Annotated in this window: 136 protein-coding genes, 1 tRNA gene, 3 pseudogenes and 3 riboswitches (1 of these 143 running past the window's edge); of the genes and pseudogenes, 82 read left to right on the top strand and 58 right to left on the bottom strand. The window is 72.1% G+C overall.

The window, feature by feature from the left end; all coding sequences use genetic code 11:
- Positions 1–409 precede the first annotated feature (409 nt).
- Positions 410–5,332, top strand: a complete 4,923-nt coding sequence (locus WME75_RS20820; RefSeq protein ID WP_437493514.1) for an Lhr family helicase — start codon at positions 410–412, stop codon at positions 5,330–5,332.
- Between the two features lie 167 nt (positions 5,333–5,499).
- Here WME75_RS20820 and WME75_RS20815 read toward each other — a convergent pair whose 3' ends face one another.
- Positions 5,500–5,802: a KGG domain-containing protein gene (locus tag WME75_RS20815; RefSeq protein WP_437493511.1), complete on the bottom strand. Its 303-nt coding sequence runs from the start codon at positions 5,800–5,802 to the stop codon at positions 5,500–5,502.
- 844 nt (positions 5,803–6,646) lie between these two features.
- Here WME75_RS20815 and WME75_RS20810 point away from each other — a divergent pair.
- Positions 6,647–7,855: a hypothetical protein gene (locus tag WME75_RS20810; RefSeq protein ID WP_437493509.1), complete on the top strand. Its 1,209-nt coding sequence runs from the start codon at positions 6,647–6,649 to the stop codon at positions 7,853–7,855.
- A gap of 416 nt (positions 7,856–8,271) precedes the next feature.
- On the top strand, positions 8,272–8,544 hold the full coding sequence (locus WME75_RS20805) for a hypothetical protein (RefSeq protein WP_437493507.1): 273 nt from the start codon (positions 8,272–8,274) through the stop codon (positions 8,542–8,544).
- A gap of 88 nt (positions 8,545–8,632) precedes the next feature.
- Here the strand turns inward: WME75_RS20805 and WME75_RS20800 are convergent, their stop codons facing one another.
- Positions 8,633–9,271: a response regulator gene (locus WME75_RS20800; RefSeq protein ID WP_437493504.1), complete on the bottom strand. Its 639-nt coding sequence runs from the start codon at positions 9,269–9,271 to the stop codon at positions 8,633–8,635.
- Positions 9,272–9,484: 213 nt separating this feature from the next.
- Between WME75_RS20800 and WME75_RS20795 the strand changes: the two genes are divergently transcribed.
- Entirely contained in the window at positions 9,485–10,396 is a 912-nt protein-coding gene (locus WME75_RS20795; protein WP_437493503.1) for a lysophospholipid acyltransferase family protein, read from the top strand.
- A 178-nt stretch (positions 10,397–10,574) separates the two neighbouring features.
- Here the strand turns inward: WME75_RS20795 and WME75_RS20790 are convergent, their stop codons facing one another.
- The 5 genes from WME75_RS20790 to WME75_RS20770 all read right to left on the bottom strand — a co-directional run bounded on the left by WME75_RS20790 (position 10,575) and on the right by WME75_RS20770 (position 18,966).
- Positions 10,575–11,327, bottom strand: a complete 753-nt coding sequence (locus WME75_RS20790; RefSeq protein ID WP_437493500.1) for an ABC transporter ATP-binding protein — start codon at positions 11,325–11,327, stop codon at positions 10,575–10,577.
- A gap of 43 nt (positions 11,328–11,370) precedes the next feature.
- Positions 11,371–12,969: a hypothetical protein gene (locus WME75_RS20785; protein ID WP_437493497.1), complete on the bottom strand. Its 1,599-nt coding sequence runs from the start codon at positions 12,967–12,969 to the stop codon at positions 11,371–11,373.
- 244 nt (positions 12,970–13,213) lie between these two features.
- Positions 13,214–14,473: an alpha/beta fold hydrolase gene (locus WME75_RS20780; protein ID WP_437493494.1), complete on the bottom strand. Its 1,260-nt coding sequence runs from the start codon at positions 14,471–14,473 to the stop codon at positions 13,214–13,216.
- 700 nt (positions 14,474–15,173) lie between these two features.
- Positions 15,174–18,677, bottom strand: coding sequence for a metallophosphoesterase (locus tag WME75_RS20775; RefSeq protein ID WP_437493492.1), 3,504 nt, complete (start codon positions 18,675–18,677; stop codon positions 15,174–15,176).
- Between the two features lie 151 nt (positions 18,678–18,828).
- Complete coding sequence (locus WME75_RS20770) at positions 18,829–18,966, bottom strand: hypothetical protein (RefSeq protein ID WP_437493489.1); 138 nt, start codon at positions 18,964–18,966, stop codon at positions 18,829–18,831.
- Between the two features lie 669 nt (positions 18,967–19,635).
- Here WME75_RS20770 and WME75_RS20765 point away from each other — a divergent pair.
- From WME75_RS20765 to WME75_RS20740, 6 genes are all read left to right on the top strand, one after another.
- Positions 19,636–19,863, top strand: a complete 228-nt coding sequence (locus WME75_RS20765) for a hypothetical protein (protein ID WP_437493486.1) — start codon at positions 19,636–19,638, stop codon at positions 19,861–19,863.
- 309 nt (positions 19,864–20,172) lie between these two features.
- Positions 20,173–21,966 carry a serine/threonine protein kinase gene (locus WME75_RS20760; protein WP_437493483.1) on the top strand — a complete coding sequence of 598 codons (1,794 nt, stop codon included), beginning with the start codon at positions 20,173–20,175 and terminating at the stop codon, positions 21,964–21,966.
- Between the two features lies 1 nt (position 21,967).
- The gene (locus tag WME75_RS20755; RefSeq protein ID WP_437493480.1) at positions 21,968–22,570 is read left to right on the top strand and encodes a hypothetical protein; all 603 of its coding nucleotides are present in this window, start codon (positions 21,968–21,970) and stop codon (positions 22,568–22,570) included.
- A gap of 177 nt (positions 22,571–22,747) precedes the next feature.
- A complete protein-coding gene (locus WME75_RS20750) occupies positions 22,748–24,109 on the top strand; it encodes a glutamine synthetase family protein (protein ID WP_437493477.1) in 1,362 nt (453 codons plus the stop codon).
- Complete coding sequence (locus tag WME75_RS20745; RefSeq protein WP_437493474.1) at positions 24,106–25,260, top strand: iron-containing alcohol dehydrogenase; 1,155 nt, start codon at positions 24,106–24,108, stop codon at positions 25,258–25,260. The genes WME75_RS20750 and WME75_RS20745 overlap by 4 nt, the downstream gene beginning before the upstream one ends.
- A gap of 192 nt (positions 25,261–25,452) precedes the next feature.
- A complete protein-coding gene (locus WME75_RS20740) occupies positions 25,453–26,091 on the top strand; it encodes a sterol desaturase family protein (RefSeq protein WP_437493471.1) in 639 nt (212 codons plus the stop codon).
- Positions 26,092–26,421: 330 nt separating this feature from the next.
- Here WME75_RS20740 and WME75_RS20735 read toward each other — a convergent pair whose 3' ends face one another.
- Positions 26,422–26,736 (bottom strand): hypothetical protein, encoded by a 315-nt coding sequence (locus WME75_RS20735; protein WP_437493469.1) that lies wholly within the window; start codon positions 26,734–26,736, stop codon positions 26,422–26,424.
- A gap of 186 nt (positions 26,737–26,922) precedes the next feature.
- Here WME75_RS20735 and WME75_RS20730 point away from each other — a divergent pair, with 186 nt between their 5' ends.
- The 5 genes from WME75_RS20730 (at position 26,923) to WME75_RS20710 (ending at position 32,116) form a co-directional block, all read left to right on the top strand.
- The gene (locus WME75_RS20730; protein WP_437493466.1) at positions 26,923–27,465 is read left to right on the top strand and encodes a hypothetical protein; all 543 of its coding nucleotides are present in this window, start codon (positions 26,923–26,925) and stop codon (positions 27,463–27,465) included.
- Positions 27,466–27,578: 113 nt separating this feature from the next.
- Positions 27,579–27,651: transfer RNA gene (locus WME75_RS20725), tRNA-Gly, on the top strand.
- Between the two features lie 313 nt (positions 27,652–27,964).
- The gene (locus WME75_RS20720) at positions 27,965–29,413 is read left to right on the top strand and encodes a flippase (protein ID WP_437493463.1); all 1,449 of its coding nucleotides are present in this window, start codon (positions 27,965–27,967) and stop codon (positions 29,411–29,413) included.
- 381 nt (positions 29,414–29,794) lie between these two features.
- Positions 29,795–31,174 (top strand): serine/threonine-protein kinase, encoded by a 1,380-nt coding sequence (locus tag WME75_RS20715; protein ID WP_437493460.1) that lies wholly within the window; start codon positions 29,795–29,797, stop codon positions 31,172–31,174.
- A 144-nt stretch (positions 31,175–31,318) separates the two neighbouring features.
- The gene (locus WME75_RS20710; RefSeq protein WP_437493458.1) at positions 31,319–32,116 is read left to right on the top strand and encodes a hypothetical protein; all 798 of its coding nucleotides are present in this window, start codon (positions 31,319–31,321) and stop codon (positions 32,114–32,116) included.
- On the opposite strand, the gene WME75_RS20705 is transcribed toward WME75_RS20710, so the two are convergent.
- Together WME75_RS20705 and WME75_RS20700 are read right to left on the bottom strand one after the other, a co-directional pair.
- Entirely contained in the window at positions 32,077–32,340 is a 264-nt protein-coding gene (locus WME75_RS20705; protein WP_437493455.1) for a GlsB/YeaQ/YmgE family stress response membrane protein, read from the bottom strand. The genes WME75_RS20710 and WME75_RS20705 overlap by 40 nt on opposite strands.
- A gap of 239 nt (positions 32,341–32,579) precedes the next feature.
- Positions 32,580–34,310, bottom strand: coding sequence for a protein kinase domain-containing protein (locus WME75_RS20700; RefSeq protein WP_437493452.1), 1,731 nt, complete (start codon positions 34,308–34,310; stop codon positions 32,580–32,582).
- Between the two features lie 281 nt (positions 34,311–34,591).
- Here WME75_RS20700 and WME75_RS20695 point away from each other — a divergent pair, with 281 nt between their 5' ends.
- Complete coding sequence (locus WME75_RS20695) at positions 34,592–35,671, top strand: tetratricopeptide repeat protein (protein ID WP_437493449.1); 1,080 nt, start codon at positions 34,592–34,594, stop codon at positions 35,669–35,671.
- A 23-nt stretch (positions 35,672–35,694) separates the two neighbouring features.
- On the opposite strand, the gene WME75_RS20690 is transcribed toward WME75_RS20695, so the two are convergent.
- Positions 35,695–37,200, bottom strand: coding sequence for a serine/threonine-protein kinase (locus tag WME75_RS20690; protein ID WP_437493447.1), 1,506 nt, complete (start codon positions 37,198–37,200; stop codon positions 35,695–35,697).
- Between the two features lie 304 nt (positions 37,201–37,504).
- Here WME75_RS20690 and WME75_RS20685 point away from each other — a divergent pair, with 304 nt between their 5' ends.
- Positions 37,505–39,985 carry a hypothetical protein gene (locus WME75_RS20685; RefSeq protein ID WP_437493444.1) on the top strand — a complete coding sequence of 827 codons (2,481 nt, stop codon included), beginning with the start codon at positions 37,505–37,507 and terminating at the stop codon, positions 39,983–39,985.
- A gap of 25 nt (positions 39,986–40,010) precedes the next feature.
- Entirely contained in the window at positions 40,011–41,747 is a 1,737-nt protein-coding gene (locus WME75_RS20680) for an ATP-binding protein (protein WP_437493441.1), read from the top strand.
- A 43-nt stretch (positions 41,748–41,790) separates the two neighbouring features.
- Here WME75_RS20680 and WME75_RS20675 read toward each other — a convergent pair whose 3' ends face one another.
- From WME75_RS20675 to WME75_RS20660, 4 genes are all read right to left on the bottom strand, one after another.
- Positions 41,791–43,068 carry a phosphodiester glycosidase family protein gene (locus tag WME75_RS20675; protein ID WP_437493438.1) on the bottom strand — a complete coding sequence of 426 codons (1,278 nt, stop codon included), beginning with the start codon at positions 43,066–43,068 and terminating at the stop codon, positions 41,791–41,793.
- Between the two features lie 72 nt (positions 43,069–43,140).
- Positions 43,141–43,635, bottom strand: coding sequence for a hypothetical protein (locus tag WME75_RS20670; RefSeq protein WP_437493435.1), 495 nt, complete (start codon positions 43,633–43,635; stop codon positions 43,141–43,143).
- Positions 43,632–44,138 carry a hypothetical protein gene (locus tag WME75_RS20665; protein WP_437493432.1) on the bottom strand — a complete coding sequence of 169 codons (507 nt, stop codon included), beginning with the start codon at positions 44,136–44,138 and terminating at the stop codon, positions 43,632–43,634. The genes WME75_RS20670 and WME75_RS20665 overlap by 4 nt, the downstream gene beginning before the upstream one ends.
- A 252-nt stretch (positions 44,139–44,390) precedes the next feature.
- Positions 44,391–45,164, bottom strand: a complete 774-nt coding sequence (locus tag WME75_RS20660) for a hypothetical protein (protein ID WP_437493429.1) — start codon at positions 45,162–45,164, stop codon at positions 44,391–44,393.
- A 139-nt stretch (positions 45,165–45,303) separates the two neighbouring features.
- Between WME75_RS20660 and mutY the strand changes: the two genes are divergently transcribed.
- Positions 45,304–46,644 carry an A/G-specific adenine glycosylase gene (gene mutY / locus WME75_RS20655; RefSeq protein ID WP_437493426.1) on the top strand — a complete coding sequence of 447 codons (1,341 nt, stop codon included), beginning with the start codon at positions 45,304–45,306 and terminating at the stop codon, positions 46,642–46,644.
- Positions 46,645–46,961: 317 nt separating this feature from the next.
- Positions 46,962–47,177 (top strand): hypothetical protein, encoded by a 216-nt coding sequence (locus WME75_RS20650; protein ID WP_104981979.1) that lies wholly within the window; start codon positions 46,962–46,964, stop codon positions 47,175–47,177.
- A 72-nt stretch (positions 47,178–47,249) separates the two neighbouring features.
- On the opposite strand, the gene WME75_RS20645 is transcribed toward WME75_RS20650, so the two are convergent.
- Positions 47,250–47,618 (bottom strand): hypothetical protein, encoded by a 369-nt coding sequence (locus tag WME75_RS20645; RefSeq protein ID WP_437493423.1) that lies wholly within the window; start codon positions 47,616–47,618, stop codon positions 47,250–47,252.
- Between the two features lie 391 nt (positions 47,619–48,009).
- Between WME75_RS20645 and WME75_RS20640 the strand changes: the two genes are divergently transcribed.
- The 3 genes from WME75_RS20640 to WME75_RS20630 are packed head-to-tail and all read left to right on the top strand — an operon-like array spanning position 48,010 to position 50,113.
- On the top strand, positions 48,010–48,675 hold the full coding sequence (locus tag WME75_RS20640; protein WP_437493420.1) for a hypothetical protein: 666 nt from the start codon (positions 48,010–48,012) through the stop codon (positions 48,673–48,675).
- Positions 48,672–49,082: a hypothetical protein gene (locus tag WME75_RS20635; protein ID WP_437493417.1), complete on the top strand. Its 411-nt coding sequence runs from the start codon at positions 48,672–48,674 to the stop codon at positions 49,080–49,082. Before WME75_RS20640 ends, WME75_RS20635 begins: the two co-directional genes overlap by 4 nt.
- Positions 49,079–50,113, top strand: a complete 1,035-nt coding sequence (locus tag WME75_RS20630; RefSeq protein ID WP_437493414.1) for a hypothetical protein — start codon at positions 49,079–49,081, stop codon at positions 50,111–50,113. The genes WME75_RS20635 and WME75_RS20630 overlap by 4 nt, the downstream gene beginning before the upstream one ends.
- 15 nt (positions 50,114–50,128) lie before the next feature.
- Here the strand turns inward: WME75_RS20630 and WME75_RS20625 are convergent, their stop codons facing one another.
- Complete coding sequence (locus WME75_RS20625; RefSeq protein WP_437493411.1) at positions 50,129–51,643, bottom strand: sulfatase; 1,515 nt, start codon at positions 51,641–51,643, stop codon at positions 50,129–50,131.
- 77 nt (positions 51,644–51,720) lie between these two features.
- On the opposite strand from WME75_RS20625, the gene WME75_RS20620 reads away from it, so the two are divergent.
- Positions 51,721–52,830 (top strand): hypothetical protein, encoded by a 1,110-nt coding sequence (locus WME75_RS20620; RefSeq protein WP_437493408.1) that lies wholly within the window; start codon positions 51,721–51,723, stop codon positions 52,828–52,830.
- Between the two features lie 23 nt (positions 52,831–52,853).
- Complete coding sequence (locus tag WME75_RS20615) at positions 52,854–54,947, top strand: hypothetical protein (protein WP_437493405.1); 2,094 nt, start codon at positions 52,854–52,856, stop codon at positions 54,945–54,947.
- Positions 54,948–55,051: 104 nt separating this feature from the next.
- On the opposite strand, the gene WME75_RS20610 is transcribed toward WME75_RS20615, so the two are convergent.
- Positions 55,052–56,929, bottom strand: a complete 1,878-nt coding sequence (locus WME75_RS20610) for an aconitase family protein (protein WP_437493402.1) — start codon at positions 56,927–56,929, stop codon at positions 55,052–55,054.
- A 539-nt stretch (positions 56,930–57,468) separates the two neighbouring features.
- On the opposite strand from WME75_RS20610, the gene WME75_RS20605 reads away from it, so the two are divergent.
- The 5 genes from WME75_RS20605 to WME75_RS20585 all read left to right on the top strand — a co-directional run bounded on the left by WME75_RS20605 (position 57,469) and on the right by WME75_RS20585 (position 64,277).
- Positions 57,469–57,828 (top strand): roadblock/LC7 domain-containing protein, encoded by a 360-nt coding sequence (locus tag WME75_RS20605; RefSeq protein ID WP_437493400.1) that lies wholly within the window; start codon positions 57,469–57,471, stop codon positions 57,826–57,828.
- Positions 57,825–58,292: a type II 3-dehydroquinate dehydratase gene (locus tag WME75_RS20600; RefSeq protein WP_437494878.1), complete on the top strand. Its 468-nt coding sequence runs from the start codon at positions 57,825–57,827 to the stop codon at positions 58,290–58,292. Before WME75_RS20605 ends, WME75_RS20600 begins: the two co-directional genes overlap by 4 nt.
- A 39-nt stretch (positions 58,293–58,331) precedes the next feature.
- Positions 58,332–58,850: an acetyl-CoA carboxylase biotin carboxyl carrier protein gene (accB, locus tag WME75_RS20595; protein ID WP_437493397.1), complete on the top strand. Its 519-nt coding sequence runs from the start codon at positions 58,332–58,334 to the stop codon at positions 58,848–58,850.
- Between the two features lie 21 nt (positions 58,851–58,871).
- The gene (gene accC, locus WME75_RS20590; RefSeq protein ID WP_437493394.1) at positions 58,872–60,218 is read left to right on the top strand and encodes an acetyl-CoA carboxylase biotin carboxylase subunit; all 1,347 of its coding nucleotides are present in this window, start codon (positions 58,872–58,874) and stop codon (positions 60,216–60,218) included.
- A gap of 219 nt (positions 60,219–60,437) precedes the next feature.
- Complete coding sequence (locus WME75_RS20585) at positions 60,438–64,277, top strand: FAD-dependent oxidoreductase (RefSeq protein ID WP_437493392.1); 3,840 nt, start codon at positions 60,438–60,440, stop codon at positions 64,275–64,277.
- A 53-nt stretch (positions 64,278–64,330) separates the two neighbouring features.
- On the opposite strand, the gene yhbY is transcribed toward WME75_RS20585, so the two are convergent.
- A complete protein-coding gene (gene yhbY, locus WME75_RS20580) occupies positions 64,331–64,633 on the bottom strand; it encodes a ribosome assembly RNA-binding protein YhbY (RefSeq protein WP_437493389.1) in 303 nt (100 codons plus the stop codon).
- Positions 64,634–65,008: 375 nt separating this feature from the next.
- Here yhbY and WME75_RS20575 point away from each other — a divergent pair, with 375 nt between their 5' ends.
- The 3 genes from WME75_RS20575 to meaB all read left to right on the top strand — a co-directional run bounded on the left by WME75_RS20575 (position 65,009) and on the right by meaB (position 67,315).
- On the top strand, positions 65,009–65,803 hold the full coding sequence (locus WME75_RS20575; RefSeq protein WP_437493386.1) for an arginyltransferase: 795 nt from the start codon (positions 65,009–65,011) through the stop codon (positions 65,801–65,803).
- 118 nt (positions 65,804–65,921) lie between these two features.
- The gene (locus WME75_RS20570) at positions 65,922–66,173 is read left to right on the top strand and encodes a hypothetical protein (protein ID WP_437493383.1); all 252 of its coding nucleotides are present in this window, start codon (positions 65,922–65,924) and stop codon (positions 66,171–66,173) included.
- Positions 66,174–66,241: 68 nt separating this feature from the next.
- Entirely contained in the window at positions 66,242–67,315 is a 1,074-nt protein-coding gene (gene meaB, locus WME75_RS20565) for a methylmalonyl Co-A mutase-associated GTPase MeaB (protein ID WP_437493381.1), read from the top strand.
- Between the two features lie 126 nt (positions 67,316–67,441).
- Here meaB and WME75_RS20560 read toward each other — a convergent pair whose 3' ends face one another.
- The 3 genes from WME75_RS20560 to WME75_RS20550 all read right to left on the bottom strand — a co-directional run bounded on the left by WME75_RS20560 (position 67,442) and on the right by WME75_RS20550 (position 70,045).
- A complete protein-coding gene (locus WME75_RS20560; protein WP_437493378.1) occupies positions 67,442–67,735 on the bottom strand; it encodes a hypothetical protein in 294 nt (97 codons plus the stop codon).
- 197 nt (positions 67,736–67,932) lie between these two features.
- Positions 67,933–68,742 (bottom strand): endonuclease III, encoded by an 810-nt coding sequence (gene nth, locus WME75_RS20555; RefSeq protein WP_437493376.1) that lies wholly within the window; start codon positions 68,740–68,742, stop codon positions 67,933–67,935.
- Between the two features lie 121 nt (positions 68,743–68,863).
- On the bottom strand, positions 68,864–70,045 hold the full coding sequence (locus WME75_RS20550) for a Fic family protein (RefSeq protein WP_437493373.1): 1,182 nt from the start codon (positions 70,043–70,045) through the stop codon (positions 68,864–68,866).
- Here WME75_RS20550 and WME75_RS20545 point away from each other — a divergent pair.
- Complete coding sequence (locus WME75_RS20545; RefSeq protein ID WP_437493370.1) at positions 70,005–71,198, top strand: hypothetical protein; 1,194 nt, start codon at positions 70,005–70,007, stop codon at positions 71,196–71,198. The two genes, WME75_RS20550 and WME75_RS20545, sit on opposite strands and share 41 nt — an antisense overlap.
- Here WME75_RS20545 and WME75_RS20540 read toward each other — a convergent pair.
- Complete coding sequence (locus WME75_RS20540; RefSeq protein ID WP_437493367.1) at positions 71,175–76,463, bottom strand: protein kinase domain-containing protein; 5,289 nt, start codon at positions 76,461–76,463, stop codon at positions 71,175–71,177. The genes WME75_RS20545 and WME75_RS20540 overlap by 24 nt on opposite strands.
- Before the next feature lie 319 nt (positions 76,464–76,782).
- Here WME75_RS20540 and WME75_RS20535 point away from each other — a divergent pair, with 319 nt between their 5' ends.
- The 3 genes from WME75_RS20535 (at position 76,783) to WME75_RS20525 (ending at position 81,478) form a co-directional block, all read left to right on the top strand.
- Complete coding sequence (locus WME75_RS20535; protein WP_437300928.1) at positions 76,783–77,082, top strand: FtsB family cell division protein; 300 nt, start codon at positions 76,783–76,785, stop codon at positions 77,080–77,082.
- Positions 77,083–77,407: 325 nt separating this feature from the next.
- Positions 77,408–79,015, top strand: a complete 1,608-nt coding sequence (locus tag WME75_RS20530; RefSeq protein ID WP_437493364.1) for a hypothetical protein — start codon at positions 77,408–77,410, stop codon at positions 79,013–79,015.
- A 909-nt stretch (positions 79,016–79,924) separates the two neighbouring features.
- Positions 79,925–81,478: a pre-peptidase C-terminal domain-containing protein gene (locus tag WME75_RS20525; RefSeq protein ID WP_437493361.1), complete on the top strand. Its 1,554-nt coding sequence runs from the start codon at positions 79,925–79,927 to the stop codon at positions 81,476–81,478.
- 133 nt (positions 81,479–81,611) lie between these two features.
- Here WME75_RS20525 and WME75_RS20520 read toward each other — a convergent pair whose 3' ends face one another.
- Positions 81,612–82,394 carry a hypothetical protein gene (locus WME75_RS20520; RefSeq protein ID WP_437493359.1) on the bottom strand — a complete coding sequence of 261 codons (783 nt, stop codon included), beginning with the start codon at positions 82,392–82,394 and terminating at the stop codon, positions 81,612–81,614.
- Between the two features lie 353 nt (positions 82,395–82,747).
- On the opposite strand from WME75_RS20520, the gene WME75_RS20515 reads away from it, so the two are divergent.
- Positions 82,748–83,878, top strand: a complete 1,131-nt coding sequence (locus tag WME75_RS20515) for a DUF1566 domain-containing protein (protein ID WP_437493356.1) — start codon at positions 82,748–82,750, stop codon at positions 83,876–83,878.
- A 129-nt stretch (positions 83,879–84,007) separates the two neighbouring features.
- Here WME75_RS20515 and WME75_RS20510 read toward each other — a convergent pair whose 3' ends face one another.
- Both WME75_RS20510 and WME75_RS20505 read right to left on the bottom strand, forming a co-directional pair.
- Positions 84,008–84,886, bottom strand: a complete 879-nt coding sequence (locus WME75_RS20510; protein ID WP_437493353.1) for a class I SAM-dependent methyltransferase — start codon at positions 84,884–84,886, stop codon at positions 84,008–84,010.
- Between the two features lie 56 nt (positions 84,887–84,942).
- The gene (locus tag WME75_RS20505) at positions 84,943–86,520 is read right to left on the bottom strand and encodes a serine/threonine protein kinase (RefSeq protein ID WP_437493351.1); all 1,578 of its coding nucleotides are present in this window, start codon (positions 86,518–86,520) and stop codon (positions 84,943–84,945) included.
- 322 nt (positions 86,521–86,842) lie between these two features.
- On the opposite strand from WME75_RS20505, the gene WME75_RS20500 reads away from it, so the two are divergent.
- Entirely contained in the window at positions 86,843–87,661 is an 819-nt protein-coding gene (locus WME75_RS20500; RefSeq protein WP_437493348.1) for an SDR family NAD(P)-dependent oxidoreductase, read from the top strand.
- Between the two features lie 175 nt (positions 87,662–87,836).
- Here the strand turns inward: WME75_RS20500 and WME75_RS20495 are convergent, their stop codons facing one another.
- Positions 87,837–90,242, bottom strand: coding sequence for a DEAD/DEAH box helicase (locus tag WME75_RS20495; RefSeq protein ID WP_437493345.1), 2,406 nt, complete (start codon positions 90,240–90,242; stop codon positions 87,837–87,839).
- A gap of 533 nt (positions 90,243–90,775) precedes the next feature.
- Between WME75_RS20495 and WME75_RS20490 the strand changes: the two genes are divergently transcribed.
- From WME75_RS20490 to WME75_RS20470, 5 genes are all read left to right on the top strand, one after another.
- Positions 90,776–91,129 (top strand): DUF4398 domain-containing protein, encoded by a 354-nt coding sequence (locus WME75_RS20490; protein ID WP_437493342.1) that lies wholly within the window; start codon positions 90,776–90,778, stop codon positions 91,127–91,129.
- Positions 91,130–91,155: 26 nt separating this feature from the next.
- Complete coding sequence (locus WME75_RS20485; RefSeq protein ID WP_437493339.1) at positions 91,156–91,617, top strand: DUF4398 domain-containing protein; 462 nt, start codon at positions 91,156–91,158, stop codon at positions 91,615–91,617.
- A 79-nt stretch (positions 91,618–91,696) separates the two neighbouring features.
- Positions 91,697–92,380, top strand: coding sequence for a signal peptidase II (lspA, locus tag WME75_RS20480; RefSeq protein ID WP_437493336.1), 684 nt, complete (start codon positions 91,697–91,699; stop codon positions 92,378–92,380).
- Between the two features lie 183 nt (positions 92,381–92,563).
- Positions 92,564–93,325 carry a signal peptidase II gene (lspA, locus tag WME75_RS20475; protein WP_437493334.1) on the top strand — a complete coding sequence of 254 codons (762 nt, stop codon included), beginning with the start codon at positions 92,564–92,566 and terminating at the stop codon, positions 93,323–93,325.
- A 2-nt stretch (positions 93,326–93,327) separates the two neighbouring features.
- Positions 93,328–94,266, top strand: coding sequence for a prolipoprotein diacylglyceryl transferase (locus WME75_RS20470; protein ID WP_437493331.1), 939 nt, complete (start codon positions 93,328–93,330; stop codon positions 94,264–94,266).
- 215 nt (positions 94,267–94,481) lie between these two features.
- Here WME75_RS20470 and tatC read toward each other — a convergent pair whose 3' ends face one another.
- From tatC to rlmN, 3 genes are read right to left on the bottom strand one after another with little or no spacing between them, the layout of a single operon-like run.
- On the bottom strand, positions 94,482–95,468 hold the full coding sequence (tatC, locus tag WME75_RS20465) for a twin-arginine translocase subunit TatC (RefSeq protein WP_437493328.1): 987 nt from the start codon (positions 95,466–95,468) through the stop codon (positions 94,482–94,484).
- Entirely contained in the window at positions 95,465–96,091 is a 627-nt protein-coding gene (gene tatB / locus WME75_RS20460) for a Sec-independent protein translocase protein TatB (RefSeq protein ID WP_437493325.1), read from the bottom strand. Before tatB ends, tatC begins: the two co-directional genes overlap by 4 nt.
- 44 nt (positions 96,092–96,135) lie before the next feature.
- Positions 96,136–97,386, bottom strand: coding sequence for a 23S rRNA (adenine(2503)-C(2))-methyltransferase RlmN (gene rlmN, locus WME75_RS20455; RefSeq protein WP_437493322.1), 1,251 nt, complete (start codon positions 97,384–97,386; stop codon positions 96,136–96,138).
- 51 nt (positions 97,387–97,437) lie between these two features.
- Between rlmN and WME75_RS20450 the strand changes: the two genes are divergently transcribed.
- The 5 genes from WME75_RS20450 (at position 97,438) to WME75_RS20430 (ending at position 102,531) form a co-directional block, all read left to right on the top strand.
- On the top strand, positions 97,438–98,760 hold the full coding sequence (locus WME75_RS20450) for an OmpP1/FadL family transporter (protein WP_437493319.1): 1,323 nt from the start codon (positions 97,438–97,440) through the stop codon (positions 98,758–98,760).
- Positions 98,760–100,142 carry an OmpP1/FadL family transporter gene (locus tag WME75_RS20445; protein ID WP_437493316.1) on the top strand — a complete coding sequence of 461 codons (1,383 nt, stop codon included), beginning with the start codon at positions 98,760–98,762 and terminating at the stop codon, positions 100,140–100,142. The genes WME75_RS20450 and WME75_RS20445 overlap by 1 nt, the downstream gene beginning before the upstream one ends.
- Before the next feature lie 58 nt (positions 100,143–100,200).
- A complete protein-coding gene (locus WME75_RS20440; RefSeq protein ID WP_437493313.1) occupies positions 100,201–101,352 on the top strand; it encodes a hypothetical protein in 1,152 nt (383 codons plus the stop codon).
- A gap of 167 nt (positions 101,353–101,519) precedes the next feature.
- Positions 101,520–102,095 (top strand): peroxiredoxin, encoded by a 576-nt coding sequence (locus WME75_RS20435; protein WP_437493310.1) that lies wholly within the window; start codon positions 101,520–101,522, stop codon positions 102,093–102,095.
- A 10-nt stretch (positions 102,096–102,105) separates the two neighbouring features.
- Complete coding sequence (locus tag WME75_RS20430) at positions 102,106–102,531, top strand: TlpA family protein disulfide reductase (RefSeq protein WP_437493307.1); 426 nt, start codon at positions 102,106–102,108, stop codon at positions 102,529–102,531.
- Here the strand turns inward: WME75_RS20430 and WME75_RS20425 are convergent.
- Together WME75_RS20425 and WME75_RS20420 are read right to left on the bottom strand one after the other, a co-directional pair.
- On the bottom strand, positions 102,518–102,664 hold the full coding sequence (locus tag WME75_RS20425; protein WP_437493304.1) for a hypothetical protein: 147 nt from the start codon (positions 102,662–102,664) through the stop codon (positions 102,518–102,520). The two genes, WME75_RS20430 and WME75_RS20425, sit on opposite strands and share 14 nt — an antisense overlap.
- A gap of 96 nt (positions 102,665–102,760) precedes the next feature.
- Positions 102,761–103,138 (bottom strand): annotated as a pseudogene (locus WME75_RS20420) (AMP-binding enzyme); the annotation flags it as partial.
- A 273-nt stretch (positions 103,139–103,411) separates the two neighbouring features.
- A riboswitch (cobalamin riboswitch) is annotated at positions 103,412–103,638 on the top strand.
- Positions 103,639–103,809: 171 nt separating this feature from the next.
- On the opposite strand from WME75_RS20420, the gene WME75_RS20415 reads away from it, so the two are divergent.
- The 6 genes from WME75_RS20415 to WME75_RS20390 are packed head-to-tail and all read left to right on the top strand — an operon-like array spanning position 103,810 to position 110,601.
- Entirely contained in the window at positions 103,810–105,861 is a 2,052-nt protein-coding gene (locus WME75_RS20415) for a TonB-dependent receptor domain-containing protein (protein WP_437493301.1), read from the top strand.
- The gene (locus tag WME75_RS20410; protein ID WP_437493299.1) at positions 105,855–107,102 is read left to right on the top strand and encodes a hypothetical protein; all 1,248 of its coding nucleotides are present in this window, start codon (positions 105,855–105,857) and stop codon (positions 107,100–107,102) included. Before WME75_RS20415 ends, WME75_RS20410 begins: the two co-directional genes overlap by 7 nt.
- 31 nt (positions 107,103–107,133) lie before the next feature.
- Positions 107,134–108,195: a FecCD family ABC transporter permease gene (locus WME75_RS20405; protein WP_437493297.1), complete on the top strand. Its 1,062-nt coding sequence runs from the start codon at positions 107,134–107,136 to the stop codon at positions 108,193–108,195.
- A complete protein-coding gene (locus tag WME75_RS20400; RefSeq protein WP_437493295.1) occupies positions 108,188–108,979 on the top strand; it encodes an ABC transporter ATP-binding protein in 792 nt (263 codons plus the stop codon). The genes WME75_RS20405 and WME75_RS20400 overlap by 8 nt, the downstream gene beginning before the upstream one ends.
- Positions 108,976–109,965, top strand: coding sequence for an ABC transporter substrate-binding protein (locus WME75_RS20395; RefSeq protein WP_437493293.1), 990 nt, complete (start codon positions 108,976–108,978; stop codon positions 109,963–109,965). Before WME75_RS20400 ends, WME75_RS20395 begins: the two co-directional genes overlap by 4 nt.
- A 54-nt stretch (positions 109,966–110,019) precedes the next feature.
- Positions 110,020–110,601 (top strand): DUF7676 family protein, encoded by a 582-nt coding sequence (locus tag WME75_RS20390; RefSeq protein WP_437493291.1) that lies wholly within the window; start codon positions 110,020–110,022, stop codon positions 110,599–110,601.
- Positions 110,602–110,945: 344 nt separating this feature from the next.
- On the opposite strand, the gene WME75_RS20385 is transcribed toward WME75_RS20390, so the two are convergent.
- From WME75_RS20385 to WME75_RS20350, 8 genes are all read right to left on the bottom strand, one after another.
- The gene (locus WME75_RS20385; RefSeq protein WP_437493289.1) at positions 110,946–111,185 is read right to left on the bottom strand and encodes a cysteine-rich CWC family protein; all 240 of its coding nucleotides are present in this window, start codon (positions 111,183–111,185) and stop codon (positions 110,946–110,948) included.
- On the bottom strand, positions 111,182–113,494 hold the full coding sequence (gene metE, locus WME75_RS20380; protein WP_437493287.1) for a 5-methyltetrahydropteroyltriglutamate--homocysteine S-methyltransferase: 2,313 nt from the start codon (positions 113,492–113,494) through the stop codon (positions 111,182–111,184). Before metE ends, WME75_RS20385 begins: the two co-directional genes overlap by 4 nt.
- Positions 113,495–113,513: 19 nt before the next feature.
- Positions 113,514–113,936 carry an acyl-CoA thioesterase gene (locus WME75_RS20375; RefSeq protein WP_437493285.1) on the bottom strand — a complete coding sequence of 141 codons (423 nt, stop codon included), beginning with the start codon at positions 113,934–113,936 and terminating at the stop codon, positions 113,514–113,516.
- Positions 113,923–114,942 carry a ribonucleotide-diphosphate reductase subunit beta gene (locus WME75_RS20370; protein WP_437493283.1) on the bottom strand — a complete coding sequence of 340 codons (1,020 nt, stop codon included), beginning with the start codon at positions 114,940–114,942 and terminating at the stop codon, positions 113,923–113,925. The genes WME75_RS20375 and WME75_RS20370 overlap by 14 nt, the downstream gene beginning before the upstream one ends.
- On the bottom strand, positions 114,939–117,431 hold the full coding sequence (locus tag WME75_RS20365) for a ribonucleoside-diphosphate reductase subunit alpha (protein ID WP_437493281.1): 2,493 nt from the start codon (positions 117,429–117,431) through the stop codon (positions 114,939–114,941). Before WME75_RS20365 ends, WME75_RS20370 begins: the two co-directional genes overlap by 4 nt.
- Before the next feature lie 257 nt (positions 117,432–117,688).
- Positions 117,689–117,896, bottom strand: a riboswitch (cobalamin riboswitch).
- Positions 117,897–118,033: 137 nt separating this feature from the next.
- Positions 118,034–119,014 (bottom strand): hypothetical protein, encoded by a 981-nt coding sequence (locus WME75_RS20360; RefSeq protein ID WP_437493280.1) that lies wholly within the window; start codon positions 119,012–119,014, stop codon positions 118,034–118,036.
- A gap of 68 nt (positions 119,015–119,082) precedes the next feature.
- Positions 119,083–120,546 (bottom strand): hypothetical protein, encoded by a 1,464-nt coding sequence (locus WME75_RS20355; protein WP_437493278.1) that lies wholly within the window; start codon positions 120,544–120,546, stop codon positions 119,083–119,085.
- 437 nt (positions 120,547–120,983) lie between these two features.
- Positions 120,984–121,191, bottom strand: a riboswitch (cobalamin riboswitch).
- Positions 121,192–121,286: 95 nt separating this feature from the next.
- Positions 121,287–121,907, bottom strand: a complete 621-nt coding sequence (locus WME75_RS20350) for a cytochrome c-type biogenesis protein CcmH (RefSeq protein ID WP_437493276.1) — start codon at positions 121,905–121,907, stop codon at positions 121,287–121,289.
- Positions 121,908–122,234: 327 nt separating this feature from the next.
- Between WME75_RS20350 and WME75_RS20345 the strand changes: the two genes are divergently transcribed.
- Positions 122,235–123,095 (top strand): NAD-dependent protein deacetylase, encoded by an 861-nt coding sequence (locus WME75_RS20345; RefSeq protein WP_437493274.1) that lies wholly within the window; start codon positions 122,235–122,237, stop codon positions 123,093–123,095.
- Positions 123,096–123,111: 16 nt separating this feature from the next.
- Here WME75_RS20345 and WME75_RS20340 read toward each other — a convergent pair whose 3' ends face one another.
- Positions 123,112–123,690, bottom strand: a complete 579-nt coding sequence (locus WME75_RS20340) for a 2OG-Fe(II) oxygenase (protein WP_437493272.1) — start codon at positions 123,688–123,690, stop codon at positions 123,112–123,114.
- Between the two features lie 122 nt (positions 123,691–123,812).
- Between WME75_RS20340 and WME75_RS20335 the strand changes: the two genes are divergently transcribed.
- Positions 123,813–126,656, top strand: a complete 2,844-nt coding sequence (locus WME75_RS20335) for a helix-turn-helix domain-containing protein (protein WP_437493270.1) — start codon at positions 123,813–123,815, stop codon at positions 126,654–126,656.
- Between the two features lie 5 nt (positions 126,657–126,661).
- Here the strand turns inward: WME75_RS20335 and WME75_RS20330 are convergent, their stop codons facing one another.
- Entirely contained in the window at positions 126,662–127,153 is a 492-nt protein-coding gene (locus tag WME75_RS20330) for a type II toxin-antitoxin system RatA family toxin (protein WP_437493268.1), read from the bottom strand.
- 455 nt (positions 127,154–127,608) lie between these two features.
- On the opposite strand from WME75_RS20330, the gene WME75_RS20325 reads away from it, so the two are divergent.
- The 3 genes from WME75_RS20325 (at position 127,609) to WME75_RS20315 (ending at position 129,711) form a co-directional block, all read left to right on the top strand.
- Entirely contained in the window at positions 127,609–127,911 is a 303-nt protein-coding gene (locus tag WME75_RS20325) for a hypothetical protein (protein ID WP_437493266.1), read from the top strand.
- Between the two features lie 268 nt (positions 127,912–128,179).
- Positions 128,180–128,704, top strand: a complete 525-nt coding sequence (locus tag WME75_RS20320) for a hypothetical protein (RefSeq protein WP_437493264.1) — start codon at positions 128,180–128,182, stop codon at positions 128,702–128,704.
- Positions 128,705–128,844: 140 nt separating this feature from the next.
- Positions 128,845–129,711, top strand: a complete 867-nt coding sequence (locus tag WME75_RS20315; RefSeq protein ID WP_437493263.1) for an HTTM domain-containing protein — start codon at positions 128,845–128,847, stop codon at positions 129,709–129,711.
- Positions 129,712–129,729: 18 nt separating this feature from the next.
- On the opposite strand, the pseudogene WME75_RS20310 reads toward WME75_RS20315, so the two are convergent.
- A pseudogene (locus tag WME75_RS20310) lies at positions 129,730–129,932 on the bottom strand (Dyp-type peroxidase); the annotation flags it as partial.
- 310 nt (positions 129,933–130,242) lie between these two features.
- Here WME75_RS20310 and WME75_RS20305 point away from each other — a divergent pair.
- The 4 genes from WME75_RS20305 to WME75_RS20290 all read left to right on the top strand — a co-directional run bounded on the left by WME75_RS20305 (position 130,243) and on the right by WME75_RS20290 (position 135,196).
- The gene (locus WME75_RS20305) at positions 130,243–130,794 is read left to right on the top strand and encodes a hypothetical protein (protein WP_437493261.1); all 552 of its coding nucleotides are present in this window, start codon (positions 130,243–130,245) and stop codon (positions 130,792–130,794) included.
- Between the two features lie 115 nt (positions 130,795–130,909).
- Positions 130,910–132,241 carry a Dyp-type peroxidase gene (locus WME75_RS20300; protein WP_437493259.1) on the top strand — a complete coding sequence of 444 codons (1,332 nt, stop codon included), beginning with the start codon at positions 130,910–130,912 and terminating at the stop codon, positions 132,239–132,241.
- Between the two features lie 107 nt (positions 132,242–132,348).
- Positions 132,349–133,584 carry a tetratricopeptide repeat protein gene (locus WME75_RS20295; RefSeq protein ID WP_437493257.1) on the top strand — a complete coding sequence of 412 codons (1,236 nt, stop codon included), beginning with the start codon at positions 132,349–132,351 and terminating at the stop codon, positions 133,582–133,584.
- A 31-nt stretch (positions 133,585–133,615) separates the two neighbouring features.
- On the top strand, positions 133,616–135,196 hold the full coding sequence (locus WME75_RS20290; RefSeq protein ID WP_437493256.1) for a DUF4331 family protein: 1,581 nt from the start codon (positions 133,616–133,618) through the stop codon (positions 135,194–135,196).
- Between the two features lie 192 nt (positions 135,197–135,388).
- Here the strand turns inward: WME75_RS20290 and WME75_RS20285 are convergent, their stop codons facing one another.
- From WME75_RS20285 to WME75_RS20275, 3 genes are all read right to left on the bottom strand, one after another.
- A complete protein-coding gene (locus WME75_RS20285) occupies positions 135,389–136,219 on the bottom strand; it encodes a sterol desaturase family protein (RefSeq protein WP_437494876.1) in 831 nt (276 codons plus the stop codon).
- Between the two features lie 77 nt (positions 136,220–136,296).
- On the bottom strand, positions 136,297–137,451 hold the full coding sequence (locus WME75_RS20280; protein ID WP_437493254.1) for a 2Fe-2S iron-sulfur cluster-binding protein: 1,155 nt from the start codon (positions 137,449–137,451) through the stop codon (positions 136,297–136,299).
- 236 nt (positions 137,452–137,687) lie between these two features.
- Positions 137,688–138,608, bottom strand: coding sequence for a LysR substrate-binding domain-containing protein (locus tag WME75_RS20275; RefSeq protein WP_437493252.1), 921 nt, complete (start codon positions 138,606–138,608; stop codon positions 137,688–137,690).
- A gap of 383 nt (positions 138,609–138,991) precedes the next feature.
- Between WME75_RS20275 and WME75_RS20270 the strand changes: the two genes are divergently transcribed.
- The 3 genes from WME75_RS20270 to WME75_RS20260 all read left to right on the top strand — a co-directional run bounded on the left by WME75_RS20270 (position 138,992) and on the right by WME75_RS20260 (position 141,460).
- The gene (locus tag WME75_RS20270) at positions 138,992–140,191 is read left to right on the top strand and encodes a glycosyltransferase (protein ID WP_437493250.1); all 1,200 of its coding nucleotides are present in this window, start codon (positions 138,992–138,994) and stop codon (positions 140,189–140,191) included.
- Positions 140,192–140,311: 120 nt separating this feature from the next.
- Positions 140,312–140,761 carry a hypothetical protein gene (locus WME75_RS20265; protein WP_437493248.1) on the top strand — a complete coding sequence of 150 codons (450 nt, stop codon included), beginning with the start codon at positions 140,312–140,314 and terminating at the stop codon, positions 140,759–140,761.
- A gap of 96 nt (positions 140,762–140,857) precedes the next feature.
- Complete coding sequence (locus WME75_RS20260) at positions 140,858–141,460, top strand: Uma2 family endonuclease (RefSeq protein WP_437493247.1); 603 nt, start codon at positions 140,858–140,860, stop codon at positions 141,458–141,460.
- 57 nt (positions 141,461–141,517) lie between these two features.
- On the opposite strand, the gene WME75_RS20255 is transcribed toward WME75_RS20260, so the two are convergent.
- On the bottom strand, positions 141,518–142,108 hold the full coding sequence (locus WME75_RS20255; RefSeq protein WP_437493245.1) for a Uma2 family endonuclease: 591 nt from the start codon (positions 142,106–142,108) through the stop codon (positions 141,518–141,520).
- Between the two features lie 401 nt (positions 142,109–142,509).
- Between WME75_RS20255 and WME75_RS20250 the strand changes: the two genes are divergently transcribed.
- From WME75_RS20250 to WME75_RS20195, 12 genes are all read left to right on the top strand, one after another.
- Entirely contained in the window at positions 142,510–143,406 is an 897-nt protein-coding gene (locus WME75_RS20250) for a hypothetical protein (protein ID WP_437493243.1), read from the top strand.
- A gap of 186 nt (positions 143,407–143,592) precedes the next feature.
- On the top strand, positions 143,593–144,789 hold the full coding sequence (locus WME75_RS20245; RefSeq protein ID WP_437493241.1) for an RNA polymerase sigma factor: 1,197 nt from the start codon (positions 143,593–143,595) through the stop codon (positions 144,787–144,789).
- Entirely contained in the window at positions 144,786–145,955 is a 1,170-nt protein-coding gene (locus tag WME75_RS20240; protein WP_437493240.1) for a hypothetical protein, read from the top strand. The genes WME75_RS20245 and WME75_RS20240 overlap by 4 nt, the downstream gene beginning before the upstream one ends.
- 147 nt (positions 145,956–146,102) lie before the next feature.
- Positions 146,103–147,245 carry a hypothetical protein gene (locus WME75_RS20235; RefSeq protein WP_437493238.1) on the top strand — a complete coding sequence of 381 codons (1,143 nt, stop codon included), beginning with the start codon at positions 146,103–146,105 and terminating at the stop codon, positions 147,243–147,245.
- A gap of 317 nt (positions 147,246–147,562) precedes the next feature.
- Positions 147,563–148,354 (top strand): hypothetical protein, encoded by a 792-nt coding sequence (locus tag WME75_RS20230; protein WP_437493236.1) that lies wholly within the window; start codon positions 147,563–147,565, stop codon positions 148,352–148,354.
- Between the two features lie 1,161 nt (positions 148,355–149,515).
- Positions 149,516–150,088, top strand: coding sequence for a hypothetical protein (locus WME75_RS20225; RefSeq protein ID WP_437493234.1), 573 nt, complete (start codon positions 149,516–149,518; stop codon positions 150,086–150,088).
- Between the two features lie 767 nt (positions 150,089–150,855).
- The gene (locus tag WME75_RS20220) at positions 150,856–152,367 is read left to right on the top strand and encodes a metallophosphoesterase (RefSeq protein WP_437493232.1); all 1,512 of its coding nucleotides are present in this window, start codon (positions 150,856–150,858) and stop codon (positions 152,365–152,367) included.
- Between the two features lie 233 nt (positions 152,368–152,600).
- Entirely contained in the window at positions 152,601–154,670 is a 2,070-nt protein-coding gene (locus WME75_RS20215; protein WP_437493230.1) for a hypothetical protein, read from the top strand.
- Between the two features lie 115 nt (positions 154,671–154,785).
- Entirely contained in the window at positions 154,786–155,208 is a 423-nt protein-coding gene (locus tag WME75_RS20210; protein ID WP_437493229.1) for a hypothetical protein, read from the top strand.
- Complete coding sequence (locus WME75_RS20205; protein ID WP_437493227.1) at positions 155,205–155,993, top strand: hypothetical protein; 789 nt, start codon at positions 155,205–155,207, stop codon at positions 155,991–155,993. Before WME75_RS20210 ends, WME75_RS20205 begins: the two co-directional genes overlap by 4 nt.
- 51 nt (positions 155,994–156,044) lie before the next feature.
- The gene (locus WME75_RS20200; protein WP_437493225.1) at positions 156,045–157,031 is read left to right on the top strand and encodes a hypothetical protein; all 987 of its coding nucleotides are present in this window, start codon (positions 156,045–156,047) and stop codon (positions 157,029–157,031) included.
- Entirely contained in the window at positions 157,028–158,902 is a 1,875-nt protein-coding gene (locus WME75_RS20195) for an ArnT family glycosyltransferase (RefSeq protein WP_437493223.1), read from the top strand. The genes WME75_RS20200 and WME75_RS20195 overlap by 4 nt, the downstream gene beginning before the upstream one ends.
- Before the next feature lie 6 nt (positions 158,903–158,908).
- On the opposite strand, the gene WME75_RS20190 is transcribed toward WME75_RS20195, so the two are convergent.
- The 5 genes from WME75_RS20190 to WME75_RS20170 all read right to left on the bottom strand — a co-directional run bounded on the left by WME75_RS20190 (position 158,909) and on the right by WME75_RS20170 (position 163,402).
- Positions 158,909–160,390, bottom strand: a complete 1,482-nt coding sequence (locus tag WME75_RS20190; RefSeq protein ID WP_437493221.1) for a hypothetical protein — start codon at positions 160,388–160,390, stop codon at positions 158,909–158,911.
- A 62-nt stretch (positions 160,391–160,452) separates the two neighbouring features.
- A complete protein-coding gene (locus WME75_RS20185; RefSeq protein ID WP_437493219.1) occupies positions 160,453–160,668 on the bottom strand; it encodes a hypothetical protein in 216 nt (71 codons plus the stop codon).
- Between the two features lie 49 nt (positions 160,669–160,717).
- Positions 160,718–161,755: a hypothetical protein gene (locus WME75_RS20180; protein WP_437493217.1), complete on the bottom strand. Its 1,038-nt coding sequence runs from the start codon at positions 161,753–161,755 to the stop codon at positions 160,718–160,720.
- Positions 161,756–161,811: 56 nt separating this feature from the next.
- Positions 161,812–162,828, bottom strand: a complete 1,017-nt coding sequence (locus WME75_RS20175; protein WP_437493215.1) for a tetratricopeptide repeat protein — start codon at positions 162,826–162,828, stop codon at positions 161,812–161,814.
- A 205-nt stretch (positions 162,829–163,033) separates the two neighbouring features.
- Complete coding sequence (locus tag WME75_RS20170) at positions 163,034–163,402, bottom strand: hypothetical protein (protein WP_437493213.1); 369 nt, start codon at positions 163,400–163,402, stop codon at positions 163,034–163,036.
- A 267-nt stretch (positions 163,403–163,669) separates the two neighbouring features.
- Here WME75_RS20170 and WME75_RS20165 point away from each other — a divergent pair, with 267 nt between their 5' ends.
- Positions 163,670–164,002, top strand: a complete 333-nt coding sequence (locus WME75_RS20165) for a hypothetical protein (protein ID WP_437493211.1) — start codon at positions 163,670–163,672, stop codon at positions 164,000–164,002.
- Positions 164,003–164,101: 99 nt separating this feature from the next.
- On the opposite strand, the gene moeB is transcribed toward WME75_RS20165, so the two are convergent.
- Together moeB and WME75_RS20155 are read right to left on the bottom strand one after the other, a co-directional pair.
- The gene (moeB, locus tag WME75_RS20160) at positions 164,102–165,265 is read right to left on the bottom strand and encodes a molybdopterin-synthase adenylyltransferase MoeB (protein WP_437493209.1); all 1,164 of its coding nucleotides are present in this window, start codon (positions 165,263–165,265) and stop codon (positions 164,102–164,104) included.
- A 73-nt stretch (positions 165,266–165,338) separates the two neighbouring features.
- Positions 165,339–166,916, bottom strand: coding sequence for a hypothetical protein (locus WME75_RS20155; protein ID WP_437493208.1), 1,578 nt, complete (start codon positions 166,914–166,916; stop codon positions 165,339–165,341).
- A 99-nt stretch (positions 166,917–167,015) separates the two neighbouring features.
- On the opposite strand from WME75_RS20155, the gene WME75_RS20150 reads away from it, so the two are divergent.
- Positions 167,016–167,726, top strand: a complete 711-nt coding sequence (locus tag WME75_RS20150) for a cob(I)yrinic acid a,c-diamide adenosyltransferase (protein ID WP_437493206.1) — start codon at positions 167,016–167,018, stop codon at positions 167,724–167,726.
- 47 nt (positions 167,727–167,773) lie between these two features.
- Here the strand turns inward: WME75_RS20150 and WME75_RS20145 are convergent.
- The 4 genes and pseudogenes from WME75_RS20145 to WME75_RS20130 form a co-directional block, all read right to left on the bottom strand.
- Positions 167,774–168,406, bottom strand: a pseudogene (locus WME75_RS20145) (phosphatase PAP2 family protein); the annotation flags it as partial.
- A gap of 221 nt (positions 168,407–168,627) precedes the next feature.
- Positions 168,628–169,425, bottom strand: a complete 798-nt coding sequence (locus WME75_RS20140; RefSeq protein WP_437493204.1) for a CDP-alcohol phosphatidyltransferase family protein — start codon at positions 169,423–169,425, stop codon at positions 168,628–168,630.
- A 215-nt stretch (positions 169,426–169,640) separates the two neighbouring features.
- The gene (locus tag WME75_RS20135; RefSeq protein WP_437493202.1) at positions 169,641–170,813 is read right to left on the bottom strand and encodes a hypothetical protein; all 1,173 of its coding nucleotides are present in this window, start codon (positions 170,811–170,813) and stop codon (positions 169,641–169,643) included.
- 344 nt (positions 170,814–171,157) lie between these two features.
- On the bottom strand, positions 171,158–171,640 hold the full coding sequence (locus WME75_RS20130) for a MarR family winged helix-turn-helix transcriptional regulator (protein ID WP_437493200.1): 483 nt from the start codon (positions 171,638–171,640) through the stop codon (positions 171,158–171,160).
- A gap of 275 nt (positions 171,641–171,915) precedes the next feature.
- Here WME75_RS20130 and WME75_RS20125 point away from each other — a divergent pair, with 275 nt between their 5' ends.
- On the top strand, positions 171,916–172,437 hold the 5' end (the start) of the coding sequence (locus WME75_RS20125; protein WP_437493198.1) for a transglycosylase SLT domain-containing protein. The gene runs 2,238 nt beyond the window's last position; 522 of the gene's 2,760 nt are visible here — the first part of the coding sequence; the start codon lies at positions 171,916–171,918; its stop codon lies off the right edge, out of view.

The raw sequence follows: 172,437 nt of genomic DNA, 5'->3' as shown, positions 1-172,437 counted from the left end.
GCGAATGGGCTGCGCCGGGCGCGTGTGATCTGGCGTGCGTTCGTGTCGGGGAGATACGGGAGAGCGGCGAACCTCGGCGGGATCGTCTCGAGCCGGGCTGCGTGCTCCATGCAGCAGGCTGCTGGCTGCAGGATGCAGCGGGCGGGATGAGAGAGGGCATTTTAAGCAGCCCGGCCCCCGTGGAGGGCGCTCGCCGGGCGGCGCGGGAGCCCCGCCGACTCGCCAGCTGCAGGGCAAGCCGCTCGCGCGGCCTTCCGGCCCGCACCGGGAGCAGTTGCGTCAGGTCTCCCCGTGAGGGATGCCTCTTGCACCGCCCGCAGCCCCCCGCTCAGGAAGGGACCGCGCGAAGACAGACGCACGGACGAAGCGCCGCGCTCGACTGGCTTCCCGCGCCGCGCAAGCGCCGCCGATGGCAAAGAAACGCTCCCCCGCACCCGATCCGCTCGCCCGCTTCCACCCCGCCACCCAGGCGTGGTTCCGCGGTGCCTTCTCGGCACCCACCCCCGCCCAGGCTCAAGGCTTCCCGCCCATCCTCGACGGCGCCTCCACCCTGCTGCTCGCCCCGACAGGCTCCGGCAAGACGCTCGCCGCCTTCCTCGCGGCCATCGACCGGCTCATGGCCTCGCCCGAGCCCGACGCCAACGAGCGCTGCCGCGTCGTCTACGTCTCACCCCTGAAGGCGCTCGCCATCGACGTCGAACGCAACCTGCGCGCGCCGCTCGCCGGCATCGCCGCCGCCGCCGAGCGGCTCGGCCTGCCGTACCGGGTCCCCCAGGTCGGCGTGCGCTCCGGCGATACGGCGCCCGTGGACCGCGCCCGGCTCGCCAAGAAGCCGCCGGACATCCTCATCACCACCCCGGAGTCGCTCTACCTCCTGCTCACCGCCGCCGCGCACGAGCGGCTGCGCGCCGTCGATGCCGTCATCATCGACGAGATCCACGCGCTCGTCGCGACGAAGCGCGGCGCGCACCTCGCCCTGTCCCTCGAGCGGCTCGAGGCGCTCCGATCGGCGCCCCGACCGATGCAGCGCATCGGGCTGTCCGCCACGCAGCGGCCGCTCGACGAGGTCGCGCGGCTGCTCGGCGGCGGCGAGATCGACGGCGCCGGCGCGCGCTTCGCCCCGCGGCCGGTGACCCTCGTCGACGCGAGCGCGCCCAAGGCGCTGGAGCTCCGCATCGAGGTGCCCGTCGAGGACATGACCCAGCTCGGCGAGGCGGCGCGCGCCGGCGAGGGGCCGCCCAAGGGGCCGGCCGAGCCGGCGCAGCGCTCGATCTGGCCGAGCATCCACCCGCGCCTCGTCGAGCTCGTCCGCGCCCACCGTACCACGATGATCTTCGTGAACAGCCGGCGCCTCGCCGAGCGCCTCGCCGCGGCCCTCAACGACACCGCGGGCGCCGAGATCGCGCTCGCCCACCACGGATCCATCGCCCGCGAGCAGCGACAGCAGATCGAGGAGCGGCTCAAGGCCGGCCTCCTGCCGTGCATCGTCGCGACCTCGTCGCTGGAGCTCGGCCTCGACCTCGGCGCCGTCGACCTCGTCATCCAGCTCGAGGCGCCGCCCTCGGTCGCCGCCGGGCTCCAGCGCGTCGGCCGCGCCGGGCACGAGGTCGGCGGCACGTCGCGCGGCATCGTGTTCCCCAAGCACCGCGGCGACCTCCTCGCTTGCGCCGCGGCCGCGTTCCGCATGCGCGAGGGCAAGGTCGAGGCGACCCTCTACCCGAGGAACCCGCTCGACGTCCTCGCCCAGCAGATCGTCGCCATCGTCTCGATGGACACCCTCCACGTCGACGCGCTCTTCGCGCTCGTCCGCCGGGCCGCGCCCTTCGCCGACCTGCCGCGCGCGAGCTTCGAGGGCGTGCTCGACATGCTCTCCGGCCGCTACCCCTCCGACGAGTTCGCCGAGCTCCGGCCCCGCATCGTCTGGGACCGCGTGGGCGGCGCCGTGCGCGCCCGCAAGGGCGCGAAGCGCCTCGCCGTCGTCAACGCCGGCACCATCCCCGACCGCGGCCTCTACGGCGTCTTCCTCGACTCCGGCGGCGACGCGGCGCAACCCGGCCGGCGCGTCGGCGAGCTCGACGAGGAGATGGTCTTCGAGGCCCGCGAGGGCGAGGTCTTCCTCCTCGGCGCCTCCTCGTGGCGCATCACCGACATCACCCACGACCGCGTCCTCGTCGTCCCCGCGCCGGGCGAGCCGGGCAAGATGCCGTTCTGGCGCGGCGATCAGGCCGGGCGCAACGCGGAGCTCGGCGCCTCCATCGGCGCCCTCGCGCGCCGCCTCGCTTCGCTGCCCGACGAAGAGGCCGAGCGCGCGCTCGCCGACGAGCACGGCCTCGACGAGCGCGCGGCGAGGAACCTCGTCCGCTACGTGCGCGACCAGGCCGCGGCCACGGGAGAGGTCCCGAGCGACCGCGCCATCGTCCTGGAGCGGTTCGTCGACGAGGTCGGCGACTACCGCATCTGCCTCCTCTCGCCGTTCGGCGGCCGCGTGCACGCCCCGCTGTCGATCTGCATCGCCGAGAAGTGCCGCCTCGAGCTCGGCCTCGCCGTCGACACCGTGTGGACCGACGACGGCATCGTCCTGCGGCTGCCCGAGTCCGAGTCGCCCCCCGAGGCGAAGCAGCTCCTGCCGCAGGCCGACGAGGTCGAGGACCTGCTCGTCCGCGGCCTCGGCGACACCGCCCTCTTCGCCTCGCGCTTCCGCGAGTGCGCCGGCCGGGCGCTGCTCCTGCCGCGCAAGTTCCCCGGCAAGCGCTCGCCGCTCTGGGCCAAGCGCAAGCGCGCCGCGGACCTGCTCGCCGTCGCGTCGCGCTACGGCTCCTTCCCCATCCTGCTCGAGACCTACAGGGAGTGCCTGCGCGACGTCTTCGACCTCACGGCGCTCGAGGACCTCCTGCGGCAGATCGCGGCGCGCAAGGTCCGCGTCGTCACGGTCGACGTCCGCGCGCCCTCGCCGTTCGCGGCCACGCTGCTCTTCGCGTACGCCGGCAACTTCATCTACGAGGGCGACCTGCCGCTCGCCGAGCGGAGGGCGCAGGTGCTCGCCATCGATCACGCCCGCCTGCGCGAGCTGCTCGGCGAGGCCGAGCTGCGCGAGCTGTTCGACGCCGACGCCGTGCTGGCCCTCGAGGCGTCGCTCCAGCGCCTCGACGGCCGCGCGCCGATCAAGCACGAGGACCAGCTGCACGATCTGCTGCTCTCGCTCGGCGATCTCACGCGCGACGAGATCGCCCGGCGCGCGGCGGGCCCCGATCCCGCGCCCGAGGCGGCCGGCGAGGGCGCCGCCGCCTGGATCGACGAGCTCGTCCGCGACCGGCGCGCCATCGAGGTCCAGCTCGGCGGCGAGCGCCGCATCGCCGCCGCCGAGGACGCAGGCCGGCTGCGCGACGCCCTCGGGGTGGTGCCGCCGCCCGGCCTCCCGATCGCGTTCCTCGAGCCGGTCGCGGATCCGCTCGGCGAGCTCGTCGCCCGCTACGCGCGCACGCACGGGCCCTTCCGCGCGGACGACGTGGCCCGGCGTTTCGGCCTCGGGCCCGCGCCGGTCCTGGCCGCGCTCGCGCGGCTCGCCGACCGGGGCCGCGTCATCGAGGGCGAGTTCCTCCCCGGCGGCCACGGCCGGGAGTTCTGCGACGCCGAGGTGCTGCGCTCGCTGAAGCGCCGCTCGCTGGCGCGGCTGCGCGCCGAGGTCGAGCCGGTCCCGCCCGAGGCCTACGCGCGCTTCCTCGCCGACTGGCACGGCCTGAACCGCCGCCGCCGCGGCCTCGACGGCCTGCTCGCGGTGCTCGAGCAGCTCCAGGGCGCGCCGCTCTCGGCCTCCGCCCTGGAGGCCGAGATCCTGCCCGCCCGCGTCGAGGGCTACCGCCCCGGCGATCTCGACGCCCTGTGCGCGGCCGGCGAGGTGCTCTGGCGCGGCGTCGAGCCGGTCGGCGACGGCGACGGCCGCGTCGCGCTCTACCTCGCCGAGGCCTATCCGTACCTCGTCCCGCCGCCCGGCCGCGCCGAGGGGCCGCTGGCCGAAGGGATCCGCGCCGCGCTCGCGCGCCGCGGCGCGCTCTTCTTCTCCGACCTCTCGCGCGAGACGGGCGCCTTCGGGGCCGACCTGCTCGCGGCGCTCTGGGATCTCGTGTGGGCCGGCGAGGTCACGAACGACACGCTCGCCCCGCTGCGCGCCCTCGGCCGCGAGTCCCGATCGAGCGGCCGGCGGCGCGACCGCGAGCGTCCCGCGTCCGGCCTCGCCGGCCTGCGGGCGCGCCGGATCGGCCCGCCGGGCAGCGAGGGGCGCTGGTCATTGCTGTCGTTCCCCGGCGCATCCGGCGCGCCTGCCGGCGCCTCGGGGGTGCCCGGCGCTGCTGCCGGCGCGCCCGGCGAGACCGAGCGCCGCGCGGCGCTCGCCCGCGCGCTGCTCGAGCGCCACGGCGTGCTCACGCGCGAGGCGGCGGCGGTCGAGGGGCTCGCGGGCGGCTTCTCGGCCGTGTACGGCGTGCTCCGCGCCATGGAGGAGGCCGGTCAGGCGCGGCGCGGTTACTTCGTCGCCGGGCTGGGCGCCGCGCAGTTCGCGGTGCCCGGGGCCGACGATCGGCTCCGGGCCTGCCGCGAGCCGTCCGACGAGCCGCGGACGCTCGTCCTCGCGGCCACGGATCCGGCGAGCCCCTGGGGCGCCGCCGTCCGCTGGCCCGAGCTCGCCCCGCGCGCCGACAACGCGCCCGACGCCGCGGTCCGCGGCCCGGTCCGGCCACAGCGAGCCGCCGGCGCCCTCGTGATCCTCCACGATGGCCGGCTGCTCGCGTGGATGGGCCGCACCGAGCGGAGCCTCACCACCTTCCTGCCCGAGGCCGAGCCGGAGCGGGGCGAGGCGATCCGCGCCATCGCGTCGGCGCTCGCGGCGCTCGTCGCCGAGGGGCGGCGGCGCGCGGTGCTCGTGGCCACGATCGACGGCGAGCCGGCGCACGGCTCCCCCGTGGCGCGCGCGCTGGCGGAGGTGGGCTTCACCTCCGGGGTGCACGGCTACCTCAAGCGCGCCCCCACGCCCGAGCGCGGCCCGTGGCGGCCGCGGCAAGCGCCCGCGAACGCGCCCGACTGGGCCCGCCGCGCCGCCGCGGCGGGGCTCGACGCTCAGGGGGATGAGGTCGACGGCTTCAAGCCGCCGCCCGGGCTGCGCTCGTGGCCGGCGGGGCCTCCGGCCGGCGGATGGCGGATGGCGCCGCCCGCCGGCGCGACCGAGGGCGGCGCGCCCGCGGCCGACGGCAGCGCGCCGGACGACGGCGAGCTCGACCTCGATGACGACGACCCGGCGATGTTCGAGGACGGGGCGGGGATCGACGACGGCCCGGAGTGACCGTCGATGGGGCGCGGCTGCGGGGGCGCCGTCCGCCGTGCGCACGCCTCCTGCCAGAAAGGACCCCCGAGCAACCAGGAAAGGAAAGGGAAGGCCCTTCGTGGTTCCTCGGCGGCTCTTCGTGGTTCTTGCGACGCTGGAGGGATCTCGAGCGGCGCCGGGACGGCTCAGCCTTGCTGGGGCTGTTCGTCCGCGGTCACGTGCTGAGCGTGGCTGGCATCGCGGCTCTTCCGGCTCCCGTTCCCCTGGCTGCGCGCCTCGGCGCCCTTGCGCCCGATCTCGGCCATGTGCTCGCGGTTCTGGCTGACCGTCTCGCCGCCCTTGCGGCCCGCCGCGCGCGCTTCCTCGGACGTGAACTCGTGCGCGGTGCCCTTCTCATGCGCCGCCTTGCCGCCCTGGCTCGCGATCTGACGCTGCTGCTCTGCGTTCATCGCCGCGAAGCCCCGCTTGCTCTCGCTGATCTGTCCCATGATCCACTCCTCGCATTGATTGCATCGTGAACGTCACTCGACGATCGTGACTACCTGCTGCCTAGCCACATCGCACCGGCGGTGCCGGCGACGCTGGACGGTGGTGCAACGCGGGTGCCAGACGCGAGCGTTCGGACGAATCCGACGATGCGTCGAGGCCGGACACCCGATGACCACCTCGACAGGGCGCGTACCTCTTCGAGGGCTCGATGCGGCAAACTGCCTCACTGTGCGTGCGACCGTGCGCAGCTGCCTCAGCCGCTGCGGGCTCAGCCGCCGCACAGCCGGGATGACGCGTCGCGCATTCTGATTTTCTCGTTGCAATCCTCCGATGGCCTCTATCGGCTCATCGAACGAGCCGGCGAGATGACCTGTCGTCGACACGTGACACGAAGGGCGCACCGTGCGCGCCTAGGGTATCTCCCGAGCACACTGGCGACTCCGAGCGAGAGAACCCGCGTTTCTTGTGCCTCGCCGGCCCGTGCGCCGCGCCGAGCTGCTTCCTGTGAGACTGCTAATTTTCATTGTTATGGCTAGCGTCTCGCTGAGCCACCGAGGTCCTTGACGGGCGTGTCGCGCGGCCAGGGAAGCGGTGCTGGCGCGTCGCGTCTTGACATCACGACCCCGCTGCCGCTTCTGTTGCGTCGCATCATCATTTCGGCGCTGGGGCCTGCTGAGGGGCGTTGCCGGCGGCCGGGGTGGCGTGCAGGAGATCCTCACGATGGCGCTTCCGATTCCGGGGGCTCGGCTCGACGAAGGCCAGCTCATCTCACCGAATACGACATCCTCGCCTCGCCGCGCGCGCGGCCGCTCTCCGGGCGCCGCTCGTGGCGCGGGCCTGCTCGTGCTGCCCCTTTCGCTCCTCGCTGGGTGCGGCGGGTCCACCGGCGCGGCGCCCGCGGAGAGCCCTGCGCCGAGCGCCGCGCCCGCGGCGCAGGCGCCTTTCGATCTTGACAAGGCCCTCGCCCGCGAGGTCGACGAGCTGCCGGCCCACGAGGTCCGCGCCGCGGACTGGTCGGCGCGCGCGTTCGGGGCAGGGGAGCCGCAGATCGAGCAGAAGGAAAAGCTCGTCGCGATCACCATCCCCCTCGGCACGGGCAGCCCTGTCGAGTGCTTCGTCTACAGCGCGATGCTCGACTCGGGAGAGGTGATAAGGAATTTCGTCGAGCTCCTCGATCCGGCCAAGGTGGAGGTCTCCCGCGTCGTGCCCTGGGAGGTCAGCGTGCACCGGGAGAGCCCCGCGGTGTTCGTGCAGGCCCTTTACGTCGCTCCGACCGCCGCCGGCAAGGCGGCCGGCCTGCTCAAGATCGCGCTGCACGCGGACAGGGCGCACCCCATCGCGTGCCTGCACGACGAGGTCGGGTATGTCCGCACGTTCGAGCGGCTCGCCAAGGGGATCTTCGACTCGTTCGACTCGAAGAGCGCTGCGCCGAGATCCGAGTACACGGACACGGTGATCCTGCGCATCGGCAAGGTCCCTGTCGGCTTCGAGACGAGCGATCTGTTCAAGGACGAGGGCGGCCAGCGGCGATGGCTCTCGCGCGCGGCCACCCTCCTGCCGCGAGACCCGACGTCGCTGCACATCGAGGATGATGCGTCGAACGTGCTCATCGACGCGCAGGGGCGCCTCAAGGGAGGCGTCTGGATCGAATCGGAGGGGGGCAAGACGAACCACCGGATCGAGCTGTCGCAGAAGACGAACTATCAATACGAGTACTCGGGAGAGGTCGAGGGCAAGAAGGTCCAGGGGACGTTCACCCCCTCGGCCAAGGCGTGGCTCGCGTCGCCTGTCGCCACCGCCTCGGAGCTCGCCCGGCGTCTCAAGAAGGGGCCGTTCGACCTCAAGCAGCAGGAATACATGCCTTCCATCGATCCGACAAAGCCCGTGGACGTCCAGTACGCCCGCGACGCGTCGGGCTCGGTCACGGTCTCTCTCGGCACGATGCGCCTCGTCGGCAAGGTCGCGCCGGACGGCCGCCCGGAGGCGTTCGAGCTCTCGCCCGGCCCCCCCGGGTTCACGCTCCAGCGGGCCTACGCCAGGGGCAAGCTGTAACCCTCCGCGTCCGCGTCACGGCGGCTCGCCGATCCACTGCCCGGCGAGCGCGAGCGTCCGCGCGCTCTCGCGGCAGGCCATCCCCGGGTCGCGAAGCACCGGACCGACCTGGCGCGCTCCGCTGGGCCTCGCTGACGCATCGAGCCATTCGAGAAGATGGATCCGATGAACGTTCGTCCACCCCGGTGTGCTTGCGTCCCGTCGAGAGTGTCTTTCCTGGGAGGCGGGCCCGGGATGGCGGCAGCCTGAACACATCGTGGCCTGGCGTTCCCTGGGGACAGGTAAGTGGGGTTCAGGCGCAGGATGAGCAGAGTAGGGAGGGCCCGTCATCCAACCGGCGAGCGACATCCCGGTACAGCACAAAAATCATCGCCGAAAATTAGGCACTTCACGGGAACGCTTTCTAGGGTGCTCTCATGGACAAGAAAATTTTAGCCGCAACCCTCCTGCAGGCGCTTGCCGTTGCCCAGCGCGAAGGACGCGCCGAGACCCTGGAGACGCTCGTCGAGAAGCTGTGTGTTCGCCGCAGAGATATCCGCAGCACGCTGACCGTCCTCCATGGTCAGGGCATGCTGGACGTGCTCCGCATGCGACTCACGCTCTCGGGGTTCGCCATCGGCTCGGCGTTGATCGGAGAGACGCTGCCGGCGCTGAGGGCCGCTCCTCGGGCCGCCACCGCGGCGGCGTGAGCGCCGGCGCAGCCGCCGCGCCGCGTTGCTGTAGGGGCCGTGAGGGAGCGCCCGGAGCCCGCCGGGCGCTCGCCCTCGAGGGGGCCGCCTACGCCTCGACGAGGCCTGATCGCACCGCGAGGCGGGTCAGGTCGGCCACGCTGTGCGTCGCCACCTTCGCGCAGAGGCGCGCGCGGTGGGTCTCGACCGTCTTCACGCTGATCGAGAGCTGCGCGGCGACCTCCTTGGCCGAGTTGCCCATGGCGAGCAGGCGGAGCACCTGCCGCTCCCGGTCGCTCAGCGCGGCCACCATGTCTCCCTGGGCGGCGGCGTCGCGCCGCTGGAGCGCGCGCACCATCGCCGCGCTCACGTCCGGCGACACGACCGTGCGCCCTCGAACGACGGTGCGCAGCGCCTCCATGAGATCGGCGAGCCGGCTCTGCTTGGACAGGTATCCGTCGGCGCCGGCCCGCATCGCCTCGGCCACCCGGAACTCGTCCCGGTGTATCGAGAGCACGACGACGCGGAGCTCTCCGATGCTCTTGAGCTCGCGGATGAGCTCGACGCCGCTGCGGTCGGCGAGGCCGAGCTCGATCACCGCCACCTGACAGCGGCGGCTCTCCTGCGCTCGGAGCGCCTCCTGCCCGCTTCCAGCCTGAACGACCTCGCTCACCCCTGGCTGTGACGCGAGCGCGAGCGCGAGCGCCTCCCGAACGACGTTCTGGTCATCGACGAGCAGGATATTCATGTCGAAACCCCCCTTGCCAAAGGGCCTTGTAACAGAATGCTTTGATCTCCACGAGCCTGTTTTCTCGGTAAGGAGCCGCCTGGCGAGCGCTATTTCATTTCTGCGGAGCTCCTGTGGAGCGGCCCTGGCTCCTCGCGGAATCGCCTTGGACGAGCGAGGAGGGCAACGATGCCTCTCCCTCGGCCGTTATGTTTGCGGTAGATAGCCTGCCTCATGCCTGGCCTGCGCGGAGCTCTCCTCTCCCGTTTACGACCTGACTCGGCCTTCTGGCGCCGCGCGCTCGCCGCGGGCGTCACGCGCGGGCCGGAGCCCTGGGTGCGCCACAGCCCTCCGGTCTTCGGCGTGCTCTTCGCGGCCGCGCTCCCCGAGCTGCGCCGTCGCGTCGAGGAGAACCTGCGCCGCGTGCGCGGGCCGCGGCCGCGCCTCGTCGACCTGCTCGACAGCGCCGCGGTGTTCGCGACCTACGGAAGCTGCATCACCGAGGCGCTGCTGCTCGCGAGCGGCCGTGGTTACACGGTGGAGCGGCGTTCCCTGGGGGTCGAGCATTACCGTGCGTGTGCTGCGGCTGGCCGGGGTGTCCTCATCGTCACGGCGCACACGGGTGGCTGGGACATTGCCGGCCAGATCCTCGGCGTTGTGCACCCTGGGGGGGTCATGCTGGCGATGCAGCGCGAACGGGATGCCGAGGCGCGCGCCATCCAGGATGCGGCGCGGCAGCGCGCCGGCGTCCAGGTCGTGCACATCGGCGACGGGCCCCTCGACGCGTTGCCGCTGCTCAAGCACCTGCAGCGCGGCGGCGTCGTCGCGATGCAGATCGACCGCGTGCCGCCCGGGATGCGCAGCCGGGAGGTCGCCTTCCTCGGCGCCCGCTGGCGTGCGCCCGAGGGGCCGATCGCGCTCGCCGCGATGAGCGGCGCGCCGATCCTGCCGGTGTTCACGCACCGCCTGGGTTTCCTCGAGTACGAGGCGGTCGTGGCCCCGCCGATCTGGCTCGCCCGCCGGGCGACCGAGGCGGAGCGGGACCGTGCCGCGTCCGAGATGATGGCCGCGATGGAGCGCTTCGTCCGCGCCCACCCCACGCAGTGGTTCCACTTCGCCGGCGACGGCCCGGTCGCGCCGGCGTAGAGCGAAGCCCGCAAGGGGCGCGATGGACACAGGAGAGGCAATGAATCGTGTCCCTGTTCGCGATCCATTGGGGCTCCCGCCATTCAACACCCTGCTTCCTCGGCATCGATGGTCTTCAACCATCCTGACAGCCGCGCTGGCGGGTCTTGCGATCTGGAGCGGTGTTCGGACGAGAAGACTAGAGCGGCCCCTCGGTCAACCCATGCACGAACTGCCGCACGCGCGGATCATCGCTCGCCTTCGCCTGCTCGGTGGTGCCGTCGAAGATGAGCCTCCCGCGGTAGAGCATCCCCACCCGGTCCGTCACCGTGAGCAGCCGGTCGAGGTCGCTCGACACCATCACCACGGTGGCGTTCATCGCCCGCTGCTCGGCGCGGAGCAGGTCGAAGATGCGCTGCGACGTCACCGGATCCAGCCCCGCCGCCGGCTCGTCGTAGAGCACGATCTCGCCCCGCGCGATCGTGGCCCGGGCGACGCCGACGCGCTTCTTCTGGCCGCCGGACAGCCCCGCCGGCGTCCGGTCCTCGAACCCCGCGAGCGACACCACGCGGAGCCGCTCCGCGACGCGCTCCTCGATCTCCTCCTCGCTCAGGTCGTAGAGCCGGCGCAGCGGGAACGCGATGTTCTCCCCGACGGTCATGTAGTCGAACAGCGCGTTGTTCTGGAACAGCATCCCGAACTTGAGGCGGAACGCCTGGAGATCGAGCTCGCTCAGCGCGTGCACGTCCTTCCCGTCGACGACAACGCGCCCGCGATCCGGCCGCAGCAGCCCCGTGATCATCTTGAGCAGCACGCTCTTGCCCGAGGCGCCCGGCCCGATGAGCCCGTACAGGCAGCCGGCGGGCACGTCGAGGTCGACGCCCCGGAGGACGGGCATGCCCCCGAAGTTCTTCGTCAGCTGCTCGATCTGGATCATCGGTCGCGTGGACACGGTCGCCGGGGAGGGGCGCGCGCGCCCCCGTACCCTACCCCCGTTACTTCGAGGAGAACGTCGTCCGCGCCACATCCAGCCGCGGATGGGACGGGAACGACATCCCGCGGATCTGCCCGGAGATGCACGACGCGATGGTCGGGCTCGACGGGCTCGTCGAGATGGTGACCCCCACGGCGCGGCCGTTCTGCACGGCGGCGCAGACGCTCACGTCCATGGTCGACGGCACGCCGCACGCGTTCAGGTACGTGCCGCGGTTGAGCACGTTGCCGTAGGCGCCCGCCGTGAGATCGGCCGGCCCGTTGTTGCCCAGCTTGTACTCCTCGACGTAGCGCGCCTGCGCCGCCTCACAGCTCATCCCGGTGCCGAGCGTCGGGTAGCTGCCGCCGCCGCTCGGCCGCGCCCCGCCGCCCTGGCGCGCCGCCTTGGCGCTGCCGAGGCCGGCGTCGACCTCGATCGCGATGCGGTCGGTCGCGCCCTGCACGGCGAGCTCCTGCTCCTTGTGGCTGCGCTCGCGGTACCACCAGCCCGCGCCCGCGGCGAGGATCACGCCCATCAGCGCCATCCCGAGCAGCGCCTTGTACTGCGTGCCCTGCTTCTCGGCCGACACCACGGCGTCGAGCGCGCGCTTCTCCTGGACGATGTCCCGGTTCAGCTTCGCCTGCTCGGCGAACGGCGCGAACTCCTCCCAGTCCTGGATGGCGCGCTCCTCGCTGGAGAACGTGTCGCGCAGCACCTGGTCGCCCGTGAAGGAGCCGGACGCGACCTGCTGGAGCAGCTCCACGGACGAGAACGGCCCGTGGTCCATGCCGTCCTTGATGACGACGTACCGCGGCCGCGTATCGGACTCGAGCGCGGCCTTGAGATCCGCGAGCTTGCGCGTCGGATCGTCGCCGTGCAGGCGCGGCGGCTGGTTGACCGGGATCGCGACAGCGAACGGTCCGTCCCCGGTCACCGACTGGATCCTCGGCAAGGACGGCGCCGACGGGATGTGCCCCTCTGCGTGCCCGTTCGGCGGCATCATGGAGAGATTGATGTCGACCTCGAAGTCCCCGTCGCCGTCGAGGTGCGACGTATCGGCGCTCGGCGGCTGCACCGAGGCGGCCGGGACGATCTGGTAGAGCGCCTGCGCGAGGGCGGCGAGGTCCGCCGGCCGGTGCTTCGGATCGGCCACGAGCGACTTGCCGAGCACGGTTTCCAGCGCGGGCGGCAGGTCGGGGATCACGTCCGCCGGACGCCGCATCCCCGGGCCGACGCTGGCGTTCGTGAGCAGCTCGTAGAGGATGGCCCCGATCGCGAAGACGCTCGCGCGCGCGTCGCCTTCGCTGCCCTTGCGCTCCTCGGGCGCGAGGCAGGCGCGGTCGCGCGGCAGGAGAGGTGGGGTGTGCGCGAGCTCCTCGATCAGCTGGAGCGCGCCGCCCGCGTCGTAACCGAGGCACGAGGGGTGGACGAACATGGTCCGCCCCTGCGCGTGCAGCGCATGGAGCTGCGTGCAGAGCGGCACGACGAGGGCGACGGCGTCGCGGACGTCGAAGCGGCGACCGGTCGCGCGGCGCGACTCCATCTCGGCGCGGAGCGTGCCGGCGGGGATGGACATGCCGACCGGCAAGGGGGTGAGAATGACCTGGACCTGAGCGGACATCGGGGAGCAACACTACGCCAACACGCGGGGTCTGCTCAACGCCGCACCGCAACGTTGCAGTGTCGACGTTCGACGAAGCTCGGCGCCGACGTGGGATGAGCAGTGGGAGCGTGCACTTGCGGCGTCAGCGTCCGTCAGCGCGCGTTTGGGTCCGCTCGTGTCGGTTTGCATCCGCTCTTGTCCGTCAGCGCGCGCTTGCGTTCGGGTGCGTCGGCCAGCGTGCGTGAGCGTGCGTCAGCGCGCGTCAGCGTGCGTTTGCGTCGGTCTGCGTCCGGGTGCGCTCGGCGGCGGTGTCGGCCGCGGCGGCGTCGGCGTCGATCGCCAGGACGTGCCCCGCGAAGAAGCGGAGCAGGTCGGTCTCGCGCGATTTCGGCCAGCGCGCGTGGTTGATGGCGCCCTTCTTGGCGGAGCATCGGTTCCTGAGCGCGCAGTGGGGCTCGTCCCTGCTGGCCTCGTCGAGGCGCAGGAACGAGGTGTGCGCGGAGAGCGCGTCGCGCGCGCGCAGCCACCGCTCGACCGACTCGCACGAGAACATGTCGTCGCACGCGCGGTAGATCGCCATCGCGGGCGGGGGAGGGCCGGGGCACGCCCACTCGGCCGGCGGCGCGTTGCTGCCGAAGGTGGCGAACGCCGCGACGCGGTCCGCGCGCATCATCGCGTACGTCGCCGCCATGTGGCCGCCGTAGGAGCCGCCGAGCGCGTAGATGCGCCGCCGGTCGACGAGCTTCTTCTCGAGCAGCTGGTCGACGAAGGCGTCGACGGTCGCGACGTCGACGTTGCCCTCGCCGGTGAACTCGACGTCGAACGGCGCGACCGCCGTGTACATCTTCGTGCCGCGCTCGCGCTCGGCCTGGCTCGGCGTCTTGAAGGCGCGGCCCTGGGGCGCGAGCACGATGAAGCCCGCGTGCGCGGGGTCGCCGGTCAGGTTCCACGTGGCGCCGAGCTTGCGCAGGCCGGTCTCCTTGTCGACGCTCGTCGGGTTGTCGCCGTCGGCGTGGAAGAAGACGATGAGCGGCAGCGGCGCGCGCGTCTCCACGCCGCTCGGCGCGATCACGCAGGCGTAGCGGGGCGACCCCTCAGCGTCGCGCGTCTCCAGCACCTGGGCGCCGCGGCAGGGCGGCCTGCCGAGCGTCTTGCGGAGCTCTCGTCCCGGGCGCCCCTGCTCGGCGACGCAGCGCCCTTCGCTGGGCGGCCTCGCCGCGGGCGGCTTCGACGGCGGCGCGGCCGCGCTGGCCGGACCGGTCGCGCGGGCGCCTGCGTCCTGCCGCGCCGCCGCCGGCCGCGGCGGCCCGCCGTCGGCCGCGGCTCTGCCGGCATCCCGCTCGAAGACGCCGAGCAGGTCGCCGCCGTCGACCCCGGACGACGGCGTGGAGCAGGCCGCGACGATCCATGCGGCGGCGATCCACGCCGCGGTGGCGGTGAGCAGAGCGCGGCCGCGCCCGGGGCCGGGGAGATTCGGCGTCCAGGTGCGCCGCGCGCGGAGCCCGGGTCGGGGTCGAGGCACGGGCGTACTGTAGTACGACGTCGACCGAGCTCCGCCCGGGATTTCTCGCCGGGGACCGCGGGCGGCTCGGGGGATGCTGCGCACGCGAGGCGCTCGGGTGCGGACGGCGCCCGCGCTCGACCGCCATGATCCTCTCGGCGACCCTCACCGCCGGCACGGGGATGCGCGCGACGCCGGCATCGGTCGCTGCGATCGCCTGCTGCGCCGCGTTCCCCAGACGGGAAGGCGCGTACATGCTTCACACGAGCGCGTGGGGGTCCGTCACGTACTCCGGGATCACGTTTAGGTGCCCCAGTCATGGCCGCAGGCTGGTTATCCCTATCGAAAGTATGTCCTGCGCCGTTTCCCTTTCGTCGTGTTCTTCAAGACAGAAGGCTCTGCGATCCAGATTGTCGCGTTCGCTCACGCGAAGAGGCGGCCGGGGTACTGGATGCGACGCTCGAGCCACTGATAGGTCTCCTGATCACCTCCCGCTTGCAGCCCTGGCCTCGGTTGTCCCGCTGGCAGCGAGCCGATCGCGGAGCGCGCCGGAGGGGCGTGCCTCTGGCCCCCGAACGCTCCCGCGGTTCAATTGGGATCAGTGATCGTTTCCGGCTCGACGACCGGCGTGGCGGCCATCCGGGAGCTGCGCGAGAGCTCCGCGGAAATGGGGAAGAGTCACGGACGGACGCCCCGGGAGTGTTTGGGCCCAGCAACGGGCTCAGCGCGGAAGGCCGTGGTGCTGCTGGATCCGGCGGATCTGGTCGGCCTCCGGAATGCGTAGGCCGACCGCGGCGGAGTAGGCGAGCTTGAGGAGGTCGGCGGCATCGCCTCGGTCACCGGAGGCGTTGCGGGCGAGAAGGTTGAGCGCAATGTCGACGCGTGCGATGAGAATGTCTCGAGTGGCACCGAGCCGCTCGAAGACGGGAAGCTCTTCTTCGCGTCGTATGCGCAGCGCCTCGTCGAGCTGGCCTCGGGCCTGGGCGATGTCGGCGATCTTGCCCAAGGTCACGGCGCGCGAGCGCACGTCCCCGAGCCGCTCGTAGACGGGAAGCTGCTCTTCGCGTCGTATGCGCAGCGCCTCGTCGAGCTGGCCTCGGGCCTGGGCGATGTCGGCGATCTTGCCCAAGGTCACGGCGCGCGAGCGCACGTCCCCGAGCCGCTCGTAGACGGGAAGCTCTTCTTCGCGTCGTATGCGCAGCGCCTCGTCGAGCTGGCCTCGGACCTGGGCGATGTCGGCGATCTTGCCCAGGGTCACGGCGCGCGAGCGCACGTCCCCGAGCCGCTCGTAGACGGGAAGCTGTTCTTCGCGTCGTATGCGCAGCGCCTCGTCGAGCTGGCCTCGGGCCTGGGCGATGTCGGCGATCTTGCCCAAGGTCACGGCGCGCGAGCGCACGTCCCCGAGCCGCTCGTAGACGGGAAGCTCTTCTTCGCGTCGTATGCGCAGCGCCTCGTCGAGCTGGCCTCGGGCCTCGAAGATATCGGCGATCTTGCCCAAGGTCACGGCGCGCGAGCGCACGTCCCCGAGCCGCTCGTAGACGGGAAGCTCTTCTTCGCGCCGTATGCGCAGCGCCTCGTCGAGCTGGCCTCGGGCCTCGAAGATATCGGCGATCTTGCCCAAGGTCACGGCGCGCGAGCGCACGTCCCCGAGCCGCTCGAAGACGGGAAGCTCTTCTTCGCGCCGTATGCGCAGCGCCTCGTCGAGCTGGCCTCGGGCCTCGAAGATATCGGCTCGGCAGCTCACGGCGAGCGCGGCACCCCGCTCATCCCCCCTGGCCCGGTCCACTTCCAGTTTCCGCTCTGCCGCATCTGCGGCGCTGTCCATCGCGCCCATGCGCTGCGCCACGTTTGCCAGCGTCCAGAGCAGGTCTGACTGCTCCTTCGGGTCGTTCCGCTCCCCGAGCCCCCGCGCGCAGAACTCCATCCACACGTGGAACGGGCCGTTCTGTATCGCGTACTGTGAGCCTGCCCGCTCCACCCGCACCACATCCTCCCCACTCACCCACCCAAGCCATGCCGAAAGCGCCCCCGCTTCGCATGTCACCTCTTTCCACGGCTGTTCCGCCTGCTCCCGCAACCGCTTGACGAACCATTCGGTCATTCGACCCAGCACCGCGGCCTCATCCGCGCCCCGCTGCAGCCATTCCGCGAGCAGCGGATGGATCCGCCAGGCATCGTCCTCCCTCTCCTCCGCCGGCATCACCAGGGAGAGCTTTCCCGCTGCGTTCATCAACCGGCCGAAATCCACGGCGGAGAGCCCGGCGAGCGCCTCACCGAGGCTTCGCCCGAACCCGCCGAGCGGCGCATGCCCGAGCGCGAGCAGCCCCGCGACAAGCGCGTCCGCGTCATCCCTGAGCTGCCTGTTGAGCAATGCCAGCGAGAGCGAGAAGGTCCGGTGCAGGTTCGCCCGCCGTGGATCCTCCTGGAACAGCCTGTCGCCCGGATGGTTTGGGTCGAGATCGAACCCGCTACGCCGCAGCTCCGCGAGAAACGTCCCCGCATCATACCCGCCCTCGCGCAAGTACCCGGCTGCGAGGTGCAGCGCCAGCGGCAAGCGTCCAAGCTCCCGCACAAGGCGCCCGAGCTCCTCCCTCTTTCCCCGCACGCGCTCGGGCGGAAGCTCCGCCTCGATCTGCTCCAGCGCTGTCGGCTCGTCGAACTCCGCTACCGGAACACGCACCCAGTCCGCATCATTTCCGAGCCCCTTGTAGCGGCCTGTCACGATCATCGGACAGCCCCGCAGCCACCTTGCGAGCCGAACGACCGCGCCCGCCGCCGCCTCACTGTCCACGTTCTCCACGTGCAGGAGCGTCAGCGGCGCGCGCAGCCGGTCGCGCACGCGCGCAGCCATCTCCTCCGGTCGGGTGCGCAGGAGCAACCGATCCGCGATCCGCCCGAGCAAAGCGGTCGAGAGAGGATCCGCCGCGCGGCTCTCTTCCGGCTGGAGTGCGATGAGCACCGTCCCACCCGGGAAATCGACGGCCCGATCGATCCGGAACTGCTCCGCGAGGTACGACTTGCCCACGCCCGGCATTCCCTGGATGGCGCAGATCGCTGCGGGCTTGCGCTCGCCCGCGCTGGGAAGGAGGGCCTCGGCAATACGCCGCAGCTCCTCTCGCCGCCCGACGAAGACGCGGCCACGCGCGCAAGATGAGGGTGGAGGTACAGACGGAGGACGTAGCTCCCATCCGAGGCGGCCGATCGGTGCCTCTGGGTACAGGCCTCCATCATCGAACCAGAAGCCCGTCCCGCGATCGGAGAACCCGCGCAGCCGCACGTCGTAGCGCTTCGGCTTTCCCTCGTCGTCCAGCGTCACGTCGAAGAGGTGGCAGGCGTTCCGCCAGGTATTCGCAAGGTCCCCCTCGTAGAGGCACCCCGCCGCGACCTGCCGCAGTACCTGCCCGGGGCCCGCCCATGCGGCGAGCTCCTCAAGATGCAGGTGCCCGCGCAGGACCAAATCCACGTGTCTGGCAAGCAGGTCGCGGCAACTGTCGGCGTCCCGGAGATCCGTGAGCGGATGGTGCATGAGCGCGAGCCGGAAACCCGGCAGGGTCTTGCCATCCTCGCCCGTAACGTGGCGCGCCACCTGATCCTCGGTGAGCAGGAGATTGCCGCTGTCCGCCGTGTCGCCGCAGAGCCACGCCGAGTCGAGACCGATGACCTGCACGTCGAATGGCCAGCCAGCCACGCGCACGCAGTAGCCGAGCCGCCGGTGCAGCGAGCGATCCGGCAGGAGGGCCTCACGCCCGATGGACGACAACCACGCACGGAACGCTGCCCCTCGCTCGAGGACCTGCTCGCGTTGCTTGTCCCGCAATCCCCGGGGCGTATCGCCGCCCCGTAGCCAGCGTGACCTCTCGATCGCAGGTACGTCGAGCAGCAGGGCGCGCAGCTTCTTCCACGCCGCCTGGTTCGTCTTGCGATGGATGTCGTGGTTTCCTGGGACCACGAAGAACCGCTCTTTCGATACGTGGAGCCGCCCGAGCATCGCTTCCACAAACTCTGTCGCTGGCCCGTACTCCTCCGGGGTCCCGTGGTTGGCGACATCGCCCGTGAAGCAGACGAGATCGATCGGGATCCCGTCCTCCACGAGATCATCGAGGTTCCTCTCCCACGCCTCACCGAGTACGCGCCGCCTGCGCCAGCCCTCCGTTTCGCGCGGTCCGCGCACGTGGAGATCCGAGATGTGCAGGACTCGCAACCTGTGCTCGCGCTCGTGGACCATGCTCCTCCTACGAGGTTATCAGGTCCGGCGTGCGCTTCAGGAACGTTCCTCGGCGACGTCGCCTCGCGGTGCCCAGCGCGTCGACCACGGGGCCTCCGGGCAGGCCGGTGAAGCATCGCCAGAAGGGAGGCCGCGGCCGTCTCCGCCTCGCTCAATCCAATGCGCGCCGGACGTCGTCGGGGATTGGTGCATCGAAGTCGTCTTTGATCTTGATCTGCCCGAGCAACCCGCCCGCGACCGGTGCGACCCGAGCCGGCGGCTGCGCTTCGCCGAGCGCGGTTTGCTCCAACGTGCCGCCGGGAGGCGATCGGCGCGAGCTGGGATGCGGCAGAGGGCCACCGACCGGCGATTCAGGTAAGATGTCTTACTTCGGTGTGCCGCCGGGGGGCGATCGGCGCAAGCTGGGATGCGGTAGAGGGCCACCGACCGGCGATTCAGGTAAGATGTCTTACTTCGGTGTGCCGCCGGGAGGCGATCGGCGCAAGCTGGGATGCGGTAGAGGGCCACCGATCGGCGATTCAGGTAAGATGTCTTACTTCGGTGTGCCGCCGGGAGGCGATCGGCGCAAGCTGGGATGCGGTAGAGGGCCACCGACCGGCGATTCACGTAAGATGTCTTACTTGTTGGCGCCGCCGGGAGGCGATCGGGGCAGCGCGGCGTCTTTAACAAGCCCTTCAGCGTCCGGCGCTCGCGCACCACGCGATCAGCGACCCGGGCCGTAGGCGGTCTCGGTCAGGTTGCCCGCTGGCTGGTTGGAGAGCCGAGCGCCGGCCAGCTCGGCCGCGTGCACCGGAGGGAGTCGCCGAGGGCGACGGCGGTCCACCGCCGGCTCACGGCCACCCGTCAGCACCGTCCGCATCCGCGTCGGGTCCGTGCCCGCCGGGGACGAAATTGTGCCGGCGGGCGCTGCTGGCTTGCGGGGGGGCCCTTCATGGCTAGGCTGGTCCGCGGCCCACCCATGACGCTCTTCGATATCCTCATCGGCACCGCGCTCGCGGCGATCCTCGCTTTCCAGGTCTACGTCACCGTGCGCGTCTTCCGCAGCCGCGTTTACGAGCCCAAGCAGAAGGTCTGGCAAGCGCAGCTCGTCTGGCTCCTGCCGATCGTCGGCGCCGGCCTGGTGTTCTCGATCCTCCAGGAAGAGGACCGGGCCCACCGCGACGCCTCCTCGCACCTCCGCAGCTGAGCCAGCGCCTCCCGGCCGCTCGGCCGCCTCGGCGGTCACCGTCCGCGGTCACGTAGACGGTCACCGTCCGCGGTCACGTAGACGGTCACCGTCCGCGGTCACGTAGACGGTCACCGTCCGCGGTCACGTAGACGGTCACCGTCCGCGGTCACGTAGGCGGCACGTAACAGCCGGCCTCGCTCCCTTCTCCGTCCTCCGCGCCCATCTGGTCACCTCGGGGCAGCCCGATGTGACGCTGGCACAATCGAACAGCACGATCCGGTTTCGCCCTTCGGTCCAGCGGCCCCGTGCGCTATGGCTCAGGGGAGCATGGCGGACGACGTCTTCGGCATCGTCGGGACCACGCAGGCGGGTAATTTCCACGTCGAGCAGGTGGTCGCGGAAGGGGGATTTGGCGTCGTGTACCGAGCGCTTCATGCCGGTTTCCGCGCGCCTGTCGCCCTGAAATGCCTGAAGGTCTCCGAGGCGAAGACCCCGCGCGAGCGCCAGCTCTTCCTCGAGAAGTTCCGCGAGGAGGCCCAGCTGCTCTTCCGGCTCTCCGCCTCCATCCCGGAGGTCGTCCGCCCGCTCCACGTCGACGTGCTGCACCTCAAGCGCGGGGAGTTCGTCCCCTTCCTCGCCCTCGAGTGGCTGGAGGGCGAGTCGCTCGACAAGGTCATCGATCGGCGCAGGCTCCAGGGGGACCCGCCGATCCCGCTCCACCGGCTGATGAAGATGATGCGCCCGATCGCGCAGGCGATCGCGCGCGCGCACCGCTTCCCGAGCCCGAACGGCCCGGTGTCGATCATCCACCGCGATCTCAAGCCCGAGAACATCTTCATCACGACGCAGGAGGGGACGGAGCGCCTCAGGATCCTCGACTACGGCATCGCCCAGGCGAAGACGCTGGCCGAGCAGGCCGTCGGGCGGGTGACGAACGGCGACCCGCTGAACGCGTTCTCCCCGGCGTACGGCGCGCCGGAGCAGTGGGCGCCGAAGCGGTTCGGACAGGCGGGAACCTGGACCGACGTCTGGGGTCTAGCGCTCACCATGGTGGAGGCGCTCGTCGGGCGGCAGGTGATCGACGGCGAGGCGCAGGCCATGATGGGGACGGCGCTCGACGTGAATCGCCGGCCCACGCCCCGGACCGAGGGCGCCAGCATCCCGCCCGAGGTCGACGCCGTGTTCGAGCGCGCGCTCGCCGTGAGCCCGCGCGACCGCACGAGGGACATCGAGTCCTTCTGGACCGAGCTGGAGGCGGCGATGGGGCTCCCGGCCACATTCGGGCGGGCCGCCGCCCTCGAGGACGCGTACTCCACCCCGCCGCCGCCCTCGTCGTCGATGCGCGCCCCGCAGGTCAAGCGCGCCGGGCACGTCTGGCTCGACACGCCCAGGGACGCGGGGTCGCTCGAGCTCGATCTCGACGCGGCCCCGGCGTCGATGCGCTCGCCGCGGGGAGGCCGCCGCGACGGCCCGGCGAGCAGCGTGCGCCCGCTGCCGGGCCCGGATTCGGCGGGGCTCGAGATGGATCTCCCGGAGGCGCCGCCGAGCGCGCTGGGCCGGGGGATGGGCGCGTTCGCCGCCGACAGCGCGCCCGCGAGCGCGCGAGGCCGCGCGCTCAGGGACGAGCGCGCGGGCTTCGCGGAGGCGACGCCCGTGGGCGGACACCCGCGCGCCGGCGGGATCGGGGTGGAGAGCGCCTCGCCGAGCATGCACGCGCGCGGCGGCGGGATGCTCGGGATGATGGAGGGCACGCCGCCGCTGGAGATGGCGCTCGGCGTGGCGCCGCGCGCGACCTCGCTGCCGCCGGTCGCGGTGCGCCCGCTGTCGGACATGCCGTCGGCGAGGTACCGGCCGTCGACGCGCCCGCCGGCGGACATGCGACCGCGCCCGCCGGAGCCGAGGCCGATCGCCACCGGGCCGACCCTCCTCCAGCAGCTGGGGCTGCCCGTGGCCTGCATCGTGTTCGCGTGCGTGGTCACGGTCGCCGACCTCATCATGAAGCGATCGGGCGAGGTGCTGAGCTTCGGCCCGGTGCGCTCGTTCTGGGTCGCCGGCGTGCTGCTCCTCTTCGGCGTCGGCCTGTTCTTCTGGCGCATGCTCGGAGACCCCGGAGATGCCTGAGATGACCCACGGGAGCGCCGCGGAGCAGCGCGCCGACCAGAGCGTGTCGGCCCGCTTCACGCGGCTGATGAACGCGTCGACCTCGCGGTGGGGCGTGCTCACCGATCCCCCGCTCGTGGCGCTCGCCTCGAGCGTCTTCCTGCTCGCGTTCCTCGCGGCGCTCGGCCGCGACGTGGGCCCCGCGGTCGCGCGCCCGCTCGGCGCCCTCGTGCTCGCGCCGATCGCGGTCGCGCTCGTCGTCAGCGTGGCGCTGCGCGGCGCGCGGCGCGCGGTCGTCGCGTGGCTCGCGCGCCAGCCGTTCCCGGTGGAGAACCTGAACGCCGTGCTGAACGGCCTGGGCGAGGGGCTGGAGGTCACCTTCGCCGGCGCGGTCCCGGAGGCGGCGGAGCTCAACGCCGAGCTCGACAAGGTGCACCCGGACGCGTTCGTGACGGGCGGCGTCGAGGACGCGCGCGCGCTGGACATCCGCATCGGCGTCATCGACTCGAAGCGCAACCCGGCCGCGACGAACCACCAGCGCTACGCGCGCGTCCGCGAGCTCGTCGAGCGCGCGCTCGTGCCGCTCGCGGAGCGCTACCCGATCCAGAGCGTCCGGGTGAAGTGAGCGACCCGCGCGCGCCGGTCGCGCGCGTCCGCCGAAGACGCGCGCGTCCGCCGAGGACGCGCATGGCGCCGGTCGCGCGCGTCCAGCGCATGTCCGGGAGATGGAGCAGGGACGTCGCCCGGGGGCCCGCGCGCGTGCTTGCCATGCCGCCCCGTACCCCTGCTATCGTCGCGCCCCATGACCGCCTCGACCTCCGAGAAGCTCCTCTCCGATCTGGAAGCGCGGGGCATCACCCGCGCCAAGATCGGCGGCTTTGACATCGACGGCATCCTCCGCGGAAAGTACGTCTCCCTCGAGAAGCTGAAGAGCGCCCTCGGGAGCGGCTTTGGCTTCTGCGATGTCATCTTCGGCTGGGACATCGCCGACGTCCTCTACGACAACACGAAGGTCACCGGCTGGCACACCGGCTACCCGGACGCGCACGCGGTCCTCGATCCGAGCACGCTGCGCGACCTGCCGTGGGAGCCGGGCACCGTCGCGGTGCTCGCCGACTTCCGCGACGAGCGCGGCGGCCCGCACCCCGCGTGCCCGCGCTCGCTCCTCAGGAGCGTCATCGCGAAGGGCGAGCGGATGGGGCTCTCGGCGAAGCTCTCGTGTGAGTTCGAGTTCTTCCTCTTCGAGGAGACCCCGCGCTCGCTGCACGAGAAGCGCTTCGCCGGCCTGACGCCGCTCAGCCCCGGCATGTTCGGCTACTCGTGGGTCCGCGAGGGCCAGAACAAGAAGCTCATGGCCGCCATCCTCGACCAGATGCAGGCCTTCGACATCGAGATCGAGGGCCTGCACACCGAGACCGGCCCGGGCGTGTACGAGGCGGCGATCCGCTACGACGACGCGCTCCGCGCCGCGGACAAGGCCGCGCTGTTCAAGGTCGCCATGAAGCAGATCGCCCACGAGCACGGCCTCTCGGTCACGTTCATGGCGAAGTGGAACGCTGACCTCCCCGGCTCGAGCGGCCACCTGCACCAGAGCCTCTGGAAGGACGGCCGGAACATCTTCGACGACGCGTCGTCGCCCGACCGGCTCCCGGCCGCGCTGCGCCACTATGTCGGCGGCCAGATCGCCCTCATGCCCGAGCTCACGGCGCTCTACTCGCCCACGATCAACGCCTACAAGCGGTACGTGCCCGGCGTCTGGGCGCCGCTCACCGCCAGCTGGGGCGTCGAGAACCGCACGGCCGCCATCCGCCTCATCGGCCTCGGCACGCCCGGCGCGCGCGTCGAGTACCGCCAGACGGCCGCGGACATCAACCCCTACGTCGCCATGGCCGCGTGCCTCGGCGCGGGGCTCCACGGCATCGAGAACGAGGTCGAGCCGCCCCCGCAGGCCGCCGGGGACGCGTCGTCCGCCGAGTCGTCGCGCCTCTCGCTGCCGCGCTCGCTCGCCGAGGCGACCCGGATGCTCGCGGGCAGCCAGAAGGCCCGGGAGATCCTCGGCGAGAGGTTCGTCGACCACTATGTCCTGACGCGCGACTGGGAGGTCCGGCAGTACGATCGCGCGGTGACGGATTGGGAGCTGAAGCGCTACTTCGAGGCGGTGTGATCATGAGCAAGTTCACGGTCTGGAGCTTTCCTACACGCATCCTCTTCGGCGCCGGCGTCGTCGAGCAGACGGGCGCCGAGGCGCGCCGGCTCGGGGCGACGCGGGCCCTCATCGTCACGGACAAGGGCGTCGTCCGCTCGGGGCTGCTCGAGCCCGTCGCGGCCTCGCTGCGGAAGGAGGGCCTCGAGGTGGCCGTCTTCGACGACGTGCTCGGCAACCCGATCGAGAAGAACGTGCACGAGGGCGTCGCCGCGTTCCGCGACGCCCGCGCCGATCTCGTCGTCGCCCTCGGCGGCGGCTCGCCGCTCGACGTCGGCAAGCTCGTCCGCCTCGGCGTGAACCACGATCGGCCGCTCGTCGACTATGACGACGCCACGGGCGGCGATCGCTTCATCACGCCGAGCGTCCCGCCGATGCTCGCGATCCCCACGACAGCCGGGACCGGCAGCGAGGTCGGCCGCTCGGGCGTCGTGACGCTCGACGTGAACCACCGGAAGACGGTGATCTTCTCCCCGTACCTGCTCGCGAACGCCGCGCTGCTCGACCCGGTGATGACGCGGTCGATGCCGGCGTTCCTCACGGCGGCGACGGGCTTCGACGCGCTCACCCACTGCGTCGAGGCGTACGTGGCGAAGGGCGATCACCCGATGGCCGACGGCATCGCGCTCGAGGGGATCCGCCTCGCCGCCGCGCACCTCGAGCGCGCGGTGACGCACGGCGACGATCTCGAGGCGCGCGGCGGCATGATGAAGGCGGCGATGATGGGCGCCGTCGCGTTCCAGAAGGGGCTCGGCGCGTGTCACTCGCTCGCCCACCCGCTCTCGAGCGAGTGCGGGCTGCACCACGGCCTGGCCAACGCGCTCTGTCTCCCGCCGGTCGTCGAGTTCAACGTCGCCGCGGCGGCGCCGCGCCTCGCCCGCGTCGCGGCGCTCCTCGGCGCTCCGGAGGACGCCGCCGCGTGCGCCGAGGCCATCCGCGCCCTGCGCGCCCGCATCGGGCTCACGGCCGGCCTCGAGAAGGCGGGGGTCCCGCGCGACAAGCTCGACGCGCTGGCCGATCTCGCCACGCAGGACGCGTGCCACACGAGCAACCCCCGCCCGTGCTCGCGCGACGATCTCCGCCAGCTGTACGAGGCCTCCTTCGCGAGCTGACGCGCGCGACGCGCCGTGCCGTGGTCGTGCGGCGCGTCGTGCGCCTGTCGCGCGCGTCGCCGTCCGCGAAGGGGTCGCCCTGGCCTGCGTCGACCACGACGGGATCGTGACCATTTCCCGGCATCCAGCGGGCCGCTGGAGGCCGGCCTACCTCTGGCCGACAATGGATAAATGCGGTACCAGGGGTGCACGATGACCGTCACCACCACCGAGCGCACCGCGCGTCCAGCGACATGCCAGATGTTCGAGACGCCGCTCATCGAGAGATTTTCGCGGATCCACCCGATCACGCCGTTCGCCTTCTGGCTCCCGGTCTACGGCTATCTGCTCGTCCGCGCCGCCGGTCACGGTGTCGGCCTCTGGGCCGGGCTCGGGCTGGTGCTGGTCGGCCTGTTCCTGTGGACGCTCGCCGAGTACGTCCTGCACCGCTACGTGTTTCACTATGTCGGGCCGCGCCAGTGGCAGCGCCGGATGCATTTCGTTCTCCACGGGGTGCACCACGACTTCCCGCAGGACGCCGACCGGCTGGTGATGCCGCTCGGCGCCAGCATTCCCCTGGGCGTCGCCTTTTACATGCTGTTTCGGACGGCCTTTGGCCCTGTTCCAGCGGATCCGCTGTTCGCCGGCTTTGGCCTCGGGTACCTCGTGTATGACGGCACCCACTATGCCATTCACCATTTCCGCATGAGCTCGCGCTGGGGGAAGTGGATCAAGCGCCATCACATGGTCCATCACCACACGGGAGAACACGCTCGGTGGGGCGTGTCGTCGCCGCTATGGGACTGGGTCTTCGGGACGATGGGCACCTCGCCGTCGGGAAAAGGCAGCTGAGCGGGAGAGCCGAGCGCTGCGGGGGAGAGCGGAGCGCGCGGCCGGCGATCCTCAGGAGAGGGGAATGGCCCCGACGCGCGGCGGGTTGATGGGCCATGAGTCGGTCGCGTCTGTGCGCTTGCACCTCCGCGAGAGACGCGGCGCAGCAGTCAGGCGCTGAAGCCGCGCGCATGTTGAAGCGGGGCGGGAGGCGTTCGGTCGCGCCAGCTCGCCGCGCGCGGGAAACGACGCAGGCGCGGCGGCGACCGCGCGGCGCCTGCCCAGGCTCAGGCACGCGGCGGATCGATCGGCCGCACGAGCGCTCCTCGGAGCGCTCGTGCAGCGGGCGCTTCACTGCCCGAGCGTCGTGCCCGAATGGGCGAGCGCTGCCGCAGGCGAGGTGTCAGGCAACCGCCTCATGGCGCCTGCATAGAAGGTCCGGAGCGTGTTGCGCCCGCAGTAGGGGCACAACCACGCCACGTCGAACCGGTCGAGGTGGGCATTGATGCTGTGCGCCGGCGCGAGCTCCTTCTCGGCTTCACCGGCGGCCGACCGGCCGCGGGGAGCTCGGGTGGCCCACCCGGCGGTGACGTGCCGGTGCTCGTCCAGGGTGGCTGAGAGGCTTGCCTGGCACTCGCAAGGAGTGGAGATGAGAAACCGACTCATGCGTGACCGTCCTTCGTAGATGTTTCCGTAGTCCATGTCGACATGCCGCGACGCGGCGTGCTCGAAGAGCCGCAGCGCGGCGTGCCAGAGAAAGAGCGCGCCCTCATATAAAGGTTGGTCAGTTTGAGCTCAAGGGGTGTTAGCCTGGGGCACGGTTGCCCTGGTGTGACTGAGGAAGGGGAGTCCATGACCGTTCGACGTGCACCTCGTGAGCGCGCGACGCCGGCTTCGGGGAGGTTGCAGGTCGTCGAGACGGGCCGGCCCGGGCCGCGCTCGGTGCGCAGCTTCAAGATCCTGCTCGCGCACGACGCCCGCGCCGCGACCTGCGACGCGCTCGCCCGGACGATCGAGGCGATCCTGGCGAACGTCGAGATCGTGGACGCCTCGTCGATCGACGACGCCCTGCTCGCGTCGGCGACCGAGCGATTCGATGCCTGCCTGGTCTGCCTCGATCTGCCGCCGGCGCCGCTCGGCGGCGCGCGGCTCGCGAGCGAGCTCGTGGACAGCGACCACCCGGTCGTGCTCGTGACGAGGAGCCTGCGCTGGCTGCCGCCGGACAGGCCCACGCTGCAGCAGCTGCCCTGGATCCCGCCGGACGCGGGCGCGAGCGAGATCACGAATGCGCTCGAGGCGGCGACAAGCGACTGCAACAGCTCCGTCCGCACGCGCTCGCCGCTGCCGGGCGACGTGCTCGGCGCGCCCGCGCTCCGTGCGCGCGCGCGCCGCTAGCCCCAGCCCCAGCGCTCCGCGCGCGCCGGCCCCCGGTCGAACGCGGGGACGGAAAACGAAATGAAGGGGTTGCTCTGCGGCTCCGGATTCGGTAGAAGCTTCCTCCACCTCACGCGGGACTAGCTCAGTTGGTAGAGCATCAGCTTCCCAAGCTGAGGGTCGCGGGTTCGAATCCCGTGTCCCGCTCCGAGGATTGCCGGCCCCCTCTTGCGCTGGCGGTCCTCCTGGTGGTGCCTCGGGCACGATGAACGCCTCCTGCTCCGGCGCGGCCCGAGACGGCTCCTCGAGCTGAGCTCGGAGCCGGCGCGCGCCGCAGGCGTCGTGAGCGCCGCAGCGCTGGCTCGTCGCAGCTGCGATCGTGGCGAGCGCGAACGCCGCGCATCGTCAGCGCGCGCCGCGCGAGACGGACGCGCTCTGGCGGCGCACGACGCGCGGATCGGGGCCAGTCCCGCTGCGCGGACCGCGGCGCCCTACCCCAGGGGGACACCTGGAGGTGTTCATGAAGGATGGCCGGCGCATCGCGCTGAACGCGGCGCTGATGCTCCTCAAGCAGGCGATCATGGCCGTCCTCGGCGTCGTGTTCGTCGGCTATCTCGCGCGGAAGGTGGGGGTCGCCGCCTGGGGGGAGTTCCAGGCGTCGCTCGCGATCGCGGGGATCGTCACGATCGCCGCCGGCGTCGGGGTGAGGGGATACGTCGCCCGGGAGATCGCCGTGAAGCCGGAGCTCGGGCCGCGTCACCTCGGCGCGGCGCTCACCATCCGGGGCGTGACCGGGACCCTGGTCCTCGGCGCGACCGCGGCCGTCGTGCTCGCGACGCGCTCGGGGCTCGGCGCGCAGCTCGTCGTGCTCGCCGCGGCGTCCCAGCTCGCGACGCTGCTCTACTCGACCATGTGGCTCTCGTTCGAGGCCCACGAGCGGTTCCAGTACATCCTCTACGCGGAGCTCGGCGCGCGGCTGTTCGTCATCGCGCTCTCGACGGCCCTGCTCGCGCTCGGCTTCGGCGTCGTCGCCGCGGCCGCGGCGTTCCTGCTCGGCAACGTGCTGGAGCTCGGGATCACCGCGCACTATCTCCGCTCCCGGCTCTACCGGCCCGAGCTCACGACGCCCCCCGCCGAGCTCTGGCAGATCGCGAAGCGCAGCCTGCCGATCGGCGCGCTCGGGGCGCTCACGAGCGTGCTGCTCCAGACCGACCGCGTGATGCTCCGCGCCCTCTGCGATGAGGAGGCCGTGGGCGTCTACAGCGCCGCCTGGGTGCTGAACGAGAACTTCAGGATGCTCCCCGACGTGCTGCTCGGCGCCGCCTTCGCGGCCGGCATGCGCCTCTACGCCCAGGATCGCGACGCGTTCGGGCGCCTCTACAGCGGATGCATGCTCGTCGCCGCGCTCTTCGGGTTGCCGGTCGCCGCCGGCGTCGTCCTGCTCGCGCCGGACATCATCCGGCTCGTCTACGGATCGGCGGGCGACTACGCCCCGGCGGCGGACGTCCTCCGGGTCCTCGCCTGCGGCGTCCCCGTGATGTTCGCGTTCCAGGTCGTGACGCTGCCGCTGCTCGCCGCGAAGCGCGAGATCGCGATGGTGAAGCTGCTCGCGGTGGCGCTCGTCGCCGACGTCGCGCTGAACCTGCTCCTCTTGCCCCGCTACCGCGCCCTGGGCGCCGCGTGGGCGACGCTCGCCGTCAGCGCCGCGTTGCTTGTCGCGTCGTGGGGCCTGACCGCGCGCTTCGCCCCCTTCGTCGAGCTCGGCCGCATCGCCGCGGTCCTCGCCGCGACGGCGGTGATGGCCAGCGCGGCCTACGCCGCGCGCGTCCTCGCGGGGATGTGGGCGTCGATCGGGGTGGGCATCGCCGTCTACGTCGTGCTGCTGCTCGCCCTGCGCGCCGTCTCCTTTCGCGAGCTGCGCGCGCTGCTCGCGCGGCGCGTCCGCGCCTCACCCGCCACCGCGGCCTGATCCGCGTTCTGCCGAGGGCGGGGCGCCGCGCGGCCCGCTGCGCTCCTGCGCGGAACCGGGGGCGATCGAAATTTCGGTTTTTTCGCCGGAAGCGGCGCTCGCCGCGGGGACCCGCGGCTGCCGACATGCGCGCTCATCCGGCGGGATCCACGCAGGGGCGCGCGGTGCCTGTGGCTCGGAGGTGACGGTGCTGCGGCTCTCTCCGTGGCATGCAGCGTGAATAGCGAAGGGACAATGTGGCGGCGCGGGCAGGTCCGGGAGCTGGCCGGGGTGGGGCGACTCCGGCAATGGATGGCGCGGCGGCCGTCCTCGCTCCGCGCGTTCGGCATGCCGGGGCGAGACGATGTGCGCGCGGCGGAGCAGCCGTGGAGGCCCCGAGAGATGGACCTGCCCATGGGCGACGGCGGCTACGCGCTGCTCGCGCGCCTGTCGGCCGGCGGCATGGCCGAGCTGTTCCTCGCGTGCCGGCGCGGGCCGGCAGGGATCGCGCACCCCGTCGTCGTGAAGCGCCTTCGCCCCGAGGCGAGGCGGGATCCGTCGATCGTGCGGATGTTCCTCCGGGAGGCGTGGATCAGCGCCCGGCTCCAGCACCCGAACGTGATCCGGTTCCACGACTTCGTCTTTCACGAGGGGCGCCATCACCTCGTGGTCGAGTACGTCCAGGGCTGCGATCTCGCGGCGGCAGCGCGCGCCCTCTTCGCCGAGGGGCGGCCGTTTCCGCTCGAGGCAGCCCTCGAGATCGGCCTGGGCGTGCTGCGGGCGCTCGCGCACGCGCACGGGCTCCGCGACGACGGCGGGCAGCTCGTCGGCCTCGTGCACCGCGACGTGAGCCCGCAGAACGTGCTCCTCTCGCTCGAGGGCGAGATCAAGCTCATCGACTTCGGCGTCGCGAAGATGACCGCGATGAGCGGAATGGACGACGCCTTCCCCCTGGGCTCCCCGGGCTCGGCGGGCGACGCGACGCCGTCGAGCGGCGCCGGTACGGTGAAGGGCAAGCTCGGCTACGTGGCGCCAGAGCAGCTCCGCGGGCAGCGGATCGACGCGCGGGCCGATCTCTTCGCGGTCGGGGTGATCCTCTTCGAGCTGCTGACGGGGCGCCGCCTGTTCCACCGGAAGGAGGACGGCGCGACGATGGGCGCGGTGCTCTCCGGCGAGGTGCCGGCGATCGCGCCGCTCCGCCCCGCGTGCCCGGCGCTGCTCGAGGAGGCGGTGCGGCGCGCGCTCGCGCGCGATCCCGACGGCCGATTCGAGACCGCGGCGCAGATGGAAGAGGCGCTCGCCGAGGTGCTCGCCTCGCTGCGCAGAGCGCCGGGCGGGGGCGACGAGCCGAGCTCGAGCGATCGCGGCCTCCTCGCAGGCCAGGAGATCGCCGCGCTCGTGCGCGAGATCGCGAGCGGGCGCGATCGGCACCGGTCGCTGCTCGTGCGGGGCTGCCGGAGATCCGCCGGGCTCCGCGGGCGCACCGGCGCGCGGCGGATCGCGGCGAGCCGCTCGGGGGAGGAGCGCAGCGAGACGAAGACGACGTCCGGGCCGCGCGGGCTCGACGCGGGCGCGGGCGCGACGGAGCCCGAGAGCGAGCGCAGCGAGGCCAGGAACGCCGTGACGCCGCACTGGAGGGAGGCGCGCCCGCCGCGGCGCGCCCGCCTCCTGCACTGGCTCGTGATCGCGGCGGTCACGTTCGCCGCCGGAGCGCTCGCGGGCAGGGCGATCGGCGCGTTCGACGACGGCGACCCGCCGGCGAGCCGCGGCGCACCCGGCTAGCGCGCAGGCGCAGGCATCGAAAGCGCGGAGCTCGCGCGATCTCCGGGATACCTCCATTCGGCGACGCCGCCGTGATGCGCCGAACGCGAACGGCCCTTTGCGATGGCGCGGGTAGGGACGGGCTCGTTAGCCTAGCCCGCCCTGATGCACCTCCGGAATCTCCTGAGCCGCTCCCTGGCGTTTGCCGCATTGTCCGTCCCCCTCCTCGCGAGCGCCACCGGCGGGAGCGCGCTGCCGCGACCGGTCGCCGGCGAGGCGGTCGCGCCCGTGGAATCGAGCGCGATCGGCGCGGCCATCGAGCAGCAATCCATCTGCGTCGGCTCGACGGTCGTGAGCGCGGGGGAGCTGGGCGACGTCCTGTACTACCGCAGCTCGCCGGGCGAGCACGGCGAGGTCTCCGTCGGCTATTACGCCTTCTTCTCGGAGGAGCGGCCCTGGGGCAACAACTGGCTCACGTGGACCGTGCTGCCTGCGCTCGCCGTGGACCTCGTCTACACGCACGGGCTGCTCTTCGGTCCGGGACTCCAGCGCGTCGCTTACGGCAAGGGCGACGTCGAGGGGTTCAGGATCGTTTACCGCGTGGGCGCGGACGGGGGGCTCGCCGTCGAGCACGGCGTGGCCGACCGCGGCGATCACAGCGAGGTGCGGCTCGATCGCGCCGAGCTGCTCTCGGTCGATCCCGCGCGCCCGACGGTCTACTCGCGGTGGTGGAGCCACCAGCTCGGCGGGCAGGGCGCGGGGCCGGACGATCTCGTCCATCGCCGCTGCTACGGCGCGGGCGCCATCCGCCCCCTGCCGCCGGAGGTCGCGCTCGATTTTCGCCTGGATCGGCGCGCCCGGCCGGCCCGGGTGGTGCCGGCCGCTGCGCTGCTCGGGCAGCCCGCTTCGACGCGGCAGGGCGATCAGGGCCTCGTCGCTCTCCGGCCGAGCGTCGCGTTGTAGATGGCGAGGAGAATGACGGCGCCCAGGATCGACGTGAAGAAGCCGCCGCTCGACTGATACGACGGGTAGAGGCCCAGGGCCCGGCCGATGAAGCCGCCGAGCAGGGCGCCAGCCATGCCGAGCAGCGCTGTCACAACGAAGCCGCCCGGATCGCGCCCGGGGGTGAGCAGCTTGGCGATGACGCCGACGATGAGCCCAAACAGGATCCACAACAGCACGGACATGGTTTGCTCCTCTCGACACCGGGTGACGCCGAGGGGCGTCCTCCAGCGTCAACGCGGAGGCCAGCGTTTGCAGACGACGTGCCGTCCGGTGTGAGCTCCGTTCGCACCGGGCTGAAGCGGAGGTTCGGCAGCCAGCGTGAACGGCGTCGCCATCCGGCGCGCGGCGATGGGCATCGGCTGTACATCGGCGACCGATCCGGCGCGCCAACCTCGAGGCCGGTCTCCTGATCCGGCGGCGCTCACGGCAGCTCGCGGGGGCAGGTGTGCTCCGGCTCGGCCGCGCGGATCGCCCTCGGTCGCGCGTCGCTCGCCGGGAGCGCGTCGCCGTCATCCCCCGGCGAGGGCGGGGCGAGCGGGGCGCCGGCAGCGTTGAAGAGCAGGCACAGCGATCCGCCGAGCACCGTGGCCGCGACGGTGCCGACCACGACCGGAGCGAGCCGCCGGCGACGGCGCTGGCGCAGCCTGACCTGGCTCCGCAGCCCACCGGGCAAGCGCGCGCGAAGCAGGAGGACCGGCTCGATCGCGTCGAGCTCCGGGCTGCGCTGCGCGCTGGCCGGAGCGGGCGAGGGCGGCGGCGCGTCCACCGGCGGCGCGGCGAGCTCGACGAGCGCAGCCGACGGGCAGGGCGAGGAGCGGTGGCCGACCCAGGTGGGAGCGGACGACGGGTCGCGCCGCGCATCCGGCGGGGAGCAAGGCTGATCCAGCGGCGCGCTCCCCGGCAGAGACAACGGGGCGCGGTACCCGACCCACGTCGAGACGCACGCGGAGCGCGCCGCGGCGGGGTCGTGCGCGGAGCGCGCCGCGGGGCGATCCTCCAGGGCGGGGCGCGCCCGGCGGCGCGCGACGTGCGCCAGCGCCTCGCGCAGGGCGCGCGCGCTCTGCAGGCGGTCGTCTGGATTTTTGCGCAGGCATTGCAGGATCAGCGCCTCCAGATCCGGATCGATCGCCGGGTGGAGCGCGCTCGGTAGGGGCGGCGGGGACTCGACGTGCGCGGCGGCGAGCGCGACGGGCGTCGGGCGCTCGAACGGGAGCCGCCCGGTCGCCATCTCGAAGAGCAGCACGCCGCACGCGTAGATGTCGCTCCGCGCGTCGACGGGCTGCCCTGCTGCTTGCTCCGGGCTCATGTACGCGGGGGTCCCGATGACGAGCCGGCCGTCGTCGGCGGGCATGGCGAGCAGCGGCGCGCCCGGGAACGCGCCGGACCGCTCGTCGTGGAGCAGCTTCGCCGTCCCGAAGTCGAGCAGCTTCACCTGCTCGAACGGCGCCCCGTCGTCGTCGACGCGGGGCACCAGGCGGATGTTCTCGGGCTTGACGTCGCGGTGGATGACGCCCGCGTCGTGCGCGTGCTGCAGCGCGGAGCACAGCTGGCGCATGATCGCGACGATGCGCTCCGCCGGCAGGATCGGCGTGGCGTTCAGGAGATCGATGAGGTCCTCGCCGTCGAGGTGCTCGGTGACGAGGTACCAGAGGCTCGGCGGCTCCGGCTCACGTCCGCCGGCGCCCGCGCCGAGCGCCTCCGTCGGCTCGCAGCCGAAGTCGAGGACCCGCACGATGTTCGGGTGATCGAGCCGGCTCGCCGCCAGCGCCTCGACGTGGAACCTGAGCACCGCGTCCCCGGCGCGGGCGCCGCCGCCGGAGCGCGACCTCGCGTCGGTCCGTGACCGCTCGCTCACGCCGCTCGATCCCCGGAGACCCGGGCCCTCCCGGCGCGGCGGCGAGGCGACGCGCGTCGTGCAGACGCGGCGGCCCGCTCCGCCCGCCGCGCGCGGCGAGGCGACGCGCTCGCGGATGATCTTCACCGCGCACGCGCGCCCGAGCCCGAGGTGCCGCGCGCGGTAGACGCGCCCCATGGCCCCGGCGCCGATCATGTGCTCGACGAGGTACCGCCCGCCGAGCAGGCGTCCCCTGAGGAATCGCTCTGAGGACGGGAGTCCCGCGTCGAGGGGCGCGGAGGTGCGGAGGCAGTCCATGGCGCGTCCCACGCAGCAGAATGGGTGCCATCGCGCTGTGCGGACGGTTCACAGCCGGCCGCGGACGGAGCGTCAGGCGCGGCCGCGCTGCGCGCTCAGGAGCGGCGTGCGCCGCGGGAGCGACGCGGCGCACGCCGCTCGGACCGCGTGGCGCACGTTTCGCGCGGGAAGGCGCCGCGAAACGCGCGAAACGCCGGATTGAGCGCAGGACGGCGGCGCTGCGGGGCTGATTTGTTCCGTTGTCGACGGCCTGTGATAGCGTGGCGCGCGAGGAGGCCTGAGTGCTCTTGAGACGATGCGTTCCGTTCGCTGCGGCGCTGTTCCTGCTGCTCCCGACAGGCGAGGTTCGCGCGCAGTCGGACCAGGACAGAGCCGTGGCCCGGTCGCTGGCCACGCAGGGCGCCGAGGCGTTCACGTCCGGTCGCTTCGAGGAGTCGATCGATCTGCTCGGTCGCGCCGAGGCGGTCGTGCACGCGCCGACGCACCTCCTGCTGATCGCGCGCGCGCAGATGCGCCTCGGCCGGTTCGTCGCGGCCAAGGAGACGTACCTGAAGATCGTCCGCGAGGAGCTGCCGCCCACCGCTCCGTCTCCCTTCAAGAAGGCCCAGCAGGACGCGAGGGAAGAGCTCGCCGCGGTCGATCCCAGGATCGCGTCGCTGCGCATCGCGCTGGAGGGCGCCGCCGGCCGGAAGATCGTCGTGAAGCTGAACGGCCAGCCGGTCGCGGAGGCGCTGCTCGGCGTGCACCGCCCGATCGATCCCGGCAACTACGTCGTGACCGTGGTTCCGCCGGGCCTCTCGCCGATCGAGCAGGCGCTCACCCTGGGCGACGGCGAGCGGAAGGAGCTGAAGATCCCGGTCCCGGAGAGCCCGGCCATGGCGCCCTCGCCGGACGGCTCGGGGCAGGGGCAGGGGACCTGGAGCGGCGGGCCAGGCGAGGTTCCCCCCGTCGGCCCACCGGGCAGCCCGGAGCGAAAGACGAACGTGTTGATGCTGGGCGGGGGCATCGCGGCCGCGGCGCTCGGGCTCGGCGGCATCGTGGTCGGCTCGGTGTTCCTGGCGAAGGGGGGCGCGACGCAGCAGGAAGCGAACGACCTGAGCGCGGCGAACCGGTGCGAGTCGCCGAGCGGCGTCGGCGCGAGCTGCGGTCCGCTGGTCCAGAACAGGATCAAGCGGCTCGACGCCGACGCCGCGTCGCACCAGACGACCGGCACGGTCAACCTCATCACGGGCGGGGTGCTCCTCGCCGGCGGCGCGACGCTGATCGTGCTGGAGCTGACGTCCAAGCCGGAGCCGTCGAGCTCGGCCTGGATCGCCCCCTACGTGACGCCGACCGGGCTCGGGGTGCGCGGCGCGTTCTGACGGGAGCGCCCCCGAGCGCGCGCTCAGTAGCCGAAGTCGCCCGGAACGCCCGGCTTCTGTGGCTTCTGGGGCGGCGCGCTCGGCTTCGTCGGCGGCACCGGCTGCGGCGGCTTCGTCACGGGCGGGGGCCTCGTCTGGGGCGGCGGCGTCCGCGGCGGGAGCGGCTTCGCGAGCGCCGAGGAGGCCGCCGGAGCGGCGGTGGGCTCGACGGTGGCGGGCGGAGCGGGCTCCGCGGCCGTGGCGCTCGCGGTGACGACCGGCGGCTCGTACGGGGGCGCCGTCACCGGCGGCGGTGGAGGCGGCGTCGGGAGGGCGGTCGCGCTGACGGCGCCCGGATCCGGGGTCGCCGCGCCGATCGTCCCGCTGCGGCCGAAGGCGAACCAGACGGCGAGGCCCGCGCCGAACAGGGTGGCCGCCGCGGCGAGCGCGGCGAGGATCGGCATTCTGGACGGGGGCCGCGTCGCGCGGCCCGCGACGCCGGACGAGGCGCCCCACGAATTGGCGGTCAGCTGCGGTGTGTGGCCCATGCCGGGCGCCGTCGGTCCGTTCTGGCTCCCCCACGAGGGGGTGTCGGGGCGGACGGGCGGAAGCGTGGTCGTCTCGGGCTGGGACGGCAGCGACAGCCGCGGGATGGAGGCCCGCCCCGTGTTCAGCAAGGCCAGGCTGGGCCGCGCGGCAGCCCAGGCGAGGAGCGCGCTCTTGAACTCCGCGCAGCTCTGGAAGCGAGCCCCCGGCTCGCGCGCCATCGCCTTCTGGATCATCCCGGAGAACTCGACGTCGAGGTCGGGCACGAGCTGCTGGGGCAACGGCGCCGCCTCGAGGACGATCTTGAAGAGCAGCTCGTTGAAGGTCGCCGCGTCGAACGGCACCTGACCGGTCGTCGCCTGATAGAGCAGCACGCCCATGGCGTAGATGTCGGTCCGCTGGTCGACGGGGCTGGAGCCCCGCGCCTGCTCGGGCGACATGTAGTACGGCGTGCCGACGACGGCGCCCGTGCGCGTCATGCTCATCTCCGAGCCGGCGAGCGGCGAGAACTTCGAGACGCCGAAATCGAGCACCTTCACGAAGTTGCTGAGCCCGGCCTTCGAGGGGACGATGAAGATGTTGTCGGGCTTGAGATCGCGGTGGATGATCCCCGCGGCGTGCGCGGCGCCGAGCGCCTCGAGCACCTGGGCCATGATCGGCACGGTGATCTCGGGCCCGAGCCGCCCCATCCGCTCGATCTTGGCCCCGAGGGTCTCGCCCTCGAGGTACTCCATGACCATGTACCGCGTGCCGTCGGGCAGCACGCCGAGGTCGAGCACCTCGCAGATGTGATCGGAGCCGATCCGCGCTGCGGCCTGGGCCTCGCGCTCGAAGCGCGCGACCGACTCGGCCTGGCTCGAGATGCTCGCGTGCAGCAGCTTGATGGCGACGCGGCGCCGGATGCGCAAGTTCTCGCCTTCGAAGACCGCGCCCATGCCCCCCTGGCCGAGCAGCCGGACGATCCGGTACTTGCCATCGATGGTCTCGCCGACCAAGGGGCTCATGACAGCGTTCCCGGTGCGGAGAAGCAGATCACGCGGCCAGACTAGCACGGTGGCCCGAGCCCGGCCTACGCCCTCGCGGGGCGAGCGCGCCCGCCGCGTCGCCTTTACCTGCCTGCCCGAGCGCGGGCCTCCGCGTTGGTCGGGCGGGGTCGAAGGACGCGCCCTCTGCCCGAGGGCGGAATGAAAGCCCCGCTCCGCGCATCCGCGGCGCTGGCGCAGGGGATCTTCGTGGTAACGTCGCCCTCGTATGCCGGTTTACGAGCTATCGGTCGATGGAGCCCTGGTTCGCGAAGCGGAGAAGATCGTGTCGCTAGCCGGCCGCGAGTTCCCGACGCTCGTCATGCGCTGGGAATCGCGCCTCTTCGACCAGCCGTGGCTCACCACGCTCGTGCTCGACTACGTGATCGCGTTACCGCCGCTCATCGTCGGGCAGGCGACGTTCAACGAGGTCAGGATTGCCGCCTTCACGGGGCACGCGGGCACGAAGTTCATGTACTTCGGCACCGAGATGAGCGCGAGCGTCCCCCGCATCGCGCCCGAGATGGAGAACGCGATCGCTCCGTCCGCGCTCTACCAGGAGTTCCGCCTCGACGAGCAGACTTGTCCGATCCCCTATCTGAAGCTGATCCAGGTCAGTCCGCGCATCTTCGGGGAAGGGCTCCAGAACTACTACTCGCCGCCGATCAAGGTCGAGCGCTACGACGGGGTGGCCTCGCCGGAGCACATCGCGGACTTCTTCCCCAAGGTCGTGGCGAACCTCGATCCGGTGAAGGGGACGACGCTGGTCGACCCCGCGCAGGGCTTCTGGACGGGCGCGCGCTTCCTCGGCGCCACGTCGATCGCCATCCTCCGGCAGGGCCGCGTGGTCGGGCTGCACCGGCGCACCGGCAAGACCGACAAGGACCCGATCCCGCCCGAGGTGAAGCGGCGCGACCCGCGGCTCGACGTGCGCACCGACTGGGTCGCCGTGGACGTCGGCGCCGCGTCGACGGTCGTCGCCGTCCGGGGAGAGCGCGGCGGCGCCGAGTTCGTCCGGATCGGAGCCGACGGTCCGGTCCGCGTGTCGGCCGACAACGAGAACCCGAGCGAGGTCGCGTTCGAGGCGCTGGCCCGGACCACGAAGGCGTGGCGCGATCGGGTGATCCTGCCGATGACGCGCTGGGGCGACGTGCTCGTCGGGCACGCCGCGCGCGACATGCGCCTCCGGCCGGGCGAAGGCGCCCACGAGCGCGCCGCGGCCTCCCTCCCGGCCCTGGCGCTCCTGCGCGAGCGGACCGAGCGCGGCGAGCCGTTCCGGCTCCGGGGCAGGAGCGACCCCGACACCGCCGAGGCGCTGAAGAAGCCGGCGCCGCCCATCATCGACGAGGAAGGGATCGGCGCGCACGACCCGTTCGACCCGATCGAGCTCTACGCGTACTACGTCGGCCTGCAGCTGAACCAGCGCTCGCGGGGGATCTCCACGCGCTACGCGATCACGATGCCGACGGGCTGGTCGCCCGAGCGCCGCGCCAGCGTGCTCGTCGCCTTCCGCCGCGGCCTCTTCCGGAGCCTGCCGGCGGGCCTCTGCGAGTACCACGACCTCGACGGCCTCCAGGTCGTCGACGCGGGCCCGTCGGCGATCGCCTACGCCGTGCAGGCGTTCCGCATGTTCGGGATCCAGCCGCGCGAGGGCGGCGTCCCGTTCTGCGTCATCGACGCCGGGGCCAGCGAGGCGGGGATCGCCTTCGGCATCCTGCGGAGCGCGAAGGGCCACGAGGTGGCGCAGGGGCTGGAGCGGATGGTCGAGTACCTCGAGCCCACGGCGATCCCCTGGCTCGGCGGCGAGCGGCTCCTGCACCGGCTCGCCTACCGGGTGTACGCGACCGCGGCCAACCAGCCCGCGATGAGCGAGCGCCGGATCCCGTTCGAGCGCCCGCCCGAGGAGAGCGCGCTCGACGGCGCGGAAGATCTGCTCGCGCCGTCGCCCGACGCGCGCGCCAACACCTGGGCGCTCAAGGAGCTCCTGCGGCCTCTCCTCGAAGGGGGGCCGAGCGCGCCGGTCGAGGAGAAGCTCGCGCTGGTCGGGCTCGACGGGGAGAGCGCCGTGGTGCCGCTCTCGATCGATCGCGGCGCGCTGAGCGGCGCCATCGACGCGTGGCTCCGGGACGCGATCGACGTGTTCCGGCAGCACCTCGGCGGCGCGGTGGCCAAGATCGGGCGCGAGCCGGATCCGTACCAGGGGCTCCGGGTCCTGCTCGGCGGGCGCCTCGGGATGAACCCGCGCCTCGCGGAGCTGCTCGCCGGCGCGCTGCCCGCGGGCGTGCAGGTGCACCGCTTCAAGGAGCCGGACAAGGCGAACCTGGGCGCGCCCACGGTCAAGATGGCGACCGCGCTCGGCGCGCTGTCGCTGCGGTTCGATCGGATCGGGGCCACGCTCCGCGCGGAGAAGCGCGACGCGTTCCGTTACCGCGTCGGGCGCGCCCGCCACGGGCAGCTCGCCGACGTCCTCGATCCGTCGGTGGACTACGACGCCTGGCGCGAGATGGGCGCCTGCTTGAAGCCCGAGGTCGAGATCCTGTTCATGGCGGTCGAGGACGAGGGGGAGGTCGCGGCGGACGATCCGCGGGTACGCCGCGCGGCCTGCGCGCTCGGGCGCGACGCCGTCGGACAGCGGCTCTACATCCGGGCCGTCGGGCCGGCGCGCGCCGAGATCAGCGTGGGGCCGTCCGGCGGCGAGCCCTCGGCGGGCGCCGTGTGCTGGACGGTCAACCTGGAGAGCGGCGCCGCGGAAAAGACCGGCGGCTGAGCGCATGGGAGCTCCGCGGCTTCACGTGTCCCACGACGACCTCGACCCCGAGGGATCGGTCCACGCCGGCGCCGCCCCGGCGGCCGCGCCCGCCAGCGCCGCCCCGGCGGCCGCGCCTGCCAGCGCCGCCCCGGCGGCCGCGCCTGCCGGCGCCACCCCGGCGGCGGTGCCCGCAGAGGCCCGGCAGACCGAGGCCAGGCTGGCCGCGGAGCTCGCGCGCGCCACGGGCGAGCTCCGCGCGCTCTTCCGCGCCATCCCGGATCTCTGCTTCCGCGTCGACGCCGAGCTCCGGATCGTCGACCACAACGAGCCGCGGCTCTCCGCGCTCCGCGTCGCGCCCGTGGCGCCGCTGGGCAAGCGCATGGCGGAGGTGCTCCCCGGCGAGCTCGGAGAGCAGCTGGAGCGCGGGGTCCGGGAGGCTCACGAGACGGGCGCCGTCGTCGCGCTCGAGCACGCCGTCCCGAGCGCGGGCGGAGAGCGCCACGTGGAGGCGCGCATGGTGCCGTTCCTCGAGGGGCACGCCCTCGTCCTGCTCCGCGACATCACCGAGCGGCGGCGCACCGAGGAGGCGCTCCGGCAGCGCGAGGAGCGATCGCGCGAGTCGCAGAAGATGGAAGCGCTCGGCCGGCTGGCCGGCGGCATCGCGCACGACTTCAACAACATGCTCATGGTGATGCTCGGCTATGGCGAGCTCCTCCTGCGCCGGCTCGGGACCGAGAGCGCGCTCCGGCGCGACGCCCTCCAGGTCACGAAGGCCGGGGAGCGCGCCGCGGCGCTCACGCGGCAGCTCCTCGCGATGAGCCGCCGCAAGGTGCTGCAGCGCGAGGTGCTCGACCTCAACGCGGTGGTGCTCGACATGCAGACGATGCTCCAGCGCCTCATCGGCGAGAACATCGATCTGCAGACGAACGTCGGCCGGGATCTCGGGTCGATCAAGTTCGACAAGAGCCAGCTGGAGCAGGTCCTCCTCAACCTGGTCGTGAACGCGCGCGACGCGATGCCGCGGGGCGGCGGGCTCGTCGTCGAGACGTCCCTCGGCGAGCCCGGCCAGAACCCCGCGGCGCGGTCGTTCGTGCCCGCGGAGCGGGACGAGGGCGACGCGCCCGCCGCGAGCGGTCCGCCGTACGTCGTGCTGTCGGTGACCGACAGCGGCTACGGGATGGACCACGACACGCTCGCGCACCTGTTCGAGCCGTTCTTCACGACGAAGGCGCGCGGCAAGGGCACGGGGCTCGGCCTCGCCACGGTCTACGGGATCGTGAGCCAGAGCGGCGGGCTCATCGAGGTCGAGAGCGAGGTCGGGCGCGGCACGACGTTCCGCGTCTACCTGCCGCGCGTCGAGGACCGCTCCGAGGAGGCGCCCGCGCGCGCCCGGCCGTCGCCGGCCGGCGGCGATGAGACGGTGCTCGTCGTCGAGGACGACGGAGCCGTGCGCAAGCTCATCGTCGAGGTGCTCGAGCGGCGCGGCTATGGCGTGCTCTCGGCCGCGAGCGGCGAGGAAGCGCTGGCCGCGCTCGCGGGCGAGGGGGAGGAGGCGATCGACCTCCTGCTCACCGACCTCGTGATGCCGGGCATGAACGGCCGCGAGCTCGCGGAGCGCGCCCTCGCGATCCAGCCGCGCGCGTGCGTGCTGTACATGTCCGGCTACGCCGAGGACGTCCTCGCGGGCGCCGAGGCCGATCGCGAGCTCGTGCTGCTGCAGAAGCCGTTCACCCCCGAGGCCCTCGCGCAGCGCGTGCGCGACCTGCTCGACCGGCGGTAGCGTTCGCGGCGAGCGCTGCCGCCGGGGCGCCGCGGATCGCGGATCACCGCCCGCCGCGGCCGAGGACGTCGGCGGCGGGGGACGGAGGATCGGCGATCCCGAGCGGCGCCGTCGGCCGCCGCCGCCGCAGGTAGAAGAAGTCGCGCGGCGCGGGCTCGGCGACGTATTCCTCCGGCTTGAACTGCACGTCCGGGATCAGCGCCGACCGCGCGCGCGGCCCCTCGCCGTCCGCGCCGCGCCCGTACAGGAGGAAGCGCGGGTAGGCGTGGTTGACGTCGAGCTCCGCCACGTCGTGCGCGCCCGCGGCCTTCATCCCCCGGGCGAGGGTGCGCGCGGTCACGGCCTCGCCGAGCCCGTAGAAGAGCAGCTTGCCCGTCGCGTCGACGCCGAGCGCCGACCGCCGGATCACCGTCTCGCCGCTCACGGTCGCGCCCCAGTCGCGGTTCGAGTCGTAGAGCAGGTGGTGCAGCTCGCCCTGCTCGACAAGGCAGGGCGGCGTCTGCCGGTAGGCGGCCATGCGGGCCTCGTCGGCGCGCAGCTCGGGCCAGGTGCGGATCCGCACCGCGCCGGTCCGGTAGAGGGCGATCGTGCACGCCTTGTCGCGCGGCGGCAGGAACGTGTCGCCGTCGAGCATCATCCCGTAGTGACCGTGCATCGCCTTGAAGCCCCCGTTGAAGGCGGCGATGAGCCCCCCGGCGTGGCCCTCGGGGACGAGCCCCGGGCGGCGCTCGGCCGGGATGTCCGGCGAGAACGGCTCCTTCGTGCCCGCGACGAGCCGGAGGTCGACGCGCCCGAGGTCGATCGCCACCACGGCGATCGCCGCGAACACGCGCCTCGGATCCGGGTGCACGACGCTCCTCCAGAGCACCGGGGCGTCGCCGGGTCGCACGGCGTCGGGGACCGGCGCCCAGACGCCGTCGCCCGTGGCCGCGACCTCGCGGAAGGGCGGCTCGAACGAGGAGGGGGACGCGATCGATTCGGCCTCCAGGCCCCCGCTGTCCTTCACGGCCTCCGCCGCGGCGGCGGGCGCGGGCTCCCAGAACGTCTTCGGGGGTGCGTGCCGGTAGAGGGCCTGGTTCAAGCGGTCGGCGACGCCGTAGGCCACGTCCTCGGCCCACGCGACCGGAGCCGGGCCGACCACGGCCCGCGCCCCGTCGGCCAGCGCCGGGCCGAAGCCGCGGACCTCATGGATGCCGTACCAGAGCGCCTCGACCGCGATCGCGCAGAGCGCGACGCAGCGCAGCGCGCGCTCGGGCAAGCGCGGGCGGGACCGCCGCCTGCGCGGGCGCTCGCTGGGGGGAGGGGGCGAAGGCTTGTCCACGGCGACACAGAGGCTACCCGATCGTGCGGGCAGCCCCAAGTTCCGGGCTGCGAGCGAGCGCCGCCGAGCTCGCTACGGCTGCCCGTGCGCCATCGTCCGGGGCCCATCCTTGAACAGGATCTCGATCTTGCCCCGATCGATGACCTTCGCGACCACGCCGTCGCCGAACTTGCTGTGGTGAATGAGCTCGCCCTCGCCGAAGGTGAGGGTGATGCGGTACGGCTTGAACGCCCCGGAGGGCTTCCCTGCGATGGCGCGCTCCCACGCGAGCGTGTGATCGCGCTCGGCGCGCTGGGCGGCCGTGAGGCGCTCCACGCCGCCGCCGCGCGTCGAGGCCGACGACGTCGCCCTCGGCTCGCCGCTGCTTCGCGACGCGGCGCGCGCGGCCGCGCGGCTCTCGCGCTCGCTCTTCGGCTGGCGGTAGAGGTGGTGGGACATGCAGGTCTTGCACTCGACCTTCTTCACCACGTCGCCGACCATCGCGATGATCCGGTGGGTGAGGTCCAGGCGGCACTTGGTGCACCAGGCGTCGACTTCGCCGCCAGTCCTAAGCTTCTTCGTCGTCACTTCTCCTCACGGCGCCGGTCTCGCCCGGTCTCTTTGCTTCGATCCTTGACGTTCACTTGGGCGGTCACCTCGGGCTTCGGCAAGCCCGTCCTCGGCTCGTCCTGGCCGTCGTCTTTCTTGGCCGCATCGTTCGGAACGAAGCGGATCTCGGTCTTGATCTCGAAGGAGAGCTTCGTCAGCACCTTCGTGATCTCGTCCGCGAACTGGGTGTGCTCGAGGACATCCCGGATCTCCTTGGCGACGACCCGGTAGAGACCGTTCTTTGTCTCGTCGATCTGGGTATAGAGGTAGTGGAGGACCTCTTTGGGCAGCTTGAGGTCGCCCACGAAGTGCCGGAGGTTCTCGGGCCCCTCGCTCAGCCTGTCGATGCCGCTCTCGACGGCGCGCTCGACCACGCGCTTGAAGAGCTCCGGGATAGCGCGCTCGAAGAGGCGTTTCTTCTCGCCTTCGCCTTCCACCTTGTCCCCTTCGTCCTCGCGGAGCGGCTCGGTGTCGTCGGCCATGGCTCGGGCTCCCCTAGCGGGACGGGGCGGCCACGTCAATGCAGCGGTTCGTGCAGGGTGCCGGCGTCGCGCCATGGTCCATGGATCTGCCGGATTTTGATGACAATGGGGAGCCTTTCGCGCGTCGGGTCCGCTGGCGGGAGAGCTCGGCCTTCGAACCAGGCCGCTCGGCGGGAGGTCGTGGTGACCAGGACAGAACCTAGCGGCTCCGCGGCGTCGCGCGCGTGCTGATCGCGGGGGCGCGCCGCCGGCTCAGAGCTCCTCGTAGGCGTCCGTCTCGTGCATCTCGTAGGTTTCGTCGGATTCCGCGCCGGCGTCGCCTTTGCGCGCTCGCTTGTAGGACTTCAGCATCCACACCTCCGCCGCGAACCGGCCGGCGCCGCGGCGAGCGCTGATCTCGACGGTGGCGTCGTCGTCCTCGAGCGGGCAAAAAGGCCGATCCGGCTGGACGATCGGCCATGCGTCCTCGGTGCCGTCGCTCGCGATCATCGCCCCGCGGCTGCTCCGCACGGCGACATCCAGGTTGAGGACCCCCGGTCCGCCGACGGCGAACACCCGGTAGCATGCGCCCCGGACCGCCTGCAGCTGCTCCGTGACGATCGCCCCGCCCTCGGCCACCTGCCCCTCGATCGGCTTGGGCGAGACCCGGCGCATGCCGTTCTCCGGACCGCAGAGCAGCGCCAGGCGCGTGACGTCCTTCACCGGATTGCCGCTGATCCTGAAGTTCCCGTAGCAGCGCACCCAGGGCCCGCCGACGCGCACCGGGAGGACCGGCAGGTCGAGATCCGCGGGCGCTCCGGCGTCGCCCTCACCCTGTCCCGCGTCGGCGTCCGACAGCCCGCCGGTCCCGACCGTGACGGCCACATTCGGCGGCGCTGCCGAGAGCACGACCGGGGGGCCGGGCTTGCCCTCCCAGGGGCGCGGCTCATCGCGGCAGCCCGCCGCGACGAGCCCGAGGAGCAACGCGGCGCAGAGGCGCGCGGTCCTGGGGAAGAGCAGCGAGGGGCAGGGGCGCCGGGACGACACCGCGGTCGGCTCTTGCGCTAGAGTCCCGCGCGATGGAAGCGTTTTCTGTGCGCAGCGAGCGGCGGCCGCGCAATCCGCACAAAGCGAGGCACGACGCGCGCGATCCGCGCCGACGTTGCAGAGGGCGGGCCCCTCGCGCGTGAGCACGACGCCCCGCCCGCCCGCGCGCCCGAGCGCGGGCTCACGCCAGACACCCGCGCGCCCGAGCGCGGGCTCACGCCAGACACCCGCGCGCCCGAGCGCGGGCTCACGCCAGACACCCGCGCGCCCGAGCGCGGGCTCACGCCAGAACCAGGATCAGGAGCGCGCCCCGCGCCGCCGCGCCTCGTCCGGTGAGCAGGGCGCGAGCGCGCCCCCGTCGGCGCCGCCGGACCCGAGCGAGCGCGACCGGGAGATCGCGGCCGCCCTCGGGGCCTGGTTCGACCGCGTCGCGCGTGACCTGCCGTGGCGCAGGACGCGCGACCCCTACGCGATCTGGCTGAGCGAGGTGATGCTCCAGCAGACCCGTGTCGACACGGTGATCCCGTACTACGAGCGCTTCCTCGCCCGCTACCCCACGGTCTCCGCGCTCGCCTCCGCCGAGATCGACGACGTGCTCTCGCTGTGGAGCGGCCTCGGCTACTACCGCCGCGCGCGCGTGCTCCACCTGGCCGCGCGCGAGATCACCGCGCGCCACGACGGCGCGCTCCCCCGCGATGTCCCGGCGCTCCTCGCCCTGCCCGGCGTCGGCGCGTACACCGCGGGCGCGATCGCGAGCATCGCGTACGATCAGCCGGTGCCTCTCGTCGACGGCAACGTCGCCCGGGTGCTCTCCCGCATCGAGGGCATCGACGACGACATCCGCAGCGCCTCGGGCACGCGCAAGCTCTGGTCGACCGCGGAACGCCTCGTGCGGGGCCCCGCGGGCAGCGTCCATCCGGGACGCTTCAACCAGGCCTTGATGGAGCTCGGCGCGACCGTGTGCACGCCCCGAAACCCCCGCTGCGATGCCTGTCCCGTCGACGGCGCGTGCGCCGCGCGCGCGCTGGGGCGGCAGGCGGAGCTGCCGGTGATCGCCCCGAAGCGCGACGTCCTGGCGGTCGAAATGGTCGCGGCGGTGGTGCGGTCGGGCGACCGCGTGCTGTTCGCCCGGCGCGCCGAGGGAGGTCTCTTCGGCGGGCTCTGGGAGCCGCCCATGGTCGAGGCGCGCGCGCTCGCGGACGCCCGCGCGCTCCTCGAGCAGGTCGGCGTCGGGCCTGACGCGCCGCTCCGCGAGGTTGGCCGCGTGCGCCACATCCTCACGCACCGGCGGCTCGACGTGACGGTGGCGCGCGCCGAGGTGGCGGCCCCGTGGCGCTGCCGGGCAAAGCTTGCCGCCCCCTACGAGAAGGCGGCGTGGCTCGATCCGGGCGTGCTGGAGTTCGGCATTTCCAAGCTCGCGCGAAAGGTCCTGTCCGCGGCATCGGCCCCGGACGCCGGAGGCGCGCGGCGGCCGCGGTGAACGCGCACGGGCGGGCGGTCGGGCGCGCGGCGCGGTCCGCGGAGGCCGGAGATGGCTCGAAATCGCGTCCTCGCTGCGCTCCGAAGGGCCTCGCTCCGCTGCGGGCGGGGGGCGGCGCCGCTTGCGGCCGAGCTGCTGCGGCGCAGCGGCGCGGGCGGGGGCGAAACCCGTATGTCGCCGTGGAACGTCGCCGGCTTTGACGCTGCAGCGCGAGCGCGGTGGCACGGAAGGCGCTTGGTGGGAGGGCGGGCAGGCCCTCTAGCCTCGCGGCGCCGGCGGTGGCCGGAGCTCGATTCAAGCCTGGGAGCTCAAGCAACATGGATGCGCGACGACGGACCACGGAGACGCTGCCCACGGCGAGCGCACCTGTGCGATCCATGACCGTGATGGCGGACGACGGAGCGCTGTACGTGCTGCCGCTGTGCGAGCGGATCGTGCTCGATGTGCTGGCCTACGAGGACGAGGGCCTGCTGGCCTTCATCCGCATCGACGGGGAGGTGGTGGCGGAGCTGCCCGTGCTCGGGCAGGCGTGACCCCGCCGGGCCTGCTCGCGCCGCGCGTGGCGGCGCGCGCCGCGGTCTCGCCGCGCCGGCGCGGGCCGCCTCTCAACCCACGTTCCGTCGCATCCGCTGGGTCACAGGTTGCTCGTCCTCTTCGGCGTCGGGCTCCACGGACTCGACCTCCTCGTCTTCCAGGAGATAGGGCAGGTCGCCGTCGTCGTCGTGCGACATCACGACATCGCTGATGTCCTGCCCCCGCGTCGCTCCCTCGAGGAACTCCGCCCCGAGATCGCTCGCCAGATCGGCGGCGGCGTCGGCGGCGTCGGGGTTCACCTCGAACTCGGTGCAGCCGGCGTCGTTCGGGTGATGGTGGTAGCCGCGGACCTCGTCGTCGAGCGTCGGGATCACGTCGCTGATCTCGCTGCGCGGGCTCACCTTGCCGCGCAGCGGGGGCGCCGAGGCGGTGTCCATCATGTCGATGAACGGGTCGTCCAGCTCGCTCGTTCCGGCCCAGCGCGCGGCGCTCTGGGGAGCCTGCGCCTGACTGCGGGGCCTTCCCGGGTCGCTGCGATCTTCTCGTTCTCGGCGCTGCGTCGTGCTCGTGCGCGGCGCGCGTGGCGGTGACAAAGGTGCGGCGGTGCTCTGCCTGCCTCGGGTGCTTGAATTGCTCACGGTGGTCTCCCCATGCAGGGTCCGGTCCGCAGGTGCAGCGGGCGGATACGCAACGGGAGCGAGGACCGTGCCGAAGGCTGCACGTTGCGCCGCGGCCGGGGGCGCGGCGCGCGGACGAGGCGCGCGCGGCGCGCGGTCGGGACGCAATTGAGCGTGCCAGCGAGCGCCACCTCGGGGTAGAAGGTTCGTGGCGATGCTGGAACTCCGGACCGGGCTTGCGCTCGCGGCCGTTCTCCTCGGGGCGTCCTTCGGGCGCGTCGCCGCGGCCCAGCCTGCTGCCGGCCGCGGCGCGGAGGCGCCGCCGGGCGAGGCGGGCGGGGGCGCCGAGCTCGAGGCGTACCGCGCGCTCTCGCGGCCACCGGGGACGGCGGGGCGCGTCGTGTCGACCCTCGCGATGGGGACCGGGATCCGGTTCAACAACCCGTACCGCCTGCAGACGCAGCTCGGGGAGACGGCGGAGTCGCTCTCGCTGACCGCGGGGTACCTCGATCTCGGCGTCGCGCTGGCGCTGGGGCCGGCCGATGGCGTCCAGCACGGCGGGGCGCTGCGCCTCTCGATCGCGGTGGACGGCGTGCCGCAGGAGTCGCTCACGCCGAGCTACTTCGTCGCCTACCGCGGCCTCACGCGCGCGCTCGCGTACGGGCGCCTCGGCGCGGCGATCCTGATCGAGCCCGACGTGAACGTCGGCGGCGAGCTCGCCGTGGGGCTCGGGTACTTCCTCCTCGCGGGCGTCGCGCTCTCGGGCGAGATCGTCGGGGATCTCTTCTACGGCGCCGCGACGTACGACGCGGCGTACACCGTCTATCCGGTCGTCTCCGCGCAGCTCGGGCTCATGATCGAGCACGAGCTCTTGCCATGAGCTCGTCGGGGCACGAGCGGCGCCGCGGGCGCCTCCGGGCCAGCGAGGCCGCGGGGGTCGCGGCGCTGCTGCTCCTCGTGGGCATCGCGCCGGTCGTGGGCGACATCGGCAGCTGCGGGCAGGCGCCGGAGGAGCTCGACCCGTACAAGTTCTTCGCGCTCAAGGCGCAGATCGACTGCGCCCAGTGCGAGGACTGTGGCCTGCACACGCGCGCCTGCGCCGCCGCTTGCGGCTTCGAGGCCGCGCCGGACCTCCCGGCCGGCTGCTATCCGCTGGTCCACGACGGCGAGGTGTGCCTGCACAAGCTCAACATGGCGAGCTGCGACGAGTACCGCGATCACATGGCGGACGAGGGCGCGTCGATCCCGACGGAGTGCAATTTTTGCCCACTGGAAGAGGCGCCGTGAGCGGGCGCGGCGCAGTCGCGTCGGGTCGGCGCCTCGCGAGGGCCGCGCGGGTGCTCTCGTGCGCCGCGCTCGTCGCGGCCCTGTCCGGGTGCGCCTCGAAGCCGGCGCTCCTCGCGAGCTACGACGACTATGCGGCGTACCGGGCGACGCGCGTATCGAGGACCCTCGAGGGGCGGCTCGCGGCGGCGTCGGCCTACCTGGAGCGCCACCCGGAGGGGGCCTTCGCCGCCGAGGTGCGCGCGTACCTCGCGCGGGCCGAGCCGATCTACTACGCCGCGAAGCGCGGGACCGCCGCCGGCCTCGCGGCGTACCTGGCCACGCTGCCCAGGGGCGCGTTCCGCGCGGAGGCGACCCACCGGCTGCGCGCGCTCGTCCGGGAGCGCAGCGCCGGCGACCTGCTCTCGCGCGCGGCCCAGCAGACGGATGCGCACCTCTCGAGACAGCGGGCGGAGCGCGCGCGGATCCGCGAGGAGCTCGCCGCATGGCTGCGCCGGTTCCTGGGCAGGGAGGCCTGGGGGCGCCCGCTCGCGGAGGCGCCTGCCGAGGTGATCGTCCCGTTCAGCCTGGCGCTGCCGGCGCCCCGGTGCGCGCCGGCCGACGAGCGCGCGACCCCGGGCGCTGCCGTCTGTGCGAAGCGGATCGCGCTCCCGTTCGTCGTGAACGCCGGGGGCGAGAGCGCGCCGCGGCAGGCGGAGATCGAGGTCGCCGTCCTCCAGGACGCGGCGGGCCGCCCGATCGAGGTCGCGATCCGGGGGCCGGATCTCTTCACGCGCCTCGAGGAGGCGCGCTCGGCGCGCGAGGTCGCCCCGGACGACCCCGAGGGCCGCATCGGGGGGATCGTCCTGGCGGTCGAGCTCTCGCGCGGCGCCTTCGCGGCGCGCGTCTCCGGCGATCCGTCGTGCAGCCGCGAGGCGGTGGCGCCCGTGGTGCTGCACCTGGAGTGCGGAGGGGCCCGCCTCGTGGCGCGCGCCGCGAGCGAGGCGGGCGAGGACGACGTCGTGACGATCGCCGTCACCCCGCCGGCGCGCTAGCTCCGTGCGTCTGCGCTAGCAGGGCTTGTTCTTCTTCTTCCCCTTGAGCTTCGCCGTGTTCTTCGGGCAGACGTCCTTGATGGCGGCGGAGCGCTCCCTGTAGATCGCCTTCATCGCCTCGAAGACGGCCGCCTGCTCGCGCTTGAGATCCTTCGTTTCCCCCGGATCCGCGACAACGTCGAAGAGCTCGAACGCGTCGTCGTCGCCGTAGGCGATGAGCTTGTGCTGCCCGCTGATGAGCGCCCTGCGCCGGTCGTTGTCGCTCGTGCGCGGCAGATCGACGATGACGTCGCGCGGCTCGGCGCTCGCGCCGTAGAGCTCGGGCACGAGGCTCGTGCCCGGGAACGACGGCTCCGGCGGGGCGCCGGTCAGCTCCAGGATCGTGGGCGCGAGGTCGATCGAGCTGCGCGGCACGTTGATCCGGCGCGGGGTGATCCCCCCGGGCGCCTGGATCATCAGCGGCACGTGGGTGAGCACGTCCCACACCTCGAAGCCGTGGCGATGCATCTTGTGCTCGCCGAACGCCTCGCCGTGGTCGGCGGTCACGATGATCGCCGTGTCCTTCCCCCACGGCTGCTTCGCGACGAAATCGAGCAGCTTGCCCACGTGCATGTCGGTGAACTTCACCTCCCCGTCGTACTTGTCGCGGGCGCGCTTGCCGAACGGCTCGATCCCCTCGTGCGTCATGTACACGTCGTGCGGATCGAGGAAGTGGAAGTACGCGAAGAAGGTGCCCGATGTGTTCGCTTTGTCGGAGAGCATCTTGATCGCGAGGTCCAGGTGCCCGGGGCTCGTCACGTTCCGGTCGGTCGTGTTGTCGGCCGAGAGACCGGGCACGATCTCGTACACGTCGAAGCCCTGCCGGAACCCCGCCTTCTGGTCGAAGTAGAAGTGCGCGTGCGCGCTCATCGTCCGCACCCCGGCCTTCTGCAGGAGCTCCGGGAACATCACGACGCTGTCGGGGTAGTTGCCGAAGAAGTAGCCGCTGCGATCGACCGCGCTCGGGTACCGGCCGGCGAGGAAGCCGCCGACGCTCATCGAGGTGTACGACGAGATCGCATAGTGGCGCGTGTAGCTGACCGCCTTCTTCTCGAACGCCGTCAGCGTGGGCGCGATGTCGCGCTCGTAGCCGTTCCAGGGCATGTCCGCGCGCAGGCTGTCGATCGAGATCACGAGCACGTTCATCTTCGGGCGCTGCGTCGCCGGCGCCCCCGCGGCGTCGCCCTCCTTGCCCGCGGCGGCGGCGCCCTCGGCCGCCGGCGCGGCGTCGCCCTCCTTGCCCGCGGCGGCCTGTGATCCGGCCGCGACGGGCTCCTGCCGCGCTGTGGGCTCCGGCGTGCGCGCGGGCGGGGGATGGCCGTCGCCCTCGCGGGAGCAGCCCGCTCCGGCGCTGACGAGCGCGAGCGCGAGCGTCGCCGCGAGGCGCCGGCGGGCCAGGCGCGGGGGCGCCGCGGGAGGGGGCGTCGAGCAGGAGGGCGCCCGTTGTCCTTCCGGTTCCCAGGCTCTCGTACGTGAAGCGACCGTGTGCATGAGCGCCGTCTTACTCCGACTTGCGCCGCTCCGCCAAAGCCGCACACCGCGCGCGACTTCCGGTATGCTCTCTGCTCATGGCCTCGGCCCCTCGGAACCCGCCGCCGCTGCCGCCTTCGGGCCGATCGCAACCCGGTGCCAGGCCGGGGGAGAGGGCGGCGCTCGAGCCGCCGCGGTCGCTCCCGCCCAACGCACCGCGGCGCGTGGGCGAGCACGTCAGCCAGGCGCTCAAGGACCACATCACCGAGATGGCGCTCGGCCTGCTCGAGGAGCAGATGCAGGCCCGCATCGTCCACTACCGCGCCGATCTCGAGACCAACCCCCAGCTCGACGCGGTCACCGCGCAGGTCGTCGCCCAGCTGAAGGTGATCCAGGCCTCCGCGGGCGCGGCGGAGCGCGGGACGAGGAACCAGGACGCGATCCGCGACGCGCACGAGAAGACCCTCTGCACCCTGCTCGAGCGGGTCATCCGCGAGGACGGCATCTCGCTGCTCGTCGAGCGGCGGCTCAAGAAGATCCACAAGAACCTCGCCCGCCTGTTCTTCCAGTCCGAGCTCCACGAGAAGACGCGGGGCCGCGACGGCGCGCCGAAGGTGATCCACCACGGCGAGCAGGCGCTCTTCTACGTTCTGACCCGCTACAAGAACCGGATCGAGACCGAGCTCGACGGCTTCGAGTTCGCCTCCGAGGAGGCGCGGGAGCAGTCGTTCGAGCTGCTCGCGAAGCTCACGAAGGACATGCAGGACGCCTTCCTGTCGCGCCGATCGAGCGAGCTCAGGCGCATCGTCTCGGTGGTGCACGCCGTGCTCGTCGACTTCTTCAGTGTGCGCCTCGCCCAGAGCCTCGGCGAGATCGCCGCGCGGGTCGTGCGTGACGCGGGTACGTTCGAGGGCAGGGCGTTCGCGTACAAGGTGACGAGCGAGGCCTTCCCTCGCTTCCGCGCGGCGTTCGAGCGCCACCTCATGGTGATGCTCATCGGCTTCGCCGAGGACGAGCTGGTCGCCCAGCTCGCCGACACGGCCGGCTCCGAGCGCGACGAGACGATCCTCTTCATCACCGATCCCCAGCTCTTCAGCATGATCTGCGGCGAGGTCTGCGAGGGGCTCTACGAGTTCCTCTGCAACGAGGGCTTTCTCGACCTGCCGCCCGACTGGCGCCGCGCCTCGACGGCGCCTACCGACAGCTGACCCAAGAAAAACCCACGGACATCATGAGACGGTACGACGTCGCGCGAGCGGGCTCCGGCCTGCTCCTCGCGCTCTCTCTGCTCGCCGGCTGCGCGCGCGTCCCCGATGTGGACGCCTCGGGGCTCGCGCTCCGCCGCGTGGTCATCTACAGGAACGGCGTCGCGTACTTCGAGCGCCGGGGGTTCATCGACGCCGATCAGGTGACCTTCCGCGTGCGCAAGGAGAAGGTCGGCGACTTCCTCGCGACGCTCGCGGTCATCGAGGCCGGCGGCAGCAGCGTCCGGAGCGCGTCGTTCCCGGTCGAGGTCGACGAAGGCTCGGACGAGGACGACGCGCCGGCGGCGCCCGGGCCCGAGGTGACGGTCGCGCCGCCGCCCGGGGACAAGGGCGCGACGGCGGAGAAGAAGAAGCGGGACGAGCTCGCGAACGTGAAGCTGACGCTCGACGGGCGCGAGCACGACCTCGTGGTCGGCTACGTGGCCGAGACGCCGGTGTGGCGCCCCTCCTACCGGCTCGTGATGGGCGCGGCCGGGGCTCCGGGCGCCGCGAGCGGCGACCCGCGCGCCACGTCGAAGCAGGCGCACCTCCAGGCGTGGGGCATCGTGCAGAACCTCTCGGGCGAGGACTGGAATGGCGTGAAGCTGTCGCTCGTGGCGGGCGCGCCGCTCGCCTTCCAGGCGACGCTCGACCGGGCGGCGATCCCGCCGCGCCCCATCGTCAGCGACCAGGGCGAGGTGATCGCGTCCGTGCCGACGAGCGAGACCACGCTGGCCACCGAGGCCGCGCAGCCCGCGCCGCCTCCGCCGCCGCCCGCGGCGATGCCGGTTGCGCCGCCGGCGCCTGCGGCAGAGGTGGCCGATGAGTACGCGCGCGAGGCCGAGGAGAGCGGCAACCTGGCGTTCATGAAGCAGGACGAGGCTGCCAGGGGCAAGATGCCCCCGAGGCCGGCGGCGAAGCGGGCTTACGGCGGCGCGCCTGGCGCCGCGGGGCCGCAGCGGGGAGGCGCGGTGTTCGCCGACGATCCGGCGGCCATGGACAACAAGGCCATGATGAACCCGTCGCCGCCGCGCAACATGAGCGCCCTCGCCGCGGTCGCGATGGAGGCGGGCACGACGCGGTACGACATCCCGTTCCCGGTCGACATCCCCGACCGGAGCGCGACGATGGTCCTGCTCCTCGCGAAGCAGGTGCCCGGCGAGTCGATCTTCCTGTTCGCGCCCGACGGCGGCGTGCCCGCGTCGAGCTCCCACCCGTTCCGGGTGGCGCGCTTCACGAACGACACGAAGGGGCTCCTGGAGCGCGGCCCCATCGCGGTCTTCGAGAACGGCTCGTTCCTCGGCCAGGGCATGGTCGAGCCGCTGCCGCCGGGGGCCACGACGACGGTGCCGTTCGCGCTGGAGCGGGGGCTCGCCGTCGACACGGCGCGCGAGGAGAGCGCGGAGGGCGCGCGCATCGCGAAGATCGAGGGCGGCGCGATCGAGATCGAGCGCGACTGGGTGACGCACACCAAGTACGCCGTCCGCAACGGCGGCGATCTCGCGGCGAGGACGCTCGTGAAGCACCCCCGCCTGCACGGGACGCGCCTGCACGCGCCCCCGAAGGGCACCGAGGACAACGTCGGCACGGGCAGCGCGCTCGTGCCGATCGACGTGCCGCGGCGGGGGACGGCGGTGCTCGACGTGGACGAGCGGCGGCTCTTCCGGCAGCAGATCGACTGGCTCAGCCAGCTCGCCGACGACGCGGTGCAGGCCTACCTGAAGGACCCGCGCGTCGACGCCACCGTGGCGAAGCAGCTCGGCCAGGCCTGGGACGTCCGGGGCAAGCTGCGCCCCGCCATCGACGAGCGCGACAAGCTGATCGCGGAGCAGGAGCGCCTCCAGCAGCAGAGCCACGAGCTCCGGCAGAACCTCCGTGCGATCGAGAAGAACAGGACCGCCGACGAGCTCCGCCGCGATCTCACCGACCGGCTCGCGAAGGCGTCGGCGCGCCTCGACGAGATCACGAAGCGCGTCATCGTGCTTGAGATGCAGATCAACGAGCAGCAGATCCGCTTCCGCGATCTCACGAACGAGATCAAGCTCCTCGCCCCGCTCGCCCCGGTGCGCGCGGCGCCCTGAGCGCCGCGCTCTCGTTCCCCGGTTCCCGGCGGGGGGCTCCTCGGCCCCCCGCTTCCGGTGAGGGATCCCCGCATCCTCACCGGATCCGCCGCGCGCTCGCCCCGCTACCGCGCTGGTTTGCTCGCGATGGGCGGCTGCCGCACGGTGCCTGCGTGGGTCCAGCTCCGCTCCATGCCCGTCGCGAGCCAGGCCACCTCGACGCGCTCGCCGTCGAAGACGGCCGCGACGCGATCGCCCCACTGGGCGGGGGCGGGGAGCTCCAAGCTCTTCTGCCCCTTGATGCTGCCGAGCGCCTCCGCGCCGACGAGGAACGTGGCGATCCCCTCGCTCGCGAACGCCGACACCGCGGTGCTCGGCACGAAGGGCGCGACCACCGCGCGCACCGTCGACAGGTCGGTCGCGCGCTCAGCGACCGCCCGCACCTCGTCGAGCGTCGACAGGACGAGCGCCACCCCGCCGGCCGCCGTGCTCTCGGCCGGCGCCCTGTCGTCGTCGGCGACAGGCGCGGCCGGCTCGGCCGGGCCAGGGGCTTTGCGCCCGTGCACCCCGACCGCCGCGCGCCCGTTCCCCTTCGGCACGCCCGCGAGCACGTCGAGCGTCAGCGGCCCCTTCCAGGGCACCGCCGCGGGCGCCGCCGGCGGCTTCTTCGTGCTCACCTGCTCGCCCTTCTTGTCGCGGAGGATCAGCACGTCGTCGGTCGGCAGCGCCCGCGGCACGGTCACCCGCACCGGCCGCTTGAACGACCGCGGATCGCCGACCGAGCCCGTGGCCACGGCGTAGGCCAGCGTCTCGGCCGAGGCCACGACGAACGACGGCGCCCCGGCGATGCGCGGCTCCGGATCGGCCGTGCGCAGCGACAGGCCGCCGGGCGGCGGCGGGTAGATCTCCGAGGTCACGACGCGCCTGTCCGGCTCGATGATCCGCGCGCCCGTCGCCACGAGATCGACGAGCGCCCCCGACTGCGCGAGCACCTCGAGCACCTGCCGCGACGGCGGCGCGACGAGCAGATCGAGCCGCGACGGGACGCGCTTCGACTTGAGCAGCAGCGCCGCCGCGAGCATGTCGCGCAACGTCACGCCCGAGTCGCCCCCGAGGACGACCTGCGCCACCGGCTTGCCGGCGAGATCGCGGACCGGCCGGACCACGCCCTCCTCGTCCATCAGCAGGGGGTCGACCGTGCCGAGGTCGATCGAGACGACCTCCTCGCAGGGCGCGCCCGGATCGGGCACGAGCGCCCGGTGGGCCTTCGACCTGCGCTGATCGCGGAGGAAGACCTCCGTCTTCTCGTCGCTCACGAACAGCGCCGCCGCCGCGCCCACCTGCGGCGCGATGCCGCAGAGCACCGCGCGGTCGCCCACCGAGAGCAGCCGCGCGCTCGGCCCGGCGAACTCGAGGATCACCGGCGCGTGGTGCTCGCCCTCGATGCGCCGCACGACCTCGTCGAGGTTCCTGCGGAGCAGCTCGAGGGCGACGTCCCTCGCGCACACGAATGGCCGCACCCGGCCCGAGAGGTGGATCTGGACGCTCCGCGGCGGCCGGAGCCAGGCCGAGCCCGTGGCGAGCGCCTGCCCGAGCTGGCTCGGCGAGACGACGAGCGACAGCATGCCGATGCCGCCGACCGTCGCGAGGCGCGGGTCGTCGGTGAGGGCGAGCCGCGCCGGCGCGGCGAAGCGCTCGAGGTGCACGGGGGCGGGGAAGCCGATGCCGGGTCGCGCGATCGGGATGTTGTAGGTCGGGAACTCGGGCGACACCGAGTGCGGGCTCCCCTCGTCGGTGTCCGCGAGCGAGCTCGCGTCGGCCACGCAGGTGCCGTCGTAGGCGACGGCGACTTCGACCGGCGTCTTCTTCATGCCCGTGGCGATGGCCTCGGCCAGCGCGCGCGATGGCGCCCGGGAGAGGATTACCTGATCGACCTTGACCTGAACGAGATCACCCCGCAGCTGAGGATCCGTCGCCCGCCCGGCGAGGATCTTCTGGGGCATCGTGCGGGGGGGATCCCCGGCTCGCGCACGCATAGATGTTGGGCCGTCCTTGTTTTTCTTGATGAGCTGGCGGGTGCGGCATACGCCGCACCGACCACGTTTCACGTCGCCCCGCCGGTGAGATGCTCCGGCGGGATCCGCCCACGGCCTTGCCGCGAGGCGAAAGAACGGCCGCACGTTAGCCGCTCGCCGGGACAAGGGTCAAGGCGTGCTTTGGAGCGGGCCCCCTGGGGCGGGAATCGCCCGGTTGGGACCAGGATGCAAGAGGCAAAGCGCGCTCGCCGTTCATCGTTATATCAGCGCGCTTCACCGCGCTGACGGGCGGCCGGAGCGAGCTTTTGCGGTGTTGCGCTCGGTCGCGCGGCGGCGTCTCCGCGGGCTGTCAGTCCTTCCCTTCTTCCTCCTCCTCCTCCCTCTGGCGCGCGCCTCGGCCCGGGCGGCCGGCGCGGGGGAGCGCCGGACGCCCGGGCCGAGGCGCGAGACGGCGGGTCCCGTTCGTTTGTTTTCCCGATCGTGCCGCGCTTGGGTAGTCTCGGCGCATGTTCCAGGCCGTGCTGAAGGAAGTCGTAGAGAACACCGAGGGCGGCATCGCGACCCTTCTCATGGATTTCGAGGGGATCGCGGTCGACAGCTACTCCAAGCCCGGGGCCGCGTTCGACATCACCACCATCGGCGCCGAGTTCAGCGTCGTGTTGAAGTCGATCCAGCGCGCCGCCGAGATGCTCGACGCGGGCAACGCCGCCGAGATCGCGATCCAGGCGGAGAAGGTCACCACGCTGATCCGCGTCGTGAACAGCTCGTACTTCGTGGCCTTCTCGATGACGCCCGACGCGAACATCGGCAAGGCCCGGTACCTCTTGCGCACCAAGGTGCCGGTGCTGCTGAAGGAGCTCGTCTGAGCAGCTTCAGGATCTCGGTCATCTCGGGGCCGAACCTCGATCGGCTGGGCAAGCGCGAGCCAGCGATCTACGGCACGGCCACGCTGGATGACATCCACAGCGCCGTCGAGGAGGCCGCCCGGGCCCACGGCGCCACGGTGTCGTGCATGCAATCGAACTGCGAGGGGGAGCTCGTGACCGCGATCAGCCACGCCGGCGATCGCGGCTTCCACGGCATCCTCCTCAACGCCGGCGCCTACACGCACACCTCCATCGCGCTCTACGACGCGATCCGCGCGTGCGCGCTCCCGACCGTCGAGGTGCACATCTCCAACCCGGACGCTCGCGAGCCGTTCCGCCGCCGCTCCCGCATCGCGCCTGCGTGCATGGCGCGCGTCGCGGGCTTCGGTCCGAGCTCGTACGTGCTCGGGCTGCTCGGGCTGCTCGGGCACCTGGAGAAGCTGCGGTCGGACGAAAGAGGTTGATCATGCGCCGTCACTCTGGTTGAAAGGCGGCAAACATCGATGGCCGAACGTCCTTCCATGAACATCAACCTCAAGCAGTTGCGGGCGCTGGTGCGCCTCCTAGAGAAGCGCAACGTGAGCGACTTCGAGTTCGAGGACGAACACGTTCGCATCCGGCTGACGCGCGGGGGCCTCGTGCCGCAGGGCGGGGCGTCGCAGCTCGCGCCCGTCGCGTACCATCTCCAGAGCGCGCCGGCCGCGGCACCCGCCGCGCCGCCGGCGGCCGCGCCTGCTGCGGCGCTGCCACCGGCGGCGCCCGCCGCGGCGAGCGACGAGGGGATCTCGTACGTCACCTCGCCGTTCGTCGGCACGTTCTACCGCTCGCCGTCTCCTGACGCGCCGCCCTTCGTCGACGTCGGAAGCGCGATCCGCGTGGGTCAGGCGCTCTGCATCATCGAGGCGATGAAGCTGATGAACGAGATCGAGGCGGATTCCCCCGGCACGATCGTCGAGATCCTCGTCGACAACGGCAAGCCGGTCGAGTTCGGACAGCGTCTCTTCAAGGTGCGGGGCAGCTAGCGCTGCCGGGGCGAGGGTGCCGTGTTCCAGAAGATCCTGATCGCCAATCGCGGCGAGATCGCGATGCGTGTCATCCGCGCTTGCCGCCTGCTCGGCATCCGCTCGGTCGCGATCCACTCCGAGGCGGACGCCGCGGCGCTGCACGTCCGGTTCGCGGACGAGGCCGTGTGCGTCGGCCCGGCCGACGCGTCGAAGAGCTACCTCAACATCCCGCAGATCATCGCCGCCGCCGAGGTCACGGGCGCCGACGCGATCCACCCGGGCTACGGGTTCCTCTCGGAGAACCCGAAGTTCGCCGAGCTCTGCAAGAAGTGCCGGCTCACCTTCATCGGGCCGACCGCCGAGGCGATGCGGACCTGGGGCGACAAGGTGTCCGCGCGCGCGGTCGCCAAGCGCTTCGGCATCCCGATGCTCAGCGGCACCGGCGTGCTCACGAGCGCGGCGGACGCGAGCGAGCAGGCCGAGCGCGTCGGCTATCCGGTGATCCTGAAGGCCTCCGGGGGCGGCGGCGGCAGGGGCATGCGCATCGTCCGCCACGACGGCGAGGTGCAGCGCTCGTTCGAGATCGCGACGCAGGAGGCCATGAACGGCTTCAAGAACCCGGACGTCTACCTCGAGCGCTACGTCGAGGCGCCGCGCCACATCGAGTTCCAGGTGCTCGCGGATCAGCACGGGGGCGTGTGGACGCTCGGCGAGCGCGAGTGCTCGCTCCAGCGCCGGCACCAGAAGGTGATGGAGGAGTCGCCCAGCCCGGCGATGGACAACGAGAAGCGCTCCAGGATGGGCGACATCATCCGTGCCGCGGTCCTGGAGACCGGTTACACGGGCCTCGGCACGCTCGAGTTCCTGATGGATGACCGCGGCGATCTCTACTTCATGGAGATGAACACCCGCGTGCAGGTCGAGCACCCGGTCACCGAGATGGTGACCGGCGTCGATCTTGTCGCGCAGCAGATCCTCGCCGCCGCCGGCGAGCGCCTCACGCTGCCCGACACGCGACCCTGGAGCTTCCGTGGCCACGCCATCGAGTGCCGGGTCAACGCCGAGGATCCGCGCTCGTTCGTGCCGTGGCCCGGGCTCATCACCGAGTACCACTCCCCCGGCGGCGTCGGGATCCGCGTCGACTCCGGCGTGTACGGCGGCTTCCGCGTCCCGAGCTCCTACGACTCGCTGGTCGCCAAGGTGATCGCGCACGGCGCGAACCGGGCCGAGGCGATCGCCAGGCTCCGGTGCGCGCTCGACGAGTTCATCATCGGCGGCATCCGCACGAACATCCCGCTGCACCAGGCGCTGCTGCGCGATCCCGACGTCATCGCGGGCAACATCTCGACCCACACGATCGAGCGCGTCGTCTCGCAGGGCTTCTGACCGCGACGCGCCCGCGCTCGCCTTGCCGGCGCGGCGAATGCGGCGAACGCGCAACCGATGCGCGCTCGCGTCGGCGAGCGCAGCGCGGCGCGATGAATGTTGCCCGAGAGACAGGTCGGCGGCACCGCCCGGTGCTACTTTACGTCCCTCTCGGGATCGGGCGGGCGCGCCCTCGCCGGGCGAGCAAACCCCTTGAAATAGAAAGCATTTGCCGCGGGTATGGAAGCGAACGCTGGAGTGCAGGGTGACTTCTCTGCGTGGGTGCAGGCCACCTCCGATGCTTCCGAGCTCGAGCTCGGAATCCCTGGTTTCGGTTACGCCGACCTCTTCGACCCTGCGAAGCTCGCCGAGCTGACGGAGCGCTTCGAGGAGTATTTCCATGCGTCGGACGAGGGCGCCTTCGCGCGCTTCGACGCGTACCGGTCCGCCCTGCGCGCGGAGCCGGCGGGGGCCTCCGGCGCCGGGGGCGGCGACGCGGTCCGGACCGCGCTCACCCCGGAGCAGGTCTCCGAGGCGCTGCTCGCGGCGGCGCCGTACGTCGGCCGCTTCGTGGCCACGCTCTTCCGCGTCGAGCGGGAGACCCAGGCGCAGATCGACGCGACCCTCGAGCGCGGCGTGCTCTGGGACTTCAAGCGCGAGTTCTCGAAGAAGCGGCTGTTCAAGCCGAACCCGGGGAAGGCGTGGCAGGGCACGCACGTCGAGGCGGCGCACGCGGCGCGGCGGTCGCTCGTGGCCATGGGCGCGCCGGCGAGCGCGCTCGACAGCGGCTCCGCCGCCGAGGAGCTCGCGATCGCGCGCGCGGTGCTCGCGCTGATCGAGGTCGACGAGATCGCGCGCAAGGCCGCCAAGGCCGGCGGCGCGAAGTGGACGGACGAGCTCCGCGCGCGGGCGTCGAAGGCGCGCGCGGCGCTGCGGGAGGACCCGGCGCTCGCGGAGCGCGTGGCGCAGGCGGTCTCGGTCGCGGGCGCGGAGCCGACGGAGGCCGAGGACGCGGCGGTCGTCTCGTTCGCGCTCGACGCCGTCGAGGCGTGGCTCGCGACGCGCCGCGCGGACGAGCACGATCCGGCGCGGCGCTGGCCGACGCTCAAGGCGCCGCGCACGCTCGACTACCAGGCGCTCGTCCAGCTGCACAAGAAGGGCGCGGGCGACGGCCCGGGCTCGGCCGAGCTCCTCGTCGGACCGGAGCACGAGCGGAGGGATCGCGACGGCTTCGCGCTGACCGACCGGCGGGCGGGGCCCCGCGAGGTCGAGAGCCAGGTCGACTACTGCCTCCTCTGCCACGATCGCGACAAGGACTCGTGCTCGAAGGGCCTGCGCGACAACAAGACCGGCGCGATCAAGTCGAACCCGCTCGGCGTCGAGCTCCACGGCTGCCCGCTCGAAGAGAAGATCAGCGAGATGCACACGATGCGCGGGCGGGGCGAGTCGATCGCCGCGCTCGCGCTCGTCTGTATCGACAACCCGATGTGCCCCGGCACCGGGCACCGCATCTGCAACGACTGCATGAAGGCGTGCGTCTTCCAGAAGCAGGATCCGGTGGACATCCCGCAGATCGAGACCGCGGCGCTCACGGACGTGCTGTCGCTCCCGTGGGGCCTCGAGATCTACGGGCTGCTCACGCGGTGGAACCCGCTCGACGCGCTGCGGCCGCACGCGCTCCCGTACAACGGCAAGAACGTGCTCGTCGTGGGCCTCGGCCCGGCCGGCTACACCCTGTCGCACCACCTCACCCGGCAGGGCTTCGCGTGCGTGTCGATCGACGGGCTGAAGATCGAGCCGCTGCCGGTCGAGCTCACGGGCGACGAGACGCGCCCGCCGCGGCCGGTCAGGGATTTCAAGCGGCTCTACACCGAGCTCGACGAGCGCGTCCTCCTCGGCTTCGGCGGGGTGAGCGAGTACGGGATCACGGTGCGGTGGGACAAGAACTTCCTCACCGTCCTCTACGTCACGCTCGCCCGGCAGCGCCTGCTCCGGATCCACGGCGGCGTGCGGTTCGGCGGCACGATCGATCTCGACGACGCCTTCCGGCTCGGGTTCCACCACGTCGCGATCGCGGCGGGCGCGGGGCGGCCGACGATCATCCCGCTCAAGAACAACCTCGCGCGCGGCATCCGCAAGGCCTCGGACTTCCTGATGGCGCTGCAGCTGGCCGGCGCCTACAAGCGCTCGGCGCTCGCGAACCTGCAGGTGCGGCTGCCCGCGGTGGTGATCGGCGGCGGCCTCACGGCGATCGACACCGCGACGGAGCTCGCGGCCTACTACATCGTGCAGGCCGAGAAGACCGCCGACCGGCTCGACGCGCTCGTCGCGGAGCGCGGCGAGGCCTCGGTCCTCGCGATGTTCGACGAGGAGGAGCGGGAGTTCCTTGTCGAGCAGCGGCGCCACGCCGAGGAGATCCGCGACGAGCGCGCCCGCGCCGCGCGCGAGGGGCGGCCGCCGCGGTTCCAGGGGCTGATCGACGCGTGGGGCGGCGTCTCGCTGGTCTACCGGAAGCGGCTCATCGACTCGCCGGCCTACCGGCTGAACCACGAGGAGGTCGCCAAGTCGCTCGAGGAGGGCATCCGTTACGTCGAGAACCTCGCCCCGATCGAGGCGGTGCTCGACGAGCGCGGGTGCGTGTCCTCGCTCGTGTTCGATCGCCAGGAGGTCGTGGACGGCAAGTGGCGGAGCGCGGGGCAGGCGGTCTCGATCCCTGCCCGCACCGTGTGCGTGGCGGCCGGGACGAGCCCCAACGTCACCTACGAGAAGGAGCGCCCGGGCTCGTTCGTGTTCGACAAGTGGCGGCAGTTCTTCCAGCCGCACCGCGCGTACGTCGACGAGGGCGGCGCGCTCAAGGTCGAGCCGGCCAAGCCGAGGGAGGGCTTCTTCACGAGCTACAACGACGGCGAGCACGCGGTGAGCTTCTACGGCGACAACCACCCGCACTACGCGGGGAGCGTCGTGAAGGCGATGGCGAGCGCGAAGGACGCGTACCCGTCCGTCGTCGCGCTGTTCCGGCGCGACATCGCGCGGCTCGGCGAGGAGCCGCAGGCGGCGCGCGACGCGCGGCGGCGCGACCTGTTCGCCCGCCTCGATCACGATCTCGTCGCGGTGGTCGAGCGCGTCGAGCGGCTGACCCCGACGATCGTCGAGGTGGTCGTGCGCGCGCCCGCGGCGGCGCGCAAGTTCGAGCCCGGGCAGTTCTACCGGCTGCAGAACTACGAGGTGAGCTCGCCGGTGGTCCGCGGCACGCGGCTCGCGATGGAGGGGCTCGCGCTCACGGGCGCGTGGGTCGACAAGGAGAAGGGGCTGCTCTCGCTCATCGCGCTCGAGATGGGCGCCTCATCCCGGCTGCTCGCCGCGCTGCGCCCGGGCGAGGAGGTCGTCGTGATGGGGCCGACCGGGACGCCGACGGACATCCCCGAGGGGGAGACGGTGCTGCTCGCCGGCGGCGGGCTCGGCAACGCCGTGCTGTTCTCGATCGCGAAGGCGCTGAAGGCGCGCGGCGACCGCGTGATCTACTTCGCCGGCTACCGGCGGGGCGAGGATCTCTTCAAGCAGGACGACATCGAGGTGGCGACCGATCAGGTCGTCTGGTGCACGGACAGCGGCGCGGAGATCGCCCCGCGGCGCGCGATGGACCGTCATTTCCGCGGCAACATCGTCCAGGCGATGCGTGCCTACGCGGAGCGCCAGCTCGGCGGCGAGCTGGCGAGCCTCTCGGAGGTCCGGCGCATCATCGCGATCGGCTCGGACAAGATGATGAACGCCGTGCGCGAGGCGCGGCACGGCGTGCTGGCGCCGCACCTGGATCCGACGCACGTCGGCATCGCGAGCATCAACTCGCCGATGCAGTGCATGATGAAGGAGGTCTGCGCGCAGTGCCTCCAGCGCCACGTGGATCCGGAGACGGGCAAGGAGACGGTGGTCTTCTCGTGCTTCAACCAGGACCAGCTCATCGACCACGTCGACTTCAAGAACCTCGCCGCGAGGCTCCGGGCCAACACGGTGCAGGAGAAGCTGTCGAACGCCTGGCTCGATCACCTCCTGGCCGAGCGCCCTGCGCTCCGGCACGTGTGACGTGGCCCGGGCGCCCCGGCGATCCGGGGCGCCCCCTGAGCTGCGGCTCGCGATCAGTCGCCTGTGGGCAGCTTGATCTTCGGCTCCTTGGGGTGGCGCCGGTAGAGCAGGATCGTCCGGCCGAGGGTCTGCGCCACCTCGGCGCGGAGCCGCTCGGAGAGCGAGCCGGCGACCTCGCCCTGATCGTCCGGGCACTCGGTGCCCAGGCGTACCTTCACGAGCTCGTGCCGCTCCAGGGCGGCGTCGACGGCCGCGACGACCCCGTCGGTCAGCCCGGCCTTGCCGAGCTGCACGATCGGGTCGAGGTGATGCGCCAGCGCCCGGAGATGGCGGCGCTGTTTTCCTGTGAGATCCAAAGCGTTCGGCCTTTCTTGAGTCGCTCGCGCGAGGCGGGCCCTTCACCGGACCGACCTCTCCTCGCGGGCGCGCGCCGGGTCCATACCGGCCTCCGGGCCAAGGGAAAAGGGCGCGCCGCGCGGACTCCGCGCACAGCCTGTCCGGATCGGACCGCAACCCCAGAGGGACAAGGTGGGTGTCTGGGAGTTAATGTATGTAAATGCGCATGAATACGCACAAACTGATGATGAATTCCGGCGTTGTGCGAGCGGGCGGGATCTCCAGGCGGCCCCGGGCCGCTCTGGGTTTTGCTTGACGTGACCGCGCAACAGGCATCCCCTGGATGTATCGGCCGGCGTGTCGACGGGGTCTCGAACGCTCGGATCGACAGCGATATGGGCTCATCGAGCGAGCGAGATGCGTCATCGGGGCAGGACGTCGAGCTCCCTCGGCTGGACGAGGTAGCCTGTCCGCTCGAGCTCACGGTCCACGATGAAGTGAGCCCTTGCCCGTACCTCCCCGACGCCGAGGCACGGATGCCGCTCCGCGTGCCCATCCGTCCGCTCACGCGCGAGGAGTTCGACCGGAGGCTTGTCGCGGGCAACCGCCGCCACGGCAAGCTGCTCTACCGCACCCAGTGCCCCTCGTGCCGCGCGTGCGAGCCGATCCGGATCGTCGTGCGCGACTTCGTCCCCGGCCGCACGCAGCGCCGGGTGCTCCGCCGCGGCGAGGAGGTGGTCGACGTCGAGATCGGCCCGCCCGTCACCACGCGGGAGAGGGTCGCGCTGTACAACCTGCACAAGCACGGCAGGGGGCTCATGCGCGACGACGTCCCGCTCGGCGCCGCGGGTTACGAGGCGTTCCTCGTGGACAGCTGCTGCGAGACGTTCGAGATGCGCTACCGCGTCGGCGGTCGCCTCGTCGGGGTCGCCATCGTCGATCGCGGGCTGGAGTCGCTGTCGGCGGTCTACTCGTTCTACGATCCCGAGCTCGAGCCGTTGAGCCCCGGTGTCTTCTCGATCCTGAAGCAGCTCGAGCTGTGCCGCACCTGGGGCCTGCGGTACCTGTACCTCGGCCTCTACGTCGAGAGGTGCTCGCAGCTTGTCTACAAGTCCCAGTACCTGCCGCACGAGCGGCTCATCGACGGCCGCTGGCGGCGCTTCGACCGGCCGGCGCCCGCGGCGCCCTGACGTCCCTGACGTGAGCGCGCGGCTGGGCCGGGCGGCGCCTCGACCAGCTCGTGCCCGCGGCGCCCTGGCGGGAGCGCGCGGCTGGACTTCGGGGGCGCCCCGTTTCAAGAACGCGCCCATGTGCAATCGCGCGCTCGCGTTCGCCTCCTGCGCTGTGCTCTCCGCCCTGCTCGCCCTCGCGTGCGGCGAGACAAGGCCGATCGTCGACCGCGGCGACGCCGCGGGCGGCGCCGGGGGCGCAGGCTCGTCGGCGAGCGGCGAGGGCGGGGCCGGCGGGGGGCCATCCGGTGACGGCGGCCAGGCGGGCGGCGGTGGTACCGGCGGCGGCGCGGCGGGCGGCGGCGAGGCTGGCGGCGACGGGGCGGCGTAGGTAGAGGCCGGGGCCGCGCCGCCCGCGGCCCGGTTGTGTCCCCGCACCGCCGGGCCTAGACCGCTCGCGTGCATCCGATCGCAGAGAAGGTCCTCGCCCGCGACACGCGCGCGACGGCGCGGGCCTGCCGGCTCGCCGACGATCGCGCCGGCGACCATGCCGCGATCCTGAAGGATCTCTTCCCCCACACCGGCCGCGCCTGGGTCCTCGGCGTGACCGGCAACCCTGGGGCAGGCAAGAGCACGCTCACCGACCGGCTGATCAGCGTGTTCCGGAAGCAGGATCGCCGGGTCGCCGTGGTGGCGATCGATCCCACGAGCCCGTTCACCGGCGGCGCCATCCTCGGCGATCGCATCCGCATGCAGGCGCATTTCGGCGATCCCGACGTGTTCATCCGGTCGCTGGCGACGCGGGGCGCGCTCGGCGGGCTGTCGCGCTCGGCGGTGGACATCGCGCGGGTGCTCGACGCGTGGGGCGCCGACGTCGTGCTGGTCGAGACCGTCGGGGTAGGGCAGGACGAGCTCGAGATCACGCGCATGGCGCACACCACCCTGGTCGTGGTCGCGCCGGGGATGGGCGACGAGGTGCAGGCGATCAAGGCGGGCATCCTGGAGTGCGCTGACGTCTTCGCCGTGAACAAGGCCGATCGGGACGGCGCCGACGCCGCGGTGCGCGATCTGGAGCTCATGATCGCGCTCGGCGGCGAGGTGGCGAGCGCGTCGGGGCGGGCGCGCGGGCACAGCGCCGCGGCGCACCCTGCCCGCGCGGTCGCGGCAGCTCCGGGCGGCTCGCCGACCGAGGGGCCGTGGGAGCCCGCGATCGCGCGGACCGTGGCCACGCGGAACGAGGGCGTGGCGGCGCTCGTGGACAGGCTGGAGGGGCACCGGGCGTGGCTGTTCGGGACCGAGGCGGGCGCCGCGCGCCGGGAAGAGCGCCTGCGTGAGGCGATGCACGTGCAGCTCCGCGACGCGCTCACCGACGCTGCGGTCGCCGTGCTCGGCCCCGCGCTCGACGCGGCGGTGCATGCCGTCGCGCGGCGCGAGATCGACCCCTACACGGCGTCGGAGCGGCTCGTCGCGGCGTTCCGCAGCACCGGAGCTTTCACGCCCGGCGGCGCCGTCGCGGTGGGCGACGGGCCCTGAGCCGGCGGCGAGCGCACAGGGCCACCGGTGCCGGCGACGGCGCTCCTGCGGCCTCCGCAGCAGGCCGTCCGACCGCGCCTGGTTCCATGCGTCAGAAATCCCGCCAGGGGTTGCTGACGCGTGGAGCTAGTCCACGCACCGTTTCAGCGCGTCGTTCTCGTTCTTGCAGGACGTATCCCACTTATAGTCGCGGCAAATCCCGGTATCGTCCTCGCACGCGACGAGCTCGTCGTAGCGGTCGACGCAGTCGTGGCGGTCTGCGTCTTCGTACCGGATATCGTAGCGATCGAGGCAATCGCCGTACTCGCGGTCGTTGCATCCCTCGCAATCGCACTTGTAGTCGCAGAGATCGCCTTCCACGCGGCCGCATGCGGCGGTGAAGAGGCAGGCGAGGGCGAGGGTCAGGTGCGAGGCCTTCATGTGCCCAGCTTACCCCGCGTCTCCAGCGTCAGGGCAATAAACAGCTGACAGCGGATGCGTCGAGCCACGATGAGCGATGAACGATGAGCGAGCAGCGGCGATTGATGAGCGTTGAGCGACGACCGACGATCCGCGCTGCTGCGCTCCCATCTTCCATCTGTGCGCTCGACATCCGGCGTGCGCGGCGTGGATGGCGCTCACGCCTGCGCGGCGCCGCGGCGTGGTGAGCGCGGCGCCTTGCGCCCCACATTCTCGGCGCGGAACGCGCTCTGGCACGCGTCGTTGATCCCGCAGCCTCCGCACGCCGGCTTCCTCGCGAAGCAGATCCGGCGGCCGTGGAAGATCAGCGTGTGGGACAGCATATCCCAGTCGCGCTGCGGGAAGAGCGCCGCGAGATCGCGCTCGATCGGCTCGGGCTTGTCGCTCTTCGTCCACCCGAGCCGCTGCGACAGGCGCTGCACGTGGGTATCGACCACGACGCCCTCCGGCGCCCCGAAGGCAACGCCGAGCACCACGTTCGCGGTCTTCCGTCCGACGCCGGGCAGCTTCACGAGCTCCGCCAGCGTCCTCGGCACCTCGCCGCCGTGCTGCTCGACGAGGCCCCGCGCGAGCCCCACGACGTTCCTGGCCTTCTGGTTGAACATGCCCATCCCGAGCCGCCGGAGGAGCGCGGCCACCTCGGCGGGATCGGCGCCGGCGAGCGCGCGGGCGTCGGGATAGGCGCCGAACAGGTGGGGCGTCACCTTGTTGACCAGCACGTCCGTCGTCTGCGCGCTGAGCACCGTCGCGACGAGCAGCTCGAACGAGGACCTGTGATCCAGCTCGCAGTGGGCGTCCGGGTGCAACGCGCGCAGCCGCGCAAATATGGCCTGAGGCGGGGCGCCCGGCCGCGCACGCGCCGGCGCGGGCCGATCCGCGACGGCGACCGCGGCCGCCTTCCGGGGCTTCGGCGCGCGGATCGCCGCCGCGGGCGTGTCCCCGGGAGCGGCCTTGTGGGGCCGTTTCACGGGGGCAGCGCCGCGCTTCCCCTGATTCCGGGCTGCGGGATGGACGGCGGCGGCCCCGGGCGGGCGGCGCGCGCCCCGTCCGACCGGGGCGGGGCTCCCCCCGAGGCCGCGCTCCGCTGTCTCAGCTGACGAAGGCGCGTTTCCGCGTCTCATGCTCATCGAGGAGCTTCTCGACGCTCGCGAGCGCGTTCTCCACTGACTCCTGCACCATCTGCAGCACCGTCGTCGCCGAGCCCTTCAGCGCCTCGTAGTAGCGCTGCCGCTCGGTCGAGTGGATGATCGACGGGGGCAGACCGGTGCGGAGCAGCAGCATGTTCATGAACAGCCTCGCGACCTTGCCGCTGTCGTTCGGGAACGGATAGACCCGCAGCAGATCGTAGTGCGCGCGCGCCGCGATCCGGATGCCGTTCCGCGTCTTCCGTGTCTCGGGGTCGTTCAGCCAGTCGATGATCTGCCGCACCTTGTAGGCGATCTTGTCCGGCGGAGCGTACTCGTGGAAGTAGAGCCGGTGCTGGGGGATGTCCTTGCGGTATTTCACCGTCTTGAGATCCCCCTCCTCGGGGTGGAGGATCAGGTACAGCTTCCTCATGCAGTCGAGCGTGACCGGCGCCCGCTTGTTCGTGCCCTGCTCGCGCACGTAGACGATGGCCTCCTTGTGGCGGCGGATGTCATCGTATGTCGGCTGAAGGCTCGAGTCCGTCACGAGCGGCGCCGGGCCGTTGAGGGCCGCGCGCAGCTCATCGAACGTGTAGACCACGCCCTCGAGCGCGCTGTCGTGGTAAATCCACGACATATCGAGGCTGTCGATGTAGCGCCGCCGGAACTCCTCCGTTTGCGCGTTCAGCCGCTGCTCGATGATGGCGCTGCGCTCCTCGATGGTGGCTCGCCGAGGAGGGGGCAGCATCGGCAGGGGCAGCGTGACCACCCGCGGGGGCTCCCGGAGCGGAACGCGGCCCGGACGGCGCTCGATCAACGCCTTCCCCTTGACCACGCCCGGCCGCCCGCTCTTCTTTTCGGCGGCGGGCCTGTCGCTCGCGCGTTGCGGCCTGTCGCTCGCGCGCTGCGGCCGATCGCTCGCGCGCTGCGGCTTGTCGCTCGCGCGCTGCGGCCTGTCGCTCGCGCGCTGCGGCCTGTCGCTCGCGCGCTGCGGCTTGTCGCTCGTCCGGCGCGGGTGCTCGGTCTCGACCGGCGCGGCCTGCTCCACGTCGGCCTTGAGCTTCAGCCTCTCCTTGAGCTTCGGCTTGTCGTCGGGCCTCAGCTTCTTGCGGAGCTTCGTCGGCTCCGCCGCCGGTGCTGCCAGCACCCGCTCGGAGCGCGCCGCGATCTTCCTCCGGGCGAGCCTCGGCTTCGTGGCCTTGACCCGCGCGAGCCTCGGCTTCGTGGCCTTGACCCGCGCGAGCCTCGGCTTCGTGGCCTTGACCCGCGCGAGCTTCGGCTTCTTCGTGGCCTTGACCCGCGCGAGCTTCGGCTTCGCGGCCTTCGCGCGCCGTGTCCGGCCGGCGACGGCCCTGGTCTTCGCGGTTCTGGCCTTCGCCGCCCTGGTCTTCGCCGCCCTCGGCTTCGCGACCCTGGCCCGCGTCGCCTTGGCCTTCGGAGCCTTGGCCCTCGCCGTCTTCGCCCGCGTCGCCTTGGCCTTCGTCGCCCGCGCCTTGACCTTCGTCGCCCGCGCCTTCGCCCTGGCCTTGGTGGTCCTGAGCTTGGCGGCGGCGCGCGTCGGCTTCGTCGCCTTCGTCTTCTTCTTCTTGGCGGCTGTCTTCCTCGCCTTGGACGCGCTGGCTCGCTTCGCAGCAACGCGCGTCGTTTTCTTTGCCTTCGCGGCCGCCGATTTCTTCCTGGCGCCCGTCCGGGTGGCCCGTGCCGGTGTGCGCGTTGCCTTGCGCCGCGCCGGGGCCGCCGACTTGCGGGCGGTCGCCCGTTTTGTCGTCACCTTCCGGCGCTTTGCCGCCTTCACGGCAGCGGTGCGTCGCGCAGCAGGACGAGAGGACGCGGCCTTCCGCTTCGGCTTGCGCGCGGCCGAACGGGCGGCGGGCTTCGCCTTCCGCGTTCGCGCCGTCGAGGCAGCTCGCCTCGAGCTCACCGCGCTCGCCTTGGTCGCTCTCTTCCGGTCTTTTTTCGAAGTTTTTCGGGTCTTCTTTGCCGCCATGGGCGTGCTTTCACACAATCGCTCAGGCTGCCCGCTGCCACGCTGCGGCGAGCTAACATACGATCCAAAGGGCCTAATGCCGGCCCGCAGCCTAGCAATTTGGGGATTTATCCGTCAACCAGTCCGGTGCAGAAGTGGACAGGAAGCGACATCCTCGATCTGGATCAACGGCGATCCATCCTGCCCGCGCGCCTGCCGGACAGCGCCCGCGGCGGGCGCGGGCGGCGCCGCCGTGCGGCCGAGCGAGAGCCTGCCACGGCTCCGCGCCCGGACCTCAGCTGTCGACGTTTCAGCTGTCGACGTTGATGCCTAGCCGCTGCCGGACGGCGAAATACTCCTCGCTGACCGCGTAGAGCATGAGCTCCTTGAGCCGCTCTTTCTGGGGCACAGCGGCGCTCGCGTCATCGGCCGCCTTGATCATCTCCTGCGCCAGCTCCAGGTCGTTGGCCAGGAGGAACCCGGCGCGGTCGGCCGTGAGGTCGATGCCGGACACCCAGCGCTTCAGGTCGATGGCGCCGCCCTGGAGGAGCTTGGTCACGATGCTCGCCAGCTGATCGCGCGCCGGCCCCACGATGGTGGGCTCCAGGACCGACAGGTTGTCCCTCACCGGCCCCTCGAGCTCCTTCGTGATCGGGAACGTGGGCGAGATCATCTTGATCGCCGCGAACAGCCAGGCGCGCAGGCCGGTGCCCGTCGGCACCAGGTGGCGGAGGTACATGCCCGGCCGGTAGTAGGTGAGGTGGCGGGCGGCGATGAACGAGGCGGCCTGGGTCGGCAGATCCATCTGGAGCGCCGCGGCGCCGAGCACGATCGCCGGCACGTGCGCGTGAAGGAACGAGACGCCGCCGCCGTCGTTCGGGTTCTGGAACGTGAGCGGCGGCGAAAGGCCGAGGGCGCCCGACGCGTAGTACAGCGTCTGCGACATCGGGTAGGGGTGGCGCGCGAGATCGATCTGGTAGGCGAGCTGGTAGCCGAGCTCCTCCAGCGGCTGCCCGTTCTTCCTCAGCACGGCCGGCTCGATGACGCCGAAGATGGCGGTCAGGAGCGGATCCGCGTCGGGGTGGATGAGCGCGGTCGCCCACGCGTCGTCGTCGAGCGGCTGCTGCGCGGCCGCGGCCGTGTCCGGGCGCAGCCGCCGGAAGAAGCGCTCCTCGTCCGGCTCGGCCGCGTTCAGGCAGCAGAGCGCCTGGCAGAGGCAGAAGGCGGCGTCGGCCCGCTTCGTCTCGGTGTACAGCTTCCGCAGCAGCCGGTACGCGTCCGGCTTGTAGGGGGTGCGCCGCAGGATCGGGAGCTGCGCGGCCACCGCCTTGTCCAGGTGCTCCGCCGGGTTGCTCGCGTAGAGGTTCGCCAGGAGCTCGTTCCGCTCCTCGCTGTCCGGATCGAGCGTCTGCGCCGCCTCGTAGGCGTCGATCGCCTCGCTCATCCAGCCGAGCTTGTCCTTGTAGAGGGCGCCCAGGCGGTCGAACATCTCGAGCATCTTCGCCGTGTCGTTCTCCTCGGTGGCCAGGTCGAGCTCGACCTTGAGCAGGCGCTCCACCTCCTCGTGGTCCCCCTTCTCGGCGCGGAGCTCGATCGCCTCGGCGAGCGCCCGCGTGAGGGACGGATCGAGCTCCAGCACCTCGTCGTAGAACCGGGCAGCCCGGTCGAGATCGCCGAGCTGCCGCGCGCTCACGATCGCCGCGGTGTGCAGGTACTTCGCCTTCTGCCGGCTGTCGTCGATCTTGGCGGCGAGCTTGAGGACGATGTCGATGAGCTTCGACCAGTCCTTCTCCTCGCTGTAGAGCTGCATCAGCTTGGTGAGGATCTTCCGGTCGTCGGGGCGCTCGTCGAGCGCGGCCACGTAGCTCTTCGCCGCGCGCGTCCGGTCGTGGAGGTGCGTCGCGAGCAGGTCGCCGATCTCGAGCAGGAGCGCGCTCCGCTCCTCGCCGATCACCACGTCGAGCCGCCGGTGCTTCAGGCGCACGACCTCTTCCCAGTCCTCCTTCGCCTCGAAGACCCGGGAGAGCAGGGCGAGCGGGGCAGGGGACTCCGGGACGAGATCGGCGGCCTCGTTCAGCGGGACCACCGCGCCGTCCGGGTCGCCGGCGGCGAGCCTCGCCTCGCCGAGCCGGAGGAGCGCCTCGGCCCGCTCCCGCTCCGGCAGGCCGGCGCCGAAGCGCTCCACGAGGCGCTCGTAGAGCTCCGCGGCCTCCTTGGCCTTGCCCGCGTCGAGGTTGACCTTCGCGGCGCGCGAGAGCGCCGCCGGGTCGTCCGGCGCGAGCGCGAGCAGCGCCTGCACCGTGCCGATCGCCTTGCCGCTCGATCCGCTCTTGCTGAGCGCGTCGACGTAGCGGAGGAGCAGCTTGAGCCCCTGCTCCCTCGGCAGGGCGTCGACCCGGCCCGAGAGGAGCTCGTAGTGCCTCCCCGCCTCGAGGAACCGGCCGGCCTCGAACGCGAGATCGCCCGAGATCATCAGCCCCATCACGCTCGTCGGATCGAGGTCGACCGCCCTCGTGGCCGCCTCGGCGGCGCGCGCGTCGTCCTTCAGGCGCTCGCGCAGCAGGAGGGCCATCTCGCCGTGGAGGCGGGCCTTGGCGAGGTTGCCCTCGGCGACCTCGGCCTCGCGCGCGATGAGCTCGACGGCGCTCGTCGCGTCGCCCCGGGCCAGGTAGGCCGCGCGCAGCGCCGAGGACGCGCCCGCGTTCTGCGGCTGCGCGTCGAGGGCCATCTTGTACCGCTCGATCGCCCCGTCGCGATCGCCCTTCTCCTCGAGCATCTTCGCCGCGCGGATCCAGAGATCGCCCCGGCTCTCCGCGGTCTTGGCCGACGCCGCGAGCGACTCGATCGCGCTCAGCGCCGCCGCGGCGTCGCCTGTCGCGGCCCGCACGTGCGCCAGCGACTCGAGCGCCCCGGCGTGGTGCGGGTCGATCGCGAGCACCCGCTCGTAGGCCTTGCTGGCGCGCTCGGGCGAGCCGATCTGCTCGAGCAGCACGCGCCCCATCGCGAGCAGGAGCTCCTCCCGGCGCCTGTCGTCGGGCACGATGGCGAGGTGCCGCTCGTAGAGGGCGACCACGTCCTCCCACCGCTCGAGGGCGCGGTAGTGCCGCCCCAGCGCGGCGAGCGAGCCCTCGTGCGCGCCGTCGATCCCGAGGATCGCCTCGAGGGCCTCGGCCGCCCTCGCGTGGTCGAGGAACTCCTCGTCGTGGATGCCGGCGATCCGCTCGTGGAGGTTGATCCTCTGGCGCGGCGTCGCGCTGACGTCGATCTGCCGCTCCAGGTTCCGGAGCAGCTCCTTGAAGCGCCCGGCGCGGCTGTAGATGCGATCGAGCCCGCGCAGGGCGGTCAGGCTGGTCGGATCGAGCTCGAGCGCCGCCTCGTAGCGGCGCGTCGCCTCGTTCAGGTCGCCGAGCCGGTCCTCGTAGAGCTCGGCGAGCTTGCACACCGTGTCGACGCGCTCCTCGCCCCGCTGCGCCTCCGCGCGCCGCTCGAGGATCTTGGCGTAGCCGGCGTGGTCCTCGATGCGCCGGTAGATCCTGAGCAGCGCGTCGCACGCCTTCGTGTGGCCGGGGTCCTCGGTGAAGATCTGCTCGTAGAGGTCGCGCGCGCGGCCCGCGTCGCTCAGCTTCGACTCGAGGAGCTCGGCCGCCGCGGCGCGGAGATCGCGCGCCTCGCCGGGGGTCGCGGCGCGATCGGCCCGCGAGAGCAGCACCTGGACGAGCTCCTGCCACTGCTGGGCGCGGCGGTAGACCTGCGCCAGCCCCTCCAGCGCCTTCTCGTTCGCCGGGTCGAGCCCGAGCACGAACTGGAAGCACGGGATCCCGAGGTCCGCCCGCGCGAGCTTCTCCGCGTACCAGGGCCCGAGCCGGTTGAAGAGCGCGATCTTCGGCTCGGCGGCCATCGTCTCCTCGGTGCTCGCCTGGCTCAGGATCTGGAGCGCCTCGGACCAGATCTTCATGTCGTTGCCGGCCGCGCGCTCCAGGTCGACGGCGTACGCGTCCTGCTCGGGGTCCTGGACGAGCGCCTGGGCGAAGGCGAACACCCCCTGGTCCTTGTCGTCGAGCTCCCGCACGTAGAGGTGCCCGATCTCGTTCAGCGCCCTGGCGCGCTCGCCCGCGCTCTCGGCGCGCTCGCTCCGCTGGAGGAGCATCTCCACGAGCTCCTCGTGCTTGCCCTGCGCCTTGCGGAGCTCCTCGAGCGCGCTGAAGGCGATGTCGTCGCCCGGATCGAGCTCGAGGAGGCGCAGGTAGACGGCCTCCGCCTTGTCGTGGAGCCTCCCCTTCTCGTAGATCCGGGCCGCGCGGTAGTGCAGGAGCCTCTTCGCCGCCGCCGGGTCGCCGCCCTCGCCCGCGCTCGCGTCGACCTGATCGGAGGCCATCACGAGCGCCTCGGCGACCCGCCCCGGGTCTGCCCCCCGAGCGACGGTCGCCTCGACGGCGAGCGCGAGGTCGGCGTCGGTCGGGCTCGCGACAAGCCGGTCGACGAGATCGTTCAGCTGCGCGTCGTCGATCGCCGCCCCCTGCTGCTGCGGCGCGCCGAGCGACTCGACCGCGTCGAGCGTCGCGCGCGCGCTCCGCGGCCGGGCGTCCTGCGGCTTCGCGAGCAGGCGCCCCGCGAGCTCGTCGATTTCCTTGCCCACCCACCCGCGCGGCGCGACCGCGCTCGGCGCGGGCGGCGGCTCGGTGAGGTGCGCGACGGCGATGTCGACCGCGGCCGCGCCCGGGAACACGGGCTTGCCCGTGAGGAGCTCGAAGAGCAGCGCGCCGAAGGCGTAGAGGTCGCTCGCAGGGCCGACGCCCTCGCCGCGCAGCCGCTCGGGGCTGGCCGTCCTGACGAGCTCCGGGCTGGACCATCCGGCGCCGAGCCGGTCGCCGCCCGCGTCGATGAGGACGGGGAGCGGTTGCCCCTCGTCGTCGCGGGCGACGAGCACGTTCTCGAGCTTGAGCGCGCCGTGGACGAGGCGCTGCTCGTGGAGCGCGGCGAGCCCGTCCAGGATCCCGCGGAGCAGCGGCTTGGCCTCGTTGATGTGGAGCGGCCCCGAGCGCGCGAGGCGCGCCGAGAGCGGGAGCCCGTCGACGTGCGCGTACGCGACGAACGCCCGGCCGTCCACGAGCCCGGCATCGACGTCGCTCGCCAGGCTCTCGTGGTGCACCTGTGCGACAAGGCGGACGTGGGTCAGGAACCGGCGCACCGCCCGGCCGTCCCGGGTCACCTCGCGCCGGAGCACCTTGAGCGTCCGCGGCTCGGTCCCCCGCGTCGCCGCGTAGATCAGCCCTCGCGGTCCCTCGCCGATTTTTCTCGTGATGATGTAGTCGCCGAACGAGTCGCCGGGCGCGATCTCCTCGGGCAGGCTGAGCCCCTGGGCGCCGAGGGCGCGGACGCGCGCGTCGACCTCGGCGCGTGAGGCGATGACGGCGTCGATCAACGCCTCGATGGCATCGACCTCGACGCAATGGTCCGTGAGCGCGCGCGCGAAGGAGGCCTTGGAGGCGTTGCCGCCGATCTCGGCCGGGCTGAAGCCGAGGAGGTCGGACGACAGGGCCATCAGTTCATCTAGCGAGAAGAGGCGCTCGAGCTCGCCTCGGACGATATCAATGGACATAGGTCTCCTCGGGCCGAGCCCTCGTGGCGGCCTGCGCGCGCAGCGGACCTGCCGTACGGCCGGGCGTGCGTCATGCTAGCGAAGCTCGCGGCTCCACGCGACCTCCGACGATCGCCGGTTCTGGCGGCGTCCCGGCGGCGCGCGGCCATGGCGGTGCTCGATGAGGGCGCGGTCTCCGCGCCGCGCGTCCGCCCCGCGCGGCCGGCCCGCGCGCGGTTGCGCTCACCCCGTTTGCCGAGCTGAAATCTGATGGAAGTTAAGGCGGATTACCAGGAACCGTGGAGGAAAGTTGACAGGATCGCGTGTGGTGTGCGACCGGATGTCTGTGCGTCGAATAGCGCAGTTCCTGGAGCGGACCCTGCCCATCGCGGTGCTCATCGTCGCCGTCGTGGGCGCTCCGATCATGATCTTCTCGCCTCAGGGGCTGCCGCGCCTGCGGGAGCTCGAGAGAGAGCTCGCTGACGTCGAGGAGGAGAACGCCGAGCTCGGGCGGCAAATCGAGGCGCTCCGCGGCAAGGTGGCGCGCCTGCGCGACGACCCGACCGCCGTGGAGAGGATCGCGCGCGACAACCTGGGTCTCGTGCGGCAGAGCGAGGTGGTCTTTCAGTTCTCCCGCTGAGGACTCGGGGTCTTCTGGTTCTGTCCAGGCCTGGTGTCGTATCGGACACCAGGGCTCCTCCGCGGGAGCGCCCGGCGTGATCGCGTGAGCTCGCCCGGCGGTCGCGCCCGCGTCGCCGCGCGCCTGCGTCGCGGAGCGCGCGCCCCGGCTTCCGCCCGCCGGGCCTCGCGGTGCTCCCTGGCGAGGTGCGCTCTGCCCGCCGGCGCCGCCCGCGTCTCCTTATAGGGAGATCCTGCGCGCCGCTCGCGCGAAGGCCACGGCATCCGTCGTGGCCGCGTGCGGGGCGCTGCACGCTGGCAGCGCCCTTTCTGGTATCGTGCGGCGAGTGTCGCTAGACCTGGGCCGCCTCCTCATCTCTGCCGGCGCCGTCTCCAAGGCTGAGGTCGAAGCCGCCCTCTTCGTGGCGGTCTTGCGGGGCATCTCGTTCCCCCGCGCCCTCATCGACCGCGCCGCCATCACCGAGCACGCCCTGGAGGGGGAGCTCGAGCGCCGCGGTGGCCTCGCGCTCCGGCAGGTCGTCGGCGCCCGCGACCTCGTCGCTCGCCTGCCGCGCGCCATGTGCCGCCGCCTCGGCGCCGTCCCGATCCGCCTCGATCCCGGCGCCGGCACCGTCGATGTCGCGGCCGCCGATCCGCTCGACCGCCACATCGCCGACGAGCTCACTTTCCACCTCGGCGCGCCGGTGCGCATCTTCCGCGCGCCGATCACGGCGATCGAGGAGGCCATCCGCGCCCTGGAGCTCGACGAGCGCGAGCAGGCCCCCGTCCGCTTGCGCCGCGCGACCCCGGCGTTTCCGCACGGCGCGCCCCAGTCGACCATCCCGCCGCCGCCGTCGCACGAGGTGCCCATCCCGCTCATCCGGCGCGCCTCGGTGCCCTCCTTCGACGAGCCGAGCCTCCACGAGCCGCCGAGCGGCAAATCAGGTCGCCGTGGTCCAGCCCACAACGGCCATGCCCGGCTCGCCGGCGCGCCTTCGCCGGAAGAGCCGATCCTGCCGCTCCGCCACGCCAAGGCGGCGGCCGACGCGCGCGGCCCTCTGGACGCCGAGCGCGGCGCGGGCCCGACCCGGCGTCGTGCCACGCTGCGTGCGCCGGCGGATGCGGAGCCGCCCGCGGTCTCGTTCCCGCCGCCTCCGCCCGTGGAGATCTCTCCTCCTTTCAAGCTGCTCGCCTCGATCCTGCCGCCGAGCTCGCCGGTACCGGACCGCGGTGCGGACAGCGGCGGGCGGGAGCCGGCCCCCTCGACGCGGCGCCTCGGCCGGCTGCCGCTCGACGTGGCCTCCGGCCTCGCGCCGCCCTCGCGCCGGAGCGCCGCCTCCGCGCCGGTCCCGTCGTCTCGCCGCGGCGGGGGTCGTCCCGAGAGCGCCGCGGCGTCGAGCAGGCGCTCCGGTCGGCTCCCGGTGCTGCCCCCCGCGCCCGAGCCGGAGCTCATCGACCCCCTCGACGACGATCCGCCGCCGCAGCCGTTCGTCGATCTGAGCGACGTCATCGACGCGCTCTACCTGGCGCGCACGCGCGACGACGTCATCCGGCTCGCGCTGCGGGGGATGCGCCTGTTCGCGGTGCGCGTCGCGATCTTCGCCGCGCATCGCGGGATCTTTCGGGGGTTCGCCTGCAACGTGGAGTTCGGCGACCAGGAGGCGCTGCGGAAGCTCACCCTCCCGATGGATCAGCCGAGCGTCCTCGCCACGGCCGTGGCGACCCACCTCTATGTCGGGCCGATCCCCGGCACGCCCACCCACGCGCCGCTGCTCGACGTCATGGAGAACCCGAGCCTCGACGTCGCCGCGGTCGCCGTCCAGGTGGTCGGCCGGCCCGCGATGATCCTTGTCGCCGACCGGATCCTCGACACCGCGAGCGGGTCGCGCCGCATGATCGAGCTCGCGCGCGCCGTCGGCGAGGCGTTCAGCCGGATCCTGTCCGCGCGCGGGTGAGCGCCCGCCGTCGCGCGGCGCGCGCGACCGCCGCGCTCGCGCCGGAGCCGCGCTCGACCTCGAGCCGCGCCGACGCCGTGCGCCGGGCACGCGGCGGTGCGGCGCAGGAGATCGCGTCCATGCACGCCGACGGCATCGCGCGCGTTGACGCCGCCGCGCTCGCCCCAGGCGATGCTGCCCTCGCGCAGGTCTCGTTCCTCTTCCTGCAGCGACCCTCTCCAACGATCGCGGCGGCCCGTCCTTCAGCGAGCGCGCCGGCCTCTCTTTCCGCGACAGCGATCGCATCGTCGAGGAGATCGCGAAGCTCGATCTGCGCTGCGCTGCGCGCGATCCGGGTCGAGGAGATCGCGAGGCTCGAGCCGCGCTGCGCTGCGCGCGATCCGGGTCGAGCACCGGGGAGCGACCGCTATCTGAACGCGGGTCATCTCTGCGGGCGCTGCGCTCCGGCGTGCTGCATCGCCGTTGCAGCTGCTGCGCGATCTCGCTGATCGCGCGGCGCGCCCGCGGCTGCCGCTGCGCCTGCAGCTGCCTCCGCACGCGTCGCGCCGCGCCGCGCGCGGCGCGGCAGGCGCCGCGTTGCATGCGTGCGCGCCGCGCCTTTCATCTACGCAACAAAAGCAGGAAAATCCCGATGCTTATCGAGGTGCAAGTGCGCGTTGCCTGAACTCAAGAGGTGTGATTTTCCAGTGTGTCGGTACATGACGATCTGGGTCTGTTGCGTGTGACGAGAATTTTCTTGTGACAAGAGAACCAAATACACTCCTTTCGAAATTTTTTACAATCCGGAACCCTTTTTCTGAACGGCGGTCAGATTTGGCTATCCGACTGAGGGTCAAATCGGGTTATGGCATTTGGGTCTCATCGAGTTCGTCTGGACAGCGTGATTCGCCTCCCCGAAAGGAGCTTCAAATGCATCCTGCAAAGCCGCACGAGAGCAATGTGGTCGCCCGTAAGCTCGCATTGGTGATCGCTGGTTTGACCGCTGCTGTGGTCGGTTGCTCGGCCGACGTCGGCGACGGTAGCACCGAGGCAGTCGGCACCAATCAGCTGGGATTTGACCACTTCGAGCGGACCGTCTTCCGCGAGGCTGACACAGGCATCTACATTGTTAACGGGGACACGCCGGTCGTAGATATCAAGCATCTGCGCGAGTTCTGGGAGACGCATGTGCGCGATGGTGCGCTGATCGTCAACCAGTCAGGCGGCAGCGACATGGTCTGGACGACGGAGCAGCGGCGCAACCTCACCTACTGCGTGAGCACGAGATTCGGGAGCAACTACGAGTCCGTCGTGGCCTCGATGACGGAGGCCGTCGAGGCGTGGGAGGCGGTCGCGGATGTCGACTTCATCCACGTGGAGTCTGCCGACTCGAGCTGCACGTCGAGCACCAGCAGCGTCCTGTTCGACGTGAACCCCGTGAACACGGGCGGTCAGTACCTGGCGCGCGCCTTCTTCCCCGGCCAGTCGAGGGGGTCGCGGAACGTCCTGATCGACAGGTCCGCTTACAACAGCACCCAGCCCGACCTCACGGGCATTCTCCGCCACGAGCTGGGTCACACCCTCGCCTTCCGCCACGAACACACCCGTCCTGAGGCCGGCACCTGCTTCGAGGACAACAACTGGCGCGCCCTCACCAACTACGACGGTGCGTCCGTCATGCACTATCCCCAGTGCAACGGCTCCGGCGACAGGACGCTCAACCTCACGGAGAAGGACATCAACGGCGTTCAAGCGCTCTACGGCGCTCCCGGCGGCGGTGGCGGTGGCGGCGGCGGCGGCGGTGGCGGTGGCGGCGGCGGCGGCGGCGGCGGCGGCGGCGGCGGCGGCGGCGCGCCGGCCACCGAGAACTTCAGCGGCCGTGTCGCCCGCGGGGCGTTCGACGCGGTAGGGCCCGCCGAGGGGATCGAGGTGGTGCCCGGGACGACCCTCACCGTCGTCATGACCGGGACCGGAGACCCCGATCTCTTCGTGAAATTCGGCGCTGCGCCGACGGCGCGATCGTTCGATTGCCGGCCGTACCTCAGCGACGCCAACGAGACCTGCACGCTCGAGGTGCCGGAAGGCGAGACGAGGGCCTTCATCAAGGTGCACGGCTACACGGCGTCGACCTACGACATCGAGGTGCGCTACTCCGCGCCGGGGGCGCCGGAAGGCGGCGGCACCGCGACGTCCACGAGCTTCGAGGGCAGCGTCGCGCGGCGCGAGACGGCTCCCCACGGGCCGATCGCGGTCGTCCCGGGCACGACCTTCCGGGCCGTGATGAGCGGCTCCGGGGATCCCGATCTCTACGTGCGGTTCGGCGAGCAGCCCACGCTGAGCGCCTATGACTGCCGTCCTTACCTCGACGGCGCGGACGAGACGTGCGAGCTGACGGTCCCGGAAGGTCAGTCGGAGGCCTTCCTCCTCGTGCAGGGATACACGGAGAGCACGTACACGGTGAACGTCGACTACACGACCCCGTGACGTAACGGCGGAGAGGACCCGGGAGCTCGAGGAGCTTCATCTCCCGGACGGACACCGAGGACAGCGAACGCCTGTCCTCGGTGTCCTCCGCGATCGCGGCGCAGGGCCGTCACCGGACCGCCCGCGGGTGGGCTCAGCCGGAGCGCCAGGGAGCGGCGGCGCCGTTCCCCCCCTCCTCACAGGCCGTCGCCGCCGCGGCGGCGCCGAGCGGGAGGGAGGTGATGAACTCGTCATCTGCCGACAGCGCCGCGTCGCCCAGCACCACGAACGTGTCATGGCCGTCCTCGACGACCAGCTGGTCGCTCAGGATGGCGTGGCTCTCGGCGGTGACCTCGTCGAACATGCGGACGCTCGGCGCCGCGCGCGCCGCTCGCCGCGCGACCCACGCCGCGACCGGCGTCACGAACGCGCTCACCGGCGCATAGATGATGGCCTCTCCGATCGGGAGCCGGACGAAGCCGGACGCGCGGCCGGCGCGGCGAAGCAGCGCCGCGCCGTGCTGCGGATCGAGGATCATTCGCTTCACCACGCCCGCGGCGTCGCTGAGGGAGACGTCGGCATAGACGAGACGACCCGAGGGATCGAGCTCGGCGTACTCGCGGAGGACGCCGCCGGCCGAAAGCGCGCCGCCCGCCGCAGAACCCTGGCCAAAATCGGCGCGTGACATCCGGGTCTCGCTCGAGAGGGTCTCCGACCCATCCGGCCGGATCGACCGCTCGACCCGGCTCTGCGCGCCGGCGCCACCGAAGAACGTGTAGACCTTCCTCTCGGCCTTCCCGACCGATTCCCCCGGGAGGCAGGCGGCTGCCCCTCGAGCGACCCGATCCCCGGCCAAGCTTGTCGCGCTGTCGCCACATCCCACGAGCACGCTGCCCGTGAGCGCGACCGCGAACAACAGTGAGGTGCGTGTGCTCATACCCACTCTTCGCCGTAGCCTCCTGGTTATTTCATGCTCGCTCCGTTTTTCGCGGCTCCCGGTTCGGGGCGGGCGGAGCGCACGCCGCCGGGACGGGCGCGGCTCGGCGCGCGGCGAAAGCGCGCAGCTCGATGCGCGGGAAAAGCGCGCGGGGCCGGGGGCGGGAAAAGCGCGCAGCTCGATGCGCGGGAAGAGCGCGCCGAGAAAGCGCGGCGAGCGCGCCGAGAAAGCGCGGTGGGCGGGTCGCGATGAGAACCTGCGGCGCGGGGCTCGCCTGCGAGGAAATCGACCCCGGTGCCCCGGTGAATGGTAGGCTGCTGGCCCAGATCCTCCACGGACGCCGCTGCTTGCCCATGCCGAACGAGACCCCTCACGCCTTTCGCTTCACCCGGCCGCTGGCCGCGCTGCTCGTGGAGCTCGTCGCGCTCGCCGGATGCGTTGGAGACCCCTTTCATATCGGTTACGGCTCCGGCGGCGGCGGCGGCGGCGGCGGCGGTGGCGGCGGCGGCGGCGGGAGCGAGCCGATCGGCGGCGGCGGGAGCGAGCCGATCGGCGGCGGCGGCGGCGCCGGGGGCGGGACCGGCGGAGGGCCGCCCACCGTGCCGGTGATCTGGCCAGACTCGCCGACGAAACGCTGCTCGAACGGGACGACCGTGCTCGAGGCGTGCCCGGGACCGTCGGAGCCCTTCTTCGGACAGGACGGCAACTACGAGATCGCCGTTCCCTCCTACACAGAAGGCGACGGCACCGTGACGGACTCGGTGACCGGGCTCACGTGGGAAAAGGTGACGGAGAACGGGATGTTCACGCTGGAGGCCGCGCTCCAGCACTGCGCCGTGCTCGACGCCGAGCGCGCCGGCGGCATCGAGAAGTGGCGCCTGCCGACGCGGCGCGAGCTCGTCTCCATCCTGGATTTCGGCCACATCACGGCGTTTCCGGACATCTTCTTCACGGACTCCCAGGGCGGCTTCTACTGGTCCGCGACCGACGTCGACGCGGACAGCTCGTTCGCGTGGGGCGTGCTCGCCAGCGATGCGTCCGTCGGGTTCTCCCAGAAGGACATGTCCGGCGCGCGAGCCCTGTGCGTCGGAGGCGAGCGCGAGATGGCGCCGCCCGATCTGTCGTTCGGCGAGGAATGGGTGCTCGATGGGCTGACGGGGCTCATCTGGCAGCGTCAGGCCTCGTTGACCCGGTTCATCTGGAGCGGCGCGCTCGAGCACTGCGAGGAGCTCACCCTCGCCGGCAAGAGCGACTGGCGGCTGCCGAGCGCGAAGGAGCTGCTCTCGATCGTCGACGATCGGCTTTCCGGGCCGGCGATCGACCGGGATGCCTTCCCGGGGACGCCGTCCGATGTCTTCTGGTCGTCGACGCCCGCCATCAGCAGCGCCGACAAGGCCATCCTCGTCAACTTCACGAACGGCACATCGCAGGACCACTCGGTCCGCGCTCAGCGGCTCACGCGCTGCGTTCGCTCCGACGGGTGAGCGCCGCCCGAGCCTGGCGCATCCGATCGCGAAGACCGTCAGCGCCGACTCGCCGCGCGGGCCGAGCCCGATCGCGAAGGCCGCCGGCGCCGACCCGCCGCGCGGGCCGAGCGCCCAGCCCGCCGCGGCTCAGCCGCCGGGCTTGACGAACTTCAGGACGAAGCGGTCGCTCGTGCCCCGCTTCTCGCCGGCCACCATGGGCGAGGCGTTCCAGTCGCGCGTGTCCGTGGAGCTCCGGAGGAAGCTCGCCTCGGCCGCGAGCCGGAAGCCGGCCCGCTCGATCTCCTCGCGCACGACCTTCTCCTCGATGCGGTGGAGCGTCTTCACGTCGGCGACGCCAGTCCCCTCGCGCCCGGCGTGATCGATGATCGCGTACACGCCGCCGGGCTTGAGCGCGCGGAAGATCGCGCGGTTCATCGCGGCCCGGTCCGTCTCCATCCACACGGTGTCGTGGTAGAAGAGGATGAAGAACACGGCGTCGAGATCCCGCGCCTCGGGCGGCAGCGGGTCGTCGAGCTCACGGTCGACCCGGACCACCGGCTTCATGACGGGCTTCTTGAGCCGCTCGCTCCACGGCTTCTCGGCGAAGCGCTCGAGGACGAAGCGGTTGTTCTGCGCGTAGACGGCCCCGCCCGGGCCGACCACTCGCGCCAGGAGCTCGGCGGTGTACCCACCCCCAGCCTCGAGCTCCGCGACCTTCATCCCCGGCTGAATGCCGAAAAATGCGAGCGTTTCCGCGGGTTTCCGGCCGATGTCGAGCGCCCGGTCGGCGTCCGCCCGGTCGGCGGCGTCGACGACGGCGCGCAGGGCGGGGGGCACCTCGACCGAGGTGGCCTGGGACGGTGCCGACGCGGTCGCGTCGCTCGGGGGCGGGGTCGCCGTGGCAGGCGCCGTGTCGGGCTGGCCCGCCGGCGTGGCGAGCGGCGCAGGCGGAGCAGCGGGAGGCGCGGCGCCGCACCCGGCGAGCGCGGCAAGGGCAAGGGCGAGGAGGGCGTGAGGGCTTCGCACGCCGCGCTGTTAGCCGAGCGGGCTGAGCGACGCAAGCGGGTCGGGACGCGGGGCGGTCAGCGCAGCGTGGCGGCGGGCGCAGCGCCCGCAGGGGGGGCCGCGGCGGGCGCAGCGCCCGCAGGGGGGGCCGCGGCGGGCGCTGCATCCACGGTGGAGCTCACCGGCGGCGCCGGCGTTCGCAGGGGCAGGAGCGCCGCCTGCACCGCGGGAGCGAGCCGCGGCTGCGCCACAGCGGCGGCGTGCTGCGCTGCCGCGGGGTGCGTCGCGCTCAGACGGCCCCGGCCGACGCGCACGCTGGCGACTGCGATCCCGGCCAGCGCGACGCAGGCGATCGCCGCCGCGAGCAGGCGCTGCCGCGTCGCCCCGGCCGCCGGGAGGGCCGTGGCCGGCACCGAGGGCGACCGGAGCTCGTCCCGCGGCCGCTGCGACGAGGAGACCGCCGCCCTCACGGACGGGGCCAGGAGCGGATCGAGAGAGCTCTCGTCGCCGGACGCCGGCGCCACCGCGTGGAATCCGCCGCTCAGCGGGGCGCTCGACGGCTCCGGCAGCGCCGCGCCGTCCGCATCGAGCGGCTCGGCCTCGCCGCCGAGCGCTTGCGCAGCTCCGTTGAGGCGCCGCGTCACGCGCAGGGTGAAGGGGCTGTCCGCGTCGGCGCGCGTCAGCTCGCCCCCCTCGAGATCGTCGTCGCCGTCGGGGAAGGGGAAATCGGACGCGGGGGGGCCCGACGCGGGGGGGCCCGCCAAGCGCGACTCGGGCGGCTCTCTCAGCGCCGCGCTCACGAGCGCCGCGAGGTCCTCCGGCGCGCCGATCTCGTGGCCGGCCTCGCGGAGCGCCTCGATCGCCTCCAGCATGGCGCGCGCGTCGTGGAAGCGGTCCTCCCGGCGGGGCGCGAGCGCGCGCGCGAGGAGCGCCTCGAGCGCGGGGCTCACCTCGGGACGCAGCTCGCCCGCCCGCAGCATCTGCCCTTCGCGCGCCGCGGCCATGCGCGTGGCGGCGCTGGTCCCGGAGAACGGCCGCATGCCGGTGAGCATCTGGAAGAGGACCACCCCGAGCGCGAACAGGTCGGCGCGGGGGTCGACGCGCTCCCCGTCGAACTGCTCGGGCGGCATGTACGTCGGCTTCCCGACGAGATCGCGCCGGGCCACGTCGCCCGCCCCGCCTCGCGTGGCGATCGCCACGCCGAAATCCCCGATCTTCACCGCGCCGGTCAGCGAGATGAGCACGTTTCCCGGGCTCACGTCGCGGTGCACCATCAGCCGCCCCTCCGCGGCCGAGCGCTCGTGCGCGTAACCGAGCCCCTTGAGCACCTCGGATACAACGAAGAGCGCGACCGGCACCGGGACGGCCTCTCCCCGCGCCCAGAGCCATTTGCAGAGCCGCCCGAGATCCGTTCCGGACACGAACTCGAGCACGAGGTAGAAATCGCCCGCCTCGTCGATGCCGAAGTCGAGCACCTCATCGATGTTGGGGTGCTTGAGGTGGGTCATCATGCCCGCCTCGGCGATGAAGAGCTGCTTGAGATCGTCGCTGCCGGCGTGCATCGGGACGATTCGCTTGATGGCGACCGGGGCCTCCTCGCCGTCCGGCCCGAGCGCGACCGCGCGGAACACCTCGCCCATCCCGCCGCGCGCCATCCGCGGTCCGACGGCGTAACGCCCCAGAACAAACCCCCTCGATGGCGCGCTCTCCACGGTGCCCGACTGTAAATGGCACCGAGGGGTGGGGTAAAGGGGCGACCGCGCCCGACCGCCGGAGATGCTGCGGTCGATTGCACAAATCAACTCGCGGTGTGCCCTCCGCGCCCGAAACCCGGAGGTCATGAGCGCGGGCGTGGCGGCACGTCCACGACGAATGCGCGCCGGCCCGGCGACCTGGCACGGGGTGGGCCGACGTGTGTCGCCGGGCGCGGTACATGTCGCTGGATCTGGGTGGGTCTGGTACAAGTCCGCTCAGGACATGATGCGCGCTGCCCCGAACGATCCGACTCCGGTTGTCTTCATCACCGGCGCTTCCGCTGGATTTGGCGCCGCGATCGCCCGTCGCTTCGCCGGCCTGGGCGCTCGCCTGATCCTGGCCGCGCGCCGTTACGAGCGCCTGGAGGCGCTCGCCGCCGAGCTCACCGGCGGCGGGGCGGGTTCGTCGCCCGGCGACGGGGGCGGGCGGGCGGCTGCGGTCCACCTCGTCCGGCTGGATGTCCGGGACCGGGGCGCTGTGGACCGGGCGATCGCGGAGCTCCCGCCGGAGCTGTCCGAGGTGTCGGTGCTGGTCAACAACGCGGGCGGCGCGATCGGCCTCTCGCCGGCGCACACGGCGGACCCCGACGACTGGCAGCAGATGGTCGACACAAACATCAACGGGCTGCTCCACTGCACGCGGGCGCTCCTGCCCGGGATGGTGGCGCGCGACCGGGGGCATATCATCAACCTCGGCTCGGTGGCCGCGGAGACGCCGTATCCCGGGAGCAACGTCTACGGCGCGTGCAAGGCGTTCGTGGCGCAGTTCTCGCTGAACCTGCGCGCGGATCTCCTCGGCAGCCGGGTGCGCGTCACCGACATCGAGCCTGGCCTCGCCGAGACGGAGTTCTCGCTTGTGCGCTTCAAGGGCGACCAGGAGAGGGCCGCCGCGGTGTACCAGGGGGTGAAGCCCCTCTCGGCCGAGGACGTGGCCGAGGCCGTGATCTGGTGCGCGACGCTCCCCGAGCACGTCAATGTGAACCGGCTGGAGCTGATGCCCATCATGCAGGCGTTCGCCGGCTTCGCCGTGAAGCGGAGCTAGGTCCACCGTGGATTCATAAGAGAACGGACCACGGAGAGGGCACAGAGGCGAGAACAAGAGTAAGGAGGTACAGAGATAGAGAATCTTTGTCGATCTCTCCTTCTCTCGTCGGTGCCCTCTGTGCGTCCGTGGCTCGATCCTCTTCCCCCCCTCGCGGGACCAGGAGCGCCATGCCTCACGCCTGGTGGAGCAAGATCTCCAGGAGCCCGATCGCGGCGCGCCTGCGCATCCCGTCGACGGTCTCGGTCGCGCCGACGCACAGAGGACAGCCGGTCTTGTCGCAGCCGCACCCGGCGATGAGCTGCCGCGTGCGCGCGAGGAGCTCGTCGCGCTGCTCGTAGATGCGCTCGGCGAGGCCGACGCCGCCGGGTACGTTGTCGAACAGGAACAGCGTCGGATCGAAGACCCCGGCCATCTCGCCGCCAGGCGGGACGTCCGGCGCCCGCGCCTCGCTCCCGTCCTCCAGCGTCTGGCCAATGTCCCGCGGATCGCACATGAGCGAGAGCGTCGCGACCGTCTCCAGCGCCCGCGCGATCCCGCGCAGGCCGTCGATGGCGGTCGCGCGGCCGAGGCCGAGCTCCTCGCAGAGCGGCTCGGGCACCGTGAGCCAGAAAGCGGTCGTGTGCATCTGGATGTCGGGCAAACGCACGTCGCCATACCCCGCGTTCTCGTGCGTGTAGAACTTGATCTTCTTGTACCCCACCACCTTCTCCACGATGCTCACCTCGCCGAAAGAAGCGGTCGCCCGGCCGAGCGAGGCGGTCGCGCCCTCGTCGAGGATGCTCACCTTGCGGTGGGTGAGCGCGGTCGTGAAATAGTCGGGGACGACCTTCGTCACGAAGGCCTTGTGGTTCTCGTAATCGAGCCGCTCGACCTGGTACTGCTCGCCGTCGTGCTGGTAGATGGCCTGCTCATGGAGCATCGTCGGCGCAGCGCGCCAGTCGAGCTCCGCGAGCGTCTTGCCATGCGCCTTGTCGATGATGACGAAGTTGTCCCAGCCCACCGAGCGCAGGCTCACGTGGTTCGCCGGATAGGCGTCGGTCGCCCAGTGAAACCGATCGTTCGATTCGTGGATGACCCCCTTGTCCTGGAGAAAGCGGAGCGCCGCGACGGTGTCGTCCGCCGGCATCGCCGCGTAGGACTCGCCCTTGAGGAACGGCAGCTCGAACGCCGCGCACTTGAGGTGCTGCACGAGGATCTCGGTGTTGTGCGGATCGATCCGGGCCGACTCGGCGCTGCGCTCGAGCAGGTAGCTCGGGTTCCTCGCGAGGTACTGGTCGAGCGCCGCGCTCGTCGCGCACAGGACGGCGATGCTCGTCTTGCCGCGCCGGCCCGCGCGGCCGAAGCGCTGCCACGTCTCCGCGACCGACCCGGGATAGCCCGCGCAGATCACCGCGTCGAGCTCGCCGACGTCGATGCCGAGCTCGAGCGCGTTCGTGGCCACGACGCAGAGGATCTCGCCGTCGCGTAGCCCCCGCTCGACCCGGCGGCGCGTCTCCGGGAGGTAGCCGCCGCGGTAGGCCATGATCGCGTCCTCCGCCCCGATCTCCTTGCCGACGCCCTCGCGCAGGTACTTCAGCATGATCTCGACCGAGTTGCGCGACTGGCCGAACACAAGCGTCGGCACGCGGGCCCGCGCGAGATCCCCGGCGAGGCGCACCGCGCTCTTCAGGGTGCTGGCGCGCACCCCGAGCTCCGCGTTCACCACGGGCGGGTTGTACAGGAAGAAGCGCCGCGGCCCGCGCGGGGCGCCGGACTCGTCGATGAGCTCGATCTCGTCCTCGGCGATGCCCAGGAGGCGCGCGGCGTGCGCCCGCGGGTTGCCGATGGTCGCCGTCGCGCAGAGGAACGTCGGGCTCGAGCCGTGGAAGGCGGCGACGCGGCGCAGCCGGGCGAGCACGTGGGCGACGTGCGAGCCGAACACGCCGCGGTAGGTGTGGAGCTCGTCCAGCACGACGTAGCGCAGGCGCTGGAACGTCCGCGCCCAGTGCGCGTGGTGCGGCAGGATCCCCGCGTGGAGCATGTCGGGGTTGGTCATGACGATGGGGCTGCGCTCGCGCGCCGCCCGACGCGCGTCGCCCGGCGTGTCCCCGTCGTAGACGATGGCCGGGATCGTGAGCCCGGCCTCGCGGATGAGCGCGTGCAGGCCGGCCTCCTGGTCCCGGGCGAGCGCCTTGGTCGGGTACAGGTAGATCGCGCTGCCGCCCTGGCCCGACGCGGCGCCCTCCGCCAGCGCGTCGAGCACCGGGAGATGGAAGCAGAGGCTCTTGCCGCTCGCCGTGGGCGTGGCGACGACCACGTGCCGCCCGGCCCGCGCCGGCTCTTCGGCCGCCCCCGCGCCGCGCGGCGCGCGGGCGGCCGTGAACGCCCGGGCCTGGTGGTCGTAGAGCCGGGAGATGCCGCGCCGCTCCAGCGCGCCGCGGAGCGCCGGCGAGAGCGCCTCGGGCATCGCCGCGGTGCGCGCCTCGGCCGGCGGCAGCTCGCGATCCGCGGCGAAACACGGGCGAACGTAGCCCGACGCAAGCCACGACGAGATGACCGTCTCGACGCCGGTCTCGATCTTCCAGGGGGGCGACGGCATGACCCCGGCATACTAAACAGATGCGCCGTGTCGCTCAACCGGATCGGGCGCCGAGGGGGGCGGTGGGTGGATCTGCGATGACCCGCTACGCCGGATCTCGGCAGGCGGCGCAGGGGAGGGGCGCAGGGGAGGGCGAGGACCGGCGCGGCAGGCGCGCGTACATCGGAGAGAGGAGCTCTCGTGTCCTCGAACGAGATCGGATGTCGGCGGCTCTCCCGCCGTCGAGGCGCTGCGCGCGAGGCACACCGAGGCGCCGGCGAATGGCTCGTTTGCGCGCAACGGCTGGGAAGCGCGGATACGGCGCGTGAGGCGATGTCTCAGCGTCTCGGGCCATCCTGCTGCACCGACGGACGGCGGGAGGCGCGCCTCGCGGGGGCGCTCAGGCGCGGCCCCAGGGCGGGCGGGCCTGGTGTGCCGGTTGCCTGAGGACGAGCCGGCCGGCGACGGAGATCCGGAGTCGAGGTCCACAACCGCTCTTTGACCCGCCTGCTCCGGGCGACCGCTCGTCCGGGGCTGGCCACGAGGTGTCGCACATGAGAAACGCAGTGATCTTGACGCTCCTCGGCGCGTCGGCGGCGGGGTGCGCCGCGCGCACGCCGCCGTTCAGCGAGCGGATCGTCGCGTCGGAGGCGATGATCCGGGCCGCCGAGGAGGTCGGCGCCGAGGAGGTCCCGCCGGCGGACATCCACCTGTGCCTCGCCAGGGAGCAGGTGGAGCGAGCGAGGCGGCTGTCGGCCGAGGGCGTGCGCGATCGGGCGCGGCGCATGCTGCTGCGCGCGCAGGCGGACGCGGAGCTCGCGCTCGCCCTCACGCGCGAGGCGCGGGCCCAGGCGCTCGCGCGTGAGGCGGTCGCGGAGGTCGGATCCATCCATCAGCGGCTCCCCTAGGGGCTCGCGGGAAGAGGCGCGAAACCATGCGATACAACCAGGGGATCGTGGTCATGCTGCTCCTCGGCGGCCTGCTCGGGTGCGCGAGCGCCCCGCTTCCGCCGAAGGAGCTCATCGGCGCGCGGAAGAGCTACGCGCGCGCCCGAGCGGGCGCGGCGGCGGAGCTCGCGCCCGCCGATCTGCAAGGCGCGCTCGAGGCGCTGGAGCGCGCGGAGCGCGCGTTCGCCGAGGGGAGGGGGCTCGCCGAGGCGAGGGATCTCGCGTACCTCGCGGAGCGCCGGGCGCAGCTGGCCGAGGCGCTCGGGCGCACGGCGGCCATGGAGCGGCAGCGCGGCGCGGCCCTCCAGGCGTACGCCGAGGTGCAGATCGCGCGGAGCAGGAAGCGGGCGCCGGCGATCGAGCCGGCAGAGCCGCGCAAACCGCAGGAGAAGGCGCCCGCGCAGGCGAGCGCTCAGGAGCGCTCGCTGATGATCCTGAACAGGCGGTGAACGGGCCCGGAGCCCGCCCGGCGTCGCGCCGCTCCGGGCCGTTTGCTCCGCGCTGCACCATCGCGTAGAAGCGAGGGTGATGTCCTCTGGCGCAGCGCAAGCGTCGCCCGCCTCACACGTTCCGGACGAGCTCCCCCGAGGCGAGCGCGCCTCGCTCGCCTTCGTGGCCGTCGTTGCGCTCGTCTCGTGCGCCGCCGATCTGGCGACGAAGGCGTGGGCGCACGCGCGGCTCGCCGGGTTCGACGCGAAGCGGTCGGGTCCGAAGATCGTCACGGTCATCCCGGACCACCTGGATTTCATCTTCGCGCAGAACCCCGGCGGCGCCTGGAGCTTCCTCCGCAGCCTCCCGGACGGCCTGCGGCGGCCGTTCTTCCTGTTCGTCTCGGCCGCGGCGATCGTCTTCATCGTCTCGATCTACCGGCGCGTCCACAAGGACCAGACCGCGATGAAGTGGGGGCTCGCGCTGGCGCTCGGCGGCGCGATGGGCAACCTTGTCGACCGGATCCGCTACGGCTGGGTCATCGACTTCATCGACGTGTACGTGACCCGCGGCGGCCAGGAGTTTCACTGGCCGACGTTCAACGTCGCCGACATCGCGATCGTCGCCGGCGTCATCCTGATGTCGACGGACATGATCGCCTCCGCCCGCAAGGCGAGCGCTCCCTCTCCCGACCCGAGCGGCGCTCCCGGCAGCCCGGCAGGCAGCGACGCCGCCGCTCCGCTATCGACGGAAGCGCCTCCGCCGGCGCCGCCGGCCGCCTGAAGGACCGAAGCAGGCAGCGCGACCGGAGCAGGCTGTGCGCGCGCACGCCGGGAGGCACGACATGAAAGACGCGCGAGACGGGCGATACGGCGCGCGCGGAGGGAAGCCTTTGCCGGAGCGCTCGGTTTGTCGTAGAGGAACGCGCTCCGCATGACTGAAGACGCGACGCCGCGAGATGCTGCCGTGAAGACCGAGGGTGCCGAGGCGGAGCCGGACCGCGCCGCGCCGGTGAAGGCGCCGGAAGACGAGCCGCTGGCCGCCGGCGAGCGCGACGACGCGGGGCGCGTCTCCTCGCCGGAGGGGGACGCCGACGATGTGGTCGCACCGGCGAAGCCCACCTACCGCCCGTCGTATGCGTTCCTGCTCGGCGTGTCGGCGGTCACGCTTGTGGCCGATCTCGGCACGAAGTGGTGGGCCAAGGACCGGCTGGAGCCGCGCGCGCTCACCGACCTCGCCGACCTCGCCGACCTCGCCGCCTCGCCCCGGCCGTTCGCGCTCCGGAAGATCGAGGTGATCAAGGATCACCTGAACCTGATCTACGCGAAGAACCACGGCGGGGCGTGGGGCATCCTGGGCGACGAGAGCGAGGCGATCCGCCGTCCCTTCTTCCTCGTGGTCTCGCTCGCCGCGATCGTCTTCATCGTCTCGCTGTACCGGAAGCTCCACCCCTCCCAGATCGCGCTCCGGTGGGGGCTGCCGCTCGTGCTCGGCGGCGCGCTCGGGAACCTCGTCGACCGGATCCGTTACGGGTACGTCATCGACTTCATCCAGGTTCGGTTCACGCCGACGTTCGTGTGGCCGACGTTCAACGTGGCCGACATCGCGATCGTCGTGGGCGTCGGGCTGATGGCGATCGACATGTTCTCTCCCCAGCGCCCCGAGCTCGCGAGGAAGCCCTCCGGCGCGACCTCCGGCGCGACCGGAGCGAAGGCGTCGGCGGGCTGACCATGCGGCCCGAGCTGTTCCGCCTGCTCGACGTCGCGTTCCCTGCCTACTTCCTGCTGCTGCTGACCGGCTTCCTCTTCGCGACAGCGATCGGCGCCCTCTGGGCGCGGCGGATCGGCGAGGATCCGGACGTGGTCGTCGATCTGGGGCTCGCCTGCCTGCTCGCGGGGGTCATCGGCGGCAGGCTCCTCCACGTTATCGCCGACGGATACTTCTGGGATTACGTGCACCTGTGCACGGATCCGTCGCTTGTCGACTGGAAGGTCGAGCAGGCGCTCTGCGTGCCGCGGTACCACGGCGTCTGGGACGCCGCGAAGGGGGTCTGCCACCCGACCGAGCGCGATTGCCTGGCGTGGGCGAAGTTCTGGGCCGGCGGCCTGACGTACTACGGCGGCTTCTTCGGCGCGTCGGCGGCGGCGTACTGGCTGCTCAAGCGCGATCGGTTCCCGTTCTGGAAGGCGGCGGACATGGCGGGCTTCGCCGTGCCGCTGGGCCTCGGGTTCGGCCGGATGGGCTGCCTGCTCGCCGGCTGCTGCTTCGGCCAGCGCACCGACGGGGCGTTCGGGCTCTCGTTCCCGCCGAACAGCCCCGCGAGCGAGGCGCAGTTCAAGCTGCACGAGCTCGTGAGCGCGCGCGTGCCGTCGCACCCGGTGCACCCGACGCAGATCTACGAGTCGGCCATGTCGTTCGCCATCGCGGCGATCTGCATGCTCTACGTGCACGGGCGGAAGCGGTACGACGGGCAGGTCTTCGCGACGTTCCTCGGCCTCTACGCGCTCGGGCGCTTCACGCTCGAGTTCGGGCGCGCCGACGATCGAGGGGGCCTCCTCGGCCTGTCCACGTCGCAGCTCATCGGGCTCGCGATGGCCGGCGCGGCGATCGCGATCCACGTGACACGGAGCCGGAAGACGGCGCCCGCGGCGCCTGCGCCCGCCGCCTGAGCTCCACGGTCCCGGCGGGGCGGGGGCCCACCGATGATGCGCCGGGCGCGCGGGGCGCGGGGCGCAGAGGACGGGGCGCGGTGCCGCGGCCAGGACGCCCAGAGCGCGGTGCCGCCGACGATGCGCCGAGGACGACGCGCGGTGCCGTGGACCCTGCGCCGGGCGCAGAGGACGACGCGCAGAGGCGGCGCAGCCAGCCTGAACCGCGCCGGCCCTCAGCCCTTGGAGACTTCCTTCTCCTTGCGCTTCTTGTACGCCTCGCGCTGGGCGTCCGTCGGCGGCTTACCGAAGACGTACGCGAGGCCGATCGACACCACGTAGAGGATGCACATCGGCACGGCCATGACGAGCTGGCTGGTGATGTCGGGCGGCGTCAGGATGGCGGCCAGCACGAAGGCGGCGAACACGAACCAGCGGCCGAACAGGATGAGCTGCAGGTAGTTGATGACGCCCGCGAGGGAGAGAAACAGCACGATGAGCGGGATCTCGAAGATGATCCCGAAGCCGAGCAGGAGCTGGGCGACGAAGTCGAGATAGTCGCCCATCATCACGGTCGGTGTGATCGTCACCCCGCCGCTGCCGACCGTGCCGGCCATGCTGAGGAAGTAGCCGAACGAGATCGGAAAGGCCGCGCGCCAGCCGAACAGGCCGCCGCCCACGAACAGGATCGTCGAGAACAGGACGAAGGGGATGACGTAGCGCTTCTCGCGGGCGTAGAGGCCCGGCGCGACGAACGACCACAGCTGGTAGAAGATGAACGGCGAGGCCAGCGCCGCGCCGCCGAGCATCGACAGCTTGAAGTAAGCAATAAACGCGGCCGCGGGCGCGCCGAAGTGGAGCGAGGGGTCGCCCGGCAGGCTCTGCTCCCGCCACGCCTGCACGAACGGGATGGTCAGGAAGTGCAGGAGCTGCTCGCGCACCTCCCACCCCACGAAGCAGGCCGCGAAGAAGACGAGGATGCTCCGGACGAGCCGCTTGCGCAGCTCGTCGAGGTGCTCCCAGAACGACATCGGCTTGTCTTCGGTGGCATCCTCAACGGCCGCGGCGGCAGCGCCGGCCGCGGCGGCAGCGCCGGTCGCGGCGGCAGCGCCGGTCGCGGCGGCAGCGCCGGTCGCGGCGGCAGCGCCGGTCGCGGCGGCAGCGCCGGTCGCGGCGGCCGTCTCCGGGGAATCGCTCTTCGCCGCCACCTGCTCCTGGCTCATGACGCCGCTCCGTTCCCCGTCGCCGCGCCTGCCGTGGCCGCGGGCACCGGCGATGCCGTGGGCCCTTCCGTGATCGCCGCGTCTGCCGTGGCCGCGGGCACCGGCGGTGCCGTGGGCCCTTCCGTGATCGCCGCGCCTGCCGTGGCCGCGGGCTCTGCCGCGCTCGCCGCGACCGCTCCGCTCGCGCCCTCCGCCGCGGCCGCCAGCCTGGGCGAGGCGTCGATCTCGGATTCGTAGGCGTCGCAGCCGAGGACCGGGTACTCGCGCTCGCGGAGCGGCTGCACGTTCGGCGGGGGCTGCGGGGGCTCGGGCTCCGGTGGCCTGATGCGCGGCGTCGCCGAGACGACCGTGCCGACGGTGGCGGCGTCCATCACGGGCTTCACAAACGTCTCGATCACGTTCACCCGCGACAGGGCGCGGAGCTCGCGGATGTCGCGCTCCAGCCCCTCCTGGCGGATCAGATCGTCGATGCCGCTCTGCGACCGGAGCTCCGTGGTCATCCGGCGAACCTTGGTGATCCAGCTGCCCGCCGTCCGCATCATCGCAGGCAACCGTCGTGGGCCGACCACGATGATGCCCACGATGACGAGCACCATCATCTCGCCGAAGCTGAAGCCGAACACGGGCGCAAGCTAGCGCGCACCGGAGCGGGGATCCATAGCGACCCTCACACAGGCCGCGGGGGCGCGCTCGGCCCGACCGCGGCAGCACCCGGCGCCGCTCCGGGCAGGGGCGACGCCCGGCGGCCGCCTGGTCGCTGCGCCTCCGCCGGCGGCCGCGCGAGCTGCCCGCAGGCCGCGCCGACGTCGCCGCCGCCGGAGTAACGCACGATCGAGCCGACCCCGGCGGCGGAGAGGACCGCGCGGAACGCCTGGAGCCGCGCCGAGCGCAAGAACGGATCGGCCGCCGCGCCGCTGTCCTCGACGCCGCCGGGCAAGGGCAGGGGAGCGTCGGCCGGGCCGATCGCGTTGTAGGGGATCAGGCTGAGCCGAGGGAAGATCCCGTGCTGCGCGGCGAAGCCGCGGGCGAGCGCGGCCAGGCTCGCGGCGTCCTCGTCCGTGTCGTTCTGGCCCGCGAGCAGCGTGTACGCCCACATCGGCGCGTGCCCGGTCGCGCGCGCGTGCTCGCCCGCGGCGGCGAGGACCTCGTCGAGCGGGTGCGCGCCGTCGATCGGCATGAGCTGGCGCCGCCTGCCGGGCCGCACCGAGCCGAGCGAGAGGCCGAGCCGGACGCCGGGGACCTCGGCCGCGAGCCGCCGGATGCCCGACGGGAGCCCCGCCGTGCACACCGTGATGTTGCGCATGTCGATGGCCTGCGCGCTCGGCTCCGAGAGCACCCGGATCGCCTGGATGACGCGGTCGGCGTTGGCGAGCGGCTCGCCCATGCCCTGGAACAGCACGCCGTGCACGCGCGCGCCGCCGCCCGCGCGCTCGGTGGTCGCGCCGAGATCGCGGCGGATGAGCCGCACCTGCTCGACGATCTCCCAGGCCTCGAGGTTGCGCGTGAGGCCCATGCGCCCGGTGGCGCAGAAGGCGCAGGCGAGCGCGCAGCCGACCTGCGAGCTCACGCACGCCGAGTACCGGCCCGGCCGCTCGAGCGGGATGCGCACCGACTCGATCATCGCGCCGTCCTCCAGACGGAACGCGTACTTCACGAACGGATCCTCGGCGCTCGCGCGCCGCTCCACCAGCGCGAGCGTCCGGATCTCGCCCGCCGCGCGCGCCGCCTCGAGCGCGACGCGCCGGACGGTCGCGGGCGCGCGCGCGGGCAGCTCCCCGAGGCGGTGCGCCAGCGAGACGATGCGGCGCGCGTCGGTGAGATCGATGCCGCACGCGGCGGCGAGCTCGTCCGGGAGCACGGCCTGGAGCGCGAGGCGAGGGCGACGTTCGTCCGAGGTGCTTTTGGGGCGGAGATCCACGGCGGATACCGACTAGCGCGCCAGGGGGGCCCAGTCTACGGTCGCCCGCGCATGCTTCGCCCGATCCGCTGGATGTGGCGCGGTATCGCGCCTCTGCTCGCGGCGGGGCTCGCCCTGGCGCCGGCCGGCGCGGCGCAGGCGTCGCCGGAGGACGTGCTCGGCTTCGGCGCGCGCGCGAGCGCCATGGGCGCGACCGGCGCCGCGGTCGCGGAGGGCTACGAGGCCGTCTACGCGAACCCGGCGCTCCTGTCGCTGTCGCGCGAGCGCCGGCTCACGCTGGGGCTCGCGGGCGCGATCTTCGACCTCCGCGCGGGCGGCCGGCGGCTCTCGTACGCGCCGCTGCGCGGCAGCTTGATCGGCGCCACGGTGCCGATCCCGTTCGGCGGCGCGCTCGCGGACCGCGTGACGATCGGCCTCGGCTTCTTCGCGCCGTTCGACGTGGTCGTCCGCGGGCGGATCCTCTACCCGGAGACGCCGCAGTTCCCGATCGCGGACCGCACCCAGTCGGTCGCGGTGCAGGCGGCGCTCGGCGCGGCGCTCGGGCGCGGCGTCCAGGTGGGCGCCGGCTTCGCCGCGCTGGCGGCGCTCTCCGGCTCGGTGACGGTGGCGACCGACGCGTCCGGCCGCGTGGGCACGCTCGTCGAGGACACGCTCGTCGCGAGCTACGGGCCGATCCTCGGCGCGAGCTACGACATCGGCGCGTACCGCGTCGGGGCCACGTTCCGCGGCGAGCTCGTCGGGCGCTTCCACGTCGTCATCCACGCCGACGATCTCGGGGGGATCGCCGTGCCGCCGCTCCACATCGCGGGGATCGCGCAGTACGATCCGGCGCAAGTCGCGCTCGAGGTGGCGCGCGTGAAGGGCCCCTGGAAGGTGGCGATCGGCGCGACGTACAAGCGCTGGTCGGACTACCCCGGCCCTGTCGAGGCGACGGTGCGCTGCCCGGAGGTCGATCCCGGTACGGGCGAGCCGTTCACCGGCTCCTGCACGGCGCCGGCGCCCGCGGACCCGGGGTACTCGGACACGGTCGTGCCGCGCGTCGGCGTGGAGCGCAGCCTCGCGCTGCGGCCGGGGGCCACGGCGCACGCGCGCGGCGGCGCCTACGTGGAGCCGTCGCCCGCGCCCGAGCAGACGGGCGCGTCGAACCTCTACGACAACGCGCGCGTCGCCCTCTCGCTCGGCTACGGGCTCGCGCTCGCCGCGCCGCTGCCGCGGCTGACGCTGGACCTGTTCGCCGAGGTCCAGGTGCTCCTGCCGCGCGCGCACCAGAAGCGCGGCGAGCAGGCCGCGGGCGGCGGGGACGGCGGCGACCGCGCGGTGCGCACGCGGGGCGTCCTCGTCGCGGGCGGGACGACGCTCGGGGTGGCGTTCTGATGCGCCGGCTCTCCTGCGCCGCCGCCTCGCTGCTGGCGCTCCTCGCCGCCGGGCGAGCGCGCGCGCACGCGCCCGACACGTACGGCTTCGGCTCGCGCGGCGCCTCGATGGGCGGCGCGCTCGCGGCCGACGCGACCGATTTCTCGGCGAGCTACTACAACCCGGCGGGCCTCGTCGGCGCGACGGGGCTCGGCCTCTCGATCGGCTACGGTCACGCGTCGAACCGCCTGCGGTTCAACGATCGCGGCAGCGGGGTGCGCGACGTCCACGGGCTCTCGGGCGGCCTCGTCGTGCCGGGCGAGGTGCTCGGCGTCCCGTTCGCGTTCGGCCTGGCGACGTTCCTGCCGGACGACGGGCTGTCGCGGATCAAGGCGATCCGCCAGGAGACGCCGCGCTGGGAGCTCTACGACGACCGGCTCTCGATCCTGTTCCTCGCCGCGAACATCGCGGTGCGCCCGCTCCCGTTCCTGGAGCTCGGCGGCGGCGTCGCGTTCCTGGCCTCGACGCGGGGCCGCTTCTCGGTGACGGGCCGCGCCGACGCGCTCTCTCCCCACGACTCCGCGCTCCGCCACGAGGTGGACGCCGACCTCACGTCGATCCGCTACCCGCAGCTCGGCGCCCGGGTGCGCGCCGGAGATCTCGGCTTCGTCGGGGTCGTCTACCGCGGGGAGGCGAAGCTCCCGCTGTCGATCGACGCGCGGCTGCGAGGGATCGTCGACTTCGCGGGCATCGAGGTGCCGCTCCTCTACGAGCTCGAGTCGCGCACCGTCGACGCGTTCCTGCCGCAGCAGGTCGTCGTGGGGGCGAGCTTCCAGCGGATCGAGGGCCTGCGCGTGAACCTCGACGTCACGTGGGTGAACTGGTCGGCCTACGAGAGCCCGGTGGCGAGGACGCGGGCGCACCTCGAGGCGGCGCCGCCCCCGGACCTGCCGCTCGATCTGCCCGACGAGCCGAGGCCCACGTCCGTGGTGCCGCTCCGGTTCGCGGATCGGCTCGTGCCGCGGCTGGGCGTCGAGTACGTGCTCGTCGCGGCGGGGGGCTTGCGCAAGGTGGCCGGGCAGGGCGCGCAGGGGGGAGCGCGCCGCGCGGTCGAGATCCCGCTCCGCGCGGGGTACGTCTACGAGCGCTCGCCGGTCCCGCCGCAGCGGGGCGTGACGAACTACGTCGATGCGGATCGGCACACGATGTCGCTGGGCGCGGGCGCCGTCCTGAATCGCCCGCTGGAGGAGCTGCCGGGGTCGCTCCGGATCGACCTCCACGGGCAGCTGTCGGTGCTGCCGGAGGTGATCGTGGAGAAGGATAACCCGGCGGATTTCGTGGGCGATTACCGCGCGGGCGGGACGATGGTGAACCTCGGGGCGACGGTGACGGCCGCGTTCTGAGGTGGAGCTTGCCGCCTGCGTCTACCGGTGATCGCGACGCGCGCTAGCATCCGCCGCCATGCATGGGCCTCCTCACCCGCTCGTCCGCCGTTCGACCGCGGTCCCCGCGCTCTTGCTGTCGTGCGTGTCGCTCGCCGCGTCCTGCGCGACGCTGCCGTCGGACAGCGACGAGGGCAGCTTGCCGAGCGCCCTCGCCGGGCCGTTCCGGGCGATCGATCAGGAAGAGCTGGGCAACTCCAGGGCAGCCCCGCACGTGATGAACGACGACGAGCGCTTCGCGCGCGACGCGTCCGTTGTCGATCTCGACGGCGACCCCTCCACGCTCGCGGCCGCCGGCTTCTTCGCCGCCACGCTCCGCCCCGAGGACGCCCCGCCGGACCCGCTGGCCCCGCCGAACGCGATCGTCCGCCACGACGCCGCGGACGGCCGCTCGTTCGGGCGAGCGGCCGTGACGGTCCTCACGCCGGAGCTGCCCTGGGAAGGCGGCGTGGCGGCGGCCCCTTCGGCGCTCCTCGTGGGCGGCGAGATCTGGCTCTACTACGCGGCGGAAGGCGGCATCGGCCTCGCGCGCAGCGCCGACGGGGTCGCCTTCGCGCGTGCGCCATCGCCCGTGCTCGCGCCGCTCGCGTCCGGCGACGGCGGCTGGGAGCGCGGCGCCGTCCCCGGCAGCCCCGGCGTGGTCCGCCTGCCCGACGGCTCGCTCCGGATGTTCTACGTCGTCGCGGGCGACGGCGACGCCTCGTTCGTGGGCGAGGCGCGCAGCGACGACGGCCTCGCCTGGGAGCGCGTCGGCGACGGCCCCGCGCTCGCGCCGGCGCCCCGGCCGGCGCGAGCGCGGGCCGGCGCGCCGGTGAGCGAGGACGAGCCCTTCGACAGCGCCGCCGTCTTTGACCCCGCCCCGGTGCTCGCCGTCTCGGCCTCGGGCCGCCCGAGCCTGCGCGTCTACTACGCGGGCCGCGACAGCGCGGGGCGATCCGCGATCGGCCTCGCGGCCCGCTTCGGTCCCGACGGACCGCTCCAGCGCGCGGCGGCGCCGGTGTTCGGCGCGTCGTCCGCGCTCGCGCCGCGCGCGCCCTGCGTGGCCGCCTACCCCGGGTTCTCGCTGCTGTTCGTCACGCAGGCGGCCGGGGCGGGCGACGGCCAGCGCTACCCCGCGGTCGCCGCCGGCGTCGCGCCGGCCGACGCGTCGCTCCCGCCGCCCGGGCCGTGAGCGCGCTCGGGCCGCCGGCCCGCCGCGCCGCCCGTCGCGCCGCAGTTGACGCCGTGGGCCCCGGCACAACGACCTCCGCGTCGACACCATCGTTCGACGCACGCACGACGCAATCGCCAGCGCACCGGCCGATCGAGCCCGTGCTCGACGAGGCCCACGGAGGAATCATGTCCATCGCCAGAGTGGGTGAGCCCGCCCCCGAGTTCACGCTCCCCGCGTTCGATCCCGCCGCCCCGAACCGCAGCGATCTCTCGATCTCCCTGTCGGATCACAGCGGCCGGTGGCTCCTGTTCTTCTTCTATCCGATGGACTTCACCTTCGTCTGTCCGACCGAGATCCTCGCGCTGGCCGACCGGCGAGCCGATTTCGATCAGCTCGGCGCGAGCCTCCTCGGCTGCTCGACCGACACGATCTACACCCACCGGGCCTGGGCGATGATGCCCCGGGAGCAGAACGGCATCGCGGGCGTGAACTACCCGATCGCCGCCGACCACTCGGGCGAGGTGGCGCGCAAGTACGGCGTCCTCATCGAGGGCGTCCACGCGGCGCTGCGCGGGCTCTTCATCATCGATCCCAAGGGCCTGCTCCAGTACGCCGTGATCCACTCGCTCAACATCGGCCGCTCGACCGACGAGACGCTCCGTGTGCTCGCGGCGCTCCAGACCGGCGGCCTGTGCCCGTCCGACTGGAAGCCGGGCAAGGACACGATCGAGATCGCGGCGGAGCGGCGCCGTGCTGCCTAGCGGCGCGCCGATGCCCTCGTTCGAGGGCGCGACGCGCTGGTTGCACGGCGAGCCCACGCCCGCGTCGCTGAAGGGCGCGCCGGCCGTCGTGCATTTCTGGGCGGTGTCGTGCTCGCTCTGCAAGGACAACCTGCCCACCCTGCGCGCGTGGAAGGAGAAGTACGGGCCCCGCGGCGTCCGCTTCGTCTCGGTCCACATGCCGCGCCAGGAGTCCGACACGCGCGTCGATCAGGTGGAGGCCGTCGTGGAGGAGACCGGCATGGACGAGCCGGTCGCCATCGACAACGCGCACGCGATCGGCGACCGCTTCCAGACGGGCGGCCTCTGGCCCGCGTACTTCCTGTTCGACGGCGAGGGGAAGCTGAGGGCGCGATCCGCGGGCGCCGCAGGGCTGTCGCACTTGGAGCGCACGCTCGCGCAGCTCACGGCCGGGTAGGGCGGCTGAGCGGCCCGGCCGGACGCGCGACAAGCGCCGGCCCGGCGCGGCTCGCCAGGTCGAGGGCCACCCGGCTCTCCGGGAGCTCGTCGACGCGTGGCATGGAATAGGTCTGGATGCTGGGGATGGCCATGGTTGTTCCTCTCTCACGTGATCCGCGTTTCATCTCGGCGGCTCGGGCGAGGCGCGAGAGGCGTGGTCGCCGCGCTGCCCCTGCCCGCGCCGCGCTTCAGCGTTGGGCGCCCTGCGCGAGCCGGCCTTCGATCCACTGGCGGAGCGCCTTCTTGTCCACCTTGCCGACGCTCGTCGTGGGGAGCGCGTCGAGCCACTCGATGCGATCGGGCACCTTGTACTGAGCGACGCCGCGCTCGCGCAGGAAGGCGTTGATCTCGCGCGCGGCCGGCGGCTGCCCGCGGGGCACGAGGAACGCGCACGATCGCTCGCCGAGGCGCTCGTCCGGCATGGCGACGAGCGCCGCGTCGCGCACCGCCGGGTGGGCGAGGACGTGGTTCTCGACCTCCTCGGCCGCGATCTTCTCGCCGCCGCGGTTGATCTGATCCTTGGCGCGGCCCTCGACGACCAGGTAGCCCGCCGGCGTCCGCCGCACGAATAGGTACGTCGTCACATCCCGCTCCGATGGGCTTCGAGAGCCGCGTGGGCTCGATTCATCGGGCTCTGGACGTGAAGTCGCGGGCCGCTGCTCAACCGATTATATGATAACGAAAATCAGTTTCAAGTGACTCATGACACGTTGATTGACAACTGTCAAGGATTCGTGGTGCTGGTCCGGGGTGCCCTCTCCGTGGCCTGCCGACGGGCTGCGCTGGGCGGGCGCTTCTGTGCGGGCGCTTCTGTGTTGACATTTCATGAGGAGTCTGGCAGGAGTCGCCCCGCCATCGGTGCTCGCCCGGCCATGCCTGGCGAGCTGAAAAGGGAACCCGGTGTGAATCCGGGACTGCCCCCGCAGCGGTGAACGGGAACGACCATCACCATCAAGCACTGGGCCAAGCGCATGAGCGGCCTGGGAAGCGGTGATCAGTAGGAAAGCGACCGGCGACGGCCGCGGCGCCCGTGAGTCCGAAGACCTGCCGAGGTGCGCGTGCCGGTGCTCCGGCGCGCGCTGACCTGAGCCTTCGAGGGGAAGGCGCGCAGGCTCTGGACCACCCCGCTCACGCGCGGTGCCGTAGCCCGTCACGCAGCCCCCTCGCCTGGCTCTCACCCGAGCAGTGCTGGGTCGACGCGGGCAGGCGGGCGTGAATGGTTCATCCATCGGATCGTGTGGCGCGTCGTCGCTGGAGCGACGGCGCAGGGTGCTGGCTCGTGCTCGCGGCCGGCGGCGCCGTGGCGGTCGCGCCGGCCGCCCTCGCGGAGGAGCTGCGCAGGTCAGGGGGCGATCCGGGCGGCGATCGCGCTGCCGCAGCGCCGGCGCCGCTGGAGGTGCGCGTCGAGGGGGAGCGCGCGCTCGCGCCCGCGCCGCCCCGGGACAGGTCCGTCGCGGGATCCGTGCTGCGCCGTGATCGCCTCGGCGGCGCGGGGCTCGAAGCCGCGGACGTGCTCCGCACGCAGCCGGGCGTCCAGGTGACCGAGTCGGGCGGCTTCGGCGGACCGGCGACCGCCGCGATCCGGGGCGCGACCGCCGCGCAGACGCCCGTGTACCTCGCCGGTGTCCGCCTGAACGACGACGTCGCGGGGACGGCGGATCTCTCGCTCGTGCCCCTCTGGCTCATCGAGCGTGTCGAGATCTACCGCGGCAACGCCCCCATCGAGGCCGATCGCCTCGGGCCGGGCGGCGCGATCTTCTTCGAGCCTCGGCGGCCTTCCCGGACGATGGCCGGCGCGGGCGCGATGACAGGCTCGTTCGGCGCCTGGCGCGGGTGGGCCTTCGCCGGCGTCAGCGCGGGCCCGGTGAGCTCGATCGTCGGGGTGAGCGCGGAGGCCGCGACGAACCGCTACGCGTTCGTCGACGATCGCGGGACGCTCTTCGACGCGAGCGACGACACCGTCCAGCGCCGGCAGAACGCCGACGTGTGCATGATCGACGCATGGGCGCTCGCGCGCGTCGATCTCGGCCGCGGCGCGATCGTCGACGTGATCGCGAACGGCACAGGCCGCGAGCAGGGCGTGCCGCGGCTCGCGCTCCTGCCGTCCCGGAGGGCGCGGGGGGAATCCCGGCGCGCGCTCGCGTCCGTCGTGGCGCGGGTCCCGTTCGGAGGCGAGGCGGAGCACACGCTCGAGGCGCGCACCTCGTTCATCGAGGCGCGCTCCGAGATCCACGATCCCCTCCTCGAGCTCGCGATCCACGCGCGCGAGCTCCGCATCGCCGGCCGCCGCCTGGAGCAGACGCTGGGGGCGACGCTCTACTTCTCCGATCGCCTCCGGGTGCGACCCATGCTCTCCGTCGCGCGCGAGGGCATCTCGCGCGAGCCGGGCGACATCCCGCTCGCCCGCGCTGGGCGCTCGTTCGCGCGCGCCGCCGCCGGCGCGGAGGTGCGCCTCGGCGAGGGGCTCGCGCTGCACGCCCTCGCGAGCGGGGAGTGCCACGCCACCGGCGCAGCACCGGAGCGCCCTTGCGATGTGCTCGCGCCGACCGGGCGTGTCGGGGTGGAGGCGGGGAGCGACCGGCTCCGCGTCCTCGCGACCGTCGGCCACTACCTCCGCGTCCCGACGCTCGGCGAGGTGTACGGCGTCTCGGGCGTCGTCCACGGCAACGCGGCGCTCGAGCCGGAGTCCGGCGTCACGATCGAGGCCGGGGTCCGGGCGCAGACGCGGCGCGGCGCGGCGCTGCGCGGCGCCTACGTCGACGCGTTCGTGTTCGGACGCGCCGCCTCCGGGCTCATCGCGTACGCGCGCACGGGCCAGGGCTACGTGGCCCCCTACAACGTCGGCCGCGCCCGCGTCCTGGGCGCCGAGATCCTGACGGGGGTCGAGATCACCGCGTTCCTCCGCGCCGAGGTCGCGGCGACGCTCCTCGAGCCGCGGGACACGACCCCGGAGCGGACGATCGCCAACGACGTCCTCCCGTTCCGCTCCCGGCTCGTCGTCGCGCCGCGCCTCCACGCCGCGTGGAAGCCCGCGGGCGGCGCCGTGTTCTCGGGCGCCTCCGGCGAGCTCCGGGCCGTGTACCAGTCGAGCCGATACGCCGACCCCGCCGGCCTCGGCGTGATCGCGGAGCAAGCGACCGTCGACCTCGAGGCGGAGACGACGTGGCTCGGAGGTCACCTCGCGGCGAGAGCTCGCCTGGCGAACCTCCTCGACGGGCGGCGCACGGACGTCGTCGGGTATCCGCTCCCGGGACGGAGCGTGTTTTTCACACTGGAGTCCACATGGTGAAGCTCAGCCTCTTCGCGGTCGCCGCCTCGATCCCGCTCCTCGGGTGCAACGTGGAGCCGCCGCCGCCGTCGACGGGCGGCGTTCCAGACGGCCGTGGAGGCGATCCGGGCGCGCCGCGCGCGTGCGAGCGCGGCGTCGTCATCGTGACGAGCGACTACCAGTCGACGAACATCGTTGTGTCGAGGCTCGACGGGACCACCCTCTCGCCCTCGTTCGTGTCGAGCGGCGCGGCGAAGCCGGGGCTCAGCCTCGCGCTGTCCGGCGACGTGGACGTCCCGGCGACGGCGCCGCCGTCCGGCCGCGTCGTCCTGATCGATCGGTACGGCACGAACGTGCTCACCTGGATGGATCTCGAGACCGCCGAGGTCATCGCGCAGCTCCCGGTCGGGCAGGGGTTCGAGTCCAACCCGCATGACTACATCGAGGTGGACGCGGATCGCGCGCTCGTCTCGCGCTTCGGGAGCAACCCGACCCCGGGCGCCGAGCCCTTCGACGAGGGCGGCGATCTCCTCGTCCTCGACACGGCGAAGTACTCCATCGAGGGGCGCATCGCCCTGCCGGAGGAGAGAGCGGGGCTCCTGCCGCGCCCGTCGGAGATGACGCGCGTCGGCGACGACGTTGTCGTGTCGCTCGGCCGGCTCGCGGCGGACTTCTCGGACGTGGGGGAGGGGCGCTTCGTGGGCGTCTCGCCGGAGCAGCGCGCCGTCGCGTGGACGGTCGACATCCAGGGGCTCTACGGCTGCGGCCGCGTCGCCGTGTCGCCCTCGGGCGAGCGGCTGGCCGTCGCCTGCTCGAGCCGCTTCGACGCGGACACGATGCAATTCGATCCGGCGACGAGCGACATCGTGATCTACGACGCCCGCTCCGCCCCTCCCCGCGAGCTCAAGCGGCTCGGCGTCGCCAGGGCGCTGGACGCCGGGGTCCAGCGCTCGCTCGCCTTCGCGTCCGAGGACGTCCTCCTCGCGATGGCTTACGGGGGCAACGCGTCCGCCGGCGACAGGGTCTTCTCGGTGAACGTCGCCACGGGCGATGTCACGCCGCTCGGCGAGGCGGCCCAGCCCTTCGCCTTCGGCGGCGTGCATTGCTCGCCTGGATGCGGCGACGTCTGCCTGCTGAGCGACGCGGAGAGGAACACGCTCCGGCGCTGGAAGGTGACGGCGAACGGGGCGCTCGATCCGCTGGAGGACATGACCGTCGACACCGCGATCGGGCTCCCGCCGCGATCCATCGGGGGGCTCTGATGCGCCGCTTCAGCGGGCGAGGGGGGGTGACATGACCGTGCAAGGAATCGACATCGAGCACGCCGCGAGCGCGCCCGAGGCGCCGGCGGCGCGGCGTCCTGGAGGCCGCGTGCTCCTCGTGTACGCCGTCTTGCTCGCCGCGCTCGCGATGGTCGCCGCGGCCTCGCTTGCGCTCGGCACGGCGAGCCTCTCCGATACGAGCCTCCGGGCGACCCTGCTGACCCTGCGCGCCGCGCGCCTCGGGGCGGCGCTCCTCGTCGGCGCCGCGCTCGCCGTCGGGGGCGTCGTGGTGCAGGGCCTCTTCCGGAACCCGCTCGCCGATCCGTCGGTGCTCGGCACGACCGCGGGCGCGGTGCTCGGCGGCAAGGTCGCCCTCCTCGTCATGGAGCTCGCGGTCGCCGAGCGCTGGATCCGCGGGTTACCCCCCGATCTTGTGCTCCCGGCCGGCTGCCTCGCCGGCGCTGTCGTCAGCCTGGGGCTCGTGCTCGTGCTGGTGCGCGCGCCTGGGGATCTCCTGAGCATCCTCCTCGTCGGCTTCCTCCTCTCCTCGCTGTTCCTCAGCCTGGGGAGCCTCGCCACGAGCCTCGCGCAGGAGCGGTGGGAGCTCGGCCGCGCCGTCGTCGCCTTCGCGCTCGGCGGCCTGTCGGGCGCGAGCCCGCGACACGTCGCCCTGGCCGCGCCGCTCGTGCTCACCGGCGTCGTCGCCGCGTGGTTCTGGGGCAAGCCCCTCGATCTGCTCCTCTCCGGTGAGGAGGAGGCGACGTCGCTCGGCGTGGACGTTCCCCTGGTGCGCCGCTTCTGCATCCTCTGGATCGCGGTGCTCACCGCCGGCGCTGTCGCGCTCGGCGGCAACGTCGCCTTCGTCGGGCTGCTCGTGCCGCACGCGCTGCGGCCGTTCCTGGGCGTCGACCACCGGCGGCTGATCCCCATCGCGGCGCTGGGCGGCGCGGTCTTCGTCGCCTCGTGCGATCTCGTCGCGCGCCTCCTGCCCGCGCGCGGGGAGGTGCCGCTCGGCGTCATCACAGGGCTCATCGGCGCGCCGGTCTTCCTTGTGCTGCTCGCGCGCTCGCAGCGGGAGGCGGAGCGTGCCTGAGGCCATCGGCGTGTCCGGGCTGCGCGTCCGACGCGGAGGGCGCGTGGTCGTCGACGACGTGTCCTTCACGGCCCCCTTCGGCGGCGTGCTCGCCGTGCTCGGCCCGAACGGGGCGGGCAAGTCCTCGCTCCTCAAGGCGCTCGCCGGCGTCGTGCCCTTCGAGGGGGACATCCGGCTGAGCGGGCGCCGCGCGCGCGGGCTCCGCGCGGACGAGCGAGCGCGCCTCGCCGCGTACGTCCCGCAGCAGTCCGAGCTCCGCTCGCCGCTCACGGTCGCGAGCGTCGTGGCGCAGGGCCGCTATGCGCACCACATCGGACGCGTGCGCGCCGCCTCGGCCGACGAGGACGCCGTCGCGCGCGCCTTGCGCCTGACCGACACCGCGCCGCTCGCCTCCCGCTCGTTCCCCGCGCTGTCGCACGGCGAGCGGCAGCGCGTGCTCCTCGCGCGGGCGATCGCGACGGAGGCCCGCATCCTCCTGCTCGACGAGCCCACCTCGGCGCTCGACGTCGGGCACGCCCTTCGCCTCTACGCGCTGCTCCGGCGTCTCGCGGCCGACGGATACTGCGTCGTCGTGGTGCTCCACCCCCTCGCGGAGGCGCTCGACTGGACCGACGCCGCCGTGCTCATGGACCGTGGCCGGATACGGCAGCAGGGAGAGACGCGGGACGTCATCCGCCCGGGCGCCGTGGAGTCGATCTACGACGTGCGGCTCGTTCCGGGCGGCGCGCTCGGCTTCCGCCTGCCCATCGATCCGGACGCCCTCGGCGGGGGAGCGCCGTCATGAGCGCCGTCGCCTGGATGAACTACGGCGCGCTCGCCGGCGCGCTCGCCCTGTCGGCGGCCGCGGCCGCGCTGCCGCGCTCCTCCGACCCGCGGTCGCCGTCCGGACCGCAGCACACCGCCGCGCGCGCGCCCGGCGGCGTCGCGGCGAAGGAGAACCCGGCCGCGCTCGAAGATCATGCGGGAGCCGCCGTGGCGCTCCTCGATTTCCGCAGGATCGCGTCGGCGAGCTCGGTGGCGGACGCGCTGCTCGTGGAGCTCTGCGAGCCCGATCGCATCGTCGCGTTCACCGGGTACGGCGCGCGCCGCTCGCCGCGCGGCTACCGGTACGCCGGCAAGGCCCGCGTCGAGGACATCGCCGACATCGAGGCGCTCCTCGCGTTGCGACCGGATCTCATCCTCCTCAACGGTTACGGTGACCCCCGCCCGATCGCGCGCCTGCGCGAGGCAGGCCTGACCGTCTACGACCTCGGCCCCATGCGCGGGCTCGCCGCCCTCGTCCGCAACGCGCACGAGATCGCCGCGCTGGTCGGCCACCCCGAGCGCGGCCGGCGGTTCGCGACGGCCCTCGCGCACGGCATGGCCGCGGTGGCCGCCGATATCCAGCCTCCGCAGCGCCGTCGCGGCATGTACCTGAGCGGCTACGGCGGCCGCCTCTTCGGAGGCACGGCGGGCACGAGCTACCACGACGTGCTCGCCTCGGCGGGGCTGGTCGACGCGGCCGCGAGCGCGCACCGCGACTGGCCGGAGTACACGCCGGAGCAGATCCTGACGCTCGACCCCGATGTCCTTGTGACGAACGCCGGAATGCGAAGGGTCCTGTGCGGACAGGCGGGTCTCGATCGGCTCCGCGCCTGCAGCGCGGCCGGCGGCGTCGTCGAGCTCGACGACGCGCTCCTCGGCGATCCGGGGCCGGCCATGCTCGACGCCGCCCGGATCGTTCGAGCGGCCGTCTATGGCGCTCCCCCTGCGCTCGGGGGCGGCGAGTAGCTCGTGTGCAACCCTGCCACCCTGGAGATCGGACAAGACAAGATGAGTGATGACGTGGCTGAACGCTCGACCGAGCGCAATCTCGACGGAACGACGACGGAGTACTTCGATGTCCCGCCGGCGGAAGAGGCGTATCGTGAGCTGGTGAGGGTCCTGTTCGAGGACCACTGGAGCGCCATCGATTTCGGCCCGTGCCTCCAGGGCGCCGTGTTCGAGCTCCGGTTCGCGAGCAAGCCCCGGGTCGGTTACCTCGACGGCTACTTGACGATCGGGCCGGACGAGCCCGGCGCATGGCACTTTCACCTCTGCGTCGGAGCCCACAAGGGGACGAAGGCGCGGCCCACGCCGCCGGAGCTCGCGCGATGGCGGCAGTGCGCGCGCGCCGCGTTCTACTGCGACCGCGACGCGGAGGGACGCTCGAGGAGCTGGGGATTGAGGCTCTGGAACGGCCGGAACGAGCAGATGATGACGGTGTTCTTCCCGAACCCGTGGCTCGACCAGGAGCGCATGAAGCCCGTCAAGGAGCCCGACTGGTCGAGGCTCGCGCTCTGGATGGACCTGCGCGCGCGCTTCGCGGGCGTGCCGGCCGAGCCCGCGCCGGTCGATGATCCTCGGCGCCCGCGGATGTGCGGATAGCGGCAACGTCAGCTCGCCCGGCGGCCTGAGCGAGGGGCCCCGGATCCATCCTTTCTGTCGCCGCTCGCCTGCCGGCGCCTCGTCGGCTGGGCTGGTAGCACGATCTTGAAAGATCGTGCTACCAGGCTCGACCGTGTGTTATGGCGCGGCCCGCCTGGCTGGGCAAAGGGGCTGAAATGACCTCCCGATGGGTGTGGATCGCGGGTGCGATGGTTTCCCCCTGTCGCGTTCCTCGGCTGCGCTGACGAGGGCGAGCCTGTCGATGACCTCTGGCGCAGCGCGCGGGAGGGCAGATCCTCGGTCGAGGAGCGACCCCGGCCCTCCGGCGGCGGACCGGAGGCGCGTCACCGGCCCCGCAACAGCCGGCCGATCAGCTCAGTCGTCCTGGCCGGATCCCTCCGCCCCGTCGCGCACGCCCTGCACACGCACGCGACGCCCCGCGCCTCCTGGGGGACCCGATCGAGCACCGCTGCGGGTATCGACACCTCGAAGCACCAGCATGTCGGCGCCCCCCCGGCCACCCCGCACGCATTGGCCTCGTCGCAGAGCGGACACCGCGACGTATCGATGTCGGCACCCGTCACGTCGTCACGCCGGCGAGCCGCTGTCGAGCGAGCCGCGCCGCCTCCACCATGTTGACCAGGGCCGCCTCGACCTCTTCCCAGCCGCGGGTCTTGAGCCCGCAGTCCGGGTTCACCCAGAGCTGATGGCCGGGCAGCACGCGCGCTGCGACCTCGAGCAGATTGACCATCTCGTCGAGGGTCGGCACGCGCGGCGAATGGATGTCGTAGACGCCCGGGCCGATCTCGTTCGGATAGCGGAAGCGCGCGAAGTCGGCGAGGAGCTCCATCCTGGAGCGCGACGTCTCGATGGAGAGCACGTCGGCATCCATCGCGGCGATGGAGTCGAGGATGTCGCCGAACTCCGAGTAGCACATGTGCGTGTGGATCTGGGTCTCGTCGCGGACTCCGCTCGTGGCGAGCCGGAACGCGTCCACGGCCCATCGCAGGTAGGCTCCCCAGGCGTCGCGGCAGAGGGGCAGCCCCTCGCGGATGGCCGGTTCATCCACCTGGATCATCGCGATGCCGGCGGCCTCGAGGTCGGCCACCTCGTCCCGGAGCGCCAGCGCGATCTGCGCGCACGTCTCGCTGCGGGGCTGATCGTCGCGCACGAAGGACCACTGGAGGATCGTGACGGGCCCCGTGAGCATGCCCTTCATGGGCCTCGCCGTGAGCGACTGCGCGAACGTGGACCACGGGACGGTCATCGCGGAAGGGCGCGACACGTCCCCGAAGAGCACGGGCGGCTTCACGCACCTCGAACCATAGCTCTGGACCCACCCGTTCTCGGTGAACGCGAAGCCGGCGAGCTGCTCGCCGAAGTACTCCACCATGTCGTTGCGCTCGAACTCGCCGTGTACGAGGACATCGAGCCCGATAGCCTCTTGCCTCTTCACGCAGCGCTGCGTCTCGTCCTTCAGGAATCGCTCGTACTGCTCCGACGTCATCCGACCAGCGCGCAGCGCGGCGCGAGCGCCGCGGACGTCGCCTGTCTGAGGGAACGAGCCGATCGTCGTCGTGGGGAACGCCGGGAGGCCGAAGCGCGCGCGCTGCTTCGCCGCCCGCTCGGCGAACGGCGACGCCCGGCGCAGCATCCCATCGTTCACTGCGTCGACCCGCGCGCGGACCCCCGGGTTCCGGGTCCGCTGCGAGGCGCGCCGCGCGGCGAGCGCGCTCCGCGCTTCGTCGAAGGCCGCCGAGCTGGGCGAGCTCGTCGCGGCGGCGTCGGCGAGCGCGCGGAGCTCGGCGAGCTTCTGCGCGGCGAAGGCCATCCAGCGGAGCAGCTCCGCGTCCAGCTTCTTCTCGACGGAGAGGTCGGCGGGCACGTGGAGCAGCGAGCACGAGGGCGCCACGAAGACCCTGTCCGGCCCGAGCGCCGTGACCGCGCGTCGGATCCGCCGGTGCGCGGCGTCGAGATCGGTGCGCCAGATGTTTCGGCCGTCGACCACGCCCGCGGAGAGGGACATCGACGGCGGGAGCGCCGCGAGCGCGGCGTCGAGCTGCTCCGGCGCGCGCACCAGGTCCACGTGGAGCGCATCGAAGCCCGACCCCGCGGCGAGCGCGAGGTTCTCGCCGAGCGCGCCGAAGTACGTCGCGAGGAGGACGCGCGGTCGCCGCGCGCACGCGGCGAGCCGGGCGAACGCCCTCTGGCAGGCGTCCCGAGCGCGCGCGTCCAGGTCCAGCACGAGGCACGGCTCGTCGATCTGGACCCACGCGACGTTCCGCTCCGCGAGCGTCCCGAGCAGCGCCTCGTAGACCGGGAGCAGCCGATCCAGGAGATCGAGGGGGCTGGCGCCGGCCGGCGACCCCGGCGCGAGCTTGGAGAGGAGCAGGAACGTGACGGGTCCGACCACCACGGGGCGGGTCTCGACGCCGAGCGCGCGCGCCTCCTCGATCTCGCCCACGATCTTCGACGCTTCGAGCTCGAACTGCTGACCAGGATCGAGCTCGGGGACGATGTAATGGTAGTTCGTGTCGAACCACTTCGTCATCTCCAGGGCGGCGACGTCGACGCCCGCGGCGCGGTCCTGGAGACCCCGCGCCATCGCGAAGTAACGAACGAGAGGATCGGGGATGGCGCGATAACGCGCCGGCACCGCGCCGACAGCGACCGTCATGTCGAGCATGTGGTCGTAGAGCGAGAAGTCGTTGCTCGGGATCTGATCGATGCCCAGCGACCTCATCGCCGACCAGTGCCGGCGACGGAGCGTCGACGCCGTCGCCTCGAGCTCGCTCGCCGGCGAGCTCTTCGACCAGTGGCTCTCGAGCGCTTTCTTCAGCTCTCGAGCGATGCCGAAACGCGGATAACCTAGACACGTTGCGAGCACGGACATGGGAGTCCCTTTCTCCTTTTCAGGATTGTGCGATCGATCGGAACGGTGGGACGCTCGTCGGCTTCCCGTGCGTGTCGAGCGCGACGAGGACGAAGCGGCCGCGGGTGGCGAGCTGCCGATCTCCGCTGATCAGATCCTCGGCGTAGAGGCCAACCTCCACGGTCATGGAGGAGCGCCCGGTGGCGGCGATGCTCGCCACGAGCTCGACGAGCTGACCCTGCCGCACAGGCACATGGAAGTCGACCTTCTCGCTGCTCGCGGTCACCACCGCGCGGCGCGCGTAGCGCGAGGCGAGGATGAAGGCCGCCTTATCCATGAGGGCGAGCGCCTGTCCGCCGAACAGCGTCCCGTAATGGTTCGTTTGCCCGGGAAAGACCATCTCGACGAGCCGAGCCTCGGTGATGAGCCCGGCCTCGATGCGCTCGATCTCAGAAGGAGGCATCGAGGACGACCTCCCCGGAGACGCCGACCTGATAGGCCGAGACGCGGCGCTCGAAGAAATTCGTGACCTCCTGGACATCCTGCAGGTCCATGAAGGAGAACGGGTTCTTCGCCCCGTAGCGCTTCGGCATGCCGAGCGTGGCGAGCCGCTGGTCGGCGCAGAACTCGAGGTAGCGGCGCACGTCGCGCGCCGACATGCCCGCGACGCCGGCGCCGAGGAGATCCTCCGCGAACCGTGCCTCGCAGTCGATCGCCTCATCCATCATGTCGGCGATCGACCGCGAGAGTCCGGCGTCGAAGAGGTCGGGCTCCTCGCGCCGCACCGTGCTCACGACCTCGAACGCGAAGCGCATGTGCGCGCTCTCGTCGCGGAAGACCCAGCTCGTCCCCGCGGCGAGCCCGTGGAGCAGGCCGCGCGAGCGCAGGAAGTACACGTACGCGAACGCGCCGAAGAAGAAGAGCCCCTCGACGCACGCGGCGAAGCAGATGACGTTGAGGAGGAACTGCCGCCTCGCGGCGCGCGAGTCCAGCCGCCCGAGCGACTCGATGGAATCGATCCACCGCATGCAGAAATCGGCCTTCGCCCGGATCGATGGGATGTTCTCGACGGCCGCGAAGGCGCGGTGACGGTCCTCGGGATCGGGGATGTACGTGTCGAGGAGCGTCAGGTAGAACTGGACGTGCAACGCCTCTTCATAGAGCTGCCGCGACAGGTACATCCGCGCCTCCGGGGCGTTGATGTGCCTGTACAGGTTGAGCACGAGGTTGTTCGCCACGATGGAGTCACCCGTGGCGAAGAACGCGACGAGGCGCTGGACGAGGTGCCGCTCCGCGCCGGTCATCTTCCGCAGGTCGCCCACGTCCGTCGAGAAGTCGACCTCCTCCACGGTCCACGTGTTCCTGATGGCGGCGCGGTACATCTCGAAGAAGACCGGATAGGCCATCGGGCGCAGGGTGAGGCAGTGGCCCGGATCCAGGAGGCGCGCGGGGCGGCTCAGGCGGCTCATTGGCAGGCCTCGCACGCTTCGGGGTTCTCGAGCGCGCACGCCACGTCCGCGGCCGCCTTCGCCGCGGGCACCCACCCGCGCTCGGGGTGCGGCTCGGCGCCGCCCCCGGGCGTCCGGTCCGGCGCCGCGTCCACGGTGGCCTTGGTGATGCGCGTCGCGGGGCGCGATCGCAGGTAGTAGGTCGTCTTGAGGCCCTTCTTCCATGCGTGGAAGTACATGCTCGACAGCTGACCGATGGTGGGGGTCTCGACGAAGAGGTTCAGCGACTGGCTCTGATCGATGAAGGCGCCGCGATCCGCGGCCATGTCGATGAGCGAGCGCATCGGGATCTCCCACGCCGTCCGGTACACGGCGCGGACCTCCTCCGGCAGCTCGTCGAGGCCCTGGGCCGAGCCCTCCGCGAGCTTGAGCCGCGCGCGCACGGCGTCGTTCCAGGCGCCGTGCCGCTTGAGCTCCGCGACCAGATAGCGGTTCATCTGCAGGAAATCCCCGGACAGCGTCTCGCGCTTGAAGAGGTTCGACACCTGCGGCTCGATGCACTCGCAGCAGCCCGCGATCGACGCGATCGTCGCGGTCGGCGCGATGGCGACGAGCAGCGAGTTCCGCAGCCCCTCGGCGCGGACGCGGGCGCGGAGCGCCTCCCAGCGCGCCGTGTCCTCCGGGACGGAGTCCCACGCGTCGAACTGGAGCTCTCCGCGGGCGGCGCGCGTCTCGTCGAACGACGGGTGGCGCCCCTTCTCGGCCGCGAGGTCCGCGGACGTCGAGAGCGCGTGATAGTACACCTCCTCCGAGATCCGCCGCGAGAGGTCGCGCGCGGCTGGGGCGTCGAAGGGCAGACGCATCTGGAAGAACACGTCTTGCAGCCCCATCAGCCCGAGCCCCACCGGCCGCCAGCGGAGGTTCGAGCGCTGGGTCGAGGCGATGGGATAGTAGTTGAGGTCGATGACGCGGTCGAGCTGGCGGACCGCGCTCTGCACCGTACGCGCGAGCTTCTCGAGGTCGAACGCGACCGCGCCGTCTTCCCGCAGGGCCGTGTGGCGCGCGAGGTTGATCGAGCCCAGGTTGCAGACGGCCGACTCCTCCTTCGAGGTCACCTCCAGGATCTCGGTGCACAGGTTCGAGAGGTGGACGGTGCGGCCCGGCAGCGCCGTCTGGTTGCACGCGCGGTTCGACTTGTCCTTGAACGTCATCCAGCCGTTGCCGGTCTGCGCGAGCGTGCGCATCATCCGCGCGTAGAGCTCGCGCGCCTTCATCGTCTTCCTGGCGAGGCCCGCCGCCTCGGCCTCGGCATAACGGCGCTCGAACTCGTCTCCGTAGAGATCGGGCAGATCGCGCACGTCCTTCGGATCGAACAGGCTCCATTCGCCGTCGGCCTCGACCCGCTTCATGAAGAGGTCCGGCACCCAGCTCGCGAGGTTCAGGTTGTGCGTGCGCGCGGCCTCGTCGCCCGTGTTGTCGCGCAGCGCGAGGAACTCCTCCACGTCGGCGTGCCACGGCTCGAGGTAGACGCAGCAGGCGCCCTTGCGCTTGCCGCCCTGGTTCACGGCCGCCACCGACGCGTCGAGCGTCTTGAGCCACGGCACGATGCCGCTGGAGTGCCCGTTGGTGCTCTCGATGAGCGAGCCGCGTGACCGCACGCGGTGGTAGGCGAGCCCGATGCCGCCCGAGAACTTCGAGAGCATCGCGACGTCGGTGTAGCGCTGGTAGATGGTCTCGAGGTGGTCCTCCGGCGAGTCGAGCAAGAAGCAGCTCGAGAGCTGCTCGTGGCCCGTGCCCGCGTTGAACATCGTGGGCGAGCTCGGGAGGTAGTCGAGCGACGAGAAGAGCCGGTAGAGCTCGATGGCCTGCGCCGCCGTCTCGGAAAGCGCGCACGCGATGCGCAGGAAGAACTGCTGCGGCGTCTCGACGACGAGGCGCGTCTCGGGGTGCTTGAGCAGATAGCGATCGTAGAGGGTCCGCAGGCCGAAGTACTCGAGCTCGTTGTCCCGCCCCGGCTCGATCGTGTCGTTCAGCTTGCGGGCGTTCTGCGCCACGAAGCCGTGGAGTCGCTCGTTGATGAGGCCGAGCCGCCGCCCGAGGGCGATGGACTGCGAGAAGGCGTGGATCTCCTGGTTGCGGACCTCCTTGTCGATATAGGTGGCGAGCAGGCGCGCCGCGAGCTTCGCGTACTGGGGCTCATCGGCGATGAGCGAGGCCGCCGTCTGGATGGAGAGCTGATCGAGCTCGCGCGTCGTCGCGCCGTCGTAGAGGCCGCTGATGGTCTTTGTCGCGACGCGGAGCGCGTCCACGTCGGACAGGCCGGCGCAAGAGCGGCTCACGGCCCGGACGATCTTGTTGACGTCGACAGGCTCGCTCGATCCGTTCCTCTTCTTCACCCGCATCGTCGTGTGCGGGAGTGCGTCCTCGGCGCCGCGGGTGCTCGTGTGGGGCGTGTGGAGCGCGCGCAACGGCGCCGCGCCGTTGCTCCTCATCGACGTATCGCTCAGCATGGCAATCCTCCTCGTCGTGCTTCGTTCGGAGCGGTCCCGGACCGCTCGCGTCGATGCCGCGAGAGCGAAGAAGCCAGCCGATGCGCACGGGGCGCGTGCTCTTCAGGAGAGAGCCTTCGGACCGACCGCTCGCCCCCGCGGGCGAAAGGAAGACGACGCGGGAGGGGGTCGGAACCGGGACAAGCGCGAGAGTCGGCGCCAGCTCGGACCTACCGCCCTCCCACGAGGCTTCCAGGTCAAACCGGCGCGGGATGTCTCCCCGACGCAGGATGTTGGCAGGTCTTCGGACTTGCGAGCGCTCCGGCTCTCGCCGGGTTCCTACGGTCCACCGCTTCCCAGCCCGGAGGCCAGTGCTCGTCGTGGAGATCGTTCTCGCTTACCGCTGCGGGGCAGCCCCGGATTCGCACCGGGTTCCCTTTTGAGCCCCGGACCGAAGCCCGAGGCACCAACACGAGGTACTACATATTGTGGTGCGCGGCGCTGGTCAAGCGATATGTTGGGGGTGGGCCGGCATTCCCCCGTTCTGCTTTCCTCACTGCTTCCTGGTTCCTTGGCGTCATTGCGGTTCGCTTCCCGGCCGACTTCCCGCAGCAGAGGTAGAGCTAGGGGCAGGACGCGTTTACGATCGCCACGGCGTCGAGATCGAAGATGCCCGTTGCGCCGGTCAAGTCCGGCCGATCGGTGATCCGCACGTAACGCGCGAAGCTGAGCTCGAGGTCGGCGAGGTCGAATAGATCGCCGCCCGCGACCTCGGGGTCGGTCGGATCGATGGAGCTCGTGTCGGGGTTCGCGAGCACGGGGTGCCAGCCGGCGCAGGAGCCGTAGGCGGCCGCCGTGGCCGTGCACGGGAAGGCTATCCAGTCGACGCCGTTCTGGCTCACCTCCACGGTCGCGAGCTCGGCGAACACGGTGGTCGGGCCCGTCTGGAACGCGTTCTCGAAGACGATGAAGTCCGGTCCTGGCCTGTCGAGGATGAGATTGCCCGAGAAGCCGAAGGTGACGGTGCCGCCGTTGCCGAGAGACACCACGTCGGTCGAGCCAGCGCAGCAACCCCCGCCCTTGGGAGGACCGAAGGCGATGCCCGGGAATCTGTCCTGCCCATAGGTCTGGCCCGGCCCGAAGAGGTGGCTTACCACCTCGGAGGCGAACACCGTTTCCGCGCCCGTGCAGCCCTCGCCGCCGCCGCCGCCGCCGCCCGCGGCCCCGCCGCCAGCGCCGCCGTCACCAGCGCCGCCGTCACCAGCGCCGCCCGCCCCGCCTGAACCCCCTGCGCCGCCGGTGGCGTGCTCTCCGCCAGTGCCGCCGTCGCCCCCGGCACCCCCAGCGCCGCCGTCGCCCCCAGCGCCGCCCGAGCCGCCGGTGCTCGTCGCGCCGCCCGCGCCGCTCCCGGCGTCGCTCGACGACGTGGTTGCCCCGCCGCCCGATCCGGTGGCCCCTCCCTGACCGGCCGCGCCGCCGGATCCCTGCGCGGCCGTTCCTCCCATTCCCCCGGACCCGCTCTCGGACGGCGAGTCCTCCGAGGAACAGGCGATGATCGTGAGAACCGACAGAAGCACGCTCGCGCGCGCGATGCGAAACACCATGAGACCTCCGAGGGCGGGCGCGCGACGCGTCGGAACGCGCCCGACGCGTCGCGCGGCCCGCGTGCTGATCAGTAGAACGGCGCCGACGTACCGTAGCGCGCGGAATGGATGTTATAATCGGTGCTGTTGATGCTCCCATCCCCGTTGAAGTCGGCGTGCTGGTTGTATCCGGAGTTGCCCAGCTGGGTGTTCCACGCCGCCATCAGGATGTTGTAATCGTCCGTGTCCACGTCGTCGTCGTTGTCGAGATCCGCGTCCGCGATGTTCCCGAAGCCGTCGCCGTCGGTGTCGCGCTGGTTCGAGTTCGCGGTGAGGTAGGCGTTGTCCGCGCCGTCGGGCACGCCGTCGCTGTCGGAGTCCGGCGCGCCGTCGGGGAAGTACAGCGTCACCTTCGGCGTCACCCAGGTTTCCCAGAAGTCCGAGGCGCTTCCGGCCGAGTAGCACTGCCCCGCGGGGGACGAGTACTCGTCGCCCGACGGGTTCCAGACGATCGCCAGGGCGCTCGTGTGGCCGACGAACGCGATGGGCGAGGTCGTGCTGTCGTCCTCGCAGACGTCCGGCGCGAGCTCGAGGTACTGCGACGAGCTCGCCTCGTTCACCGGCGTCTGGCTGCCCCCGACGACGCTCGCGACGACGCTGGCGCGGATGAGCGCGGCGTAGCCGTTCTCGCTCGCGCCGCCGACGCCGAACGCGTCTCCGCCGCCCACATGCAGGGTGTCGTCCTCGTCGAAGCCGAGCGCCGCCGCGTTCAGCACGTTGCTCGCCAGGAGCGAGCCCTCGCTGCCGCCATACGCGTAGGCGTTCCACGTGCCATTGATGACGCCCTGGACGTCGGCCGCCGCCCAGATCCGGAGCTCTCCTGTCCGGTTGGGCGAGGTCAGATGGCCGATCCCGGTGACGAGGTTGCCCTCGGAGTCCACGGCGATCCCCGCGGAGGCGCCGGGGATGCTCGTGATCAGCGGGATCTCCGTGATCGGCGACGCGGTCAGATCGAGGGCATAGACGCCGCTCGTGTAGCCGCCCGGGTCGCTCCAGCCGCCGTTGATGACGAGCGCCTCGTTCCCGTACCAGGCCAGGTCGTAGTAGTCGACGTCGAGCTCGATCACGTCCACGTGGCTGAGCAGGTCCGGCGGCGAGGTGATGCTGAGGATGGAGCTCGGGAACACGAGCAGCGGCGCCCCGTACCCGACCCCGAGCGCGATCGTGCTGCCGTCCGGTGAGATGGCGAGGAAGCTCGGATCCATCGGCCCGTCGCTCAGCGTCGCGACGGGCACGTAGACGCTCGAACCATAGTTCTTCTGGAGGTACACGGTCTGATCGTTGGCGGCGAGGAGCCGGCCGGCCAGCTCGTAGCCATCGATCTCCTGGGCTGTCGTGGGGAACCCATCCAGGGCCACGGACCACCCGCCGGCGATGGCGGGAAGGTCGAACGTATACGACGTGTTCCCCGCGTACTCGTCGAAGGCGTCAGCGAACACCGACGGTGAGAGCAGGAGGAGCGCTGCGGTGACGGAAGACGCGACAATGCGCATAGGGACTCTTTCCTTTCTACTTCTGCTGCAACAGGAGAGGAGCGTGCCTGCGCCCCCCTGTCGCGCTCGAGAGCTGAGCTGTCTCCATCGGGCGACGAAGCGCGCGTGATCGCGCTCCGGCGCGACGACGCGCACGGGGGATACGTTGTGTTGATCCTCGACCGGAAAGGCTCAGCGCGACGTCTCTCGTCGTCGGCTCCGCACGGATCGACGCCAGAGCGCTCGGTACGAGGACGCGAGGCGCGGAGGAGCCAGCTGCGACGCGCGAGGGCGCTGAACCTTCGAGATGATCATCGGACCGACCCTTCGTCCCCGCGGACGATTACGAAAGAAAGCTCGGGGAACGGGTCGGAACCGGGACAGGCGCGAGAGTCGGCGCCAGCTCGGACCTACCGCCCTCCCACGAGGCTTCCAGGTCAAACCGGCGCGGGATGTCTCCCCGACGCAGGATGTTGGCAGGTCTTCGGACTTGCGAGCGCTCCGGCTCTCGCCGGGTTCCTACGGTCCACCGCTTCCCAGCCCGGAGGCCAGTGCTCGTCGTGGAGATCGTTCTCGCTTACCGCTGCGGGGCAGCCCCGGATTCGCACCGGGTTCCCTTTTGAGCCCGGGGCCGAAGCCCGAGGCACCAACACGAGGCACTACATATTGTGGTGCGGGACTCCGGTCAAGCGGGATGTTGGGGCTGGGCCCGGACGATCGGGGCGACGACCGCGCCATGCCGCGTCACGGCGGGGATGCGCTCACGCGTCGCGCTCCCGGAGCTCGTTGTCGAGGCGCTCGTCATACTCGTCATACTCGTCGCGAAGGGCCGCCGTGGTGGCGTCCCTGGATGGACCCGTCTGCGCTGCGTTGCGCCTCCACGAGCGCAGCAGGGCGAAGACCCCGAGCAAGGCCACCGCGATGCCCAGCATCAATCCAAGCGCGACCTTGCCGAGGGTGCCTGACGAGGGCGCCGCGCGGAGGCGGTCGCCATAACGTGCGACGAGGTCTTGCTCGACGGCGCCGGCCGCCTCGCCCCGGCGGAGGCGCGCGCGGATCTCGCGGCGAAGATCGCGCGCCACCTCCGATTCGTGGACATCGAGCGTCTGATCCCAGCAGCAAGGCGCGAGCAGGCGCCCTGCGAGCGCCCGCTCGCCGGGCGCCGGCGTCGTATCGACGAGCTCGGCCTCAGCGTGGCTGGGCGTCGCGGGCTCGGCCCTGCCGCTCATCGCCACGCCCGCGACGAAGGCGGCCAGCGCCGCCGCGCGGCGCCAGCGCGCGCCGCGCAGCAACCCGAGGCGCAATGGCGAGCTCACCTCGCGGGCCCCGTGCGCGGTACGGGCCGAGTCATTCGCGGACCTGCCGTGCTCTCGCTGGATCATGGCGAATGAGCCTAGCGCCGCCGCTCGCCAGGGCGCTGCGACACGATGTCGCGCTCATCGCGGCGCGCCCGCGTGCCGCCCGAAGGCCGGGATACCGCTGCAACGTTCGATGAGGTGCGACAGCGTGACGCATTGCCGGCGCGCGCCTCGACTCCCTGCTTGCCGGTCCCAGCTGTTCTGCGCAGCGCCCGTATCCGTCGCTCCGGGGGCGTGTGCCTGGACGGGTGGGCCCGGAGGGTCGCCGTGCCTGGGCCGAGCGTCGCGCCGGCGGGCGGGCGGCCGGCCGGCGGCTGGCGGCGCCCCCTGAAACGGGTCACAAACCGGCCCATGCCGCTCGGCGAAGCGCTCCTCGCGGATCCGGTCGACGACCTCATCGCGCTCCTGCGCGGCAAGCGGTTCGTGGCGCTGACGGGCGCGGGGTGCAGCACCGAGTCCGGCATCCCGGATTACCGCGGGCCCGAGACGCGGCGCCGCGCGCGCAACCCGATCCAGGGGCGGGAGTTCTCGCATTCTGCGGAGATCCGGCAGCGCTACTGGGCGCGCGCGGTGATCGGCTGGGAGCGCTTCTCCCGCGCCGAGCCCAACCCTGCGCATCGCGCCCTCGCGCGGCTCGAGCGGGACGGGCTGCTCGAGGGCCTCATCACGCAGAACGTCGACGGCCTCCACCTGGCCGCCGGCAGCCGCCGGGTCATCGAGCTGCACGGCACGCTCTCCGAGGTCGCCTGCCTCGCGTGCGGCGCGATGGAGCCGCGCGCCGCCCTCCAGGCGCGGCTGCTCGCGCGGAACCCCGGCTGGCTGCGCCTCGCGGCCGACATCGCCCCCGACGGCGACGCCGATCTCCCTGCCGAGCACGTGGCCGGCTTCCAGGCGCCTCCCTGCCTGCGCTGCGACGGCCCGCTCAAGCCGCGCGTCGTCTTCTTTGGCGAGAACGTGGCGCGGCCGATCGTCGACGCGGCGTTCGCCCTCGTCGACGCGGCGGACGCGCTCCTCGTCGTGGGCTCGTCGCTGGCGGTCTTCTCGGGTTACCGCTTCGTGCTGCGCGCTGCGCAGCGGGGCATCCCGATCGCCCTGGTCAACCTCGGGTCGGCGCGCGGCGAGGAGCTCGGCGCGCTGAAGATCGAGGCCCGGGCGGGCGACGTGCTGCCGCGCCTCGCCGAGGCGCTGGCCGGCGCGTCGTCACCGCGGTGAGGGCGCCGCGCCGGGGTCAGTCGCGCCGGTACATCACGTCGGAGCGGAGCACGTACTTGCACCCGCGCGTCACGGCGGCGCCGCGGTGGAGCCGGCGGTGCTCGAACACGAGGGCCATCCCGCGCCGCGGGGTGATGCTCCGGCCGCCCCAGAAGTCGGTCGTGCCGCCCTCGAAGCCGTCGTTCAGGTAGAGCATCGCGGTGAACAGGCTCCGCTCGCCGTCCGAGCGCAGGATCGACCCGTCGCCGTGCCAGTTGAAGTACTCGCCCTCGGTGTACCGGTAGAAGCGGAAGCGCTCGTTCAGCCCGACGGCGCGGTGGTGGCACCAGCGCGGCGGGGTCCACGGCGCGAGCCGCTCCCAGAGGCTCATGGCGAGGGCCGGATCGTCGAGGAGGATGCGGCCGTTGTTGCGCACCTCGAGGTTCACGACGTCGGTGCCCCCGATCGGCGCCTGCTCGAAGCCCCGAGCCTCGGCGAGGGCGATGAAGCCATCGCACTCCTCGGGCGACAGGAGGTTCGTCACCGTGAAGATGCGGAGGTCGTCCGCGTGGGCGGTCCGCTGGGCGGGTCGTTCGGCGTGGATCGTGCTGCTCATGCGGGAACCCTGCGTCGCGGCGGGCCGGATCCGGAAGGGCGGGACCGGGCAGGACCGGGCAGGACCGGGCAGCGCGGTGGACAGGAGGGCAGGGCATCGCCGAACATCGAGGGCTCGCAGCGATGGCACAGGTCCCCAGGGCGGGCCGCGGCGCGGAGCCCGCGGCGCATTTCAACCACGCGCTCCTGCTGCGGGCGCGGCTCGAGCTCGACCTGACGCAGGAGCAGGTCGCAGCGTCGATCGGCGTCGATGTGCGGACCTACCGCCGCTACGAGTCGGGCGCCGTCAACGACCCGCGGCTCGGCTTCTCGGTCCGGAGCCCGTCCCGCCGGCGCATCCTCGAGCGGCTCGGCGCCGAGCTCGGCCTCGCCGAGGCCGACCTGCTCGTCGCCGGGGCGGGGGAGGCGCCCGCCGGCGCAGCAGAGGCGCCCAGCGGCGCAGCAGAGGCGCCCGCCGGCGCAGCAGAGGCGCCCAGCGGCGCAGCAGAGGCACAGGCGCCGGCCATCGCGCCCGCGGCGGCGCACGGAGCCGCCCCGGCGTGGCGCCCGCTGCACGCGCACACGCTCCAGCGGGCGCGGCACTTCGTCGGGCGCGGGGAGATCCTCGATCGGCTCGCCGCGTGGGCCGGCGCCTCGCCGCCCTCCCCCCGCGTGATCGCGCTCCTCGGCGTGGGCGGGGCGGGCAAGACCGCGATCGCCGAGCGCTTCCTCCAGGGGCTCGGAGACGCCCCGCGGCCCGGCGGCGTGCTCGTCTGGAGCTTCTACGACGATCCCAGGACCGAGGCGTTCCTCGACCAGGCGGCGGCCTACTTCGCGCCGGGCCCCGGCGCAGCGCCGCGGCCGCCGGCGGCGCCCGGCGAGCAGCTCGCGCGGCTGAAGGAGGCGCTGGGGCAGGGCCCGCCGCACCTGCTCGTGCTCGACGGCCTCGAGACCGTGCAGGCCGAGGGGGGCGCCGGCCGCGCGCACGGCGAGCTCCACGACGCGCTCCTCCGGCGGCTGCTCTGCGCGATCGCCGCGGGCCTGGGCGGCGCGCGGGCGCTCGTCACGTCGCGCTTCGAGCTCGCGGATCTGGCCGCCTGGGCCGAGGGCGGGCTCTCGACGATCCGGCCGGAGTCGCTCGGCGAGGGCGACGCCGCGTCGCTGATGCGTCGCTGGGGCATCCAGAGCGACGACGACGCCCTCCGCGCGCTGTTCGAGAGCACCGGCGGCCACGCGCTCTCGGTCGCCGTGGTCGGCTCGTACGTCGGCGCGTTCCTCGGCGGCGACGCGGGGCGGCTCTCGGCGGCGCGCGCGGCGCACCTCGCCGAGGCCGAGCGCGACGACGTCCTCGCCCGCCGACTGAGCTCGGTGCTGTCGGCCTACGCGCGCGCGCTGCCCCCGGGCGAGCGGGACCTGCTCGCGCGCCTCTCGGTGTTCCCGGGCGGCGCGGGCGAGGCGGCGCTGCTCCGGCTGGTCCGGGCCGGCGGCGAGATCGCGGGCGCCATGGCGGGGTGGGGCGCCGCGGAGCTCGCCCGCGGGCTCGCGCGGCTCGAGCGTCTGGGGCTCGTGTTCGCGGCGCGGCAGGGCGAGCTCTGCCACTCGACGCACCCGTTCGTGCGGCAGCACTTCAAGTCGCTGCTCGGCGTGCCGCCGGATCGCATTCACGCCGCCGGGAGCGCCGCGCCGCCGCCGCGCCTCGACGAGGCGCCGCGCCGGGCCCCGCGGGAGCGCCGGGCGGTCGACGCGTACGAGGCCATCCTCACCGAGCTGCTCGGCGCCGGGCGCGCGACCGAGGCGTACGAGATCTACGCGCTCGGCCTCGGGGGCTTCGCGCACCTCGGGCTCCAGCTCGGCGACATGGCGCGCGGCGCCCGGCTCCTGCGCGCGTTCGCCGGCGGCGACGATCCCCGCGGCATGCCGGCCTCGCTGCCCGCGCGCGTGCGCGCGTCGCTCGCGTACGACGCGGGCCTCTACGCGGGCGCGCTCGGCGATCTCGCGTTCGCCTGCGCCTGCTACGAGGCGCACAACGAGATCGCCGGGGCGCTCGCCGACCCCGCGCCGCTCGCGACCGGCCTGCGCACGCTCGCGTACACGGAGCGGCTGCGGGGCAACCTGACCGAGGCGCGCCGCCTGCTGGAGCGCTCGGCGGAGATCGCCGGGATCGCCGGGAGCGCCGGGAGCGTCGCGCGCGCCGCGGACCAGGCCCACGCGGTACGCGCGCTGGCGCTGCTCGCCGCGGTGCTGCACGACCTCGGCGAGGTCGACGCGGCGGGCGAGCGCTTCGCGCTCCTGCGTGCGATGGGCGACGCCCCGGTGGCGCGCCGCGCGCTCTGGGAGGCGGAGCACGCCCTCGCGCTCGGGCGCCGGGACGAGGCGCGAGAGGCCACCGAGCGGAACCTCGCGGCGTGCCGGCGGCGCGGCTGGGAGGGGCACGTGGCGCACGGCCACACGCTGCTCGGCCTCGCGCTGCTCGGCGGCGGCGGCGACGGCGACGTCGCGTCGGCCGAGGCGCACCTCGTCGAGGCGCGCCGCTGGGCCTCGGTGACGGGCGAGGTGGAGGTCGCGCTGCGGTGCCACGAGCTCGCGGCGCGGCTCGCGCTCGCGCGCGGCCGGCTCGACGACGGCGCGCGGCAGGCGCTGGAGGGGCTGCACGTCGCGGAGGCGTGCGGGTTCGGCCCGTTCCGCGCGCGGCTCGCGGTGGTCGCCGCGCGGTGCGCCCTGGCCCGCGGCGCGGGGCAGGCGGCGTCTGCGGTGGCGCTCGCCGACGCGGCGGTGGCGTGGGCGGGCGAGGACGCGTGGGCGAGGGCGGACGCGCTGCACTGGGCGGGCGTGGCGGCGGCGCGCGAGGGGGACGTGCCGTGCGGGCGGGAGCTGCTCGCCGAGGCGGCGGCGCTGCGGGCGCGCCTGCGCCATCCCGAGGCGGCGGCGTCGCGGGAGGCGCTGTCGCGGCTCGGGTCGACCCCGGCGAGCGAGGCGCGGTTCAGGTAGGCGGGTCAGGCCGCCGCTGTCGTCCCGCGGCGCTGCAGGCGCTGCAGGATGTCCGTCGTCTCGGCGCTGGCCTTGAGCCCGGCGAGGCGCTTCTCGACGTCGCGCTTCAGCACGGCCGCCATCACCGGCTCCAGCACCGGCGCGAGGACCCGCGGGCGCGCCGTGAAATTGTAACGGAAGGTGACGCGGGTCCGCCGCGGCGAGAGCGCCTTGAAGAGCCACGCGCCCGAGAACTGGCGGAAGATCCGCGGCCCGTCGACCATGGTGATCGCCACCTGCTCCGGCGGGTTCAGGGTGATGTAACGGGCCTCCATGGACAGCCCGTTCTTCGCCCGCACCCACACCCGCACATCGACGGCCGGCTCGGTCGCGCCGTCGCGGTAGCGCATCTCGCGGAGGAACGGGTCCCACTCGAGCCGGAGATCGTGGTCCTGGGACAGCGCGAAGAGCTCGTCGGGAGCGGCGTCGATCTCGGCGGTGCTCTGGATCGTGGGCATGGCGCTCAGGATAGGGCCGCGGGGATCGCGATGGCGAGCGCGCGCTGCGACGGCTGTTCAGGTCGCCAGCCACGCAGCCGAAGTGAGCTGGCGCGGTCCGCGGGGATAGGGGGATAGATTGAGCATCACCGACGCACCCCCCAAATTCAAGCCGCCTCGCCGGGATCTCCGCATGTTCCAGAACATGGCCTCCCAAGATCCTGGACGCTCCCTGCCGGGGGGTAGGTTCTTGACTGCCATGAATGGCTGTAATGCCGCTGGTGCCGCAGTGTCGCAGCACACCGCTCACGCATTGCACACCTTCACCTGGCCAACCCACAACTCAGGAATGATCTGTGCGCTGCGATCAGCAGCCTGCCACCTGCCGCACCGGTCGAGCTCGGCCCGTCTCCTGCATCGTCATGGGCGCAACGTCGCGCCCCCCGGGCGCAACCGAAGAGGGAAGGAGCCGATAAATGAACCACGTGAAAATTCTTGGCCTCATCGCCGTCAGCGCGGGAGTGTGCGCGATCTCTGCGCTTGCTTCTGCGGCGAATACGGTGCCGATCGACAACCTGAACCTCGTCGAGGAGACAGCAACGCCACCCTCGCCGGACAACGAGCGTTATGCCTTCCGGCCGGCTGTCGGCTACTACCGGCCGGCTGCGGGCTACTACCGGCCGGCTGCGGGCTACTACCGGCCGGCTGCGGGCTACTACCGGCCGGCGGCCGGCTACTACCGGCCGGCTGTCGGCCACTACCGGCCCTATCGGCGCTAGTACAGGTATGGGCCCTACCGTGATGGCCACGGAGTTGGGCGCGACCATCACGGAATGCCGGGTCCGCTTTGCCGAGCGCGGAGTCGAACATCGCGGGCGATTGCGCTGAGACATCGCGCGTCAAGCGTCGCCGTCCGACCGCGGCCTGCTCTGGGGCCCGGTGGCAACGCATTGGACACGTGGGTGGCGAAAGCGGGTGGCACGCCGCGCGCAATACGGCTCCACGGGGGTGAGCTCCATGGACGAGACAGGAGACATAGGAAAGCGCGTGCTCTTCGTGCTTCCCGCTGCCGCGATCCACCTCGGGCTGGTGCTCGTGCTGGGTGTGCTGCATGTGCGCTTGCCGTACGGAGGATGGGTGGAGCGTGCGGTGGGCTACTATGGCGCGCTCTCCGGGGCCAGCAGCGCGTATTCCTTCTTTGCTCCGAGCGTCGGGCCTCTGCCCTGGGCCACCTTCCAGGTCAGGGATCGCGCGGGGACGCTGACGACCGAGGTGCTGGAGACAGGAGCGAGCCGCGAAGCGGACCTCCGCGTCAAAAATATCATCGGTATGTACTGGGATGAGCAGGACCCGGCCGTGAGGCGCTCCCTGGTTGCGTCCTGGGCAGCGAAGGTGTTCGCCAAGCACCCAGAGGCGGACAGCGTTGTTGTCCGGCTCGAGAGCTACGACCTGCCCTCGATGGCGGAGTATCGCGCGGGCAAGCCGTCGCAGTGGTATGTCGAATATCAGGCCAAGTTCAACCTGAAGGCGCCGCTCGCTACCGGCGAGATCAACAAAGAGGCGACGCCATGAGGCAGCGGACCTATACCCTGCGCCTGCCGGATGCTCGAGCGGCAGCTGCGCGCCTGTGGGGCTCGATGGGGCGATTCGCGCTCGCGCCCGCGTCGGCGCGGCCCCTGGCAGCGCTCCGGATAGGGCTCGCGTCGGTCCTCTTGGCGCAGGCGGCGCTGATCGCGCCCATCGCTTCCGAGCTGTACTCGCGTTCGGGCATCGTTCAGGGACGGCTCCTCGACGGGTCTGGCGCGATCGGCTTCCCCCGGATCGGCCACCTCGTGAATGCATTTTCGCGCTTCGGGGTCGGTGAGAGCTCGGTGATCGCTGGCGTGGGTCTTCTCTACGTGCTGTCGCTGGCTGGCCTCCTGCTCGGCTGGAGGACGAGGTCCTCCGCGGCGTGCGCTTGGTTCGTCCATCTCACGTTGATGATGACCGCGGAGAGGACGAACTACGGAGCAGATCAGTTCGCGAACATCTTCCTGTTCTACCTCATTTTCATGCCTTCTGGCGCCGCGCTGTCGCTCGATCGTGTCTTCGGACGAGCGCCGCCTGAGCCGAGCGCGACTGCGCGTCTCGCGCTGCGGGTGGTACAGCTGCACCTTTGTCTCGTCTACCTTTCGAGTGGTGTGGAAAAGGCATTGGGCTCAGCGTGGTGGGACGGCGACGCGGTGTGGCGATCGCTCATGCTGCCCGAGTACCGGCGGTTCGATTTTTCGTGGCTCGCTCACCACGCCTGGATCGCCGTGGCCGCGGGGTGGATGGTGCTGCTCGTGGAGATCGGGTACCCGTTCTTCATCTGGCCACGTCGGACCCGGCGACTCTGGGTAGCAGCCACGGTCGGATTGCATGTTGGAATCGCGGTCTTCATGAGGCTCGATATCTTCGGTGCCATCATGTCGGTGTTCACCCTTGCCGCGTTTGGCGTGAAGGCGGACCCTCGACAGGCGCGAGCGCCCTCGGCTGTGGGCGCTCTTCACGGGCGAACGGGATCGGTGCACGACGTCATCGGGTCGTCAGAGCGCTAGTCGGGTAGGCCGGCGCAGGGTCTTGTACCCCTTCGGATCGTCACGGTAGAGGAAGGCGTTGTTGCGCGCCGGGTCGGCGCCCAGAGCAGCCTCGTCGTTCTCCGGGCTGAGCGCCAGCGGCGCGCCGCTCCGCCAGCGCCCCATCATCCTGGCGGCGAGCCGCTCCTCTTCCTCGGTTCCTCGGGAGTCGCCGAGTTCGCCTTCAGGAACTGACGGAACGCCGGGGTCCCCGTGGGACAGAGGCCGGGAACCATCGAGTATCGGATATTCCCGGATACCTTCGTCAAGGTGGTCGAACACTACCCTCCGGGAGGCGCGCCCCAGGTCGAGACAAGAGGACCGCGTGCTCTTGCGCTTCTCGTCGGTGAGCTGCAGATCCTTCAAAGGATGCCCGATGCAGGGGGTTACATGCGATGAGATGCCTCCCGAGCCAGCCGTTCGGCCACTGCGGATAGCCGAACAGAAAATGATGTACACCTCGGGGAAGCGTTCCAGTACGAAAACGGCCGCCGGTCACGAAAGCGAGATGATATGAGCCGGACACGGAATTGCGCCGATATTCGACCGCTTGCAGAAGCGCTGCCAAGAGCGGACGAAGAGATAGAGGTAGGGAGATTCGGTACGGCGCTCCCCAGGTCACGCGGGTTCACGCTCATCGCCAAGGTCATACCAGGACGGGAGGATGTGGTTCGCGCACACGGTAAGACCATCGAAAATCTGATAAAGGAGCAACCCCGGGCGCTCGCTCCGCTTGCGCTCCATCATCTGCGCTGGGCCACCTACAAGGAAGGTGACACCACGTGGTTCCTTTATATCGGCTTCTTCGACACGGATTTCGACAAGTATATAGAGGACGCGGTGCTGCTCTTCAAACAGGCAGGCCTCAACACGATCTTCGAGCAACTCGAAGGCTTTCCGTCCGACTGGAAGGAGAACCCTGCCTCGTTCGCCAAGTTCGCACGTGAGCACGCAGCTGAGCCATTCATGGAGTACGCGGAGTATCCAGACGCCACCGGAGTGGAGGTGGTCAAGGCGCTCAAGGTCAAGTGCGCCCTTTCCACGATGCTCGACCAGATGCAGTGAGCTCATTCTCTGGTTGCGAGACAGGGAGCAGAATCCCCGCTCCTGTCGCGATTGACCTCTAGACGTTCTGGAGAAACCTCGCGGCAAATAGGACCAACAGCGATGGAGGAGACCGATGCCCGAGTCAGTCAGCGGCCTGCTCGAACTGGATGACATACAGAGCGGGGTCTTGCGCCCACGGCCTGCGCCGTACGTGGCGACGTACCTCTTGCTTCGCATCGACGACCGCAAGGCAGGGCGGGAGTTGATGAGGCGGCTCAGCAATGTGGTGGCCTCGGCCGCCCACCGCGAGAGTCCGGCGGCCGATACCTGGGTGAGCGCCTCGCTCACCTTCCAGGGCCTCAAGGCGCTCGGCGTGCCGCAGGAGTCGCTCGATAGCTTCGCGTGGGAGTTCCAGCAGGGGATGGCCGCGCGCGCGCGCCACCTGGGAGACACCGGCGATAGCAGCCCTGAGCACTGGGAAGCACCGCTCGGAACTCCAGACGTCCACGTCGTGATCACTGCGCTGTCGCCGGACGCGCACGGCCTGGAGGCGGCGCTTGAGCGCGCTCGAGAGGCGATCCAGGCGTTGCCGGGAGTTGCGTTGATCTGGCGCCAGGATTGCTATGCGCTGCCCGGTCCGAAGGAACACTTCGGGTTCAGGGACGGGATGAGCCATCCCGCGATCGAGGGCAGCGGCATTCCGGGAACCAACCCGGCGCAGCGTCCTTACAAGGCAGGTGAATTCGTCCTGGGCTACCCGGACGAGCTGGGCGGCGCCCTGACGCCCCAGCCCGAGGCGCTGGGCCGCAACGGGACCTACGTGGCTTTTCGTAAGCTGAACCAACGCGTGGCGCTGTTCCGCCGATACGTGAAGGAGAACTCTCTCGGCCCGGACGACGAGGAGCTTCTGGCGGCAAAGATGATGGGGCGCTGGCGGAGCGGTGCGCCCCTGGCGCTCAGCCCATCCAGCGACGATCCCGAGCTGGGAGGCGACCCGCTACGCAACAACGCATTCCTCTATGGAGACGACCCGACAGGCTACAAGACCCCTCTCGAATCACACATTCGCCGAGTGAACCCACGAGACTCAAGCGTGGCGGGTATGGTCGGGCTGCACCGGATGATCCGGCGTGGAACGGTCTATGGTCCTCCGCTCGCGGAAGGGGTTCTGGAGGACGATGGTGTCGACCGGGGGTTCATATTTGCCTTCGTTGGAGCGCACCCGGGGCGGCAGTTCGAATTTGTGCAAACGGAGTGGGTCAACAGCGGCGCTTTCATCGGGGCGGGGAACGCCAAGGACCCCATCACCGGATCGAATGAGGGGGACGGCGACTTCACAATTCCACGGCGGCCGATCCCGCGGCGCCTCCACGGATTGCCGCGGTTCGTCCTGACAAGGGGCGGTGAGTACGCGTTCATGCCGGGGCTGCGAGCCCTGCGATGGCTCGCTGATCTCCAGACATGAGCTGCGCTTTCACCCGACGGCGGATGTTGACGGGTGGACGTGGATGGATGAGCCCACGAGGTGGCAAGGCCACGTTCGCCGTCGGGACGTGCACGAGGAGGCAGACGATGCCCGCCCACGCGATCAAGCCAATCGGGCTCTTTTTGGGGTTGCTCTTCCTGGGGATCGGGATCGCGCCGGGCGTACGCGCCTCGACCCTCCGGACCACGTCCGGAGACATCGCCGTCTCCAATCTGGAGAGCTCGCTCCGCGCAGCCTGGAGCGACTATCTCCGATTCGCCCGAAAGAACGGCGCGCCGGATCGCATCGTCCAGATCGAGCAGTTGAAGGCACAGTTCCTGGGCGACATAGAGTCACCGGATCGCCTGCGTCACCTTGCCACAGAGCTCCGTCGTCATGAGCCCGAAGCCGGCGAGACCTACCTGCTGTCGGCGAGGATCGCGGCGTACTTGCATCGATTCGAGGAGGCCGAAGCCGACCTCCGCCAAGCCGGGCGCCGCGGCGTCCTGGCGGCCATGACCGAGCCGGTGCGGCTCTCGATCCAGCAAGCGACCGGCGAGCGTTTGGCGGAGGTATTGGCTGTGCGTCGCAGAAGGGCGCAGACCCTCTCCGGCATCGACGAGCTCCTCCCCCTTGCGGCCTTGCTCGTGGACCTCGGCGAGTACGAGGAGGCGGACCGCGTGTATGCACGGGCGCTCGCCCAGTACCGCGATGTCTCCCCGTTTCCGCCGGCGTGGGTCTGCTTCCAGCGCGGGGTGCTCTGGGGCGAGCGCATGCCCGCGCCGCAGCCCGAGAGAGCTCGGCGCTATTACGAAATGGCGCTGGCGTACTTGCCGACTTACGTTCCGGCGCGCGTCCACCTCGCCGAGCTCTACGCCAGGCGCGGCGCTCTCGCCAAGGCGGAGGCGCTCCTCACCCCCGGGGCACGCCGCGGCGACCCGGAGTCCAGGTGGCGCCTTGCCCAGGTCCTGAAGGAGCAGGGCCGCGCCCAGGAAGCGCACGAACAGTTGCTTGGGGCCAGGGCCTCCTACGATCGGCTCCTCGCGCGGCACGAGCTCGCCTTCGCCGATCACGCCGCCGAGTTCTACCTCGGTGACGGCAATGACGTGCTCAAGGCGCTGTCGCTGGCTCGCCGCAACCTGGCCAACCGGCCGACGCTCCGCGCCTTCGAGTTGGCCCACGAGGCCGCCGTCCGCGTCGGTGAACGACGACTCGCCGCCAATCTGCTCGCCGAGGCCCAGGCGCGCCTGGGGAACACGAAGGCCTTTCAGGCGTCTCCCCTCTCGCGCAAGAACCGATCAACGGAGAAGCACCCCCATGTGCCACAGGCCCACATCGAGTGAAGCGGTCGCCCGCCGCCGGGGGAATACGGTCATGCAGCTCCTCCGTCTCCTGGTCGGGATCCTTGTTCTCGGTCCCATCGGCGGTCTTCCGGCCATCGCGTCGGATCACATCGACGGGCCGCGCTCCATGGGAGATCCGGCGGCAGACCTGAATGATCTGTACGCTTTTCAGAGCCCGGAGCGGACCGACCGCACGGTGCTCATCGCCAACGTGTTCCCGTTCGCGGGCGACTCCGCGTTCTTCTCCGACGCCGTGAACTACATCATCGCGATGCGCCGCGTCCATGTCGCCGGCTCGGGGAACGAAGCCCGCTTTCAGGCCGCCAAGGAGGAGCTGAAGTTCACCTGCAAGTTCGAACCGCTCGAAGCCTCAACGAGCGGCGGCAAGCCGCGCCAAAGGGGGGCGTGCACGTTGCCTGGCGGGAGGACCTTGCCGCTGGTCGTCGGCGACGCGCGAGGCGCTGCCACGCCCGATGGCGCCTTCCGTATCTTCGCCGGGCTGCGGTCGGACCCCTTCTTTTCCGGCTGGGGGCACCCGCCCCGCGACGCGATACCGAAGGCCATCCCCAACGCCCTCCAGGACAACAACGTCCTGAGCATCGTCATCGAGCTCGACACGACCAAGGTGCTCGAGCCGCGCAAGGGATCGCTGTTCGGGGTCATCGCAGAGACAACGCCCGGCGCCGCAGGGGGGGGGTTCACGAGCGACGTCCCGCGGATCGACCGGGTCGGACGGCCCGAGGTGACCAACCTCCACATGTTCGTCGATGGCGAGATCGACCTGCGGGACCTGTGGAATCAGGAGGATCCGTTCGCGGTCGACCCGAAGCGCCTGCCGCTCTACAGAGATCGCCTGCTCCTCTCGCTCGATCTCTGGGACAGGCGGGACGGCAAGGTCGATTGGACAGAGGCCGGGCGCAGGGCCCTGGTGAACGTGCTCCTGGACGATTTCCTCCTGATTGACGTGACCAGGCCGACCACCGACGACAGCCATCGAGAGATCGAGCACAGCACGCTCGAGGGGAAGAAGTACGCCACGGGCGGGGGCAGGACGCTCGACGCCAATATCATGAACATCTTCATCTCGTACGAGGTCAACCGTGGCAGAGGGCCCATGCTCCGCGGCGGGGCAAAGGGCGCCACGCAGCCGGGGGGCAAGACGTTCCCCTACGTGCAGCCGCCCAACGTGACGCCGATCGAGATCACCCGCGCAGTCGACCTCGCCGCCGGCAGCAAGGAAGTCTGGAAGGTGATCGGGCGCTTCGACGGGCTGATGGACTGGCACCCGATGGTCGTGCGGCTGGAGACGGTCGGGAGAGGGGTCGGCCAGCTGCGGAAGAGCTTCATGTCGGACGGGTCTGAAGTCGTCGAACGGCTAGAGGAGCTCGACGACGCCCGGCGGCTCATGCGGTACACGATGGTGAGCGGGTTGCCAGCCTCGGACTACACGGGGGTCATCCAGGTCAGGGACAGGGGCGCGGGTTGCACGGTGGAGTGGCGGGTGAGCTATCGGCTCAAGGGCGCGGGTACCCCGTTCATAGGCGCAACGGTCGATACCATCATCTCCAGGGGCCTCGAAGGCTTGAAGACGCGTTTCGGCGTGCTCCAATAAAGCCATTTATCGTCTCCCGAGCTGAGCGGACCAATCGGCCGGATCGACGGGGCCGTCCACGAGCTGCGCCGTGGCAAATCCGAGATTGTTCGATCGCGACGATCGAGACGAGCAGGACGCCGCTCGCTCTGTCGGAGTCGGGTAGCGCCCAAGCGCACCATCGGCATCAACAACGGTGCTTGGTAACACGGCTCAGCTCACCACGACAGCGCGGCCATCGGCGGTGTAAATCACCGCCTTTGCCGCGGCGAGCGCGGCCGCCGGCGGCGTGGGCTCGATCGACGGGCGACGAGCCGCCACCTTCTTCGTCGAGCTCGTCGAGCTCGTCGAGCTCGTCGAGCGCACGAACGGCCAGAAGAGCTGCTCAGCCCAGGGCTCGGCCGGTGCGTCGTCGGGCAGCCCGAAGCCCTCCTGCCGAGCGTGCGGGATCATGAGCGTGCCATGGATCACATCGAAGCAGATGAGGGCGACGCCATAGTTCTTCATGGCATTGCCGTAGCGGCCGACGCCGTGGTGGGCGTGGTGGGTGTCGGGCAGCGAGATGACGCGCTCGATCACCCACATGAAAGGACGTGTGAAGCGGTTGCGCTGAAGCGGCAGATCCCAGCGGAGATCGGAGTGCTCCATCAACACCATCAGAGTCCTGAAGGCCAATCCAGCCGCGTAGGCACCAGGCTGGCCGAGCCAGATGACGGCCGGGCCCAGCCACGCGCCCGGCACCAGCACATGCCACAGCCAGTTTTGCCGGTAACCGACGCCGATATTCATGTTGCGCGGGACGTGGTGCGGTTTGTGGATACGCCACAGCCACGGCCATTCATGGCTCTTGCGGTGGAACCAGTACACCGCGTACTCGTCGGCGAGCACGTAGATCGGGAAGGCGAGCCAGAAGCTCACGCCCGCGAGCGCCCCCTCCGAGCGCGGCCAGAGCGCCTTGAACGCCCAGATCAAGGCGGCGAAGGAGGCGCCGCGTACCAGCAGGAAGTTACCGAGGCTCACGAGGCTCGCGCCCAGCTCCCGCATGGTGAGCACGCCGGGGCGCCGGTACAGGCCGAACGCGGTCTCCAGGGCGGCGAAGATCGCGATGAGAGCGAGGGCGATCAGAGCATTTCCGAGCATGATGCCTCTCCTTCCGCGCGTCGTGTCCGGGCTCGTGCCCCCGCCGAGGTGGCGAGGGCGATCGAGCCACGGTCCAGGAACTTGTCGCAATGCACGTGGTCCGGCGGGATCGTGCCGCGCAGCACGTCGAGCGCGCCGTCGATCATCCCGGGCGGCCCGCACAGGTAGGCCGCGCGATCGGCGTGGGCCACGGCGACCTCACGGAGGTAGTCCGAGACGTGCCCCTTCCGCCCTGTCCAGCTCGAGCCTTCGGGCTCTCGCGAGAGCACGGGCACGAAGGCGAACCGCCCTCGCCATCGCGCCTCGATCGAGGCGATGGCGTCGAGCGCGTAGAGGTCCTGCCGGGTGCGCGCGCCGACGACCAGCGTCACGTCGCGAGCGAGCCCGTCCGAGATCCCTTGCTCGAGGATCGCGCTGATCGGCGAGAGGCCAGTGCCTCCTGCCACACAAAGGAGCGACCGCCCGGCCTCGTGGTAGCGGAAGCCGCCGTGGGGCCCCGAGAAGCCGAGGCGCGAGCCCGTGCGATCGGCGGCGAAGAGCCAGTCGGTGAAGGCGCCGCCCGGGACGTGGCGGATATGAAAGAGCGCTCTTCGCGGCGAGGCCCGGGCCGGTGCCTCGGCGAACGAGTAGCAGCGCGGCTCGCCAAGCCCCGGGACGCCGGGCGCTGTGAGCTGCGCATACTGCCCGGCCACGTAGCGGATCTCCGCGGCGAGGCCGACCTCGATCGCGAGGATGCCGGGCGCGAGCGGCGTCACGCGCGTGATGCTCGCGTCCGCCTGCACCGGCTGCACCGGCGCAGGCCCCGCCGAGCGCTCGCGGCCGATGCCCGGGACCTCGACCGCCACGTCCTCCGACTCGGCCAGGCTCTGGCAGGCGAGGACGAAGCCGGCGGAGAGCTCCTCGGGCGTGACGTGGCGAGAGATATCCTTTTTGAGGCGGACATGCCCATTGGTGAGCCGGCACTTGCAAGTGCCGCACTCGCCCACGTTGCACATCCGGGGGAACGGGATATTCGCGCGCGCGGCTGCGCTGAGCAGCGTCTCTCCGGGCTCGATGGTCGCCGCGCGCTCGCTGCCCAGGACATGAAGCGTCCCGCCTCGACCGCCCTTCCGGCGGACAGATGAAAATCCGAACATGATGTGTTCTCTTTCTGTGGATGGCCACCCAGGTCCGCGGCGCCTGGCCGCGAGCTCGGGTCGCTCTTCGCTGGGCCGCCCCTCGCTGGTGCAGCCCTGAGCGCGCGGATTTCATGGGCGGCGACCCACGGAAAGCCCAATCAAGAAACGGTATGAGTCAGATGACCAGCGCGAATACTCCGCTGAATCCGGGGTCGCGCGCCTCCTCCTGAATCAGCCCGCCCGCCGAGGACAGGTCAGAGGCGGCTGCAGAGATCGATGAGCGATCGCCGGAGCCACTGATGGGCCCGGTCGGCCTCCTGAGATACGTGCCACATCATGAACAGCGGGATCGGGTGGATGGGCAGAGGACAGCTCACCACCCGGACGGGGAAGTGCTGCTCGAACAGCCGTGCCAGGGGGAGCGGCAGCGTGCAGACGAGGTTCGACTGCGAGACGATGAACGGCATCGATAGATAATGGGGGACCTGCACCTGCACGCGCCGCGATAGCCCCACGACGGCCTGGGTATGCTCTGCCAGGTCGGTCTGGCCCTCGCGCGGCTCGAGGATGACGTGCTCGAGCGCCATGTACTCGTCGACGGTCAACGAGGGCCCCACGGTCGGATGATCCTGGCGCACCAGCGGGACGAGCTCGATGTCGAGCACGCGCTCTCGCCGGAACCCCTCGCCCGGGATGACGACATGATCCAGGACGAGCTCGACCTTGCCGAGCCGCATTTCATTCTGCAGCAAGGCCCCAGGCTCGCGGCAGATCTCGATCCGGACGCGAGCGCCGAGCTGCTCGAGCCACCGCAGAAACCGGGGCAAGAGAACGGCCTCTCCGAGGTCGCCGATCCCCAGCGTGAAGGTGTGGCTCGCGGTGTAGTCGAAGGCGTCAGTCTGAGCGAGCGAGGCCTGGATCAGGTCGAGCGCCTTCCGGATCGGGCCGGCGAGCGAGAGGGCGCGCGGCGTCGGAGCCATCTCCTTGCCGCAACGCACGAAGAGATCGTCGTCGAGCAGGAGCCGCAGCCGGGCCAGCGCGCTGCTCACGGCGGGCTGGGTCATGCCGAGGCGCTCGGCTGCGCGCGTCACGTTGCGCTCGAGGATCATGACGTCGAGCACGGTCAGCAGATTCAGGTCCACGGCGCGCAGGCGAGGAAGCGGCGGTGCGCTCATGCGGAGAGGGTAGCGCAGCCCCCCCACGTGCCGCGCTCGGCCCGCGGGGGCGAGCTCCTCCGCGCGCGCCCCTTTGAGGTCGACCGCACGGCTCGGCGCGCTGGCCAGCGAGCCGGCCACGGCGGCGCGTCCCCGGGCAGGACGGGCCACGCAGCCGAGGTGCGTTTGCGGGTGGCCTGCGTGACGCCAGGCCGTCGCGATAGCGGCGCGCCTCCTGCCCTTTGGGCCTGAACGGATGATGCGCGGTATTGGCGCTCTCGCCCCGCCTGCCGTTCCAGCATGTATAACCTAATCTGGCGCTGCTCCGATGAAAAATCGCATCCGCGGTGCCATCGTCGTCGTCCGACATCCACGCGACGCGCGTGGTGGAAGGGAGAGAGACGATGCGGATATTGCTGACGGGGGTGGGGACGCGCGGTGACGTGCAACCTGTAGTTGCCTTGGCCGCCGAGATGCGGCGTCGGGGGCACGACGTGAGGCTGTGCGTTCCGCCGAACTTCATTGACTGGGTGGGCGGCTTGGGCTTCACGGCGGCCCCGATCGGAATCGCGATGCGTCAACCGAGCGGGGCCGCCGCCGCGCAGGCCTCCCTGCCGACGCCGGAGCAGATCCGCGCCCTGGTCGAGCACCTCGTGAGAGACCAGTTCGACGCGACCGCGTTGGCCGCCGAGGGATGTGACGTGATCGTGGCCGGCGGAGAGCACCAGTACGCCGCACGGTCGATCGCGGAGCGGCTGGGCATCCCGTCCGTGGTCGCCGTGTATGCGCCGGTGGCCCTGCCGTCGCCGGATCATGCGCCCAGCGGGGAGCCCGGGGGTGACCCGGAGTCCAACCTCCGGCGCTGGCAGGACGAATCGCGGAGCTGGAACGAGCGCATTCTCGAGCGGCTCAACGACAATCGGAAGCGACGGGGCCTGGGTCCGCTGAGCGATGCTTGCGGCCACATCCTGGGCGAGGCTCCGTGGCTCGCGGCGGACCCGGTCCTCGGGCCGCTGCCGGCGACTCCCGGCCTGAAGCCCACGCAGACGGGAGCCTGGCTCCTTCCCGATCAGACGCCGCTCGTACCCGAGCTGGAAGCGTTCCTCGCCGCCGGCGAGGCGCCTGTCTACGTCGGCTTCGGCAGCATGCCTGCGGACCCGCAGACTGGCCGCATCGTCATCGAGGCCGTGCGGGCTGCGGGGCGCCGCCTCGTCCTGTCGCAGGGGTGGGCCGAGCTCGGTCGGGTCGACGACGCCCCCGACTGCATTGTGATCGGCGACGTCAACCAGCAGGCGCTGTTCCCGAGGGTCGCCGCGGTTGTGCACCACGGCGGGGCGGGTACGACCACGACCGCGGCGCGCGCGGGCGTCCCGCAGGTGATCGTCCCGATGTTCGCCGATCAGCCCTATTGGGCCTCGCGCGTCCGGGCGCTCGGGATCGGGACGTCCGTGGCTCGTGGAGCGCTGAGCGCGGAGTCCCTCCTGGCCGCTTTGGGGGGCGCCCTCGATCAGGGGGTCGTTGCTCGCGCGGCCGCGCTCGCCGGCGCCGTGGCGGTGGATGGCACGGCCGTCGCCGCCGACCTCATCGAGCGGGCCTCCGCGTAACCTCCGGGGGGGGTTGCCGCGCGCGGCTCATCGGGCGCGCGACAGCGGTCGATCGTCCGGCCCCCACGGCCGCACGCCGGCCCGTTGACGGCTCGCGAGCACCCCAGTAGTCCGCCGTTGATGGCCCACCGATCGGCGTTCATGTTCACTTTCGTGGCGGTTGCGGCGCTCGCGCTGGGCGGCTGCAACCGCGGGTATCAGACGGCAGCCGAGCTCCAGGCCGCGGAGCGCGGTCCGACCCACTGCGCCAGCTCCTGTTACGAGCTCGGGATGAGGATGTCCGCCTTCGTGCTCGTGGACCGCGGTGTGGCGGGCTGCGTGTGCGAGCCGGTTCAGGCGCCGGCCGGCCCATCCCCCGCGCCGCCCCCGCCGGCCGCGCCGCCCCCGCCGGCCGCGCCGCCCCCGCCGGCCGCGCCGCACTCGCCGGCGGTGCCGCCCCCGCCGGCCGTGCCGGCCGCGCCGCCCCAGGGCCGCGTGTCGGCCGCCGCGGCGGCGGGCTACGCCGTGATCGAGGCGTATCGCAAGCAGCAGGAGGAGCAGCAGGCGCTGCGGGCCACGCAGCCGAAGTAAGCTGGCCGGGGGCCTGCGTGACGACCCGCCGGTTGGAGGAGGCTCACGGGCATCGTTGGCTCCTGGAGGAGCCCGCGTGGCATACTCGGCAGGACCATGAACGAGCCGGCGCGCAAGATTCTCTGGACGTATGCCGAGTACCTCGATCAGGAGCGGGCGAGCCCGACGAAGCACGAGTTCCTGAACGGCGAGATCTTCGCGATGGCCGGCGGAACGCCGGAGCATGCGCGCCTGTGCGTGAGCGTCAGCGCCGAGCTACGGGCGCATCTCCGCGGGCGGCCCTGCGCGGTCTACTCCTCCGACCTGCGCGTCCGGGTGCAGGCGACCGGGCTCTCCACGTACCCTGACGTCAGCGTTGTCTGCGGCAAGCTCGAGCGCGATGCTGTCGACAAGGACGCCGCGCTCAACCCGATCGTTCTGGTCGAGGTCCTCTCCGACAGCTCGGAGGCCTACGATCGGGGGCAGAAGTTCGCGCACTACCGGCGGATCCCTTCGCTCCGGGAGTACGCGCTCGTCTCGCAGCACGAACCGCGCATCGAGGTGTTCCACCGCAACGAGGATGACTCGTGGACGCTCCGGGAGGCCCGCGCAGGAGAGGGCGCGCATCTGGAGACGATCGGGTGCACCCTGTCGATCGACGAGGTGTACCGAGATCCGCTCGCCGAGGTCGCGACCCAGGAGGAGCCCACCCTCGCCTAGGCTAGGGGGCCTCGAGGCACAGAGCGTCGCGGCCGTCCTCGCCAGCGCGGCGGCCAGCTACTTCGCCCAGAGCACCGAGAGGTCGAGCTCGATGGCCTCGAAGGGCGCGACGCGCACGCGCGCGGCGTCGCGGTGGACCACCGCGGGCCCCCAGCGACGATCCTCGCCGAGCACGTAGACCTCGAGCGTGTGCTTCATGGGATCGACCAGCCACGCGTACCGCACGCCCTCGCGCGCGTAGATTGGCATCTTCTCGTCGCGGTCGACGTCCTCCGTCGAAGCGCTCAGGACCTCGCAGACCCAGTCCGGGGCGAGGGCGAAGTAGGCCGTGTCGGGCAGCTCCGGCATGCGCTCGACGCGCCAGCCCGCAAGGTCGGGCACGAGCGCGTCGATCTCGCCGGGCGCCTCGGGATCGGGGAAGTGGAGCTCGGGCTCGTCCGGGATGTGCCAGCCGCCAGGTCCGCCCTCGCCCAGATCGAAGGGGCCGGACAGCTTCCCCCCGAGCCTGGACGACGCCCGTGCATGTCGCGGCGCCGGCCGAGGGAACACGTGCAGGGTACCGCGGACGAGCTCCGCCACCTTGTTCGGCGGGACGGCTTCGAGGTCGGCGTACGTGGCGCGGCGCTGCTTTTCGGCGGGCTGACCCATGTGCGTAGCCTGCCCGGGGGCGCGCGGCTGGGCAAGGCGAGGAGCAGGCCAGGGCCGGAGCCGGCCGGGGCCCCGCGCCGGGTGACACTACGTGTGCCCCGCCGTTTACAGATCTGCCTGCGAAATGACACTACGTGACCACCGGTATTCTCAGCAGGCCCTGCGAAATGACACTACGTGTGTCCCGCCGTTTACAGATCTGCCTGCGAAATGACACTATGTGACCACCGACGTACCCGCTCCGGGCTCCCGGCGAGGCGTTGCACCTCGGATCCCCGGCCCGCCCCCCGTCGCGCCGTCGCGCCGTCGCGTCGTCGCGTCGAGATCTTGCGCTCCTCAGAGCACACATCCGACGGCGATGTAGCCTCACGGCCGCGCTCGCCTGGATCTACGCTCCCAAGATGGCCAAAGCCAAGACCCACAAAGAACCCACCGGGAAGGCGCCCAAGGCGGCTCCCACGGCAACAACGACCTACCACGCTTGCTACAAGCGCTATGCCCCGCTGGCCGCGGAGCTCCCCGAGCGGGAGATCGAGGTCTGTCGGGCGGACGTGCGCATCGCCTTCGCCAACGTGAAGCGCGGTGTCCAGGCCGCGTGCGCGGATCCGGCGCGCATCCGGCGAGCGCTGCCGGAGCTGCGGCTCGATGACGTGCTCGCGCTGCCGGACCTCGGCCGGGCCCTTGTCTTCGCCGCCACGCGCGTCGCGGCGAAGCCGGCGAGCTCCGGCGAGATCGAGGCGAAGCTGGTCATCGTGACCGAGCTGCGCGAGCCGATGCTCACGCTCGCCGAGACGCTGGCGAAGCGGGCGCTCCTGCCGAAGGACGTGGTGGCCGAGATCCGGGCCGGCAGCGGCAAGTACGACCTGGCCAGCGACGGGATGGCGCTGGCCCACCTGTACGTGGAGCACGCGGGCGCGCTCCGCGGAAAGCACCCCTTCACGCAGGAGGAGCTCGACCAGCTGCGGGAGGCGAGCGAGTGGCTGCTCGACACCCTCACCCCCGACGGCGCCCGCCGCCCCGTCGCCAGGCAGCGCAGCGAGGCCGAGAAGATGCGCGATCGGCTCTGGACCCTCCTGGTCCGGCGTTACGCGGATCTGCGCAAGATCGCGTACTACTTCCACGGCGAAGCGTTCGAGGAGGTGACCCCGAAGCTCCAGTCGCGCCTGTCGCGCTCCGCCGCCGCGGACGTGGCCGCGGAGGTCGAGGCCGAGGAGAGCGGCGGCGACGACCCGGGCGCGGACGAGAGCGGCGGCGCCGTCGCCCAGCCGGCCCAGCCCGCCATCGCGCCGTCTCCGTGAGCCGCGGCGCGTAGCCCGCCGCGCGGCGGGCTACGCGCGCGCGCATCGGCGCTGCCCGCGTGCAGCCACGGCGAACACAAACGGGTCCGGAGAGCCCCCCGTAATCAAGGGGATATGAGCGCATCTCTCTCGCCCCCCGCCGGCACCTCCCGCGAACGCACCTGGAACGCCCTTCATACAGCCGCAGTGGAAGCGCTCCCTGGCGCGTTCCGTCTGATGGGCGTGGCCGAGGCCGACATCGACGACCTCCTCCAGGAGGTCCTCCTCGCTGCCTACCGGTCCCTGGATCGATTCGACCCCACCTGGTGCCCGCCCCAGGACGATGCCGATCCCGCGGGCCGGGACGCCTGGCGCCAGCACCGCAGCGCCGAGGCGCGGTGGGTGTTCGGGATCGCGTGGCGGAAGGTGAGCCATTACCTGGACCGCGCCCATCGCCGCCGCGAGGTGCCGAGCGGCCTGCTCCCGGCGCCGTGCGGCGAGCCGGTCGATCCCGCGCCGCTCAGCGAGCAGCGCGCCGTGGAGCGGGAGCGGCTGGAGCTCGTGATCGACGTGCTCTGGACGCTGGCCCCGGAGCGGCGGCTCCTCCTGGTCCTGCACGAGGCGTACGAGGTGCCGCTCGTCGAGATCGCGCGAGAGCTGGGCATCAACTACAACACGGCGACCAACCGGCTGCGCCTCGCCCGCGAGGACTACCACGCTGCCATCCAGCGGCTGCGCCCGGAGCAGCGAGACGCGCTGCGCGGGTGCTGGCTCGGGTTCCCGCTGGCTTCGGCGTTTCTTGTGCACGAGGACGCCGGAGCGATCGCGCCCGCGCCGCCTGCGCCCGCGCCGCCTGCGCCCGCGCCGCCCGCTCCTGCGCCAGCGGGCCTCGCGGGCCCGCACACCTGGCTGGGAGAGCTGGGACGCGCGGTCGGGTGGAGCGTGGCGGGCGCTGGAGGCACCGTGGCCTTGCTGATCGTGTTCGCGCCGCCGCAACCGCTCTGGGCTGACCATTTCGGCGTGCTGGCGACCGAGCTGCCCCGGGTGCGTCTCTCCCGCGTCGTGGAGATGGCCCCTCGGGAGAGGCCGGCGCCGCCGCCCAGCGCGCCGCCGCCCAGCGCGCCGCCGCCCGAAGTGACCTCCCGGCGCGATGCGGCGCTGCGTCCCGCGGCGCCGGCAGCCGCGCGGGGAGACTCGTTCGCCGAGGAATACCGGGTGCTCGACGCGGCGCAGGCGATGCTCTCCGCCGGCGATTCCGCCGGGGCGCTCCGGCAGCTCGCGCTCCATGAGCAGCGGTTCCCGAGCGGCCGTCTGAGGTCCGTGCGCGAGCGGCTCCGGGAGCTCGTGCAGATGCGCCGGACCGGTCCGGCCGGTGGCGCGGCGAGGGAGGAGCCGTCGCGATGAGCCGGCCTCACGAGGAACGGGCGCAGCGCGCGCGGCCCGCGCTTCGTGGCACGGAGCGCGCGCGGCCCGCGCTTCGTGGCACGGAGCCTCTCCGCCATGCCCGGCGAGCGGCGTTTGCCGGCGCCGCCGTTCTGGGCGCCGCGTGCCTGCTCTCCGCCGGGGAAGCTCACGCCGAGCCGGGGTTGCGCCCGAGCGCGGCGCGCCTCGAGTACGTGCGCGGGCGTGGCGCCGAACACTGCCCTGACGCGTCGTTCCTGCGCGCCGAGGTGGCACGGGTGGCGGGCGCCGACCCGTTCCGGGACGATGCTCCGCTCCTGATCTCGGCCAGGATCGAGCGCCATGGGGCCGAGCTCGTGGCCTCGCTGGCGCTGCGCGACGGCCAGGGGGAGATCGGGTGGGCCGATGGGTTCAGCACCAGCAGAGCCTGCGAGGCGCTCGTCGCCGGCATGGGTCTCGCCATCGCAACGCGGCTCCTGAGCATGGCGGAGCGGGTGTCGCGTGAACCTTCGCCGCGTGAGCCTGCGCAGGAAGGTCCGCAGGGTCCGCCGAGGCCTTTGCCGCCTGCGCAGGCGGCGCGCGCGGCGCCGGAGCCGTCCGGCCGGGGCGCGCCGGAGCCACCTATCCCTTCGGGAGAGGAGGTGACGGCGGATCCTCCCGAGCCGTTGCGGTTCGAGGCGGGGCTCGGGGCGACCGTCGGACTGGGGATCACGCCGGGGGTCGCGGCCGGAACGACCCTGGCCCTCGGCGTGCGCTGGTCCGACGGGTCGGTCGCCGTGGAGGGGCGGGGGCTCGTCTCGCTGGCGGAGGAGGTAGCCGACATGGACATCCGTACGACGGCCTTCACGGTCGCCACCGTGGCCTGCCTTCGCGGTCACTTCATGTTCGGCTGCGGGCTCGGGACGGTCGGCGCTGTCCGGTTCGTCCCGCAGGATCCGTGGAACATGCATGTACGCAGCAAGACCCTGCTCGGGATAGGGGCGCGGCTTGGCAGCGCATGGCCGCTCTCGGACAGGTGGTCTGTGCACGGACACGCCGAGGCGGCCTGGATCGTGGAAGATGCGCTGCTCCGGCGTCAGAGCGACGGGAGCGAAGCTCCTGCACCCCCCAGCTGGTCCTCAGCCCCGCTCGCGGCAGCGCTCGGGCTGGGTATCACGGCTACCTACTGAGCGAGCTCCCGCGCGGCGGCGCGTTCTCGTCGAGATGGAAGAATCGGTGATAATTTGTCTCAGAAGCCGGCAATGACTGATGTGAACGATACGATGTCGGAAGGTGTCCATTGTATGCCCGCGGCGACCTCAGGTAGTTTGTTCCTCATGCGCATCTTCTCCTGCACGTTCGTGGCGCTGTTCCTGTTGACGGGCTGCGGCCCAGATCCGATCGTCTACGGTCCCTGTCAACCTCAGGAGTACGGCAATCCAGGGTGCCCGTGGCCCGAGGAAGGTGAGGGCGGTGCAGGCGGCGAGGGTGGGGCCGGCGGCGAAGGCGGGGCCGGCGGCGACGGCGGTGGGACCGGCGGCGGCGACGAGAGCGCCTGCGCCGGCAACTGCGTCTCACCGGCGCCGCTCGGCTGGTTCGGCCCGGCGCTCCTCTGGTACGGCCCGCCGGACCAGGCGCCGGACTGCCCCGCCGCCGCGCCGAACGTCGGCTACGAGGGCTTCGCCGATCTGGCGCCTGCGCCGCTCGCCTGCGCGGCCTGCCTGTGCGACCCGCCGGCGTCGGCCTCGTGCGAGCTCCCGCTGGGCTGGTCGGTGCACGCGACCACGTGTGCTGGGGACATCCCCGGCAGCGTCGAGACCGCCTTCTCGGCGCCCGACGGCTGGGACGGCGCCTGCACCGCCGCGAACGCGATCCCCGCGGACCAGGACTGCGGCGGGCAGCCGTGCGTGCAGTCGCTCTCGGTCGAGGCGCCGACCGTGCTGGTGACCGCCGCCTGCACGCCCCGGGTGGACGAGCCGCCGCCGCCGGCTCGCCTCGATCCGTGGCAGACCCGGGCGCTCGCCTGCCTGCCCGGCGCCTACACGGAGTGCCCGGACGACCGGAGCACCTGCATGCCATCGCCCGGGGAGCCCGGGGTCCCGCCGCCCGGCGGCTTCCTGACGTGCATCTTCCACGAGGGCGACGTCACGTGCGAGAGCCCTTATCTGGACAGGCACGTCTTCTTCGGCGGCGCCGACGACACCCGCGGCTGCTCCGAGTGCGGCTGCGGGGCGCCGGAGGGCGCGTCGTGCACGATCATGGCCTCGGTCTTCAGCGACGGCGCGTGCACGGAGACGCTCGTGTCAACCGTCGTGAGCTCGACGACGCCGTTCTGCGGGGTCACGCCGCCCGGCGTCGCCCTCGGCAGCAAGTCGGCGGAGGTCGTCGCCGTGGATCCGGGCGCCTGCGCCCCGAGCGGCGGCGAGCCGGTCGGCGAGATGCTGCCGGCCGAGCCATCGACGTTCTGCTGCCTGGCATAGGCTCGACCTGGCCGGCGCGGGGCGGCCCATTTCGTGGTTGGCGCCGGGCCGCCTCTCCGCGCCTGCGGTCGACCTGCTCCGCCGCGCGGAGACGCGCTCAACCCTGCTCACGGACTCGTGGCAAGCAAGGCCTCAACCCGACTCGCGATTTCTTCGAATCGTTCGTTGCGGAGGGCAGCGACCAGCGTGATGCCGAGAGGCCTCGGGTCGACCATCGGTCCAGCGAGCTCGTGCAACCAAACCGCCATGATTTCACACGGGTCACGCCCAATCGAAGCACTGGAGACGAGCGCGGAGATAGAATCCGCCGGCTCATCATGCCCACACGCGCGGAGCTCATCGACAAGCTCGCGCGCGAGCTGCGCGGGATCGACCAGCGGTCCAGCCATCTCGCGCGCCCAGAACATCATGATCGATGCCGCGAGGGGCTCGCGACCTTCGTCGCGAATCCTCGCCACTGCCGCGTAAGCCAGCACATCGGCCGGATGCGCATGGACAAGGGCGTCAATCATGGACAAGAGCGCGGCAATCTCGGGAGGCGGCTCTCGGCACGCGGCAAGGCTTCGGGGATCTTTGCCTTGGGGCTCTCTCTTGGGCGGCTCCTCCTTCCACGCTGGATGCTCAATCGCGTAGCACGTGGTGCTAATGGCCCGCGCAAGGTCCTTTGCTCCATCCGCACGGAGGCGCTGGGTGAGCGGGCCTTGAAAGTGGACCCACATGCGGCGCCCGAACTCATCCGCGCGCGCCGCGAGACCGCGGGCGCGGCACGCTTCAGCCAGCTTGCGATTCATTTCGATGAACGCGTGGGGTTCGTTCAGCCAGAGCACGGGATCGATTTCCGGCGACTCGCCGCTGAGCAACGAAATGAGCGCATCGGCGAGATCACCACGGCCCTCAATTCGCAGGCGACCAATAAGCGCTTGCGCGAAGAACACCGCGCGTGTCCACGGCCCTGCGGACTCTCGCTCCACACTCCTCACGATGAACGCCTGAAGGCTATCGTGACCGTCAAGCGCGACCCTCTTCGACAGGGCACCGATCAAGGTGCGCGCATCATGTCGGGTCGCGAGCTCGCCTCCCAGCCTCGCGACAGACGCGCGCTCGGATGATTCGACGATTCTATGCATCTGTACGATGCCTCAAATGAGATCCAAAAATTTCGTGTGCTCGGTGCATCCTACGGTCGGGCACCACCGGCTTCGATACGCGGCTCCGGTAGGGACATCAACGTGTCACTCAGGTGGCCAAGATCAGGGCATTGCTCAGGGCATAGGGTGCTCGAGCATGCACTGAGGCTCGTCGTGACACCGTTGACATTGCCGCATTGGGCTGGCAGGCTGCAGGCAGCGACGGTGTTTCCGCTTGCCAGGCAGTCGACCCAGCAAACGCAATTTGGATCGCCAGAGCACGCCTCATATTCGTCGCAGCATGACGTCTTTGCACATTTAGCGCATTCGCCGTCGTCTGGATTGGCATCGCAGAGCGGCAGCGCTGAAAAATTTGGTACCGACATTTGAGGATGCGAGTTATGCGTGTCCATGCACGTTATCAGTCGATATTTCGTCATTCCCGGCGTGACTCGAACTAGAGCGTCCGTCATGATAGCGGCCGTATTTGGGTCGGTAGCGCAAGCCCACTCGGTCTGCCTTTGATTCAGCGAGCAGTCGCACATCGATCTTTCCACTTCGTAGGTGCAAAGCCAGATCGTTTCTCCCCAGTTGTAGCAGGAGTGGACTTCCGGAGCAGTGCAGCTGGCGATTCCGGCTACAACAAGAATCGACATCGCAACATTTCGGATCGATACAGGTTGTGTCATGGCGCGCCTGAGGTTGGATGATTGTAGCGGACGCTGAGAATCCGCGGGACATTGATCGAGCCTATCCAGGACGTTGTGGCCGCACCGTGGCCGAGCCCTGCCTTCAACCGGCGACCATGGGTATCGAACCGCGATCTCCCCTTTGTTGTATCAGGCTTCGACCACGGGGCTTGATGTTCCCAGGGGTCAATGCCACCGGCAGCAGCCCGAGAGGAAGCAGTAGCAGCCGAGGGCGATCGGCGATGGCGCGCTTCACGGCGCACGTCCGCTCGGACAATCAAGCCGAATGCCGAATGGCACACACGAGCGCTGGATAGCCATGCGGCTCACCGCGGTCAAGATGAATTGCATGAGAAGATTGGAGCGAACAGGGTGAGGACACCGCGGACGTAAGGAGGCGCGAAGACCGGCGAACGCGATCCCCGCGGACCAGGACTGCGGCGGGCAGCCGTGCGTGCAGTCGCTCTCGGTCGAGGCGCCGACCGTGCTGGTGACCGCCGCCTGCACGCCCCGGGTGGACGAGCCGCCGCCGCCGGCTCGCCTCGATCCGTGGCAGACCCGGGCGCTCGCCTGCCTGCCCGGCGCCTACACGGAGTGCCCGGACGACAGGAGCACCTGCATGCCATCGCCCGGGGAGCCCGGGGTCCCGCCGCCCGGCGGCTTCCTGACGTGCATCTTCCACGAGGGCGACGTCACGTGCGAGAGCCCTTATCTGGACAGGCACATCTTCTTCGGCGGCGCCGACGACACCCGCGGCTGCTCCGAGTGCGGCTGCGGGGCGCCGGAGGGCGCGTCGTGCACGATCATGGCCTCGGTCTTCAGCGACGGCGCGTGCACGGAGACGCTCGTGTCAGCCGTCGTGAGCTCGACGACGCCGTTCTGCGGGGTCACGCCGCCCGGCGTCGCCCTCGGCAGCAAGTCGGCGGAGGTCGTCGCCGTGGATCCGGGCGGCTGCGCCCCGAGCGGCGGCGAGTCGATCGGCGAGATGCTGCCGGCCGAGCCGTCGACGTTCTGCTGCCTCGCGTAGCACGCGGCGGAGCTGCGCCGGTGGCCGCGGTCGTGCTAATGGCCCACATCTTCGCACTTTATCAACCGATAGCTTTCGATGTCCGGCCTCTCTCGAATCAGCGGTTCTGTCTTGTCAGCGGCTGACTCCGCATCGGTCGTACAACTCAACTCCCATACCTCCTGCAAGCAATCGCACGTCGAAACTTGCACTTCGTAGGTGCAGGCCCAGTGCGTGTACTCGTAGAGGCAGTGGTACGATCCCGTATCAACGCAGCCGGCGATCCCTGTTGCGAGGAGAGTCGACATCACAAATTTTCGGATCGATGCAGGTTGTATCATGGCGCGCCTGAGCTTGGACGATTGTAGCGGACGCTGAGAATACGCGGGACATCGATCGATGCCAACCACACACCACACGAAGGGGACACCCCGGACGTAAGGAGGCGCGAAGACCCGCGAAGGCACCTCCCGCGGGCCCGGGCTACGGCGGTCAGCCATGCGTGCAGTCGCTCTCGAGCCATGCGCCGGCCGCGCTGGCGACCGGCGCGCGCACGCCGATGGGGGGACGAGCCGGTCACATGAGCCCGGCTTGCTCGGGAGTGCAGCCCGGCGCGGTGGACGGTCGGCGAGCGGCCGCATGCGGTTTGCCGAGACCCACCGACGGCCGCTCGCCTGCTCGACCCGAGCTCGCGCTCCTGCGCACCGTCGCGGCACGCAGTTTGCGACGCATGCGGCGCAGGGGCGCGGCCGTCTCATCGCGGGATCGCTCGGCCCTGGAGCAAGGCGATGGACGGCGCAGCCAGGGACATCTTCGTCATCAGCGACCTGCACATCGGTGACGGCGGCGCGCGCGACAACTTCGACTCGGGCAAGAAGACGCCGCAGCTGCGCGCATTCCTCGACCACGTGGGCAGCGAGGGAGGCGAGCTCTTCGTCCTCGGCGACTTCTTCGAGCTCTGGCAGATGAACCTCAGCCTCCTGCTCGTGAAGCGGCGGGCGCTCCTCGATCAGCTCGCCGCGCTGAGGCTCGTCTACGTGCCCGGCAACCACGACATCGACCTCGCGCACTTCATCGACACGGACTTCCTCCATCACCCCTTCTTCGCCTGCATGCGCGCGCCCTTCGTCCGGGAGCTCGGGGGCAGACGGTTCCGCTTCTGCCACGGGCACGAGACCGATCCGTTCAACGCCGGGGACGACCCGGGCTTCGGCCGCATGCTCTCCATCTTCGCCGGCGTCTTCGAGGACCAGAACGGCTCTCCCCTCCTCACGAGCGGCGAGAGCGTCGAGGATGTCCTCGAGCAATTCGGCGACTCGATGCTGACGATCTGGAAGCGCTCCCTGGCGACGGTTCACCGTAGCCAGGGCGAAACGAAGGAGGTGCGCCCCACCTCGGAGCTGACGCCGGCGCAGAACCCGGACCGGCTCGGCGAGCACGTGGTCGGGGTCCGAGCAGAGCTCGACAAGGGCGAATACGACGTGACGGTGCTCGGACACACCCACAAGCCAGGTCGCATCGGCGACTGGTACTTCAACAGCGGCTCATGGACCGGCCCCCGCAACTCGTTCCTTCGCATCTCGCCGGACGGACACGTGCGCTATCTCGAGTGGAAGGACGGTCGCGCCATCGAGCGCGAGATGCCCGTCGTGCTCCCGGAGGCGGAGCCCGGCCGCGCGCCCGCGGCGCCGAAGAACCCGGTGACCGCGGCTTTCTCCGCGGCGAGGACGCTCTTCCCGAAGCCGACCCGGCCGGAGCGCTCCCGGTGGGTCCTCATCGCTCAAGGCGTCCTCGCGCTCTCCGTGGGCGCCGGCGTCCTGACGATCTCGGTCGGTCACGGCTCGTCCGCGGGGTGGCGCCTGCTCGTCTCGGCCTTCGCTGCGTACGCCCTCCTCGATGGCGCCCTGTCGCTCCTCGGCGCGTCGCGCGAGCCGACCGTCCGGCGTCTCCTCTCCCTCGTGCGCGGCGTGGCGAGCCTCCTGCTCGGCCTCGTGGTGCTCCGTCGCGGCCACATGGTCGAGGTCTTCGTGATCCTCGTCGGCATCTGGGCGTTCATCTCGGGCGCGCTGCGCGTCGCGGCGTCGGTCGTGCTCAAGGGAATGGTGGAGTCGAGGTGGCTCTTCGCCGTGGGCGCCGGCTCGATGCTCGCCAGCCTCGTCCTGCTCTCGCTGCCCGCGTCGGCCGTGCTGCTCAAGTTCGCCCTGGCCGGCTACCTTTGTTACTACGGCGGGGGGGAGCTCCTGGCCGGCATCTTCGGGCAACGGGTGCCGAGGACGGCGAGCTTCCGTCCCGCCGCATGAGGCCGCTCGCGGCCCTGGGACACGACCGCTGACCGGCGCAGAAACACGCCCTCGCCGTGCGCCGTTGATCTACGCTCCGCCCGCCCCGGCAGTCCGGCGGCCGAGCGGGCGGGGAGCTGCTCCCGCGGCGCGACAAGGGCGCCGGCCGCTCTCGCGACGCGCCCACGCGCTCTCGCGGGCCTCCCGGCTTCCCGTGCGCCTCGCAGGTCGAGGGCCACCTCGGAGATCCAGCCATGAAGATCCCCCTCCCGATGCCCCCATCCCGCGCCTCGCTCGCCGCCCTCGCCGCCCTCGCCGCGGGCGCCGCCTGCGTGCAGCCGCACGCCCCTCCGCCGGCAGAGCCGCATCAGGAAGCCCCGGCGCCCACCGCCGCCCAGGCCGCGCCCCCGGCGCCGCGCTTCGACAAGATCCCCCGGCTCGACTTCAACCGCATCGCCGTCGAGCTCGATCTGCCGCTCTTCTGGATCGCCGACCGGAACAGCTCGGGCGCGGTCGAGCCGGACGAGGTCTCCGGGCTCTGGCACCACACAGCGGCCCCCGCCTGGGTCGCCGCCGGGGCGTTCACCCCGGAGTTCACCTCGGCCTACGCGGCCATGACAAGGATCAAGGCCGAAGGCCACCCGCGCGCCGGGCTCGACGACGCCGAGAAGCGCCGCCGCGACGCCGTCCTCGCGGAGCTCGCGGCCGGCCGCCCTTCGCTCCTCCGGTCCGACTTCCGCGGCGCGTCCGCCGAGGACCGGGCCATCGTCGGCCACCTGCTCAAGGTGGCCGAGCTCATCGAGCAGCTCCACGCGAAGCAGCTCGGCTCCGCCGGCATGGCCGACAAGATCCCGCCCGACGATCCGGCGAGCCGGGCGCTCTTCTGGCGCAACCAGGGGCCCTGGTGCGAGCAGCCCAGGAGCCGCAACGAGCCGAGCTGCAGCGCGCTGCCCGACAAGCCGCCCCCCGTGACAGGCGTCTACCCAGCGCGCCTCCAGCAGGACAAGAAGCTCTGCGCCACGCTCGAGGCGCGGCGGGACCAGCAGGCGCTCCTTGCCCCCTTCACCGTGGTCGTCGAGCAGGGCGGCGCGCTCAAGGCCGTGCCGTACAGCGAGGCCTACAAGCCCGAGATGGAGGCGGTGAGCCGGGAGCTCAAGGCCGCGGCGGAGGCGATCCAGAGCCCCGGCGAGGCCGCCTTCAAGGCGTACCTGCTCGCGGCGTCGCAGGCGTTCCTCGACAACGGCTGGGAGCTCGCGGACGAGCCCTGGGCGAAGATGAACGCCGAGAACTCGGCGTGGTACCTGCGCGTGGGGCCGGACGAGACGTACTGGGAGCCGTGCAACCGCAAGGCGGGCTTCCACATGAGCTTCGCGCGCATCAACCAGGAGTCGCTCACCTGGCAGAAGAAGCTCGACCCGGTGAAGGCCGACATGGAGGCGGCCTTCGCGCAGCTCGCAGGCGCGCCGTACAAGGCGCGCAAGGTCGCGTTCCACCTGCCCGACTTCATCGACGTCCTGGTGAACGCCGGCGATTCGCGCGCCGCGACCGGCGGGACCGCGGGGCAGAGCCTGCCGAACTGGGGGCGGGTCGCCACCGAGGGCCGCGGCCGCACCGTGGCGATGGTGAACCTCCTGCACGACGACGACAGCCGCGCGGCGCTGCGGGAGGCGACCGCGTCGCTGTTCTGCAAGACCACGATGGAGAGCGTCTCGCTCGAGCGCCCCGTCGCGACGCTCGGCACGGTGCTGCACGAGGCGGCCCACAACCTGGGCCCGGCGCAGGGCTACAAGGTGAAGGGCAAGACCGACAGCGAGATCTACGGCGGGCCGCTCGCGTCGATGCTCGAGGAGCTCAAGGCCCAGACCGGCGCGCTCTTCTTCACCGGCTGGCTCGTGCAGCAGGGCGTCCTCGACCCGGCGCTCGCCCGCATGTCCGAGGCGAGGGACGTGATCTGGGCGCTCGGGCAGGTGGGGCAGGGCATGCACACGGCGGGCGGCGAGCCGCGGCCCTACGGTCAGCTCGCCGCGATCCAGCTCGGCAGCCTGCTCGACGCGGGCGCGCTCGGCTTCCACCGCGGCGAGGTGGCGGCGAACGGCACGGACAAGGGGTGCTTCGCGATCCAGGCCGACAAGCTGCCCGCCGCGGCCGAGGCGCTCGCGAGGACGGTGCTCGGCATCAAGGCGCGCGGCGACAAGGCCGGCGCGCTGCGCCTCCGCGACACCTACGTCGAGCAGGAAGGGGCCTGGAAGGGGCTCCGCGGGGTGATCGAGGAGCGCATGCAGCGCATGCCGCTCGGCAGCGTCGTCTACGCGATCGAGATGTAGCAGGTCGCCCCGTCCTCCGGGCTGACGTCCATGCCGGGCGGAGCGCTGCCCGGCATCGCCCTGCCCTTGACGATCGAGCGAAAGTCTACGGATACTCGCGCGACATGAGGAGCTCGTGACGCCCTACTACCGCCGCGACCAGGCCGACGGCATCACGCCGCCGAACCTCGCCGACGAGTCGACCTACGCCGAGCACATCGTCCATGCTCGCGGCAAGCGCACGCGGTTCACCTCCCTGAGCATCGACCCGGCCACCATCGTCGACTTCGGGCCTCAGCTCTGGCAGTTGATTCAACCCAAGATCTACGACGAAGGTCACGGCGTCGTCTCCCACGACGCCCTGGTCGGCACCCTGCGCGAGGAGCTCAGGTCCGCGCCCGATCCAGCTGCCCGCGAGCTCGCGGCCCGGGCGCTCCCGCGCGCGGTCAGGCGCCAAGAGGCGCTCGTCCACTGGAGCTTCGATGTCTCCCGGATCGCTCGCAAAGAGCTCTCGGAGTGGGCGCGTCCTCACGTGCGGCACTACTTTGTGAAGGCATGAGCACCGATCTGTTCTCGTGCCGCAACTGCATCCACAACCCGGCCCAGGGGCTCACGCTGGGGCCGGGCGCCGGCTTCTGCCTGACGTGGGGCTCGATCCTCGATCAGCCGGAACAGACGACGTGCAAATACCTGCATCGCAAGGATTTGCCGATGTTCCTCGCTCGCGATGGCATCCGGGAACACGAGGACGAGTTCTCTCAGGTAGCGTACATGGCTGACCTCGAGACCCATGCGCCCCTCGTCCCGCGCGCATACGACAGCGATGACGTGCCCGACGCGGAGCGGCTGGACAACGTGACCCGGGCCGTCGCCGCCTACCACGCGCTGGACAGCGCGCCGGACACCACCGCGCAGCGCCGCTCCTTGACGCTCGCGACGTTCGCGGGGGCCGCGGACGGCCGCAGGGCCATGACGTACGCGAGCCTGGTGCGCCGCGTGCTCCCCAGCGGAGCCCCGGCGCGCATGTGGACGCGACGCGTGCTGGACCTGCTGGACGAGATCGATACGGACGTCCTGTTTCGAGCCGCAGACCTCCTCGAGGCCGGCGGAGCGGCGGCCGCCAGGTGGGAGGTGGCGCATGCGCGCCTCTCGTGCATCCAGGAGTTCGGCTCGCACGCGGCGCGGGAGGAGCTGATGTATCCGATGATGGAGCTCGGAGCCCACGTCGCCGAGGAAGACTGGAACGGATTCCTCCTCGCGCTCGGGCGACTCAAGGGGAGCTTCCGGGACGTCGTCATCGCCCTGGACGCCGAGCAGCGACTCCTGAGGTGGCCCCGCCCATAGCCCGGTGGCGAAGGCCGTCGACAGCAACCCACGGCTCGCCCGGAGAGCCCCATGACCTCGGCGCAACCGCAACAGACGACCCCGCCCGCGGGCAGACCGGCGCGCGCGCGCGGGCGGGTCCGCGCCCTGGGCCTGCTCGCGCTCGTCGGCCTCCCCGCGCTCGGCCTCGGCGAGCTCGCGATGCACGTCCACTTCAGCGAGAGGGCTCCGGCGTTCGACGCATGGCGCGAGGTGACGGCGCCCCTCGCGGCGATGAAGCAGCCCGGGGATCTCGTGGTCGTGGCGCCCGCGTGGGCAGATCCGGCGGCGCGCCGCGCGCTCGGGGACGAGCTGATGCCGCTGCGCGACGCGGCCCGGCCCGACGAGAGCCGCTACGCGGCCGCCGTCGAGATCAGCGTCCTCGGGCACCGCGCCGAGGAGCTCGCGGGCTTCCGCGAGGAGGCGCGGCAGGAGCACGGTCGCTTCGTGCTCCGGCGCCTCGTGAACCCGTCGCCCGCGCGCGTCGTGTACGACTTCGTCGATCACGTGGCGCCGGCGTCGGCCGACGTGCGCGTGACGGATCCGCCGGCCGCGTGCCGCTGGAACCCGCGCGCGCGGATCGCCGCCGGGGGCCTCGGCGGCCACCCGACGTTCCCCGCCGAGCGCTTCGAGTGCCCCGGCGGGCCGTTCTTCAACGTGGGGGTCACCGTGATCGCGGACGAGGAGTTCCGCCCTCGCCGGTGCATCTGGTCGCACCCGCCGAGGGACGGCGAGATCGTCACGCGCTTCCGCGACGTCCCGCTCGGCTCGGTGATCCGGGGGCACGCGGGCATGTACTGGATCATCGAGCGCGAGCGGCGCGGCGCGCCGGTCACGCTGTCGGTGCGCGTGAACGGCGAGACCGTGGGCGAGGCGACGCACGCCGACGGCGACGGGTGGGCGGCGTTCGAGTTCCCGCTCGCCGCCCACGCGGGCGCGGCCAGCGCCGAGGTGGAGCTCGCCGTGCGGTCCGCGGACTACACGCACCGCCACTACTGCTTCGAGGCAGACACCCGATGAAGCGAACGGCGCCCCTCGCGCCCGCCGACGGCCTGATCGCGCTCGCGTTCGCGGCGGCGTACGTCGCCCTCCTGCTCGCGACCGCGGGCGATCTCGGCTACGCGCGCGACGAGGGGTTCTATTTCCACGCCGCGAGCCGCTACGGCGCGTGGTTCCAGGCGCTGCTCGAGGCGCCGGGCGCCGCGCTCGAACCGGCGATCGTCGACGCCGCGTGGTCGGTGAACCACGAGCACCCCGGCCTCATCAAGTCGCTCTTCGCGCTGTCGAACCTGCTCCTGCAGAAGCGGCTCGGGCTCTTCGACATGGAGGGCACGAGCTACCGCTTCCCCGCGATGGTCCTCTCGGGCGCAGGGGTCGCGCTCGTGTACCTCTGGGGCACGCAGGCGCGCGATCGGCTCGCCGGCGCGTCCGCGGCCGCGCTCTTCGCGATGCTGCCGCGGTACTTCTACCACGCGCACCTCGCGTGCTTCGACGCGCCGATCGTGACCGTCTGGGCCCTGTGCGCCTACGCGTACTGGCGCTCGCTGCGGGAAGGCGGCGCGCTGTGGCCCGTGCTCACCGGCATCACCTTCGGCCTCGCGCTCGACACGAAGCACAACTCGTGGTTTTTGCCGATCGTCTGCGTCGCGCACGCCGTCGCCCTGGAGCTCAGGGAGCGGATCGTCGCGCACCCGCCGGCGGTGGAGGCCGCGCCGTCATCGGAGGCCGCGCCGGCGGACGCCCCGGTCGCGGCGCCGGAGCCGCCGCGAGGGGCCCGGCGATCTGTCGCCGCGCTCGCCGCGATGGCGACGATCGGCCCCCTCGTCTTCTACGCGCTCTGGCCGTGGATCTGGCGCGAACCGCTCCCGCGCCTGCGCGAGTACGCGTCGTTCCACCTGAACCACGAGTACTACAACATGGAGTTCCTCGGCCGGAACTACTGGACGCCGCCGATGCCGAGGGCCTACGCGCCCGTGATGACGGCGGCGACGGTGCCCGTCGTGACGCTCTGCCTCTTCGTCGCGGGGCTCTGCGCGGCCGCGCGCGAGCGCCTGCTCTACCCGCTCGCGCGCGCGGCGGCGCGGCTCGCCCCGGCCAGCGAGAGGCCCGCGCTCGCCGCGGCGCGCGCGCTCGCCGCGCGGCTCCGGCCGCCGCCGCACGACCCCGGCGGCACGGCGCTCCTCTGGTTCCTCGCCATCGCCGCCGTCTACGGCGCGTGGCTCTCCCCGAGCACGCCGATCTTCGGCGGCACGAAGCACTGGATGACGGCCTACCCGTTCATCGCCCTGTTCGCCGGGGCCGCGTTCTCCGCCGCGGTGAGGCGCGCGCGCGCCGGGCTCCGCGCGCTGCTCCTCGCCCGGCGCGGCGCCGGCGCGCCGTCCGGCGTCGCCGCGCGCGGGGCGCAGGGGGCCGCGCTCGCGCGTGCGGCGCGCGGCCCGCTCGTCCCGGCGCTGCTCGGGGCGGCGGTGGTCGCGGCGCCCATCGCCGAGACGCTGCACGCGCATCCGTGGGCGCTCTCGAGCTACACGCCGCTCGTCGGCGGCGCGCCCGGCGGGGCGAGCCTCGGGCTGAACCGCTCCTTCTGGGGCTACACGACGGGCGCGGTCGTGGACTACCTCAACGAGCACGTCCCGCCCCGGGGGACGGTGTACATCCACGACACCGCCGGCCAGGCGTGGGACATGCTGCTGCGCGACGGGCGGCTGCGAAAGGACATCCGCGGCGTGGGGGCGGTCGCGGGCGCGGACTTCGCCCTCTACCACCACGAGAAGCACATGCTCGGGCAGGCGTACCAGGCGTGGGTCGCGTTCGGGACCACGAGCCCGGAGCACATCGCCGGGCTCGATGGCGTGCCGGTGATCCTTGTCTACCGGAACAGCCGGACCCGCTGAGCGCGATCAGCGCTTCTTCGCCGCGGTCTTCTTCGCCGCAGCCTTCGCCGGCTTCTTCGTGGAAGCGGGCGCGGCCTTCTTCGCCGGAGCCTTCGCCGCCTTCTTCGCGGCGCTCGCGGCGGCCTTCCCCGTCGCGGCCCTCTCCGCGGAGGCGGGCGCCTTCTTCGTCGCGGCGACCGCCTTCTTGGCCGGCTCCTTCTTCGCGCCCCGGACCGCCGCGGCCTTGGGCTTGCTCGACGCGGGCCGCTCCACCTCGGGCTCGGCCGGCTTGCGAGGCTTCTCGCGCGCGGCGAGCCGCTTCGAGGGCGCCTCGTCCTCGTCCGCCTCGCCCTCGATCTCCTCGTCCTCGAGGTCGTCGCCGTCGTCCGCCTCGTCGTCGAGATCCTCGTCCGCCTCGCCCTCGTCCTCGAGGCCCTCGTCCTCGTCTTCGAGGTCCCCGTCCTCGTCCTCGAGGCCCTCGTCCTCGTCGTCGAGATCCTCGTCCTCGAGGTCGTCGTCGTCCGTGCCCACCGGCTGCGGCGTCGGCTCGCGGCGCCGCGAGGCGGGGGCATCGCCGCGCAGCGGAGCGACGGCCGGGGGGCTCGTCCCGTCGAGCTCGCCGAGCGGCTCGCCGAGCAGCGCCCCGATCTCGTGCGTGAGCTCCGTCATGTGGCTGTCGACCTCGAGCGCGTCCTGCTCGGACAGCGGGGTCAGCTTGAGCCTGAGGATGCGGTCGCCCGCGAGCTCCCACGACGCGGCGCAGCCGCCCTCGCGCAGCATCCTCGAGGCGATGGCGTCGATCCGCTGGCGCAGGCCGCCGCGCGCTCCGGGGTCGATCCTGCGCTGCAGCTCGAAGCGGCGCTCCATCATCGGGAGCGTCACCACCCTCGCCTCGACGAGATCGGAGAGCTCGTCGGCCACGGCCTCCTCGATCTCGAGCCGGGCGTCGGGGTCGCTGCTCTCGAGCGAGAACGTCGCCTCGCGGAGCTCGGCGTCGTAGGCCGTCAGCTTGCCGCCGGCGCTCTCGGCCGCGCGCGCGAGCGACTCGCGCAAGACCTCCACCGGCGCGCGCTTGCCGACGGTCGAGGCGACATACCCGAGCGTGTCCAGCCGCACCTGCACCGGGCCGTCGTCCTCGAGGCCGAGCTCGGGCCTCGGCCCGAGCAGCGCGTCGCGCATCACACGGAAGACGTCGCGCTTGATCACGTTGTCCTCGGTGAAGATGTCCTCGACGTGCTCGGACTCCATCAGCGTGCCCGTGAGGCTCGCGACGAGCTCCTCGACCTGGTCGTCGAGCTCGTCGGTGCCGAACGTGGTCGTGATCTCTCCGTCGACGAGGGCGTAGGGCTCGAGCCGGGGCGCGATGGTCGCGATGTCCGCGGACATCTTGTCCTCGAGCTCGCGCGCGAGCGCGGTCGCGCCGCCCCTGGCCACCAGGATGTGTCCGTGAGCCTTCAGTGCATCGACGATGCTCGTGGAAAGTCGGCGGGAGAGATTGCGCTCGTTCACGAGGCGCGCAGCTTACACGTTTTGCGCGACCTGGCGATACGGAGAGCGCGGATCGGCCGTGCTCAGGGGTCGTTCTCGATCAGCTTGATCAGCACGCCGCCGATCCGCTCCGGGATGGCCGCGCGCGCTGCCGCCGCCCCTCCCGACCGGACGCTGACGCGGACGATGAAGCCGACCCCGTCCTCTCGCTCGACCCCGACGCCAACACACCACGGCTCGCCGGCGATCTTGGCCTTGAGCTCGTCCTTGGCCCGCCGGGCCGATCCCACGTCGCTCATCTCGTTCACCTCTCCATCGGTTGGAGCGCGCCGCGACAGCCGCTCGCGCTCACTCGCTGTATCCGACCGCCAAGACCTGCCACGTCGCGGGCGCGTCGGCGACATCCACGATGCTCGCCGCGAAGTCGCCGCTCGCCGACGGGGCGAGATCGCCGCCCGCCACGGCGATCTGACCCACGCTGACGATCTTGCCGTCGGCGCCGTAAAGCGAGACGATCGCGAGCACGGACCGGGCCGTGAAGGGGGACTCGTTCGTGATCCTGCCGGCCACCTGGTACGGGCTCTGCCCGCGCGTCGGCGTGAACTTCGTGTCGGCGATGCTGAGCTTGGCCAGCTTCCCCCGGAACGAAGGGGCCGCGGGGGCGATCTCGGCCTTGAACGCGGCGAGCCCGGGGGGACGCTGCGACGCGAACGCGCACGGGACCTTCTCGCCCGGCGGCAAGAGGCGCACCTGGGTCGCGCAGTCGCCGCTCAGGAGGGCGACGTTGCCGGCGTCGTAGAGCGTCACCTTCGCGCTCGGGGAGCCGATGGCGACCGTCCCGGTGTTGTGGATCTCGCCGACGAAATGCTGGAGCTTCCCGGCGCGCGCGGCGAAGGTCCGGAGATCGCGGATCTCGGCGCGGTGCACGCCTTGCTCCGCGGCCGCGTCGACGGGGCGGTCGGCGGCCGGGGCCGTGGGCAGCGGCTCAGGCAGCCTGGCGATCTCGCGGGCGGTGACGCCCGTGGAGAAATAGATGACCACCGCGCCGGCGAGGATGCAGAGCAGGAAGACAGCTCCGCAGCCGATGCCGAGGATCAGCCCGAGGTGCGACCGCCTCGGCGGAGGCCTGAGCGGCGCGCCGCCGAAGCCCCCCGGAGAGGGGCCGAACGCCTGCGGAGGCGGACCACCGTAGCCGCCCGGAGGACCACCGTGGCCGCCGGGAGGGCCGTAGCCGCCGGGAGGCCCGTAGCCGCCGGGAGGCCCGTAGCCGCCGGGAGGCCCGTAGCCGCCGGGAGGAGGGCCGTGGCCGCCCGGTGGGCCTCCACCCGGCGGATAGCCGCCAGGGGGGTGGTTTGCCGCGCCGAGCGGTGCGCCCTGCTGGTCCATGAGGCCCGCAGTATGCCGGAAAAGAGGGCCTCCAGGTCCAACCCGCGGCGCGGGGCTCAGAGATGCCGGCGCGCGATCTCGGCCCACGTGCCGGTCGGCTCGATCTCCAGGTACCTCCGCCAGCACGGGCGCGCCTTCGTCGGATCGCCGATCTGCTCGTACGCCATCGCGAGGTTGTAATAGGCGTCCGCGAAGCGCGGATCGCTCTCGATCGCGCCGCGGAAGTAGCGGATGGCCTCGGGCGCACGGCCGCGCTCCAGCATCACGTAGCCGAGGTTGTACTGCGCCTCCGGCTGGGCCGCGTCGAGCTCGAGCGCCTTCATGTAGAGCGCCTCGGCCTGCTCCTCGGCGTTGCGCCGGAAGCAGATGTTGCCGAGGTTCGTGTACGCGATGGCCAGCCAGGGGTCGATCTCGAGCGCGCGGCGGTAGAGCGCCTCGGCCTCGTTCATCGTCGCCGGATCCTCGTCGAGCTGGCTGGCCTGCATGTAGAGCTCGTAGGCCGTGCGCGCGCGATCCCTGCCGACCTTCGGGCGGAGCACGCGCACGACGTCGTCGCGCAGCTCCTTCACCTCGAAGTCGAGCACCATCTGCCCCGTGAGCGGCTCGAACGCGCCCGAGGCGCCCCGGACCACGACCGCCTTGCCGTCGAAGGCGACGCGGAGCTCGGCGAGGGGGCGCGTCACCTTGGGGAGCGCGGCGCGGATGTTGTCGATCGCCCGCGCGACGTCGCGCAGGCGCACCTTGCGGGCGATGAGATCGCGCGCGGCGCGCAGGGCGATCAGATCCGAGAAGGTGTACGCGCGCCGTCCCTGCCGGCGGCCGCTCGGCGACGCGATGCCGGCGCGATCGAGCGAGCGCAGTCGCCCGGGCGAGATGCCGAGCAGCCGCCCGACCTCCGTGCCGGTGAACATATCGGTGACCGGCTCGCGCGCGCCCGGCGCAGGCTGCGGCGCCTCCGGCTCGCCGGTCCGCGGGGCGGGCGGGGGCTCCGACACCCGGCCCCCGCCGGGGCCGAACACGACGTGGATCACCTTGTCGGAATCGCCGGAGGCGGAACGGTCCTTCTTGCTCATCGCAGCGTCGCGGGCTCCGCGCCGAGGATCGGCAGAGGCTGAGCGCGCCGCGGGGAGCGTACCCCGCCTCGCGCCGGAGTGCTCCCGTTCTCCACGTGGACACGCGCGTCAATAGGGCACGCAGTGGAGATCGCGAGCGCGAGCGCTCGCCGCGGCGGCGCGACGGCGAGCGGTGCCAGGGGGGTATTCTTGCTTCGCATGGCGATCACGCGCGCGCCGTCCTGCCGGTGGTGACCAGCACGCGCGCCATGACGTCCACGGTCAGCGCGAACGCGACCGCCGCCGCGCGCGGCGCGAGCCCGCAGCGGATCTCGGCCTGCAGCGGCCCGAGCGGGCCCCCCGCGCGCGCGGCCGCCTCGCGCTGCGCGACGCGGAGCGCCCTCAGCCGGAGGTGGGGGTCGAGCGCGAGCGCCCGGTCGAGCGGCGCCGCGAGCGGCACGTCCGCCGGCAGCGCGACGAGCAGGCTTGTCGACCCGTAGTACACGAGCGCGCCCCCCTCGTTGCGGGTGCTCCCCTCGCTCACCACGTCGGCGACGTCGAACAGCGCGTGGAGGCGCCCCGCCGAGCAGGTCACGAGCTCGACGCGCCGTCGCTGGAAAAGAGGCGGGCGTTTGACCTTCGCCAGACCGGGACCGGGTAGACGCTCGCAGGGCGGCATTGCGATCGCGATCGTGGCACCGACGCGCTCGGCATTCCCAGAAGCACGTTGAGATCAGCACAAAGTTGCTGCGGCACGCGGTTGTGTGCGGGACGCAGGGGCCGCGCGGCGGCGACGAATTTGGCCACTCGCGTCGCGCCTTGCCAGGATGCGCGTCGCGCCGAAGGGCGCGGAGGAGCGACCATGAGCTACACGGGCAACGACCGCCGCAGGCACCGGGTCTTCATCACCCGCAACACGGAGTATCACGTCCGCGACGAGATCTGCGTCGCCGTGCGCGATCGGGCCGCGCGGAGGTTCAGGCCCGCCCACCTCGCGCTGCACCTGAAGCTCCAGGGCGCGGTCCGGATCAACCCGAACGGGGTCGTGATCCCGGAGCCGCAGAACGCGCGCGTCGGCGCCCCCATCTACTTCACCCAGATGGACCCCGATGGGCAGGAGCGGCAGGTCGTGACGAGCCGCGTGGAGCGCATCGAGCGACCCGAGAAGAGCACCGTGGTCCAGTACCCCTCGTGACATCGCGGAGGGCCTCGCCGGACGGCGCGGCGCCTCGGGCGGCGCAGTCGCTTGATCGTCGTGCCGCCCGCGCCGCCCGCGTTGCCCAGAGCGCGGCGATCAGCCGATCATGCAGAAGCCTTCGTAGTCGATGTAGCTCGTGATGGTCGGCGACTCGCCGCACGCCGGGCAGGTCTTGTCGCGGCGCAGCTTGAGCTCGCCGAACTTCATCCGCAGCGAGTCGTAGGTGAGGAGCCGGCCGATGAGGGGCGTCCCCTGGCCGAGGATCAGCTTCACCACCTCGGTCGCCTGGATGATGCCGACGAGCCCGGGGAGGATCCCGAGCACGCCCGCCTCCTGGCAGCTCGGCGCGAGGTGCGGGGGCGGCGGCTCGGGATAGAGGCACCGGTAGCAAGGGCCGACGCCCGGCAGGAACGTCGTCACCTGGCCCTCGAAGCGGAAGATCGAGCCGTGGACGACCGGCTTCTTCTTGAAGACCGAGGCGTCGTTCACGAGGTAGCGGGTCGGGAAGTTGTCGCACCCGTCGAGGACGATGTCGAACTGGTCGAAGATGCGGTCGATGTTGGAGCTGTCGACGCGCTCCTGGAACTTCACGACCTTCACGTCGGGGTTCAGGTCGCGGATCGCCACCTCGGCGCTGTCGACCTTGGGCATGCCCACCCGCGAGGTCGCGTGGAGGATCTGCCGCTGGAGGTTCGAGTTGTCGACAACGTCGGCGTCGACGAGGCCGAGCGTCCCGACGCCGGCGGCGGCCAGGTACAGGGCGGCCGGGCTGCCGAGGCCGCCGGCGCCGAGGAGGAGGACCTTGGCGGCGAGCAGCTTGGCCTGCCCCGCCTCGCCGACCTCGGGCAGGAGCAGGTGGCGGGAGTACCTGTCGCGCTGCGCCTCCGTGAGGTTGGGCGGCAGCTCGACCGGGTAGTTCAGGTCCTTCCAGCGGACGAAGCCCGGGTTGGCGCTCTCGACGTTCGTGTAGCCGAGCTCCTGGAGCGTCTTCGCGGCGAGCGCCGAGCGCGTGCCGCCGGCGCAATAGGCCACGATGTGCGCCGCCTTGTCCGGCAGCTTCTGCTCCACCTGCATCTCGAGGAAGCCGCGCGGGATCGAGATGGCGCCCGGGATGTAGCCGGCGCGGTACTCCTCCTTCTCGCGCACATCCAGGAGCACGATCGGGACCTTGTCGTCGAGGCGGCGCTTGAGCTCGCTCAGCGAGAGCTCGCGGATGGACTTGCGGACGTCGGAGATGAGGTCGCTATAGGTCGTGGGCATCGTGGCTCCTGAGATGGGGAGACTTAGGTGCGCGGCGCTACGAGTCAACGACGGACGGACGGAGGCGGATTTTCTAGCGGCTTCGGGGCAGGAGATCGGGTCTTGACCGGAGCGAGGCGAGCGGCTCCTCCTTCTGCACGCCCCCTGCGCACTCGATACGTGCGACGCGGCCGGCGGGCGGCACGGCGATGATCGTCGCGATTTCGTTCTCGGACTTGCAGAGGGCGAGCACCTTCGTGCCCGGGGCGAGGCGCGCGCTGCGGAGCTGCTTGCGCGGCAGCGTGACCTCCGCGTCGTCCGCGAGCCGCCGGACGAGGATGTCGGCGCCCTGGACGTCGCTCACGACGCCGAGCTCGAAGGTGGGCTGCTTCTCGCGGAGCGGTCCCCACACGCGCTCGCCCTTCAGCTGATCGTTCGGCGGCAGCCAGTCGACGGTCGGCTCCTGGGCGAGGCGCGGCAGCGGCACCCACCCGATCGCGACCTCGAGCGCCGCCGTGAGCACGGCCGTGCCGGGATCGACCGCGGTCACAAGGGCGAGATCCTTTGTCTGGCCGAGGATCCAGACGGGGGTCGAGGGCGGGAGGCTGTGCTTCGGCTCGCCGTCGACGTCCGAGGCGGGCGCGACCGCGACCGTGCCGTGGGACCAGCGCATCGAGGGCTTCTTCATCGGCTTCATCCGGACCTGCATCGCCTCGACCCACGCGGCCAGGGCCGAGCGCTTGCGCGCGAGCGGCTCGGGCAGCGCGCTGCTCCCCGGCAAGTCGGCCGTGCTGCTCCCTTGCAGATCGGCCGTGTCGGGCGCGAGCGCGTCCCAGCGCAGGAGCGCGAGGGTCGCGTCGAGCTGCGCCAGCGTGGCGGCCGCGTCCCGCGCGCCGACCGCCTTGCCGGCGAGCTCGGTCAGCCGCGGCGCCGCGGCCGCGCGGACGCGCGCGAGCACCGCGCGCCCCTGCTCCTCGGAGGCGTCCCCCCGCTTGACTGCGGCGTCGAGCTTCTCGACCCCGCTCGCCCAGCGCCCGGCCGTGATGTCGGGCTCGATCTGCCCGTAGAGGGCCTCGGCGATCGTGGCGTCGAGCTCCGCCGCGAGCCGATCGGCGGCCTCGTCGCCGAGGACCGCCCTGGTCGGCGGCGCGGCGACGAACGCGCGCGCGTCCGCGAACTTGCCGGCGGTCGTCGCCGCGTCGACCTTCCCGCTCGCGCACGCCACGGCCTGCGAGGCCACGAGCTTCCGGGCCTCCTGCGTGAACGCCTCGCTCTTCAGCTCGTCGATCCGCGCCGACAGCCTGGCGAACGCGCCCTCGCAGTCCTGCCGATCGAGCAGCTCGGCGGCCTCGCTGGCCCGGAGCTTGGCCTCGCGCCGGTCGACCTTCTCGCGCAGCTCGCCGATCTGGTACCGGTGCGAGTCGACGCCGAGGCCGCTCGCCTTGTCGAGCAGCGCGCGGGCCTCGGGGTACCGCTTGTCGGACAGCGCGCGGCTCGCCTCGTCGAAGCGCCGCTGGCTCTCGGCGATGCGCGCCATCTCCGCCGTGACGGCGGGCTGGGGCGCGGGTCGCGCGGCGGGCTCGGCGGCGCAGCCGGCCGCGACGGGGAGCGCGGCGACGAGGACGAAGGCGAGGGGAAACGGACGACGGAGCGACGGTCCGGGGGAGCGCATAGGGAAAGGACTGTTCCACTCCATCCGGACGATCGTCAATGCCGCCCCTCCGGCGGGGCTCCTTGACCCTCGCGCGCGCACGCCCTACGTGAAATCCCCGTGAACGACGACGAACCGCGCGGGACGGGCGCTCCCCGGGCAGAGGCCGAGGACAAGGCGGGGCGCGTCTTCAGCGCGCCGAAGATCACGATCAACCGCGTCTACACGCGGCAGGGGGACGGCGGGCTGACCCGGCTCGTCGGCGGGCAGCGCGTCCCGAAGGACGACACGCGGATCGAGACCTACGGCACGGTCGACGAGCTCAACGCGCTGATCGGGGCCTCGCGGCAGACGCTGATCGAGCTCCTCCCGGGCGCGCCCGCCGGGAGCGCCGAGCGGCTCCAGGACCTCGGGCGCACGCTGCTCCGCGTCCAGCACGAGCTCTTCAACCTCGGCTCGATCCTCGCGACGCTCCCGGAGGACGTGCACCCGAAGCAGCCCCGCGTGACGCAGGCGGAGATCGAGCTCCTCGAGGTCGAGATGGACCGCTGTCAGGCCGATCTGGCGCCGCTGCGCTCGTTCGTCCTCCCGGGCGGCTCGCGGCTCAACACGGATCTCCATGTGGCGCGGACGGTGTGCCGCCGGGCCGAGCGCTGCTGCGTGCGCCTCGCGCAGGGGGGCAACGCCGATCCGCAGGCGGTCGGCTACCTGAACCGCCTGAGCGACGCGCTCTTCGTCTGGAGCCGCTGGGCGGCCGCGCTCCTCGGCACGCCGGAGCTCCTCTGGGAGCCCGACGTCTCGGCGAGCGGCGGCAAGGCACACCTCGCCTGATCCGAGCCGCCCCGGTCGGGCAAGGTCCAGAGGACGATCGCCCACGCGAGCGCGACGTAGGCGTAGCCGAGCAGCGCGTCGAGCAGCCAGTGGTGGTCGAGGTAGAGCGCCGCGAACAGCATGGTCACGGCGTAGGCGAGCTGGACGACGAGGGACGGCGCGCTCGCCGTGCGGAAGGTCACGAGCAGCCCGTAGAGCGGGTACGTGACGTGGAGCGACGGCAGCGCGCCGTAGACGGTCGCGCCGCGGCTGTACAGGTCGCGGAAGTAGGTGATCCCGAGCATCGCGTCGACGCGCACGAGCGCGGCGGGGGAGCTCTGGGCGGCCGGATCGATCGCGCACCCGTGGGCCCGCACGTACCAGGGCGGCGCGGCCGGCAGCAGGCGGTACGTGACGATGCCGAGGAGGTGCGTGGTGAACGCGAGCCAGGCGAACCGGCGCGCCGCGAGCGCGTCGCTCCGGTAGAGGTGGAGCCAGTGCCCCACCATCACGAGCACGTAGCCGCCGTACGGGACGGCGCAGAGCAGATCGAGCGCGGGGCGCTCCAGCCGGACGAGCAGATCGCCCGGCGTGAGCCGCCGCCCGCCGATCTCCACGCCGAAGAGCGCGAGCTCGGCCGAGCGCAGCTCGCAGCCGAGGACGTCGTCCGGCGCGACGAGCCCGCCGCCGAGCTGCTTCATGGCGTCGTACACGAGGAACAGCAGGAAGAAGGGCAGGGCGTTCACGAAGAACCGCCGCGAGCGCGCGTTCGCGTAGGCGCTCGTCGCGACGAGGGCGGCCACCGCGAGGTGGTCCCAGCGCGCGGCGCCGCGCCTCGCGAGGAGCGCGACGTAGGCGAGCCACGGCAACGCCGGCAGCCACCAGAGGGGGCCCCAGAGCGCGCGCGCGTGCCTGAGCATGATCAAAGCGGCGCGCTTGTGGCCTTGCCGCTGCGAAGCAGGCGCCGGCGCTCCCCCTCGGGGCGCGCGGTCGTCCTCGGCCCGGGGAGCTCCGCCGCGTCGGCGGCCGCCAGGGCGGCGCGCGTCCGCTGCATGAGCCGCAGGCCGGCGGCGAGCCCGACGCCCGCGACCAGCGCGAGGCAGGCGAGCGTGATCGGGAAGGGCAGCGCGCCGGTCAGCGACGTGGCCGGCACGGCCGGGCCGAAGACGAGCGCCGCGACGAGGTAGGCGAGCCGCTCGTGCCGGCGCATCAGCCCGTTGGGCAGCGCGATCCGGTAGACGTCGGCCTTGGCGCGCGCGTAGCTCACGAGCGACGAGGCGACCATGGCGACGAGCGGGATCGCGAGCGCGACGGCGTGCCCGCGGTAGAAGACGGCGAGGCCGATGAGCGGCGCGGCGTCGGACACGCGGTCGAGGCACGAGTCGAGCACGGCGCCGGCCCGCGACGCCTTGCCACCCTCGCGCGCCACCATGCCGTCGAGCGCGTCGAGGACGGCGCCGGCGATGAGCAGCGCGGCGCCGGCCCGGAAGCGGCCGATCGCGAGCAGCGGCGCGCAGGCGAGCGACAGGGCGAGCGAGAGGTAGGTGAGGGTGTCCGGCGAGACGCCCAGGCGCACGAGCGCGCGCGCGGGGGCGTGGAACGACCAGTAGAAGGCCTCGACCACGGAGCCCGGGAGCAGCGCGCTCCCCGGGGACGCGCCGAGCCGCGGCATCGCGGGTCGGCCGTGGCGCGCGACGCGCACGGCGTAGGCGCCGAGCACGGCTGTGCAGATTAGGATCGCAAGGGCGCAGGGGAGAACGGCCACCCAAGGAGCGGTTGCAGGGTTCGATCCGGGCCGACGCGGGCGGCCGTCCTGCGCTGCCGCGGGCGCCCCGGTCGCGGCGCCGCCGCGGGCGCCCCGGCCGCGGCGCCGCCGCGGGCGAGCGACCTGCGGCGGCGACGCGGCGGGGAGCGCGCGAGCGAGCGCGGCGCCGGTTACTTGCAGCTGGCGCGCGAGAGGCGGATGCCCCGGTCTTCCTCCGCGTAGGCGATGGCGAGCTCCTGGCCCGTCCAGGCCAGCGCCGGGTACCGGGCGGGCGCGCCGCCGCCGCCGCTCGCCTCGACGTCGACGCCGGCGGGCGAGAGATCGCGGTTCAGCAGCGCCACGAAGACGGCCGGGGCGCCGTCGCGGAACTGGTAGTACGCGACGGCCAGGCTGCGCCCGGTCCACGCGAGCGCCGGCCAGTTCGCGCTGCCTTCGGCCCGCGAGACGAGGGCCTCGCGGGACACCTCGTTCTGCGCGGAGATCCGGATCGCGCGGACCTGCTCGGTGCCCGTGCGGGTGTCTTCCCAGGCGACGAAGGCGTCGTCCCCGCCGAGCGCGACGCGCGTCAGCTTCGCATTGACGCCCTGGTGGGCGATCCGATCGAGCGGCGCGCTCCCCCGGCCCGGCCTGGCGAAGCCGAGCGCGTCGCCCTGGGTCCAGGCCAGCACCGTCCTCTCGCCGTCGGTCGCGACCGCGGGGAACTGCGCCTGGTCCAGCGGCGTCGCGTTGGCCAGCGCGCCGCGGTCGAGGAAGCCGAGCAGCGACCCGCCCGCATCCATCCACGCGAGGGCGATCCCGTCCTGGCCCGCGGCGGCGATGGGCCAGGACTCGGCCGCGCCGCTCTGGACCAGCTCGAAGGCGTCGCCGTCGGGGACGCCCTCCAGCGTCGCGCGGCGGCCGCGCACGATGCTGCCCGTGCCGTCCTCGGCCTGCCAGAGGACGAGCAGGCCCTCTCCGTCGCGGTGGACGCTCGGGTGTCTGGAGACGCCCGGACCTGCCTCGATCGCCTCTTCCCCCAGCCTGTTGCCTTCCGCGTCGACCACCGCGAGGTGGATGTCGCCCTCGTCGGCGCCGCGCTCCTGCCAGGCGATGGCGAAGCCCGACCCGGTCCATGCGATCGAGGGCGTGGTCCCGCGGCCGCCGCTCACCTCCAGGCCTCGGGCCGTGATCGTGCAGGCCGCGGCCTGGCTCCCGCTCCCTCCGCCGCCTGTCGCTGCTCCGCTGCCCCCCGTCCCTGCGGTGCCGCCTCCTGTGTCGGCACCGCCGTTTCCTCCGCCGGAGCCGCAGCCCCACGCTGCGGCGAGGATCGCCGCGCTGATCGCGCCAAGAACCCAGTGCTTCATTGTTCCTCGTCGTGGTGATGAGAGGCCCTCGGCGCGCCGCGCGCCGGGCGGAGGCCGCGTCGAAGGCCTCGGTTCGCGGGTCCGGCGCGGCGCCTCCCGCCGCCTCGGGGACGCGGGAAGCGGGTTGCCGTGCGGGACGACCGCTGCTCCTCCGTTCGATGTCCGCAGGGTCGGCCGGTCGCGGCGGAGCCGTGCGCTTCGCGTAGATCGCGCTGCGCTCCCCGGCGCGAAGCACCGTTCGCTCCGCGCGACGCGGCTCCGGCGCGTCGCGGCTGCCAGGCGCCCACCGATCCGCGCTGCCCGGACTGAAACGCGCGCCGCGCGCGCTGATCCGGCCGGCGACGCTACTCGTCGGCCTGCTGCGGCTGCAGCGCCTCGGCGACGGCCGAGAGCACATCCTGCGCGGCCTCGAGCTTGCGCCGGGGCATCGTCTTGAGGGCCTGCCGCACGGCCGCCTCCACCGTGCCGGTGCGGAGGCTGTCGAGCTCGCGTCCGCGCGCGGTGAGGCCGAGGAGCGCGCGCCGGCCGTCCTTCGGATCGACCCGGCGCTCGATGATGCCGCGTTGCTGCAGCCGCTTGAGCACGCCCGTGAGGGTGCTCGGGTGCAGCTGCATGATCTCGGCGAGCTGCCCGGCGGAGATCCCGGGGTAGCGTCCGACGATGCGGATGACGAGCCGCTGCGGACCCGTCACGCCCATCTTCGCCTCCATGCGTTTCGACGTCGACTGCAGGCCGTGATCGACGGCCCACAGGAGCTTCATGAAGTCGAGCACCTCGCCTAGCCGAGAGGTCTTCTCCGCTGGGCGCGCGGCTTGAGACGAGCGCATCGTCGACGCGTGCTAGCTCGCCCGGACGCAGGTGGCTAGTGCTGGCCGCAGGGAGGGCCGGCCGGTGAATGGGCGGCCGCGGAGCGGGCGCGAGGCGCGCCGCGGGGCTGGATCCCCGCAGGGACGGGTCCGGCGGGGAGAGGAGGGGAGACGATGCCGAGGGGCAGGGAGGCGCGCCCGGGGAGGGGCGCACCGTCGAGCAGCGCACATCGCCGCCGCCGTCTCCGCGCTTTGCCGTAGCGCCCGCGGACGGTTTCGGAGCAAGATCGGCGGTGATGAGCTGGGCACGGCGAGCCGCTCTGTGGACCGGGCTCGGCGCGCTGATCTGCCTCTCTGGCGCGGCGGTCGGCCAGGCGCCCTCGGTGCGCGCGTCCTTCTCGGCGGCGTACCGCGCCTTCCGTGATCCCGGCCTGCTCGATCGGGCGCCGGCCGATGTCGCGCCGGCGCTGGCATGCGCTCCGCCTGCCGGGGACGCGCCGCCTGTCGTCACGGCGCTGCTCGTGCGCGAGTTCCAGCCCGCGATGGACGAGGATCTCGAGGACCCCGGCGGCGCGGCGCTGGCCACGCTGGCGATGCCGGATCTGGACGTCCCCCTCACGCGCCGCACGATGCGGTTCGTCCGCTTCTTCGCCCAGTCGGACGAGGGGCGCGCCGTCTTCCAGCGCCGCTTCCGGCGCGCCGGCGCGTACCGCGAGATCGTCGAGCGCTCGCTCCGCGAGGCGGGCCTCCCGGAGGATCTCCTCTGGGTCGCGGCGGTGGAGAGCGGCTTCGATCCGCGGGCGGTCTCGCCGGCCGGC

The organism is Sorangium sp. So ce1014 (assembly GCF_051521505.1).
Lineage (GTDB): Bacteria > Myxococcota_A > Polyangia > Polyangiales > Polyangiaceae > Sorangium.
The sequence above is the reverse complement of the archived record's forward strand: the minus strand, read 5'-3'. Positions and strand labels throughout refer to the sequence as shown.

What these genes read in the sequence shown, in the direction of transcription:
- WME75_RS20735 (WP_437493469.1), bottom strand. Translation starts at nt 26,736, where the DNA reads ATGAGTCGGTTTCTCATCTCCACTCCTTGCGAGTGCCAGGCAAGCCTC.
- WME75_RS20440 (WP_437493313.1), top strand. Translation starts at nt 100,201, where the DNA reads ATGCATGGGCCTCCTCACCCGCTCGTCCGCCGTTCGACCGCGGTCCCC.
- WME75_RS20305 (WP_437493261.1), top strand. Translation starts at nt 130,243, where the DNA reads ATGAGCCGGACACGGAATTGCGCCGATATTCGACCGCTTGCAGAAGCG.
- WME75_RS20730 (WP_437493466.1), top strand. Translation starts at nt 26,923, where the DNA reads ATGACCGTTCGACGTGCACCTCGTGAGCGCGCGACGCCGGCTTCGGGG.
- WME75_RS20815 (WP_437493511.1), bottom strand. Translation starts at nt 5,802, where the DNA reads ATGGGACAGATCAGCGAGAGCAAGCGGGGCTTCGCGGCGATGAACGCA.
- WME75_RS20300 (WP_437493259.1), top strand. Translation starts at nt 130,910, where the DNA reads ATGCCCGAGTCAGTCAGCGGCCTGCTCGAACTGGATGACATACAGAGC.
- WME75_RS20175 (WP_437493215.1), bottom strand. Translation starts at nt 162,828, where the DNA reads ATGAGCAAGAAGGACCGTTCCGCCTCCGGCGATTCCGACAAGGTGATC.
- WME75_RS20180 (WP_437493217.1), bottom strand. Translation starts at nt 161,755, where the DNA reads ATGGACCAGCAGGGCGCACCGCTCGGCGCGGCAAACCACCCCCCTGGC.
- WME75_RS20700 (WP_437493452.1), bottom strand. Translation starts at nt 34,310, where the DNA reads ATGGACTGCCTCCGCACCTCCGCGCCCCTCGACGCGGGACTCCCGTCC.
- WME75_RS20165 (WP_437493211.1), top strand. Translation starts at nt 163,670, where the DNA reads ATGAGCTACACGGGCAACGACCGCCGCAGGCACCGGGTCTTCATCACC.
- WME75_RS20705 (WP_437493455.1), bottom strand. Translation starts at nt 32,340, where the DNA reads ATGTCCGTGCTGTTGTGGATCCTGTTTGGGCTCATCGTCGGCGTCATC.
- WME75_RS20765 (WP_437493486.1), top strand. Translation starts at nt 19,636, where the DNA reads ATGACGCTCTTCGATATCCTCATCGGCACCGCGCTCGCGGCGATCCTC.
- WME75_RS20520 (WP_437493359.1), bottom strand. Translation starts at nt 82,394, where the DNA reads ATGAGCACACGCACCTCACTGTTGTTCGCGGTCGCGCTCACGGGCAGC.
- WME75_RS20405 (WP_437493297.1), top strand. Translation starts at nt 107,134, where the DNA reads ATGACCGTGCAAGGAATCGACATCGAGCACGCCGCGAGCGCGCCCGAG.
- WME75_RS20240 (WP_437493240.1), top strand. Translation starts at nt 144,786, where the DNA reads ATGAGCCGGCCTCACGAGGAACGGGCGCAGCGCGCGCGGCCCGCGCTT.
- WME75_RS20720 (WP_437493463.1), top strand. Translation starts at nt 27,965, where the DNA reads ATGAAGGATGGCCGGCGCATCGCGCTGAACGCGGCGCTGATGCTCCTC.
- WME75_RS20260 (WP_437493247.1), top strand. Translation starts at nt 140,858, where the DNA reads ATGAACGAGCCGGCGCGCAAGATTCTCTGGACGTATGCCGAGTACCTC.
- WME75_RS20275 (WP_437493252.1), bottom strand. Translation starts at nt 138,608, where the DNA reads ATGAGCGCACCGCCGCTTCCTCGCCTGCGCGCCGTGGACCTGAATCTG.
- WME75_RS20370 (WP_437493283.1), bottom strand. Translation starts at nt 114,942, where the DNA reads ATGAGCCGCCTGAGCCGCCCCGCGCGCCTCCTGGATCCGGGCCACTGC.
- WME75_RS20625 (WP_437493411.1), bottom strand. Translation starts at nt 51,643, where the DNA reads ATGCACACGGTCGCTTCACGTACGAGAGCCTGGGAACCGGAAGGACAA.
- WME75_RS20715 (WP_437493460.1), top strand. Translation starts at nt 29,795, where the DNA reads ATGGACCTGCCCATGGGCGACGGCGGCTACGCGCTGCTCGCGCGCCTG.
- WME75_RS20800 (WP_437493504.1), bottom strand. Translation starts at nt 9,271, where the DNA reads ATGAATATCCTGCTCGTCGATGACCAGAACGTCGTTCGGGAGGCGCTC.
- WME75_RS20515 (WP_437493356.1), top strand. Translation starts at nt 82,748, where the DNA reads ATGCCGAACGAGACCCCTCACGCCTTTCGCTTCACCCGGCCGCTGGCC.
- WME75_RS20325 (WP_437493266.1), top strand. Translation starts at nt 127,609, where the DNA reads ATGAACCACGTGAAAATTCTTGGCCTCATCGCCGTCAGCGCGGGAGTG.
- WME75_RS20220 (WP_437493232.1), top strand. Translation starts at nt 150,856, where the DNA reads ATGGACGGCGCAGCCAGGGACATCTTCGTCATCAGCGACCTGCACATC.
- WME75_RS20135 (WP_437493202.1), bottom strand. Translation starts at nt 170,813, where the DNA reads ATGAAGCACTGGGTTCTTGGCGCGATCAGCGCGGCGATCCTCGCCGCA.
- WME75_RS20195 (WP_437493223.1), top strand. Translation starts at nt 157,028, where the DNA reads ATGAAGCGAACGGCGCCCCTCGCGCCCGCCGACGGCCTGATCGCGCTC.
- WME75_RS20330 (WP_437493268.1), bottom strand. Translation starts at nt 127,153, where the DNA reads ATGCCCACGATCCAGAGCACCGCCGAGATCGACGCCGCTCCCGACGAG.
- WME75_RS20610 (WP_437493402.1), bottom strand. Translation starts at nt 56,929, where the DNA reads ATGCCCCAGAAGATCCTCGCCGGGCGGGCGACGGATCCTCAGCTGCGG.
- WME75_RS20340 (WP_437493272.1), bottom strand. Translation starts at nt 123,690, where the DNA reads ATGAGCAGCACGATCCACGCCGAACGACCCGCCCAGCGGACCGCCCAC.
- WME75_RS20490 (WP_437493342.1), top strand. Translation starts at nt 90,776, where the DNA reads ATGAGAAACGCAGTGATCTTGACGCTCCTCGGCGCGTCGGCGGCGGGG.
- WME75_RS20690 (WP_437493447.1), bottom strand. Translation starts at nt 37,200, where the DNA reads ATGAGCCCCTTGGTCGGCGAGACCATCGATGGCAAGTACCGGATCGTC.
- WME75_RS20155 (WP_437493208.1), bottom strand. Translation starts at nt 166,916, where the DNA reads ATGCGCTCCCCCGGACCGTCGCTCCGTCGTCCGTTTCCCCTCGCCTTC.
- lspA (WP_437493336.1), top strand. Translation starts at nt 91,697, where the DNA reads ATGTCCTCTGGCGCAGCGCAAGCGTCGCCCGCCTCACACGTTCCGGAC.
- WME75_RS20410 (WP_437493299.1), top strand. Translation starts at nt 105,855, where the DNA reads ATGGTGAAGCTCAGCCTCTTCGCGGTCGCCGCCTCGATCCCGCTCCTC.
- WME75_RS20775 (WP_437493492.1), bottom strand. Translation starts at nt 18,677, where the DNA reads ATGGTCCACGAGCGCGAGCACAGGTTGCGAGTCCTGCACATCTCGGAT.
- WME75_RS20540 (WP_437493367.1), bottom strand. Translation starts at nt 76,463, where the DNA reads ATGTCCATTGATATCGTCCGAGGCGAGCTCGAGCGCCTCTTCTCGCTA.
- WME75_RS20485 (WP_437493339.1), top strand. Translation starts at nt 91,156, where the DNA reads ATGCGATACAACCAGGGGATCGTGGTCATGCTGCTCCTCGGCGGCCTG.
- tatC (WP_437493328.1), bottom strand. Translation starts at nt 95,468, where the DNA reads ATGAGCCAGGAGCAGGTGGCGGCGAAGAGCGATTCCCCGGAGACGGCC.
- WME75_RS20640 (WP_437493420.1), top strand. Translation starts at nt 48,010, where the DNA reads ATGCTGGAACTCCGGACCGGGCTTGCGCTCGCGGCCGTTCTCCTCGGG.
- WME75_RS20205 (WP_437493227.1), top strand. Translation starts at nt 155,205, where the DNA reads ATGAGCACCGATCTGTTCTCGTGCCGCAACTGCATCCACAACCCGGCC.
- WME75_RS20425 (WP_437493304.1), bottom strand. Translation starts at nt 102,664, where the DNA reads ATGGCCATCCCCAGCATCCAGACCTATTCCATGCCACGCGTCGACGAG.
- WME75_RS20740 (WP_437493471.1), top strand. Translation starts at nt 25,453, where the DNA reads ATGACCGTCACCACCACCGAGCGCACCGCGCGTCCAGCGACATGCCAG.
- WME75_RS20250 (WP_437493243.1), top strand. Translation starts at nt 142,510, where the DNA reads ATGGCCAAAGCCAAGACCCACAAAGAACCCACCGGGAAGGCGCCCAAG.
- WME75_RS20350 (WP_437493276.1), bottom strand. Translation starts at nt 121,907, where the DNA reads ATGATCCAGCGAGAGCACGGCAGGTCCGCGAATGACTCGGCCCGTACC.
- WME75_RS20505 (WP_437493351.1), bottom strand. Translation starts at nt 86,520, where the DNA reads ATGGCGCGCGGCGGGATGGGCGAGGTGTTCCGCGCGGTCGCGCTCGGG.
- WME75_RS20235 (WP_437493238.1), top strand. Translation starts at nt 146,103, where the DNA reads ATGCGCATCTTCTCCTGCACGTTCGTGGCGCTGTTCCTGTTGACGGGC.
- WME75_RS20255 (WP_437493245.1), bottom strand. Translation starts at nt 142,108, where the DNA reads ATGGGTCAGCCCGCCGAAAAGCAGCGCCGCGCCACGTACGCCGACCTC.
- WME75_RS20345 (WP_437493274.1), top strand. Translation starts at nt 122,235, where the DNA reads ATGCCGCTCGGCGAAGCGCTCCTCGCGGATCCGGTCGACGACCTCATC.
- WME75_RS20495 (WP_437493345.1), bottom strand. Translation starts at nt 90,242, where the DNA reads ATGCCGTCGCCCCCCTGGAAGATCGAGACCGGCGTCGAGACGGTCATC.
- WME75_RS20805 (WP_437493507.1), top strand. Translation starts at nt 8,272, where the DNA reads ATGGACAAGAAAATTTTAGCCGCAACCCTCCTGCAGGCGCTTGCCGTT.
- WME75_RS20620 (WP_437493408.1), top strand. Translation starts at nt 51,721, where the DNA reads ATGGCCTCGGCCCCTCGGAACCCGCCGCCGCTGCCGCCTTCGGGCCGA.
- WME75_RS20270 (WP_437493250.1), top strand. Translation starts at nt 138,992, where the DNA reads ATGCGGATATTGCTGACGGGGGTGGGGACGCGCGGTGACGTGCAACCT.
- WME75_RS20500 (WP_437493348.1), top strand. Translation starts at nt 86,843, where the DNA reads ATGATGCGCGCTGCCCCGAACGATCCGACTCCGGTTGTCTTCATCACC.
- WME75_RS20650 (WP_104981979.1), top strand. Translation starts at nt 46,962, where the DNA reads ATGGATGCGCGACGACGGACCACGGAGACGCTGCCCACGGCGAGCGCA.
- WME75_RS20585 (WP_437493392.1), top strand. Translation starts at nt 60,438, where the DNA reads ATGGAAGCGAACGCTGGAGTGCAGGGTGACTTCTCTGCGTGGGTGCAG.
- WME75_RS20200 (WP_437493225.1), top strand. Translation starts at nt 156,045, where the DNA reads ATGACCTCGGCGCAACCGCAACAGACGACCCCGCCCGCGGGCAGACCG.
- WME75_RS20290 (WP_437493256.1), top strand. Translation starts at nt 133,616, where the DNA reads ATGCAGCTCCTCCGTCTCCTGGTCGGGATCCTTGTTCTCGGTCCCATC.
- WME75_RS20335 (WP_437493270.1), top strand. Translation starts at nt 123,813, where the DNA reads ATGGCACAGGTCCCCAGGGCGGGCCGCGGCGCGGAGCCCGCGGCGCAT.
- WME75_RS20360 (WP_437493280.1), bottom strand. Translation starts at nt 119,014, where the DNA reads ATGGTGTTTCGCATCGCGCGCGCGAGCGTGCTTCTGTCGGTTCTCACG.
- WME75_RS20785 (WP_437493497.1), bottom strand. Translation starts at nt 12,969, where the DNA reads ATGTCCGCTCAGGTCCAGGTCATTCTCACCCCCTTGCCGGTCGGCATG.
- metE (WP_437493287.1), bottom strand. Translation starts at nt 113,494, where the DNA reads ATGTCCGTGCTCGCAACGTGTCTAGGTTATCCGCGTTTCGGCATCGCT.
- WME75_RS20130 (WP_437493200.1), bottom strand. Translation starts at nt 171,640, where the DNA reads ATGCGCTCGTCTCAAGCCGCGCGCCCAGCGGAGAAGACCTCTCGGCTA.
- WME75_RS20525 (WP_437493361.1), top strand. Translation starts at nt 79,925, where the DNA reads ATGCATCCTGCAAAGCCGCACGAGAGCAATGTGGTCGCCCGTAAGCTC.
- WME75_RS20295 (WP_437493257.1), top strand. Translation starts at nt 132,349, where the DNA reads ATGCCCGCCCACGCGATCAAGCCAATCGGGCTCTTTTTGGGGTTGCTC.
- WME75_RS20760 (WP_437493483.1), top strand. Translation starts at nt 20,173, where the DNA reads ATGGCGGACGACGTCTTCGGCATCGTCGGGACCACGCAGGCGGGTAAT.
- WME75_RS20795 (WP_437493503.1), top strand. Translation starts at nt 9,485, where the DNA reads ATGCCTGGCCTGCGCGGAGCTCTCCTCTCCCGTTTACGACCTGACTCG.
- WME75_RS20645 (WP_437493423.1), bottom strand. Translation starts at nt 47,618, where the DNA reads ATGATGGACACCGCCTCGGCGCCCCCGCTGCGCGGCAAGGTGAGCCCG.
- WME75_RS20665 (WP_437493432.1), bottom strand. Translation starts at nt 44,138, where the DNA reads ATGGCCGACGACACCGAGCCGCTCCGCGAGGACGAAGGGGACAAGGTG.
- WME75_RS20265 (WP_437493248.1), top strand. Translation starts at nt 140,312, where the DNA reads ATGGCCCACCGATCGGCGTTCATGTTCACTTTCGTGGCGGTTGCGGCG.
- WME75_RS20365 (WP_437493281.1), bottom strand. Translation starts at nt 117,431, where the DNA reads ATGCTGAGCGATACGTCGATGAGGAGCAACGGCGCGGCGCCGTTGCGC.
- WME75_RS20605 (WP_437493400.1), top strand. Translation starts at nt 57,469, where the DNA reads ATGTTCCAGGCCGTGCTGAAGGAAGTCGTAGAGAACACCGAGGGCGGC.
- WME75_RS20430 (WP_437493307.1), top strand. Translation starts at nt 102,106, where the DNA reads ATGCCCTCGTTCGAGGGCGCGACGCGCTGGTTGCACGGCGAGCCCACG.
- WME75_RS20755 (WP_437493480.1), top strand. Translation starts at nt 21,968, where the DNA reads ATGACCCACGGGAGCGCCGCGGAGCAGCGCGCCGACCAGAGCGTGTCG.
- WME75_RS20535 (WP_437300928.1), top strand. Translation starts at nt 76,783, where the DNA reads ATGTCTGTGCGTCGAATAGCGCAGTTCCTGGAGCGGACCCTGCCCATC.
- WME75_RS20445 (WP_437493316.1), top strand. Translation starts at nt 98,760, where the DNA reads ATGCGCCGGCTCTCCTGCGCCGCCGCCTCGCTGCTGGCGCTCCTCGCC.
- WME75_RS20450 (WP_437493319.1), top strand. Translation starts at nt 97,438, where the DNA reads ATGCTTCGCCCGATCCGCTGGATGTGGCGCGGTATCGCGCCTCTGCTC.
- WME75_RS20575 (WP_437493386.1), top strand. Translation starts at nt 65,009, where the DNA reads ATGGGCTCATCGAGCGAGCGAGATGCGTCATCGGGGCAGGACGTCGAG.
- WME75_RS20560 (WP_437493378.1), bottom strand. Translation starts at nt 67,735, where the DNA reads ATGAAGGCCTCGCACCTGACCCTCGCCCTCGCCTGCCTCTTCACCGCC.
- WME75_RS20635 (WP_437493417.1), top strand. Translation starts at nt 48,672, where the DNA reads ATGAGCTCGTCGGGGCACGAGCGGCGCCGCGGGCGCCTCCGGGCCAGC.
- accB (WP_437493397.1), top strand. Translation starts at nt 58,332, where the DNA reads ATGGCCGAACGTCCTTCCATGAACATCAACCTCAAGCAGTTGCGGGCG.
- WME75_RS20215 (WP_437493230.1), top strand. Translation starts at nt 152,601, where the DNA reads ATGAAGATCCCCCTCCCGATGCCCCCATCCCGCGCCTCGCTCGCCGCC.
- WME75_RS20285 (WP_437494876.1), bottom strand. Translation starts at nt 136,219, where the DNA reads ATGCGGGAGCTGGGCGCGAGCCTCGTGAGCCTCGGTAACTTCCTGCTG.
- WME75_RS20435 (WP_437493310.1), top strand. Translation starts at nt 101,520, where the DNA reads ATGTCCATCGCCAGAGTGGGTGAGCCCGCCCCCGAGTTCACGCTCCCC.
- WME75_RS20470 (WP_437493331.1), top strand. Translation starts at nt 93,328, where the DNA reads ATGCGGCCCGAGCTGTTCCGCCTGCTCGACGTCGCGTTCCCTGCCTAC.
- moeB (WP_437493209.1), bottom strand. Translation starts at nt 165,265, where the DNA reads ATGCCCACGACCTATAGCGACCTCATCTCCGACGTCCGCAAGTCCATC.
- WME75_RS20375 (WP_437493285.1), bottom strand. Translation starts at nt 113,936, where the DNA reads ATGCCTCCTTCTGAGATCGAGCGCATCGAGGCCGGGCTCATCACCGAG.
- WME75_RS20355 (WP_437493278.1), bottom strand. Translation starts at nt 120,546, where the DNA reads ATGCGCATTGTCGCGTCTTCCGTCACCGCAGCGCTCCTCCTGCTCTCA.
- WME75_RS20570 (WP_437493383.1), top strand. Translation starts at nt 65,922, where the DNA reads ATGTGCAATCGCGCGCTCGCGTTCGCCTCCTGCGCTGTGCTCTCCGCC.
- WME75_RS20280 (WP_437493254.1), bottom strand. Translation starts at nt 137,451, where the DNA reads ATGTTCGGATTTTCATCTGTCCGCCGGAAGGGCGGTCGAGGCGGGACG.
- WME75_RS20185 (WP_437493219.1), bottom strand. Translation starts at nt 160,668, where the DNA reads ATGAGCGACGTGGGATCGGCCCGGCGGGCCAAGGACGAGCTCAAGGCC.
- WME75_RS20230 (WP_437493236.1), top strand. Translation starts at nt 147,563, where the DNA reads ATGCCCACACGCGCGGAGCTCATCGACAAGCTCGCGCGCGAGCTGCGC.
- WME75_RS20750 (WP_437493477.1), top strand. Translation starts at nt 22,748, where the DNA reads ATGACCGCCTCGACCTCCGAGAAGCTCCTCTCCGATCTGGAAGCGCGG.
- WME75_RS20395 (WP_437493293.1), top strand. Translation starts at nt 108,976, where the DNA reads ATGAGCGCCGTCGCCTGGATGAACTACGGCGCGCTCGCCGGCGCGCTC.
- WME75_RS20615 (WP_437493405.1), top strand. Translation starts at nt 52,854, where the DNA reads ATGAGACGGTACGACGTCGCGCGAGCGGGCTCCGGCCTGCTCCTCGCG.
- WME75_RS20710 (WP_437493458.1), top strand. Translation starts at nt 31,319, where the DNA reads ATGCACCTCCGGAATCTCCTGAGCCGCTCCCTGGCGTTTGCCGCATTG.
- WME75_RS20820 (WP_437493514.1), top strand. Translation starts at nt 410, where the DNA reads ATGGCAAAGAAACGCTCCCCCGCACCCGATCCGCTCGCCCGCTTCCAC.